Consider the following 228080-nt stretch of genomic DNA (forward strand, 5'->3'; position numbering starts at 1 on the left):
GAGGTCGCCGCGCTGGTGGACAGTGCGGTGAAGGCCTACGGTCGCCTCGACGTGATGGTCAACAACGCCGGCGTCGGCGGGCTCGAGACGGCGGTGGATGCCATCACCGAAGCCGAGTGGCGCAAGTTGATGGGCGTCAACCTCGACGGCGTGTTCTTTGGCGTGAAGCACGCCGTGCGCGTGATGAAGGCCGGGAAGATCGCCGGGTCCATCATCAACGTGAGCTCGATCCTCGGGCTCGTCGCGTTCGAGCACGCGGTGGCATATACCGCCGCCAAGCACGCCGTGGTCGGGATGACAAAGGCGGCATCGCTCGAGCTCGCCCCGCTCGGCATCCGCGTGAACGCGGTGAACCCGGCGTTCATCAAGACGCCGATGATCGTCGGTTTGGAGGAGGCGGTGGTGCCGCTGCATCCGGCAGGACGCATCGGCACGCCGGAAGAAGTCGCGGCGGTGATTTGCTTCCTCGGAGCGGACGAGGCGTCGTTTGTGACCGGCGCGAGCTACCTGGTAGACGGCGGGTACGTCGCCAAGTAGCGCCAGCGGGTGCCCGGGCCGGGGGACTCGGCCCCGCTGCTCGTCCCGCGTCGGCGTCGGCTAGTAGCCGGCGCCGACGCGCTTCTTGAGGTGCGCACTGTCGCGCAGCGCCCTGAGGAGGAAGTCGGCGACGTCCTCGACGCTGATCTTGCGCGCGCCCTCGGGCAGGAAGTCCTCGAGCGTGCGGTAGGTGCCCGTGCGTTCGCCCGGCACGATGTCGCCGGTGGCGACCATCGTCCAGTCGAGGCCGCTGTCGCGCATCGCGTGCCAGGCCTCCTTGTGCTTGTTGCTGACCTTCTTGAAGACGGCGGGGAACGTGGGCTGGTCGTGGCGCAGCCCGCCGTGCACGGAGTCGAGAATGCCGCCGCCGGCGACACCGAGCACGCGGTGCACGCCCAGTTGCTGCATCGCGGCGACGATGTTGCGCATTCCCTGCGATTGCGCGTCGCCGGGATCGTCCACGCCGGCGCCGCCGAGCGTGGAGATGACGGCGTCGGTGCCGGCGACGGTGCGTTCGACATCGGCGGGGACGAGGACGTCGCCCTGCACGACCTCGAGGCTGTCGCGCGGCGCGAGCTTGGCGGGGTCGCGGACGAGTGCGCGGAGCCTGTGGCTGTCGGCGATGGCGTATTCGAGTACGCGGGTGCCGACGCGGCCGGTGGCGCCGAAGAGTGCGAGGTGCATAGGGTCTTAAGACGGAAGATTGAAGACGGAAGAAGCGGCCTGTTCAATCTGCGGGACGTGCACTGAGCCTGCTACGGCGATGGGCCGTATGGGGGCGGTAGCGGCGTAGGGGAGGCGCCGGTGTATCGCCCAAGGATTCGGCCTCTGGGCTTGGATTGCGCCTAGGATGGCACCTCGGCCCAACGCTTGCGATGGGGCGCTGTCCAATCTATACATAGAACTGAATAGTATAGGCGATACTCCCAACGGCGGCCGCTGGTGCCGCCGTGCTTCGGCTTCCACGGAGGATGCTATGAGAGGCTTGTGGCCGCTGTTCCTGTACCTCCTAACAGTCTCCCAACCCGTCGCCGCACAGGCCGCACGGTCCGGCATCGAACGGTTGGGTGCTCGTCAGGTCAGCGTCGACCACGAGGCGCGACCGCACGTCGAGAGCCATATCGCCGTCAATCCTCAGGATGCTCAGCACATCCTTGCCACTTCGATGGTTGTCGTTCAAGGCGAGATACGCGCCTATCCATACGCGTCCTTCGACGGTGGACGGAACTGGATGCGCGGGCAGTTCATCGGCGATTCCGGTATGACGGTGGGAGCGGCAGATCCGGTCGTCTACATCGCCCGGGACGGCGTCTCGCTCTTCTCGACGCTTGCGGATGTGGACGGGGTTCGCCGGAGCATCATCGCGCGCTCGACCGATGGAGGACGCACGTGGCGGCGCACGACCGTGCTCCCGTACGCCGATCGCCAGTGGCTCGCCTCCGATCCTGGGCGCGGATTGTTCGGCGGACGCACGTACTTCACCGGCACCGGGGTCTATAGCACGCGCGAAGGATCGCGCGGCGTCACGCCATTCCTGGCTCGCTCCGACGACGGTGGACAGAGCTTTCCGCTCCGCAGCGTCGCCGGCGATGATCGCAACGGGGCCAACCCAGGCGCGCCGCTCAACGCGGTCCCCCTAGAGCCGCTCGTCACGCCGGCTGGGCTCCTCCTGCTGACGCTGCAAGGGTCGGTGGATGACCAGCAGGCCGAACGGTTTCGGCGCGATTCGCTGAACGCCTGGACCATCGGCGTCGCCGTATCGGACGATGGTGGCGAGTCGTTCGGGCCGGCGCGGTACGCGCCCAAGCCACGGCTAAGCGTCACCGGGAGCCCGCGCCGCCGATTCCGTGGTCACTCGGCGGTGGGCTACGTTCGCCCGGCGATGGACCTGACGCGCGGCCGCTACCGCAATCGCATCTATTTCGTTGCATCCGACTACGATCCCGCATTGGACCGATACGTCGCTCGCGTGTGGAGGACGGGGGATTTCGGCGAGACCTGGGCGACATCGGTGGCGAGCGATGCGCCGCGCGGCGACGTGGCGAACCCGGCCATCGCCGTGAGCAGGGACGGCGTGGTGGCCGTGATCTGGAACGACCGGCGCGACGACCCAGCGGGGCGCTGCTGGCGACTGTACGCGGCCGTATCGACCGACGGCGGCGAGCACTTCCATACGGCGCAGCGGCTCAGCGATGCCCCGACGTGCGCGAGCCATCCGGCGAATTGGGAGACGTTCGGGACGGCGTTCAACTCCGACCAGAGCGGAACCTATCTGGCTCACTTCCAGACGGGCGCGAGCATCCCCGCGCGGTTCCCAATGGGCGGGGACACCCAGGGACTCACTGCGGACGCGGAGGGCGTGTTCCACGCTGCCTGGATCAATGGGGAAACGGGGGTGATGCAGCTCTGGCACACCCGTTTCAAGGCAGATCCCGCGATGGTTGCGTCCTTGCACTCGCTGCCGCCGCCCCTTGATCCCGCTCCGGATGCCGTCGCCGTTCCGCCCGGTATGCAGGACATCACGCGCGACATTCGTTTGCTCGTCAGGAGTACGCGGCTCGATTTTGCGGCTCGCACGTATACGGTCACGCTTGAGATCCAGAACGAGGGCATTCGCCCCGTGTACGGACCGCTGCACGTGCGAATGCAGCACTTCCTGGATGCGTTTGACAATGGGCTTGGCCTGCGAAATCTCGTTGCAGCGAACGCCGAGAACGGCCGCCCCGGGGTCGGTGCGGTTTGGACGGCCGGCGTGCCAGGCGGTGTGCTTGCCCCGGGCGCCCGCAGCCAGCCCTTGGTCATTCGATTCGCGTTCGAAGGCGGCGTTCCGGATTTCCCCGAGGGCTATCTCTCGCCCGGCTTTCGAGTGTATGGCCGCACCGCAGCACCGGAATAGAAGCGTCGCATAACCGACCTCAAGGCACGGTCACGGATTCCGTCCTTCGCGCCTGGGTTCCCTAGCGAGCGTCGTTATATCGCGCCCCACGCGCAAGCCAGCACAAGGCCATGGTCGGCGTTGGGCAGGTCGAATACGGCGGGGTCGAATCCGCGCGGCACCCAGGCGTGGGCTTGGGCGTGGTCCGGATGCTCGGGATCCATCAGTGCGTCCCGGAGCCTGGCATAGCCCGGGGGACCACCGCAGTCCTCCGGTGGCGCGGCACGCTGCCCGTCGAGAATGCGAGGCAGGGGAATGGCGCGCGGGTCTATGGTCTCGTGCGCCATGGCGACGACCTCGATGTCGTGCTCCCAGCCGTCGCCATAGTCGTAGGCATAGACGAACTTTGACCCGCGCTTGAGGCCGAGCGACGCCAGGGTCGTCCGTGCGGTGCCGGTGCCTGCAATCTCGCTCTCTCTTGGCACGAACCGCTCACGCCTGATCTGGAACTCGTGGAGATGGTAGTCCATCCACGCAAAGGAGCACTGGAGGACTCGGTGCAGTTGCTGGAGGGTGAAGAAGTCCGGCACCGAGATCTCGCGCCAGACGGGAGGCTCCACGTGGCGCAGCGTCACCCGGAGCACGAGGATGCCGAGTACGTCCGGAGACTGCTTGCTGCGCGCGAATGTGCGCTTTCTGGGTGCTGGCATCGAAAGGCGGTGGCGTTGATATAGCGCGGGCTTCTGCTGCAAACGCTCCAATGGGCCGCTACAGTCCTTCCATAGTAGCGCGCGTACGGATCCGTAGTGACGACGCGATGATCTCCCCGTGCCGAGAGCGACCGCCGAACGAAATCCTCGAGGGCCATACGCTCTGGGCCCGCAAGTTCAAGGAGGCCATTGGCAGGCGGACCGGCAATGATCTCGGCGAGGGCCGCGGCGACGTCTCGGGACGCGATGGGTTGCACGGTGGCCACCGGCACGCGCACGGTGTTGCCGTCGGAGGCGGACTGCGCGATGCCTGCCGCGAACTCAAAGAACTGCGTCGCCCGCACTATGGTATACGGCACCCCACTCGCGCGGACTGCGTTCTCCTGCACCATCTTGGCCCGAAAGTACGCGCTGTCGCCGAGGCGATCCGTGCCGACCACGGACAACAGGACCAGGTGCCCAACGCCTGCCGCGAGCGACGCGGCGGCGACATTGCGCGCGGATGCCTCGAAGAACGTCAACACCGCGTGGTCGTCAAACGACGGCGGATTGGTCACGTCGGCCACGACGCGGGCGGCCGCCACGGCTCCGGCCAAGCCGACGCCAGAGACCGAGTTCACCCCCGTCGCACGTGACGCCGCAACGGCATCGTGCCCGTGACGACGGAGGGTCGCAATGAGCTGGGCGCCGACAAGTCCGGAACCGCCGATGACGGCGACTCTCATTCGCTCGGAGGGTCGCAAGTCGTCATATCGTGTGCTTTTGCTTCGGACGCTCCAATGAAATGCGGGTGGGCGGCCGCGCTACGGCTGCGTATCCTGCAGTTGGAGATACTCGAGATCATCGGTGTCACGGCGCACCGTGTACACGCCGTTCCGGCCAAAGCCGACGACGCGCATCTTGGGGGACAGTGCGACCCGTCTCGCCAGCTGACCGCGCGCATCGACGACATCGAAGAGTTGGCCAGCGCCGGCCGGCCCGAGCCGCTCAATCCAGAGCATTCCGTCCGGTGCGAACCGCAGCGCACGGCCGAAGAAGGGAGGGAGCACGTCCGGCCATTCCGGTGGTTCCTGGTACGGCCGACGCACCCATCCGGCCGTCATCGCTCCACCCGCGCCCATCTGAAGGGTCGCCACGGGCTGCTCTTGGCGCTGTCGCCACTCGGCTTTGAGCTCAACGCTCATCGGCACAGCGCGATACGAGATCGGTGGTCCCTCGACGACGCGCCCGGTCGGGTCGACGAAGCGTACGCGATAGGGGTCGGTGGTCACGATCGCGATGCGACCGTCGGGCGCGACCGCCCATTGGTCGACTGTCGCATACGGTGGTGGCGGACCACCCGCACGGCGCTGACCTCCATTGGCTGGGCTCGGCGCCACGGGACGGACGAGGGGCGACCGCACCCGCTGGCTGACGCGTCCGATTGTATCGAGGCGCCCGGAGGCGCGATTGAGTCGACGAACTCCGGAGTACCCCTCCTGGCGGTCAGCGGGAGAGGTCAACATCACCAGCTCATACAGGTTGCCGCGGGCATCCGATTGCACGTCCGGACGAAAGAAGAGCGGTGCGCCGGGCTCGAAGCCGTTCGCGCCGATGCGCCCGTCAGTCGCCCCACGGGTGACGATGAGCAGTGCACGACCCCCGCCAGTCATGTCGACTGCGAGCGTTGTATCACCGGGGAGAGCCAAGAGGTCGAGCGGCAAAGTGTACTCCCCGGGGCCCCTCCCTTGCCGGCCGAGCGGTGTGGCCGTCATCGCACGGAGGTCGACACGGACGATGCGATTCTCAATGTCGTCGAGGACGAGCACGCGTCCATCTGGCTCCTCGCGTACCGCGGCGACGCGCGAGAATGGCTCGCTGAAGGTGGCGCGTACGCGACCGAGGCTCGTCGCGGAGACCTCTTGAGCGCCAATCGATCCCGGGAGAGCTGCAAGCCCGAAGACGAGAGCATAGCGGCGTAGTCGCATTGGCCTGCACCCGAAGAAGTTGGTGTTGAACAGTCGGGGACATGGGTAACACAACTGTCCGGGAACATGGGTGACAGTCCTCCCTAAACTGCACGGTCTACCTCCTTTCCGCGAGTTAGCCTGATGCCTTGGCAGGAGACCCAGTCCGTGGACCAACGGGAGCAGTTCATCGACGACGTGCAGCGCGGCCGGATGCCGGTGTTGCAGCTGTGCGCGCACTACGGCGTGAGCCGGAAGACCAGCTACAAGTGGATCGCGCGGGCGCGTGAGGAAGGGCGCCAGGGATTGCAGGACCGGAGCCGCGCGCCGCATCATTGCCCACATCGGATGTCGGCCGAACTGGCCGACCTGCTCTGCGCGCTGCGCATCAAGCACGACGACTGGGGTGCGCGGAAGCTCCTGCGGGTCCTGCAACGGCGGCATCCGCACCGCACCGACTGGCCGGCGCATCCACACCACGGCCCCGAACGACGTGTGGACGACAGACTTCAAGGGCGAGTTCCGCACGGGCGACGGCACGTGGTGCTACCCGCTCACGCTCGCGGACCAGCACACGCGCTATCTGCTCGCGTGCCGCGCGCGGCCCTCGACGCAGACGGTGACCGCCTGGCCGGTCTTCGAGCGGGCATTCCGCGAGTACGGGCTGCCGCGCGCGATCTGCAGCGACAACGGGGCGCCGTTCGCGACCGTGGGGCTGCACGGGCTGTCGCGGCTCAGCGTGTGGTGGCTCAAGCTCGGCATCGCGCACCAGCGCATCACGCCGGGGACGCCGAGCGAGAACGGGGCGCACGAGCGGATGCACCGGACGCTGAAGCGGCGCGCGATCCGGCCCGCGCGGGCGACCGTGCATGCGCAGCAGCGGGCCTTCGACGTGTTTCGTGAGGAGTACAACGAGATCCGGCCGCACGAGACGCGCGGCATGGAGACGCCGGCGTCGCAGTACGACACGTCGCCGCGCGCCTATCCGTCACGCATCCTCGCGCCGGAGTATCCGGGGCACTTCACGGTGAAGGGCGTGACGACGGGTGGGACCTTCCGCTTCCACAACCGCCTGCTCTACCTCGCGAATGCGCTGAGCGGGGAGCGGGTCGGCCTGGACAAGGTCGACGATGGCGTGTGGTACATCTACTTCGGCGCCGTGCTGATTGCGACGCTGGACGAGCGGGATTGCATCATCCGGGAATGACCGACCGAGTGTCACCCATGTTGCCGGACAGAAGTGTTACCTATGTACCCGGACTGTACCATTCTGGTCCGGCTAACGTGTGCTTCTGCTGCAGGTGCTCCAATAGTTGGTATGAAGCGGCGGCTGGACCTCCGCCCATCCACGGGTGCAAGGTTCTGCCCCATACCATCTACCGTGCTCGCCGTCTCGCGACGGGGCACACTGCGGAGGCCAGCCGCCATGGATATGATAGGCATCGATCTCCACAAGCGCGAGAGCCAGCTCTGCATCCTCGACGGGCAGGGCGGCGTCACCGAACGACGCATCGTCACGAGCCGCGACCGCTTCACCGCGGTGCTGGGCGCGCGTCCGCCCGCACGCATCCTCGTCGAGGCGTCGACCGAGAGCGAGTGGGTCGCGTGCCACCTGGAGGCGCTGGGCCACGAGGTGGTCGTCGCCGACCCGAACTTCGCGCCGATGTACGCCACGCGCAGCCGGCGGGTGAAGACGGACAAGCGCGATGCGCGGACCCTGGCTGACGCGCTCCGGCTCGGCGCCTATCGTCCGGCGCACCGCGTCTCGGCGGCGCGGCGGCATGTGCGCGCCGAGTTGGCGGTGCGCGAGGCCTTGGTCCGCACACGCACGCGATGCATCGCGCTCGCCAAGGCCCTCGTGCGCCGCGACGGCCTGCGCGTGCCGAACAGCACGGCCGCGTGGTTTGTCGAACGACTCACCGCGCTCCCGCTCTCGCCGGTGCTGGCGGCCGAGCTCGCGCCGCTGGTCGCGATCCTCGCGCCGCTGAACGTGCAGATCGCGGCCGCCGACGCGCGCATCGCGGCGCTCGGGCGGACGGACCCGATCGTCGCGCTGCTGCAGACGGCCCCCGCCGTCGGGCCGGTGACGTCCAGCGGCATCGTCGCGATCGCGGATGACATCGGCCGGTTCCCGTCGGCGCACCAGTTCGAGGCCTTCCTCGGGTTGGTGCCCGGGGAGCGGAGCTCGGGCGAGAAGCGGCGACTCGGCCACATCACGAAGGCGGGCAACCGGCGCGCGCGCTATCTCCTGGTCGAGGCGGCGTGGCGCATCCTCCGCTCCAAGTCAAGCGACACCGCGGTGTTGCGGGCGTGGGCGCAGCGCATCCTGCATCGCCGCGGCACGAAGATCGCGGCGGTCGCGCTGGCGCGGCGGCTCGCGGGCATCCTCTATGCGATGTGGCGGGACCAGCGGGCGTACGACGCGGGCCACCTGCGGACGCCGCAGCCCGTGCCGGCGTCCGCCGCATGATCGATGGGTAAGGGCAGGACCTGCGTGGGATCGAGATGACTGAATCGGGAGTGGTGAGCGCGACGCATTTTATGGCCGCAGGTGAGAGCCGCCCCATAGTTGGCGCCACCATTCCTTCGCAGACCCCAATGCGCCAAGGCCTCGGGCCTCACGAGCGAGCGCGAACAGAAGGATGAGCAGCACCTCGAGCAGCGCAGGCACAACGGAGAACTGCAACAGCGTCAACGCACCTGGGGCTTGACGCGGGCCGCCGCTTCACAGAAGAATGCGCGGGCGAAGCCCGCGCTACCCAGTGCACCTGTCGGCAGCAAGCTGCGTTATGGCGCGCGCACCCTTGCGCAGTAGCACGCGGATGCTACCTTTGTAGCATACCCGTGCTACGGAGAACCCCATGGTCCGTGAACTCACCCTGCGCCAAGTCGGCGGCTCGATCGGCGCCACGATCCCGAAGGACATGGCCGACCGACTGCACCTCGAGGCCGGCGACCGCGTGCTGGCCGTCGAGACGGACCGGGGCATCCTGCTGACGCCCTACGACCCGGACGTCGCGGCGGGATTGGCCGTGGCCGCCCACGCCGCGAAGAAATTCCGGAACGCGCTGCGCGAGCTGGCGAAGTAGCGGATGGCGACGCCCCGTTGGGTGCCGCGACTCGTACTCGACGCCGCACACCTCGACCAGCTGCGCGAGCACGGCGGCCTCCCGGGCATTCGGGACGAGAATGCGCTGGAGGCCGCGTTGGCGCGTCCGCAGCAGAAGCACAACTACGAGCCCGACTCCGACCTCGCGACGCTGGCCGCCGCGTACGCCTTCGGGCTCGCGAAGGCGCATCCGTTCAACGACGGCAACAAGCGGGCCGCGTTTCTGGCGGCGATGATCTTCCTCGGCTTGAACGGCAAGGACCTCGACGCGACGGAAGCGGAGGTCGTTCAGGTGATGACCGCGCTGGCTGCCGGTTCGCTTACGGAAGCGGCGCTCGCCACGTGGATGCGTGAGCGAACTATTCGATTGAAGCTGTAATCAGCCCAGTCGCCATAACGTGTGCTTCTACTGCGAGCGCTCCCATGAAATGCGGTTGTGGGGCCTCGGCAAACCTTCCAGAAGATGAAGCCGAGGCCCCACAACCGCCACCGCACCTGCGCTCGTCGGCAGCAAGCGTCGTTATGGCGTGGCGCTACGAATCCGATTCGGCCAGTCGCTGGATCGCTGTTCCGGCGGCGAGCACGAACTCGGCCGACGCCTCCTGGAACTGCGCGCCCTCCGGGACGAGCGCGCAGTCGCCGACGCGGAGAGTGAGGCGCGAGCCGGCGGCAGTCGGCGTCACGACGTACTCGTAGCCGACCGGGCCGTCGGGGGGCCGCGGCCACTTGTGGACGTGCAGGCTGGCGTAGAGGCGCGTCGGCGCCACGACGTCGCGATAGGTGAGGGTGGCGTGTCCGGGCCAGGTCAGGGCCACGCCCTGGGCGATGCGCTCGGCGGTGTACTCGGCCGGGACGTCGTCCCATTGGCGGATGTAGCGGCAGAGCGTGAGGACATCCCACACGCGCTGCGGGGGCGCGGCGATGTCAATCGTGTGCTCGGCGAATTGCATAGACCGTGAGGGGGCAGGGAGTCCGTCGAGTCGCCATAACGTGTGCTTCTGCTGCGAGCGCTTCCATAAGAAGCAGTTGTGGGGCAGCCGCAGGCTGTCCCACATACGATAACGCGGCTGCCCCAGAACTGCATCACTAGCTGCGGCTGTCGGCAGCAAGCGTCGTTACGCGGCCGCCGCGGCCGGAACTAGAACGCGCGCGGAGTTTGCTGTCGGCCGTGCACGATCGCCAGAAGCTCGATGGCGTCGGCGTGGACACGGTAGAAGACGCGATGGTTCTCGACGACCAGCTCACGCACGTCCAGGTCGATGGCTTCCGGCGCGTGCTTGCCCATCTCCGGATGGGCGCGGAGCAGCTGGAGCCGATAATCGATGTGGGCGACGACACCTTCGGCGTAGATCGCGGAGGTGCGGCTGATGAACTCCGCAATGCCCGCGAGGTCCGAGACCGCGCGGTCGGTCCAGCGCAGCGGCAGCACTAGGCCGGGCGGCGGATGCGAGCGCGGATGCGGGCGAGGGCGGTGTCGTGATCGACGGTGCGCCCGGCCTCCGCGTCGGCGAGCCCCTGCTCGATGGCCTGGCGGACGTACACCTCGTAGGCGAGGTCGTCCCAGCCGGCCCCTTCTGGGAGCTGGTCGACGAGGCGCTTGGCGTCGTCGCGGATGTCAGGAGCGTCAGCCATGCTTGGAACCTGTCGCGGAGGGGCGGGGGGCGCAACTGCGGACGTCCCGGAGTCGGTGGCGAGGCCGCGTAACGTGTGCTTCTGCTGCAGGTGCTCCAATAGTTGGTATGAAGCGGCGGCTGGACCTCCGCCCATCCACGGGTGCAAGGTTCTGCCCCATACCATCTACCGTGCTCACCGTCTCGCGACGGGGCACACTGCGGAGGCCAGCCGCCATGGATATGATAGGCATCGATCTCCACAAGCGCGAGAGCCAGCTCTGCATCCTCGACGGGCAGGGCGGCGTCACCGAACGACGCATCGTCACGAGCCGTGACCGCTTCACCGCGGTGCTGGGCGCGCGTCCGCCCGCGCGGATCCTCGTCGAGGCGTCGACCGAGAGCGAGTGGGTCGCGTGTCACCTGGAGGCGCTGGGCCACGAGGTGGTCGTCGCCGACCCGAACTTCGCGCCGATGTACGCCACGCGCAGCCGGCGGGTGAAGACGGACAAGCGCGATGCGCGGACCCTGGCTGACGCGCTCCGGCTCGGCGCCTATCGTCCGGCGCACCGCGTCTCGGCGGCGCGGCGGCATGTGCGCGCCGAGTTGGCGGTGCGCGAGGCCTTGGTCCGCACACGCACGCGATGCATCGCGCTCGCCAAGGCCCTCGTGCGCCGCGACGGCCTGCGCGTGCCGAACAGCACGGCCGCGTGGTTTGTCGAACGACTCACCGCGCTCCCGCTCTCGCCGGTGCTGGCGGCCGAGCTGGCGCCCTTGATCGCGGTGCTCGCCCCGCTGAACGTGCAGATCGCGGCCGCCGACGCGCGCATCGCGGCGCTCGGGCGGACGGACCCGATCGTCGCGCTGCTGCAGACGGCCCCCGCCGTCGGGCCGGTGACGTCCAGCGGCATCGTCGCGATCGCGGATGACATCGGCCGGTTCCCGTCGGCGCACCAGTTCGAGGCCTTCCTCGGGTTGGTGCCCGGGGAGCGGAGCTCGGGCGAGAAGCGGCGACTCGGCCACATCACGAAGGCGGGCAACCGGCGCGCGCGCTATCTCCTGGTCGAGGCGGCGTGGCGCATCCTCCGCTCCAAGTCAAGCGACACCGCGGTGTTGCGGGCGTGGGCGCAGCGCATCCTGCATCGCCGCGGCACGAAGATCGCGGCGGTCGCGCTGGCGCGGCGGCTCGCGGGCATCCTCTATGCGATGTGGCGGGACCAGCGGGCGTACGACGCGGGCCACCTGCGGACGCCGCAGCCCGTGCCGGCGTCCGCCGCATGATCGCTGGGTAAGGGCAGGACCTGCGTGGGATCGAGATGACTGAATCGGGAGTGGTGAGCGCGACGCATTTTATGGCCGCAGGTGAGAGCCGCCCCATAGTTGGCGCCACCATTCCTTCGCAGACCCCAATGCGCCGAGGCCTCGGGCCTCACGAGCGAGCGCGAACAGAAGGATGAGCAGCACCTCGAGCAGCGCAGGCACAACGGAGAACTGCAACAGCGTCAACGCACCTGGGGCTTGACGCGGGCCGCCGCTTCACAGAAAAATGCGGTTGTGGGGCCGCCGCAGTCCTTCCATAAAGTGGAGCGGTGGCCCCACAACCGCTACACTAGCCGCGTTTGTCGGCAGCAAGCGTCGTTACGTTGCCGCGCGGCGACAAGGTGAGCTCAACCTCCAGCGCTGCCTCCGCCAGGTGCACCGGATCATCGTTCTCGATACTTGGCGCCACTTCCGACCGTGGCATCGCGCGTCGCGCTATGCGGAGCATGACGGCAGCAGAACCCGCGCCGAGCGATGCCCCGAGACCGGCGAAGAACAGGTCGCGCAGCATTGAGGGCGCGCCCGTCAGCACTGCGCCGATCCCTACGAGGAGCGGCAACGCCGCGCCACCGAGAGCGCCCCAAGCGACCATGCGCCTCGTATTCAGCGTGGCGAATGTGCGTCGACGCTCCGCCACGGCAACGACACCGGCGAAGAGAGCGCCGGCGACTGCGCCTACGAGCGCGAAGAAGCGTGCACCATCGAGGAAGAGCGTCCAGGCGAACGAGCCGCTCGTGAGTGTGTGGAATCCCGGGGCGCGCGAGAGCCAGTCGAACGCGACGACGGTAGCGCCACCAACCACCGCCCACGGCAGCGCCCACGTGAGCGCGGTCGAGAGAATGCCGCGAAGTCGTTGAACGATGAGCATGGACCGCTCCGATGCTTGCTTGGTCAACGTAACGTGTGCTTCTGCTGCAAACGCCCTAATGAAATGCGGTTGTGGGGCCGCTGCAGACGGTCACCTAAAGTGAAGCGGCGGCCCCACAACCGCTACCGCATCCGCGTTTGTCGGCAGCAAGCGTCGTTATGCGGCGCGCACCTCTGCGCCGAATGTCAGCCGATGTCCGTCGGGCGTGCGGACGGCGAATTCCCGCATACCCCAGGGCTTGGTGGACGGCCCCGCGATGATGCTCGCTCCCCTCGCGCGAAAGTCTTCGCAGAGGGTATCGACGTCGTCGACCGTGATGTAGGCGACATACGAGTGATCGCCGAGCGTTCCGGCTGCCGGCTGGTCGGCGCACTCGCCGAGGCCGACTGCCACCCCATCGCGCGACAGCCAGCTCCAGCCATCAGACTCGTCCCCGAAGTCTCGAGAGAATCCGAGCGTTGCCATCCAGAAGTCCGTCGAGACACGGAGGTTCTGCACGGCGAGGATGAGGCGCTGCCGGAGAAGTGTGGTCATCGTATCAAGTCAGCTGGTCCGCATAGAAGTTATGACTGGGCTGGCCCCCCGACCTCTCGTGGGTTAGCTCCCCGAGTGCGTCGGAGGTGCCAGAGCCACTGGCGACGGTGCGTCGCCCTTCCTGCAACGGAGGACCAGCCCATGTCATCGGTTCCTGCAGCAGCTGCCTCAACTATCTGGCTTGGCTGGGATGTGCACAAGGCCTCGGTCACGTCGGCGGTGCTGCGCGACGGCGCGGCCCAGGCCGAGTGCGTGGACCGGCTCCCGAATGCGCTGCCGAAGCTCGAACGCTATGTGCGGCGCTGGCAGCGCGAGGGGACGGTGCGCGTGGTCTACGAGGCGAGTAGCGCGGGCTTCGTGCTGCAGCGCGCGTGCGCGGCGTGGGGCGTGGCGTGCGACGTGATCGCGCCGTCGCTGATGCCGACGCGGCCCGGCGTGCAGCGCAAGCACGACCGCTATGATGCGGTGCAGCTCGCGCGGCTGCACCGCGCGGGGGAGCTCACGCCGGTGCGGGTGCCGGCGGCCGCCGAGGAGCGGGTGCGTGACCTCGTGCGGCTGCGGACGACGCTGCAGCGCGAGGTGATGCGCTCGCGGCACTACGTGCTGAAGTTCCTCACGCGGCGCGGCTGCGCGTACGGCGCGAAACCCTGGACGCCCGCGCACCACACGTGGCTGGCGACGCTGCTGCGGGCGCCCGCGTCGCCCTTGGAGGCGGAAGACCGCGAGATCCTGCAGGAGCACCTGGCGCTGCTGGCGTACAAGGAGGGGCGCCGCAGCGCACTCGACCAGCGCGTGGCGGCGCTGGCGGCGACGCCGGCCTATGCGCCGCTGGTCGGGCGCCTGGGCTGCTTCCGGGGGATCGACACCTTGGCGGCGATGGTGCTCGCCACGGAACTCGGCGACTGGCGGCGCTTCGCGTCGCCGCGCGCGCTGATGAGCTACGTGGGGCTCGTGCCGCGCGAGCACTCGAGCGGGGAGCGCGAGCGCCGCGGCGCGCTGACCAAGGCGGGGAACGCGCACGTGCGGCACGTGCTGGTGCAGGCGGCGTGGAGCTATCGGCACCTGCCGCGCGTGGGCAAGCGGCACCAGCAGCGGCAGGCGGGCCAGCCGGCGGCGGTGATCGCGCACGCGTGGAAGGCGCAGCATCGCCTGTACAAGCGCTACCACCGGTTGCAGGACGGCCACGCGCGCCAGGTCGCGGCGGTGGCGGTGGCGCGGGAGTTGATCGGGTTCCTGTGGGCGGTGATGCGCGAGGAGGCGCCGCCGCACGCACAGGCGTAGGAGACAGCTCGGCTCGGGTTCCAGCGGCACGATAGGGAGGACGCGCGGCACACGTTATCGGGTAGCGCTCGCGAGAGCGTGGATCCCCGCGCATAGAACGCGCCTGCTCCGGACGAATCCACTTCGTGCCGCTCCGGTCTCCTGGAGACTGACCGGCGTATAGCAGCAGGATTCATCGTCGAAGCCGCCGCTGGGATCCGAGCCCCTCGCTTCACCACCCTCGACGCGGGAGCGCCGATGTAGCTCGTGCCCTTGACGGATGCCCAGTCATAGCAACGTGTGCTTCTGCTGCGAGCGCTCCAACAGAATGCGGTTGTGGGGCCCCAGCAGACCTTCCAAAAGATGAGGCTGGGGCCCCACAACCGCTACACTAGCTGCCCTCGTCGGCAGCAAGCGTCGTTATGCGCCGTGCACGATCTCATCAGGATCCCAGTCCCGTCGCCCATGCCGGATGGTCAAGACGACCACCTGCTTCGCGTCGACCCGGTAGACGATGCGATAAGGGTGGTGCTGCAGCTGGCGGTACGCGGGCCTGCCGATCTCGGGCACCGGGCGGCCGCGCTTGGCGAAGCGATCGAGTGTGCCGACCTTGGTCAGGAGCTCGCGGAGCCAGCGCGCCGCGGCCTCAGGGCGATCGGCGGCGATGGTCTCGAAGGCCTCGACGGCGCGCTGCTCCGCGAGAGGCGACCAGATGACCTTCACTTGAGCAGGCGTGCTCGCAGGGACTTGGCGACGGCGGCGTGACTGCGGCCCTTGCCGGCGGCGACCTGGGCCTCGGCGGTCCGCACGTCTCGGAGCAGCTCGAGCTCGTCGACCATGGCCTCGTAGGCCTCGACGTCGAGCAGGACGGCGGCGCCGCGGCCGTGCTGCGTCAGGATAACGGGCGCGCCGGTCTCGCGGACCTGCTCGATGACCTGCGCGGCGTTGGCGCGGAACTCCGTGACGGGCTGGATGTCACGGGAGGGCTTGAGCTTCGGCATCAGGGCTCCAGAAAGTCAGTACAGAATAATGTACCGACTTCTCTTCGATCACGCCAGAGCCAGCGTTGTGCGCATAACGTGTGCTTCTGCTGCAAGCGCTCCAATAAGATGCGGTTGTGGGGCCGCTGCAGACCTTCCGTAAAGTGAAGCGGCGGCCCCACAACCGCTACCGCATCCGCGCTTGTCGGCAGCAAGCGTCGTTATCGCGCGCCTGTCGGAGCGCTCACGGGTCCGGATAGACTGTCAGGTGCGTGAAAATCCATCCTGTAAGGTCACTGCGGTCCATAGCGCCCGATGCGACGTCCAGGATAGTACGCTCCGCATCGCCGACGGATGCGTCAAGTTGATATCCGTTCAACGCGAGGAAAACTTCGAGCGCAGCGTGTCCGATACGCTTGTTCCCGTCGACAAATGGATGATTCCGGATAAGCGCAAACCCGAGCGCTCCGGCTTTCTCGACCAAGGAGGGGTAGAGCTCGACGCCGTCGAAGGTGGCTCGGGGCTGCGCGAGTGCAGCCTCGAGCGCACCGAGGTCACGAAGTGCAGAGGAGCCGCCGCCTGACACCAGGACGCGGCCGTAGAGATCGAGAACTTCAGCGAGCGAGAGAAACCGAGTCGCCACGGGCGACCCGATTAGGCGAGCCGGCGATACAACTCGGCATTCTTCTCGACGACGTGCGCGGCGGCGGCCTCGTAGGCAGCTTCGCGGCGATCGAGAAGGTCGCGCAGCGCCGCGGCCGCCAGCGCATCAGCAGGCACGTTCAGCCGCTGGGCGATGGCGTTGAGCTGGCCCTGCTGGGCCTCGGTAAGCTCGAAAGACAGGCGCATAACTGGAAGATACCCCGGAGCCGACGACTTCGCCACGCGCCACGTCGCGATAACGTGTGCTTCTGCTGTGAACGCTCAAAAAGAAGGGTTTGGCGGGGCGTCCGCAACCAGCCTAGGGCATCACGGACGCCCCGCCAAACCCAATCCGCACCGCGTTCATCGGCAGCAAGCGTCGTTATAGCGCCGGCGCGGATGGAGGCAGGCCCAGTGACGTGCCGTTCGCCCATTTCGTAAGCTCGAGTTCGCAGTCTGAGGCGAGCAAATCACGCAGGTAGCCGGGATGCGTCCGGGCCCACTCGTAGTAGGCGGCAGCGTCGTCGTTGAGCGCTGTGGTGTTGAAGGGAATTCCGTGGAAGATCTTGTCTCGAACACGCCCGCCTATCTCCACACGGTCGACTTTAACCACGCGCCCGTCGGGCAGGGTGTGCGGCGAAATCTCTGCGTTCTGAATACCGAGAAGGAGCCGAACGGCGGTCCGAGAGCCGATGGTTGCGGACTTCAGGCGGAACGCTAGGGACTCGAGGCACATGAAGAAGCGACTAATGCGGAACTCAGTGTCCACGTCGCGGAGCGCGTCGCGATACATGGTCAGCGCAAATGCATAGCGATCATCCGCGGCCGCCGCTGCGTATAGCTGCTTCGGCGTGCTCCGGTGCGATTCACTGTCACCTAGAAGAACAAAGCGCTGCTTACGCCGACTGAACGGCGGACGAAGAGAGAACTCCGGCCCACCAGGGCGATTCGGAACTACTGCGAAGAGTTCCGGCGTTTCGCTGCATTGCCAGCTGAGCACTTTGCGAGCGCGCTCGAAGCTTTCCCAAGTGGCGCTGATGAGATCTTCGCCTGGAGCATCAATCGAGCGGACGATGGTAACCACGAGGCACGGCTGCTCATTGTCACCGAGCGCGACAAGACGAGCGAAGTCTTCATCGTGAAGCTGCTTGCCCAGCGCTATCCGAGAGTACTCCGCAGCATAGGCGGCCTCACAACGAAAGCCGATCGGAGCGAGCGGCGTTGCGAAAACGTCGGTGGCCAGTTCAAGGGGGTGTTGAAGGAATGCCCCTCGGCAGAGATAGTGCACCGCCGGCGAATGTGTGAGGATGACACTTTCAGCCAAGCGGACTCCGGTAGGTCGCTATAACGTACGCTTCTGCTGTGAACGCTCCAATAAGAAGGGTTGGGCGGGGCCTCCGCAACCAACCTAGGGCATCACGGAGGCCCCGCCCAACCCAATCCGCACCGCGTTCATCGGCAGCAAGCGTCGTTAGGTCGCACTCAGGCCGAGACATGATAGTAGTGTCTAGAGCGCGCGCTCCCAGCTATCGCTTATTCCCGTGGCGAACGTCAAGTAAGCCGCCGCTCGCTCTCGACGAGCCTCGTCAGAGTCTCGGCTGCTGCGCTGGGTGCCGGACTGCCGAAGTTCCCGCGCAAGAAGGGCTGCGGACGCAACAGCGGCGGCAGTCGCCGCGGCGGGGCCGATGACAACGGCGGCTAGAGTAACCCCTCCCGAAATGAGGATCACGAGCTGCGCTTCGACTTTGTCGTCGTCGAGGAGGGCGACAATCGCCTTCGCCAAACCGTGATGCCACTCCAAGAGTATCGTCTCTCCCCGAGTCGCGGCTGACCTCACAGTCCGATAGAGGGTTCCCTCTTGAACGCTGGCCAAGTGCAGTTCCGCGGCCTCTACGAGTGCTCTAGCACCCGGCAAGAGAGCAGTCATTCCCTTGCTCTCCATCTCCGCGAGGTGATTCCGCGAATCGAGGAGGGAGGACTGAGCCTCGGCGACCGCGCGCTGCTGATTTTCGGCTGCGGACGAATCCTCACGCGCCAAGCGCGTGGCTAGCTTCGTGCGCAACCGTTTGCGACTTGCCTTAAGGTCGGTTAGCGCCGTTCGGATCCGGCGGCTCAAATCGCTTTCGGGATTTCGATATGGGTCCCTTTGGAGCATCTCTTCGATCGCCAAGCCAACGGGATCATCGGTTTCCATTATCAGCCTCGCATAAAGACGATTCGTGATTGTCGACCTAACGTCTGCTTCTGCTGTGGACGCTCCAATAAGAGGGTTGGGCGGGGCGTCCGCAACCAAGCCTAGGCCCATCACGGACGCCCCGCCCAACCCATTCCGCACCCGCGGCCATCGGCAGCAAGCGTCGTTATGTGGCCCCGTCGGCGCGCGCGCTGTACACTAGTGCCGATGCCAAATCCGAACTGGGCGATAACGAGGACGATGCGTGCCTGCGCGGTGCATGTCTTCGCCTTCCTATTCGTGGTCGCGGCCGAGAGCCAAGCCCAACGGCCGCGCGAGGTTGGCGTCGATCTATTCGGTGTTTCCTGGCATTACAGCTCTGACACGTATTTCGACGGAGTTGAGACGCGGCGCTATCAGGGGCGCAATCTGGGCGCCGGCCTGCACGTCACGCTGGGGGAACGCGGGCGGCACGTCTGGATGCTCAAGGCGGGCGGCTACGAGGACTCGATGTACAACCAATCCTGGTACGCCGGGCCCGTTTGGCAGTACCGGGTCATCGGAGGGCTACGCGCTGGCGCCGGTGTGCTGCTCTTCGATTCGGACTCCTACGTGACGCCGGTGATTCCGCTGCCGCTGGTGACGTATCGCGCGGGTGGGCTAGGACTCAACATGACGTGGGTTCCTGCGGGCAACTCCGAGGCGTCCGGCGCGCTCGCCTTCTTCGGCACACTCGTGCTGTGGAGAGAGCCGTAAGCCCGCGCGAGTCCACATAACGTGTGCTTCTGCTGCAAACGCTTCAATAGTTGGTATGAAGCGGCGGCTGGACCTCCGCCCATCCACGGGTGCAAGGTTCTGCCCCATACCATCTACCGTGCTCGCCGTCTCGCGACGGGGCACACTGCGGAGGCCAGCCGCCATGGATATGATAGGCATCGATCTCCACAAGCGCGAGAGCCAGCTCTGCATCCTCGACGGGCAGGGCGGCGTCACCGAACGACGCATCGTCACGAGCCGCGACCGCTTCACCGCGGTGCTGGGCGCGCGTCCGCCCGCACGCATCCTCGTCGAGGCGTCGACCGAGAGCGAGTGGGTCGCGTGCCACCTGGAGGCGCTGGGCCACGAGGTGGTCGTCGCCGACCCGAACTTCGCGCCGATGTACGCCACGCGCAGCCGGCGGGTGAAGACGGACAAGCGCGATGCGCGGACCCTGGCTGACGCGCTCCGGCTCGGCGCCTATCGTCCGGCGCACCGCGTCTCGGCGGCGCGGCGGCATGTGCGCGCCGAGTTGGCGGTGCGCGAGGCCTTGGTCCGCACACGCACGCGATGCATCGCGCTCGCCAAGGCCCTCGTGCGCCGCGACGGCCTGCGCGTGCCGAACAGCACGGCCGCGTGGTTTGTCGAACGACTCACCGCGCTCCCGCTCTCGCCGGTGCTGGCGGCCGAGCTGGCGCCGCTGGTCGCGATCCTCGCGCCGCTGAACGTGCAGATCGCGGCCGCCGACGCGCGCATCGCGGCGCTCGGGCGGACGGACCCGATCGTCGCGCTGCTGCAGACGGCCCCCGCCGTCGGGCCGGTGACGTCCAGCGGCATCGTCGCGATCGCGGATGACATCGGCCGGTTCCCGTCGGCGCACCAGTTCGAGGCCTTCCTCGGGTTGGTGCCCGGGGAGCGGAGCTCGGGCGAGAAGCGGCGACTCGGCCACATCACGAAGGCGGGCAACCGGCGCGCGCGCTATCTCCTGGTCGAGGCGGCGTGGCGCATCCTCCGCTCCAAGTCAAGCGACACCGCGGTGTTGCGGGCGTGGGCGCAGCGCATCCTGCATCGCCGCGGCACGAAGATCGCGGCGGTCGCGCTGGCGCGGCGGCTCGCGGGCATCCTCTATGCGATGTGGCGGGACCAGCGGGCGTACGACGCGGGCCACCTGCGGACGCCGCAGCCCGTGCCGGCGTCCGCCGCATGATCGCTGGGTAAGGGCAGGACCTGCGTGGGATCGAGATGACTGAATCGGGAGTGGTGAGCGCGACGCATTTTATGGCCGCAGGTGAGAGCCGCCCCATAGTTGGCGCCACCATTCCTTCGCAGACCCCAATGCGCCGAGGCCTCGGGCCTCACGAGCGAGCGCGAACAGAAGGATGAGCAGCACCTCGAGCAGCGCAGGCACAACGGAGAACTGCAACAGCGTCAACGCACCTGGGGCTTGACGCGGGCCGCCGCTTCACAGAAAAATGCGGTTGTGGGGCCAGTGCAGTCCTTCCGTAAGGTGAAGCAGTGGCCCCACAACCGCTACCGCACCCGCGCTTGTCGGCAGCAAGCTTCGTTATACGGCGCTAGGCGCGCCGAACCGAGGGCGACGTTCCGTGCCGAATCTGCTCTCCCGCAAGTGCAGCGCGCCGCGCGCGCCTACGCTCTTCGTGCAAGACTGCAGCGGAAAAGTACCACACGGCGGCCTTGGCTACGCGGCCAAGTGCGAACGCGGATTCCTCCAGAGTCGAGCGGTCGACAAGCGTTAACTCACTTTTCGCTCCGGGCACCGACGAATGCGAAAGCACGAGGCGATGCTCAATGCCGTGCCTGAGCTCTCTCAAATGGGAGTAGCGTCCCTTTCCCCTCTCAAGAGACCGTGTCAGCTCAAATAATGCAGTGAGCCCGTGGTTGTCGGTCCGATAGAGCCGGCGTCGCATATCTGACTCGGTGCTCGGCAAGCTCCGCGCACCGTCCTTTCTGTGCCAAATGGATTCGAGTGTCACGGCCTGAGGCGCGAGCCCCAAACGGAAGTAGACATTTACTGCGTACGCGACGTTGTTGAGGAGCGAGAAGAAAGCTGTGCAAGCAGACATCAGAAGTCCGCTCGAGAGGCCAAACTCAGCTCCAGATCCGGTTGGCACATACACCTGATGCTCGCTCTCGCGCACGGCATGCTTTGACACTGCCGCGTACAAGTGCCAGCGTGCAGTTGCATAGCCTTGGCAAAGGCGGTTGACCATATCGAGCACGAGGTCGACTGGCACGCTGCGCCTTGGAGCTGAGAAGTGGCCTTGAAGCGGAAAAAGGTCGAACACGGCGGGCGTGTCAACGCGACAGAGTGGACACGGATTCAATGCCAAGCGCGAACTCCAGATCCACTTCTGGTAGTCAGAGGGCGTGACAGTCTCCAACGGAAAGTGCCTGACATGTCTAGCTAGAGCATCTCGGTGCTTGCGATAGCTGTCCGCAAAGACAATGTCCGCACCCGCTAGCTCAACTGCGCGGTCGTAGTCCTGGTATGCAGCGAGAAGAAGTGCAGCGTGCTGCGGAAGCCAGTGGCTAAGCTGCACGAGGCAGCCAGCGCGCATCGCGACCGACTGGTGATGATTCGGGACCTGAAGGAGTACTGTTTCGTACTCGTCGAGGGCCTCGAACAGGCGCCACTGAAGTCGGAACGAAGTGGCAAGATTGGTGCGAGTATCCGGCGATTCCTTGGAGCGAAGGCTCTCGTCAAGTTCGCTGATAGCGCGTGAGTTGGCTATGCGCCGCCACGGACCTCTCCCGCGCTCGAACCGGGCAGTTTCCGCATAACCGTTTCCGAGGTTGTAGTGATACGCGGCACGATACTCGCTCGGTACATCGTCGCCTACTGACTCGATCAGCGCGCGCCCCTCCGCCACAAGCCGCCTATTGCCAAGCTGTGCACCTGCATCTATCAGAATGCCGCCTAGGCTCATCGCTGCTGAGAACGGGTCCTCAACGAGTCGTGAAGTCTGTCTGGCGAGGCGCACGGCCGAACGGCTCTCGCCAATCGAGAGCAAGCGTTGGCACTCTGCGAACAAGAGAGCGGGGTCCGATGTCAAGTGTTGCTCTGAACGCTGTGGCGATTGACGGCGAGAGCGGAGCCAGTCCGTATAACGTACGCTTCTGCTGCAGGTGCTCCAATAAACCGCGCGGGCGTAGCCCGCGCTACCAAGGGCACCTGTCGGCAGCAAGCCGCGTTATGCGGAGGTATTCGGCAGCGCCGCGATTCGGCGCCCTGCGCTCCGCGTTCGGGTCCGGTCGCACACGCCGCGCGCGGAATCTTCCGCACGGACCACCTAAAGTGCGTTGGGGGGCGCGCACGGCGAGCCGGCGTTTCGCCGCGACGCCTCGGAAGCTCCGCGGACTCGGACCCTGCCGCATAACGTACGCTTCTGCTGCAGGTGCTCCAATAAAACGCGCGGGCGTAGCCCGCGCTACCAAGTGCACCTGTCGGCAGCAAGCCGCGTTATGCGGAGGTTCTCGGCTGCACCGCGATTCGGCGCCCTGCGCTACGCATTGGGATCCGGTCGCCGACGCCGCGCGCGGATCCTTCCGTACGGACCACCTGAGGTGCCGTGGGGGGCGCGCACGGGAAGCCAGCGTTTCGTGGCGACGCCTCGGAAGCTTCGTGGACTCGGACCCTGCCGCATAACGTGTGCTTCTGCTGCAGGTGCTCCAATAAAACGCGCGGGCGTAGCCCGCGCTACCAAGGGCACCTGTCGGCAGCAAGCCGCGTTATGCGGAGGTGTTCGGAAGCGCCGCGATTCGGCGCCCTGCGCTGCGCGTTGGGGTCCGGTCGCCCACGCCGCGCGCGGAACCTTCCGCACGGACCACCTAAAGTGTGTTGGGGGGCGCGCACGGCGAGCCGGCGTTTCGTCGCGACGCTTCGGAAGCTTCGTGGACTCGGACCCTGCCGCATAACGTACGCTTCTGCTGCAGGTGCTCCAATAAAACGCGCGGGCGTAGCCCGCGCTACCAAGTGCACCTGTCGGCAGCAAGCCGCGTTATGCGGAGGTGTTCGGAAGCGCCGCGATTCGGCGCCCTGCGCTGCGCGTTGGGGTCCGGTCGCCCACGCCGCGCGCGGAACCTTCCGGACGGACCACCTCAAGTGTGTTCGGGGGTGCGCACGGCGAGCCGGCGTTTCGTCGCGACGCCTCGGAAGCTCCGCGGACTCGGACCCTGCCGCATAACGTGTGCTTCTGCTGCAAGCGCTCCCATAAAACGCGGTTGTGGGGCCTCAGCAGACCGTGGTTCAAGATGAAGCTGAGGCCCCACAACCGCTACCGCCCCTGCGCTTGTCGGCAGCAAGCGGCGTTAGGCGGCGTGTCGCCCGCTGCCGGAGGCGCTAGAAGTGCAGGTCGAGCGGATACAAGTGGATGCTCTCGCATCCTGGCTGTTCGGAGAAGAGCGTCAATGCATGACCTGAATCGAACTCGAGGCGAATGGACGTGGGCGACGCGACTGTGGCGCGCACGACCGTAGCGTCGAGCGCGTCGAAGCCCTGGCGCGCAGGATGGGGCGTTCCGTCAGCGGAATAGTTTGAGATGGCACCTGACGCGTCTCGCAGTTCCCAGCGTCCGTCGACGCCAATGCCGGTGAAGTGCGGTCCATCGAAGCGAAAGTGCACGACGAAACTGGCGATGCCCACCTCCTGCAGCATCGAGCCGACGTAGGCGCTGAGGTCAAGTGCCGCAGGTATAGCTTGCAATCGCTCCTCGCTGTATCCGTCCGCATAACGTTTGCTTCTGCTGTGAACGCTTCAATAAGAGGCCGTTGTGGGGCGGCCGCTAGGCCGTCCCATGCTTCAACAACCGGCCGCCCCACAACGGCCATCCGCACCGCGTTCATCGGCAGCAAGCGTCGTTATGTTGCCGCCAGACGAAGCGCACCTAGTAAACCGTCTCAGGCCGCAAACGGAAGTCGAGTTGCTCCGGCGACGGTGTGCAACGAGCGGGTGTGACCACGCGGCCGCGCTCATCGGATACCGCGACTGTGCAGGAGGGCCGAATCTCTCGGCGCTCGGGGATGTAGCCGATTGCCCGAACGCTGAGAGTCTGATCAGTGCGCGAGACATCGGGGAATCGGTATCGACCGTCGCGATCCGTCATGACGCTTCGGCGCTCGTTAGCGTCGAGAGTGACGCGTGCGCCCATCACCGGCGCTCCGGTGGCCTCCACGAGCACCCGCCCTTCGACCACGATGGCGGGGCCCGCAGCGACAGCCTGTCCGAGCGGCACCCGACACGCGAGTCCGCCTACGAGCAGTAAGCTGAGTACGAGACGAGAACTCGTTGCCATTCGCATGTGAATCGGCCCGGGTTTGCCGGAGGCTCCACATCGTGAGAGGTTGGAGCCATGCCCAGACGTTCCCCATTTTCGCCTGAGTTCCGCGAACGCGCCATCCGGATGGTGCTGGACCAGGCCCCGCAGCACGGCTCCCAGTGGGCCGCGATCCGCTCGATCGCCGAGAAGGTCGGCTGTCACCAGGAGACCCTCCGGAACTGGGTCCGCGAGCACGAGCGGAACACGGGCGTGCGACCCGGCCCGACCACGGACGACCTCGCGCGCCTCAAGGAGCTCGAGCGCGAGAACCGCGAGCTGAAGCGCGCCAATGAGATCCTGAAGAAGGCGTCGGCGTATTTCGCCTTGGCGGAGCTCGACCGCCGACCCAACTGATGGTGGCCTTCATCGACGCGCACCGCGCGGCGTACGGAGTCGAGCCGATCTGCGCAGTGCTGCCGATCGCTCCGTCGACCTACTACGAGGCGAAGGCGCGCGCGCGCGACCCGTCGCGCCTGCCGGCCCGCAGCCGCGCGGATGCGGCGCTCCGGCCGGCGCTCCAGCGCGTGTGGGCGGCGACGCGCGGGCGCTACGGGGCGCGCAAGGCCTGGAAGCAGCTCCGCCGGGAGGGCCGCGTGGTGGCGCGCTGCACGGTGGCGCGCGTCTTCAAGGCGATGGGCCTGCGCGGGGTGGTGCGCGGGCGCCGGGCGACGACGACCGTGCCCGAGCCGGCGGCGCACCGGCCGCAGGATCTCGTGCAGCGGAACTTCACGGCGACGCGCCCGAACGCGCTCTGGGTCTCCGACCTGACGTACGTGCCGACGTGGCGCGGCTTCGTGTACGTCGCGTTCGTGACCGATGCGTACTCGCGCCGCATCGTCGGCTGGCGCGCGACGACGACCCTGCGGACGGACCTCGCGCTCGACGCGCTGGAGCAGGCACTCTACGACCGCGCGCTCGACGGCCCGCTCGTGCATCACAGTGACCGCGGGTCGCAGTACCTGGCCATCCGCTACACGGACCGGCTGCTCGAGGCCGGCATCGAATCCTCCGTCGGCAGCCGCGGTGACGCCTACGACAATGCGCTCGCCGAGTCGATCAACGCGCTGTACAAGGCGGAGGTCATCCATCATCTCGGACCGTGGAAGGGCCTGGAGGACGTGGAGTACGCGACGCTCGAGTGGGTGGACTGGTACAACAGCCAGCGCCTGATGCAGCCGCTCGGGGACATCCCCCCGGCGGAGTACGAAGCGCAGTATTATCACGCCCACGCCGCATCCGCGGCCGTGGGACTCAACTAACCGAGTCTCCGGGAATCCCGGGCCGATTCACACTTGGGTGCGTCAGGTTCAACCGGTCGACTCGTGCGCCAGCGGCGTCGTTCGGATGCGCGCCCGTTGGGCTCGGTGCCAAGTGGGGCCGCATTCGAGCTGCTCGACGCTGAAGACGGCGCGGATGCGACAGCGCCTCGCTGTGGAGCGTGGTAGGACTCAGAACGTGCGGGAAGGAACCGCGAAACGAACATGCAAAGTCGGTAGTACAGCCAAGGCGTGAGTACCAGCCAGAGCATGTATCCGAGCTTCCAGCCGTGGTTGTACTTACCGTACCAGCCGTGTACACAAGCACCGGAGTAGCAGTGGTCAGCAACTTGCTGAGACCACCAGAGAAGGCCCCATACGTAGATGATGCCTGCGACGGCGTGTATGAATCGCAAGGGGCTACTCGGGTCCGGCTAACGTGTGCTTCTGCTGCGAGGGCTCCCATAGTTGGTATGAAGCGGCGGCTGGACCTCCGCTGATTCGCGGGTGCAAGGTTCTGCCCCAGATACCATCTACCGTGCTCACCGTCTCACGACGGGGCACACAGCGGAGGCCAGTCGCCATGGATATGATAGGCATCGATCTCCACAAGCGCGAGAGCCAGCTCTGCATCCTCGATGCGGACGGGCACGCGACCGAACGGCGCATCGTCACGAGCCGCGACCGCTTCACGGCGGTGCTGGGATCGCGTCCGCCCGCCCGGATCCTCGTCGAAGCCTCGACCGAGAGCGAGTGGGTCGCGTGCCACCTGGAGGCACTCGGGCACGCGGTGGTCGTCGCCGACCCGAACTTCGCGCCGATGTATGCCACGCGCAGCCGCCGGGTGAAGACGGACAAGCGCGATGCGCGCACCCTGGCCGACGCTCTCCGGCTCGGGGCCTATCGCCCGGCGCATCGGGTCTCGGCGGCCCGGCGCCACATCCGCGCCGAGCTCGCCGTGCGCGAGGCTCTCGTCCGCACGCGCACGCGGTGCATCGCCCTGGCGAAGGCGCTCGTGCGCCGCGACGGCCTGCGCGTACCGAACAGCACGGCCGCGTGGTTTGTCGAACGACTCACCGCGCTCCCGCTCGCGCCGACGCTCGAGGCCGAGCTCGCGCCGCTGGTCGCGGTGCTCGGGCCGCTGACCGTGCAGATCGCGGCCGCCGACGCCCGCATTGCGGCGCTCGGGCGGACGGACCCAATCGTGGCGCTCCTGCAGACGGCTCCCTCCATCGGGCCGGTGACATCGAGCGGCATCGTCGCGATCGCGGATGACATCGGCCGGTTCCCGTCGGCGCACCAGTTCGAGGCGTTCCTCGGGTTGGTGCCCGGGGAGCGGAGCTCGGGCGAGAAGCGGCGGCTCGGCCACATCACGAAGGCGGGCAACCGGCGCGCGCGCTATCTCCTGGTCGAGGCGGCGTGGCGCATCCTCCGCTCCAAGTCGGCCGACACGGCGGTGCTCCGCGCGTGGGCGCAGCGCATCCTGCATCGCCGCGGCAAGAAGATCGCGGCGGTCGCGCTGGCGCGGCGGCTCGCGGGCATCCTCTATGCGATGTGGCGGGACCAGCGGGCGTACGACGCGGGCCACCTGCGGATGCCGCAGCCCGTGCCGGCGTCCGCCGCGTGATCGAGCAGTGACGGTAGGACCTGCGTGGGATCGGGATGACTGAATCGGGAGTGGTGAGCGCGACGCATTTTATGGCCGCAGGTGAGAGCCGACCCATAGTTGGCGCCACCATTCCTTCGCAGACCCCAATGCGCCGAGGCCTCGGGCCTCACCAGCGAGCGCGAACAGAAGGATGAGCAGCACCTCGAGCCGCGCAGGCACAACTGAGTCGTGCAACAGCGTCAACGCACCTGGGGCTTGACGCGGGCCGCCGCTTCACAGAAAGATGCGGTTGTGGGGCCTCGGCGAACCTTTCAAGAAGATGGAGCCGAGGCCCCACAACCGCTACACTATCTGCCCTCGTCGGCAGCAAGCGTCGTTAGGCTGCATCGGGCGCAAACCACTCGTCTCGTAGCGCAAGGATTGCGTCTGAGAGGCGCCGTCTATCGTGGAGAATGCTCGGATCGGCGCGAACCAGCTGTTTGACCCGATACTCGCCCACGATAAGGCCGATGATGTATCCGATGAGCTTCGAGAGCGCGACAGCCGGGACCGACGCGTCAATCTCTTGAGGTGCAATCCTCGGACCAGACCGAAGGGCTAGAGTCAATTCAGAAACGTGCGCGGCGGACGGTCCCGCGTGAAGCTTGTGCGCGAGTTGGTTGCGGATCTTGTTGAGACACAGGAGTGGCCCGAGAAGCTCGGTTCGCAGCACTCCTGTAGCGACGCAGAGGCGGGAAGCTTGTGCGAACGAAATGCGTTCGAGATCAAGTGCTTCGGGTTGCGGCAGTTCGCGGCGCAATAGCTCGATGAGCATCGACTCGATCCGCACATGAGCTTGAATCACGGAGCCAGTGCCGAAGTGATCCGCGGCTGGCGCGCGCATCGCGAGCGTGCGAAGAACGTCGTCGGAAAGAACGTCGGATGGGCTCATGTGTCGTGGTCAGCCTAACGTACGCTTCTGCTGCAGGTGCTCCAATAAACCGCGCGGGCGTAGCCCGCGCTACCAAGGGCACCTGTCGGCAGCAAGCCGCGTTATGCGGAGGTATTCGGTAGCGCCGCGATTCGGCGCCCTGCGCTCCGCGTTGGGATCCGGTCGCCCCCGCCGCGCGTAGATCCTTCCGCACGGACCACCTAAAGTGTGTTGGGGGGCGCGCACGGCGAGCCGGCGTTTCGCCGCGACGCCTCGGAAGCTTCGTGGACTCGGACCCTGCCGCATAACGTCAGCTTCTGCTGTGAACGCTTCAATAAGAAGCAGTTGTGGGGCGGCCGCTAGGCCGTCCCATTCTCTACAGGGCGGCCGCCCCACAACTGCATCCGCACCGCGTTCATCAGCAGCAAGCGTCGTTATGGCGGCGCGTCCCGACCCCAAGGGGCTAGGTCGAAAGGTGGCGGACTGGAACTGAATCGTTCGACCACGCCGGTAGCTGATACTCGCGCGCCGAAGCCGCACCCCGCCCGCTCTTCGCGCTGGCTGATCTCCACCGAGGCACCGCGGAAGCGAAACTCAATGCGGCAGGTCCCACCGTTCTCGGCCGCCACATAGACGGCGAGCCCGTCGACTACGCGGAGGCGAGCGTCAACGAAGCCGAGGTTGTAGGCCGGCGGCCCCGTCACACAGCCCAGCTGCAATCGGACACTGTCGCGACTCACGGCCTGCGATTGCAACGCGCAGCCTGCGTCGTCGCCGTTCTTGAAGGACCCGGTTAGCGGCGAGTCTATCGCGATCCGCGTCTGAGCCCGGCAGGCGGTCGCGGACGCGAGAGCAAGAAGCAGTAGAACTTTGAGTCGCACGAGTCTCTCCCTGCTCGCCATAACGTGTGCTTCTGCTGCAAGCGCTCCCATAGTTGGTATGAAGCGGCGGCTGGACCTCCGCCCATCCACGGGTGCAAGGTTCTGCCCCATACCATCTACCGTGCTCACCGTCTCGCGACGGGGCACACTGCGGAGGCCAGCCGCCATGGATATGATAGGCATCGATCTCCACAAGCGCGAGAGCCAGCTCTGCATCCTCGACGGGCAGGGCGGCGTCACCGAACGACGCATCGTCACGAGCCGTGACCGCTTCACCGCGGTGCTGGGCGCGCGTCCGCCCGCGCGGATCCTCGTCGAGGCGTCGACCGAGAGCGAGTGGGTCGCGTGTCACCTGGAGGCGCTGGGCCACGAGGTGGTCGTCGCCGACCCGAACTTCGCGCCGATGTACGCCACGCGCAGCCGGCGGGTGAAGACGGACAAGCGCGATGCGCGGACCCTGGCTGACGCGCTCCGGCTCGGCGCCTATCGTCCGGCGCACCGCGTCTCGGCGGCGCGGCGGCATGTGCGCGCCGAGTTGGCGGTGCGCGAGGCCTTGGTCCGCACACGCACGCGATGCATCGCGCTCGCCAAGGCCCTCGTGCGCCGCGACGGCCTGCGCGTGCCGAACAGCACGGCCGCGTGGTTTGTCGAACGACTCACCGCGCTCCCGCTCTCGCCGGTGCTGGCGGCCGAGCTGGCGCCCTTGATCGCGGTGCTCGCCCCGCTGAACGTGCAGATCGCGGCCGCCGACGCGCGCATCGCGGCGCTCGGGCGGACGGACCCGATCGTCGCGCTGCTGCAGACGGCCCCCGCCGTCGGGCCGGTGACGTCCAGCGGCATCGTCGCGATCGCGGATGACATCGGCCGGTTCCCGTCGGCGCACCAGTTCGAGGCCTTCCTCGGGTTGGTGCCCGGGGAGCGGAGCTCGGGCGAGAAGCGGCGACTCGGCCACATCACGAAGGCGGGCAACCGGCGCGCGCGCTATCTCCTGGTCGAGGCGGCGTGGCGCATCCTCCGCTCCAAGTCAAGCGACACCGCGGTGTTGCGGGCGTGGGCGCAGCGCATCCTGCATCGCCGCGGCACGAAGATCGCGGCGGTCGCGCTGGCGCGGCGGCTCGCGGGCATCCTCTATGCGATGTGGCGGGACCAGCGGGCGTACGACGCGGGCCACCTGCGGACGCCGCAGCCCGTGCCGGCGTCCGCCGCATGATCGCTGGGTAAGGGCAGGACCTGCGTGGGATCGAGATGACTGAATCGGGAGTGGTGAGCGCGACGCATTTTATGGCCGCAGGTGAGAGCCGCCCCATAGTTGGCGCCACCATTCCTTCGCAGACCCCAATGCGCCGAGGCCTCGGGCCTCACGAGCGAGCGCGAACAGAAGGATGAGCAGCACCTCGAGCAGCGCAGGCACAACGGAGAACTGCAACAGCGTCAACGCACCTGGGGCTTGACGCGGGCCGCCGCTTCACAGAAAAATGCGGTTGTGGGGCCTCAGCAGACCTTGTCTTAAAATGAGGCTGAGGCCCCACAACCGCTACCGCACCCGCGCTTGTCGGCAGCAAGCGTCGTTATAGCGCGCGGGCGCGAAGCCACCCGGCAATGTCGGGACCTAGGGGAAGAGGTTCCTCGGACAAGATGTATGCAAGGAAACCATCCAACTGAATGATCGTTTGCGCCAGCGCCCAAGTCATCATTTGAAGCTCAAACAGGCTCGAGTATCCAAAGCGACGAACTAACTCTGCGCGTTTGAGGTGCTTCGGGTCCTGGTGAAACAGCTCGCCATGCATGTAGGCCTCGAACGCCTCGCGCGTAGACATGCTGATGCCGTTTGAGTAAAAGTGAACGCCGCGACCCTGAGCGAGCTCCCAGTTCGTTTTGACTATGTCGAGGTGCTCGTGAAGCGATGGGTCGAGCCGGGCGCGGACGACGTTGAAGACTCGCGGGAAGTACGCCTCTTGCTTGGCGAGGTACACGAGGCGGACATCAGTGATGAGGCGAACGAACGTGTCTTCGGGAAGCCCCTCAAACTCTTCTCGTCCCGGACCGGGCGGACCGATGCTGAAGCTGAATCGCTGACCGCGATGGCGGTCGAGAACGTCGTGAACGCGCGCGGCAGCGCGACGGAACGCGACAAGGCGTCTTGTATTGTCCTCGCTGAATGCATCCATGCGTGCTCGGTCGCTATAACGTCTGCTTCTGCTGCAGCCGCTTCCACAAAAAGCAGTTGTGGGGCAGCCGCAGGCTGTCCCACGTACAATAACGCGGCTGCCCCACAACTGCATCCTTCGCTGCGGCTGTCGGCAGCAAGCGTCGTTATCCGGGTCGCACGGATGTCGCGGCGTCGGCGGCCAGCTCGGCGGCGCGCACGCGGCGCCCGATGCGGATCGCCCCGCGGAGGACGAGCCAGCAGACCACGAGTCCGATGACGAGGTCGGGAATCGCCGAGCGTGTCAGGGCGACGAGTGCCCCGGCCAGGAGCACACCGAGATTCGCCTGCACATCGGTGGCGGAGAAGATCCACGCCGCCTGGAGATGGACCTCGCCGTGCCGATGGCGGCGCAGGAGGACGAGGCACCAGACGTTGACGGCGAGCGCGGCGAGGGACACCGCGACCATGGTTGGCGGTTCTGGCGCGCTCCCCATGACGGCACGACGCGCCAGTTCCAGCATCGCGACGACGGCGAGCGCGAGCTGCACCCGGCCGGCAAAGCGCGCGGCCCTGAGCTTGCGGGACTCGGCCGCGCCGATGGCGAGCAGGGCGAGGAGATAGACAGCGGCGTCGGCGCCCATATCGAGGCCGTCCGCGATGAGTCCCATGGACTCCGCGCGCCAGCCGCTGAGGAGCTCGACGACGAACATCGTGCCGTTCAGCGCGAACAACGTCGTCAGCGCGCGCCGTCCGAGATGTTCGTTACTCACTGATGGGTCTCACTCCGGATAACGTATGCTTCTGCTGTGGACGCTCCAATAAGAAGGGTTTGGCGGGGCGTCCGCAACCAGCCGTCCCAATCACGGACGCCCCGCCAAACCCAATCCGCACCTGCGGCCATCAGCAGCAAGCGTCGTTATGCCTCATCGCGCCACGGAGCGTCGGATTCGTCGTCCGGAGTCTGGATGACCTGCACGAACTCGTCCGACGCGCGCACGACAAGGCGAGAAGTGGCAATAAAAAGAGAGCTGTCGGTTCCGTAGAACCGCTCGATCTCGGCACTCGGAAATGAGATCTGACCGACTACTTCCAGTCTTCGCCGAAAGAACCTGCGAACTGGATGAAGGATGGTCAGCGAAATGACATCCGGCCGATTGCGCATCCACATGCTTGGGCCGAGCTGCGCGCTCCATGACTGCTGAGAGGGCGCTCCCCATTCGAGTCTGCCTGTCGTGCCGGCAAACGCATCGATCAGAGCGCGCAGCTCCGCGGAATGCTCGGGCCCGGTTCCGCTGCGCCGAACGTACTCTAGCTCAAACTGCTCCGGATCGCGCGCGGCATAGTCCTCGAGAAACTTGCCAAGCGTTGCCTGAAGTGGGCTCGGCTTTCCGCCCACCACAATGAGCGACGAGATGCGCTCCGACGCACTGAGTCCGGCTCGGTGCATCAGCTCGTGCTCCTCGGCATCCGTGAGGACGATCTGTCTTCCACCGACTGTCCAGTAGAACATAGTCCGAGGATGTAGGCATAACGTCAGCTTCTGCTGTGGACGCTCATATAAAAAGGGTTGGGCGGGGTGGCCGCAACCAGCCCAGGTCATCGCGGCCACCCCGCCCAACCCATCCTTAGCTGCGGCCATCGGCAGCAAGCGTCGTTATCGAGGCGCGCGCTGAAGTTCTACGAATCCAGCGGAGTAACGGATACTTCTACTCCGTTCTGTCGAAACGCATTGACGACCGGCCCGCGACATGACTCGCAGACAAGAATGCGCCGTGGGCCCGCCACGACTGTAAGCCGCGCAATCCAGCGCTTCATCGGCTCGCGTTCCTTTCGGACCATGCCGCAGAAGCCGTGCTCACACTTTGGCGCAGCGCTCATTCGAACTCGGCGAGGCCGACGGGAAGGGCAGGAGATGAGTCGTTAGCCTGGATACTGACGACCCCGTTGCTATCGCGTACGAATCGGAGTCGCATCATTCCGCCAGACTCGCGGCAGAATCCAGCAGTGATCAGCGCGCGCGGATAGAGACGATAGGAACCGACGCGCACCGTCTGACGAAGCGCGGCCGAGTGCCAATCCAGAATGATGGACATCGGAGCGTTCGCGCGGACCTCGCCATGGTGGTCGTCACGGCTGTCGTGATCGGCCTGCCAGTGGCGAGCGTCGGCTGGGGGATGGTCCAGTCGAACGACACGGAGCGCGTGACTCTTCTCTGGATATTCGCTCAAGGTGGCCCTGCTCTCGATAACGTGTGCTTCTGCTGCAAGCGCTCCCATTTAATGCGGTTGTGGGGCCTCAGCAGACCTTCTAGAAGATGAGGCTGAGGCCCCACAACCGCCACCGCACCTGCGCTTGTCGGCAGCAAGCGTCGTTAGGGCGCGGCGGGCAGAACGACCGGCGCCATTTCCGACCTCAGCAAGCCGGCACAGGCTGAAACACTCGCCCGGCAAATGCGTACGGAGAGAGTTCACGTACACGTCTGCTCGTCTCTGCGACAGGAGCCACGTTCTCGATGCGTTCACTACACACCGCTCTCGGATTGCTGTTCGGGCTCGCCGCTGCGCAAGCAGAGGCCCAACGCATCGACACCCTCGCGGTTGATTCGCGCGCATTCGGGACAATGCGTACGGTGTACGTGCACCTCCCCGCGACCTATCGGTACTCCTCGCCAGCCGTGAAAATGCCGCTGGTCGTGTTGCTGGACGGGCAACACGAGTGGTTTAGCGAACCGGTACTGAATCAACTGCGGTTTCTGCAGTACACGCACGAGATTCCGTCGTTGATCACGGTAGTCGTGCCGCACGCGGACCGCGTCCGCGAAAGTGCGATGCGCGACGTCCAGGGCCCAGATCTTCCGCTACTGACGTTTCTGGCGGACGAACTGCCTGCCGCGTTGGAGCGATATCGAGCGGGGGCGCATCGAATCGTCATCGGGCATTCCTTCACGGCATCGTTCGCGCTCTACGCTCTCGCTCGGCGGCCGGACGCGTTCCAAGCGGCGGTTGCGCACACGCCACTGCATATGTTGGAGCAACTGATGCCGCTCGTGGCACAGCGCTTGCACGAGGATTCGACTCGTCACGCGATGGTCAGCGTCGGAGGCCAAGAGCGCGTGAAGGACAAGTATCATCACGACGCGCTGCAGCGAATGCTCGGCCAGCCGGAGTACATTCCGCTGCCGCACGGCCTGGACGTTGTCGTCGCGACCTCTGCACGGCACAATGCGGTACCTATACGCACGACCGCCGAGCTCCTCTCGCGACACTTCCTCGAGTTCTCGATGAGAGATACGCTCGCGCCGGTCGACGAGAACTATCGCATGACCAGCACCCCTCCGAGCCCCGACGAGTTGCTGCGCGCTGTCGACGGAATGCTCAAGTTTCGCGGAGCGGTACTGCCATGGGAAATTGCGGAGATCAACGGACTGTCGTCGCGTCTCCAGTCAAGCGGATACTCGGAGCACGCTGCCGCGGTGCTGAGGCGAGGCACGGCGCTCTACCCGGAGTTCTGGCAGTTTCATCAAGCGCTCGCACGGCTCGTCGCATCATCCGATGCGACGGCGGCAGCGGAGCACCTTCGACGCGCCATCGTGCTGCTTGACGCGCACGAGCGCGACCAGCCCTTCTACGGCGCAGTGAGGTCTTCGCTCACGCAACTGCCGCACTAGCGGGCAGCTCACTAGTGTCCTCGTCGCCCTAACGTGTGCTTCTGCTGTGGACGCTCTAATAAGAGGCCGTTGTGGGGCGGCCGCTAGGCCGTCCCATGCCCGTGCAGTTGGGCGCCCCACAACGGCCATCCGCACCGCGGCCATCGGCAGCAAGCTGCGTTAGCCGGCGCGCGCCTACGGAGCGCGAAACAGTTGCGAGAGCTGGTCGGCGCGTTGCCTGGTGAGTCGCGCCATGCACGTCGCGACCTCAACTCCCTGCAGTGAACCGCCCGCGAACGGTGCGCCGGACAACGCGCAGTCATACCGCCGCGACTGCCGCCACGCAGACTGTGCGGAGTCGACTAGGCTTGGGTCGGCGCCGCGTGCTCGCAGGGAGTCCACGGCAAACTCGAGTTCCCGTTCGGCGGATGCGAGGTCTGACGCGCCGCACTCGCGCATAGCAAGCGTCGTTGTCGCAGAGTCGCAATGGGTAGTGGTTGCCGTGATCGTCCCGGGCGCGGATTGCGCGGAAGCGGGAACATCGCGTTCCGGCGCGCCATTGCATCCGACGCACAGAATAAGTGAAACAAGTCGCACGCTGCGAATCATCTTGGTCCGGCTAACGTGTGCTTCTGCTGTGAACGCTCCAATAGAATGCGGGGGTGGGGCGGTCGCCAGACCGCACCGTCCCCGCTCGCCATAAGGCGACCGCCCCAGCCCCGCTACCGCACCGCGTTCATCGGCAGCAAGCGGCGTTACGCTGCCGCGCGCAGATCTACTGTCCGAGCGGCTCGGCGCGTGTCGTGCGGTTCGGTGCCGTGAGCCGCTGGACGTGGCCGCGGAGCTCCGCCAGCTCGCGCTCCTGCTGCGCGACCCGCGCGGAAAGGAGGAGGATCTCCTCGGCGACGGTCGATCGCTTCTCGAGCGCCCGGACGGCACGGACGATGATCCGAACGAGCCAGACGGCGCCGAGAATCGTGCCGACGAACAGCACCCACCAGAGGACGACCGGGCCCAGGGGGACTTCGAGTGTGCTGGGCGGAACGGATTGCATGAGAGTACCTCGGAATCGGTTCAGGTCCGCGTAACGTGGATTATACGCAAAACGAACACATCCGCTCCGCGCTATTTCCCACGTTGCACCCCGTACCCAAATCCCGCAACTCCCCACGCACCCCAGCCTTAACCCTCGCGACCTCACCGCGGTTCTCCAGAATTAGCTTGCAAGGAACTCGCACTGGTCCGGCCGAAGTCCAACGGGCTCCGAACCCCCAATCCGCCCTTGTTCAGCACGTGCGTGTAGATCATCGTCGTGCTCACATCCCGATGGCCGAGTAGTTCCTGAACAGTGCGTATGTCGTAGCCAGCCTCCAACAGGTGCGTCGCAAAACTGTGCCGGAAGGTGTGGCAGGTCACGCGCTGGGCGAGCCCGGCGGCGCGAGCGGCCTGGGTCACGGCGCGCTGCACGACGCTGGCGTCAAGATGATGGCGGCGCACGATGCGGGACTCGGCTTCGGTGTAGGTGCGCTGCGCCGGAAAGAGCCACTGCCACCCTAGCGCGGTGGCGGCGCCACGGGACTTGCGCTCGAAAGCGTCGGGAAGGACGACTCCGCCGTAGCCGCGCGCACGGTCGCGGTCGCGGAGCTTCTTGACGGCACCGATCTGCTGGCGCAGCGGCGGGATGAGGCTGGCGGGCAGCATTGTCCGACGGTCACGGGCGCCCTTGCCAGCGCGTACGATGACTTCGCCGCGATCGAGGTCGATGTCCTTGACGCGCAGCGCGACAGCCTCACCGACGCGGAGGCCGCTTCCATAAAGCAGGCTGGCGGCGAGCCAGGTCGCCCCGCTGAGCTGCTCGAGCACGAGTTGTATGGCGCCTCGGCTCAGGACGGTGGGGATGTGATGGCTGCGCTTGGCGGGCAGGAGCCCGTCGGGCGCGCCCATCGGGATGGCAAGGACGACGTTGTACAGGAACAGGATGGCGGAGAGAGCCTGATTCTGAGTGCTGGCGCTGACGTCGCGCTCCTCGACGAGGAAGGTGAGGAAGCGCCGCACGTGGCTGGCGTCGAGCTCGGTTGGGTGGCGGAGCCCGTGGTACCTGATGTACCGGCGCACCCAGGCAGAGTAGACCTCGATGGTCCGCGCGCTGTAGCGGCGGCCGCGGAGGACGACGGCGAGCTCGTCGAGCAGGCCGGGAGCGGACTCGGCGGCAGGCTCGGGCAGGCTGGGTACGGTCACGGAGTTCGCCGAGGCAGGCTGGGTACGGTCACGGAGTTCGCCGAGGCAGGCTGGGTACGGTCACGGAGTTCGCCGAGGCAGGCTGGGTACGGTCACGGAGTTCGCCGGGGCAGGCTGGGTGCGGTCGCGGCGGTACGCTACGGAGCGCACGCGAGGTTGGGCGAATCGCTACCGGACGCGGCGCATCGCTTTGTTGCACGGCTAGATTCCCTGCACGATGTCCGCCTCCCGCCCTGTCCTCCCGCTCGATGCGGCCGGCCGCCGCCGGCTGAAGATCGCCTTCGTGGGCACGCACGGGGTGGGGAAAACGACGCTCTGCTTCGACCTGGCGGCGCACCTGAAGCGGCTGGACCTAGGCGTGGACCTGGTCAAAGAAGTAGCCCGACGCTGCCCGCTGCCGATCAACGAAGAGACGACGCTGGACGCGCAGGCCTGGATCCTGCACACGCAAGTGGCGGAAGAGATCGCGGCCCTGTCGCTCTACGAAGTGGTGGTCTGCGACCGCTCGGTGCTGGATAACTACGCGTACCTGGTGGCGCGGGTGGGGCGGCGGCCTGAACTGGATCCGCTGGTGCAGGAGTGGATCCGCGGCTACGACGCGTTGTTCAAGGTGCCGGTGATGGCGGCCCCGACGTTCGACGGGAAGCGCGCGGTGAGCCGGCAGTTCCAGCTGGAGATCGACGGGGTGATCGACTCGCTGGTGCAGGCGTTTGAGGTGCCGGTGGTCGCGCTGGATCCCGCGGACCGCGACGGCTGGCTGCCGGCGGTGCTGGCGGCGCTGAAGCTGCCGTTGGAGCCGCCGCAGATCGAGCTGTTCGAGGGAGCTTGAGCGGCTGACAGCGCGAGGTGGTTATCGCGCAGTTCGAGGCGGGCGCGGTTGTGCACTGTTGCTCGGCCGCGCGGACTACTCAACCTCTATCTGAGCAGCGTCACGCGGCTGGGCTGCTTGTACTGCGACAACCTAGCCTCGCACCACGCTTTGACGTCGGCAACGGTGACCTTACTTCCGGCATCTACGCTCAGCTCGACGCCGATGTCGTTCTCGCGGCTCGGCTCATAAATCGGATACGCCCACGCATCGCGCACGCCAGGCATCGCCTTGATCACGCGCGCGATCTCCTGCGGGTAGATGTTGAATCCGTTGCGCGTGAACATCTCCTTGCAGACCCCGCGGAACTCGACGCGGTCGTCCTCACGCAACACGCCGAGGTCGCCGCTGTGGAGCCAGCCGTCGCGGGTGCGCAGGCCGCGGGATTGGTCGCGGGGGGTGGGGCCTGAGTGCTGGTTGCGTCCGACGTTAGCGGTGGGGTCGGAGTGGTGACTGCGGCTGTCGGTGGCGGTGGGGACTGCGGGGCCACTGGCGCCGGTAGCCCCGAATCGTGTTGCCCCAGGCGCCGGCACCTCGCCGATGTATCCCCGGAACACGGTCTCGCCTGCAACGCAGATCTCGCCGACGCTGCCCTGCGGCACCTCAGCGCTGGTCTCGGGATCGCGCACACTCACGCGCACGCCCGGAAACGGCAGCCCGAGGCTGCCGAGCACGTTGTCGCTGCCAACTCTATTGAACAGCGCGACAGGCGACGCCTCGGTCAGACCATAGCCCTGCCGCAGCGCGACGCCGGTGGCGGCCTCCCACTGCTCCTGCAACTCGGGCGCGAGGGGCGCACCGCCGCAGATGCAGAGCCGCAGCGCGGGCGCGTTGAGCTTGCCGCCACGCCTCGCGACGGCGGCGAGCAGCGCCGCGAAGATGGCGGGCACGCCGACAACTTCGGTGATGGCCTCGCGCTCGATGAGATCGACGGCGGCGATGGGATTGAAGCGCGGCATCGTGGTCACGCGCGCGCCGGCCATCAGCGGTGCGACGAGCGAGACGGTGAGTCCGAACAGATGGGAGAACGGCAACAGCGCGAGGACGTGGTCGCTGGGCTCGTTGGCGGCGGCCTGCACGGTGGCGCGGGCGTTGGCGATGAGGTTGCGATGGGTGAGGATGGCGCCGAGGGGCGTGCCCTGCATCGCACTGGTATAGACGATGGCGCACTCCTCGTCGCGGCCGGGCGCGTCGGCGTCACCCTCGAGCTCGAGGCCGAAGTGGGAGCCGAGGTCGATGCGCTGCTCGTCGCCGCCGGAGATGGTGAAGAGGGCCTGCGCGGGGGCCTCGTCGAGGAGCACGACGGGGATGTGATCGGGCAGGCGCCTGGCCAGCGCGGCGACGGTGAACACGGCCCCGACGGCGGCGTCTTGGAGCTGGTACGCGATCTCGGCGGGCGCGGCGAGCGGATTGATGAGCACGGCCCCGCGGCCGTCAGACGCGGCGAGGGCGGTGAGGAACTGGGGGGACGAGGGGAGGAGGATTCCGGACCGCTTGCCGGCGAGCGCGCGCACGAGCGCAGGGCAGCGCTGCAGGAGGGTGAAGCCGGCGGCGACGAGGCTGGGCGCGGGGATGGAGTCGACGCGACCCTTGGCGGCGGCGGAGCGGAGGGGGAGGAGGTCCAATTTCGTGAGAGAGGGGAGGAGGGAGGGGGGTGACGGGAGGGAGGGGGTGAGACGGGAGATGGTTGGGAGGGGGGGGAGACGGTGGGAGACGGGAGAGGGGAGACGGGAGACGGGGACGGCCCGGCAGGATTCAAGCTAATCCTCACCCGCTGGGCTGCCTCGCGGCGCGGCGTCTAGATTATCGGGATGACTGATCCTCGTCTGATGGTCTCCGTCTCCGGGATTCGGGGGCGGGTGGGGCACGGGCTGACGCCCGAAGTCGTCGCGCGGTATGCCGCGGCGTTCGGCGCGTGGGCGATTGCGCGGGCGCGCGAACGGGGTGGGCGGCCGGCGGTGGTGCTGGGGCGCGACTCGCGCGTCACGGGGCCGCTCTTCCATACGGTCACGCGCGCGGCGCTGGAGAGCGTGGGCGCGGATGTCATCGACATCGGGCTCACGACGACGCCGACGCTGCAGCTGGCGGTGGAGCATCACCACGCGGCGGGCGGGCTGGGCATCACGGCGAGCCACAACCCGATCGAATGGAACGCGCTGAAGTTCATCGGGCCGGACGGCCTGTTCCTGAGCGCGGCGCAAGGCGCGGAGATGCGCGCATTGGTGAATGCGGGCATTCCGTATGCCGAGTGGGACGCGCTGGGCGAAGTGCACTTCGACGGCGAAGCGGTGGCGCGGCACCTGGACGCGGTGCTGGCGCTGCCGTTCATCGACGTGGATGGCATCCGCGCGCGCAAGTTCCGCGTGGCTTACGACGCCTGCCGTGGCGCTGGCGGTGTGGTGATCCCGAAGCTGCTTGAACTCCTCGGCTGCGAAGTCCACGCGATCGAGCTCGAGGCGGACGGACGCTTCCCGCGGCCGCCGGAGCCGATCGCCGAGAACCTGGTGGCGCTGCAGAACCTGGTGAAGAAGACGGGCGCGCAGATTGGCTTCGCGACGGACCCGGACGTGGACCGCCTGGCACTGGTGGACGACGACGCCCGCGCGATCGGCGAGGACTACACGCTGGCGTTGGCGACACGTGTCGTCCTGCGACACCGCAAGGGCGCGGTGGTGACGAACCTCTCGACCAGCCGCATCGTGGACGATATGGCGGCGGAGCACGGCGTGAGCGTGGTGCGCGCCCCGGTGGGCGAAGTGAACGTGGCCCTCAAGATGCGCGCGGTGGACGCGGTGATCGGCGGCGAAGGCAACGGGGGCGTCATCCTCCCGGAGCTGCACCTCGGCCGCGACGCGCCGCTGGGTGTGGCACTGCTCTTGCAGTTACTGCACGAGGACGCCGAGCCGCTGAGCCGGATCGTGGGGCGCTTCCCGCGCTACGCGATCATCAAGGACAAGCTCGACCGTCCGTCCAAGCCGCTGGATAAAGTGTACAAGGCGCTGCGCGAAGCCTTCGCAGACGCCGAGGCGGATACGCAGGACGGCCTCAGGCTCGGCTGGCGCGATCGCTGGGTGCATATTCGTCCGAGCGGCACGGAGCCGATCGTTCGGGTGATCGCGGAGGGGCCGACAGAGGCGGTGGCTCGGCAGATGGTACAGCGCGGTCGAGAGTTGTTGGCGCAGTTGACATAGGGGACGGACGACGAATGTCGGATGCAGGAGCATTCGTGTTCGCAGGCGTCCCAGAGAGCAAGTGAAACGTTCCGCAGTTCGCATCCGTCCTCCGTCCTCCGTCCCTTATGTGCGGCATCGTCGGCTACATCGGCCCCAAACAGGCCACTCCGTTCTTGATCGAAGGCCTCAAGCGCCTCGAGTACCGCGGCTATGACTCGGCCGGCATCGCCGTGTTCGATGGCGAGAGCATCGAGACGCGCCGCGCGGCGGGGAAGATCGCCAAGCTCGAAGGCACGCTCGCGGCCGACCCGGTGAGCGGCAAGATCGGCATCGCGCACACGCGCTGGGCCACGCACGGCCCGCCGACGGAGCGCAACGCGCATCCGCACCTGTCCACCGACGAGTCGGTGGCGGTGGTACACAACGGCATCATCGAGAACGCCAACGTGCTGCGCAAGCAGCTCACGGAGCTGGGGCACACGTTCCGCTCGGATACCGACACCGAGACCATCGCCCACCTGGTGCAGGAGCTGTGGGAAGGGTCGTTGGAGGAGGCGGTGATCGGCGCGCTGCGCAAGGTGGAGGGCACCTTCGGCATCGCGGTGGTGAGCAGCAAGGATCCACAGAAGATCGTCGCGGCGCGCAAGGGCTCGCCGCTGCTGATTGGCGTGGGCGACGGCGAGTACTTCCTGGCCTCGGACGCGTCGGCGATCCTCGCGCACACACGGCAGGTGGTGTACCTGAACGACGGCGACCTCGCGGTGCTGACGCCGGACGGGTACAAGGTGATGGACATCAACGCGGTGCCGATCCGGCGCAGCGTGGAGCGCATCGAGTGGGACCTGGCCGCCATCGAACGCGGCGGCTTCGACCACTTTATGCTCAAGGAGATCTTCGAGCAGCCGACGACGGTGGAGAACACGATGCGCGGCCGGCTCATCGTGGACGACGGCACGAGCAAGCTCGGCGGCCTGAATATGACGCACGAGCAACTGATGGCGATCGACAACATCGTCATCACCGCCTGCGGCACCTCCTGGCACTCGGCGCTGATCGGCGAGATGATGATCGAGGACCTCTGCCGCATCCCGGTGGAGGTGGAGTACGCGTCGGAGTTCCGCTACCGCAACCCGATCATCACGCCGACGACGCTGTGCATCGTGATCTCGCAGTCGGGCGAGACGGCGGACACGCTGGCGGCGATGCGCGAGGCCAAGCGCCGCGGCGCGCACACGCTGGGCCTGGTGAACGTGGTGGGCTCGACGATCGCCCGCGAGGACGACGGCGGCATCTACCTGCACGCGGGGCCCGAGATCGGCGTGGCCTCGACGAAGGCGTTCACGAGCCAAGTCGTGGCGTTGGCGCTGTTCGCGCTCAAGCTGGCGCGCAAGCGCACGCTCTCGATGATGCGCGGCAAGCAGTTGGCCGAGGCGATGCTGGCGCTGCCGCAGCAGATCCAGCAGATCCTCGACGGCGCGTCGGCAATCGAGCAGATCGCGGACGAGTTCCAGGACGCGCACAACTTCCTGTACCTGGGCCGCGGCTTCAACTTCCCGGCCGCGCTCGAAGGCGCGCTCAAGCTCAAGGAGATCAGCTACATCCACGCCGAGGGCTATCCGGCGGCGGAGATGAAGCACGGGCCGATCGCGCTGATCGACGAGAAGATGCCAGTGGTGTTCATCGCGCCGCACGACGGCGTGTTCGAGAAGCTGGTGTCGAACATCCAGGAAGTGAAGGCGCGCGGCGGCAAGACGATCATCATCACGTCGCGCGCCGAGCCGGCGCTCGAGGGCCTCGTCGACCACGAGATCCGCATCCCCGAGACGGTCGATATGCTCACGCCGGTGCTCGCGAGCGTGCCGCTGCAGCTGCTGGCGTACTACATCGCGGTCAAGCGGGGAGCGAACGTGGATCAGCCGCGGAATCTGGCGAAGTCGGTGACGGTCGAATAACGGCGTTCACCACAGAGGGCACAGAGGGCACAGAGAACGGCAAACTGCGAACTGAGTTCAACGCAGAGGCGCAGAGTACGCAGAGAACGGCAACTGCTTTTTTGGGGGGCTCGTGCCGAACTATCGGGGCGGGCCCCCAAAGCATTGTACTTGTAGTTCTCTGCGCCCCTCTGCGTCTCTGCGTTGAATAGCCGTTGCAGTTCAGTTTCGAAGGCAGTTGCAGTTCTCTGTGCCCTCTGTGCCCTCTGTGGTGAACAGCAGTTGGTCCGGGCCGGGAACGAGACTAGCTTCCCTGAGATTCGCCCAACCTCCGGGAGCCTGAACCGATGCGCCGTCTGTCGCCCGCCCTCGCCCTCGCCGCCGTCCTCGCCGTCCTCACCGCCCCGCTCGGCGCGCAGCAGCGGCCGGCCACGCGGTCTCCCAGCGCCGCACAGCGCTTCGACAACGCCTACTATCTGTGGGACGCGGGCAAGTACGACACCGCGCTCGTCGAGCTGAAGCGCGTCCTCGCGATGCCGGAGGGCGCGGCCTTGCACGACCGCATCGCCGAGCTGACGGGCGAGATCTACACGACGGCACTGGTCGCCGAGGATGCCAGCGCGCCGCTGTGGTCGCCGGACGGGCGGCACCTGGCGTATGGGATCGGGCTCGGCGCCGCACGGCGGCTGGTGGTGCAGTCGGCCAACGGTGCGACCCTCACGCCGCGGCTCGATACCCCCGGCTCGGCCCCGAGCTTCTCGGCGGACGGTCGGCACCTGAGCTACCTGACGCCGGGCACGCCGGGCGCGGGCTTCAGCTACGTCGCGCTCGCCGGCGGCACGCCGCAGCGCATCAACGTGGATGCACCGGCCATCACGCAGGTCACGTTGTTCGGGAGCAATCCCACGCGCGTGGCGCTGCTGGCCGGGACGGTGGGGGATTCGACGGCGCGTGTCCTCGTACGCGATTTGGTGAACGGGACGTGGAGCGAGGTCCCGGTTGCTGGTGGCCATCCGACCACACTGCTGCGTTCGCCTGACGGCCAGCGCCTGCTCGTGCTGCTCGGCGAGCGCGGGGCCTTCGCGCGGCAACTGCCGGGATTCGCGCAGCAGGCCTCGCGTGGAGGCAAGTTCGCGGAGCTCATCGGCAGCGCGCTGGGGCCGGTCACCGACGGCGTGATGCCGGTGTGGAGCGCCAACGGACGCGCGCTGGCGTGGGTGGACGCGAGCGCCGAGCAGCCGCGGCTCAAGGCGAAGGTGGGCGAGGCGCCGGTGCGCGAACTGTACACGCTCGACACGCGCTTCCAGGCGCCGGCGATCTCGCCCGACGGCAGCCGCATCGCCATCCCGCTGATGCACCGCGAGGACTGGGAACTCTGGACCATCGGCACGGCCGCGGCCGGAGACGTGAAGCGCATCACGCGCGAGATCCAGCACGACCACTCGCCGCGCTTCATCAGCAACGACCTCCTGCTCGGCGTGATGGGCGAAGGGCGCCACCAGCGCTCCTACCTGTACGACCTGCGCGCCGGTAAGCGCACGCGGCTGCACCACAACAACACCGTGCGCACCGTCGCGCCGGAGTACGATTGGGCGGTGAGCCCCGACGGCTCACGCGTGGCCATCGTGGCTGAGCGCGATGGCGATACCGTCACGCCGCATCGCCACCTGTGGTTGATGGACCTCACGCGCAAGGTGACCAACGCCGAGCTCGTGGCGCGTGTGGATGCCAGCTTGACCGCCGAGCGTGCGCTGCGCGAGAACGGACGCCGCATCTTTGCGCCGATCGCCACGCAGGTGCGCGCCGCCACCAGCGAGGTGAACATCGGCCGCATCTATGAGTACCAGAAGCAGCTCTTCGCCTTCGACTCCAAGCACATCACGCAGCCGGGCAACTGGAAGGCCACGGAATGGCTGCAGCGGACGTATGAGAGCTTCGGCCTCGAGACGCGGCTGCAGCGCTTTATGACCGTGGCCGGAGCTGAGATCGAGGTCGCGAATGTCATCGCGACGATCCCCGGCACGGTGAATCCGGAGTTGGTGTACGTGGTCGGCGCGCACTTCGACTCGCGCGCCGAGGGTCCGGGCGCCGACGACAACACCTCCGGCACCGCGATGATCCTCGAGGCCGCGCGCGTGCTGGCGACGCGGCCGCTGCCGGCCACCGTGATGTTCGTGGCCTTCACCGGCGAGGAAGCCGGCCTGCGCGGCGCGCGCGAGTTCGGGCGCCGGATGAAGGATTCCATCACCGTCGTCGGCGCGCTCAACAACGATATGATGGGCTGGTCCAACGACCATCGCCTCGACAACACCATCCGCTACAGCAACCCCGGCCTGCGCGACGTGCAGCACGCGGCGGCAATCCACTTCTCGGAACTGATCACCTACGACGCGTTCTACTACAAGAGCACCGACGCGCAGGCGCTCTACGACGCCTGGGGCGACATCATCGCCGGCATCGGCTCCTACCCGATCCTCGGCAACCCGCACTACCACCAGGTGCACGACGTGCTCGAGACGATCAACCATCGGCAGCTGACCGAGACGAGCAAGGCCACCGTCGCGACGATTATGTATATGGCGTCCGCGCCCTCGCGGCTCGGTGCCCTCGTCGCGCAGGGCAACACGGCGACCTGGGAGCCCGCCCGCGAGAAGGGTGTCGCGCGCTACCTCGTGCGCTACGGCCCGCCCGAGAACCCGATGCAGTACAGCGCCAATGTGACGAACCCGCGCATCACGCTCAATTCGCTGCGCGCGGGCTGGCACGTGGCGGTGAAGGCGGTGAACGCGCAGGGGTTGGAAGGCTGGGATTGGGCGAGGACGATTGTGAGATGAGAACTGAGACGTGAGACGTGAGAGACGCGGCGGAAGTGGAGTGCGCGGCCCCTGCGCACGATCAGCGCTGAGCACTTCTCCCTCTCACGTCCCACGTCTCAAGTCTCAAACCTTCCAATGCGTCTCCTCCTCCAACGCGTCTCCTCCGCCTCCGTGCGCGTCGCCGGCCGCCAGGTCGGCGCCATTGCGCGTGGCTACGTCCTGCTCGTGGGCTTCACGCACACTGACACAGCCGCACAGGCGGGATGGATGGCCGACAAGGTCAACGGCCTTCGCCTGTTTGCGGACGACGAGGGCAAGATGAACCTCGGCCTCGACGAGGTGGGCGGCAGCGTGTTGGTGGTGTCGCAGTTCACGCTGTACGGCGACGCGCAGAAAGGCCGCCGCCCGAGCTTCGTCGACGCGGCGCGGCCGGAGCAGGCGATTCCGCTCTACGAGCGCTTCATCGTGCTGCTGCGCGAGCGGGGCCTGACGGTGGAGACCGGCGAGTTCGGTGCGATGATGGACGTGGAGCTGGTGAACGACGGACCCGTGACCCTGTGGCTGGAACGATGAGCATCCGCGTGATCCTCGCCTCGCAGTCGCCGCGACGGCGCGAGCTGCTGGCCCTGGTCGGCATCGACCACGAGGTGATGCCGGCGGACATCAACGAGGACGTGCGCGCCGGCGAGGAGGCCGTGCCGTACACCGAGCGACTGGCGCGCGAGAAGGCGGCGGTCATCGCGGCGCGGCATCCGGAGGCCTATGTGATCGCCGCGGATACCACGGTGGTTGTCGACGGCGACATCGTCGGCAAGCCGGAGGACGAGGCGGACGCCAAGCGGATGCTGCGGCGCCTGAGCGGCCGCTCGCACGTGGTCTGCACCGGCATCGCCGTCGCGCACGGCGCGCGCACCGAAAGCGCGGTGGAGCAGGTGACGGTGACCTTCCGCGCGCTCAGCGACGAGGACATCGAGGCCTACGTCGCCACCGGCGAGCCGATGGACAAGGCCGGGGCCTACGGCATCCAAGGCTGGGGCGCGACGATCGTCGAGCGCGTGGAGGGGGACTACTTCTCCGTGATGGGGCTCGGCGCTCGACGGGTGGTGGAGCTGTTCGAGCGGATGGGGGTGATCTATCGGTTTGCGGTGGGGCTGACGCTGGGACAGAGGAGGGGGTAGGGGGGTGAGGGCAGGGAGACGGTAGAAGCGCGACGGCCGAGAGAGGGTCTACACGTCCTCTCCCGACCGTAGCGCCTCTCCCAACCCTCTCCCGTCTCCCACCTCCCCGCCGTCACCCCCCTCCCCGTCTCCCTTCTCCCGTTCTACTGCACAGGCAACCCAGCCTGTCGCACCCGCTGATGCACCGCGGCCATCGGACTTGCATCAATCGTCCGCCACAGGTTCACGACGAAGCAGCCAGCCGCGAGCGCGCTGAGAATCCCGCCTGTCGCGATGAGTGCGCTCGCGGCCGCGAAGCCGTGCACGCGCGTGATGAAGCCGAGCGCCAGCGCCGCGAGCCCGCTCTGCGCCGCCCAGAACTGCACCTCCGCCGCGCGTCGGTACACCAGCGGCTGGCCGAAGAAGCGCGGGATGACGTGCAGCGCCACGCCGTAGATCATCTGCGCGACGAAGCCGAGCAGCGCGAGGTGCAGGTGGGCGGTGCGGTACACGGTCAGCGTGGGCACGAGCGCCATCGCCAGCGCGAGCAGCACGGCGAGGGAGAGCCAGACGAGGCTGGACTTGATGAAGGCGCGGACGAACCAGTCCATGCTGTGAATTGGGACGGAGGACGGAGGACGGAAGGGGGCGGCAACTACAACTACAACTGCGCCTCTAGGACGCGAGAAGCCTCGTGAGGCTGCGCGGCTTCGCGATGAGGTCGGCCAGAGTGTAGCGGTCGAGCACCTGCAGGAATGCGGTCAAGGCTTCGTCGAGTGCGGGCGCCAGCGCGCAGGCAGGCGCGATGGGGCACTGGTTGGTTTCCGGATCGAAACATTCCACCAAGTTGAGATTGTCCTCAGTGGCGCGGACCACGGCGCCGACGACGATCTGCTCGGCGGCCTTGGCCAGCCGCACGCCGCCGTCGCGGCCGCGGAGGGTCTCCACGTACCCAAGCTGGGCGAGCCGGGCGACGACCTTGGCCAGGTGGTCCTCGCTCATCCCCATCCGCCGGGCGATGTCGGTGATGCGCGCCGGACCGTCGGCGGAGTGAATGCCGAGGTAGATCAGGGCGCGGAGCGCGTTGTCGGAATGCCGAGTGAGCCGCATCCTGCGTGGTCTCCTTAGGGAGAAGCCTGACAGAGAATCCGGAGAATCCGGACTGGATGAAAGGTGCAAGTAAAATGCACCTTTGACGCGTCCGGCACAAGTCCCTCCCGCCGGCGACACCCCCCTTCCACTCTCGAGGTCGTTATGTCCCTCACCCGTAACCGCCTGATCCTCGGCGTCGCGCTCCTCGGAGCCGTCGGGGTCGGGTATGCCTGTGCGGGCGACCGCACGTCGTCCCTCGCCGGTAATGCCAGCAATGCGCAGCGTGTCTATGTGGCGCCCGGCGAGTACGACGAGCTCTACGCCTTCCTCTCCGGCGGCTTCTCCGGCCAGCTGGGCGTCTATGGTCTCCCCTCCGGCCGCCTCCTGCGCGTGGTGCCGGTGTTCTCGCAGAACGCCGAGAACGGCTGGGGCTACTCCGAAGAGACGAAGCCGATGCTGGAGACGTCCTATGGCTTCATCCCCTGGGACGACCTGCACCACACGGCGCTCTCGCAGACCAACGGCGAGGATGACGGCCGCTGGATCTTCGTGAACGGCAACAACACGCCGCGCGTGGCCCGCGTGGACCTGCACACCTTCGAGACCAACGAGATCCTCGAGATCCCGAACGCGGCGGGCAACCACGCCTCGCCCTTCGTCACGGAGAACACGGAGTACATCGTCTCCTCGACGCGCTTCTCGATTCCGGTGCCCAACCGCGACGTGCCGATCGCCGAGTACAAGCGGCACTTCCGCGGACAGATCTCGTTCATCACGGCCGACCAGCCGGGCAAGATGGACATCGCCTTCCAGCTGATCGTGCCGGGCTTCAACTACGACCTCGCCCGGGCCGGCAAGGGCCCCTCGGCGGGCTGGATGTTCTTCTCCTCGTACAACTCGGAGCAGGCCAACACGCTGCTCGAGGTGAACGCCTCGCAGGCGGACAAGGACTACATCGCCGCGGTGAACTACCGCGCCGCCGAGGCCTGCGTGCGCCAGGGCAAGGGCCGCCGCGCCGCGGTGGACTATCGCCACAACTTTATGGACGAGTTCACGCGGACGGCCATCTCCGAGCGCCGTACCTCCGTCCTGCAGCTCACGCCGGCAGACTGCCCGGGGGTGATGTACTTCCTCCCGACGCCGAAGTCGCCGCACGGTGCGGACGTGGATCCGACGGGTGAGTACATCGTGGCCGGCGGCAAGCTGGCCGCCATCATCCCGGTGCACTCGGCCACCAAGATGCTCGCGGCCATCCAGGCCAAGGAGTTCGAAGGCGAGCTCGAGGGCATCCCGGTGCTCAAGTACAACGCGACGCTCGCGGGCGAAGTGCAGGAGCCGGGCCTCGGCCCCCTCCACACGGAGTTCGACGGCAAGGGCTACGCCTACACCTCGATGTTCCTCTCGTCCGAGATCGTGAAGTGGCGCCTCGGCACCTGGGAAGTCGTGGACCGGCAGCCGACCTACTACTCGGTGGGCCACCTGATGATTCCCGGCGGCGGCACGCGGAAGCCCTACGGCCGCTATGCACTGGCGATGAACAAGATCACGAAGGACCGCTACCTGCCGACGGGCCCCGAGCTCGCCCACTCGGCCCAGCTCTTTGACATCACCGGCGAACGGATGCAGCTGCTGCTCGACTTCCCGACGCACGGCGAGCCGCACTACGCCAACGCGATCGAAGCGCGGCTGGTGCGCGAGAACCAGAAGCGCTTCTACGCGCTGGCCGAGAACCGGCACCCGCGCGCAATCCGTGCGGAGCGTGAGAGCGGCGTTGAGCGACGCGGTGGTACGGTCCACGTCCGGATGGCGAGCATCCGCTCCCACTTCACCCCGGACAACATCGAGGGCGTGATGGTCGGTGACACGGTGCTCTTCCACGTCACCAACCTCGAGCAGGACTGGGACGTGCCGCACGGCTTCGCCATCCTGGGCGCGAACAATGCCGAGCTGCTGGTGATGCCGGGTGAGACGCGTACGCTCCGCTGGGTGCCACAACGCGTGGGTGTGTACCCCTTCTATTGCACCGACTTCTGCTCGGCGCTGCACCAGGAGATGCAGGGGTACGTGCGGGTGTCGCCGCGCGGCTCGACCGTCGCGCTGACGGGCACCACGGGCAATCGGGCGCCGACGCGCGCCGGAGGGCGCTGAGATGACCTCCCGGGCCCGCTGGATGGTGGCGATCGCGGCGCTGGTGATGTCGGCCGCTTACGTGCTCCCGCTGTGGCGCGTGGATCTCATCGCGCCGCAGTATCCGGAGGGCCTCGGGATGTTCATCACGATCAACGGGGTGGACGGCCTCAAGCCCAATGACCTCAATAGCATCAACAACCTCAACCATTACATCGGGATGAAGGCGATCGAGCCCGACGCGATCCCGGAGCTGAAGTGGATGCCCTGGATCCTGGCCGGACTCATCGCCGGCGGCCTCGCCGTCGCCGCGATGGGCAAGCGCGCCGCGCTGTACGTGTACGGCGGCGCGCTGGCCCTCATCCTCAGCGCCGGGTTGTACGACTACTGGCGCTGGGGCTACGACTACGGCCACGACCTCGACCAGGAAGTGGCAATCATCAAGATCCCGGGGATGACGTACCAGCCCCCGCTGATCGGCACCAAGAAGCTGCTGAACTTCAAGGCCAAGTCCTGGCCCAGCGGCGGCGGCGTCGCGCTCACGCTGGGGGCGCTGCTCGTCGGCCTCGCGATCGTGGACTCGCGCCGTGGCCGGCAGGCAACGGGTGAGCGTGCGGGCGTTGGCTCCGCCACTCCGATGAGTGCCGCGCTGCTCCTACTGTTCACGCTCGGCGCCTGCTCTGCGCGCGCGCCGCGCGACATCGTCCTTGGCGACGACCAGTGCGGTTACTGCCGGATGGAGATCACCGACGCACGCTTTGGTGCGCAGGTGATCACGACCACGGGTCGCCACTTGGTGTTCGACGCACCCGAATGCCTCGGAGGCTTCCTCGCAGGCACGGACGCCGGCACGCTGGCCTCGGTGTGGGTGCTCGACGCCGAGCGGCCAGGAACCTGGGTGGAGGTACACGACGCGGGCTTCCTGATCGACGCGTCCCTCCGCGGGCCGATGGGTCGCGTGGTGGCCTTCGCTTCGCCGCAGGCGGCGACGGCGGCGCGCGCAACGCTCGGCGGCACTCCCGTGAGTTGGGACGCCATCCGCAGCGACAGCGCGGGCATCCGCGCCCACGGTCACTGACGTGCGCGCGCTCCGGCTGCTCGCGCTCGGCGCCGCCGTCGCACCCGCGATGCCGGCGCAGGAGCTCGTGGTCGGGGCGGGCGCGCGCTATACGACCGTCACCGCGGCACTGGCCGCCGCAGCACCCGGTGCGACCATCCGCGTGCGGGCCGGGACCTACCGCGAAGCGACCTTGGTCATCCGCACCGACGGCGTGACGCTGCAGGGCGAGCCGGGCGCCATCTTCGATGGCCAAGGTCAGCGCGAGCTCGTCGAGATCCGCGCCGACGACGTGACCGTGCGCGGCTTCGCGTTTACGAACACGGGCGTCGCCCATATGGAGGACCGCTCGGCCCTGCGCGTCGTCGAGGCCGCGCGCTGCATTGTTGCGGAGAACCAATTCACCGAGTCGCTCTTCGCGATCTACCTCCAGCGGGCGCTCGACTGCGTCGTGCGCGACAACGACATCCGCGGCGGCGGGGCGGGGGAGTCTTCCAACGGCAACGGCATCCATCTCTGGCACTCCACCGGCATCCAAGTGCTGCGCAACCGCGTGCGCGGCCAGCGCGACGGCATCTACTTCGAGTTCTCGCGCGGCGCCGTCGCCGAGGACAACATCAGCGAGGAGAACGCCCGGTACGGGCTGCACTTTATGTTCTCCGATTCCTGCCGCTACGCGCGCAACGCCTTCGTGCGCAACGGCGCCGGCGTCGCGGTGATGTATAGCCGCGCCATCGAGATGGAGCGCAACGACTTCCGTGACGCCACCGGCAGCGCCGCCTACGCGCTGCTGCTCAAAGAGATCACGGACGGACGTCTGGTCGGCAACCGCTTCGTCGGCAGCTCCACCGGCCTCTACCTCGAGGGCGCCTCGCGCCTGGAGATCACCGGCAACGAGTTCCGCGGCAATGGCTGGGCCGTGCGCCTGATGGCCGACGCGCTCGACAACCACTTCACGGCCAACCGCTTCGTCGGCAACGCCTTCGACGTCGCCACCAACAGCCGAACCGTGCGCTCCACCTTCGAGGGCAACTGGTGGGATGGGTACCGCGGCTATGACCTCGACCGCGACGGGCGCGGCGACGTGCCCTTCCGCCCGGTGCGCTTCTTTGCCCTCGTGGTGGAGAAGCATCCGGCGGCGCTGCTGATGCTGCGCAGTCCCGTCACCGTGGTGCTCGACGCCGCCGAGCGCGTGTTCCCGGTGCTCACGCCCCCGTTGGCCGACACTGCGCCCTTGATGAGGCCCCCGCAATGATCTCGCTCGACGGACTCCGCAAATCGTACGGTACGCGCCCGGTGCTCGACGGCGTCTCGCTAGCGCTGGAGCCGGGACGCATCACGGCGCTGGTCGGGCCCAACGGGTCCGGCAAGACGACGCTGATCAAGTGCATCCTCGGGCTCGCGCGCCCTGACGCCGGCCGCCTGCTGCTCGACGGCAAGGTCGTGGACCGCGATGGTCGCTATCGCGCGCGGCTGGGCTATGCGCCGCAGGCGCCGCACTTCCCCGCCAACCTCGCCGTCGGCGAGGTCTTCGCGATGCTGCGCGCGCTGCGGCCCGGTACCGCCACCGACGAGTCCCTGCTCGACGCGTTCTCGCTGCGCGCCGAGTGGGAGACGCCGGTCGGTACGCTCAGCGGCGGATGGCGCCAGAAAGTCTCGCTGGCCGCGGCGTGGCTGTATTGCCCGGACGTCTACATCTTGGATGAACCGACCGCGGGCCTGGATCCGATCGCGGCCGGTCTCCTCAAGCACGCGCTCCGCAGCGTGCGCAGCGAGGGCCGCACCGTGCTGATCACCTCGCACATCCTGAGCGAGCTCGAAGAACTCGCCGACGACGTCGCCTTCCTCACCGAGGGCCACCTGCGCTTCGCCGGGCCGGTGCCGGCCCTGCTGGCGGCGACGGGCACGAGGCGCCTCGAGCCGGCCATTGCGGCGTTGCTGCGCGGCCTCAAGGTCTCGAGCGGAGGCCGCGCGTGAGCCCCTTCCTGCTCGTCCTGCGCGCCGGCGTGCGTGACCTCGCCCGCAATCGCTGGCTGCTGGCCTACGGCCTCGGTCTCGCCGCCATCGCCGAGCTGCTCTTCGTCTTCGGCGGCGCGGGTCAGCAAGTCGTGCTCTCGCTGCTCAACGCCACGCTGCTGCTCGTGCCGCTGGTGGCGCTGGTCTTCGGCACGATGCACGTCTACGCCTCGCGCGAGTTCATCGAGCTGCTCCTCGCGCAGCCGTTGCCGCGCACGGCGGTGTTCAGTGGCCTGTATCTCGGGCTCACGCTGCCGTTGGCGGCGGCGTTTCTCCTGGGCGTCGGCGTGCCGCTGCTCCTGCACGGGGCGGGCGCCCAAGCGCCCGTGGCCGCGCTCGTCTCACTCGCCGTGGCCGGCACCTTCCTCACGGCCGCCTTCGCCGCGCTCGCGATGGCCATCGCCCTCGGCAGCGACGATCGCCTCAAGGGGATGTCCCTGTCGCTCGGCGCGTGGTTCCTGCTCACCATCGGCTATGACGGCGGCGTGCTCGCCGTGGTCTCATTGCTCGGCGCGTGGCCGCTCGAGAAGCCGATGCTCGCGCTGATGCTCGGCAACCCCGTGGACGTGGCGCGCGTGCTCGTCCTCACGGGCCTCGATACCGCCGCGCTGCTCGGCTACACCGGTGCGCTGTTCCGCCGGGTCTTCGGCGGCGCGCTGGGCCCCAGCATCGCCATCGCCGCGCTGGCCCTGTGGACGGCGCTGCCCATCCTGCTCGCCCGGCGTCGCTTCCTGCGGCGCGACTTCTAGCGTACCCCCAACGGAGTATCCCGATGATTCGCCACACCATTGCCTTCACGTTCATCGCGGCGCTCGTCGCCTGCGGTGGCAAGGAAGGCTCCGACGCCGGTCGTAGCGCCGGCTCCGCCGCCCCGGCCGCTACGGTCGCGCAGGCCTCGTTCGATCCCGCGTCCATCACGCCAGCGATGATCGCCCTCGGTGACTCGATCTTCCACGGCAAGGTGGGCGCGAGCTCCTGCCAGGCCTGTCACGGCGCCGGGGGCAAGGCCGGCGCCGCCGCGCCTGACCTCACCGACGGCAACTGGCTGCACAGCGACGGCTCCTTCGAGGGCATCTACAACACCATCAAGGCCGGCGTGATGACCCCGAAGGAGTTCAACAGCGTGATGCCGCCGTACGGGGGCGTGACGCTGACCGAGGAGCGCACGCGGGCGGTGGCGGCGTATGTGTACTCGCTGGGGCATAAATAGGACGGAAGACGGATGACGGACGCTGCAGTCAGGGGCGACACACCGATGATTCGGCGTGCCGCCCTTTCTTGTGGCTTCCGTCATCCGTCATCCGTCCTGTAATCTCTCACCCACCGCTCCACCCGCTCCAGCACTTCTCGCACCGTTATCCGCTCCATCCGCCCCGCCCGATTCTCCATACTCGCCGCGTATTCCTCCCCCGGCTCCGCGTACGCATCAATCGCCAGGTCAGCGAACCTCCGGTACGGTCCGACGCGCTTGGGATTGGTGTAGCCGAGCAGTGAGATCACCGGCGTCCCCAGCGCCACGCTGAGGTGCAGCGGGCCAGTGTCAGGCGAAATCACCAGCGCGCTGCGCTCGATGATCGCCGCGAGGCCGCGCAGGCCGCCGTCGCCGAGGGCGCTGGCGGGCCGCACGCGCGCGCGCTCGAAGATCACGCGTTCGGCTTCGACCTCGCGCGCTGAGCGTCCGCCCACGAGCAGCGGCTGCAGGCCAAAGTCGTGCCACAGCGCATCGCTCACCTCCGCCCAGCGTTCGGCGGGCCAATCCTTTGCTGCCTTGCTCGTCGCGACGACGAGGGGCGCGACGGGGCGATCGAAGCGCGCAAAGAACTGGTCCTGCCACGCACGCTCGGCGTCGTTCCACGGGCCGATCTTCCATTCAAGCGGTTGTGCCGGAACGCCGAGCGCAGCGAGGAACTCGAGGTACTGGTCCTGCATATGCTGCAGCGGATGCGGCGGCAGGCGGTGCGTGCTGAACAGCCAGGAGAGATCGCGGGCGCGTGCACGGTCAAAGCCGAGGCGAACCGGCGCCGGCGCGAACGAGGCCACGATGCCGCTCTTGAGGTAGGGCTGCAGCACCAGCACGAGATCGAATCGTCGCTGCTGCAGCAGCGCGCGCACGGCGGCGAAGCCGCGCCAGCCGGCGGCGCGGTCAAAGGGAATCACGTCGTCGATGCTCGGATGCCCCGTGAGCAACTGCGTGAGCGCCCCGCGTTGCATCACCCAAGAAATGCGCGCAGCCGGGTGACTGCGTTTGATGGCGTTCACCACCGGCAGTGCGTGCACCGCGTCGCCGACGGCGGCGAGCATCACGATGAGCACGCGGTCCAGCGGCACCTGTGCAAACGGAGCGGTGGTCTCGCGGTTCATCGCGCGCCCGCCTTCCAGCGCTGCAGGCGCTCGAGCACGTCGTCCACGCTGATGCGCCCCATCCGGCCGCGGCGGCGTTCCCAGATCACCTCGTCCGGAGGATCACTCGCGTCCGCGAAGGCATTCACCACGAGGTCCAGCCCGCGGCCGTAGGGGCCGGTGCGCTTGGGATCGGCCTGCGACATTAGGCCGATCACCGGCTTGCCCAGCGCCACGGCGATGTGCATCGGCGCGGTGTCGAGCGAGAGCACCAGCGCCGCCGCATCGAGAATGCCGACGAGGCCGCGCAGGCCGCCGCGTCCGAGTGCGTTGAAGGGCTTCGACGTGCGTGCGGCCGCCGTGATCGCCGCGGCGGTGGCCTGCTCGCGCGGGCTCGGGCCGCCCACGAGCACGGGGCGCAGGCCGTAGTCGCGCGTGAGCGCATCGCAGACCGCGGCCCAGCGATCGGGCAGCCAGTCGCGGTCGGGATCGCTGGTGCCGCAGACGATGGCCGCGTACGGCGCGCCGATCTCCTCGACAAGGGCCTGCTGCGCCGCGCGCTCGTGTTCGTACGGACCGAGGTTCCAGGTCACGGGCGCGTGCGGTACGCCGAGGTGGGCGAGGAACTCGAAGTACTGGTCCTGCACGTGCCGTCGCGGTCCGGCGGGGATGCGGTGCGTCGTGAACAGCCAGTTGAGGTCGCGGGCGCGCGCGCGGTCGAAGCCCAGCTTCACCGGCGCGTGGACGAAGTGCAGTGCGAGGCCAGCCTTAAGCGATACCTGCAGGGCCAGCGCGAGGTCGAAGCGGCGGTTGGCCAACGCGCGGCGCAGTTCGGTGTACGCCGAGAGTCCCGTGCCGTAGTGGAACGGAACGATCTCGTCTACGTCCGGGTGCCCCTGCACCAGCGAGGCCGGCCCGGGCTGCAGCAACCAGGTGATCTTCGAGGCCGGCCGCGCGCGCTTGAGCGCCGTCAGCACCGGCAGCACGTGGACACTGTCGCCGACGGCCGACATCATCACGATCGCGATGCGGTCCATCGGCACCGCCAACGTCACGGCGCGTCTCCCTGCGAGGGCCGGCGCAGCGCGCGTGCCTCGAGTGCGGCGATTTCCTCGTCGCTGATGGCGAGGCCGAACTGCTGGCGCGCCTTGCGCAGCGAGCGCGTGAGCCGCGCGAGGTTGAGGGCGGTGGCGCGGCCGTCTCCGTCGCGCAGGAAACGCACGCGGTCCACGTCTAGCGCGTAGGCGCGCCAGCCGCTGCCTTCGCGCGCCAGGTACACGTTCTTGGCGTTGAGGTCCTCGTGGTGCGCGTTGACCAAGCCCAGCGCGCGTACCAACGACGCGGCGGCGGTGAGCATCGCGTCGCGCGTCGTGGCGTCCGCCGTGCGCCAGAGGTCGGGAAAGTCGCCGCCGTCGGGGAGCCGCGCCGTGGCGACGTCGCAGCGGCAGAAGCCCGGGCCCGCCGGGTACAGCGCGTAGGCCACCACCGCGGGCGTGGGCACGCCGGCGGCGCGCAGGCGCTCGCTGGCTTCCAGCTCCCAGGGTGCACGGCCGGGCCAGAGGAAGCGGTCGCCGGTGATGGCCGCAAACATCCCGCCGTGCCGCGCGTGCCGCACCACCACCGCCGGGCCGCCGCGCGGCAGCGTGGTTCCCCAAGCCGTCGCGCGCCCTTGAAACGGCCTCGCGCCAGGCACCGTGGCCGCCCAGCAGTGCAGCGTGCGCGTCTCCTGCAACGCATCCTCGACGCCGCGCACGGCGTCGTGGCGCGCGATCACCGTCGCGTCGCGCAGGTCCAGCCGCCGGTAGCCGGCGGGGGCAGCCGGCCCCGCGTCACTCACCGCTTGACGCGGAAGACCGGCAGGGCCTGGCTCTTGCCCTTGAGCTCCATCGGCGGCAGCTCCTCGAGCGGTGGCGGCGAGCCCAGCGACTGCCGGAAGTGGTCCGAGAGCAGGATCTCGCCCGGGCCGGCCTTGCTGCACAGCCGGCTGGCGACGTTCACCGGGTCGCCGATGACCGTGTACTCCAGGCGGCGGTCGCTGCCGATGTTGCCGGCGAACACGTCGCCCACGTTCAAGCCGATGCCGATCTGCAGCTGCGGACGGCCCTCGCTGGCCCAGCGGGCGTTGAGGCGCTCCAGCTCAGTGATCATATCCAGCGCCGCCAGCATCGCCCGGTCGCAATCGTCCGGCTCGCCGATCGGCGCGCCCCACTGCGCCATCACCGAGTCGCCGATGAACTTGTCCAGCGTGCCGCCGTGACGGAACACGCACTCCACCATCTCGGTGAAGTACTCCGTCAGCAAGCGCGCCATCGTGTCGGGGTTCATCGTCTCCGACAGCGCCGTGAAGCCGCGGATGTCGCTGAACAGCACGGCCACGCGCCGCTTGTCGCCGCCCAGCTTCACCGCGTCCGGGCTGCTCGCGATGCGCGCCGCCAGGTGCGGCGTGAAGAAGCGCTCGAAGTTGCTGCGCGCCAGCATCTCGGCCTTGATGCGCTCGGCGAACTGCCCGTTCTCCAGCGCCACCGCCGCGATGCCCGAGAAGGCGATCAGGAAGTCCAGGTCCGTCTCGCCGAAGCGCTTGAGCGAGAAGTTGTCCACGTAGATCACGCCCAGCGCCTTGTTCTCGCTGCCGATCAGCGGCACGCACATCGCCGAACGCACCTTCTGCAGCACGATCGACTGGCCGGTGAAGCGCTGGTCGTCGCCGGCGTCGTCCGTCAGGATGGCGACCTTGTCCACCACCGCCTGAGTGGCGATCGATTGCGGCACGTCGCCGCTGGCGGCGGCGCCGCGGCGGTCGCGCGAGATCTGCGGATGCAGGTGGCCGTCGCGGTCCATCAGCAGGATGGCGCATCGGTCGGCCTCCAGCGTCTGGAACGCATACTCGGCGATCTTCACCAGCAGGCCGTGCACGTCGGTGGCCTTGGTCAGGCCCTTGGCGACCTCGAGCAGGATGGCCAGCTTGCGGCGGTCCTTCTCGGCCGGGTCGGCGCTGGCGGCCATCGCCTTGTTCACCGAGCCTGAGTCGCCGCTCAGCGCGCCTTGCTCACCCGTCTTGGGAATCTGCCGGACGATCGTCGCGCCGGCCGGCTTGGGTGGCGCTGGCGGAGCGGCGGCGACAGGTGCCGGCGCCTCCACCTTCTCCAGCTTGAACACCACCTTGCCGAAGGTGATCTCGGCGCCCGGCGCGGCGTGCGTCGAGTCCACGCGCACCCCGTTCACGAAGGTGCCGTTGCTCGAGCCGGCGTCGGTGATCTCGATGCCGTTCTCGGTCAGCTTCAGGTCCGCGTGCTTGCGGCTGACCGTCGGGTCCACGACGGGGCACTCGTTGGACACCGCGCGCCCCACGCTGTGCGGGCCAGCGCCCTTGAGCTCGAACTTGAAGTCGTTCCCGACGCCGATCAGGCGAAAGTGCATTGTCCAAATATGACCTAGGCGCGGCCCCCTCGCACCCGTCCGATGGCCGTCAGCATCGCGCGGGCCTTGGCGGCGGTCTCCTCCCACTCCGCCGCGGGGTCCGAGTCGGCCACGATGCCGGCCCCCGCCTGCACGTTGGCGCGGTCGCCGGCCAGCACGCAGGTCCGGATGGTGATGCAGAGGTCCATCCGGGCGTCGCCCCAGCCGATGTGCCCCACCGCGCCCGCATACGGGCCGCGGCGCTCCGGCTCCAGCGTGTCGATCAGCTGCATCGCCCGCACCTTGGGCGCGCCGGTCATCGTCCCGGCCGGAAACACGGCCTGGAACGTCGCCAGCGCCGAGCTCGCGTCGCGCAGGATGCCCTCCACCGAACTCACCAGGTGCAGCACGTGCGAGTAGCGCTCGACGACCATCAGGTCCGGCACCGTCACGCTGCCATAGCGCGCCACGCGCCCCACGTCGTTGCGGCCCAAGTCCACCAGCATCACGTGCTCGGCGCGTTCCTTGGGGTCGGCGAGCAGCTCGGCGCCGCGCGCGGCGTCTTCCTCGGGCGTCGTCCCGCGGGGCCGCGTGCCCGCGATCGGCCGCACCACCACCTTCCCGTCCGCCACGCGCACCAGCAACTCCGGCGAGCTGCCCACCAGCTCGAGGTCCTCGAGCACGAGGTGGAACATATACGGCGACGGATTGAGCACCCGGATCGCGCGGTACAGCGCCGTACCGTCAAAGTCCCGCGGCAGGCTGATGCGCCGCGCCAGCAGGCACTGGAAGACATCCCCGGCGAGGATGTGCTCCTTGATGCGGCCGACGTGCTCCAGGAAGCGCTCCCGCGTGGTGTTCGACTCGCCTGCGGCGGGCGCGGCATCGCCGTCGAGCTCCAGCGGCGGCAGCGCGGGGCCACTGCGCAGGCGCGCGACGGTCGCGGCGATCTCCCCTTCGGCCTGCGCGTAGGCGTCGCGCAGCGCGGAATCGCTCGGCGTCGCCGGCACGGCGACGCTGGCCACCACGCGGGCCTGCGCCTTGAGATTGTCCACGATGACCACCGTGCCCGTGAGCAGGAACAGCGCATCGGGGCAGGGAATGCCGCGCGGCGGCGCGTCGGGCAGGCGCTCGATGTGGCGGACGACGTCATAGCCGAAGAAGCCCACGCCGCCGCCCCAGAACGGCCCCAGCTCCGGCACGTCCACGGGGGCGTGCTGCACGAGCTGCGCGCGCAGGTCGGCGAAGGGGTCATCGGGCCGGCGCGCCCCGTGCCAGCCCTGCGCCGGCGACCAGTCTTCGACTACGCCGTCGCTGAGGCGCCAGGCGCCGCGAGGTTCCGTGCCGAAGAACGAGTACCGCGCCCAGGTCTCGCTGCCGGCAGGGGCCGATTCCAGCAGGAAGGCGAAGGGCCCCTGCCGCAGCCGGTGGAACGCGCCCACGGCCGTGTCGCCATCCAGCAGGATGTCGCGCCACACGGGCACCAGCCCACCCGCGCGCGCACGGGCGGCGAAGGCCTCGAAACTCATTGCGCGACTTCCCCCGCGCGGTTGTGACTGCCCATACGCTCCGCAATCTTTGAATGATGCCACTCCAGCGCGCGGCGCTCGCCGCGGCCGCCCTGGCCCTCGCCGGCGCCACCGTCCCGCTCGCCGCCCAGGCGGACTGGAACGACGAACGCACCCAGCAACTCGTCGGTGCCGCCATCCAACGGCGCAGCGTCCAGCTCGCGGACACCGCGCTGCGCGACTACACCGCCCGCGCCTCCGGCACGCTCACCTTCCTCGCCCAGTTCGGCGACGGATTCCTCTCGCGCCCGGTCGTCGTCAAGGCCGACCAGATCGAGCTCGAAGTCTATTGGGGCGCGCCCGACCGCAGCAAGCAACGCATCGTCGGTCGCCGCGATACCCTGCTGCTCCCCACGGACCTCGCCTACCACCGCGACCACCTCGGCATCATCCAGAACAACTTCCCCGACATCATCCGCCTCGGGGACGGCGACGAAGTGCTCGACGTCATCCACCCGCTGAGCCCGGCGGGTCCGCTGGTGTACGACTACGCCATCGCCGACTCGCTGGTCATCCGCGGCACCGGCCTCGACCTCAACGTCCTGATGGTGGACGTGCGGCCCAAGGATCCCCGCCGCCCCGCCGCCGTCGGCGCGCTGTACATCGACCGCGCCACCTCCAGCGTGGTGCGGATGACCTTCTCGTTCACGCGCGCCGCCCTGCGCGACCGGCAGCTCGACGACGTGTCCGTGATCCTCGAAAACGGCCTCGTGGACGGACGCTTCTGGTTGCCGCGCCGCCAGGAGATCGAGATCCGCCGCTCCGCCAGTTGGATGGACTTCCCCGCCAAGGGCATCATCCGCGGCCGCTGGGAAATCTGCTGCGTCGAGACCAATCGCTCGCTGCCCGCACCGCTGTTCCTCGGCGGCGAGATCGTCGAAGCCGGCCCGCCAGCGCAGTTGCGGCAGCACCCCGCCTTCAGCGGCAGCGTGCTCGATGCCATCCCCGACGACGCGCGCGCCCTCGACGACGTCGAGGTGCGCGCGGTGCAGGAGGAAGCGCGTCGCCTGGTGCAGGAGGCGGCACTGCTGCGCACGCGTGGCGCGAATCTCGCGGCAGGGCGGATCTCGGATTTCGTGCGCGGCGACCGTGTGGAGGGCCTCGCCTTCGGCGCTGGGCTCTCGCAGCGGCTCGGCGGCGGATTCACGGCCCGCGTGCTCGGGCGCTACGGCAGCGCCGATGAGCGAGCCAAGGGGCGGGGCAGCCTCGCCTGGCAGCGGGCCTCGGGCTGGTCGCTCACCGTCGAGGGCTTCGACGACTGGCAGCAACTCGGCGAAGTGCCCGAGGTCAGCGGTGTCAGGAATACCCTTGCGGCGCAGGAGTTCGGCAGCGACTGGACCCAGCCCATCGGCGCCGTGGGCGGCGCGCTGCGTGCGCAGTGGGCACCGCCGGGGCGCGGTCGCTGGTCGCTGGAGTGGCGGAGGCAGAACGAGCGCGCGCTGGAGCAGCGCGCCACGCCGGCCTTCGGTCGCTTTGAGCCCACGCTGCCCGCCGCCGCGCTCACGCGCGACCTGTTCACGCTCGGCTACGAGCGCAGCGGATCGCTCGGGCGCACGGCGGCCGTGGGTGCGCTGCTCGATTCCGATTGGCGATTCACCAGCCGCCTCGGCGGCAGCCAGTGGGCGCTGCGCGACGGCTCGGCAGAAGGCAGCCTGCTCCGTGCGGGCATCGACCTAGAACTCTCGTACCCACTCGGCGGCACGCGCCTGCGGCTGCGGAGCATTGCCGCCGCCACCAGCGCCGGCGGTGTGCCGCTGCAGGATCGCGTCCTGCTCGGCGGCCCGGTGAGTGGCCCAGGCTACGAGTTCCACGCCTTCGCCGGCCGCGCCGGCTTCAGCCAGCGTGTGGAACTGCAGCGCCGCATTCCGTTCGTCCCGATCGACCTGGGCCGCTTCGGACGCGTGCCGGGGAGCCTGGTTCTCGCGCCCTTCGCCCACGCCGTCTGGGTGCACGACGACCTTGGCGGGCGCTCCGGCTGGTCGCCGGCACTGGGCGTGGGTGCCATCGGGCTCTTCGACCTGCTCCGCGTGGACGTGGCCCGTGGGCTGCGCAACGGTCGCTGGACGTTCTCGCTGGATCTGAGTCGCAGCCTCTGGCCCGTGCTGTGACCCGGCCCAGAATGCGGAGTCCGGGAGGTAGCCGCCCGACGCCGCTGACGTATCTTTGTGACGGCAACTCCTGACACGACCCCGAGGACCTCGAATTGGGAAGTAGCGCAAAGCCGGTGCGTGACGAATGGATGTGGGCGACGCTGGAAGGGCTCCTTGAGCTCGACCAGATTGCCGCATTGCGCACCGACCGGCCCGAGAGCCTGTGGGATGACGTCGTCCGGCGCGGCTGGCTGACCGACGACGCCATCGTGAAGGCGATCGCCGAGCGCTTCCGCCTCCGCGTGGGCGAAGTGACCACTGTCTCGCAGCAGGCTCGCGAGCTCGTGCCGGAGGCCTTGGCGCGCAAGTTCCGCATCCTGCCGCTGTCGATCTCCGACTCCGTGCTGGACATCGCGACCGCGGATCCGCTGGACCTCGACTGCGAGCGCACGCTGGCCTTTGCGCTGGGGCGCACGGTGCGGATGAGCATCGCGCCGCCGCGCAAGATCCTCGACCGCATCGAGGAGATCTACCGGCCCGAGAACGTCATCGAGAAGATCCTCGAGAAGGTCGAGGGCACGTATGACGTGGAGACGGTGGACGAGACCACCGACGAAGCCGACATCGACATCGCGTCATCGCGCGCCGGTGAGCGACCCGTCATCCAGCTGGTGGACCGCATCATCGCCGAAGGCATCCAGAGCCGCTGCTCGGACATCCACCTGGAGCCCGAGGAAGGCGGCATCACGGTGCGCTACCGCATCGACGGCGTGCTGCGCGAGGCGATGAAGCTGCCCAAGGCGGCCGGCATCCCGCTGGTGAGCCGCGTCAAGATTATGGCGCAGCTCGACATCGCCGACCGCCTGCGTCCGCAGGACGGCCGCGCCCGCGTCGCCATCAGCGGCAACCGCGTGGACCTCCGCGTGTCCACGCTGCCGGCCTCGCAGGGTGAGAAGGTCGTCATCCGCGTGCTCGACCAGCGCAGCACCATCCTCTCGCTGGACTCGCTGGGCCTGCTTCCCGACGAGCACACGCGGATTATGGAGCTGCTGCAGGCGCGCGAGGGCGTCGTGCTCGTCACCGGCCCCACGGGCTCGGGCAAGACGACCACGCTGTACTCGATGCTGCGCACCGTGCAGGGCCGCGGCGTCAACATCGTGACGGTTGAGGACCCGGTCGAGTACCGCCTGCAAGGCATCGTGCAGGTGCAGGTGAACGAGAAGGCGGGGCTGACGTTCCCCGCGGCGCTGCGCTCCATCCTCCGTCAGGACCCCGACGTCATCCTCGTCGGCGAGATCCGCGACAAGGAGACGGCCAACATCGCCGTGCAGGCCTCGCTCACCGGCCACTTGGTGCTCTCCACGCTGCACACCAACGATGCCGCGAGTTCCGTGACGCGCCTGGTGGACATCGGCATCGAGAGCTACAAGATCGCCGCCGCGCTCAAGGGCGTGGTGGCGCAGCGCCTGATGCGGCGTCTCTGCAACTCCTGCCGCGAGCTGGCGGTCGGCCAGGTGCCGGAGCGGATGCAGAAGTACTTCCCGGAGCAGGGCACGCTGTACCGAGCCGTCGGCTGCCCCGAATGCGCGATGACCGGCTACCGCGGGCGTCTGGCCATCGAGGAAGTCCTCCAGGTCACCGAGGAAGTCGAGCGGCGCATCGCCGGCAATGAGAGCGTGGACCGCATCAACGACGCCGCCCGTGAGGGTGGGATGCGCTCGCTCTGGGAATCGGGCGTCGCGCACGTGCGCAAGGGCGAGACGACGATCGAGGAGCTGCTGCGCGTGCTCGAGGCGCCGCAGGAAGGCGGCACCAAGAGCGGCAGCGCGCCGCGCGTCACCACCGAGGAAGTCACTCCCGTCGCGCCGCCCTCGCGGGCCTCCGCGCCGGCGGCGCCGGTGTTGGATGATGAGGAGCCCAGCTCCGCGCCCAGCGCCCGCGCGCGGCGCACCGGCACGCGCCACCAGCCGCCCGTCACCTTCAGCGCCGACTCGTTCGAACTCGTCGGGGACGCCGTCGCCAAGCGACCCGCCGCCAAGCGCGTGCTCCTCGTCGAGGACGAAGAGGCCCTGCGCCGCGTGATGAAGGACCTGCTCGAGCGCGAGGGATTCGTGGTCTACGAGGCCGGCGACGGCGTCATCGCGCTGGATGAGATCGACCGCCTCGCGCCTGACCTCGTGGTGCTCGACCTCAACTTGCCGCGCCTCGATGGCTACGGCGTGCTCAGCCACCTGCGCGCGCGGCCCGCCACCGCCAAGCTCCCCGTCATCGTCCTCACCGCCAAGGGCGACGAGGACAGCGAGGTCCGCGTCTTCGAGTACGGCGCCAGCGACTACCTCACCAAGCCCTTCCGCGCCCGCGCCCTCTCGGCGCGCATCCACTCGCTCATCGACCGCAAGCCGAAGGCGGGATGAGCGCCTCGCGCCCTGCCGCACGCCGCACGCGATGAGCACCGTCCCGATCGAAGTCCGCGTCGTCGACGTCCTCGCCTTCCGCCCCGTCGAGCGCGGCTGGCAGGTCCTCGCGCTGCGCCGCGGCGCCGGCACCCGCTGCCCCGGTTCCTGGGAGATGGTGCACGGCAAGGTGTTCGATGGTGAGGCTCTCCCCGATGCCGCGGCGCGCGAGCTCTTCGAGGAGACCGGGCTCAAGCCCGAGCGGCTCTTCAGCGTGACGATGCACCCGTTCTACCTCGTGCCCAGCGCCACCGTGCAGCTCGCCGCCGTCTTCGCGGCCGTCGTCGCCCCCGACGCCCCCGTCGTCCGCGGCGAGGAGCACGACAAGCACGCGTGGCTCACCGTCTCCCAGGCCCGCCGCCGCTACAGCTGGCCCCACGAACGCCGCCACCTCGATGATGCGTACACGCTTCTGCGGACGCCCGAGGTGCAGGATGTGCTGACGATCCCGCTGCGCTGAGTCGCTAGCAGAGAACTGCAACAAGCGGTTCACCACAGAGAACACAGAGTTCACAGAGAACTGCAAATGCTCTTTGGGGTCCGCACCGATATGACGGTGCGGACCCCCAAAAAATGCAGTTGCCCTTCTCTGTGTACTCTGTGCCCTCTGTGGTGAAAAGCAGTTACTCGTTCGCCCGATCCACCGCCAGCGACACGCGCTCCGTCGGCGCATTCGGCTTCACTCTCACCGACTTCGCCGGGATCCCCACGTTCACGTGGTACGGCCGCACGTCCTTCGTCGCCACCGCCACCGCGCCCACCATCCCGTTCTCCTTCACGTGCACGCCGGCCAGCACCGTCGCGTGATACGTGATCCGCACGTCGTCATCGAGGATCGTCAGCGCGTTCGTGACGTCCACCTGGTCCACGATGCTGTGCGTGTGCGAGTAGATGTTCGCGTAGTCGGAGATCGACACGCGGTTCCCCATCCGGATGCCGCCGCGGTCGTCCAGCAGCACGTGGCGATGCACCACGCAGTCGTCCCCGACTTCCATATTGTACCCGAACGAGAATTCCACGTGCTGGAAGCACTTGAAGTTCTTGCCCACCCGCTTGAAGATGTGCGGCGCCAGCGCGCGGCGGAGCTTCACGCCCAGCTGTACCGCCTGCCCGCCGATCGGCAGCCGGTCAAACGAGTACCACAGCCACAGCAGCGGCTTCGCCGGCTGGAAGCGCGCCTGGTCGCAGTCGCCGTAGTACTCGGGCTCCAGCGTCACGTGGCGCGGGTCCAGCGCCGAGAGCGCCAACTGCGTGCCCAGCGGCGTCTTGGCGTCCGCGAGCACCTCGTCGTAGCGGCCCACATACTGCGGGTAGGCCAGCTCCAGCAGCGTGTCGCGGCAGAGCAGCGCACGGTCCGTACCGGCATCCGCGAGCCGCTCGCTCAGCCGCGCGATCCACGCGTCCTCGAGCGACTCCGTCGCCCGCGCGGGCAGCTTCTGCAGGGGGATTCTCGGCATTTGGCGTTCACCTCAGGTGTGGAGCTGCCAGCGGAATCTAGTTAGCCCTCGGCGGCCTCGGGCGCTGCTTCCGCCGCGCTCACCAGCGAGGCCACCGCCGCCGCGAGCTCGTCGCGGCCCAGTCCCGTCACCGCGGAGAAGGGAATCACCTGCTCCGGGTCCAACGCCAACTGCCGCGCCAGCTCGGTCACCCGCGCCGCCACCTGTGCCTTCGAGAGCTTGTCCACCTTCGTTACGCAGACCAGCGTCGGCAGTTCCAGCTCCGCCAGCAGGTCCAGCATCTGCCGGTCGTCGTCGGTCGGGTCGCGGCGGATGTCCAGCAACTGCACGATGCCGCGCAGCTGCGGCGAGTGCCGCAGGAAGCCTTCGATCAGCGGCCGCCACTCGGCCTGACGCGTCTTGGAAATCTTGGCGTAACCGTAGCCGGGCAGGTCCACCAGCGTGAACAGGTCGTTGACGCCGAAGAAATGGATCTCGCGCGTGCGTCCCGGCGTCTTCGACACGCGGGCCAGCGCCTTGCGCCGCACCAGCGCGTTGATGAGCGACGACTTGCCCACGTTCGAGCGGCCGGAGAAGGCCACCTCGGGCAGCTTGGAGTCCGGCCGCCAGCCACCGGCGGCGGCCATCGGTCCCAGATAGTCGATCTTCTTGATCGGCAGCGGGTCGGGCGCGGCCGTCGCCGGCGCCCCGGGCGCGTCGCTCACGCCTCTTTCTTCTTCGGCTGCGCGCTGATCTCCAGCAACGGCCGCTGCTTCTGCGTCACCGTCGCCTCGGTCACCCGCACCTCGAGCACGTCGTCGCGCCCGGGCAGGTCGAACATCGTCTCCAGCAGCAGCTCCTCGAGGATCGCCCGCAGGCCGCGCGCGCCCGTACCGCGCTGGATTGCCTTCTTGGCCACGGCGCGCAGCGCCGCATCGTCGAAGTTCAGCTCCACGTCCTCGAGCTCGAAGAGTTTCTTATACTGCTTGGTCAGCGCGTTCTTCGGCTCCTTGAGGATCTGCACCAGCGCGTCCTCGTCCAGCCCCTCGAGCGGGACCGTGACCGGCAGGCGGCCCACCAGCTCGGGAATCAACCCGAAGCGCAGCAGGTCTTCCGGCTCGATCGCCCCGAAGATGTTCGTCTTGCTGCCGTCTTCCTTGGCCGCCGAGTCGTTGTTGAAGCCGATCGCCCGCTTGCCCAGGCGCGCCTCGATGATTTTCTCGAGGCCGTCAAAGGCGCCGCCGCAGATGAACAGGATGTCCTTGGTGTTGATCTGGATGTATTCCTGCTGCGGGTGCTTGCGGCCGCCCTGCGGCGGCACGCTGGCCACGGTGCCCTCGAGGATCTTCAGCAGCGCCTGCTGCACGCCCTCGCCGCTCACGTCGCGCGTGATGCTCGGGTTCTCGCTCTTGCGCGCGATCTTGTCGATCTCGTCGATGTACACGATGCCGCGCTCGCACTCGGCGACGTTGAAGTCGCCCGCCTGCAGCAGCCGCACGAGGATGTTCTCCACGTCCTCGCCCACGTAGCCGGCTTCGGTCAGCGTCGTCGCGTCGGCGATCGTGAACGGCACGTCGAGGATGCGCGCCAGCGTCTGCGCCAGCAACGTCTTGCCTACGCCGGTGGGGCCGAGGAGCAGGATGTTCGACTTATCGAGCTCGACATCGCCCTCGCGCTTGGCGCCGGAGTTGATGCGCTTGTAGTGGTTGTACACCGCCACCGCCAAGGCCTTCTTCGCGCCTTCCTGCCCGATCACGTACTGATCCAGCGTCGCCTTGATCTCCTGCGGCAGCGGGACGCTGGTGTGCGTCTCCGCAACCTCCCGCTCTTCATCCTCGGCCAGAATCTCGTTGCACAGTGCGATGCACTCGTTGCAGATGTACACGGACGGGCCGGAAATGAATTTCCGCACGGCGTCCTTGGACTTTCCGCAGAAGGAGCAACGCAGGTGACGATCTTGGCTCATTGACGGATGACGGATGACGGATGACGGATGACGGGAGGAGCGAATGTGGAGGCGGGAACCTCTCTCGACTTCCTTCGACAACCTATCGTAACGCTAGGGCAGGGACCGCCCCAAGAAAACAGCCGGAGGGCTCGTGAAAAAATTCACAAACCCGCCGGCTGTGGATAACTAATTACTTCGTCGCGGCCAGCGCGGACGCTGCCACCTCGGCCTCGGCGCGGCTCGTGATGACCTGGTCAATCAACCCGTAGCCAACCGCTTCCTCGGAGCTCATAAACCGGTCGCGATCCACGTCGCGCTCGATCTGCTCCAGCGGACGGCCCGTGTGCTTGGCCATCAACTCGTTCATCCGGCTGCGAAGGTACAGGATCTCCTTCGCCTGGATCTCGATGTCCGCCGCCGTGCCCGACGCGCCGCCCGACGGCTGGTGGATCATGATGCGCGAGTTCGGCAGCGCCGAGCGCTTGCCCTTCGCGCCCGCCGTCAGCAGGAAGGCACCCATCGACGCCGCCAGGCCCATACAGATCGTGTTCACCGGCGACTTCAGGAATTGCATTGTATCGTAGATCGCCAAGCCCGCGCTCACGCTGCCGCCCGGCGAGTTGATGTACAGGTGGATGTCGCGCCCCGGGTTGTCCGCCTCGAGGAACAGCAGTTGGGCGATGATCATATTCGCCACGTCATCGTTCACCGGCGTGCCGAGGAAGATGATGCGGTCCATCAGCAGGCGGCTGTACACGTCGTAGCTGCGCTCGCCGCGGCTGCTGCGCTCGATCACATACGGATTCGGGATGATCGCCATAGAAAAGCTCCTTACGCCTGCTCGATGGTGTTCCGCTCGAGGAGCCACGCGAACACGCGCTCCTCGGTGATGCCCCGCTCAAGCTCGCGGAGGCGCCCCGCCTTCTGCAAGGAGGCGTACATCTTTCCCGCGTCCTCGCCCCGCTTGGCCGCCAGCTCCGCCACCTTGGCGTCCACGTCCGCTTCGGTCGCCGCCAGCGCGTGCTTCTCCGCCAGCGTGTCGATGATCAGGTCGCGGCGCACCTGGCGCTCCGCCATCCCCTTGATCTCGTCGCCGAACTTGAGGATCTCGCCCTCCGGGATCCGGTACGCCTCGGCGTAGGCCTTCACCATCTGCTTCACCCAGCTCGGCGGCAGGTCGAACGGATTTGCCGTGACGAGCTCGTCGAGCAGTTGTGTGCGGCTCGCGGCATCGGCCTCGCGCTTGAGGTTCTCGCCCACGTCCGTGCGGATCGTCTCCTTCAGCGCGTCGAGCGAGGCGAAGTCGCCCATCTCGGCGGCGAAGGCGTCGTCCAGCGGCGGCAGCGACTTGCGCTTCACCTCGGCCAGCGTGGCGCGCACCGGCTTGGTCTTGCCGCGCTGCGCCTCGTCCGGGAAGTCCTCCGGCCACTTGACCGGCTGCTCCACCGACTCGCCCGGCGTCAGGCCCAGCACCAGCTCCTCGATGCCTGCGATTGCCTGGCCGGCGCCGAGCACGATGCGGTACTCGCGGCCCTCGGGAATCGTGCCGTCCTCCTCGGCCGTGGCCAGCGTCACCGTCACGAGGTCGCCCTCGTTCGGCTTGCCTTCCACCGGCGTCCAGGTCGCACGCTGCTCCAGCAGGCGATCCAGTTGCTTCTGCACCATCGCGTCGGTCACCTGGTCGGTGGGGCGCATCACGCGGAAGCCCTCGACCTTCGTGAGCTCCACGGTCGGGCGGACTTCGCAATGCAGCTCGAAGGTCAACGACTCGTCCGATCCGAACTTGACGTCGTGCGCGTGCGGCTGCGTGGCGAGGTCCAGCTTCTCCTGCTCCAGCACCTGCTGGAAGGCCTCGCGCAGGAGCGCGTCCACCGCCTCTTGGTCGATGGCCTCGGCGTACTGCTTGCGCACCATCGCCGCCGGCGCCTTGCCGGGGCGGAAGCCGGGAATGCGGACCTGCTTGGCGACGCGGTTGGCGGCGGTCTTGCGGGCCTCGGCCACGCGGGTCGCGGGGACGGCCACCTGGAGGCGGCGCTCGGCGCCCTCGGCCTTGGTGGCGGTAATCTGAATTTCCATTGGGTCAGGCTCGGGAGGTGCTGTGGAGGGTCTGTGCAGAGCAATCCGCCCCGCCCGGGCGAGGTTCGCCGGAGCGGGGCGGGTGCTTCCTGCGCCCTGAAAACTAAGCGGTGGCGGGGGTGGCTCCAAGGGCGAGCCGGGAGCGCCTCCGGGCTCTCAAGACGAGCCACAGTGGGGCCCCCATCGCCAGCACCCCGAGGATCACCGCCCACCAGTAGCCGTGCCGCGCCACCGTCGCGAGCGGCATAATGCCGTTGGTGGCGTACAGGACCAGCGGGAAGGCGAAGGCCGCGGTCGTCTCGCACCACTTGCTCGGCGGCACCACCCACAGCATCGCGCGGCTCAGCAGCACGCCCGTGACCCACCAACCGATCCAGTTGCTCAGCGGCATCCCGTAGAACAGGGGCCCACCCAGCCAGACCGGCACCCACTCGGGGAACCTGTGCAGGTCCCAGGCCCAGTGCACCGGCGCGACGTTGGTCATCTGGACCTCCATCGGCACGTCCCAAGCCGTGAGGAACAACCCGGCCACCAGCGCCCACTTCCACTTGGTCGCGCTGCTGTCGTCCGCCGCCATCAGCCGCCCGCAGAAGGCCAGGCAGCAGTAGAGCATATAGTACCAGGAGATCGGAATCGGGTACGGCACGTCGCCGAGCACCTTATACCCGAGCATCGATGTGTAGTGATAGTGCCCGAACGGCAGGCCGACGTTGGTGCCGCCGAGCTCCGAGAGCAGGGCCACGCCGCTGGCCAGCACGAACAGCGTGATCGCCTTGCCCCAACCGAAGCGCGGCGCCGAGTGCACCACGGCCGCCAGCCCGCCGAGCAGGATGTACGCCTGGCCGGAGTACTTCCAGCCCAGTTCGTAGACCTTGCCCGTGTAGGGGCCCTGCAGCCACACCGGGAACTCGCCCGCGAGTATCGTCACCATCGCCGCCGTGGCGAAGGTGATCAACGCGAGGTGGCCCCAGAGCAGCGCCTGCGCCGCTTTGTCGAGGGGGTAGGGTGCCGTCCGCATCGTCACCTGGTTCCTCCGCTCAGCACCATCTCCTCTGGTCGCGAGAGTTGCCTTGCGCCCCACTCGATCACTGGTCCGTTGGCATCGCGGGGCGGCACTTCCACCCCCGAACGCCACACGCTCCAAAGGAGTCCGGCGCGCTGCCAGTTCCCGACGCGGGCGCGGACGCTGAACGAGTCATAGTTGTTGCGCTCGATCGCCCCGAGGATGGCGGCGTACCCGTCGGCGCAGGCCCGGGCGCAGCGCTGGGCATCCGGCTCCAGCAGCGCGATGCCCGGCGAGGCCGCGCGGTACAGCGCCCGCGCGCGGGCCACTTCGTGGCGCATCAGCTGGGCCCAGCGCGGGTCGTCCTTGAGCGTCGGGTCCTGCAGCACGCGCTCGGCGGTCAGCCCGAATGCCGCGAGCACTTCATCCGGCAGGTAGCAGCGCCCGATGCCCGCGTCTTCGCCCACGTCGCGCAGGATGTTCGTCACCTGCATCGCCACGCCCAGCGTGCGCGCGTACTTCAGCGCCCGGGTGCGGACCGCCTCGTCGCCCGATACGCCAAAGATGTACGTGCACATCGCGCCCACCGACGCGGCCACGCCCTCGCAGTACTGCGAGAGCTCCGCCCAGGTCGCGTAACGCTGCGGCTGCACGTCGCGGGCCACGCCGTTCAGCAGTTCCTCCAGCACGTCCGCCGGCACGCCGTACTCGCTCACGCAGCGCCACAGCTCGCGGAACACCGGACCCTCGGGCCGCCCGTCGATCGCCTCGGCCACGCCGGCGCGATACGCATCGAGCTCGGCCTGGAGCAGGGCCGGGGCCTTGCCGCGGTTGCGGTCGACGATGTCATCCGCGAGCCGGCAGAACGCGTACACCGCGAAGGCCCCGCGGCGCTTGCGCGGCGGCAGGAAGCCGCTGGCCAGCGCGAAGGTCCGCGCGTGCGTGCGCGTGATCGCCTCGCAGTGCTGGGCGTCCGAGCGCGCCAGCGTCGAGTCGTCTTCCTTGAGGAAGCCCGGGAGCACCATCAGCGCGCGCCCTCGCTGGCCGCGGCCGCGACACGGGCCTCGCGCTGCGGCGCCGGCGCGTCACTCACGCGCCGTGCGCGTACACGGGACGCGTCCTGCGCCTCGCCGATCAAGTCCGCCACGATCTTGCCGCTGGAGATCACGCCCGGCAGTCCCGCGCCCGGATGCGTCCCCGCACCTGCGAAGTACAGGTTCGGGATGTCCTCGCTCTTGTTGTGCGGCCGGAAGTACGCCGACTGGAACAACGTCGGCTGCACCGAGAAGGCGCTGCCGAGGTGGCTGGAGAGCGTATCGCGGAAGTGGATCGGATCGATCCGCGTCTCGGTGACGATGTGCTTGGAGAGCCCCGGGAGGTAGCGATCCTCGAGGTACTGCATAATCGAGTCGCGGTAGGCTTGCCCCTGCCGGGCCCAGTCGGTCGGCCCGCCAAGATGCGGCACCGGCGAGAGCACGTACCAGGCATCGCAGCCGGTCGGCGCCAGCGAGGGATCGGTGGCCGTCGGGCGGTGCAGGTACAGCGAGAAGTCCGGCGAGAGCTGCTTGGTCTTGAAAATGTCGTCCAGCAGGCCGCGGTAGCGCGGGCCCATCAGGATCTCGTGGTGCGCGATGTCGTCGTACTGCTTGTCGGTGCCGAAGTACACCACGAACAGCGACATCGAATAGTCGAGGCCGTCCACGCGCGCGTCGGTCCACTTCTTCCGGTACTTCGGCGCGATCAGCCGCTTGTAGGTGAAGGCCACGTCGCCGTTGCTCACCACCGCGTCGGCGGCGATGGTCTCGCCGTTGGCCAAACGCACGCCGTTCGTCTTGCCCCTGCGTTCGTCGATGCTGATTTCGCCCACCGCGGTCGAGAGCCGCAGCGTGCCGCCGATGTCTTGGAAGAGCTTCACGAAGGCTTGCACCAGCGCGCCCGTGCCGCCCATCGCGAACCACACGCCCCACTTCTGCTCGAGGTGGTGGATCAGCGCATAGATGCTCGTCGTCTGGAACGGGTTCCCGCCCACGAGCAGCGGGTGGAAGGAAAACACCTGGCGCAGGCGATCGTCCTTGAGGTGCTTGTTGGCGAGGTCCGCCACCGAGCGGTCCGCGCGCAGCTTGATCAGGTCCGGCAGCACCTTGGCCATCGAGCCCAGCGTGCCGAAGGGCTTGTCGATCAGCGCCATCCCCGAATCGAACACCGCCTCGCTGGCCTTCACGAAGTCGAGGTAGCCGCGCTCGTCACCCGCATTGAACTCGCGGATTTGCCGCAGCAGCGCCTCGCGGTCCGAGTTGTAGGTGAAGACCGAGCCATCCTCGAAGCGAATCCGATAGAACGGATCGATCGGGACGATCTGGACATAGTCCGAGGTCCTGCGGCCGGCGAGCGCGAAGAGGTCGTCGATCAGCCACGGCGCCGTGATGATCGTCGGGCCGCCGTCGAAGGTGAACCCGTCCTGGCGATACACGTAGGCCCGGCCGCCCGCCTGGTCGCGTTGCTCCACGACCGTGACCTCGTGCCCCTGGGCCTGCAGGCGGATGGCCGCAGCCAATCCGCCGAATCCGCTCCCGATGACGACAATGCGCATACGTCCCCTAACGCCGGAGTGCCTCCAACGGTTCGCGCCCGGGGGGAGTGCGAAAGGTGGGACTCGAACCCACACGCCTTGCGGCACGGGATCCTAAGTCCCGCGCGTCTACCAATTCCGCCACTCTCGCGTACGGGAGGAAGCTAGTTCGCTGCTGGGTTACGCGACAGAGCGGGGACGGATGACGGAGGACGGAGGACGGAGGACGGAGCACCTATGGAGAATGCGACGGGGGCGAGCCGATCCCTCAGCCCGCCCCCGTGCAGCATCCGTCATCCGTCATCCGTCCTCTAGTTCACCCGCACATTCACCACCACCGTCCCCCCTCCTTGCCCCTCCACCCCGCGGAACACCAGCAGCGACAGGACCTCGCCCGGCTTCACCCGGTCCAGCGCGCGCTGCAGGTCGTCCAGCGACTGCACGCGCTGCTTCGGTTGCGGGAACAGCACTTCGGTGATCACGTCGTTGGGGCCGAGGCGGTTCTGCGAGGGGCTGCCGGGCTCGACCGTGACCACGCGCAGGCCGCGGTACTGCTCGGGAAGACGGCGGGCCGTCACGAACTCGGCCGGCACCGGCTCCACGCTGATGCCCAGCCGTGAGGTCGTCGGGGGCGCGGCCGGCTCATCGGCCCGCGCGATGGTGCGCGTCTCTGACGGCGCCGCGGCCAGCCGCACGCGGAAGCTGCGGCGCGTGCCGTAACGCATCGCCTCCAGCTCCACCGTGTCGCCCGGCTTCTTGGCGCGCACGGCGCGCTGCAGGGCGCTCACGCGGTCCACGCTGCGACCGTCGATCTTGGTGATGATGTCGCCTGGCTCAATGCCGGCACGGCGCGCCGGCGAATCTTCGCCGGAGTAGCCGCTCACGCGCACGCCGGCGATGGCCCGGAGGCCCGCCACCTGCGCGTCTTCCGGTGTCACCTCGTTGATGCCAACGCCCAGCACTGCGCGTCGCACCTCGCCGTGTGCGATCAGGTCGTCCATCACCTGCTTGGCCAACGTGATCGGGATCGCGAAGCCGTAGCCCGCGTAGAAGCCCGTGCGCGAGGCGATCGCCGTGTTCACGCCGATGACTTCGCCCTTCGAGTTCACCAGCGGACCACCCGAGTTACCGGGATTGATGGCCGCGTCCGTCTGGATGAAGTCGCTGATGGCGTAGGTGTCTTGGTTGAGCCCGGTCAGGCCGCGCCCCTTGGCGCTCACGATGCCGGCCGTCACGGTGAAATCCAGCCCCAGCGGGTTGCCGATGGCCAGCACCCACTCGCCCACGCGCAGCGACTCGTCGTCGCCGAAGGTGAGCGGCGTGAAGTTGCGACCCTCGATCTTCAGCACCGCCACGTCCGTCGATGGGTCGCGGCCTACGATGCGCGCCTCGAACACCCGGCGGTCCTGCATCGAGACCTTCACGCGGTCGGCACCCTCGATCACGTGGTTGTTCGTGAGGATGTAGCCGTCGCGGCTGACGATGAAGCCCGAGCCGCTCGACTCCTGCGGCTGCTGCTGCTGCGGAGGCTGCCCGAACAGTTCCTCGAAGCCCGGCGGCAGTTGCTGGCTCGGGCGCCGGCGCTGGTTGGCGCGCACATCCCGCTCGGCCTGGATCGACACCACCGCCGGCGTGATGTACTCGGCGATGCTCACGAAAGCGTTCGACGCATCCGCGATGGTCCGCACCTCGTCGGTGCGCGGACGCGGCGCCGACGCCGTGCCCCCTCCGCCCTGCGCGAACACGCGCGGGGTCCAGTCCATCGAAGAAGCGAAGATGACGCCGCCAACGAAGGCGATCGTCGCGGCAACGATCAGCTTGGAACGCGACATACGAATGGTCATCCGTTGAAGGTAAGCAAAAGGGCCGCTGGTGGCGGCCCTTTCCCTCGGGCTTTCGCCCCACACCGTGTTTGTACCACGGAGCGGGGCGAGGGTTTCCGGGCCGCCCGTTCGGTCAGTCCTTCTTCTCGTCCACGATCTCGAAGTCCGCCTCGACCACGTCGTCCTTGGCGGCATCGGCCGGCGCAGCGTCCGCCGGGGCGGTACCGTCCGTCGGCTGCGCGGCGCCAGCGGCGTACACCGCCTGACCCGCCGCCTGGAACGCGGCCGTCAGCTCCTCCAGCGCCGCCTTCACTTCGGCCATATCCTCGCCGCGGTGCGCCTTGCGCGCACGCTCCACCGCTGCGTCCAGCCGCGACTTGGCCTCGGCCGGCACCTTGTCGGCCCACTCCGCCGATTCCTTCTCCACCTGATAGGCCAGCGTGTCCAGGCGGTTGCGCGTGTCGATCTCCTCGCGCTTCCGCTTGTCCTCGGCCGAGTTCTTCTCGGCGTCCTTCACCATCCGGTCGATCTCGGCGTCCGACAGGCCGCTCGAGGCCTCGATGCGGATCTTCTGCTCCTTGCCCGTGGCCTTGTCGCGCGCCGTCACGTGCAGGATGCCGTTGGCATCGATGTCGAAGGTGACTTCCACCTGCGGCATCCCGCGCGGGGCCGGCGGGATGCCCGTGAGCTGAAACTTGCCGATCGTCTTGTTGTGCAGCGCCAGCTCGCGCTCGCCCTGCAGCACGTGGATCTCCACCGTCGTCTGGTTGTCGTCGGCGGTCGAGAAGGTCTCCGACTTCTTCGTCGGGATGGTCGTGTTCCGCGGGATGAGTACCGTGGTCACGCCGCCCAGCGTCTCGATGCCCAGCGACAGCGGCGTCACGTCGAGCAGCAACACGTCCTTCTGCTCGCCGGTGAGCACCGCGCCCTGGATGGCCGCGCCCACGGCGACGACCTCGTCCGGGTTCACGCCCTTGTTGGGCTCCTTCTTGAAGAAGTCCTTCACCACTTCCTGGATCTTCGGGATGCGCGTCGAGCCGCCGACGAGGATGACCTCGTCGATCGCCCCGACGTCGTAGCCCGCGTCCTTGAGCGCCTTCTCCATCGGCGGGATCGTGCGGCGCACGAGGTCGTCCACCAACTGCTCGAACTTGGCGCGCGTGAGCTGGTAGTTGAGGTGCTTGGGGCCCGAGGCATCGGCGGTGATGAACGGCAGGTTGATGTCCGTGCTCATCGTGCCTGAGAGCTCGATCTTCGCCTTCTCCGCGGCTTCCTTCAGGCGCTGCAGCGCCATCGGGTCCTTGGACAGGTCGATGGCCTGGTCCTTCTTGAACTCGGCCACCAGCCAATCGATGACCTTCTGGTCGAAGTCGTCGCCGCCGAGGTGCGTATCGCCGTTGGTGGACTTCACCTCGAACTGCCGTGTGCCGTCCACCTCGTAGAGCTCGAGGATGGAGATGTCGTAGGTGCCGCCGCCCAAGTCGAACACGGCGACCTTCTCGTCGGTCTTCTTGTTCTTGTCGAGGCCGTAGGCCAGCGCGGCGGCCGTCGGCTCGTTCACGATGCGCAGCACCTCGAGGCCGGCGATCTTGCCGGCGTCCTTGGTGGCCTGGCGCTGGGCGTCGTTGAAGTACGCCGGCACCGTCACGACGGCCTTGGTCACGCCGTGGCCGAGGTAGTCCTCGGCGGTCTGCTTCATCTTCTGCAGGATCATCGCCGAGATCTCGGGCGGCGTGTACGTCTTGCCCTGGACTTCGACGGTGGCGAGGTCGTTCTGGCCGCGCACGACCTTGTACGGCACGCGGGCCGTCTCGGACTGCGTCTCGCTCATCTTGGCGCCCATAAAGCGCTTGATCGAGAAGACCGTGTTCTGCGGGTTGGTCACCGCCTGGCGCTTGGCGATCTGCCCCACGAGGCGCTCGCCGTCCTTGCTGAAACCGACCACCGACGGGGTCGTACGCCCACCCTCGGCGTTCGGGATGACGACGGGGTCGCCGCCCTCCATCACCGCCACCACCGAGTTGGTCGTGCCCAGGTCGATGCCAATCACCTTGTCTGCCATTTGGTCCTCGAGCAGGTATCTTGCGGAAAGTTGGTCCCCGGGACCCTTCGGTCGCGGGCAGAGTTACGTCGATAGTGACGGCAAGGCGCGGGCCACGGATTCACGCCATTTTGGCACCCCGGCAACCTCGTGTTGCTGGCCAGCGACAGGACCTCGGGAATGATTCCCCTCAGCGACGACAATCCGACGGTCCGGGTGCCGGTGATGACCATCCTGTTGCTGACCGCCATCGGCAGCGCCTGGGTGATTATCCAAGGTGCGGGGTTCCGCCTCGAGACCCTGGCGATGAGCGTCTGCAACCTGGGGATGGTGCCCGCCGAGCTGACCGGGGCCGCACCGCTGGGCACCAGCGTGCCGTTGACGCGCACGCTGCTCTGCGTGGTGGATGCGGAGCCGGTGAACTGGCTCAGTCCGTTGACCTCGATGTTCCTTCACGGGAGTTGGGCACACCTGCTCGGCAACGGCCTGTTCCTCTGGGTGTTCGGCAACAACGTCGAAGATGTTATGGGGCGGGGGCGCTTCCTGCTGTTCTATCTGCTTTGCGGTCTGGCGGCAGCGGCCGTGCACGTGTTCGTGCAGCCGGCGTCGGCGGTGCCGACCGTGGGCGCATCGGGCGCCATCTCGGGCGCGATGGGGGCGTATCTGGTGCTCTTTCCGCGGGTGCGCGTGCGGATGCTGTTCATCTTCGTGATCTTCTTCCGCATCATCCCGCTGCCGGCCTGGGGTGTGCTGCTGTGGTGGTTCGTGTTGCAGCTGCTCCTGGGCCTGCCCGACCTCGCCGCGCTGCCTGATTCGGGAGGCGGAGTGGCGGTCTGGGCGCACGTCGGAGGCTTCGCGGCCGGTGTGCTGCTGGTCCGCGTATTCCAGCGCGACGACCTGGTAGCCCAGAGGCGGGCTATGTTGTTGCGGCGCGGGCTCTTGGACGCGGTGTGAGGGGGTTGCTGTAACAGTCGTGTTACAGTGTCGATATAATGGTTTGCCGCTGTCCCTCGGCAGGGGGTAACTTTCGTGCGCGATGCCGCGCGATTTTCGCGCGGATTCGACCCTCCCACCACCGCCTCGGGCGGACCCCCTGTGAGATTCCTGCCGAAGGACGAAGGCTTCTTTGGTCTCTTCGATCAACTCGCCGCGCACCTGATGACGGCTGCTGCGCACCTCCGAGACCTCTTCCAACATCCCGAACGCCACGACGAGATCGTCGTGAAGGTCAAGGCCGAGGAACACGCCGCCGACCTGCTGACCTACGACATTATGCAGCGCATCGACCGGTCGTTCGTGACGCCGCTCGACCGCGAGGACATCCACCTCCTCGCCAACCGCCTCGACAACGTCGTCGACCTGATGGACGGCACGGCCCGTCGGGCCACGATGTTCCACATCACGACGCGCCGTCAGCCCGCGATCGATCTCGTGGACGTCCTCGTGGAATGCTCCGGCGTGCTGGCGAAGGGCGTGAAGGAGATCCGCAACCCGCAGGCGGTGCACAAGGTGGCGCGGCAGGTGAAGGAACTGGAGGAGAAGGCCGACGCGCTGTACGCCAAGGCCATCAGCGACCTCTTCGCCGGGCAGCCGGACGCGCTCGAGGTCATCAAGTGGAAGGAGATCTACGACAACCTCGAGCACGCCGTGGATGAGTGCGAGGACGTCGCGAACGTGCTCGAGAGCATCTCCCTCAAGAACTCCTGAGCGCGCCGTGGTCTGGTATATCCTCGCCATCGTCGGGGTGGCGTTCATCTTCGACTACATCAACGGCTTCCACGATTCCGCGAACTCCATCGCGACCATCGTGGGGACGCGGGTGCTCAGTCCCTTCACGGCGGTCGTCTGGGCGGCGACGTTCAACTTCCTCGCCCTCTTCCTCTTCGACACGGGGGTCGCCAAGACCATCGGCAAGGGGATGATCGACCTGGCCATCGTGAACCCCGACGTCATCCTCGCCGGATTGCTCGGGGCCATCACCTGGAACCTCATCACGTGGTGGTACGGCATCCCCTCGAGCTCCTCGCACGCACTGATCGGCGGCTACGCCGGCGCGGCGGTGACCAAGGCCGGCTTCGGGGCCATCATCGCCTCGGGCTGGACCAAGACGATCATCTTCATCGTCCTTTCGCCCCTCATCGGTATGCTGGCCGGCTTCAGCCTGATGGTCGGCACCACCTGGCTCTTCCGCAAGCAACGGCCGGCCCGTGTGGAGCCGCTGTTCCGCGGCCTGCAGATCACCAGCTCGGCGCTGTTCTCGCTCTCGCACGGCGCCAACGACGCGCAGAAGACGATGGGCATCATCGTCTCGCTGCTGGTGGCGGGCCAGATGTACTTCGTGGACGAGACCGGCTTCCTGCGACACTTCTACCTGCCGGGCGGCGACGAGATTCCGTTCTGGATCAAGCTCGGGGCGCACCTGGCCATCGCGCTCGGCACCTTGATGGGCGGCTGGCGCATCGTGCACACGCTGGGCTCGCGCGTCACCAAGCTGCGCCCGATGGGCGGCTTCTGCGCCGAGACCGGCGGCGCGACGGCCATCTTCATCGCGACCTTCCTTGGCATTCCAGTGTCGACGACGCACACCATCTCCGGCTCCATCGTCGGCGTCGGCGCGACGCACCGTCTCTCGGCGGTGCGCTGGGGCGTGGCGAGCCGGATGATCTGGGCCTGGATCATCACCATTCCGGCCTCGGCAGCAGTGGCCGCCATCGCGTACCTGATCGTCTCGGGCGTGCGGGGCTAGGGCGATGAATCCGCTGGCCTCCAAGAACCCCGCGTTCCTGAACCGCGAGCTGTCGTGGCTCGAGTTCAATGCGCGGGTGCTCCACGAGGCCGAGGACGAACGCACGCCGCTGCTCGAGCGCGTGAAGTTTCTCGCCATCTACGGCTCCAATCTCGACGAGTTCTATATGGTCCGCGTGGCGGGCCTGCGCCGGCAGCTTTCGGCCGGCGTGTTGCAGACCGCGGTGGACGGACTGAGCCCGGCCGAGCAGTTGGCGCTCATCGACGCGCGGGTGCTGGAGCTCAACGCGCGCGCGCGCACGCTGCTCAAGGACACGCTGCTGCCGGCCCTGCGCGGTATCGGCGTGCGCCTGCTCGCTGCCTCCGAGCTGGAGGCCGACGAACGCGAGACGGTGGCGGCGTTCTTCGACAACCAAGTCTTCCCGGTGCTCACACCGCTGGCGGTGGATCCGGGCCATCCGTTCCCGTACATCTCCAACCTCTCGCTCTCGCTCGCGGTGGAACTGCGCGACCCCGAGCAGGGCGACGTGCGCTTCGCGCGCGTGAAGGTGCCCAAGAGCCTGCCGCGCTGGGTGCCCACGGGACGTCCCAACAGCTACATCCCGCTCGAGGCGCTGATCGGCGACCGGCTCGACGCGCTGTTTCCCGGGATGGAGGTCCTCGGCCACTGGACCTTCCGGCTCACGCGGTACTCGGACCTCGAGATCTCGCACACCGAGGAGCCCGAGGACCTGCTGGCAAGCATCGAGGAGCAGCTGTTCCAGCGTCGCTTCGGCGAGGTCGTGCGCCTCGAGGTGGAGGAAGGCACGCCGGCGCACCTGCGCGCGCTGCTGCTCGACGAGCTGCGCGGCAGCGAGGCGCCGGAGATGGCGCCGCTGACCGAGCGCGAGCTGCACGCGCCCGGGCCGTTGCTCGACCTCTCGGACTTCCTGCCGCTGTCCGGCCTCGACTTTCCGGAGCACCGCGATCCGCCGCTGATCCCGGCCGTGCCGCCCGAGCTGCGCGACACCACCCGCTCGATCTTCGACGTGGTGCGCGAGCAGGAGATCCTCATCCACCATCCCTTCGACTCCTTCGGGGCCTCGGTGGAGACCTTCATCGAGAGCGCCGCGCGCGACGAACAGGTGCTGGCCATCAAGATGACGCTCTACCGCACCAGCGGCGACGGGGCCATCGTGCAGGCCCTCACCGAGGCGGCCCAGCGCGGCAAGCAGGTCGCCGTGCTGGTGGAGCTGCAGGCGCGCTTCGACGAGATCAACAACATCGCCTGGGCGCGCACGCTCGAGTCCTTCGGCGTGCACGTGGTCTACGGCCTGCCCGGCCTCAAGACACACACCAAGACGGCGCTGGTGGTGCGCAAGGAAGCCGACGGCATCCGGCGCTACGTGCACATCGGCACCGGCAACTACAACACGCGCACCGCCCGCATCTACACCGACCTCGGGCTCATCACCTGCGACGAAGCCATCGGCGCCGACATCACCGACCTGTTCAACTCGCTCACCGGTTATTCGCGCCAGCGCGAGTACCGCCGCTTGGTCGTGGCGCCGGTGAATATGCGCGAGCGGGTGCTCGGGCTCATCGCCCGCGAGGCGGCGCACGCCCGTGCGGGGCGGCCGGGTCGCATCATCGCCAAGATGAACGCCCTCGTGGACGCGCAGATCGTCGAGGCGCTCTACGACGCATCCGACGCCGGCGTCGAGATCGACCTCATCATCCGTGGCATCTGCTGCCTGCGGCCGGGCGTCGAGGGCCTGTCGGAGCGCATCCGCGTGATCAGCATCATCGGGCGCTTCCTGGAGCACTCGCGCATCTGGATGTTCGGCAACGACGGCGCGCCGGAGTACTACTTCGGCTCGGCCGACTGGATGCCGCGCAACCTCGACCGCCGCGTCGAGGTCGTCACGCCGGTGGAGAACCCGCTCTTCCAGCGACGCATCCAGTCCGTGCTCGATGTCTGCCTCAGCGACAATCGCCAGGCCTGGGATCTCAAGTCGGATGGCTCGTACGTGCAGCGCCAGCCCGAGCCCGGGCGCGGTGAGCGCGCGACGCACCGAATGCTGCTGCGCGACAGTTGGGGCGGTAGCCGCGAGAGCGGCGCGTTCACCTTCGACGTGAGCCCGCTGCAGCGCAGCAAGGAACCGGGGCGACCGCCGAGTTCGACGGCGGAGTTCCGGGCGTTCAGCGGCGGCTGAGCCGCCTCAGGCCTTGCCGGTCCGCAGCGTCTCGGCGAACTCCTCGGGCAGGCCCGCCGCGCGCAGTGCCTTCGCGGCCGCTTCTACATCGTAGCCGACGCGACGCTGCTCGGCCCGCGGCTCACCGTCGCCGAGCGTGAGCAGCACCCAGCCGGCGCGTGCATCGCCGTCCTTCGGGCGACCGACGCTGCCGGTGTTCACGAACAGTGTGCCGTCCACGAGCCGACTCCACGGCTTATGCGTGTGGCCGAACGCGATCACGTCGCCGCTGCGCGCGCCCACCTGGTCGGCCATCTTCCGCAGGAAGTCGTCGCTGCGGTCCTCCGTCACGTAGACGAGGTTGTTCGTCGGCGTGGCGTGCATCAGGAAGACCGTCGGGCCGCCGGTGTGGCCGCCCAGCGGCTTGAGGTCGAGCCGGAAGGGCAGGGCCGCGAGCGCACGCTTGGACGCCTCGCTGGTGTTGGCAAGCGTCCAGGCGAAGCTCTCGTGCGCCAGCTCTTCTTGCCGCGGGTTCTCCGACCGGCAGCCGCAGTGCTTGTAGTGGTGGGCGACGGTCGAGTCGTAGTTGCCGCTCACGCCGGGGATGCCTTCGGCCTCGAGCCGCGCGACGACTTCGTTGGGGTTGGCCTGATAGCCCACGAGGTCGCCGAGGTGATAGCGCGCAGCGATGTCCGGCTGCGCGGCGATGTCCGCCAGCACGGCTTCCAGCGCCTGCAGGTTGGCGTGGACGTCGGAGAGCAGCGCGAGGCGGATGGTCATCGGCAGGGGATGGCGCCGCGCTTGGCGGCGGCGGTGGCGGCAGCGTCCCGCTCGCGGCGCAGGCGCGCGTCCGCGGCGTGCAGGCCGTCGAGCACGGCGTCGAGCTGCCGTTGCGCGTGATCCGGCAGCGCCGCCAGGCGGTAGTACGCGAACTTGCTGCGCCGCTCCACCTCGACGAGACCGGCGGCGCGCAGCCGCGCGAGGTGCCGAGACACGAACGGCTGCGATTCGCCGGTGAGGTCCTGCAGGTCGCAGACGCAGAGCTCGCCGCCGGCCAGGAGATTGAGCAGGCGCAGGCGCGCCGGATCGCCGCAGGCCTCGTGGAGGGCGGCGATCCCGGCGAGCGCGTTACGCGTCGCGGACGGGATGGTCGGGGCGGTCACGGCGGCATTGTATATGGTATAGCATATACGATATGTTTGGCGCAGTCCGTTGGCAACCGTTGCATCCCCCCACTCGACTTCCCGTGAGCGCTCCCGCCGTCGTCGCCCGCCTGAGCACGATCGATCGCTTCCTGCCGCTGTGGATCTTTGCCGCGATGGCGACTGGCCTTGGCCTCGGCCGCGTCTGGCCGGGGCTCGGCGCCGCGCTCGACGCCGCGCAGGTGGCCGGCGTGTCCGTGCCGATCGGCATCGGCCTGCTGTGGATGATGTATCCCGTCCTCGCCAAGGTGAAATACGAGAGCATCGGGCGGCACGCGGCCGACACCAAGCTGCTGGGCACCTCGCTGCTGCTGAACTGGGTGATCGGGCCGCTGGTGATGTTCGCGCTGGCGTGGACCTTCCTGTCGGACCTGCCGGAGTACCGCAACGGCCTCATCCTCATCGGCCTCGCCCGCTGCATCGCGATGGTGCTCATCTGGAACACGCTGGCCTGCGGGTCGAATGAAATCGCCGCCGTGCTCGTGGCGCTGAACTCGGTGTTCCAGATTCTCACCTATTCGTTCCTCGGGTATCTCTTCCTCGTCACGGTGCCGGGCTGGATGGGCGTCGAGGGGGCGGCGCTGGACATCTCGATGGGCGAGATCGCCAAGAGCGTCGGGATCTTCCTCGGCATCCCGCTCTTTGCCGGCTGGTTCACGCGGCGCACGTTAGTCGCGCGCCGCGGCGACGGCTGGTACGAGCGCGTGTTCCTGCCGCGCATCGGACCGACGGCGCTGCTCGGGCTGCTCTACACGATCGTGCTGATGTTCGCGATGCAGGGGCATCGGATCATCGAGGCGCCGCTGGACGTCGCGCGCGTGGCCGTCCCGCTGACGCTGTACTTCCTCGTGATGTTCGGCCTGGCGTTCTGGCTGTCCAAGCGCCTCGGCTTCGATTACCCGACGACGGCGTCGCTGTCGTTCACGGCGGCGGGCAACAACTTCGAGCTGGCCATCGCGGTGGCCATCGGAACCTTCGGCATCGCCTCCGGTGAGGCGCTGGCGGCGGTGATCGGTCCGCTGATCGAGGTGCCGGTGCTCGTGGCGCTGGTCTACGTGTCGCTCTGGGCGCAGCGCCGCTACTTCCCGGGCGCGCTGGCGTCGTAGCGCGGTGCCGGTGCGGGCGCGGCGAGATCAGGCGGCGTCTGCGTCGTCAGGTCCGTACACCGCGCCGTCGGGCCCCACGACCTCCACCGGCGCGCCGGCCACTTCCGCGAGCAGGCCGGCCTTGCGGCTCGCGCCCCAGAGTTCGAGGCGCAACGGCGCGTTGGTGCGCCGCGGCACCGGCGTGATGCGCATCGCGCGCTCCAGCCACCGCACCTTGAGCTTCTCCACCGCGCGGACGTGTCCGCGATCGAAGCCATCGGCCACGCGGAGGATCGCGCTGAGCCGTCGTACGCGCTCGCGCGTCTCGCGGTCCAGCGCCCAGTAGGCCGTGTGCTTGCGCTTGGGTTCGCTGCCGCGGTGGTAGCGCGCCACGTGGGCGATCACCATCTGCTCGTCCGGCGGGATGCCGAGCAGGTCGGCGTGCTGGATGAGATGGAACGAATGCTTGTGGTGGCCCTGGTAGTTGATGTGGTACCCGACGTCGTGCAGCAACGCGGCGTCGGCCAGCGTCTGGCGCTCGGAGGCATCGCAGCCGAGTCGCGCGCCGATGGCATCGAAGAGCTGCAGGGCCAGCGTACGCACCTGCTGCGAGTGCGGCGCCTCGTAGTGGCAGCGCTCGGCGAAGGCCAGCACCGAGCGAGCCCGCGCCTCGCCGGGGTCGGCGATCACCGCCTTCACCCGGGCCGTCTCGAGCAGCAGTCCCTCGCGGATGCCGTAGCCGCTGGCCGTGAGCTCGCGCGGTTCCACGCGGGCCAGCACTTCCGCCGCCACCGCGAGACCCGCGACAATGATGTCCCTGCGGCCGGGATTCAGGCCTTCGACCTCGATGCGCTCCTCCGGCGTCATCGCGCTGAGCTGCTCGAGGATGTGCTCCAGCTCGTGCCGCGGGATGCGCGTGCCGTGGACGCTGCGCACGCGAATGCCTTGCCGCGCGAGGAACATCCCCGCGAGGTTCGTGAACGTGCCGCCGGAGCCGATCACCTCGGCGCCGCGCCAATCGCGCACCGGCAGCGCCTTGCGGATGGCCTCGCGCACGTGCTTGCGCAGCTTCTTCACGCCCTTGGGGCCGTCGCGGTCGGAGAGGAATCGCTCCGTCATCCGGATGGCGCCGAAAGGGAAGGTGAGCAGTCGCTCGACAAGGCCTTCGGCCGCCAGCGCGAGTTCCAGCGATCCGCCGCCGATGTCCATCACTACCGAGCGTCCGACGCCCAGTTCGAAGTGCGCCAGCGCCGAGCGGAAGGCGAGCCGCGCTTCTTCCTCGCCGTCGAGGATGCGCACGCGCAGGCCGGTCTCGCGGCGCACGCGGCTGAGGAAGGCCTGTCCGTTGGCGGCGTCGCGCACGGCGCTGGTGGCGACGGCTTCGATGCGCTTGGTCCCGATCTGCCGCGCCAGCGTAGCCATCCGACCCAGCGCCTCGACGGCTTCGTTCACGTGCGACTCATCGAGGCGTCCGTGCTTGGCGAGGCCGGCACCCAGGCGCGGTGCTGCCTTGAGCTCGTCCACGACGCGGATCGTGCCGTCCGGCGAGACGTCGGCGACGATCTGGCGGATGGAGTTGGAGCCGATGTCGATGGCGGCGATGCGCTGCTCGCGCTCGTCGCGGACGGGGCGGTACGGGCCCTCGGTCGACTTCGGCAGGGTCACGGCGAGCGGGGTGTGGGGCAGGTTCCGGGGCGCAGCGCGGCGAGGCGTTGCCGCTGGCGGTTGGCGACCGCAGTTGGCAGTGCTGCGTAGCCTAGTTCCCCGGCCATCCGGGCGCCATCGTCGAGCGCCCAGCGCGCAAAGGCGATGAAGTGCGCCGCCTTGGTCGCGTCACCGAGCGCCGCGTCTGCGATGATGCGCGTGACGCCGACGGCCGGGTAGGCCGCGGCACCGCTAGCGCCGATGGCGCCCAATGCCGTGTCACTGGCGGTGGGCGAAAGCAGCTCGGCGACGGCGGCCGCGGCGGACGTCGCGCTTGGGAGCACGAAGGCTCCGCTGGCATTGCGCAACGCCGCCACGGCGAGGCCGGCCTGCGCCGCGTACGTCTGCTCCACCACGCCGATCGCGCCGGCCTGCGTGGCGATGGCCGCCGTGATGCCTTCGTTGCCCTCGACCTGTGCCGCCGCCGACGTCAGGGCGCGCGCGCTGCCGGCGGCGCGCCAATGCGCGCTCTGTTCCAGGTACTGCGCGAACAGTGCGCTGGTGCCCGTGACCCGTGCGCGCTGAACCACGCGGATGGGTAGGGACGGCAGCGTCACGCCGGGATTGAGCGCCACCAGCGCGGCGTCGTCCCAGCGTGAGATGCGGCCGGTGAAGATTCGGGCGAGTACGTCGGCGTCCAAGCGCAGCGGGGCGGAGAGTCCGGGGACGCGATAGGCCACGGCCACGGCACCGGCCACCATCGGGATCGCGAGCGGCCCGCAGAAGCTGCGGGCCTGCTCCTCCGCCGTCAGCGGTCGGTCGGCCGCGCCAAAGTCCGCCTCGCCGGCGAGCAGCATCCGGATGCCTTCGGTGCTGCCGACGGAGAAGTAGTTGATCCGCACGCCCGAGCGCCGGCCGTAGTCGGCGAACCAGCGGCGGTACAACGGATACGGAAACGTCGCGCCCGCCCCGACGAGGTCGATGCCGCCCGACGGCTGCGGCGGGGTCGGGCGGGAGCGGATCCACTCCACGCCGATGGCGAAGCCAGCCAGGACGCCGAGCCAAGCGAAGGCGACGGTGCGCAGGACGCCGGTGGAGCGGGGGGGCTGCACCGTCAATTGGCGCCCAGTTCGTTCTGCAGGCCGAGCAGCTTGTGGATGCCATCGCGCTCGATGAGCGTCTTGGCCAGCCAGATGGTCTCCTCAAAACCGTTGCGCCGAATGACGACGGCACAGGGGCCGTACACGCTGCTGCGGCCGACGCGGCGCGGCTCGTCCGAACACTGCGTGCGCAGGACCGTCGCCGGGCCCTTGCCGGCGGCGACCAGTGCGCGGGTCAATCCGCGGCCGGTCTGCGCCATAATCAACTCCCAACCGATGTGCGGCGGCATACCGCTCGCGCCTTCGGTGCTCTCGGGGAAGTACAGATAGGCGTATTCAGCCCGCGAGACGATGAGCGGCGTCATCGCGAGCGTGTCGCCGGCCACGAGCAGTTCCCAGTAGCGGCGGATCAGTGCGTCCGTGGTTGGCGCGCCGCCCGTGAGGCGCGCCGGCGCCGGCCCGCTGACGGTGGCCTGGAAGCGCCGGAGATTCTCTTCCGGCGAGAAGACGCTGTCGACGACGTAGCCGGGCGTCTTGCGCAAGGAATCCTGCGACGCGATGAGCACGCCGTCGGAGCGCCACTCGACCATCTTCGGGTCGATGCCGCGCGGGATGGGTTGACGCACGATGCCGTCGGCGTCCGGGCGCTCGCCGCACGCGGCAGCCAGCAGGACGGGGACGGCGAGCAGGAGCAGGAGGGACAAACGAAGCGCAGGCATCGGGCACTGGGGGAGGAAAGTGAACCCGGGGGGCCGCCATCGCATCGATGGCGACCCCCCGGGGAACCTACGAGAAGGAGCTAGTTTCGGAAGTACGTCGTCCAGCCGCTGTACCAGGGCGTGGCCACATCGGGCTGGACCGCGCCGCGGAAGGTCGTGCCGGCCAGCGTGCCGCCGAAGAAGTTGCTGACGCGATTCGGGATCAACCCGGGGAGCGTGGCTCCGGTGCCGCCGGTGCGCAGCGCCGAAACGGCGGCCGGGCGCCAGTCGAAGTTGAAGCCGTTGCTGATCGTGGTCGCCGCGGTCGGCAGGCTGACGAACAGCGTGTGCGCCGCATCAGCCGACGTCTCCAGATTGCTGGTCGTGAAGCGGTCCGCCGTGCCGAAGCGGTTCGTCATCCCAGTGGTGTCGAAGGTGCGCGGGTTATCGATGAACAGGGTGTTGACGATGTTCAGCGAGTCTTCCGTGATGCGGGTGCTGGTCTCCGGATCGAAGACCGAGAGTCCGGCCTCGGGCCAGCGGCCGACCACGCCGTTCATAAAGACGCCGCCGGTACCGCGGCGGACCAGCATCCCGACGCCACCGTCGCCGTTCGGACGCACCGGCAGCACGCCCGGGCCCGGGCCGATGATGGTGTAGTTGGCGAACACCGGCATCGAGTACGGCGTGGAGTTGAAGCCGGCCGCGCAGGTGCCTGCCGCCGAGCCGCAGCCGTCGATCTCGAAGCCGTTCTGCTCGCCGGAGAGCGCGCCCGGGTTGCCGGGGCGCGGCGAGACGCGGGGGCCGGTCTGCAGGGCGATGATGTACTGCACGCGGCCGCGGTAGCCCTCCGCGGCGTCGAAGTGGTCGTCACCCGACTCGTAGGACACCAGGTAGCGGCCGTCCACCGTGCCGCCGAACCACTCGAACATATCGTCGAGGCCACGGATGGCCTGGTTGTACTCGAAGCGCGTGGCGCTTCCGACGGCGTACATCGAGTAGGAGTTGAGTTCCACGTTCAGGATGGCCGCCGCACCCGCGAACTCGACGCGGGTGTAGACCATCGAGCCCGAGTTGTCGTTGTCGAGGTTCCCGCCGTTCCAGCTGACCGTGTCGGCCGGCGCCGGACCCTCGACCACGGTACGGCCGGTGCGGTTGGAGCGCGCGTTGCCGACGAGGATGACGCCGCCCCAGTCACCCGGGAAGCGGTTGCCGGCGGCCGCCGACGACGTGAAGATGATCGGATCGTCGGCCGTGCCCACGGCCTCGATGCGCGAGCCGCGCAGCACCATCAGCGCCGTCACCGGCGGCGCGGTGCCGGCGGTGATGTTGCCGCCGATGACGCGCGTGCCGGCCTCGATGGTCAGCGTCGCGCCATTGGCCACCGAGACGATCTTGGTCAGCTGGTAGACGTTGTCGTTGACCCAGGTGGTGTTCGTCGTGATGTCAGCCGTCACCTGCACGATCGGGCGGTCCGGGGTCCGCACGCCGGACTCGGCCGCGTACGGGCCGTTCTCGCCCGTGCGCACCGCGCGCACGCGGTAGCGATAGTCCGTCTCGGCGTCGAGCGTCGCGTCGGTGTACGTCAGCGCGGTCGTGACGCTGACCTGCACGAAGGTGCCGCCGCTGGTGCCGGGGGCGCGCTCCACCTCGTACGCGCCCGCGCCGTTCACGGCGGACCAGGTGATCTGCACGCTGGTCGGGCTCAGGGCCGTGACCGACACGCCGGTCGGGGCGACCAGGGCGACCGGTCCGGACGGACCGTCGTCGCTGCAAGCAGCGAGCATCGCGATGCCGGCGACGGCGGAGAGCCGCAGCGCCCAGCGCGAGAGGGAGATGGACATAGGGAGGGTCTCGGTTGGGATGAATGCCACGAGGGGACGGCCCGCTCGGACCGTCCCCTCAATGAACCGGAGTTGCGTAATCGCTTGGCGACCCTTCCGTCACGGTCGCGTCAAGACGCCTCGCTCAGCGCCAGGACACACCCATCGCGAACTGCCGCCCGGAGCGGAACGACTCGCGCGTCACCGGACCCTGCGTCAGGCGATACGGCGCGTCGAGCAGGTTGCGGGCGTCGAGCTTCCACGCCCAGCGCTCGCCCATCGGCAGGCGCAGCGAGAAGTCCACCATATGCCGCGGCTGCTCGATCACGTCCGGGAACGGCACCGTGCCGGCGGCGAAGATGCGCGGGCCGACGGCCGAGTAGAGCAGCGTGGCCGAGCTCCCGGCGGCCTTGCCCGTGCGCGAGAGGCCAAGGTTCGCCACCCACGGCGCCTGCCCCATCATCGCACGATTGGCATTCGTGTTCGACGAGGCCCCGTCGCCGACCTCGATCGTCGACTGCATCAGGGTCACGTTGGAGAACACGGCGTACGGCTCCAGCGCCCGCACGAACGCCCCGAGGCCCTTCCGGTACTCCAACTCCACGCCGAGGTTCGTAGCCGAGGCGGCATTGAAGAACGACACGAAGGGCTGGCCCCCCGTGGCCAGGTCGATCCGCTCGATCGGCCGGTCGAAGCGCTTGGCGAAGACGCCGATGCTGAACAGCTCGCCGCTGGCGAGGAAGGACTCGAACTTGAGGTCGTAGTTCTGGATCAGCGTCCGGACGAGGTCGGCGTTGCCGCGGGTGATCTGGCCACCGACCATCTCGAGGTACTGCACCGGGGAGAGCTCGCGGTACTCGGGACGGGCCAGCGTCTGCGAGGCCGAGGCGCGCAACTGCGAGCGCGAGCCGACCTGCAGGTTGAGTACCAACGCCGGCAGCACGTCCACGTTCTGCAGGCGAGACACGAAGCGCGAGGAGTTCGAGAGTGCCGTGCTGACGCTGATGTCCGCATCCTCGACCCGGGCGCCGGCGATCACGCGCAGGCGGTAGCCGATCGGGATCTCCGTCATCAGGTACGCCGCGCCGAGGCGCTCGCTGGCGTCGTAGATGCCGTCCTCGGCCACGTTGATGATGTTGAAGACGTCGTCGCTGCCTGACGTGAAGCGCCCGTCGAAGAGCTCCTCCGCCGGCCGGTTACGATCCGACACCGGCACCGCCGTCGAGACGATCGAGAACTGGCGGTTGAACGCCGAGCGGTTCGTCGTGCGGTACGCCGCGCCGACCTTCACCAGCGGTGCATCCGAGCCGTCACCGAACTGGTAGCGGTAGTTCACCGCCCCGAAGAGGTTGTTCTCCGTGAGGTCGCCGAAGGTGCGGCGCGCCACGTCGGGGTTGCCGTCACTCCAGGCAAAGTCGCCCGTGCCGCCGAACTGCACGTACACGAGGTCCGAGCGGTCCGGCTCCTTGCGCGACACGCCGGCCGTCGAGGCCGTCCAGTCCAACTGCTGGCGGCCGGTGAGCGAGTGCTCGCCCTTGAGCTGCGAGGAGTAAATCGAGCGCTCCACGAAGCGCAGCGTCATCCGCTCCACCTCGGCGAGGCCGAAGCTGTAGGCCGGGCCGTTGCTGCGCCGCGCATCGTTGTCGGAGCTGCGCGTGTAGGTGTTGTTCCACGACAGCAGCGTGCGCGGCGTGACCAGCGAGCTAAAGTTCATCAGGCCGCCCCAGGTCGTGCTCTGGGACGTGCCCTCGCCACGCCAGGACTCCAGGACTTCCGGGCGGCCGTCGCGCTGGATCGGGTTCGCCTGGTAGTCGTCGCGACGGATGTCCTGCGATGCCGAGTACGTGAAGGAGCCGAGGTAGCCGACCTGCACGCCGCCGACCGGGTCCTGCCCGCCCACCGACGCGGCGAAGGATCCCGCCGGCAAGCCCGTCATCTGCGTCGGCGTCCACGCGTTGCGGAGCTGGTTGATGGCGCCGTTGATCTGCTCGCGGCTCGTCAGCTGGCCGACGGCGCCGGCCGAGGCCAGCCCGGTCGGCAGGTTGCGAGCCGAGCCGCCGTAGCCGAGCCACTCCGACCCGACCCGCGGTGCCCCGACGACGTCCTGTCCGGTGACGGCGTCGTTGAAGCCCACCGACGACGAGAACGTGAACTGCCGACGCGCCGGATACTCGCGCGTGCGGATGTCCACGGACGCGCCGGAAAAGTCACCCGACAGGTCGGGCGTAAAGGTCTTGGAGACGTTCACCGACTGCAGCAGGTTCGACGGAAACAGGTCGAGCGGCACGAAGCGCTTCTCCGGTTCCGGGCTCGGCAGGCGCGCACCGTTCAGGTTGGTCACGGTGTAGCGCTCGCCGAGGCCGCGCACGAACACGCTCTTGCCGTCCTGCACGGTCACGCCCGAGACGCGCTGGATGGCCTTGGCGGCGTCGCCGTCCGGGCTGCGCGCGATCTGCTCCTGCGTCGTGGAACTCACGATGCCGGTCGCGTTGCGCTGTTGGTCCAGCGCCTCGTTCACCGAGCCGCGCTCGGCGGCGGCGGTCACGACCTGCGCTGCCAGCTCCAGCGAGGCCTGCGCGAGCGTCACGTCCTGCTCGAGCGCCCTGCCGGCCTCGAGGAACAGCCCCGTGATGGTCTTTGGCGCGTAGCCGATGCGGCGCACCGTGATCGTCACGGTACCGGCGGGAACGCCGACGATCGTGAAGCGGCCGTCGACGCCCGACTGGGTGCCGATGGTGGTGCCCACCACCTGGATGCCGGCGGCGGCGAGGCCTGCCCCCGTCTGTGCGTCGAGGATTCGCCCGACGATGCGTCCGGTGGCTGCCTGTTGGGCACGCGCGGCGCCCAGCGGCAGGGAGAGAATCAAGAGTGCTGCAGTCAGTACACGGCGCATTGGCGTCTCGTGAGGAAGTCCGAAGGATTGGTGGCTCGGTCCGCTCTACTGGGCCGAACGCTTCAAAACTCCCAATCCCCCGTACCGGGGCCCCCACGGAACTGCAACGAACGTGTAACGGGCCGTTACAATCGACCTCGGCAGTCAGCCTGGCGCGTGCGGGAACAGCGCCGTAATCGACGAGCCCCGGGCCACTTCTGAGCTGGCCTTCACCCGTCCGCCGTGCGCCTCGACCAAGTGCTTCACGATGGCCAGTCCCAGGCCCGTCCCACCCTCTTCGCGCGCGCGACCGGGGTCCACGCGGTAGAAGCGCTCGAAGATGCGCGGCAGGTGCTCGAGCGGGATCCCCACGCCGGTGTCGCGCACCCCCAGCACCACGCCGCGCTCGTGCGGCTCCGTGAACAGCACGACGCTGCCGCTCGCCGTGTGCCGCACCGCGTTGTCCACGAGGTTGCCGAGGATCTGCCGCAACGCCGTGGGGTCGGCGTAGACGCTGGAGGCCTCGGCTGCCACCTCGGCCCTCAGCTCCAGGCCCTTGGCCGTGGCGGCATCACGGGCCGCGCTGAACACGTCCTGCGCCATCGCAGTCACGTCCACGCGCTGGGGGTTCGGCACCCAGCCCCCGGACTCGATGCGCGAGAGGTCCAGCAGGTCGTCCACGATGCGCTGCATTCGCCGCGTATTCCCCAGGATGCGCTCTGCGAAACCCTTGCGCATCTCGGCAGGCAAGTCGTCCTCACCCACCAGGGTCTCGGCGAAGCCGCCGACGATCGTCAGCGGCGTGCGCAGTTCGTGCGACACATTGGCCACGAAGTCGCGGCGCACCGCTTCCAGGCGCCGCACGCGGGTGAGGTCGAAGAGCGCCAGCACCGCGCCGCCGCCGGTGAGTGGGCGCGCGGTGATGTTCAGCGTGCGCCCGGCGATGACGATTTCCACGCCCTCGGTGGTCTCGCCGGCGAAGGCATCCTGCAACGCGTCGCGCAGCGCGACGTCGCGCGGCAGCTCGTCGGTGGGGAAGGGAATCGGCGCCCGTGTCCCGAGCAGCCGGCGCGCCGTCTCGTTGATGCGCACGATCATCCGGCCGTGGTCCACCGCGATGACGCCCTCGTTGAGCGACTCGGTGAGCTGGACCAGCAAGGTCTCGTCGGCCTCGAGGGCGCGCAGGCGCGCCGAGAGCTGCTCGGCGAGTTCCTTGAGCGTGGCGGCGAGCTCGCCGACCTCGCCCGGGGCCTTGAGCGTCGGGCGTCGCGCGAGGTCGCCGTCGGCCAGCGCCTGCGCCACGTCGCGCAACTCCTCCACCGGGCGCGACACCGAGCGCGAGAACAGGAAGGCGATGCCCAACGCGGCCGCCAGCGCGAGCAGCGAGGCCCCGATCACGTCGCGCCGCGCGTCGCTGGTGACGGCGTCGATGCTGGCGGTGGGCAGCGACACCCGCGCCACGCCGAGCGGCGGTACGTGCACCGCGACGTAGAGTTCCTGCTCACCGGTCGACGGCGACGCACGCCGCGCGCTTCCGCGCCCGTCCCGGACCGCGGCCGCGACTTCGGGGCGCGACGCGTGGTTCTGCAGTCCCCGCAGGGCGTCGTCGTTGAACTCGGAGTCGCCGACGACCACGCCAGCCGTGTCCACGAGCGTGACGCGCCGCCCCAAGGCGCTGCCCGTGGCGTCGGCGATCGAGTCCGGCGCGCCGGCATCCCGCAGCCACAGCACGCCGGCAAGCCGCGCCTCGCGTTCGAGGAACGTCGTCGCGTCCTCTTCGAGGCGCGCGGTGAGCTGCCGGTCGACGATGGTGATGATCAGCGCCGCCAGGAACCCGACGACGATGAGCGCGCCGAGCAGGAGGCGCTGGGTGAGCCTCACCCGTCCTTGCCGGACTTGAGGGTGTAGCCGAAGCCGCGCTTCGTCTCGATCAGGTCCCCCGCCGGGTGCAGCTTGGTGCGCAGGCGCTGGATGTGCATATCCACCGTGCGCGTCTGGATGTCCGGCGCGGCATCCCACACGGTCTCCAGCAGGTGCGAGCGCGACTGCACGCGGCCGCGCCGCTCCGCCAGCGTGAGCAGCAGCTTGTACTCGGTGGGTGTGAGCTCCACCTCGTGGTCGTTCACGCTCACGCGATGTGCCGAGCGGTCGATGCGGATGGGGCCAATCTGCAGCAGGTCCGCCGACTCGCCGCCGCCGGCCACGCGGCGCAGGATCGCCCCCACGCGCAGCACCAGCTCCTGCGGCGAGAACGGCTTGGTCAGGTAGTCGTCGGCGCCGAGCTCCAAGCCGCGGATGCGGTCCGGCTCGTCCTTGCGCGCGGTGAGCATCAGGACGGCGGTCTTCGCCGTGGCCGGATCCTCGCGCAGCTTGGCCAGCACGTCGAAGCCCGACATCCCCGGCAGCATCAGGTCGAGGACGATGAGGGCGGGCCGCTCCCGCTTGGCGACCTCGACCGCCTCCGGCCCGGTGGCCGCCTGCGAGACCTTGTACTTGGCCTTCATCAGGTGGTAGCCGACGAGCGCGACGATATCTGGCTCGTCATCCACGACGAGGATGCGCTCGCCACCGGCCGGTGCGGGCTTCATCACGCGCGCACCTCGCCGAGGCGTCGCGAGATGGCCGCGAGCAGCAGGTCGATGGCGACGATGTTCTCGCCGCCGCGCGGGATGATGAGGTCGGCGTAGCGCTTGCTCGGCTCGACGAACTGCAGGTGCATCGGTTGCACGGAGGTCAGGTATTGGTCCAGGATCTCTTCGAGCGGTCGCCCGCGGCGCGCCATATCGCGCCGGATGCGGCGGATCAGCCGGATGTCGGCGTCGGTGTCCACGAAGACCTTGATGTCCAGCCGCGAGCGGATGCGCTCGTCCACCAGGAGCAGGATGCCGTCGATGACGATGACGTCCGCCGGCTCGATGCGCTCGGGTGTCGGGCCTCGCCGGTGCCGCACGAAGTCGTACACCGGCTTCTCGATGGCCTCGCCGGCGGCCAAGCGCCCCAGCTGCTCGGCGAGCAGGTCCAGGTCGAAGGCGTCGGGGTGGTCCCAGTTGAGCAGGCGGAGCTCGTCGTGCGTGAGGGCGTGATGGTCGCGGTAGTACGCGTCCATATCGAGGAACGCCACCTTGGACCCGTCGAGGGCCTCGGCGACGCGCTGAGCGACGGTCGTCTTTCCCGACCCGGAGCCGCCGGCGACGCCAATGATCAACGGGCGCATAGCCTGCTGTGACCGGGTTGTTTCACGCGGGAAATCTGCCGAAAGCCGGAATCGGCGAGAAGCGTGGCGGCTGTCACGGTCCTGTATCGGGGCTCGGGGATGCCTGAAAGCTCCCTGCGGGGCGGTGACGCGTCAACTACACGCCTGCTGTCAGTGGGGGTCGGGGGCTATCTTCATAGGATGCGCTTGCCCGTGAGACTCGCCCGCCATTCCGCCGTGGTTGCGGCCGCCCTGTTCGCTGGGTGCCTGGCCGCGCCGGCCGCCTTCGCCCAGGAACGTGTCACCCTCAAGGTCGCCGCGACGACCGACGTCCACGGCCGCCTCCGCGGCTGGGACTACGCCGCCGGTCGCGCCGACTCGTCCCGCGGTCTCGCGCGGGCCGCCACCATCGTGGACTCGCTGCGCCGAGTGGCGCGCGACCGCGTCATCCTCGTGGACGCCGGCGACCTGCTGCAGGGCAACGCGATGACCTATGTGGCGGGCCGTGTGGACTCGCTGGCGCCGCATCCCGTCATCGCCGCGATGAACCTGATGCGCTACGACGCCGCGGCGGTGGGCAACCACGAGTTCAACTACGGGCTCGATCTCTTCGACCGCGCAGTCTCACAGGCGCGGTTTCCATTCCTTGCTGCCAACACGCGCCGTCTCGACGGCGGGCACCAGTACCCCGGCCGCACGATGGTGACCCGCGCCGGGGTGAAGGTCGCGATCATCGGCGCGACCACGCCCGGCTCGATGGTCTGGGACCGCGACAACCTCAAGGATCGCCTCGTCGTCGACGACATCGTCGCGGCGCTGCCGGCCCAGGTGCAGGCCGCCCGCGCCGAGGGCGCGGACGTGGTAATCGTCGTCGCCCACGCCGGCCTCGAGGGCGTGACCTCGTACGATACCGTGGCGACCGGCCTGCCCAGCGAGAACCCGATGGCCCGCGTCGCCCGCGAGGTCGCCGGCATCGACGCCATCGTCATCGGCCACTCGCACCGCGAGGTCACCGACACGACGATCAACGGCGTGCTCGTCGTGCAGCCGCGCAACTGGGCCACCAGCGTGGCCATCGCGACCCTCGAGCTCGAGCGGCGCGACGGGCGCTGGGCGCTGGTCTCCAAGCGCGGCGAGACGGTGCAGGCGGCCGGCTGGCCCGAACAGCGCGCCCTGGTCCGGCTCGTGGAGCGCGCGCATCGCTCGGCCGTGCGCTACGCCACCGCGGTGATCGGACGGACCTCGACGGCCTGGATCACCGATTCCGCGCGGATGGTCGACCGCCCGATGATCGATCTCATCCAGGCCGTGCAGCGCCGCGAGTCGGGTGCCGAACTGAGTTTCGCGTCGGTGTTCACGACCGAGGCGCGCTTCGAGGCCGGGCCGATTACCGTCGAGCGCCTGGTGGCGCTCTATCCGTACGAGAACACTTTGCGTGCGCTGCGGCTCAGCGGCGCGCAGATCCGCGCCCACCTCGAGCACACGCAGCGCTACTGGGTGGTGGAGCGCGCCGCCGATGGCTCGTTGCGCGTGACCAACGACCGCAGCATCCCCGGCTACAACTACGACGTGCTGGCGGGGCTCGACTACACCGTCGACCTCTCACAGCCAATGGGCCGGCGCATCGTGCGCCTCGAGCGCGACGGCCGTCCGGTCGCGGACACCGACACCTTCACCGTCGCGCTGAACAGCTACCGCGCCTCGGGCGGCGGTGGCTACGATATGCTCCGCGGCGCAGCGGTGGTCTATGAGGGTGGCCGCGAGATCCGGGAGCTCATCATCGAGGAGATCCGCCGGCGCGGGACGCTGGAGCCGGACGACGTCTTCGTGCGCAACTGGGAAATGCTGCTCCCGCGCCCGACGCTACGCTTGATCGCGATGAACGATATGCACGGCGCCTTCCGCCCTCGGCCCGACGGCAGCTGGGGCAACCGCGGCGGCTTCGCCGAGATCACGACGATGGTGCGCGCGGCGCAGGCGCAGTGCGCGCCGGTCTGCGTCACGCTCGTCCTCAGCGGCGGCGACCTGTTCACGGGGACGCCGCCGTCCGACCTCACCAAGGGCGCCGCCGTCGTGCCCGTCCTCAACGCCATCGGGTTCACGGCGCACGCGCTTGGCAACCACGAGTTCGACTACGGCCAGGACACGCTGCGCGCGCGGATGCGGCAGCTGACGGCGCCGATCCTCGGCGCCAACGTCACCTATGCTGACGGGTCCGACGTCGAGTGGATTCCCAACGACACCATTGTTCACACCGCGGCCGGTCGCGTGGGCATCGTCGGCATTGCCGATCCGGCCACGCCGCGCACCACGATGCCCAAGCACGTGGCCGACCTACGCTTCGCCCCGCCGGCGCCGGTGGTGGCGCGGCACGCGGCGTCGCTGCGGGCCCGCGGGGCGCAGCTGGTCGTCGTCGTGGCGCACCTCGGCGGGTTCTGCAACATCGACGACCCGGACGATTGTCGCGGCGAGATCTTCGAACTCGCGCGCACGCTGCCGCCGGGCGCCGTGGATGCCATCGTCTCCGGGCACACGCATTCGGCGGTGAACACCGTCGTCAATGGCATCCCGATCGTGCAGGCGCGCTCCAGCACGAGGGCGCTCGGCGTGATTGACCTTGACCCGTCCCGCCGCAGCGCGCCGCGGCGCCCGGAGGTGCGCGAGGTGGTCTCCGACAGCCTCACTCGCGATCCGCAGGTGGAGCCCCTCGTGGCGCGCGCGGTGGAGGCGGTGGCGCACATCGTGCGGGAGGTCATCGTCACCAGCGAGTCCCGTTTTCCCCGAGACGGTGCGCAGTACGCGCTGGGCAACCTCATCGCCGACGCGCAGCGCGCCGCCGGCAACGGCGACGTCGGCGTGATGAACAACGGCGGTATCCGCGCGGAACTGCGTGCGGGACCGGTCACGTATGGGGACCTGCACGAGATCGCGCCCTTCGCCAACCGCCTCGTCGCCATCACCGTGCGCGGCGCCGCGCTGCGCCGGTATTTCGAGTCGCTGGTGGGCGGCGCGCGCATCAACGTCCACCTCAGCGGCGTCACGCTGGAGTACGACCCGCAGCGCCCCAGTGGCTCGCGTCTCGTGCGCGTGACGATGGCCGACGGCCGGGCGCTCAACGATTCTCGCAGCTATCGCATCGTGATGTCCGACTTCATCGCCGCTGGCGGTGATGGCGTCGCGCTGAGCGGGGGAGGCCCCGCGGAGGAACTCGGAGTGGTGGATCTCGACGCGCTGATCGCGCACCTGCGGCGTGCCCCGGGTGGCCGCCTTGCCCTCACCGACGCGCTGGCCGCGCCCCGCATCCGGAGCGTCCGATGAGCGGCACGCTGACCGTCTTCGTGAACGGCAACACCGTCGTCGTGCCGGCGACGGCCACCGTGCTCGATGCCGTCGCCGCCGCCGATGCGGCGGCCGCCGAGGCGATCCGGGGCGGCTCGCGCGGCGTCGTGGACAGCCGCGGGCTTGGCGTCGCGCCCGACGCTGCGCTGTCCGGCGGATTCGTGATGCGCGTCGTCAGTGCCCGCGCCGCGCGTGACGGACAAGACGCGTGACGCCGCTGACCCGCGCGCTGCTCGCGCAGCTCCCGAAGGCCGAACTGCACTGCCACCTCGACGGCTCGCTGCGCCCCGCGACGATGCTCGAACTCGCGCGCGACCAGCGTGTGACCCTGCCCGAGGATGACCCTGACGCCCTGCGCGACTTTATGCGCGTGGATGACGCCCGGAACCTCGAGGACTACCTCGCGCGCTTCGGCTACACGCTGAGCGTGATGCAGACCGCCGAGGCGATGGAGCGCATCGCCTACGAACTCGGCGAGGACTGCGCCACGGAAGGCGTGCGCTACCTCGAGGCCCGCTACGCGCCGGTGCTCAACGTCGAGGGCGGGCTCTCGCTCGCCGAGGCGGTCGAGGCGCCGCTGCGCGGCTTGGCGCGCGCCGAGCGCGAGTACGGCATCGTCGCACGCGTCATCATCTGTGGCATTCGCAATATGCCGCCCGAAGTCTCGCTCGGGCTCGCCCGCCTCGCGGTGGACTTCAAGGACCGCGGCGTCGTCGGCTTCGACCTCGCCGGCGGCGAGGCCGGCCATCCCGCCGAGCGGCACAAGGCGGCGTTCGACTACGCGCAGGCGCACGGCTTGCCCTGCACCTGCCACGCCGGCGAGGGTGCCGGCGCGGAGTCCGTGGCCTCGGCGATGCATCACTGCCACGCGCACCGCATCGGGCACGGCACGCGGCTCATCGAGGATCCTGCGTTGATGGCCGAGGCCAAGGCCAGCGGCGTCGCCATTGAGTGCTGCCTCACCAGCAACCTGCAGACGCACGCCGTGCAGGAACTCGCGCTGCATCCGCTGCGGCAGTACTTCGATGCCGGGCTCCACGTCTCGCTGAACACGGACAATCGCCTGATGAGCGGCACCGACCTCGTGACCGAGTACGGACTGGCGGCGTCGCAACTGCACTTCAGCTTCGACGAGCTTTGCCGCCTGGCGCGGTCCGGCTTCGAGAGCGCCTTCCTTCCGGAGGCCGAGCGCGCGGCACTGCTGCAGCGCGTGGACCGCGAGATCGACGCGCTGCGCCGGAGCGCCGCGTGAGTGCCGCCGCGCAGGACCACGGCGCGACTGCCGCCCGCGCCGCTGCCGACGCGGTGCGCGCACGGCTCGGCGTGACGTCGCCGGCGGCCGCCATCGTGCTGGGCTCCGGGCTCGGTGGCCTTGCCGAGCGCGTGGCCAATGCGCGTCGCGTGCCGTATGCCGAGATCCCGGGATTCCACGCCCCCGGCGTGGAAGGGCACCGCGGCGAGTTGATCGCCGGCACGCTCGGCGGGCGCGAAGTGCTGCTGCTGGCCGGACGCTTCCATATGTATGAGGGCCACAGCGCGCAGGTGGCGGCGTTCCCCGTGCGCGTCGTGCACGGGCTCGGCGCGCAGGTGCTGTTCGTCTCCAACGCGGCCGGCGGCATCAACCGGGCGTTCCCGCCGGGCACGCTGATGATGATCGTGGACCATCTCAACCTGCAGTTCCGCAATCCGCTGGAAGGCCGCGTGGAGCCGGGTGACATTCGCTTTCCGGATATGAGCGCGCCGTATGCGCCGCGGCTCCAGGCGCTGCTGGATGCCGCCGCCGCCGAGGTCGGGCTGACGTTGGCGCGCGGAGTGTATGCCGGGCTGCTCGGGCCCACCTACGAGACGCCGGCCGAGGTGCGGATGCTCGCGACGCTCGGAGCCGACGCCGTCGGGATGAGCACCGTACCCGAAACCATCGTTGCGCGCGCGATCGGGATGGAGGTCGCCGGGGTTTCCTGCATCACCAATCCGGCGGCCGGCATCAGCGAGACGCCGCTGAATCACGCCGAGGTGATGGACGAAGGCCGCAAGGCCGGCGCGGCGTTCTGCGGCCTGGTCGAGCGCTGGGTGGCGAAGCTCTAGCGACGGGGCGGCGGGCGCGGCACTCGCGCGGCACTCGCGCGGCACTCGGGGGTAGGAGGCGGACGCCCCGCTGGATCCCCCGCCTCCGAAGGAAATGACCGAGCTCGCACTGGACCTGCTCGTCGTGGACGACGAGCCTGCCCTCCGTGAAGTGTTGGCCCTGCGCCTCAGCGGCTGGGGCTGCCGCGTGCGCACGGCGGCCGATGCCAAGGAAGCCGATGCCGCGCTCCGGCAGGCGGGAGCCGATCTCGTGCTCAGTGACGTCGTGATGCCCGGCATCTCCGGCATCGACCTGCTGCGCGTGCTGCGGGCGCGGGACGCACAACAGCGCGTAGTCCTGATGACCGCGCACGCCAACGTGGACGCGGCCGTGGAGGCAATGAAGGCGGGCGCCGTGGACTTCCTCACAAAGCCGATCGACTACGACGCGCTCCGGGCGCTGCTGGAGCGGGTGAGCGCCGAGCGTCGCCAGCGCGACAACGACCGGGCGCTGGACGCCCAGCTCGGCGAGACGCCGTCCGCGCTGGTGGGCGAGAGCCGTGCCATCCGCGATGTGCGTGCCCAGGTGCTGCGCGTGGCCAGCAGCGACGCCTCGGCGCTGCTGCTCGGCGAGAGTGGCACCGGCAAGGAAGTCACGGCACGGATGATCCACGAGGCCAGCGCCCGACGCGCACGGCCGTTCGTGGCGCTGAACGCCGCAGCGTTGCCCGACGGGCTGGTGGAAGCCGAGCTGTTTGGGCACGAGGCGGGCGCCTTCACCGGGGCGGTGAAGGCACGCGCCGGATGCTTCGAACTGGCCAACGGCGGGACGCTGCTGCTCGACGAACTCGCCGAGATGCCGGTGGCGCTGCAGCCTAAGCTGCTCCGCGTACTCGAGGATGGGCGCGTGCGGCGGCTCGGCGCCGCGAAAGAGGTCGACTTCGACGTGCGCGTGATTGCGGCCACCAATCGCGGCGTCGCCGAGGCCGTCTCGTCCGGGCGGCTGCGCTCAGACCTGCTGTACCGGCTGAACGTCTTTGAAATCGTGCTGCCGACGCTCCGCGAGCGCGAGGACGACATCCCCCTGCTCGTGCGCTACTTCCTGAAGCAGGTGAACGCGCGGCACGGCGCGTCGGTGGAAGGCATCCGCGAGGAGGCGCTGGCCTTGCTGCGTGCCTGGCACTGGCCGGGCAACGTGCGTGAGTTACGCAACGTCGTGGAGCGCGCCGTCGTGATGGCGGGCGAGGGCTGGATTGAGGTCACGCATCTGCCGCCGCACATCCAGCGGCCAACGGGCGACCGCGACCGCCCGATCGAGTTGCCCGCTGGCGCCACGCTGGCGGACGCCGAGCGCGTGCTCGTGCTCGAGACGCTGGAGCGCGCCGGGCACAACAAAGCCGAGGCCGCCCGGCGGCTCGGGCTCGACGTGAAGACGATCCGCAACAAACTGCGCGCCTGGGGGCTGGGGTGACCATTCGCGGCCGGTTGGCGCTGGTGCTCGCCGTCAACGCGCTGCTCGTTGCGGCGTTGGTGGCCGTGCACGCGCGTACGGCCAACCGCAGCGATTGGCTCGCGCGCGCGCTCGCAGACGTCTCGGCGCAGCTCGTGCTCTCCAGCGCCCAGCTCGCCACGCGCGCGCAGCAGCTCGACGAGTCGCTCGCCAAGTACGCGATTACGCGGGATGCGGGCTATCGCGAGCGTGCGGCCGAACTGCGTGCCGCAATCGGCGTCGAGTTGGAGCAGCTGGCCGCCCTAGAGCTGGAAGAGGACGAGGCTGCGGCGCTCGCGACGGTGGGACGCCAGTGGCTCGATGCGCGTGCGGCCACGTCGGCCGTGGCCGTGCCGGGCCGCGCCTCGGCCGCTGGGCAGGAGGCCGCGCATCGGGCACTCGAAGCGTTCACGCTGGCCGTCGCCGACCTCGGCAACCGTGCCCGCGTCGTGATGCGCGCGCGCGTCGCGGCGGCGTCAGACGCGGCCGACCGCGCCCAACGTCTCTCGCTGCTGCTGGCGGCCCTCGCCACGCTGCTGGCCCTGTTCTCGGCGCTGATGCTCTCGCGGGCCATCGTCGATCCACTGCGCCGCCTCGTGCGGGGCACCGAAGAGGTCGCGCAGGGCCGCTTTGACCATCGTCTCGCACCAGAGCGCGGCGCAGAGTTTGCATTGGTGGCCGGGGCGTTCAATGGGATGACGGAGCGCCTGGGCGCGCTCGACAAGATGAAGCGCGAGTTCGTCTCGAACGTCTCGCACGACCTCAAGTCGCCGCTGGCCTCGCTCCGCGAATCCGGCGACGTGCTCCTGGACGGCGTCGCGGGCCCGCTGACGCCGCAGCAGCGCCGTGTGCTCACGCTGCAACGCGAGAGTGCCGATCGGTTGGGCCGGATGATTGCCAAGTTGCTCGAGCTGTCGCGGCTTGAGGCTGAGCCGGCGCTGGTCCAGGCGCCGCTCGACCTCGCGCGGATCGCGCACGCCGCGGCGCGACAGGCAGAGCCCGTCGCCACTGCGCGCGGGCAGCGCCTGCGCGTGCAGGTCTCGGGCGCGGTGCCGGTGGTCGGGGACGAAGACGCGCTGCGCTCCCTGCTCGACAACCTCATCGAGAACGCGCTGAAGTTCTCACCGGACGCGGCGGAGATTGAGATTATTGCGGCCGCGGACGGCACCCAGGCCATGCTGCAGGTCTGCGACCGCGGCCCAGGCGTGCCGGAGGCCGAGCGCGGGCGGATCTTCGAGCGCTTCCAGCAGACGGCGGCGGGCCGCAACGTGACGGCTCGGGGCGTCGGACTCGGCCTCACCATCTGCCGCGAGATTGCTCGGGCGCACGGCGGACGCATCGGCGTGCGGGCGCGCGCGGGTGGCGGGAGCGTGTTCGAGGTGTCGTTGCCGCTCACCGCCGCCGCGGTGGCCGCGTGATGCGCCGGCGCCTGCACGTCGCGCTGCCGCTCGGCGCCGTCCTCGCGCTGGGGCTGGCCTGCGTCAACGCGCCGATCGCCAGGCCGCTCGCGGCCGGCAACTGTCGCGCCGCCGTCGAGGCCTTCGCCGGCGACCTGCGCGCGCAGAACGATCCCGCCGCACTGCGTCTCGTCGCCCGCGCCTACGCAACGCCAGACTGCGAGGCCTGGGCGCCGGACTCTGCCGTGCTGATGCTGGAGCGCGCCACGCTGATCGATGGCAAGCCCAGCGTCGACGATCGCCGCCTCGACGGCCTGCTGCGCAGCCTGCTTGGCGAACGCGAGCGACTCCGGAGCACCATCGCGCTGCACGAACGGATCGTCGCGGCCAGCGAGGAGGAGTTGGCCGCGCTGCGCGCCGAGCGCGATGACCTCGCCGCGAGCGCGCTGCGAAGCGCCGAGTACACGCGCTCGCTCCAGGACCGCGTGGCGCAGCTCGAGGTGACGCTCGATGGATTGCGCGCGCAACTGCAGTCGCTCACCGAGGAACTCGAGGCGCTCAAGCAGGTGGATCTGCGCGGTCGGCCCGACCTGCGCGGCCGCTGAACGCCGAGGGGCGACCGTCCACTCGGACGGTCGCCCCGTGATTCGACGTGATCGGCGCGCGGCCTTACTCGCCGGCGGTCACTGCGACGTCTCCCTTGCACTCCGCGGTCCCGGCCTTCAGCGTCAGCGCGTGGCGACCTGGGGCCGCAGACTCGGCGTTCAGCTTGACCGTGATCGCGCCGTCGGCATCGCGCGCCACCGAGACGACGCGCACCCGGGCTTCCGGCGCGAACTCCGCCGTGAGCTGTCCTTCCATCGGCTCGGACGCGCGGACCTTCAGATCCTGATCGCCAGCGCGGATCACGACGGTGCCATCCGTGGTCACGGTGCAGGCGGCAGGTGTCGCCGACGCCTCGAGGTTCGAGCCGTACAGTGCGAGCGCGGCAACGGCGGCGACGCCAGCAATCTTGATGAGCTTCGGCATTGGGGTCTCTCCCTTGGTCTGCGGATGACTGGGCGAAGCCGGTTGCCTCGCCCCCGTGACCTCCAGGGAATGCACGGCTGATGCCGCAGCGAGAATCTTGCGTAACCCGTTGCGGGTCAGCGTCTTCTGCCGATCAACGGTCAGTCCGGAGCCGCCTCAATGCCGGGGAATCAGGGAATTTCTCCCAGACCGCGCGCCTCGGCTGCGCTGCTGCGCGCTACTGCCGCGGCGACGGCGGCAGCGCCTTCAGGCGCCGCTGGAACGCCTGGAACCCGGGCGTGTCGCGCGTGAGTCCGACCAGCGATTCGGGCGGATACTTCGCGATGCGCGCCCGCCCGTTCGCGATGCGCGACTCCTCCAGCGGGTGCGAGCGGAACCAGGTGTCGAGGCCGTCGGGCTTGGACTTCCGCTCGGCGAGCAGGATCTCGAACATCTCCGGGACGCCCTGCGGGTCGATGCCGGCGCGCACGAGGTAGTCGATCGCGACCTTGTCCGCTTCGTCCTCGTCGGCCCGCGAGAAGCTGGCCATCGCGGCGTTGGCGCCCAGCGAGATGGCCGCCTGCCCGGTCTGGCTGCCGCAGACGCTTGGCAGGAAGATGCACACGCCGACGACGCCGACGTTGGTGCGCTGCGCCTTCTGCATCTGTTCCACCGAGTGCCGCTGCGTCACGTGGCCGATCTCGTGCCCGAGGACGCCGGCCACCTGCGCTAGGTTCGTGGCCCGCTCCATCAGGCCACGGTTCATATAGATGAAGCCGCCCGGCACCGCGAAGGCGTTCACGTCCGGGCTGTCGACGATGTAGAAGTGCCAGTCGAGATTGCGCGTGTCGGCGATGCGGGCCAACGAGTCGCCGAGTACGTTCATATACCGATTCAGTTCCGCGTCCTGCACCAGCGGCAGTTGGCGGTTGATTTCGGCGGCATAGCTGGCGCCCATCTCGACCTCCTGCTGGGTCGAGATCGCGCAAGCGCTGACGAGGGCCACACAGGCGAGGACAGTGACTGAGCGCATAAGATTGTTGACCCTAGCGAGGGACCTGAAGCGCCGCAAGGCGCGCGAGCGCCAGGGGCTCTTCGTGGCGGAAGGAATCCGCACCGTCGAGGGACTGCTCGCCTCGCCACTTCGCGTGCGGGGCATCTTGGTCAGCGACGCGCTCGGCGACGCGCCGCGCGGCGCCGCGCTGCTCGAGGCCTGTGCCGCGCGCGGGCTGGACGTCCAGCGGGTCAGCGCCGAGGACTTCGCCTCCGCCGCCGATACCGAGCAGCCGCAGGGCGTGCTCGCGGTCGCCGAGTGTCCGGCCCATTCGCTCGACGGCGTGGCCGTCGCCGCGACGATGCGCCTGCTCGTGCTCGATGGCATCCAGGATCCTGGTAACGTGGGTACGCTCCTGCGGACGGCGTCGGCACTCGGCTGCGCGGCCACCCTGGTGCTTCCCGGGACGGTGGATCCGTGGAACGCCAAGGTGGTGCGCAGCGCGGTCGGGCTGCAGTTCTCGCATCCGACTATCTCCTGTACGCCGGAGGAGATGCTGGCGTTCCTTAGCGCGCAGGGCGTCGCACTGTGGGGGGCGGACGCGACGGGCAGTTTGGTCGGGACCACCGCGGCTCCGGCGCGCCTGGCGCTCGCCGTCGGCAACGAGGGCGGCGGACTGACGCCGCCCGTGCGCGCGGCCTGTGCCGGATTGGTCGCCATCCCGATGGCCGCCGGGGCCGAGTCCTTGAACGTGGCCGTCGCCGCGGGCATCCTGTTGCACGTGCTCCGTCCCCCGACCTGACCGATGACGCCCCTCATCCTCGCCCTCTGGGCGACGATCTTCTTCTTGGGGGCCTCGCTCGGCTCCTTCTTGAACGTCTGCATTTCGCGCTGGCCGGCGGAGCTATCGGTCGTCGCGCCGCGCTCGCGCTGCCCGCGCTGCGAGCGGCCGATCGCCTGGTACGACAACATCCCCATCGTCTCCTGGCTGCTGCTGCGGGCCAAGTGCCGCGGCTGCGGGTTACCGATCAGTGCGCAGTATCCGCTCATCGAGCTGGCGGTCGGTGTCATCTGGGTGTTGGCCGTGTGGCACTTCGGACTTTCGCTCACCGCCGCCCGCATCGCCATCGCCGCCACCATCCTGCTCGGCGTCGTGATGACGGACCTGCAGCACTACGTGATTCCCGACGGCTTCACGCTCACCGGCTTCGCGCTGGGGCTGCTGCTGCCGCTGGTTGCGCTCGCGGTGGGCGAGCAGGGCCCCTTCGCCGGCCCCTGGGATGCCGTGATCGGTGCCTGCGCCGGCGCGGGGCTCATCGCCATCGTCGGCTGGCTCGGTGAGATCGCGCTTGGCAAGGAAGCGATGGGGCAGGGCGACGTCACGCTGATGGCGATGCTCGGCGCGATGGTCGGCCCCGAACGCAGCATTCTCACGATCTTCCTCGCGGCCGGCATCGGCGCCGTCGCCTTCCTCGGCCTCGTGCTGCCCATCGGCTGGTGGCGCGCGCGCCGCGCCGGCACCGCCTTCGAGACCCCGCTCGTGCCCTTCGGGGTATTCCTTGCACCAGCGGGAATGGTCGCGCTGCTCTGGGGCGACGCGCTCCTGCGCAGCTATCTCAACTTCGTCGGCCTCTAGCTCCGGACTGATGCACCGTCTCCTTTCGCTCGCCCTGCTCGTTGCCCTCGCCGCCTGCGGTGGCACGCCCTCCGTGGAGTACGACGGTCCCTACCGCGCCGAGGTGCGCCGGGCCATCCCGCAGCTCGAGAAGGCCACCGGTCTCAAGTTCACGTCGTCACCGCGCCTTGAAGAGCGCGACCGAGACGAAGTGCGCGAGTTCCTCGAGCGGCAGTTCGCCGAGCAGCTCTCGCCGCTGGAACTGGCGGGCATCGAGACCGCGTACAAGCGCTTCGGGATGATTCCCGACACGATGGACCTGCGCGCCTTTCTGCTCGACCTGCTCACGGAGCAGGTCGCGGGCTACTACGATCCCGAGACTCGCGTGCTCTACGTGGTGAAGGGCGGGTCGCCGGACATCATCGGCGTCACCATCAGCCACGAGCTGGTTCACGCGCTGCAGCATATGCACTTTCCGCTCGACACCACCCGCGCGCTCAAGGGCGACAACGACCGGCAGGTGGCGCTGCAGGCGATGGTCGAAGGCCAGGCCGTGTACGAGCAGATGACGATGATGCTCGGCGGGTCGGACTTCGGCCTGCGCCTGCCCGGCGGCTGGGATCAGGTGCGCGAGGTGATTCGCTCCGAGCAGGCGTCGATGCCCAAGTTCGCCAGCGCGCCGACGGTGCTGCAGGAGACCCTGCTGTTCCCGTATATCGCCGGCGCCGAGTTCATCCGTCAGTTCAAGCGTGCGCGCCCCGGCCAGGTGCCGTACGCGCCGCCGCCGTCATCCACCGAGCAGATCCTGCACCCCGAGAAGTACCTCGACTCCCTGCCCGACCTGCCGACGCGCGTGACGTTGGGGCCTCCGCGCGGCGCCAGCCTGCTGCACGAGGACAACTTCGGCGAGTTCGAGACGCGGCTCTTCCTTTATGAGCACCTGCGCGACGTCGGTGGGTCCGCGGCCGGTGCTGCCGGCTGGGACGGCGACCGCTACCAGGTCGTGCAGGTAGCCGGCGGCACGGGCGTGGTGTGGATCACGGTCTGGGATGACGCCGTCGAGGCCGCCGACTTCCGCGACCGGATGGAACGAATGGTGGAGCGCCGTTACGGGGCCGCGCGCGGCAGCGGCGGCGCAGGACCGCAACGCAACTGGACGCTCCGCGGGCGGCGCCTGCTGCTCGAGCAAGCCGAGTTGCAGGGGCGTGCCGTCGTGTTCTGGGAAGACCTGCCGGCCGCAGCACGGACGCCGGTGCTCGACCGCACTCGCGTGCGGCTCGAAGAGCCGTAAGCGGCTTAGGCGCCGAGCAGCCGGCGGCCGACGAAGGTCAGCACGCCGATCACCGCGCCGAGGAGGTAGCCGAGGTTCACGATCATCGTGAGCTCGCGCTGCGTGACGCCGCGGATGATCTCCTCGATCCGCGCGGTGCTGAAGCCCAGCACCTTGCGCTCGACGATGGCGGGGATGTCGAGCTGCTCCAGGACCTTGGGCAGCTCGCGCTCCATCCAGTCCCAGAGTGCCGGACCCGCCATCGCACCGAGGCGCGCCGCGGCGTCATCTGCCAGGAAGCGCGCCGGCCGTCCGATCGGGCGGTCGAGCAGGGCGGTGGCCCCGGTGGTCGCGCCCTCGGCCGCCAACTGCTGCACGCGCGGGGATCGTGCGGCCTCGAGCATCCAGCGCACGACCACATCTTCACCGATGGTGTCGAGCACCTCGCTCCAGGTCCGCGTCCCGGCGCGGCCCAGCGCGTCGTGCACGGCACGCTCGACGAAGGCCTTGGTACGTTCCTCGCCGGCCAGGCGCAGCACGGCATCGCCGAGGCGCGCCGCCGCCGAGCGGCTCTCGGCGTTGCGGCTCTCTTCGAGCAACTGCGCCGCCAGCTCCGCCGCCTGCACTGCCAGCTCGCGCCGGCGCGCTTCCGTGAGCACCTCGCTCACCGGCCGGTCGCCGACCTCGGTGCGCAAGCGGCCCAGCGCCTCGCGGACGCGGACTTCGAAGGCCGGCGTCGCCGTCCACGCCGCTACGCGCTCGCCGACGGCAGGGCCGAGCCCGGCGAGCGCGCGCTCGACTTCACCGAGCACCGCGGGTGGTAGTAGTTCTCGCAGCGAGCCGCGTTCGACCTCCAGCAACTGCCCGATCACTCCGGCCAACTTGCTGTCGAGCGTGTCGCGGAATCCGGCCCGGTGCAGTTCGTCGAGCAGGTCCTTCGGCGTGAGCAGCTTCTCGCCCACCGTCCTCCCGATGCTCTTGGCCAGCCGCGCCTTGTTCTTGGGGATCGCGCCGTGCAGGCCCCAGCGCCGCTCGTAGGGGTGGAACAGCATCCACACCGCGATGGCGTTCGTGACGCCGCCAGCGATCGTGCCGATGGCGATGCTCAGCAGCAGTTCCTGGAGCGTCGGGCTCATTGCGGGCCGTAGCGCCGGATGGCGGCGCGCACGAGCGGGTGCAGGGGCATCCGCTTGGGCTTCAGGATGGACCCGCGGCAGCGCCGAGCCTCGCAGCGGCAGGGGAAGCGCTTCTTGCGCGCCGGCGTGTGCGGTTCATCGAGCTCGATCGCGTAGTCGTACGCGAGCTCTTCGCCTGGCTGGATGTCCCGGATGGCCACGATCCACATATGGTCGCCGTACGCGATCGGCTCGCAATTCGGTTCACAGGAGTGGTTGATGAACCGCGCTTCGTTGCCGCCGGCGTTGGCATCGATCACACGGCGCTCGTCGAGCGTGAGCAGATAGGTGTGCTCGGGCTCCTCGTGCCCGTCGCTGGCGGTGGGATAGCGCCGCTCGCCCTCGGCCTCGCTGATCAGCTCGCCGGTGTACTCAATGATGCGCGTGCCGGCCGGGATGACGGCGGTGGCGTACACGCCCCGGCCGTGGCGGGGCGAACGGCGGACGACCCACGGACGCGGCATCGCTCAGGCGCGGGGGCGGGGGCGGGAGGGCAGGACGGGCACGGGGTCAAAGCTAACGGCACACCGGGACGTCGCGGGGCTGGCGCGGGTGGCGGCTTGCGTCCTTCGGGCGGATCGGGCGTCATTGCAGGTGAGGCCTATGACGAACGTCCCCGTACCTGAGCAGCCGACTGCCGACGATGACGCGCGCTGGCTCGCCTTCGCCGAGCCTCTGCGCGCCTTCCTGCGGCGCCGGGTGCCGACCGGCGTCGACGTCGATGACGTCGCGCAGGAGGTGTTCCTGCGCCTGGCCCGCCACCGCGCGACGATGGACGACGTGGACGACCTCGAGGCCTGGATCTTCCGCGTCGCGCGCTCGGCGTTGACGGACGCCTACCGCGCCGAACGCCGCCGCGCGGCGCGGGCGTCGGAGCTGGATCCGGATGCGCTGGCCGAGGAGCCCGAGCGCGGCGAAGACGCGCGGCTGGAGCTCTCGCGCTGCGTCCGCCCCTTCATCGCGACCCTGCCGCCGCATTATCGCCGCGCCATCGAGCTGACGGCCGTCGACGGCCTGACGCAGGAGGCCGCGGCGCAACGTGAGGGCATCTCGCTCTCGGGGATGAAGTCGCGCGTCCAGCGCGCCCGCGCGATGGTGCGGCACGAGATCCAGCAGTGCTGCGGCATCCAGCGCGACGCGCGCGGCACGGTGCAGGGCATCGGGGACGACGCCTGCGCCCCGCCTGCGTCCTTTCACCAGATCCAGCGTCCACGGAAGTAGCGGCGGACTGCCCCGCCGCCTCACTCACCACGGAGGCTGTATGAACGACGCGATGCTGTTGGGCGGTGCCGAGAACTGCTGCGAGGGCGGCGGTGGCGGATGTTGCGGCGGCGAGGAGACCGGCTGCTGCTAAGCGCCTGAACGGTCAATGCGTCGGTCCCGCCTCGGGAGCTTCCGGGGCGTCGGCCGGCGCACGACCCACCTCGTCGAACAGCGGCAGGCCTTCGGCGAAGCCGTTCGGTCGCGGCGGCAGCAGCATCGCGTGCAGCACTTCGTCCATCGTGCTCACGCAGGTGAAGGTCAGCGCGCCGCGCACCTCGGGCGGGATGTCCCGCAGGTCCTTTTCGTTGGCCTTGGGCAGCACCACCGTGCGCAGGCCGGCGCGATACGCCGCCAGCACCTTCTCCTTTACGCCACCGATCTCCAGCACGCGGCCGCGCAGCGTGACCTCGCCGGTCACCGCGACGTCGCGGCGCACCGGACGCCGGCTCATCACGCTGGCGATGGCCAGCGTCACCGCGACACCCGCGCTGGGACCATCCTTGGGCACCGAGCCCGCGGGGAAGTGCACGTGCAGGTCGCTGCCGCGCAGTTCGGGGTCGGCGACGCGCAGCGCGTGGCCGCGCGAACGCACGTAGCTGCACGCGGCATCCACCGACTCGCGCATCACGTCGCCCAGTTGGCCGGTGACGGTGAGCTTGCCGGTGCCCGGCATCATCAGGGCTTCGATCGTCATCAGCTCGCCGCCATTGGCCGTCCACGCCAAACCGGTGACCGTGCCGACCTCGGGTTCCTGCTCCGCTTCCTCCGGTGCGTAGCGCGGCGGGCCGAGCACATCCTCGATGCGCTCTTGGTCCACGATCCACGCGCCCTGCTCGCCCTCGGCCTTCCGCTTGGCGCGCTTGCGCATCAGCGCGGCGAGGTGCCGCTCGAAGGCGCGCAGGCCCGCCTCGCGCGCGTAGCGATTGGCGATCATCGAGAGCGCCTCGTCCGTGAACTGCAGGTCGTACTCGGTGATGCCGTGCTCTTCGAGCAGCCGCGGCAGCAGGTAGCGCCAGGCAATCTCGACCTTCTCCTCCACCGTGTAGCCGGCGATGCGGATCACCTCGAGGCGGTCGCGCAGCGCGTGCGGGATGTCGAACAGGTTGTTCGCCGTGCAGATGAACAGCACCGACGAGAGGTCGAAGGGCAGGTTCAGGTAGTGGTCGGTGAACGTCGAGTTCTGTGACGGATCAAGCACCTCGAGCATCGCCGCCGTCGGATCGCCGCTCGGGCCACCGGCGGTCATCTTGTCGATCTCATCGATCATCAGCACCGGGTCCTTCACCTGCACGCGGCGCAGCGCCTGCAACAGCAGACCCGGCAGCGAGCCCACGTAGGTGCGACGGTGACCGCGGATCTCGGCTTCGTCGCGCACGCCGCCCACCGAAATGCGATAGAACGCGCGCCCGATGCTCGCCGCGATGGCCTCGCCCAGCGAGGTCTTGCCCGTGCCCGGCGGCCCGACGAAGCAGAGGATTGGTCCGTGCGGGTCGCGCCCACGATCGCCCCGCAACTGCCGCACGGCGAGATACTCGAGGATGCGCTCCTTGGCTTCGTGCAGCCCGTAGTGCCGGCCGTCGAGCGCGCCCTCCACCTGCTCCAGCGCGACGCGGTCGTCGCCCGAGCGCTGCGTCCACGGCAGGGTCAGCACCCACTCCACGTAGTTGCGCAGCACCTGATGCTCGCTCGATGCCGTCGAGAGCGCGCGGAGCCGCTCGATCTCGCGCTTGGCCTCGGCTTCCACCTGCGGCGGGAGCTGCGCCTCGGCGACGCGCCGCAGCAGGTCCGCGATCTCGCCCTCGCCGCTGTCACCCTCGCCGAGTTCGGCGCGGATGGCCTGCAGTTGCTGGCGCAGGAAGAACTCGCGGTGATGGCGGTCCACGCGGCGTTCGGTCTCCTGCCGCACTTCCTCGTGCACCTTGGCGCGCGCGACCTCGCGCTCCCAGCGCTCGGCCAGGAACTCGAGGCGCGCGATGGGATCCACCAACTGCAGTGCCGCGTCCTTCTCGGCGGCACGCAAGCCGCCACGCGCCGCGGCGAGGTCGGCAAAGCGCGACGGCGCATCGGTCTCGCGGCGCAGCAGGGCCGGCAGCTCGGCCGGGAACGACGGGTCCAGCTCGGCGCGCGCGTCCGACGCCAACGCGATGCGATGCATCAGCGCGCGCGCGGCATCGCGGGGCACTTCCGTTGCCTCGCAGGCGCTCGCGCGCGCCGTTGGATACCCCGTGACCTCGTCCCGCACGCAGCCCGAGACCTGGACGCGTGAGAGCCCCTCGAGCGTTACCTGCGCCACCCCAGCCGAGATCGGCCGGCGGTCCACCAGCCGCACGAGCACGCCGATGCGCCCTTCGTGCGCGGCCAGCCCGCGCTCGCCCTCGTCGCCTTCGAGCAGGCAGATGGCCGCGGCGCCTTCGTCCGGGTGGGCCAGAAGCAGCGCCAGGTTGTCGGCGGAGGACACCTGCACGGCGATGCGGCCGTGCGGGAACACGATCGTCGAGCGCAGGGCCAGCAGCGGGAGGTCTGCCGGGAGGCTCGGCGGGGCGAGGGGGCGCGCAGGCACGCCCAAATGTAGGGCGGTTGCTCGCTTTCGCGCATCCTCGGCCGTCGCTGGGGTGCCGCCGGTGGTCAGTGACGCGGTTGTTACAATCTCTCAGAGGCCGTTACATTCCGAACTTCGCGCTCCAGTCCCGGTCCCGACGAGGTACCGCGGCGGTCCCTCTTCCTCCAGCCCGAAACCGCCGTCGTGCCTGCCCGGCTGCTCGCCACCGCCTGCTTTGTATTCGCGTTTATCGTTCCCGCCCGGGCGGCGGCGCAGGCAGGAACTCCCGATTCGGTTCGCCGGGCGCAGGAGCGGCAACGCCTGCCGGACGCGCCGGCCCCGTGGTACGAGCGACTCGCCTGGCGCGGCTACGCGCAGATTCGCTACAACCGCCTCTTCGAGACCAATCCCGACCTGAACTGCGCCCAGTGCGACCGTTCCATCGGCAACAACGGTGGCTTCTTCGTGCGGCGCGGTCGCCTGATCCTGTTCGGCAACGTGCATCCGCGCGTGTACATCTACGTCCAGCCCGACTACGGCAGCGACGCGGCCGGGAACCTGCACTACTTCCAGCTCCGCGATGCGTACTTCGACCTGTACCTGGACGAATCGCGCGCGCACCGCCTGCGCTTCGGGCAGAGCAAGGTGCCGTTCGGATTCGAGAACCTGCAGTCGTCGCAGAACCGCATCCCGCTGGACCGGCACGATGGGATGAATAGCGCCGTGGCCAACGAGCGTGACCTCGGGGTGATCTACTATTGGTCGCCGCCACAGGCCGCCGAACGGTTCCGTTCGCTGCTGTCGCGCGGGCTCAAGGGCAGCGGCGACTACGGTGTGTTCGGCTTCGGCCTGTATAACGGCCAGACGGCCAACCGCCCCGAAGCCAACAACTCGTCGCACGCGGTCGCGCGGCTGACGTATCCCTGGCGCCTCAAGTCCGGCCAGTTCGTGGAGACGTCGGTGCAGGGCTACACGGGGCGCGTCGTTCCGCCGGCCCGTACGGCTGGCGTCACTGGGCCACGCGAGTTTGTGGACGAGCGTGCAGCCGCGACGCTGGTGGTGTACCCGCAGCCGCTGGGCATCGTCGCGGAGTACGGCTTTGGCCGCGGCCCCGAGTTTGATCCCGGCGCGAACGCGATCACCTCGCAGCGCCTTGAGGGCGGGTTCGTGCAGTTGATGTACCGGGCGCAGCGTGGTGAGCAGGTGTTTATCCCGTTCCTGCGCCTGCACCGCTACGACGGCGGCAAGAAGGTCGAGCAGGACGCGCGCTCCTATGACGTCCACGAGTTCGAAGCGGGCGTCGAGTGGTCGCCGATTCCCAACTTCGAGTTGGCGGTGCAATACACCACGTCCAACCGACGGTTCGAGGACGCCGCCACCGTCGGGAACAGACAGAAGGGCCAGTTCCTGCGGATCCAGGCGCAGTTCAACTACTGAACGAGCTGAACAGCAGATCCAGGCGTAGGTCATCGCCTGAACAGGTGATCCGGGTGGGCCGCGCGTGACACCTCGCCGGCCTTGGCGGGTAGTAGCGGATATGACTCCACGTTCAGTCCGCTTGGTTCTCGTTGGTTTCGCCGTCATCGCTGCCTCCTGCGCCGAGTCGTCCGATCTCATCCCGCCGCCCGTGCTCGATGTTGTCGAGGGCGGCCCCGTGCGCGCCGAAGTGCTCGAGGAGCTCGCGCTGCCGGGTGAGGCCGTGGACGTTCGCTTCGTGAACAGTTCCGGCACGGAGTACTGGTTCAATCCCTGCGAACGGACAGTTGAGCGCCTGGTGGACGGGGTGTGGGTGAGCCTGGGCCAGGAGATGCGGCTCTGCACGGCCGTCGCCTACCTGCTGATGCCGAACGGACGGCGCACCGATCCCGTGGATGTACCGGGCGACCTCGGTCCGGGCACCTACCGCTTCCGCTTCGAGCTCAGGCCCCCGAGCACGACGGACGTCCGCGCGCGGCCCGCCAGTTCGACCTTCGAGGTCCAGTAGCGCGGAGGCCCCGGCAGGGCCCGTGAAGGCCTTGGAAGACGCCACCTAAGTGGTTATCCTTCAAGGCTCTATGTTCAACGAACTTTCCGAGAAACTGGAAGCCACCTTCGCCCGCCTGCGCGGGCGCGGGGTGCTCAGTGACGCCGACATCAAGGAGGGCCTGCGCGAGGTGCGCCGGGTCCTGCTCGAAGCCGACGTCTCCTTCCAGCTGACCGGAGAGTTCCTCGCGCGCGTCGAGAAGCGCGCGGTGGGCGTCAGCCAGCTCAAGACCGTCGCGCCGGCGCAGCAGCTCGTGAAGATCGTCTACGACGAGCTCACGTTGATGCTTGGCGAGCGCAAAGAAGGCCTCAAGCTCTCGTCGGTGCCGCCGACGGTCGTGCTGATGGTCGGCCTGCAGGGCTCCGGCAAGACGACGACCGCGGCCAAGCTCGCTCGCAAGCTGAAGGCCGAAGGCAAGGCGACTCGCCTCGTGGCCGCCGACGTGTACCGCCCCGCCGCCATCGACCAGCTCGAGACCCTCGGCCGCGACCTGCAGGTGCCCCTCTATGCGGACCGCGGCACGCAGGACGTGGTGAAGATTGCGAAGGCCGGCATCGAGCAGGCCAAGAAGGAGCGCGACCGCGTCGTCATCGTCGACACGGCCGGCCGCCTGCAGATCGACGACGAGATGATGCAGGAGCTGCGCCGCCTGAAGGACGCGGTGCAGCCCGATGAGATCCTGCTCGTCGCCGACGGAATGACCGGCCAGGACGCCGTGCGCATCGCGCAGGGCTTCAACGAGGCCCTGGGCGTGACCGGCGTCGTGCTCACCAAGATGGACGGTGACGCCCGCGGCGGTGCGGCGCTGTCGATCTACGGCGTCACCAAGAAGCCCATCAAGTACATCGGCGTCGGTGAGAAGTCCGACGCGCTCGAGGAGTTCCATCCCGACCGTATGGCGGGCCGCATCCTGCAGCAGGGTGACGTGCTCACGCTGGTCGAGAAGGCGCAGGCCACGTTCGATGCGGACGAGGCCAAGCGGATGGAGAAGAAGATCCGCAAGGAGGGAATGGACCTCCAGGACTTCCTCTCGGCGATGAAGCAGATGGAAAAGCTGGGCTCGATGCAGAACATCCTGAAGATGCTGCCCGGCGTGAACTCGAAGATGATGGCGCAGGCCAGCAAGGTGGACCCCAAGCGGATGAAGCACCTCGAGGCGATCGTGCTCTCGATGACGCCCGAGGAGCGCCGTACGCCGCAGCTGATCAACGGCTCGCGTCGCGCCCGCATCGGCAAGGGGGCCGGCCGCCCGGTGAGCGAGGTGAATCGCCTGCTCGAGCAGTTCCGGGATATGCAGAAGATGATGAAGCGGATGGCAGTGAAGAGATAGGACGGAGGACGGATGACGGATGCCACTTGCGGTTAGTTTCCGTCATTCGTCCAGTTTGGACCCTGGTGCGCACCGGAAACGCCGGACCGCGCGATGAGCCAGAGGGCAGTACGAAACCAGTAGCACCGAGGTATCTCCAATGGCAGTTCGCATTCGTCTCCGCCGTCAGGGGCGCAAGAAGTCCCCGACCTATCGCATCGTCGTCGCCGACGGCCGTTCGCCGCGCGATGGCAAGTTCATCGAGATCCTCGGGCAGTACGCGCCGCGGTCCGGTGAGCAGGCGATCCAGCTCAACGCCGAGCGCGCCAACTACTGGCTCGACAACGGCGCCCAGCCGTCCGACACCGTGCGCTCACTGCTGCGCAAGGCCGGCGTGCTCAAGGCCCGTCACGAGACGCGCCTGGCGTCCAAGCTGGCCGCCAAGGCCGTGCCGGTGAAGGAGTAATCCACGGCGTGTCGCTCCCCGACTGCGCGTCTGTGGGGCGGATCCGTCGCCCGCACGGCGTGCGCGGCGAGTTGGTGGTGGACGTGATGACAGACGAGCCAGGGGCGATCTTCGCTCCTGGCCGTCGTGTCTTTCAGGGGACCCACGACGGTGAGCTCTCGGTGGATCCACGCACCCGCGCGCCTCGCGAGCTCGTCGTCAGCTCCCTGCGGCCGATCAAGGACGGTTGGCTGATGCGCTTCGACGGCATCAACGACCGCACCGAGGCCGAAAAGTGGAACGGGCGCTATCTCCTCGTGCCGGTGGAAGAACTCTCCGAGCCCGAGGAGGGTGAGGTCTTCGCGCACGAGTTGGTGGGAATGCAACTCGTGGATGCCGGCTCGTCGGCAACGATCGGTGAGGTCATCGAGTTCTACGACCTGCCGCAGGGGCTGTTGCTGGAGTTCCGCACCAGCGCGGGCGCGGTGGCCAGCCTGCCATTCGTGGATGAGTTCGTGGACGCACTGGACCGCGAGGCTCGAACGATCCGGGTGCGCTTGCCCAACGGGTTGCTGGACGCCTAGCACGGCCGTCAGCGCCGCTCGCTGACGGCCTTCGCGTGGCCGAACGGATCGAAGCGCGGAATCCGGCGTCCGTCCACATCGGTGAAGCCGTACTCTGCGGCGAGGTCGGCGACGAAATGGATGCGTCCCGACTTCTTGATGGCGTGTTTGTCTGCCGCGAGGGCGACGACCGCGCGCCCGACGTACTCCACCGATTCGCTCAGGTCGTAGCGGAACTGGCGCTCGACGGCCTTGGAGGTCATCGCACGCTTGACACGCTCCGTCTGCATAAAGCCAGGCATCAGCGTCACCACGGCGAGCTTGCTCTTCTTGGCGTCGGCGGCCATCCCCAGCAGCAGGCGGTTGATTGTCGTGTGACTCAGGTCGTAGAGCAGCATTCCGTTGTACTCGCCCGCCGATGCGCCCGTGAGCACCTCCGCCGGGGTGCCGTCCAGGAAGCCGTCCGTCACGCCGACGATCAGCCCTCGCTTCCGCCGGGCCATCAGCCGCGCCGCGTGAAATGCCGTCAGGTAGTAGGCGCGAGGTCCTGCATCCATCATCCGCCGCCACTCGGAGGTGGATCGCTCCCAGAACGGGGTCCCCCACCCAGCCATCGCCTCGTCAGGGGCCGAGGTGCCGTCGGCCGCGCCCCAGACTGCGCTGGCAAGGACATCGAGCGCCCCCTGTTCACGCTCCACACGCGCGAAGAGTTCGGCGACTTCCGTCTCGCTGGTGCAGTCGGTGCGGACCGGAATCCCGATGCCGCCGCGTGCCGTCACGGCCTCCGCCGTCTCCTCGATGGTGCCGGGCGCGCCGTCGCTTGGCGGTGGACCGCCGCGGGTTGATCGGCCGACCACGTACACCGTCGCGCCCGCGTCGCCAAGCGCAAGCGCGATGCCTCGCCCTGCGCCGCGGCTCGCCCCGGCGACCACCGCGACCCTTCCGGTGAGTGTTGCCATACGCCTTGCCTCCACGTTTCGGTAGATTCTTACTGGCCGTACAGTTATCATCTAAATGGCCATTTAGTTACTGTCAAGCACCCCCTCCCCCCCCCAGGCGATGAGCCCACGCCCGCGAAAGATTTCCGACGACCAGGTCTTCGAGGCCCTGACCCGGGTGATGCAGCGCGTCCCCGCTGCGTCGCTGACGCTCGCCGAGGTCGGTGCGGAGGCGGGCGTCACGGCGAGCGCGCTCTCCCAGCGGTTTGGTTCGAAGCAGGCGCTGTTGCGTGCGCTGAACGCCCGCTTCGCCGAGGGCACCCCGGAACTGCTGGAATCCATCCGCGAGCGGCACGCGTCGCCGGTCGCGGCCATCCGTGCGTGGGCCGAAGGATTTGCCTGGCTCATCGCCACGCCCTCCTCGCTGGCGCATCACCTCGGATATCTCCAGATGGACCTGTCCGATGAGGTGATGTTCACGCACCTGCAGAAGGCCACCCGCGCGACGCGCCGTACGTTGGCGCAGTGGGTGGCGGAGGCGGTGCAGGCCGGTGAGCTGCAGCCGGGCACGGACCCCGCAGCACTGGCGCGCCTGCTGCTGGCGACGGCGAACGGCTCGATGATGACGTACGCGCTTCTACGCCAGGGCAAGCCGGTCGAGTGGATCCGGGCGGACGTCGAGCTCGCCCTCGGGCCGTTTCGGGTGCCCGCGCGCTAAGTTCTACCGGTGCTCTCCATCAACCTCATCTCGATCTTCCCGGACTTCTTTGCCGGTCCGCTGGGGCTCAGCATCCCCAAGCGCGCCGCCGAGGCGGGGCTGGTGCGCTACAACTGCGTGGACCTGCGCGCCTTCGCCACCGACAAGCACAAGACCGTGGACGATGCGCCCTTTGGCGGCGGGCCGGGAATGGTGATGAAGCCGGCGCCCTTCTTCGACGCGGTCGAGAGCGTCGGCGCGACGAAGCCAATCGTGTTGCTGTCCCCGCGCGGCAAGGTGTTCAGCCACGCCGATGCCCTGCGCTTTGCCGAGGGCACGGAGCTCACGCTGCTCTGCGGCCACTACAAGGACGTCGACCAGCGCGTGGCGGACCACTTGGCGACCGAGGAGATCTCGCTGGGCGACTTCGTGCTCAGCGGGGGCGAGCCGGCGGCGCTGGCCGTGGTGGATGCCGTCGTCCGGCTGCTGCCCGGGGCGATGAGCGACATCGAATCCGCCCGGACGGACTCCTTCTACGACCGGGGGCTCTCGGCCCCCTCCTACACCCGGCCAGCGGAGTATCGCGGGCATAAGGTGCCGGAGGTGCTCTTGAGCGGGAATCACGCCGAGATCGAGCGCTGGCGGCGGGAAGAAGGGGAGCGCCTGACCCGGGAGCGCCGGGGCTAGGCCCCGTTGCGCAAGCTCAAATCCGGCAGTAGCTTACAAGGCTCAACTCTGTCACCTCAGCGGGCCGCAACGCGCCCGGAGTCACATATGCACGCTTTCACCGAAACTCAGAAGGAATACCTGAAGTCCGTGCCCGCTTTCCGCGCCGGCGACACGCTGCGCGTGAACGTGCGCGTGAAGGAAGGCGAGAAGGAGCGCCTTCAGGCGTTCGAGGGCGTGTGCATCGGCCGCAAGGGCGCCGGCGTCTCGGCGACCTTCACGGTCCGCAAGATCTCCAACGGCGTGGGCGTGGAGCGCATCTTCCCGCTGCACTCGCCGATGCTGGCCGAGATCAAGGTCGTGCGCCGTGGCCGCGTGCGCCGCGCCAAGCTCTTCTATCTCCGCAACGTGACCGGCAAGGCCGCGCGTATCGCCGAGAAGAAGGTGCGCGTGCAGGTGCCGACCACGGGCGAGGCCGCGCAGGCCTGAGCCGCGCCACGTGGCTGGCGGCTGGAGCGCCCTCGAGCGTTCGCTGCGCGCCGCCGGTGCGCTGCACATCGCCGGAGTGGATGAAGTCGGACGGGGCCCCCTAGCGGGCCCCGTCGTCGTTTGTGCCGTCGTGATGCCCGCTGGCCGCCGCGCCATCGCTGGCGTCACGGACTCCAAGCAGCTCAAGGCCGCCGAGCGTGAGCGCTTGGCGCTGCGCATCCGGCAGGATGCCGTGGCGCTGCGCGTGGCCGCCGCCAGCGTGAACGAAATCGCCCGCTGGAACATCTACCAGGCCACCGTGCGGGCGATGGCGCGCGCGCTGGCGCGCCTGCCCGTGCCGCCGGACGAGGTGCTGGTGGACGGCAAGCCGATAAAGACCCTCGGCGTGGCGCACCACGCCGTCGTCGGCGGGGATGCGCGCTGCTACTCGATCGCCTGCGCCAGCATCGTGGCCAAGGTCCTGCGTGACCGGTTGATGACACGGTTGGCCGCCCGCTATCGAGACTACGCCTGGGAGGCGAATGCGGGGTATGGGACTCCGGCGCATCTCGCGGCGCTGCGCGCGCACGGATTGACGCCGCATCATCGTGTGGCCTTCTGCCGGACCGCCCTTGGCGGCCAACTGGAGCTCTGACCGGCCCGGCCGATGTGACGCGGGGGGCCGTCCCTGCAGTCAACGGGAGTATGGACGACCTGACCGACGCGGAATTGGTGGCGGAAACCAGGCGGGGCAACCAGCGGGCGTTCGCGGCGCTGCTGCGCCGGTACCAGGACCGGCACGCGCGCTTCGCGGCGCGAATGCTGGGTGATGCCGACGATGCCGATGACGTGCTGCAGTCGGTGTTCGTGCGGGCCTTCCGCCACATCGGGGACTGCGAGGATCCGTCGCGGTTCGGGGCTTGGCTGCACCGGATCGTGGTGAATGAATGCCGTACCTTTGCGGCGCGACGGGGGCAGCGTGAGCTGCGGTTCGTACGCGAGCCGCTGACGCTTGATGGGCTCGAGGCGCCGGGGGCTGAGGGCGACCCAGCGTTGCGGGCGCGCATCGGGGCCGCGGTGGCGGAGTTGCCGGTGGAGATGCGCGAGGCGTTCCTGCTCAAGCACGTCGAGGAACTGGAGTATGAGGAGATGGCGGAGCTGACCGGGGCGGGAGTCTCCGCGCTGAAGATGCGAGTGAAGCGGGCAATCGAACGGCTGCGCGAGCAGCTTGCGGAGGTGGCATATGTCTGACGGAACGGAGCGGATGGACACGGAAGAGTTTGCGGCGCGCGTCGCGGCACCGCTGAAGGCGCCGGTGGCGCTGCGCGCGGACTTCGAGGCGCGGGTGATGGCCCAGGTGGCGGAGGCGGCGCGTCCCTGGTGGCGGCGTCGGCGGCAGATCGCGTTGTCGCCGCTGGGCGGCCTCGCGCTGGCGGCCGGCTTCGGCGCGCTGATGGTGCTCGGCGGCTACGGCCTTGGGGCGCGGCAGGCCGCGTCGGCACCAAGCGCGGCACCGGGCGTGCAGATCGTGCGCTTCGTCCTCGATGCGCCAGACGCGCAGTCGGTAATGCTCGCCGGCGACTTCAACGGATGGTCGCGCGTGGCGACGCCGATGGAAGCCGTCGACGGCACGGGCCGCTGGGCGGTCACGCTGACGTTGCCGTTCGGGCGCCACGAGTACGCGTTCGTGGTCGACGGCGAGCGTTGGGTGGCTGATCCCTATGCGCAGACGGCGCGCGACGAGTTCGGGCAGGAGAGCTCGGTGATGCGGCTCGAAGCTGAACCGCGTCGCGGGGCTTAGCCTGCCGCGAACTCCGGCGGTGGCGTTGGTGCTGGCGTGCGGCTTCGTGGCCGCACGCGGGGCGTTGCCTGCGCAGGAGCTGAACGCGTCGCTGGGCCTCGGTGCCTCGCGGGTGGAGTTCGCCGATGAGCCGGCGTTCGGCTCGACGACCATCAGCCCGACCATCACAATGTCCGGCGCGCGCGGCAGTCTCGGAGTGGGTGGGACCTTTGCGCGGGTCGGGCTCGCGAGTTGGTCCCGCCAAGGCGTGCTGCAGGGTTCGCTGTTCTCGCCGGTGTCGTCTGGCGGGTGGATGTTTGAAGGCAGCGGCACCGCTGGCGGGGCGCGCTTTCCGAGCGGATTCGCCACGGGGCAGGGCCTCGGCGCGCTGCGTCTGCACCGCGTGGGTGCGAAAGGGTCTGGCTGGGCGGGCGGAGCCGGTGGTGCGATGTACGACGGCGCCGACTGGCGACACGTGCAGCAACTGGAACTCGGCGGGATGCTCAGCGGCGCGCGCGCGCGCCTCACGGTGATGTTGACGCCCGCCGCCGTGGACGACACGCTGCGGTACGCTGACCTCTTGGGAATGTACGGCACGGCCGTCGGGCCGTTGGATGTGTCGCTGTCGCTGGGTGGCCGGGCGGGCGCGACCCTCCCGATCGTGGGTGGCGACGCCCGGGTGTGGGGTGGCGCGAACTTCAATTGGTGGGTGCAGCCGCGCATCGCGCTCACCACCGGCGTGGGCACCTACCCGGTGGATCTCGCGCAGGGGTTTCCGGCCGGACGGTATGTCAGCGTCGGTCTGCGCTTCGGCGCGCGGCGCAGCCTCACGGCGATTGCCCAAGCGTCGGCGCGGGCGACGGCCGCTGCGGCGCGGGATGCGGGCGTCGATGCGTTCAGCCTGCGTCCCGACGGTGAGGCGGGCGTCGCGATTCGTGTGCGGGCGGCCGGTGCAGCTCGCGTCGAGGTGGCGGGGGACCTGACTCGCTGGGCGCCGGTGCGCCTCGAGCCGGCCGGTGACGGGTGGTGGTGGGCGCGGCTGCCTGCGAGCGGCAGCGAGGTCATCGAGTTGGCCCTGCGCGTGGACGGCGGCCCCTGGCTCACGCCTCCGGGTGCGGATCCCGTACGGGATGAGTTCGGCGGAATGAGCGGTCGTGTGACGCTGCGCGGTCGGTTGTGACGCGGCGCGAGGGACCTGCGGTCTCTGGAGCGAACCTCCAGCAGGAGCACGAACGATGCAACGGACAATGGAGCGGACGATGAAGCGGTTCACGACGGTGTTGGCGGCGATGGTGGCGTTCTCGGCAGGCGCGGGTGCGCAGGTGCCGACGGATGTCGATGCGCGGCTGCGCGAAGTCTTGCCAGCGGACGTGGCGGACCGAGTGCTGGCGCGAATCGCCGAGGCGCGCAGCCGGCAGTTGCCGCCGCAGGCGGTGACGGCGCTGGAGAACCGGGCGCTGAAGTTTGCGTCCCGCGGCGTCGCGCCGGCCGAGGTGGAGCGTGCCGTGGGCGAGCACGCGCACCGGATGCAGCAGGCGCGTACGGCGATCGAAGCGGGCCGTGGCCGCGCGGCGTTGGGCGACGAGATTGACGCCGGCGCCGAGGCGATGCGCCAGGGCGTGGATGGCTCGGCGGTGAGCGCGTTGGCGCAGTCCGCACCGTCGGGCCGCTCGCTGGCGGTGCCGCTGTACGTGATTGGGTCGCTGGTGGAACGCGGCTTGCCGTCGGATCAGGCGCTGCAGCGGGTGCAGGAGCGGCTGACCGCCCGTGCGAGCGACCGCGACCTGGAGCGGATGGCGCGCGAGCAGGCCCGTGGCCGTCCGGAAGGCGTGGGTCCCGGGATGCGCCCGACCGATCGCCCGGGCGCCACGGGGCGTCCGGAGAACCTGCCCGCGACGGGTGGCCGGCCGGCGACGACGCCGCGCCCGACGCCGCCGGCGGGTCCGGGCCGGCCGTAAGCGAGCCGGAGCGGAGCGGGGACGCGGCACGGAGCACTGGCTTCGTGCCGCGTTTCGCGTTGCCGGACGCTAGCGCCGGACCCATATTGGCTAGCGGCGGGTATGCTGGGGAACCCCCGTCTCGCCGAGGGCACGTCAGCCCTCCGCGCGCGCGGGAGAACCGTCAAGAGCGGAGGCACCAATGGGTCGGCTCGGTTGGCTGGCTGCGGTAGTCGGGGTGCTGGCGCTGTCCGCGTCGGGCGGCGCCCAAGATTCTCCCCTGCGCGACATTGTGGGCCGCGTGGTCGGTCCGGACGGTGCGGGAATCCCGTCCGTGCTGGTCCGCGCGCAGCGCGGCGACGACGTGCGCGAGGCGCTCACCGACGAGTCGGGGAGCTACCGCATCGTGGGGGCGTGGGCCGGCACCTGGTCGGTGACGATGCGGCGCATCGGCTACGTCGCGGACTCGATGACCGTCGAGGTCACGGATGTGGCGCGACTGGACCGCCAGCTGGCGCGCGCCGCGCTGCGTGTGGACGGCCGCGTGATCACGGCATCGTGGTCCGGCGTCCACGGCGTGGTGGGCGATCGCGGGTACCAGCCACTGGCCGGTGCGACCGTCGAGGTCGTGGGGCGTGAGCTTTCGTCGGTCGTGACGCCCGAGGGGCAGTTCGCACTACCCGAACGCGTCGGCGCCCCGGTGCTGCTGCGCGTGCAGGCCCCCGGCTACGCGACGCGGCTCGTGTCGGCGCGCGTCCCGGAGGATGGCGCAATCGAGCTCTCCGTGCTGCTCGATCGCGCCGAGGGGCGCGGCATCAATTCCGTCATCGCGGACGAACTCGACCGACGGATGACGTGGTCGAGCCCCCTCGCCGCCCGCGTGACGCGCAGTGAGGTGCTGGCGACCGAGGCGCGCGACCTCAGGCTGGCGTTGGAACTGACTCCGTCGGTGAACGCGAAGGGGCTGCGCATCTCGCGCGCGGCCTGCGTCTTCGTGGATGGCGTGGCACGCCCGGGATTCCCGCTGGATGCCATCCGACCCGAGACCGTGGAGTTCATCGAGTTCTATGCGGGCGGTGCCGATCGCCAGGGCCTGTTGGCGCGTCGCTGGCCACCGCGGGGCGAGTGCGGCTTTGGCGGGCGCGGGCCGGTCGACGCACAGAACAGCGCCGGTGTGCAGTACGTCGTCGTGTGGACGCACAAGGCCTGAATGGGCGACACGGGGTCGGGCTGCCGTTAGTTTTCCAGACGGCAGTTCGACCCGGTAGCTCAGTCGGTAGAGCAACGGACTTTTAATCCGCAGGTCGTGGGTTCGATCCCCACCCGGGTCACTCGTCCTCCCAACGCAAGTCCACGTCCAGCGAGCTTCTCGTCGATGGCCACCCACGTCCGCCGCTCCGCGACTCGCACGCTGCTCGCCCTCGTGGCGGCGGCGAGCGTGCTCGTGACGCCGCTGCGGCTCTGGGGGGAGTGTCCGATGATTGATGCGCAGGCCAGCGTGGCGGACTTAGCGGCCGGAGCGGCGGACGCGCACGATGCGCACAGCGGTCACGACGGACACAATGACCAGCACGTACACGGACCCGCTGCCGCTGCAACCGAGCAGCCCGAGGGTAGCCGCGCACCGTCGCACGAGGTGTGCCTGGACTTGACGCATTGCGCGGTCGCCGTGCCGGCGATTGAGGTCGTGCATCTGGTCGCTGCTGGACCGCCTGCGGGCGAAGACGGATCGACAGTCCCGCTGGCGTACAGCACCGCCGCGCGTACGCTCGAGCCTCCGCCGCCGAAGCAGCGCTGAGCCCGCGCCCCGATCGGGCGCGATTGCGACCTCGATGGCCCGGCAGGCCCGCACCGACGCGGGCGGCGCGGGCGTCACACCCTTCGGCTCAACACAATGCGATACGCAACGATTGCGCTCGCCCTCGCGCTCATCAGCGGCGGGGCGGGTGCGCAGACCGACTTCTACAACACCGACCGTGGCCGCCCCCTGACCGTGGAGGACGCGATGGTCGTCGAACGACGCGCCATCGAACTCCAGCTGATTCCCTTGCGGGTCCAGCGCGTGGGGCCGGGAATGACCGCGTGGGGCACGGCCCCGGAAGTCGCCTTCGGCATCCTGCCGCGGACGCAGCTCGAGTTCGCGGCGCCGATCCGCTTCGTGGATCCCGGAGCACTGGGGCGCCCGCTCACCGGAGGCGCGGGCCTTGAGGTGGAAGTGCTGCACCAGCTGAATGCGGAGACGCAGCTCTGGCCCGCACTCGCGCTGGGCGCCGGCGTGCACGTGCCGGGCGGGGCGTTCGCGCCGGCACGCGCGCTGAGCACGGTGCGCGCGGCGGCGACCCGGACCCTGCCCTGGGGGCGTGTGCACCTGAACTACGCGTACACGCCCGGCGCCGCGCTCACGGCGAGCGACATCGGCGCGGACGAGCCGCGCTGGCTGGGCGGCATCGCCGTGGACCGCACCTTGCCGCTGCGCCAGCTGCTGTTCGGCTTCGACGTGACGGCGGAAGAGTCGCTCCTCGATGACGGCACCATCACCTGGCGTTCGGGGTTCGGGGTGCGGCGGCAGGTGGCCTCGCGGCTGGCGATGGATGCCGGGGTGTTCCGCCGGCTCAGCGGCGGCGCGCCGGAGTGGGGCTTCACGCTCGGCGGTGCCCTGGCATTCGCGCGTCCGCTGCGGACGGTGCCGCGCCCACGCGGCGTGCCGGTGCGCCCCGCGGCCTCGCAGTGGAGCACCGTGTACGAGCAGTTCTTCCTGCAGGCGCCGCACAACTTCTACTTCCGCCGCAACTATCCGGCAGCCGATCGGCTGTTCAACGCCTTCGACTACGGCCACGCAATCTTGTATGAGCTGCTCTGGACGCGGCCGGAGCAGGCGGTCGCGCTGCTCGAAGGACGAGAGTACGCGAAGCTCACGGGGCGCATCCTGAACCAGCCGCCGCGCCTGCCCGCCGTTGAGGACGCCATCGAGCCGATGTACACGCGCCTCGCGCCGGAGGCGAAGGCGATGTTCGAGTGGGCCCACCTCCTCCACCGCCAGGTGTACGACGTGTTGGCGGACGAGCGGCTGGACCAGGCGGCCAAGGACCGCGAGATGGCGCGGCTGGAGGCGTACTACTTCACGCGCCGCGACTTGGCCTTCAGCCGGCATCCTAAGTCGATGGCGCTGATGCAGGAGCAGCCGTACTCGCTCGCGTTCCGCGAAAACTTCCCGAAGTTCAACGGACTGATCTGGGCGTACCACTGGCTGCAGGTGGGCCTGTACGAGCCGCTGCTCGTGGGCGACGACGTCGTCGAACGGCAGGCGGGCGTCGCCGCGACGATCGCGCGGTTCCGGCAGATGACGCTCGACGGGCCGAACAACTACCCCGTCGTGATGCCGATGACCGCAGCCATCGCGCCGGAGTTCGCGCGGCGGTACCCCACGCTCGCCATCGTCTTCGACAACCTGCATTCGCTGCACGACGTCATCTCCGACATCCTCGCGAATCCGAATGTGGCGCGCGAGGCGAAGCGGGCCGAGATCATCAAGGCGGCCTCTGCCTATCGTGACGACACGACCGAGGTGATGACGGTGGAAGCCTGGCTCCGGATGACGGGGCATATGGGGGTGCAGAATCAAGGCGGCCCGGCCGTGGGATTCCTGCCCGCGCTTCCGACGCCGACGGTCCCCCGCGGCTTCGTGATGCGGCACGACAAGGACGGCAACCCGATCGGCGAGCATCATCATCACTAGGACGGGACGCGGGGTGGCCATCGACGATGGCCACCCCGCGTCGCATCGCCCCCTGCGCGGCCTCAGTACTCGCGGAACATCCGCTGAATCTCGACCGGGTCGCGGCTGCGGGTGAGCGCCAGCATCAACAGGATGCGCGCCTTCTGCGGCGTGAGGTGCTGCACGCTGATCATCGGCAGGGCAGCACGTTCGGCGACCATCGCGGAATCTTGAGCGGTCACTGGCGCGGCGGCGGAGTCGGGCCGTGCGGGCGGGGTGAAAAGCTGGGCGGCCGCCACGTTGTCACCCGACGGAAACGCGGCGACGACGAATACGCCGCGGCTGCGCAGGGCGCGGTAGGCCAGCGACTCGTCACGCGTGAAGCCCGTCGTGGTGACGACGATGCCGGCCGGGAGCGAGTCGAACTGCGGCCCCGTGCCACCAGGGAACGACACCGTCATCTCAACCCGAGGCAATGCCTCGACCCCGACGAGGTCGAACTCGCTGCGTGGCCCTCGACGGCGCACCGGTGCAAAAAAGAACTCGGGGCCGCCGGTTCCGACGACGCCGAGCATCCCCATCTCGCCGCCTTCGAACCCGCCGACGCGCTGATAGTGTTTGCGCACCTCGCGCGCCGAGATGATGCGGTCATCCATCACGACCAGCACGCCCTTGCCGGGTGCCTGCGGCGAGACCGCCGTGCGCACCGCCGCGAGCAGGTTCATCGGACCGTCGGGGCTGATGCCGGTGGCCGGGCGCTGTGCCCCGACCATCACGACGGGCTTCTCTGACCGCACGGTGAGGTACAGGAAGAACGCCGTCTCCTCGAGCCGGTCGGTGCCGTGCGTGACCACCACACCGGCGAGGTCGTTGCGCGTGCGGAGCACCTCATTGATGCGCCGCGAGAGTGCCACCCATTGCACCGGCGTGATGGCGGTGCTCGCCACGTTCGAGAACTGCTCAGTCTCCACGCGTGCGTGGCGGGCGAGCTCGGGCACTGACGCGATGATCTGCTCGGCCGTGAGGGTCCCGGCGCGGTAGCCGCCGAGCGTCCCGGGCGCCTGCTGGACGCCGGCGATCGTCCCGCCGGTCGCGATGACCAGCACCTTGGGCAGGCTGGCCGTGTCGGCCCGCGCCTGCGCGTTGGCGGGCGCGACGGGGGCGACGAGCATCAGCACGAGCGTGGCAAGGCGCAGCGTCGGCATTGGCATCAGGGCAAATGGGGGGACGGGGACGGCGGCTCGGGAGGACAATCTAGCGCGGTAGGGGATTCCCCTAGTAAAAATCCGCCTAAGCTTTATGGTGGCCACCCCTCCTTCCGGTGAGCTTCACGCTATGTCTGACGACCTGATTCGCGTAATCCTCGCCGACGACCACAGCGTCGTCCGAGCTGGCCTCAAGGCCGTGCTCGGAGCCGCCAAGGATATGCACGTCGTCGGGGAAGCAGCCAGCGGCCCCGAGGCGGTCGCGATGGCTGAGCGCCTGAAGCCTCACGTGGTGGTGATGGACCTCTCGATCGGCGAAGTGGACGGTGGGCAGGCCACGAAGATGCTGATCGAAAAGGGCATCCCCTCCAAAGTGCTGATCCTGACGATGCACCCCGAGGAGGAGTACCTGGTGCCGATGCTGGAGGCCGGCGCGAGTGGCTTCCTGCCCAAGACCGCCCCGGACCGCGAGCTGCTCGACGCGGTGCGCACGGTGGCGCGCGGCGAGGTGTACGTCCGCGCCGAGGCCGCACGCATCTTGGCCAAGGGCTACCAGCGCAAGGATCCGATGCACGAGGACCGCACGCGTTACGAGCGGCTGACGGAGCGCGAGCGCGACGTGCTGCGCCTGACGGCGCAGGGCTACAGCGCGCCGGAGATCGGCGAGCGGCTGTTCATCTCGCCCAAGACGGTGGACACGTACAAGCAGCGGATCCAGGACAAGCTCGGCCTCAGCCATCGGCACGAGTACGTGCAGTTCGCGCTGCGCCTCGGCCTGCTGCACGCCTAGCAGCCGGACGGCACAGCACTCGACGGCGCGCGCCCCGATTCCCCGGGGCGCGCGCCGTCGGCATATTCCGCGATGATGGTCTCCACGCAATCCAAGCTCCGGTTCATCGTCGGCGCAGGCGTCCTCTCGCTGCTGCTCATCGGCAGCGTGACGCTCGAGGCCACGCGCCGCGCGATGCACGGCGGGTCCGAGGATCCGGCGCTGCGCCTGGCGCAGGCGCTGGTGATCATCCTGATGATCCTCGCGGTGGTGCTGGCCTGGCTGGCTTACGCCAGCCTGCACGACGACCTCGTGAAGCGCGCCGAGGTGGAGTTGGCGTTGCGCGCGTCGGAGGCCAAGTTCTCGGGCATCCTCGAGATCGCCGCCGACGCCATCATCTCGGTGGACGACCGGCAGCGCATCATCCACTACAACTCGGGCGCCGAGCGCATCTTCGGGTGGACCTCGGCGGAGGCGTTGGGCCGCGAGCTGTCGTTCCTGCTGCCGCAGCGGCACCGCAGCACGCACGCGCAGCACGTGCAGGGCTTCGGCGGGTCGTCCGACCGGGCCCGCCAGATGGGCGAGCGCCGCGCCATCGCAGGCTTGCGGCGGGACGGCTCGGAGTTTCCGGCCGAGGCTTCCATCTCCAAACTCGTTCTCGCGAGCGGCGAGCGCATCTACACCGTGCTGCTGCGGGACGTTACCGACCGGCGGCAGAAGGAAGAGGCGCAGCGACAACTGACGCACGCGGTCTCCGTGCTGGGCGAAACGCTCGACGTGAGCGCGACCGAGCGCTCGATTGTACAGTTGCCGTTGGGCTGGCTGGGTGATGGAGCGATGCTGGTGGTGTTCTCGGGCGGGCAGAAGATGCGTCGCGTGCCGGCGCGGCCGGAGGGGAACCCCGCGTTGGAGGCGGCGCTGGCCCGCTTGGCGGAACGCGACATCGATATGGACTCGCCGTCGCGGGTGGTCGACGTGTTGCGCCGTGGCGAGGTAGAGGACGTCCCCGAGGTCACCGAAGAATGGCTGGAGGCGCACAGCAGCGACCGCGACGAACTCGACCGGCAGCGCGCCGTGGGGATGCGCTCGTTGCTGCTGCTGCCGCTTGTGGCGCGCGAGCACGTGCTGGGCGTGCTCAAGATCTTCCGTGCAGAGGCGTCGCGTCCGTTCACGGAGGCGGAGAAGGAGATTGCGGCTGAGTTGGCGTTGCGTGCGGCGTTCGCGTTGGACAACGCCCGTCTCTACGAGACGGCGCAGCAGGCGACCATCGCGCGCGACCACGCCTTGGGCGTGGTGTCGCACGACCTGCGCAATCCGATCTCCGCGATCGGGATGTGCGCGCGCGCCTTGCTGAGCGCGACGGCGGCGGACGATACCGAGCGCCGCGGGCTCGTCACGACTATCGTGGATTCCACCGAGCTGACGCAGCGGATGATTCGGGACCTGCTCGACGTCGCGAGCATTGAGCTCGGCCGCCTGGCGGTGGAGCGGCGCTTCGTGGCCGTACCGGCCGCGCTGGAGCGGGCGCTGGAGCTGTTCCGCCGCGACGCCGCCGAGCGGGGCGTGGCACTGCTTCTCGAGCCGCTTCCCGACCTGCCCGGCGTGCTTGGCGACGAGGAGCGCATCGTCCAGGTGCTGGCGAACCTGCTCGGCAACGCCCTGCGCTTCACCGACCGCGGAGGCAGCGTACACGTCGGCGCACGTCGGAGCAGGCACGCGGTCGAGATCTCCGTGCGCGACACCGGCGCGGGGATTCCGCCCGGCGAGTTGCCACGGATCTTCGAGCGCTACTGGACGGTGCGGCGCAACGCGCCCAAGGGCGGCACCGGACTTGGGCTGGCAATCGCGCGCGGCATCGTCGAGGCGCACGGCGGACGCCTCTGGGCGGAGAGCGTGGTGGGCAAGGGCAGCACGTTCCGCTTCACCGTGCCGGTCGGCTGAGCACCTCGCGGTACGACTGGTCGAGCCGGTCCATCTCGTGCTCCCAGGTGCGCTGCTCCGCGGTGGCGCGGGCGCCTTCACGCAATCGCAGCTGCAGGTCGCGGTCGGCGACGAGCCGGCGCATCGCGGCGACGCAGGCATCTACGTCCATCGCGGCGTAGGCGAGCCCGTTCCCCTCGTGCCGTAGGTGATCGGCCACCCCACCGGCGGGCGCCGCGATCACCGGCGTGCCTGCCGCCATCGCCTCGAGCACGACGAGGCCGAGCGTTTCGGTGGTGCTTGCGAAGAGGAAGGCGTCGGCACTGGCGTAGAGCGCCGGCAACTCGCGCTGACGGTCGAGGTTGCCGAGGAAGGTCACCGAACGCGGCGCGCGTGCCTTGAGTCGTTCGAGGCTCGGGCCTGCGCCGGCGACCACGAATCGGACGGCGGTCTCTCCAAGCTCCCGTTCGAGCTTGCCGAAGGCGTCGAGCAGGACCTCCACGCCCTTCTCCGGGGCGAGCCGTCCCACGTGCAGGAACGTGAAGGCATTGCCGAGGGAGAGACGCTGCCGCAACGTCATCGATCGCTTGGCCGGGTGAAACAGGACGTCGTCCACGCCGCGCCCCCAGACCTCCACATCCGCAAGGCCGAGCGCGAGGAGATCCGCGCGCGACGGCGCTGAGGGCGTGAAGATGCGTGCGGCATTGGAGTGGAAGCGCCGGATCCAGCGCTGCACCGGCTTCTTGAGGAAAGGCACGCCGTACGAAGCCGTGTACTTCGCGAAGTCCGTGTGGTACGAGGTGGTGACGACGATGCCGCGGTCGAGCGCGGCGCGCTGGCCCATCCGCCCGATGACGAACTCCGTTGCGCTGTGGACGACGTCGGGCCGGAAGCGGTGGACGACGTCGCGCACGGTGCGTCGTGCCGGCGCCGCGAGCCGGATGTCGCGGTACCCGGGGAGCGGAACCGACGGGATGGACGTGACGTGCTCGGCCGCGAGTCCGGGCGCAAACACGGCAGGCTGGTCGTCGGGATAGCGCGGCGCGATGACCTCGACGTCCCAACCGCGGGCGCGCAGTCCTTGCACGGAAAGCGCGGTGACGACGCTGACGCCGTTGACCTGCGGGGGATAGGTGTCGGTGCAGAAGAGGATGCGCATTGCGCTGGAGTCTCGCGGAATCGCGTCACCGAAAGGTGACGGCACGGTCACGGCTAGGCGAGCCCGTTTCGCGCGCGTGACCGAAAGGAGACCGCGCCGTCGGGTGGCTGTCGCCGAGCGCCTCGATCGTTGGGGTGTTCGCCGACCCTCCCACCCCGAGGTCTGCCGTATGCGAGAGACTCCCGTTCGCCGTGTGGTGCTGGTCGTGCTCGATGGCTTGCGCCCCGATGCCATCCCGCGCTTTCGTCTGCCGCACCTCAGCGCGCTCGCGGCGCGCAGCGCGTTCACGATGCGGGCACGCACCGTGCTGCCCAGCGTGACGGCCTGCGCTATGGCCTCGCTGCTCACCGGGGCGGCCCCGGAGCGCCACGGCCTGCAGAGCGATCGTTTCCACCTTCCGCGTCGCAGCGGCCCTCTGCATCCGCTGCCGCAGCTACTCGCCGAGCACCAGATGCCGACCTCGGCGCACCTGGCGGCGATGCCCCTGCTGTTCAGCGGTATCGCACACCGCATCGCAGCGCGCCTGGGCATCGCGCACTCACGGTTCCGCGGACACGGCTGCACGGAGATCCACGCCGGCGCACGCAGCGCCCTCCGGGAGCAGCGTCGCGGGCTGATCTTCCAGCACTGGCCGGACGCCGACCGGGCTGGGCACGCGCACGGGTGGATGTCCGACGCCTACGCGCGCGCCGCCTGGGAGATGGACGCGACGCTCGGGACGCTCTTGGGCGATGTGGATCTCAACGATCCGGCCACGCTCCTCATCGCGCTGGCGGATCACGGCGGTGGTGGCGCCGTACCGGACCACCACGACAGCGTGCACCCGCTGGATACCACCATCCCGCTGTTTCTTGCCGGCGGTGCCGTGCGCCGCGGCGAGCTGCCGGCGGGACGCTCCCTGCTGGACGTGCCGGCGACGGTATGCTGGGCGCTGGGCATCCCGCAGCCAGAGAGCTTTGCCGGACAACCGCTGACGATGGCGTTCGAGACGGCCGCCCTCGTCGCCGCCGCGTAGCCCGGCCGTTACGAGTCCGTTTCCTCGCCGACAGTCCCCTGCGACACGCCTCCACGAGACTGGAGTCACGATGATGCGAGCCCCTCTGATCACCCGCCTCGACGCCCGAGACCGCGCGCTGTTCCTGCGCTGGGTCATCGGCGACCACACGCCCCGTCGCGTGACGCGGGCGTGGACGCTGCTCACGCACGTGGGCGGTGCACGGGTGAGCATCTTGGCGGTGCTGCTCCCGATGCTCCTCGCGCCGGCGGCGTTCCAGATGGTCGCGATCAAGGCCGCGTGGGCGCTGACGCTGTCGCACCTCGTGGTACAGGTCATCAAGCGCGGCGTGCTGCGCGAGCGTCCTTCGGTGCGCGTGGTCGAGCAGACGCACGTGGCGGTGCCGGACAAGTTCTCGTTCCCGAGCGGGCACTCCTGCGCGGTGATGAGCGTGGCCTTCGTCTACGCGGCGGCCTACCCCGCCTTCGCCTGGCCGCTGCTGCTGCTCTCCGGGCTCGTCGGCTGGTCGCGGGTGCGGCTCGGCGTGCACTACCCCGGCGACGTGCTCGCCGGACAGGCGATCGCCATCGGCACGGGGCTCGCCGTCCTCGCGTTCTGGTGAGCGCAACCGCTCACGCGAACGCGCGCGCAAGCAGCCTGCGGCTCGCCATCTTCACCGACACCTTTACGCCGCAGGTCAACGGCGTCGCCCGCACGCTCGCCCGGTTGGCGCAGGCGGTGGAGGCGCGTGGAGGCGCGGTGCGCGTCGAGACGGTCGCGGATCCCGCCGCCGAGCCGGATGCCCGCGTGCACGGATGGCCCAGCACGCCGTTCTGGGCCTACCCGCAACTCCGGATGGCCGCGCCGCCCAAGGCCGAGGCTATTGCCCAGCTCCGGGCCTGGCGTCCGACTCTGGTGCACGCGGCGACGCCTTTCGGTGTAGGTCTCGCGGGCCGTGCGGCAGCGCGCGCGCTCGGCGTGCCGCTCGTGACCTCGTACCACACGTCGTTCACGGAGTACCTGCGGCACTACGGACTCAGCGCGCTCGACGCCGTCGCCTGGCCGTTCCTGCGCTGGTTCCACAACAGCGGACGCCGCACCTTCGCGCCCTCGCAGCTCGTGGCGCAGCAGCTGAGGCAGCAGGGATTCCGCGGCGTGCGCGTGTGGTCGCGCGGGGTGGATCCGCTGCGCTTCCATCCGCGCTTCCGTTCCACCGCGATGCGCGAGGCGATGGGCGCCGGTCCGGACGACCTCGTGGTGGCGTACGTCGGGCGCTTGGCGCCGGAGAAGGGGATCCACGTCGCGCTCGAGGGGATGCACCGCGTGGTCGCCGAGTCGGGCGGGCGCGTGCGCTTGGCGCTTGCCGGCGATGGCCCGGATGAGGCGCGTTGCCGCGCGATGGCGCCGCCGGGAACCTGGTTCGCCGGCTCGCTCTCAGGCGAGGCGCTCTCGGCCTTCTATGCCTCGGCGGACCTCTTCGTGTTTCCGTCCACGACGGAGACCTTTGGGAACGTCGTGCTGGAGGCGATGGCCTCGGGGCTGCCGGTGGTCGCTCCAGATACAGGCGCGACGCTGGAACTCGCCAGCACGGCCACCGCGCAGCTCTTCGAGGCCGGGTCCGCGGCGTCCCTCGCCGCCACTGTGCTCGCGCTGCTCGCCGATGCCGACCGGCGTGCCGCACTGCAAACGGCCGGACTCGCCGTGGCCGCGGCGCGCACGTGGAACTCGGTCTGGGACGGATTGCTCGCGGAGTATGCCGTCGTCTCCGGAGCTCGGGCGACCCGCGCGGCCTAAGCCACCCTCCGGTGACGGCTGTCACATCGTGCCGCCGGTGCCATCGAAATCGTCCATCGGGGTAGCACCCCGGGCCACCTCCCCAGATATTGCGTGGGTTCGGTCGGCCGGAAACCCATCGTGGCCCGAGGGGGTCCAATCACTCGATGGAATCGCGAATGACGACACCACGACACGCCCTGCTGATGGGGCTGTTGCTGCTCGGGGCCTGCGGACGCGCGGGCCTGCTGCCGCGCACCGCGCCCACGCCGCTCGCTGAGTCCGAGGCGCCGGCGGCCGCCGCTGTGCCCGAAGCGGAGGCGTCAACGGGCCCGGCCATCGGGCCGACGATGACGGAGGCCGACTCGGCGGAGCCGGAGAACGAGGTCGCCGCCGAGGCAGTACCGAACGATCCGCCGCCCGCCTGGGACATCGAGGTCGCGCCGTACGAGTCGCACCAGCGCGTGGAGCACTTCGTCCAGCGCTTCTCGGGTCCGCTGAAGGAGTCGTTCGAGATCGCGATGGAACGGCAGTCGCGCTACGCCCCGATGATCCGCGAGCGCCTGCGTGCCGGCGGCCTGCCCGAGGATATGATCTACCTCTCGCTGATCGAGAGCTGGTACGACCCGCACGCGTATTCGATCGCCGCCGCCGTGGGGATGTGGCAGTTTATGACGGCCACGGCCCGCGGTGTGGGGCTGCGGGTGGACTGGTGGGTGGACGAGCGCCGCGACCCGGTGCGCTCCACCGAAGCCGCCGTACGCTACCTCAACGAATTGCGCGAGACCTTCGGGTCGATCTACCTGGCATCCGCGGCGTACAACGGCGGGCCCGGGCGCATCTCGCGCGGCCTTGCGGCGCACGCCGACCAACTGAGCGGCGCGGCGGGTGATGACCTCTTCTTCGCCCTGTCGGATCAACCGCGCGCCCTGCACTCCGAGACGCGTGACTACGTGCCGAAGCTGATTGCGGCCGCGCTGGTGGGCAAGGATCCGGCGCGCTACGGCATCACGGTGCGCGCGGTGGAGCCCTGGAGCTTCGATTCCGTGCAGGTGGACGCGAATGTGCCCTTCGCCGCAGTGGCGAAGGCTGCTGGCGTGGATGTCAGCGAGATTCGCGAGTACAACTCGCAGTACCTGCGAGGAATGACGCCACCGACTGGCCACGCCGTGTGGCTGCGCGTGCCGGTCGGACGCGCTGAGGGCTTTGCCGAAGCCTTCGGGGCGCTGCCGGAGGAGGAGCGTACCGCCACCAAGCGGCACGTGACGCGTGACGGCGACTTCATCACGCGGATCGCGCGGGCCAACGGGCTCACGGCGCAGCAACTGAACTGGTACAACCCCACGGCGACGCGACTGGCCAACGGGAACCTGCATCCCGGCCAGCGCATCCTCGTGCCGCGACGCGATGTGGTCGCGGCCGCGCGCGACGTGCCGAACCCGAGCATCGAGCGCTACGGCGCCTCGTCCAACTATACGGTGCGCGCCGGCGATACGCTGGGTGCCATCGCGCGGCGCAACGGCACCACGGTGGCGCAGCTCAAGCGCTGGAATCGGCTGTCGAGCGACATCATCCGGCCGGGGCAGAGGCTGAGAGTCCGCTAGCGGGACGGATGACGGAGGACGGATGAGAGGAGGGGGCGCACCGAGCTATCGGCGCGCCCCCTTCCGTCTTCACTCTTTCACCTTCTCTAACAGCCTGACCTCGCCGATCCGCATCGCGGAGTCCACCGCCTTGGCCATATCGTAGACGGTCAGCAGCGCGACGCTTACCGCGGTCAGCGCCTCCATCTCCACGCCCGTCGGGCCGACGGTGCGGACCTCGGCTTCGCAGCGGACGCCCGGCAGCGATTCGTCCAGCGTGAACTGCAGTTGCACGTCCGTCAGGGCCAGCGGGTGGCAGAGCGGAATGAGATCTGAGGTGCGCTTGGCGGCCATCACACCGGCGATGCGGGCGGTGCCGAGCACGTCGCCCTTGGGGAGCTGGGCGTCGCGGACTTTGGCGAAGGCCTCGGCGCTCATCGTGATCTGGCCCGCGGCGCGGGCGCGGCGGCGCAGGCTCGGCTTGGCGCTGACATCCACCATCGCGGCCTCGCCGGCGGCGTTCACGTGCGAGAGGGGTTTGCTGGCCATCAACGGACTCCGGCGAGGGACTCGAGCAACTGTGCGGCGACGAGCTGCGGATTGGCGTTGCCTTCGGCTGAGCGCTTGGCGTCCTCGATGGCCGGCACCATCCGCACCGCCCGTTGTGCGGCGGCGTCATCGCCGCGGGCGGCGGCATCGCGGGCGCGCTCGTGCACCACGGCGGTGAGCGCGTCGAGTACGTCGGTGAATGCGCCGCGCGCCTTGGACGAGCCCGAGCCGAAGGCGGCACGGTAGCGCTGTTCGGGGCCCGCGTCGGCCGCGGCCAGCAGTTGGCGCGCCCGTGTGAGCGCGCCGTGCTGGTCGTCGCCATCGAGCAGGCGTCCGGGTGCACCGGCCGCGAGGCGGAGCAGTTCGGCCGGTTGCAGGTTGGGCAGCTTCGCGGCGACTGCGGCATCGGCGAGAAACGCGCGTACGGCATCGGCGGGTAGCGGCGGGACGCGGTACTGCACCACGCGCGAGCGGATGGTCTGGAGCAGCGCGTGCGGTTCGCTCGACGTGAGGATGATCGTCGTGTCGGCCGGCGGTTCCTCGAGCAGCTTCAGGAACATATTCGCCGCCTCGGGATTGGCCTGCTGCGGCACCATCCGTTCGGCGTCGCCGATGATCAGCACCTTGCGTGTCGCCAGCGCCGGTGAACGTGAGGCGACGAAGCGTAGGTACTTGGCGTCGCCCTTATAGATGCCGTAGGAGGCGTCGGGGCGCGCGTAGAGCCCCTGCGCCTCCGCGCGCTCGGCGATGCGTCCGTCCTGCAGCTCCTTGAGGTCGTCATACTCCCACTGCTCGGAGCCGGGGACCCGCTCGTGCGGGAAGACCCAGTGTACATCAGGGTGCTGGAGGCCGAGCGTGTAGCGGCAGTGCTGGCATTCGCCGCAGGGCTTGGAATTGCCGGAGCAAATCAGGCGCTGCGCCAGCCAAAGTGCGAGGCGTTGCTTACCCACGCCCGCTGGACCGTGCAGCAACAGCGAAGCGGGCAGGGCGCCCCGCTCCGCCTGCGCGGAGAGGCGTTCACGAAGCAACTCGTGGCCGTAGAGCGGAATCAGGGGCACATCTATAAAATAGTCCGTATGACTGCCTCTCGCGCTCTGCCCGTCGCGCTGGCCATCGCCGGCACGCTCTTCGTCCCGACACGACCGCTCGACGCGCAGGACGACGCGCAGGACGGCGCGCGGGTGCGCGCCCGCGACCTCGGCGTCGCACCGGGCGTGTTTAGCCCCGGCGCGCTCAATGCCATCACTGACGTCAGCGGCGTGCGCGTGGGGCAGGTGACGCTTATCGAAGGCGATGCCGTGCGCACCGGCGTGACGGCCATCCTGCCGCACGGCGGCAATCTCTACCGCGAACGCGTGCCCGCAGCGGTGCACGTGGGCAATGGCTACGGCAAGCTGCTGGGCGTGACGCAACTGCGCGAGCTGGGCGAGCTGGAGACGCCGATCTTGCTCACCTGCACGCTCTGTGTGTGGAAGGCCGCCGACGCGATGGTCGAGTGGCTGCTTGAGGCTCCCGATATGCAGCAGGTGCGATCGATCAACGCCGTGGTCGGCGAGACCAACGACGGCGGACTCAACGACATCCGCGCACGACCGGTGACGGCGCAGGCGGTGCGCAGGGCGCTCGAGGGCGCGAGCGGCGCGGCGGTGCAGGAGGGCAGCGTCGGGGCCGGCACCGGCACCGTCGCGTTCGGATGGAAGGGTGGCATCGGCAGCAGCTCGCGCGTGCTGCCGCAGCGTTTCGGGGGCTACACGGTGGGCGTGCTGGTCCAGAGCAATTTCGGCGGAGTGCTGCAGGTGCTCGGTGCGCCGGTAGGCCGTGAGCTGGGTCGCTATGCGTTCCAGCAGGCTGGCAGCGGCCAAGACGACGGCGACGGCTCGATTATGATCGTCGTCGCGACCGATGCACCGCTGAGCGATCGCAACCTCGAACGCCTCGCCTCGCGTGCGATGCTGGGACTCTCGCGCACGGGCAGCTCGGCGTCCAACGGAAGCGGCGACTACGTGCTCGCGTTCTCCACCGCTACCGAAGTGCGTCGCGCCTTCGACGCGCCAAGGCACAGCACGACGGAACTGGCCAACGAGGCGACGACGGCGTTGTTTCAGGCGGTAGTCGAGGCCACCGAGGAGGCGATCCTCAACTCGCTGTTTATGGCCACCAGCGTCACTGGCAGCGGGCGTTCGGTCGAGGCGATCCCGCTGGACCGCGTGCGCGAGGTACTGCGGAAGTACGGCGTCGCTGGACGCTAGCGCCCGGGTCTCGCGGAACGACCGCTGAGTTCGTCCACGTGGATGCGGAAGAGCAGTGCGCGCTCGGGCAGCGGGTCATCGGGCGTGAGCGCCTCGGGAATGATGCGTCGCACGATCTGCACGCCCTTCTCGTAGATGGCCTGCTCGTGCTCGCTGCCGTCCTTGCGCAGCAGGTAGAGGCCGCCCTTCACTACCACCGAGTCCCAGTCGAAGGTGTCGCGCACTTCGTCCACCTCGAAGGCCACCCAGCGATTGTGTGAGGCCATCTCGATCTTGGCGCCGGCGGCCGTGCGCCCGTACAGCCAGCCGTCCTCGTACACGTAGTGGATGGGCACGAGCTCGATGCGGTCGCGGTGCGCCACTGCCAGCCGACCGACCACGTGCCGGCCGAGGAGGGCGGTGCACTCCTCGGGGGTGAGCTCCCGGAACTCTGGGCGTGGCGTGGGCATCGACGGTCTCCTAGCGGCGCAAGGCGTCGTACGCGGCACAAACCCGTTGCAGCGCCTGCTCGGGCGTGTCGCCATCGGCAGAGAGGTGGCCCATCTTGCGACCTGGGCGCGCCTCCTTCTTCCCATACAGATGCACCCGCACGCCGGGAATCGCCAGCGCCTTGGTGACATCCGGCGCGCCGCCGTCCCAGAGATCGCCGAGCAGGTTGTGGATCGCGGCGGGGCGCACGACCTCCGTGCTGCCGAGCGGCAGGTGGCAGATGGCCCGCACGAGCTGCTCAAACTGACTCGTCGGGTGCGCGCGCTCGGAGTGGTGGAAGGTGTTGTGCGGCCGCGGCGCGAGCTCGTTCACGAGGAGCTGCCCGTCGCCGAGGATGAACATCTCCACCGCCAAGAGGCCGACGATGCCCAACGCCTCGGCGATGCGCAGCGCCAGCGATTCAGCGCGGTCCTGCATCTCGGCGTTCACGCCCGACGGCGTCACCGCCCAGGTGAGCACGCCGTCCGTGTGCAGGTTGCGCGAGGGTGGATACGCGACGCCAGTGCCATCGGCGCGGCGCGCGACCAAGACGGAGATCTCGGTGTGAATGTCGAGGAAAGCCTCGACGACGCAGACCGGCGCCTTGAGCTTCTCGAAAGCCGCCTTGCCCTCGGCGGCGGTCTTCACGCGCACCTGTCCGCGGCCGTCATAACCGCCCATCGCCGCCTTCACGATGCTCGGGCCCAGCGCGGCGACCGCCGCCTCGGCCTGCGCGGCATCGGTGACCACGCGGAATGCGCCGAGCGGAAAGTGATGGCGCTCCAGCCACTGCTTCTGCCGCGCGCGTTCCTGGATCGTGAACACCGGCTCGACGCCAGGGTGCAGGGGCGCCGTGCGGGCTACGGCTTCCAGCGAGGGGCGCGGGATCTGTTCGATTTCCAGCGTGACGGCGGCGCAGCCCTGCGCGAGCTCGGCCGCCGCGGCCGCATCGCTCCAGGCGGCGGTAATCGTGTGCGAGGAAACGCCCCGGGCAGGGCAGTCCTTCTCCGGATCCAGTACCCGCACGTCGTAGCCCAGCGTGCGGGCGGCCATCGCCGTCATCCGTCCGAGCTGGCCACCACCGAGGAAGCCGAGAGTCGCGCCGGCGGGGACGGCGTCGCGTGCCCCGCCGCTCACGGCAGGGTCTGGGCGCGGACGTCGGCCGCGCGGCTCTCGCGCCACGCGCGGAGCTTGGCGCGGATCTCCGGGCGATGCGTGCCCACGATCTCTGCGGCAAGGATGGCCGCGTTGGTCGCGCCTGGCTTGCCAATGGCCAGCGTGCCCACCGGTACGCCGGCCGGCATCTGTACGATGCTGAGCAGGGCGTCGAGCCCGTTGAGCGTCGTGGCGTTCACCGGCACGCCGAGCACCGGCACCAGCGTCTTGGAGGCGACCATTCCCGGGAGGTGTGCCGCGCCACCAGCCGCCGCGATGATCACCATCAGCCCGCGCGACTCGGCGGACTCGGCGTACGCGAACATCTCGTTCGGCGTGCGATGGGCCGAGACGACCTTGGCCTCATAGGGGACGCCGAGGTGGGCCAGCAGTTCGCAGGCCGGGGCGAGGTGCTCGTAGTCGGACTTCGAGCCCATAATGACGCCGACAAGTGGTGCGGTCATAGGCGAAATATGCCCGCAGGGCGGGGGTCGGCGCCACGCGGAGTGAAGCGGCGCTGGGCTGCGCCCGCTTCAGCGCCCCCGGTCGATCACGAACCGCCCCACCTGCGGGACGTCGTCCTCGCCGACGATGACGAGTAGCACCACGTCGCCGCGGACGACGAAGGGGGCCCAGGTCGAGGTGCGCACGCCGTCGAGCGAGACCGTCGCCTCGTGCCGTCCGTCGGACGTGATGATATCGAAGAGGATGCCGCCCTCGGCCTTGTCGCGACGCACCCAGAGGCGGTTGCGGTCGTCCACGCTCAGCCGGAGGATGGCCGGCTTTGCTTTGGGGATGCGCGAGAAGTCGAGGCCCGTAGGCCCACGCGACTCGATCTCGCGGATGACCGAATCGCGTTCCGCGGCAGAGACCGGCAGCGGCGGCGCTTCGAGCGCAACGCGGACAGTGTCGCCGGCCGCGCCGAGGCGGAGTAACTCGTAGTTCGCCGTGCTGGGTGCGCACCAAGTCGCGCCGGTGCCGTCGATGGTGTGCGCCGGGCGCGGAGCCCACGGGATCTGGCGGTAGGAGATTGAGCGGTCGGTGCGCGTGATCCACATCGCGGCTTCGCTCTGCTCGCGGGTCCCGCACTCGGCCCGCATCGCGAGGGAGTCCACGCCGCTGCGGTCCGCGCGGTAGCCCACGACGCGGTAGGCGCCGCCGACGCCGGGTTCGCAGTCGTAGTCCACGATCCGCTCTGGTGTAACGTGCGGTGCCCAGGTGCCCTGCGACCAGCAGTACTGCATCGCCCACGAATCCTTGTAGTTGCCATCGGCGTCGAAGATCGTAAACCTCGAGTTCGCCGCGTCGCGTACCCAGAGCAGTCCGTCCGAGGAGAACACGATGCCCTCGGCGTTCTCCAGCTCGCCGGGGCCTCGGCCCTTGCGCCCGATGGTCTTGACGTGCGCGCCGCTGCGATCGAACACGCGGATGTCCTGCGTGCTGTGCTCGTAGATGTAGATGCGTCCGTCGGCGCCCTCTTCGATCCCCTTCACCCACGAGAAGGACGTCGGCCCCACGTCGCCTTCGCCGATGCGCAGGGTCTCACGAAGGGTCCAGGTCGGCGCATCGGTGCCGTCGCGATCCTTCGCGCAGGCGGTGAGGAGAAGGCAGGCAGTGACCAGCGTCAGTGTGCGCACGGGGGCTCCAAGAGTCAGGTTCGGGCGAGGTCGAGCAGGGCGGTCACGGTGTTCAGGTTGCGTCCGGTGCCGACATCGGCGAACGGGATTCTGAGCTTGCTTGTACCCATCCCGTGGGGAAAATGGATGAAGATCTCGCGTCCGCGGGCGACGAGCCGTTCGCTGCCGGGCGGCTTGGTCGTGCGGACGGCGGCCTCATCGGCCTTCGTCGGCAGGAACAGCACGAGGAGTTGCCTGGGGTCGGCCTCGGGGAAGGGATTCTCGCGCAGAACGGCGGTGAGATCCGCCTCGCTGCGCATCAGCACGCCCACGGGCTTGCCAATCCGCGCCGCGAGGGCGTCGGCGAGGACACGCTGGGCTGCGGGGGCCGCCTTCCGAGAGTCGAAGACGACGTTCCCCGACTGGATGTACGTCCGGACGTTCTGGAACCCGAGGTCTTCGCAGAGGGCCCGCAGGTCGGCCATCGGGAGCTTGCCGGTGCCGCCCACATTAATGGCGCGCAGAAGGGCGATATGGGTGGGCATCTAGCCCAAAATGCGAGACGCCCCGACCTTTGGAAAGGTCGGGGCGTCTCAAGCTCCGGCGACAGGACTCGAACCTGTGACCCGGTGATTAACAGTCACCTGCTCTACCAACTGAGCTACGCCGGAATAGACGCTAAAACTAATCCCCTGCGCCCCCCGCGTTCAAGGCGTCCCGCGCTCCAATCTGGCGCGGAACCCGTCCCCGAGAGGCCCCGTACGGCCCGCTATGCTCAGCTCACTCTTCGTCGGCTTCGAGGCGCTCCGCGCCAATCCCCTGCGCTCCCTGCTCTCGACCCTCGGCGTCGTGATGGGCGTGGGCGCGATGGTCTCCGTGCTGTCGATGGGGGACGGCGTCGAGCGCTACGCGCGTGAGCAACTGGAGCGCACGACCGACCTCCTCGAGGTGATGGTCTCGCCGCAGACTGGCGTGAGCGTGGATGGCCAGTCCCTGCGGCGCGACGACTTCACCCAGTTCGGCCCGAGCGACGTCGCGGCGATCCGCACGCGGATCCCGCAGGCCGCGCGGGTGTCACTGGCGGCGAGCTCTGGCGTGCTGGTCCGCCTGGGGGCCGACGCCGCACCTCGGGCCTTCGCGGTGCGAGGGGTGGAGGTCGCGGCCGCCGCGGCGACGCGGCCGGCGCCAGCCGCGGGTCAGTGGTTTGCCGACCGCGACACAGCGGTCGCGGTGGTGAACGATCGCGTGGCCGCCGTGCTCTCCGGAGACAGCAGCGAGGTCACCAAGGCGCTGGGACTCACGCTGGCGCTGCGCGGGGCGCCGCATCGCATCGTCGGCGTGATCGTGGAAGCCGACCGCGCACCAACGCTCGACGTGTGGGTGCCAATCGCCGACGCCGCGCGTGCGCTGCCACCCAACACACCTCATCGCATCGCCGTGACGGCCCGCCGCATCGAGGACGTCGAGGGCATCCTCGCCGCGCTCGAGGGCTGGGCTGGCGAGCGCTTCGGCGCGCGATGGAAGGACGAAGTCGTGATCGCGTCACGCCGCGCACGCGCCGAGCAGGCGGCGTCGGCAATGTTGGTCTTCAAGCTGTTGATGGGCGCCATCACCGGTGTGGCACTGCTGGTGGGCGGCGTCGGGATTATGAACGTGCTGCTCGCGACCGTGGCCGAGCGCACGCGGGAGATCGGCATCCGCAAGGCCGCTGGTGCGAAGCAGCGCGACATCCTGGTCCAGTTTCTCGCCGAGTCGGTAGCGATCGCCTCGACGGGCGCAGCGCTCGGCGTACTCTTGGGCATCAGTGTGGCCTACGGCGCCGCGTGGGTGATGCGCGCGCAGACTGACGCGCCGGTCTACGCTGCCGTGACCGTCGGCACGGTGGCGTTCGCGGTCGGCATCTCGGTCGCGATTGGGCTCGTGTTTGGCCTCTACCCCGCGCGGCGCGCGGCGCGGCTCAGCCCGATCGAGGCGATCCGGCACGAGAGCTAGCCACCGGCTAGCGCTTGCGGCGTACCGCGACAGTCGCCGTGGCCGCGATGACGGCGGCGACCAGCGCCGCTGCCGCACGTTGCACGCGCTTGTCCTTCGCTGCCCTGGTGACGGCGGCCTTCGCACTCTTCAGCGCGCTCCGCGTCGTCTTCGCTGCCGACTTCTGGGTGGTCTTTGCGGTCTTCACCGCCGCCCGTACCTTCTTGCGCACCTGCCGCTTGGTGATCGCCATCGCGTCTCTCCGTGAGTGGGGATGCGAGGCTTATACCCCGAGGAAGGGCGCCAAGTGCCGCGCGGTGAGTGAATTCTTCGCTCGAGCCACCTGCTCGGGCGTGCCCATCGCCACCACACGCCCGCCGTCATCGCCGCCGTTGGGTCCGAGATCGATCACCCAGTCGGCGCGCTTCACGACGTCCATATCGTGCTCGATGACGATGACCGTGTGCCCGTTGTCGACGAGGCGGTCGAGCACGGCGCAGAGCACCTCGACGTCCCGCGGGTGCAGGCCGGTGGTCGGCTCATCCAGGATGTAGCACTTGCGACCGCCCTTCTTGGCGGCGAAGGCGAGTTCGCGCGCCACCTTCAGCCGCTGCGACTCTCCGCCAGAGAGCGTCGTCGCGGGTTGTCCGAGCCGCAGGTATCCGAGGCCCACCTGCTGGATCTGCCAGAGCGCCTGCCCGAGCTTTTCTTCGCGCGGGAAGAACCGGATGGCTTGGTCCACGGTCATCTCGAGCACGTCGGTGATGCGCTTGCCGAAGTACGTGACGTCGAGGACCTCCGGCTTGTACCGCGTGCCGCCGCAGGTCTCGCAGGGCACGAACACATCCGCCATAAACACCATCTCGACCTCGAGCGCCCCGGCGCCCTCACAGGTCTCGCAGCGGCCGCCCGCCACGTTGAACGAGAAGGTCCCGGCCGTATAGCGCCGCTGCCGCGCCAGGGGCACCTCGGCGAAGATGCGTCGGATCTCGTCGAAGGCCTTCACATAGGTGACGGGATTCGACCGCGGCGACTTTCCGATGGGCTCTTGGTCCACGAGCACCACGTCGTCGAGCGCCTGCCATCCCTCGAGCGATTCATAGGCGCCGACGCGTTCGCCGAGGTGCTGGCGCGCGCTGTGCTCGCCGGTCAGCAGGCGCTCGAGCGCGCGGAAGAGGACGTCGTGCACGAGCGTGCTCTTGCCGCTGCCGCTGACGCCGGTGACGCAGGTGAGCGCGCCGAGCGGGATCTTCACGCTCACGTTGCGCAGGTTGTGCTCGCGTGCGCCGTCGAGCGTGAGCCACTGCGGTCCGGCGCGGCGGCGCTTCGCGGGGACGGCGATGGTCCGTGCGCCGGTGAGGAACTGGCCGGTGAGCGGGCTGCTCGCCGCGTCGACTGTCGGGCCGCTGAACACGACCTGGCCGCCTTGCTCGCCGCTGGCGGGGCCGAGTTCGAGCATCCAGTCGCTGAGGCGGATGGCATCGAGGTCGTGCTCCACCATCAAGACGGTATTGCCGGTGTCGCGCAGGCGCTTGAGCAAGTCGAGCAGGCGCCCGAGGTCGCTCGGGTGCAGTCCGATGCTGGGTTCGTCGAGCACGTAGAGCGTGTCGACGAGGCGCGCCCCGAGCGAGTTTGCGAGGCCGATGCGCTGGGCCTCGCCACCGGAGAGCGTCCGTGTGGCGCGGTCGAGTGAGAGGTAGGTCAGCCCGACGTCGCAGAGGAACGCGATGCGGTCGCGCGCCTCGCGGAGGATGTGTGCAGCGATGGCCGATTCCTGCGCCGAGAGCTCGATCGTGTCGAGCCACGCACGCAGGAGCCCGACCGGCATCGCTTGGACTTCGGCGATACTCTTGCCGGCGATGCGCACCTGCAGGGCTTCCGCCCGCAGGCGCGCGCCGCCGCAGGCGGTACAGGTCTGCGCGGTCTGGTATTGCCGCAGGAATATGCGGATGTACTGCTTGTATTTCTTGGGCTCGAGCGCGTCGAGGAAGGGGAACATCCCGACGTAACCCTTCGCCTTGCCGCGCAGGAGTTTCTCGCGTTGGCCGGCGGCAAGGTCGCGCCACGCGACATCCAATGGAATGCCGTTGGCTTTGGCGAACTCGGCGAGCGCGCGCCGCTTGTTCTCGTACCGAGGCTTGGTCCAGGGGTCGAGCGCACCCTGCGCGAGCGAGCGCTCGGGGTATGGCACGATCAGCGCTTCGTCGTACTCCAGCGTCGCCCCGAATCCGTTGCAGGTCTCACAGGCGCCGCGCGGATTATTGAACGAGAAGAGCTGCGGTGTGGGCTCGGGCGCGACGTGGCCGTCGTTTGGGCAACGGAAGCTGGTGGTGAAGCGCAGCGGCGCAACGGCGTTCCGCGGGCTGGACGCATCCGTCGGCTGGTCTACGGGCACCACCACGGCGTCGCCATCGCCTTCGCTGAACGCGGTCTCCAGCGCGTCGGCGAGTCGCGTGCGTGCCGCCGGCGACACCGCGAGGCGATCGGTGACGACGAGCAGCTCCGCGACCTTGGTCAGGTTCGGCTTGCTGCCCGTGAGTTCGTCGAGGTGCAAGACGGCGCCATCGGCGATGACGCGCACGAAGCCCTTGGCGCGCAGATGCTCGAGGATGCGCGCGTGCGTGAGCTTGGACGAGCGCGCGAAGGGGAAGCTCACCAGCAGCCGCGTGCCCTCCGGCAGCGCGAGCGCGGCATCGCAAGCGGACTCGGCCGAATCCGGCTTGAGTACGCGGCCGCAGTGCGGGCAGATGGTGCGGCCGACGCGGGCCCAGAGCAGGCGCAGGTAGTCGGTGATCTCGGTGGCCGTGCCGACGGTGGAGCGCGAGGTGCGCGTGGGATTCTTCTGTTCGATCGCCACGGAGGGCGAGAGCCCGTCGATGGCGTCGACGTCGGGTTTGGGCATCCGCTCGAGGAACTGCCGCGCGTAGGCGGAGAGCGACTCGACGTAGCGGCGCTGGCCTTCGGCGTAGATGGTGTCGAAGGCGAGCGAGGACTTCCCCGAGCCCGAGGGCCCGGTGACGACGGTGATGGCGCGGCGGGGAAAGTCCACGGACACGTCGCGCAGGTTGTGCTGGCGCGCGCCGCGGACGACGATGCGGTCTTTCATCGGATGCGAATACTAAACTAGCTTCCGGTGTGTCCGTTCCCGTCACGATCAGCCACGAGGAGGAGGCGCTGGGCAAGGGCCTCGACCTGCGCATCGCGGGGCGCCTGCTGTCCTACGTGCGGCCGTATCGCGGACGGGTGTTGGCCGCGCTGGCGCTGCTGCTCGGCTTGGGCGCGCTGCAGCTCGTGGGGCCGCTGATGACGCGGCGGGTGATCGACGTCGCCATCCCGGCGCGCGATGCGGCGCTCATCGTGCAGTCCACGCTCATCCTCCTGGCCGCGCTGCTGGCGCAGGCCGCGGGCTCCTACGCGGAGACCTTGATCACGGGTACGCTGGGCCAGCGCGCGATGCACGACCTGCGCCGCGAGCTGTTCGCCAAGCTGCAGCGGTTGCCGGTGACGTTCTTCGACCGCAATCCGGTCGGACGGCTCGTCACGCGCGTGACCAACGACGTGGAGTCGCTGAACGAGCTGTTCACGTCCGGCGTCGTGGCCGGGCTCGGCGACCTGTTCACGCTGGGCGCAATCACCGTGCTGATGGTCGTCGTGGATTGGCGTCTGGCGCTGGCGGCGTATCTCGTCGTGCCGTTCATCCTCTGGGTGTCGGCGGTGTTCCGCGCGCGGGTGCGCACGGAGTACCGGGAGATCCGGACGCGCTTGGCCCGCATCAACGCCTTCCTGCAGGAACGGATCGCGGGGATGCGGGTGGTGCAGCTCTTCGGGCGCGAGGCGGACGAGGCGGCACGCTTCAAGGCGATCGACCGCGCGCACCTCGACGCCCACTTGCGCAGCGTCACGGTGTACGCGCTGTACTTCCCGGCGATCGAGATCCTGACGACGGTGGCGCTGGCGGCGCTGATCGTGGCGGCGGCGCCGCGGGTGGAGGCCAACGGGCTGACGGTGGGGACGCTGGCGGCGTTCCTGCAATTGGCGCGGCGGTTCTATCAGCCGTTGCAGGATCTGTCGGATAAGTACAACACGTTGCAGCAGGCGATGACGGCGGGGGAGCGGATGTTTGGGTTGTTGGATCAGGCTGTGGAGGTGGACGCGGGGTGGGAGATGGGAGACGGGGAGGTGGGTGACGGCGGGGAGAGGGGAGATGGGAGACGGATGGGAGAGGGGAGAGGGATGGGAGAGGGGAGAGGGATGGGGGAGGGGAGAGGGGTGACGGTTTCCTTTGAGGACGTTTGGTTTGCGTACGACCTCGCGCACCTTGCCTCCGGTGGTCAGGCTCCGGCTGAACCCGAGTGGGTGTTGCGTGGCGTCACCTTCACCGTGCGGCCGGGGGAGACGCTGGCGCTGGTGGGGCACACCGGGGCGGGGAAGACCACCATCATCAACCTCCTGCTCCGCTTCTACGATCCGCAGCGGGGGCGGATCCTCGTCGATGGCGTGGATATCCGCACGATGCCGCGTGCGGAGCTGCGGCGGGCGGTGGGGTATGTCCAGCAGGACATCTTCCTCTTCGCCGACGACATCGCTACCAACATCCGACTCTCGGCGCCGCTCTCCGATGCCGAGGTCGAGGCGGCGGCGGCGCGGGTGGGGGCGGACCGCGTGGTCGCGCGGCTGCCGGAGGGGTACCGGCAACGGCTGGGCGAGCGCGGGAGCAGCCTCAGCGTGGGCGAGCGGCAACTGCTGAGCTTCGCCCGCGCCATCGCGGCCGATCCGGCGTTGCTGCTGCTCGACGAAGCGACGAGCGCGGTCGACAGCGAAGTCGAGGCGACCATCCAGCGTGGTCTGGACGCGCTGATGCGCGGGCGGACGACGATCGCAGTGGCGCACCGACTCTCGACGATCACGCGGGCCACGGAGATCCTGGTGCTGCATCACGGAGAGGTCAGGGAACGCGGGACGCACCGCAGCCTGTTGGGCCTCGACGGGCTGTATGCAAGACTGTACCGATTGCAAGTGGGAGAGCTCGCCACGGCGTCGTGACAAGGGCCGCCGTACGCTTGCCGAGCCTCCGGACAGGGCGGTAGTTTTCCTCCTCTAATGCCCTACCTGCAGCTACAGGACCAGCAATTCCCGCTTCCGGCGGGTGACGCCACCGTCGGGGCCTTCGAAGGCGCCACGGTCCGGCTGCCAAGCGGCGACCCGGGCACACGCGCCGTGATCTCGGTGGGTCCCAAGGGCGTGGTAATCCGCCGCGGCGCTCCAGACGCGACCATCCTCGTGAACGGCGTCCAGCTTGGCCTGGAGCCAAGCCCGCTGCTGCACGGCGACCGCGTGGAGATCGCCGGTCACGAGCTTCGGCTGGGCGACGACAAGCAGGAAGGCAGCACGCAGTTCGTCAGCGCGGCCGACGTCGCGGCGATGGTGGCCGCCAAGTCGGGTGCCGCCCCCAAGAAGCCCACGACCGCCACCGGCGGCCGGCTGGTCTCGCTGGTGGACGGCCGCGAATACGCCGTGCCCGACAGCGGCATCACGTTCGGTCGCGAGGTGGGCAATGACGTGGTGCTCGCCTCGAGCGAGGTCTCGCGCAGGCACGCGAGCATCGCGCCGGCTGCGAACGGCTACGTGCTCACCGACCATAGCACGAACGGTGTCTGGGTGAACGGCACGCGCATCTCCGGAAGTCAGCTGCTTGGGCGTGGGGACGTCCTCAAGATGGGGACGGAGGAGTTCCGCTTTTACGCCGACGTCGCGAAGGCGGCACCGGCACCGACGGCCGCTCCGACTCCAGCCGCCCCGACTCCAGCTGCGCCGACTCCAGCTGCTCCGGCGGCCGCGGCTCCGGTCGCCGCCGCTGCTGCCGCAACCGCCTCCGCTGCAGCCCCCGCGCCTGCCGCAGCTCCCGTCCGCTCCACCCGCGCCCCGCTGGCCACGCTCGAAATCAAGGCCGAGGGGCCGCTCAAGGGCACCAAGTTCGAGCTGCACGCTGCGCTCACGAACATCGGCCGCGGCGACCACAACGACATCGCGATCCGGGATGAATCCATCTCGGACTCGCACGCCAAGATCCAGAAGCGCGCGGACGGCTGGTGGGTCGTGGATCAGGGCTCGACCAACGGCACCTACGTGGGCGGCCGACGGGTGCAGGGCGAGCAGAAGCTCGAGGGCTCACCCGACCTGCGCTTCGGCGGGATCAAGATGACGTTCCGGGCGGCGGTGCAAGCGGAGGGCGCGGGCGGTTCGACGCGCGCGATCGCGGCGGTGGACGCCGAGGCGCTGCGCAAGAACGTGGCGGCCAAGCCCCCGGCCAAGACGCCGGCGATGGCGAAGCAACCCAAGGTGGCGGCACCCGAGCCCAAGAAGTCCGGCTGCGGGGCCGCCATCGCCCTCCTCGTCGCCCTCGCCGGCACCGGCGTCGGACTCGTCGCGTTTCTCCTCACGACGGTGCGCTGAATAATGCAGATCCACGTCGGCGCCGGGACCGATACCGGGCGCGTACGCCAAGGCAACGAAGACAACTTCTTCGCCGAGGCGGATGAGCAGCGTGGGGTCTTCGTCGTCGCGGACGGGATGGGCGGACACGCAGCCGGTGAAGTGGCCAGCGAGATGGCGGTGCAGATCGTCGCGCGGCACCTCTTGCCGCTGAAGTCGGTGCGAGATGACGGGGCGGCGACGCTGGTCAACACGGCCCTGCAAGACGCCAACCGCGCGATCTTCGAGCGAATGCTCGCCGAGACGGACAAGCAGGGGATGGGCACGACCGCCTCGGTGATGGTGCTCTCGGACCACGGCTACTTGATCGGGCAGATCGGCGACTCGCGCGTGTACCTGTACCGCGACGGCACGCTGACGCAGATCACCAAGGACCACTCCTACGTGCAGGAGCAGGTGGACGCCGGCCTGCTCACGCCGGAGCAGGCCCGCTACCATCCCTACAGCAACGTCATCACGCGCTGCGTGGGTGCCAGCGATGAAGTCGAGTCGGACATCTACTCCGGCGAAGTGCGCGTCGGCGACGTGTTCCTGCTCTGCTCCGACGGCCTCACCGGAATGGTCGATGACCGCCGCCTGGCGCAGTTGCTGATGGCGCGTTCCGGTCCTGGCCGCGTCGTCGACAGCCTGATCGCCGAAGCCAACGGGCGCGGCGGCCTCGACAACATCACCGCCATCGTGATCCAGGTGATGGGTCTCGAGACCAGCGGTGGCTGAACAGCCGCAGACCGTCGCAGGGCTCTCCGAGCTCTACCTCGGCAACATCCTCTACGCGCTGGAGCGCTGCGCGCTCGCGATGGCGGAGGAGGGACGCTCGTCGGACGCGGCGTTCTATCGCGGCATCGGCAAGCTGCTCGCCGAAGCGCACGGGAAGGCCAAACAGGCCTCAGGCGAGGGCGGCGAGCACGGACGCTAGCGGCACCGCGCGACGTTCCACCGTGAACACGCGCAGCCAGCGGGCCGACTGATACAGCTGCTCGCCGAGGATCGGCAGGTTGAGCGTGCCCGCGATGCCCGCGTCGGTGAGCCGATGCACGCTGCCGTCCTTGGCGAGCAGCGGGAGGTCGAGGCCCAGCATCCGCTCCTTGCGCGGGAAGTCGAGCAGCAGCTCCCCGGGGCCGAGGCCGATGTGGGCGGCGAGCGCGTCCTCGGCGCGGCGGATGCGCTCGCGGTCGTCGGCGAGCCAGTCGAGGTCGTGCTCGGCCAGCGCGTAGGCCGGCACCTCGAGTGCGCGCTTATATAGCCGGCGCTCGCGGATGGCCGCGAGCAGCGGACGCGGCTGGCGGTCCAGCGCGTGCAGCAGGCCCTCATCCGAGTACGTCGGCAGCTGATTTACGTCGATGGCGCCGTCAGCGAGGGCATCCTCGACCAAGCGCTTGTACATCGCCGTCGCGCTGCGCACCGCGTGGTGCCAGTACACGTTGCGGTACATCTGGTACTTGGCGAAGAGCAGCGACTCCAACGCGCTGAGGCCGCGTTCTTTGAGTCCCACGGCGCGCCGCCCCGTGGCCGGGTCGGTAATCAGCGTGAGCGCGTGGCGCAGGCGGTCGACGTCCACCTCGCCATAGGACACGCCGCAGTTCATCGCGTCGCGCTTGAGGTAGTCGATCTTGTCGAGGTCGATGCTGCCGGAGATCAGGCCCTGCAGCGGCTCCTGGCTCTCGCCGCGCACCAGCGCGAGAATGCGCTCCGGCGCGTCGGCGGAGAACTCGGCGCGCAGGATCTCTCCGACCGCGCCGTCGGCGATGAGTGGTCCCGCGACCGCCTCGTGGTGCGGGATGCCGAGCTCCTCGAGCGCGTGCGAGAAGGGGTAGTGGCCGATGTCGTGCAGCAGCGCGGCGGCGATGACGATTCGGCCATCGAGCTCGGGGACGCCGGAGTCGCTCGCGGTCTCTCGGAGCAAGCGGACCGTTTCCTGCGCGAGATGATACGCGCCGAGCGCGTGCTCGAAGCGCGAGTGCGTGGCACCAGGGTAGACGAGGTGCGCGAGGCCCAGCTGGCGGACGTAGCGCAACCGCTGGAACGCGGGAGTATCCAGCAGCCGAAGGTAGGGGCCTTCGATGCGGATGTTGTTCCAGAGGGGGTCGCGGAGGGTGGGCACGCGTGAAGACTGATGACGGAGGACGGATGACGGAAGGGGCGGGATCCGCGTTCCAGCGCAGAATCCCGCCCCGCTCAGCTTCCGTTCTCCGTCATCCGTCGGATGTTCAGCCCTTCGGCCCCGCCGCCAGGATCTCCTTCGACACCGCCGCGCCAAACTTCTTGATGTTCTCCTGGAACATTCCGGCCAGCTTCTTGGCCTGCTCGTCGTAGGCCTTGGAGTCCTTCCAGGTGTTGCGCGGGTTGAGGATCTCGTTCGGCACGCCGTCGATGCCGACGGGGATGTGCAGGCCGAAGATCGGGTCGGTCACGCACTCGACTTCGTCGAGGTTGCCGGCGAGGGCCTCGCGCACCATCGCGCGGGTGTAGGGCAGCTTCATCCGCTTGCCGACGCCATACGCGCCGCCGCTCCAGCCGGTGTTCACCAGCCACACCTGCGCCTTGTGCTTGGTGAGCAGCTCGCCGAGCATCTCGGCGTACTTGGTGGGGTGCCACACGAGGAACACGGCGCCGAAGCAGGCCGAGAACGTCGCCTGCGGTTCGGTCACGCCGCGCTCGGTGCCGGCCAGCTTGGCCGTGTACCCCGAGAGGAAGTAGTACATCGCCTGCTCGGGCGTGAGGCGGGCAATCGGCGGCAGCACGCCGAAGGCGTCAGCCGTCAGGAACACGACGTGCTGCGGGTGGTTGCCGCGGCCGCTGGGCACGTGGTTCCGGATGTAGTGCAGGGGGTAGGAGGCGCGGGTGTTCTCGGTGATGGCCTGCGACGAGAAGTCCACGCGCTTGCTGCCCGGCTCAAGCACCACGTTCTCGAGGATGGTGCCGAACATCTCCGTCGTGGCGAAGATGTCGGGTTCCTGCTCCTTGGAGAGGTTGATGACCTTGGCGTAGCAGCCGCCCTCGAAGTTGAACACGCCGTGCTCGCTCCAGCCGTGCTCGTCGTCGCCGATGAGGCCGCGCTCGGGGTCGGCCGAGAGGGTCGTCTTGCCGGTGCCCGAGAGGCCGAAGAACAACGCCGTGTCGCCGTCCTCACCGATGTTGGCGGAGCAGTGCATCGAGAGCACGCCCTGCTTGGGCAGCAGGTAGTTCATCACCGTGAACATCGACTTCTTGAGCTCGCCGGCGTAGCGCGTGCCGCCGATGAGGATGGTGCGCTTGGCGAGGTTGAGCACGATGAAGGTGCCCGTGCGCGTGCCGTGCTTGGCCGGGTCGGCCTGGAACTCCGGCGCGTGCAGGATGCTGAAGTTGGGCGCGAAGGTCGCGAGCTCCGTCACATCCGGGCGGATGAACATATTGCGCACGAAATTCGCGTGCCAGGCGTTCGGCGTCACATAGCGGCAGGAGAGGCGATACGCCGTGTCGGCACCGCAATAGAGATCCTGCACGAAGAGTTCGGACTGCCCGTTGAGATAGGCCTTCACGTCGGCCAGCAGCGCCTCGAAGTGCGCCTCGGTCATCGGCTGGTTCACCTTGCCCCAGTCCACGTCCGCCTCGGTGCTCGGCTCCTTCACGACGAACTTGTCGTTGGGCGAGCGGCCGGTGTGCGGCTTGGTGACGGCGACGAAGGGCCCCATATGGGCCAGCTCGCCTTCGGAGCGCTTGATGGCGGCCTGGACCAGGTCCGGCGCCTCGAGATTCCAGCGGAGCGTGCCGGCGGGCTTGAGGCCCTGGGCGTCGAGGCCGACGGCGCTTTCGCGCACGGGAGTCGTAGCAGAGGTCATTGGAGTCAGGTGGTGGGACGGGTGCGCGTCTGCGCGTCGATGACGGCCACGGCCGTCATATTCACGATTTCCTGCACGTCGGCGCCTTGCTCGAGCACGTGCACGGGGTGTTGCATCCCGACGAGGATGGGGCCGATCGCCGTGGCCCCGCCAAGCTGGGTGAGCAATTTATACGAGATGTTGCCGGCGCTCAGGTTGGGGAAGATCAAGACGTTGGCCGCGTCCTTGAGCGACGAGAACGGATAGCGTTGCGCCAGGGCCTCGGCGCTGAAGGCGGTGTCGGCCTGCATCTCGCCGTCCACCACCAACGAGGGGTCGCGCAGGCGCAGCATCCGCACGGCCTCGGCGACCTTCTCGGCCTCGGGGTGCTTCACCGAGCCGAAATTACTGAACGAGAGCATCGCCACGCGTGGCGCCACGCCAAAGGCCCGGGCCACCACCGCCGCGCTCCAGCCGATCTGCGCCAGCTGCTCGGCAGTGGGGTCGATGTTCACGGTGGTGTCGCCGAAGAACACGATGTGCTTCTCGAACACCAGCATATAGAGCCCGCTCACCAAGCCGTGGCGGCGGTCGGCGCCGACGACTTCCAGCGCCGGGCGAATGGTCTCGGGGTAGTGCTTGCCCAATCCGCCCACGAGTGCATCGGCCTCGCCGAGCGCGACCATCACCGACCCGAAGGTCGTGGCGCGCGTCACGCGCTGCGATGCTTCAGGGAGCGAGAGGCCCTTCCGCTGCCGCCGCTGCCAGAGGTACTGCGCGTAGCGCTCGCGGTTGTTGCTGGTGCCCGGCTCCTCGACCTGGATCAAGTCCAGCGAGATGCCGAGCTCCTCGGCGAGGGCGCGGACCTTCTCCTTGCGGCCGAGCAGGATGGGATGCGCGATGCCGTCGTCGGCGAGGATCTGCGCGGCGCGCAGGATCTTGGGGTCTTCGCCCTCGGGGAAGACGACGCGCTTGGGGTCGCTCTGCGCACGGGTGGCGAGTCCGCGCATCACGCCGCGGGCACGGCCGAGCCGAGCCTCGAGCTGATCGCGGTAGGTGTCGAGCTCGATGAATTCCTTGGCCACGCCGCTGGCCACGGCCGCCCAGGCCACCGCCGGCGCCACGGTCAGCAGCACCCGCGGGTCGAAGGGGAAGGGAATCAGGTACTCCGGCCCGAACTTCACGTGCTTGAGGCCGTAGAGCCCGGCGACGCTGTCCGGCACGTCTTCCTTGGCCAGCTGGGCCAGGGCGCGCGTCGCCGCCATCTTCATCTCCTCGTTGATCGAGGTCGCGCGCGCGTCGAGTGCGCCGCGGAAGATGAACGGGAAGCCGAGGACGTTGTTGACCTGGTTCGGATAGTCCGAGCGCCCGGTGGCGATGATGGCGTCGTCGCGGACGGCGCGCACCTCGTCGGGCAGGATTTCCGGCACCGGATTGGCGAGCGCGAAGATAATCGGCCGCTTCGCCATCTTGGCGACCATCTCGCTGCTGACGGCGCCGGCCACGGAGAGCCCCACGAACACGTCGGCGCCCTCGAGCGCCTCGGCGATCGTGCGCTTCTTGGTCTTCACCGCGAAGCGCGCCTTGTACGGGTCCATATCGTCCTTGCGGCCCGCGTAGATCACGCCGGCCCGGTCGCACATCGTGATGTGCTCCTGCTTGACGCCCAGCCGCACATAGTGCATCGCCGTCGAGATCGCCGCTGCGCCCGCGCCAGAGAACACCACCTTGACCTCGGCGATGTCGCGGCCGGTGATCTCCAGCGCGTTCAGCAGCGCGGCGCCGGAAATGATGGCCGTGCCGTGCTGGTCGTCGTGGAAGACCGGGATCTTGAGGGTCTGCCGGAGCGTCTCCTCGATGTAGAAGCAATCCGGCGCCTTGATGTCCTCGAGGTTGATGCCGCCCACCGTGGGCTCGAGGAGCTGGCAGAACTTGATGACGTCGTCCGGATTCTCGGAGCCGACTTCGAGGTCGAAGACGTCGAGGTCGGCGAATTGCTTGAAGAGGTTGCCCTTGCCTTCCATCACCGGCTTGCCGGCCAACGCGCCAATGTTGCCGAGCCCGAGCACTGCGGTGCCGTTGGTGACGACAGCGACGAGATTGCCCTTGGCGGTGTACTTGTAGGCGTCCTCGGGGTTGCCCTTGATCTCAAGGCAGGGTTCGGCCACGCCCGGGGAATAGGCGAGTGCGAGGTCGCGCTGGTTGGCCAGGGGCTTGGTCGGGACGACGGCGATCTTGCCGGGCCGGCCACGTGCGTGATACTCGAGGGCGTCCTCTCGTTTCATCGGGAGGAATCTAGCGGGTCGGGGGGAAGGTCGGAGGCTCCGGGCCCTCTAACGTATTGAAGTGGAACCCGTTGGGCCCCTGCGGGGTTGTGAGCGGGGACCATCCCGACTACCCATTCAGCGATGCCATTCTCCCGCTCCTCCAGCGTCCGCACCGTTGCCCCTCAGGGCAGGGGGATGCTGGCGCGCGCGGTGGCGGGCGTGTGGATGCTCTTGCACCTGCTGGTGGTGGCCGGGGTCCCGGTGGTCGATGGCCTGGCGGACCACGAGTCGCCCTCGGCCGCACACATCGAGGACCTCGGCAACACCGAGTGCCCCACGCAGCACGCCGGGCACGGCGCCTGCGACCTGTGCCAGATCGTGAAGTCGGGCCGCGTCTCAGTGGCGGCCGTGACGGCGTTGCCGGTGCCGTCCCTCACGACGACCGCGACTCCCACGCGCGACCGGGCCAACGCCCCGGTCGCGCTCGTATTCCTCGACGGTCGGTCCTCCCGAGCCCCGCCGCTCGCGTGAGTTGACCGGCGCGCTGCTCGTCCAGCGCGCCTGAGCCCGGTTCGGGCTCCCGACATTCGGCCGCCCCGCTCGTGTGCGGCCAGCGTGCAATGGTCCGTGGCCAGTTCGGTCGCGCGTCCTCTCCCTCTCCGTGAATCCCTGTGTCCCTTCGCTCCCGTTGCATCTCGTGTTCACTCGCCGTGGGCTTCGCCCTGGCGGCCTCGTGGCCGCTGGCGGCGCAGGACCATCGGCGTGACGCCGAGCGCCACCTGCACGCGGTGGTGGAGGACGCGGCCACGGGACAGCCGCTAGGCGGGGTGGAGTTCTCCGTGGAATGGGTGGACGGCGTGTCGACGCTCAGGCGCACGGCGCGCAGCGACCGGCACGGGCACGTGGACATCCGTGGGCTGCCGCCGCAGGTCGTGACGATGCGGGCCCGGCTGCTCGGCTACGCGGCCGTGGCGCGGCAGGTGGACCTCGGCGGCGACGACGTCGTGCTCAAGCTGCGGATGGAGCCGGCGGCCGTGCGGCTCTCCGAGGTGGCGGTGGTGGCCGATAGCCTGGCCGACCCACTGGCCTCGGTGGCTGCCGTCTCGATGATGGACAAGGCGGACCTCGACGCCCACCGCGGCCAGACCCTGGGCGAGACCATCAAGCAGCTCCCCGGCGTGGCCGTGATCCAGCTGGGCCCGAGCATCGCGAAGCCGGTGATCCGCGGCCTGAACTCGCAGCGGGTCGTGGTCCTGAACGGCGGGCTGCGTCAGGAGGACCAGCAGTGGGGCACGGAGCACGCGCCCAACGTGGACAGCTTCGATGCCGACGGCGTGACGGTCGTGCGCGGAGCGGGCACCGTGCTGTACGGCGCCGATGCCCTCGGCGGCGTGGTGCGCGTCGAGCGGGCGCCCGTCGCGGACACCGGTGCGCGCCGGATGGAGCTGAGCACCAACCTCTTCAGCAACAGCCGGCAGGGTGCGATGTCGATGGCGGTGCAGCAGGGCGGCCTGCGACTGCCGTTGGTGGGGCGCGCCGGCTACCGGGCCCGCCTCACGGGGCGTGTGGCGGGCAACGGCGCGGCGCCGGACTACTACTTGGCGAACACGGGCTTCCGCGAGCTCAACGGCAGCGTCAGCGTCGGCGTGCAGCGCCCCTGGGGTCGCAGCGAGGTGACCGTCAGCCACTTCGGGACGGAGCTGGGCGTGCTCAAGCAGGCGCACGCTGGCAACTTCGACGACCTCGAACGGGCGATGAACGAGGCCCCACGCGACAGCGGCTTCACCTACGGGATCGATCGTCCCAACCAGCGCGTCTCGCACACGACGCTGCGCTGGCGCACGGTGCGCACCCGCGCCGACGCCGGCCAGGTGGAGCTCACCTACGGCCTGCAGTACAACAACCGTCGCGAGTACGACAACCACGGGCCCCTGCGCTTCCGCAACATCCCGGCCTTTCATCTGCGCCTGTTCACCAACTCGCTGGACCTGCGCTACAGCCACGCGCCCTGGCGCGGCTTGTCCGGAACAGTTGGCGTGACCGGCGTCGTGCAAGGCAACCAGACGCTGGGCAAGGGATTCCTGATCCCGGGCTACGACCTCTTCCAGGGCGCGGCCTACGCGCAGGAGGAGTACCACCTCGGGCGCGTGACGTTCTCGGCGGGTGCGCGGCTCGACGGCATCTCGCAGACCACTCTCGCCTACGGTGACGCGGGCATCAACAGCCCGGCGGGCACCCGTCGCTGGGCCGGCGTGGCGGGCTCGTTCGGCGCGGCCTATCACCTCACCGACGCGCTGGACCTCACGCTGCGCCTGGCGCGCGCTTGGCGGCCGCCGACGGTCAACGAACGCTACGCGCAAGGCGTGCACCACGGCTCGGCGCAGTACGAGTTGGGCGACGCGTCGCTGGACGCCGAGCGCTCGGTGGGCCTCGAAGGCGGCATTCGATACGGCGGGCGCCGCGTCACGCTCGACCTCGCGGCCTACGAGAACCGGATCGAGGACTTCATCTTCCTCGAGCCGCGCGCGCCGATGGTCACCATCCGCGGCACCTTCCCGGCCTTCGGGTACGCGTCGACGCGTGCACGGATGCGCGGCCTGGAACTCGCGGGCAGCGTCGCGATGACGTCCTGGCTCTCGCTCGAGGGCACGGCCACGGCGGTGCGCGGTGACGACCTCCTCCGCGACCAGCCGCTCTACGATATGCCGGCCGACCGCGCCCTGCTCACGATGAAGGTGGAAGGCGCCGGCGCGCGACTCGGCCCCTGGGACGTCGGCGTCGGCACGCTGCTCGTGCGTCGCCAGGACGGCGTGCCGGCCGGCACCATCTACACGCTGCCGACCGACGGCTACGCCCTCGTGCAAGCCAGTCTCGGTCTGCACGCACTCCGCGTGGCGGGCCGTCCGTTGGACCTCACGCTGAGCGTCTCCAACGCGCTCAACGCCCGCTACCGCGACTACCTCAGTCGCTACCGTCTGTTCGTTGACGATGCCGCACGCGATGTCGTGCTGCGCGTCCGGATGCCACTTACCTGAGTCGGCGTCCGCTCACTTCACCCGTACCACCAACAACCTCCACAGGAGCTCACAATGTTTCGTTCGACCCTGCGCGTTGTTCCGGTCCTCGGCCTGCTCGCCCTCGGCGTGTCGGCTTGCGGCGACTCCACCACCGGCCCCGGCGGAGAGCAGGAACTCATCACCCGTGTGACCCTCACGCTGACGCCCACGGGCGGCGGCGCAGCGCTCACCGCCTACATCGACGACCCCGACGGTCTCGGGCCGATTCCGCCGTCGGCCCAAGTGGGCGACCTGAACCTCGTCGCCAACGGGACGTACACCGGGACCATCCTCTTTGAGAACCGCCTCGTCGCGCCGCCGGAGAACATCACGGAGGAAGTCGAGGAAGAGGCGGAGGAGCACGGCATCATCTACACCGTCTCCGGTGCCACGGGCACGACGGTCGTGATCAACGACACGGACGCCGACGGCAAGTTCCTCGGCTTGCAGTACACGGTGACGGCGGGTGCCACGCCGGGCCCTGGCACGCTGCGCGTGGTGCTCTGCCACTACGACGACGCGCCCAAGCCGATGACGGCGACGTCCTGCGCCGGCGACACGGACATCGACCTGACCTTCAACTTCACCGTGGTCGCCGCGACCTTGCAGGCGGCGCGCCAGTAAGACGGCGTCAGCGCGGGCGGCGGAGCCAGTCCAGCGGATCCACCGCCCGCCCGCCGTTCGGGCGGATCTCGAAGTGCAGGCGTGGCGGCAGGTCGGGATCCGCCTGCCCGACGGTCCCGATGGTCTGGCCCTTGCGCACCTGCGTACCGCGGCGCGCGTGGATCTCCTGCAGCGAGGCGTACATCGAGTATGTGCCGCCGCCGTGCTGCACGATCATCGTCAGGCCGTAGGTGCCGGCCTGCTCCGCGAAGACCACCTCGCCGTCGGCGATGGCCTTCACCGGCGTGCCCGCGGGGGCGCCGATGCCCATCCCATTCCAAGTGATGGACGTGTTGTTGGGACTCACCACGCGCCCATAGCGGTAGACGATGTTGCCGTCCACCGGCCAGTCGAGGCGGCCGAGGTCGGCCGTCGTGATCGAGCCCGCGACCGGTGCCGCACCGGTGCGCGCCGCCGCCGCTTCGGCGCGCCGCCGCGACTCCTCGATGGCCGCAATCACGTTCGTGAGCCGCTGCTCGTCGCGCGAAATCTGCTGCAGTCGTTGCTGCGCCTGCCGCTGCTGGGCCTCGATCTGCGCCAGCGTACGCCCGCGCGCCAGCTCGAGGCGGCGGAGCCGCGCCTCTTCGTCGGCGCGCTCGCGGCGGTTGCTCTCGACGTCTCCCTGCAGGCGGACGAGCAAGAAGCGCTGCGCCGTGATCTGCGTGTTGAGTTGCTCGACGCGCTGCAGCAGCGCCCGGTCACGCTGCGCCACGAGATGCAGGTACTTGTAGCGCGCCACCAGTGCACCGAAGCTCTCGGCCGAGAGCAGGGCCTCGAGCGCGTGCAGCGGGCCGCGTTTGTAGATCTCCTGCACGCGGCGCGTCAGGATGGCGCGCTTGATGGCCAACTCGTCCTGCGTGCGCACCAGCGACGCGTTGACGTTCTCGACTTCCGCGTAGAGCGATCCGAGCTGGTTGTCGAGGCTGCGCACGACGCGCGAGGTGGCCTGTGCTTGGCGGGCCAGGTTCTCCCGCTCGGTGGTGACGTTCTGGGCGCTGCGCTGGTACTCGCGCATCCGCTGCTCCAGCGTGCGCCGCTCCTCGCGCAGGCGCTCGAGCTCCAGCTGCTCCTGGCGCAGGCGCTCGGCGGATTGCTGGGCGGAGGGGGGGAGGGCCGGGCGTTGTTGGGGACGGATGACGGAGGACGGAAGCGACAGGGCCATAGCTACCGCGGCCAGCCGGAGGAGGCGCACGCGGCTGGCTTCCGTCATCCGTCTTCCGTCCTGCCTCACACCTTCCTCAGGTGTCGCCCGACGGAGAGGGCGCTTCCCAGCAGCCCGATGCCCGCGCCCGCGACCACGCCGAAGACCGCCATCTGGGCGTCGAAGAACTGCACCTGGAACACCCAGCGCCCGGACACCTGTACGGCCGTCCACGTCAGGGCGAGGGCGAGCAGGCCGCCCAACGTGCCCTTGAGCGCGCCTTCGATCAGGAACGGGGCGCGGATGAAGCCGTCGGTGGCGCCCACCAGCCGCATAATCGCAATCTCGCGGCTGCGCGCGAGCACGGCCATCCGGATCGTGGACCCGATGATGATGATGGCGACGAGGGCGAAGGTCACGCCCAGTGCTATGCCGGCGCCGGTGGCGATGTTCCGCAGCCGGTGCAGGTTCTCCACCCACTCCTCGCCGAAGCGCACATCGTCGATGAAGTCGTAGGTGTCGAGGCGCTTGGCCACGGCGCGCACGGTGGCGGGGTCGCGCATTCCCGGGCGTAGGCGCACCTCGATGCTGGCCGGCAGCAGGCCCGACTCGAACACGTCCTCGAACTCGCGGAGTTCGCGGCGGGCGCGCTCCAGCGCCTGCGTCTCGGTCACGAGCCGCACGCTCTGCACTTCGGGGAACAGCGCCACGTCATCGACGGCGGCGGCGGTGGCTTCCGGCGGCGTGCCGGCGGCGACGAAGCCGCGCACCTCCACCCGGTCCTCCACCTGCTGCAGCGCGGTGCGCAGGTTGAGCGCGACCAGCCCGAAGAGCCCGAAGGCGAAGAGCGAGAAGGCAATCGTCGTTACCGACAGCGCGCTCAGCATCGGCGCGCGGTCAAAGGCCCGGAAGGCTTCGCGGAAGGCGAGCTTCATCCTCGGGCCTCCGGATCCTCGGCGGCCGTGTCGTACACCAGGCGGCCGCGGTTGAGCTCCAGCGTGCGCAACTCGGTGCCACGCACCAAGGCCAAGTCGTGCGTCGCCATCACCACGGCCGTGCCGGCGGCGTTGATGTCGCGCAGGAGCTGGAAGATGCTGCGCGACGAGCGCTCGTCGAGGTTGCCGGTGGGCTCGTCGGCCAGCAGCACCAACGGGTCGTTCACGAGGGCGCGGGCGATGGCCACGCGCTGCTGCTCGCCGCCGGAGAGTTCGTGCGGCAACGCGGTGGACTTGCTGGCGAGCCCCACCTGCGTGAGCACGCGGGCCACCTTCGGCGCGATCTGCGACTCGGGCGTCCCGGTGACCTCGAGCGCGAAGGCCACGTTCTGCTCCGCCGTGCGGTCGTCCAGCAGCCGGAAGTCCTGGAACACGATGCCGAGCCGACGGCGCAGGCGCGGGATCTCACGGCGCGACATCGTCACCGAGCTCTTGCCGTCCACGCGCACCTCGCCGCTGGTCGGGCGTTCGGCCACGTGGATGAGCTTGAGGATCGTGCTCTTGCCGGCGCCGCTCGGACCCGTGAGGAAGGCGAACTCGCCGCGCCGGATGTGGAACGAGATCTCCTCGAGGGCGGGGCCGCCGCGCGGATAGTGCTTGGTGACCTTCGTGAAGCGGATCATCGCCTACTTGAGGGCCTGCTCGAGGTCGGCGATCAGGTCGTTCGCCGACTCGAGTCCGATGCTGAGGCGCAGGAAGCCGTCGGGGATGCCGATGGCCGCCCGCTCGGCCGCGCTCATCTTGGCGTGCGAGGTGAAGCGCGGTTCGCTCACCAAGGTGTCCACGCCGCCCAGTGAGGGCGCGTGCGTCACCAGCTTCAGCCGCTTGAGGAAGCGGTCGGCGGCACGGCCGCCGCCCTTGAGCTCGATCGCCAACATCCCGCCGTAGCCGTCCAGCGTCTCGCGTGCGACCTCGTGGTCCGGGTGCGACTTGAGGCCAGGGTAGTGCACCTGCACGATCTCCTTGCGGCGCTCGGCCCACTCGGCGATTTCCATCGCCGACTCATTGGACCGCTTCACCCGCACGTCCAGCGTCTTCAGGCCGCGTTCGAGCAGCCAGCAGGCGAAGGGATCCGGCGTCTGCCCCCAGAGCATCTCCTTCTGCAGCACCTCGTCGATGTAGGGCTCGGATCCCAGCACCACGCCCATCAGCACATCGTGGTGGCCGTTGAGGTACTTGGTGGCCGAGTGGATGACCACGTCGGCGCCGTACTCGAGCGGGCGGAAGTTGACGGGGCTGGCGAAGGTCGAGTCCACGACCAGCGCGATGCCCGAATTGCGCGTGAGGAAGGAGATCGGCCGCAGGTCGAGGACGCGGCAGGTCGGGTTGACCGGCGTCTCGAGGAAGATGGCGCGCGTCTCCTTGCGGATGTGGTTGCGCCACACACGCGGCTCCCACGGGTCGACGAGCTGCACCTTGATGCCCATCCGGACGAACTCTTCGAGCAGGAGCCGATGCGTCCCGCCGTAGATGTACTGCGACGCGAGCAGGTGATCGCCCGGGCGCAGCAAGGCGAGCAAGGCGCAGGCGGTGGCGGCCATCCCGCTGGAGAGCAGCAACGAAGCCTCGGCACCCTCGAGCATCGCCAGCCGCTTCTGCACGCGCGCGGCGTTGGGCGTGTTGCCGTAGCGCGTGTAGCGCAGGCCGTCGCCAGTGCCGATCTGCTGCAGGTGGTTGACGCTCTGGACCAGCGGCTCGACGACGGCCTCGCCGGGCGCGTGGGCTTCGCGGGCACCGTGGATGGCGAGCGTCGCGAGCGAGGGCGTCGTCGGCTTCTTCTTCGCGGGCATCGCGCTCAGGCGAGGGACTTGGTGAGGACGGGGCGGTGGTCCACGTCCATCTTGACCAGCTTCACGATCTCCGTGACCGCGAGGCCGGCGAGGTCGCGCACGACGACTCCGCCTTTCGGCAGCGACTCGTCGTACACCACAGGCGCCAATTCGTGGCGGCGCGGGCCGTACACCCACACCAGTTCGCCGTCCTCGATCAGGCGGATCTTGGCGTCCTTGGGCGTGATGCGCACCAGCGGACCGCGCTCGGCGTCGCCACGGCGCGTGGCGATGAAGCCCACCACCTGGAGCGGCTGGAAGTTGCGCATCAGGCCACCCGACCCAGCGGGAGGAAGCGGTCGGCGACGCGCCGCAGCAGGCGGCGGCGGGCCAGCGCCTCGAGCATCTCGCGGCAGGAGTCGCAGGGCAGGCCGGTGCCTTCGGCGACGGCATCGGCCAAGGCCTCACCGGCGCGCATCACGTGTTCCCAGCAGGCGCGCTCCTGCGCCGTGACGGCGCCGACCAGCCGCGCCTCGAGGTTGGGCAACTGCACCACCAAGGCCAGTTGATGCGTCTCGAGCACCTGCTCGATGATCTCGAGGTGATCCTCCTGCAGGCCGTGCAGCACCACGTAGCCGCCGCGCGGCGGCACGTCGGCCGTCATCGGCAGCATCAGCTTGGAGATGAACTCGTCGGCGCAGGAGCGGTCCAGCACGCCGATGTGCGTGAAGTCGAGAAAGGCGACCGAACCATCGGCCAGCCCCGCCAGGCGCTGTTCCACGACGCTGCGCACCAGCATTCCGGTGCGGCGGGTCACGAGGTCCGAATAGTCCCCGGGGACGGAATCGCGCAGCGCAGAGCGCACGTCGATATGTGTCACGCGCCCTCCGCCCGTTCGGGGATGATGATCTGCAATTGGGCTCCGGCGAAGGCCGGCAGCCCTTCTTCGAGCGCGAGCGAGTCGTCCCAGGACGGCGGGAACACCATTCGCGCCGTGCCGCTGCGGATGGAGAAGCGCCCGTCGTGGCGATGGGCATAGCCCTTGATGCCGCGCAGGCCCTGCCCGCGCCCGGGCTCGGAGTGCCGGCTGAAGCCCTGCGTGGCGGCGGCGTCCAGCGCGGCGGCGTCATTCCAGCGCTCGCCAGCCAGGCCGCGTACGCGCGTGCTTTCGAGCGAACGCCGGAAGCCCTGTCCGGCGTCAGCGACGGCGATCACCACCACCTGCCGTCCGACACGGCGCTTGGCCCAGTTGTAGACCTGGACGCCCACCCAGCCGCCGCGTCCCGCGTGCTCGACGATGTTCTGGCAGGCTTCCGAGAGCGACATCGCGAAGCCCATCGTCGCGCGGGCCTCGAGGTGCAGCCGGTTGGTCAGGATATGCGTGGCGCGGTCCTTCACGCGCTCGACCACCTCGTGCACGTCCTCGCTCTTGGCGATCGGCGTGACCTCGAGCAGCACGTCGGAATCCTGCTGCGCGCGCGGCCGCGGGACCGGCCCGCGCATCGTGTACAGCTCCTCGGCGTAGCGGAAGAACGCCGATCGCGCCCAATAGGACTTCACTTCGTCGTCGGCCGGCGGCGCGAAGTCGGCCTTCTCCGCCCGCGACTGCGCGAGGCAGAGCAGGCCGGTGAGGCCATAGGGGGTGGCGAAGCGCGTGTGCCGGGCATCCACCAGGACTTTCGCGTCGGGCGCGAGCGGCGCGAGTTGCTCGAGCACCTGCTCGAAGCTCTGCTCGTCGAGGTACGCGGGGACGGTGATGACGGCGGTCACAGCGGGTGCAGTTCTCCGCGGAGGTGGTGTGCGAGGCCGGTGGCCCCGCGATGTTCGACGTTCCGTGCGGCGGCGTCGCAGGCCCGCCGCATCGCCTCGGGTAAGCTATCACCTGCGACGGCGTGTGAGAAATAGGTTGCGCCCCACACGTCGCCGCAGCCGGTCGGATCGCCCGCGCCGTCCACCCGCGCCGCCGTGGCCGGCACCAAGGCCGTTCGCAGCGGCCGCCCCACGCCGGCATCCTCGAAATAGACGACCCCACGCTTGCCGAGGGTAACGAAGAGGCGCCGCACGCCCGCCGCCATCGCCGTCGCCGCGAGGGCCAGCGGGTCCGCCGCCAGCATCGCGACCTCGTCCTCGTTCACCTGGAGCTCGTCGAAGCAGGCGCACCAGGCCGCCACCTCGGGAATCTGCCGCCACGTGCGCAGCCCGTCGGGCTCGATGCCCATCGTCAGGGAGTGCAGGTCGCAGTAGATGGGGCCCTTGAAGTGCTGCCGCAACAACTGCGCCGTCTCGAGGTCGAGCTCGAAGCCGCTGATGAGATTGATGTACAGCGCGTCGAGGTCGCGCAGCAGCGGCTGGAGTCCTGCCCAGGTCCAGCCCGGCACGCCACCGCTGAGCACCTCGCTGCGGCGTTCGTCGGTGTGGTAGCGCAGCTCCACCCGGTTGTTGCGGTACGGCACTTCGATCGGCTGGGCGTCGGCCGCCACGCGGCGCAGCGTGCGCAGGAACTCACGCGCCTGCGGGGCGAGGTCGCTGCCGACCTTCACCAGCGGCACCAGTTCCCAGTCGTCGGGCAGGGCGGCGTCGCAGGCCGAGAGCGCGTAGGTGATGCCGCCCCACTCCTCGACCGGGCCGCGGCGCGGGTCGCGGCCGTGGATCACGTCCCAGACGAAGCTGCCGATGACCCCGAGCCGTCGCCGACGCGGGGCGGACGCCCCGTCGGTCACATCAGCCCCGTCTGCTGGGCAAAGGTCGCCACTGCACCGACGACGCCGGCGTTGCCCTGCAAGGCACCCGGCACGATGCGGCAGGCCTCGACGGCCGGCTTGAACGCCCGTCGCCGCACCTCGGCGCGCATCGGCTCGAACAGCGCATCGCCGGCCTGGGTCACGCCGCCCGCGAGCACGACGACGTCCGGGTTGAAGATGTTCAACAAGTTGGCCACCCCGGCTCCGAGTAGCCGCGCGGTCTCGCGCACGACTTCCAACGCGAGGCGGTCGCCCTGCTTGGCCGCATCGTACACCAGCGCGGCGGTCAGCCGACTGAGGTCGCCGCCCACCATCGCCGGCATCGTGCTGGGCTCGCCGCCGGCCAGCGCTTCACGCGCCCGCTCGGCGATGGCCGGGCCTGAGGCGTAGGCCTCGAGACAACCATAATTCCCGCAGCCGCAGCGTCGTCCGGTGGAGTCGATGGTCGTATGGCCGACCTCACCGGCCACGTCGCTCACGCCGTGGTAGAGCCGGCCGTCGAGGATGAGTCCGCCGCCGATGCCCGTCCCGATCGTCAGGCCCACCACGTGCCGCGCGCCCTTGGCGGCGCCCAGCCACCACTCGCCGAGCGTCGCGCAGTTGGCGTCGTTGTCGAGCGTTGCCGGCAGGTGCACGGCGTCCACGATGCGCTGGCGCAGCGGGAAGTCCCGCCAGCCGAGGTTGGGCGTGAAGATCACGACGCCACGCTCGCGGTCCAGCGGCCCCGGCGAGCCGATGCCCACACCAAGGATGTGCTCGCGCGCCGCGCCCGTCGCCGCCATCGTCTCGGCGATGACGCGTTCGGTGAGCTCCGCGATGCGCTGCACGACGGCGTCCGCGCCGAGGTCGGCGCGGGTCGGGGTGGCGTTCATCGCGAACTGGCGGCCGCCGTCGGCGCTCAGCGCCCCGACGACGACGTTGGTGCCGCCGAGGTCGACGCCGATGATGTAGCGGTCGGAGGGCAGGGGACCGAGTGTCATTGTCGGAAATCTATGCCTTGCGGGGGTTGCCGCGTTGCCGCGAGCTTTCGCGGCCTGATGACCACTCCGACGCCGCGGGATCCGGGACTGGCGCAGTCACTGCTGCCGGTCGTCACGCTGATCGGGCTCCTCGCCCTTTCGGTCTTCTTCTACGGGGACGGCTCCTCCAGCGGAGCCAACCAGATTGCGTTGCTGCTGGCGGCGATGGTCGGCGCGGTGGTGGGCATCCGCAACGGACACGCCTGGGCCGACCTCCAGAAGGGCATCGTGCACGGCATCTCGTTGGCGATGGGTGCCATCTTGATCCTGCTGGTGGTCGGGTCGTTGATCGGGACCTGGATCCTCGCCGGTACCGTGCCGACGATGATCCATATGGGCCTCTCGATCCTCAGCCCGAGCTGGTTCTACGCGGCCGCCTGCGTCATCTGCGCAATCGTCGCGCTGGCGACCGGGAGCTCCTGGACGACGGCGGGGACGATCGGCGTGGCCCTGGTGGGCGTGGCGACGGTGCAGGGCCTGCCGCTGGGCCTCGCCGCCGGGGCGATCATCTCGGGCGCGTACTTCGGCGACAAGATGTCGCCGCTCTCGGACACGACCAACCTCGCGCCGGCGATGGCCGGTACCGACCTCTTCACGCATATCCGGCATATGGTCTACACGACCGTGCCGAGCATCGTCATCGCCCTGATCATCTTCGCGGTGATCGGTTTCGTGAAGGGCGGCGCGGCGGACGCCCCGGAGATCGCGGTCATCCAGGCGCAGCTGGGGGAGCAGTTCCGGTTGGGTTGGGTGACCCTACTGCCCGCGGTGCTGGTGTTCGGGCTGGTGCTCAAGCGCGTGCCGGCATTTCCGGCGCTGATGATCGGCGCGTTGGTTGGTTGCGTGTGGGCGCTGCTCTTCCAACAGGCCGCGGTGCTGCGCTTCGTCGGCGAGACGGATCTGCCGCGCGGCCTGGCCCTCGTCAAGGGCGCGTGGACGGCGATGTTCGACGGATTCGCGCTGGAGAGCGGCAACGCCGCGCTCGACGAGCTGCTCTCGCGTGGCGGGATGTCCAGTATGCTCAACACGGTGTGGCTGATCATCTCGGCGATGACCTTCGGTGCCGTGATGGAGACCACCGGGATGCTGCAGCGGATCGCGGCCGGGATCCTCGGGGCGGTGCGCGGCACCGGCACGCTGGTGGCGGCGACGCTGGGCACCAGCATCGGGATGAACGTCATCGCGTCGGACCAGTACATCGCCATCGTGCTGCCGGGGCGGATGTTCCGCGCCGAGTATCGGCGGCGCGGTCTGCGTCCGGAGAATCTCTCGCGCTCGTTGGAGGATGCGGGGACGCTGACTTCGCCGCTGATCCCCTGGAACACCTGCGGCGCCTTTATGGCGACGACCCTCGGCGTGGCGACGGCGGCGTATGCGCCGTTCGCGTTCTTCAACCTGCTGAATCCGCTCATCGCCGCGGCGTATGGCTTCGCCGGCGTGACGATCACGAAGCTCCGCCCCGAGGAGCTCGACGCGCCGGACGGCGCGGTGCAGCAGTAGCGCGATGCGCATCTCGGTGATCTTCAGCACCTACGAACAGCCCAAGTGGCTGGAGAAGGTGCTGTGGGGATTCGAAGCGCAGACGTATCGCGACTTCGAGGTGCTCATCGCCGACGACGGGTCCTCGGCCCCGACGCAGGAGGTCATCGCGCGCGTCGGCGCGGCCGTGCGGTACCCGATCACGCACGTGTACCAGGAGCACGACGGCTTCGGGAAGTGCCGCATCCTGAACAAGGCCATCGCCAGGGCCAGTGGCGAGTATTGCTTCTTCACCGATGGCGACTGCATTCCGCGGGCCGACCTGCTCGCGGTGCACGCGGCGAATGCGCGGCGCGGGCACTTCATCTCCGGCGGCTACCTCAAGCTGCCGATGGCCACCAGCGAGGCCATCACCAAGGACGACATCCTGGCCGGGCGGGCGACGGACTACGCGTGGCTGCGTGCCCACGGCACGCCGTGGAGCCGGCGCCTGGCGCGTCTCAAGTGGGGGCCGCGAGTGGCCGCCGCGCTCGACGCCATCACCCCCACCGGCGCGACCTTCAACGGCCACAATGCCTCGGTGTTCACCGACGACCTCGTCGCAGTCAACGGATTTGACGAGCGCTTGCAGTGGGGGGGGCTCGACCGCGAGATTGGCGAGCGCTTGGAAAACCTCGGAGTGACCGGGCGGCAGTTCCGGCACCGGGCCTTGGTGGTGCACCTGGATCATCCGCGCGGCTACAAGAACGCGGCTGGGATCGCGGCCAACCGCGCCATCCGGGATGAAGTGGCAGCGCAGAAGCTCACGCGCGCGAGTCTGGGCTTGGACCAGTACCTCTCGCGCTAACCGCCGACCGCACGGTTGGCTCATCACGGGGGTCGGATGTCGCGTCTCAATGGCCGGTGGATGTTCGCAGCGGTTGTCGGTCTGACGTTCGCCGCCGTCCCGGCGCTGGCACAGCGGGGCCAGCCGGCGCGGCCGGCGACGCCGCAGGCATCGTCGCAGGCCACCGCGCGCCCGATCCGCTTCGGCGAGGCGGTCAACGGCACCCTCGCGTCCAGCGATCCCAAGTTCGGGGGTCGCGGTGCGTTCCACACGTATCGCTTCGATGCCAAGGCCGACAAGCACTACATCATCACGCTCGATGCGCCGGACTTCGACGCCTGGCTCTGGGTGGCGCGTATCGTCGGCGGGCTGAGCGAGGAACTGGCGCAGGACGACGACGGCGGCGAGGGGACGAACTCGCGCCTGCGCTTCCGGCCGCCGGCCGCCGGCAGCTACATCATCGTGGCGCAGTCGCTGTCAGAAGAGGGGCTCGGGCCGTACACGGTCAGGGTGGAAGAGACGGATCCGCCGCCGCCGCCGACGGCAACGACCATCGAAATCGGCGCGACCGTCCGCGGTGAGCTGACGGACGCGAGCCCGATCCGCGAGGAGGACGGGGGCGCGCCCTACGACCTCTACAACGTGAGCGGGCGCGGCCAGCGTGTACGCATCCTGATGCGTTCCGAGAGCTTTGACGCGTACCTGCACGTGCTCAAGGTGATGGGGCCAAGCCAGGAGCAGGTGGCCACGGACGACGATAGCGGCGGTGGCACGGACTCGCGCATCACCCTCACGCTCGACGGCGACTACGTGATCATCGCGCGCTCCCTCGGCGCCAGCGGCCGCGGGGAGTACTCGCTCTCGGTCACGGAGGCCGAAGAGGTGCGGGTGGTGCAGCGCCCGATCGCCGTGGGCCAGACGATGAGCGGCGTGCTGTCCGAGGGCGACCCCGAGCTCGACGACGGCGGCTACTTCCACGAGTACGTCGTCGACGCCCGTGCCGGCGACCGCTTCCGCATCACCCTGCGCTCCGGGGACTTCGATTCGTACCTGCGCTGGGGCACCAAGTCGGACGGCATCTTCACGGAGATCGCGACGGACGACGACAGCGGCGGCGACCTCGACTCGCAGCTTGAGGTGCGCGTCGAGCGCGCCGGCACCTACGTGATCCGCGCCAGCGCGCTCGGCAGCGGCTCCACCGGCGCCTACGCCCTCACGCTGGAGCGCGCACCGTAGCGACTACTCGACCTGCAGCACGGCGAGGAAGGCTTCCTGCGGGATCTCGACTGACCCCACCTGCTTCATCCGCTTCTTGCCTTCCTTCTGCTTCTCGAGGAGCTTGCGCTTGCGGCTGATGTCGCCGCCGTAGCACTTGGCGAGCACGTCCTTGCGCAGCGCCTTCACTGTCGAGCGCGCGATGACCTTCTGGCCGATCGCCGCCTGGATGGCCACCTCGAAGAGCTGCCGCGGGATCAGGTCCTTCAGCTTGTCGGCGACCTTGCGGCCCCACTCGTAGGCCTTGTCCACGTGCACGATCACGCTGAAGGCGTCGATCGGGTCGCCGTTGATGAGCATATCGAGGCGCTGCAGGTCGCTCTTGCGGTAGCCGAGCATCTCGTAGTCCAGCGACGCGTAGCCGCGCGAGATGGACTTCAGCTTGTCGAAGAAGTCGAGGATGATCTCGCCGAGCGGGAACTCCCAGTCGATCTCCACGCGCGTGGTGTCGATGTAGTTCATCCCCTTGTACTCGCCGCGGCGGTCGGTGCCCAGCGTCATAATGGGCCCGATGTAGTCCGTCGGGACCATAATGCGGGCCTTCACGTACGGCTCCTCGATGTAGTCGATCACCGAGGCGGGCGGCATCAGCGCCGGATTCTCGACCAGGATCTCCTCGCCGTCGGTCTTCTTCACGTGGTACTCCACGCTGGGCACGGTCGTGACGAGGTCGAGGTCGAACTCGCGCTCGAGTCGCTCCTTCACGATCTCCATATGCAGGAGGCCGAGGAAGCCGCAGCGGAAGCCGAAGCCCAGTGCGGTGGAAGTCTCGGGCGTGTAGTTCAGCGAGGCGTCGTTGAGCTGCAGCTTCTCAAGCGCGTCGCGGAGGTCCTCGTATTGCTGCGTGTCGGTGGGGAAGATGCCGGCGAAGACGAACGAGCGCACCGCTTGGTAGCCGGGCAGCGGCTGCGTCGCCTTGTTCTCGGCGTCGAAGATCGTGTCGCCGGCGCGAGTTTCCTTCACCGACTTCACGCTGGCCACCACGTAGCCGACCTCGCCGGCCGTGAGCTGCTTGGCCGGCACCTGGCGCATCTGGTTGTAGCCGACGTCGAGCACTTCGTACACCGACTCCGAGGTGCCGAAGGTGATCTGCATTCCCTTCTTGAGCGTGCCGTCCACCACGCGCACGCTGGGAATGGCGCCGCGGTACTTGTCGTAGTAGGAGTCGTAAATCAGCGCGCGCAGCGGCCCGTCGGGATTCCCGCGCGGCGGCGGCACCTTCTTGACGACTTCCTCGAGCAGCTCGGGGATGCCCAGGCCTTCCTTGGCGCTCACGAGGAGGATGTCCTCGGGCGCACAGCCGATCAGGTCCACGACTTCCTGGCGTCGCTTCTCCGGCTCGGCGCCGGGCAGGTCGATCTTGTTGAGGATCGGAATGATCTCGAGGCCCGCGTCCATCGCCAGGAACAGGTTCGACAGCGTCTGCGCCTGGATGCCCTGCGAGGCATCCACCACGAGGATGGCCCCTTCGCAGGCGGCCAACGAGCGCGAGACTTCGTAGGTGAAGTCCACGTGCCCCGGCGTGTCGATCAGGTTCAGCTCGTAGGTCGTGCCGTCCTTGGCGTCGTAGGACATCCGGACGGCGTTGAGCTTGATCGTGATCCCGCGCTCGCGCTCGAGGTCGAGCGTATCGAGCACCTGGGCCTTCATTTCACGCTTCTGCAGCATCCCCGTGGCCTCGATGAGGCGATCGGCCAGGGTGGACTTCCCGTGGTCGATGTGGGCGACGATGCAGAAGTTGCGGATCAGGGACGGCGGGGTCACGGGCGGCGGCGTTGTGGGGCGCAAAACGATGTAGCCCAGAAACTTAGTGGCCCCGCCGGGTAGTTCCAATGACCTGCTAGGGGCGTCGTCGAATGGCGAACACCCGGATCAGCGGCCGCCCATCCTCACTCTCGGCGGCAATCGCGACTTCGTTGGCCCCGAAGTCCGACGGCCCCCACGGACTGTCGAGCCACTGGGACGCCGCAACGCTCACGGAGTCGAGCCATCGGCCGTCGCCATCGAAGACGTCGAAGCGCACCCTGCTCTTGTCCGGATCGCTAAGGCGCACTCAGCGACGTCCCGCTTCATCAGAGTGCAGGAATTCGTACGCGGGACGGGCACTCGGGATCGCCGCCTTGTCGAACGAGTTCCGTATCGTGGCCGCGTCCCATCGTTCTCCCGAGCTCGCGACCCGAGCGACGGCCTCCTCATACAGCCGGTCCCTCTCGGCGCTGGTGACGCTACCAGGCGTCCACTGACGGCCATACACCGCCACCGTGTCTCGGCCGTTCCGCGACACGCGCAGCGAGTACTCGGCGCTCCAACCCGAGAGCACGTAGCCGCGAGGTTCGATGAGGTAGTGCGCCTGCGGGGAGAGCGGCACCGGCATCGACATCCGCGTCTGGTTTCCGACGCGCAGCACCCAGTAGTTCGCCTTCGGCAGGCCGGCGCGCTCATACACGAACGCGGTGTCCGCGGCGCCGCCGCTCAGCGGCTGGCGGATGTAGCCTTGGCCGTAGGGTCGCGTGCTATCCGGTAGCGGTGCCATCATCCGCAGCCAGGCGCGACCGTCTTGGTCGGTACCCACTGCCGCCCAGTAGCAGCAGGTCGAGTGCTGCGTCGCGAGCGTGCTGCCCTTGCGCCAGTCGATGAGGGTGAGCCGAGCGTTGCTCGGGTCCTGCACGACCAGCGTGTCTCCGCGCACGGCGATGAACGCGGCCTGGAACTCACCGGGCCCCGCGCCTTCGCGGCCGATCGTGCGGACGAAGCTCCCATCGGGCGCGTAGAAGTTGATCTGCGATGGGCGCGACTCCGCGACGATCACTGAGCCATCGTCGGCGAGCGCGAGCGACTGCGGGCGCATCAGCTCGCCAGGTGCATCTGCGTCCGGCTGAATCTCACGCACGAGTTCGAGCGACCAGCGGCCGGGTTCGAGCGGCGCCGACGACATCGTGCGCGGGATGCCGCCCGGGAGTGTGTCGACGACGATGCTGCTTGTCGATGCGGTTTCGCCGCCGCAGGCGATGGACAGCAGCGGGAGGGCGAGCGCGAGTCGGTTCATCAAAGTTTGGAGACTCCGATGAGGACGTCCTGCTTCAAGCACATCTTCGGGTTGGACAGCGGCGGCGCGATTCGGGTTGCGTCGCGCTAGCGCGGCAGCACGAACGCCATCACCGCATCGCCGCGCCCGAAACTCCCCCCATCTCCACCGGCGCTGATCAGCACGTACTGTCGCCCGTCCGCGCCGACGTACGTCATTGGCGTGGCCTTGCCGCCCGCAGGCAGGTCTGCGCTCCACAGTTCGCGACCCGTGGCGACGTCGAAGGCGCGGAGCTTGCTGTCCAGCGTCGCAGCAATGAATGCCACGCCGCCGGCGGTGACGATCGCGCCGCCGAGGTTCGGTGACCCGAGTCCGTCCTTGAGGTCTGGGTTAAAGCCTGTGGCATCGCCGAGGGGCACGCGCCACGCAATGCGTCGCGCGGCGATATCCACGGCAACCAGCTCGCCGAACGGCGGCGGCGAGCAGGGGACGCGATCACCGCCGAGCAGCAGTCCGCGAACCTGCAAGAACGGCGTTTCGCGAAGTCGGTTCACTTGTTCGCCGCGCGCGCTCGCGGCCCGACGAAGCGAGTCGAAGTCGGTACCGTCTGCTGGAATGAGTTGGATGAACGCCGCAATGGTGTTTACGGGCACGATCGCCCACCCGCGCGTGGCATCCCAGGCCACGCCGCCCCAGTGTGCGCCGCCGATGTTCGAGGGAAATGCGAGTGTCCCGCGCAGGCTTGGTGGCGTGAATATGCCCTCGTTCCGCAGCGCGGCGATGCGCTCCGCGCAGGCTCGGCGCGCGCTGTCATTCAGTCCGAACGCCATCGTCGCGTCGAGGCGATGCGGGCTCAGCGGCGGCAGCGTGCTGAACGGCTGCGTGGGCCAGGCCTCTTCGCCGGCGACGTCGCTCGCCGGCACCGGTCGCTCCTCGACGGGCACGAGCGGTTCACCCGTCTCGCGATGCAACACGAAGAGCATTCCGGTCTTCGTCGCCTGCAACACCGCAGGAACGCTGCGGCCCTCGATCGTGAGATCGACCAGCGCCGGCGGCGATGCGTTGTCGTAGTCCCAGAGGTCGTGGTGCACCGTCTGGAAGTGCCAAAGCACTTCGCCGGTGCTCGCGCGCAATGCGACCACCGAGTTGGCGTAATCGTTCCGGCCGAGGCGACGGCCGCCGAAGTAGTCTGGGCTGGGGGAGCTCGTCGGCACGACGACCATATCGCGCGCCGGATCTGCCGCGATGACGCTCCACGCGTTGGCCGCGCCCGTGCGATGCGCCCGATCCCCTCGCCAACTGGCGTACGCGGGGTCGTTGCGATGCTGCGGCACCGGATCCCACGTCCACTTGAGCGCGCCAGTGCGGGCGTCGTAGCCACGCACCTCACCGCTCGCGGCTTCCACGCGATTGTTGTCCGCGATCGCGGAGCCCACGATGATCGTCCCGTTGACGATTGCCGGCGGCGAGGTGACTTCGTACTCGGCGACCTCGAACGGACGGTTCCGTAGGCCGGCGCGCAGCGACACCGTGCCGCTCCGTCCGAAACCCGTGCAGGGCCGTCCGGACGCGGCGTCCAGCGCGAGCAGTCTCGCGTCCACCGTGGCGACGATGATGCGACGGCGGCAGACGGTCCCCACGCTCGCGCTCGAGTCGAGCCAGGTCGAGACGCCGCGCGAGGTGAAGTCGCCGAACCCCGCGCGCGGCGACACCTTCGCTTCGAACCGCCAGCGCTCGCTGCCGGTCACAGGATCTAGCGCGAAGACTCGGCCGAGTGGCGTCACGAGGAACAACGTGCCGTCCACGAGAATGGGAGTCGCCTCGAAGGATCGACCCCCGGGCTCGAGTTCGCCGGTGTTGAACCGCCACGCCACGGTGAGACGCGAGACGTTCTCGGTGTTGATCTGCCGATGCGGCGCAAAGCGACTCCCGCCGGGGTCGCGACCGTATGTCGGCCATTCGTCGGTCTGGGCCCCGGCCGCGGCCGACGCTATGAGCCAGCAGGCTGCGAGGACGCGAAGAGAGGAGGACATTGTGCGACGAAAGCTAGTCGTGTGAAGTCAACCGTGAAGTGCAACACTGAGGCTCAAGCAGCATAGACCTCCTCCGGGGTTTTGAAGCCGAGTCGCTTGCGCGGTCGGCGGTTGAGCTTGTCGGCGATGCGCTGGCAGTCGCGCTGGGTGAGGTGCTCCATCGACGTGCGTTTCGGCACGTATTGCCGGAACAGCCCGTTCACGTTCTCGTGCTCCCGCGCTCCCACGAGTGGTGCGGCGTCGCGAAGTAGCATTTCGTAGCGACGCGGGCCTCGAGCTTCCGGTAGGAGTGGAACTCGGTCCCGTAGTACATCTGGAAGGAGGATGGCCAGCCGATCAAAGCGGCGGCATCCTGGATGGTATCCCGACCACCAGGAGCACCGATGACGACTGGCCATCCCTTCCCTGAAGATGTCGTTCCCGGCACGTGGGTTGCAATCGACGTAGCCAAGGACGCCCACGAGGTGCTGATCGCCCATGGCGCGCGACACGAGCGGTGCCGCGTGGAGAACTCGCTGGCGGCGGTGTCACGGCTCGTGGCGCACCTGCAGTCGTTGCCGCAGCCCGTGCGAGTGGGACTGGAGCCGACTGGCGTCTACCATCGGCCGCTGGCGTACCGACTGCTCCAGGCCGGCTTCGACGTGCGCTTCGTCGCGTCGCTCACCTGCGCTCGGTACCGAGAGGCGCGCTATTCCTCGTGGGACAAGAACGACGCGAAGGATGCACGCGTGATCCTGGAAGTGCTGCAGCAGGGGATGACGATGCGCTACATCGAGCCGCTCGTTGCCGGGTGGCACGACGCACAGGAAATCTCGAAGGCGTACTGGCAGGTGACCCTGGCGCGGACGCGCGTGCAGCATAGCCTGCTGACGCACTTCCTGCCGCTCTACTGGCCGGAGTTCGCACGCTATTGGCGCACCTCGCGCAGTGAGGCGTTTGTCAGCCTCCTGCTGGCCTTCCCGACGCCGCAGCACATCACGGCGCTCACCGAGAAGGCGTTCCTCGAGGCGGCGTGGAAACCCGCCGGTCGCAAGGTCGGGAAGGCGGCATGGCTGCGTGGCGTGTATGAGCTGGCGCAGCGCTCGCTGGCCCTGCCCGTGCCGCCGGACAGTCCCGCGGTGCAGGCTGCCCGCCTGCGTCTCCAAACCTTTCTCGACCTGTCGCGGCAGCGTGCGGCGCTCGAGGCGTGGGCGGACCACCTGCTCGGCGTCCACCCCGACTATCAGCTGTTGCAGACCATTCCAGGCATTGGACCTGTCTTCGCCCTCACCATTCTCGCCGAGGGGGGCGACCTCCGCCGCTTCGGCCACCACCGCCAGTTCCTGAAGTTCTGCGGCCTGGACCTGGCCAAGGCGCAGTCCGGCCAGTCGAAGGGGCAGGAGCAGCTGTCCAAGCGCGGCAACAGCCGCCTGCGCTGCGCCTTCTGGTTCGCCGGCCGCGTCGCCGTCCGCAGTCGCGAGGACTCCGTGCGCGACAAGTTCGAGCGCTACATGGCGACGGCGCCCAAGAGCGCCGATCGTCGGCGCAAGGCCTACACCGCCATCGCCGCGAAGATGGCACGGATCGCCTATGCCGTAGTCAAGACCGGTCAGCCGTACCGCGCGTACTTCGAACACGACGTCCCCAGTGAATCGACTCCGATCAACCGTGCCGTCGAGGCGCTTGCGACCTCGTAGACAATGCTCGAGCCTTCCACTGGGCCCTCATGCTGTGTTGAGACTGCTGAGCGCGTCGCGTCGCTACGCGACGATGCTGCGTACCGCACTATGGTGAGCAGGGGACTCGTGTTCCGTGGAAGTCCACCGGGGGTCGTGTGCCCGTCGCGCTTCACCTCTCCTGGCGTCCTTCTGGGCGCCCAAGGCATCACTGTGCCTACGCAACTCTTGACAGCGGATGTAGACCGTTGTCGAGCGTGAGCGTCCGCACGGGACGCGGCTGCGCCGCGATGAGCTGCTGCAGCCGGGCGTTGGTGTTCGCGGCGGTCCGCTGCGCGAGCAGGCCGATCGCCACGAAGCCGGACTTCCGCTCCACCATTGTGACCACGCAGGCACCGTGCTGCGTGTTGCCGAGGACCGTGTCGCCCTCCCAGTGCCCGAAGCGCGAGCGGTTCGTCGCACCCGCCGGTCGCGTGGAGATGTGCCGCTTGCCTGCGAGGCGGCCGCGACTGTCGTAGGTGCCATAGCGCTTCCGCAGGTTCTTCGTCACGATGCGCAGGTGCGTCCATAGCGTGCCCCCGGCCTTCTTGTCCTTCCAGATGTGGCGATAGATCGTCTGTGACTCGGGGTGTGGATCCCGAAGCGGGCGTGAAAGCCCACGATCTGCTCGGGGCTCCAGTCCTCCCGGAGCCAGTACTCGACGAAGGCCCATTCCGCATCGGAGAACTGCGTGCCCCGGCGTGACGCCCGGCGGCGCTCGTTCGTGTAGCTCTGCGCGACGAGCGGGTAGTAGCTCACCTGGTTCTGGCGCCAGACGTTGCGGCGGATCTCGCGCGAGATGGTGCTGCGGTGCCGCCCGAGACGCCGGGCGATGGCCGCCGGCGTCCAGCCCAGCTTGCGGAGCGCGTGAATGTCGTACCTTTCTTCAAGGGTGATCTGGGTGTAGGTCATGGCGTCCTTTCTCTTGGAGGAGAACTGAAGCCTAGCCTGCCCCAGGTCACCTCACCCGCTTCCGGGGGTGGGGCGGTTGTTGCACTTAGTATGTGAATGCGCGGACCCTAACGCCTCCGGACGGTGAAGATGCGCACGATCGGGCGGCCGTCGTCTCCCTCCGCGCTCACCGCCACCTCCCGGCGCCCCCAAGCGATTCCGGTGTAGATGTTGCGCGTCCACAGTGCTGGGTCCACCTCGACGATGTCGAGCCAGCGACCCTCGGCATCAAACAGGTCGAAGCGCGTGCGCGACGTGTCGGCATCGCTGCGCAGCAGCCAGCGCCGCCCGGCATCGTCGACCTGCACGTGGTCGTAGGCGGGGCGCAGCGCGGGAATCAACGCCGAGTCGAAGGCGCGCCGCAGCGCGGCCTCGTCGCCGCCGGCCGCCCCGCGGCTCACCCACCCACGAATGGCTTCGTCATAGATGCGCTGCCGCTCGCCTGCGGAGACGGGTTCCGCCTGCCAACGCCTCCCGAACAGCGCGACCGTGTCGCGCCCCGTGCGCGTCGTGCGGAGCTGGTACTCGCCGCTCCAGCCGGTCACCAGCACGCCCGCGGGATCGACCGCGAAATGGGCGCGCGGTTGGAACGGAATCACGGTCGACATCCGCACCACGCCACCCTCGCGCAGCTGCCAGTACGGCGTCTCCGGGAGATCGCGCCGCTCGTACGCCCACAGCGTGTCCATCGGACCATCCAGCAGACCCACGCGGAGGTAGCCTTGCACGTACCGGTAGCCGGAATCCGGTGCCGAGAAGATGGTCCGCAGCCACGCCTGCCCGTGGACGTCGATGCCGATGGGCGCCCAGTGGCAGCAGGCCGAGCGCCGCGTCGTCACGAGCTCGCCGGTCCGCCAGTTCACCGTGCTCACCCGCGAGTTGCGCGGATCCTGCACCAGCATCGTGTCGCCGCGCAGCGCAATGAAGGCCGCACGGTACTCGCCGGGCCCCTCGCCGTTGCGTCCGATGGTGCGCAGGTGCTCGCCGGTCGGCGAGTACACCTTGACCTGCGCTGGATTCTGCTCCACCACGAGCAGGTGGCCGTCATCGGCGATGGCGAGCCCGGCCGGATTGAACAGTTCCCCCTCCGTTCCCTCGGGGGGCTGGATCTCGCGGCCCAGCACCAGCGACCAGCGGCCGGAGTCGATGGGCGCGGCGGACATCGTGCGCGGGATGCCGCCGGGCAGCGTGTCGACCGTCACGCCGCGGGCGAGGGCGTCGCCGCCGCCGCAGGCGGTCACGAGTGCCAGCAGTGCAGGGAGGATGGTGCGGTGGAGGAGTCGCATCGTCTCGGCGGTGTGGGGGCGAATCGTTTCCGTCCGGCGAATTGCGTGGCCGGGACACAGATGTGAGACACCAGTGGGGGCCTCGCGGTTGCGCGTCGCGGAATTTCGTTGCTCAGCGCACGGCCGTTGACGACTCCCGCAACTCATTACCTTTCTGCGGCTGATGACCCACGCTGCAACGGGCCCCCTCCGGCCCGACCTGATGGACCCACGGACCCTCGCGGCGCTCGGACGCCTCGAGGTCATCTCGCGTTGGCTCGTGGACGGCGTGATGACGGGCCTGCATCGCTCGCCCAAGAAGGGCTTCTCGGTGGAGTTCGCCGAGCATCGGCCCTATCAGCCCGGTGACGACCTCCGCTTTATGGACTGGAAGGTCGCCGCCCGCGCCGACAAGTGGCTCATCAAGCAATACGAGGAAGAGACGAACCTCCGTGCGACGCTCGTCCTCGACGTCTCCAAGTCGATGGACTGGGCCTCGGCCCCGACGCTGCTCACCAAACGTCGCTACGCCGAGCAGGTGGTGGCGGCCCTCGCCCTGCTGCTCCTGCGTCAGCGCGACGCCGTCGGCCTGATTCGCTTTGACGACGCGGTGCGAACCTCGATGCCGCCCGCGTCGCGACAGCTGCAGTTCACGCGCATTGTCGCGGCGCTGGGTGCGTCCGCGGCTGGCCCGGGGTCCGACGCCGGTGGCGCGCTGCGCCAGGCGGCGCAACTGGTGAAGCGCCGCGGGATGGTCGTGCTGGTCTCAGACCTGCTCGTGGAGCCGGACGAGGCAGAGGACGCCGTGCGCGTGCTCCGTGCCCAAGGCCACGACGTTGTCGTGCTGCACCTCCTCGATCCGGCCGAGCGGAGCTTCGCGATGCCCACCGGCGAGGCGCTGTTCGTGGATCCCGAGCAGGGCGATTCGCTCGCCGCGACGCCCTCGGAAGTGCGCGAGGCCTACGCGGAGACGGTCGCCGTCGCGCTGGACGAGTGGCGGGCCCGGTTCGCGGCCTCAGGCGCGAGCTATCAACCGGTGCTCACCTCCGAACCCTTCGGGGTCCCGTTGCGACACGCCTTCGCGCGGCGGCAACGGCAACCGTGAGTTTCCTCGCACCCTGGGCATTGTTGCTGGCGGCCGCGGCCGCCGTGCCGTTGCTGTTGCACCTGCTGCGCCGGCGCACCGGCACCCGCGTGGACTTTCCCGCCGTGCGCTACCTGTTGCGCGCCGAGAAGGAGCACGCGCGTGAGGTGCGCCTGCGCAACCTGCTGCTGATGCTCGTGCGCGTGGGCATCGTGCTCGCGGTCGCGCTGGCGCTGGCGCAGCCGGTGGGGCCGCTGCCAGGCTTCGGTCATCCGCCGACCGCCGTGGCCATCGTGCTCGACAACTCGGCGTCCACCGGCGCCGTGGGCGCGGATGGGCCGGCGTTGCGTGCGCTCGTGCGGGCAAGCCGGCGCGTGGTCGCCGCGGCCGGACGCAATGACGAAGTCACGTTGCTCACGGCCGACGGCATCGTGCGATTCGCCGCACCGAGCGTGCTCGACGCCGCGCTCGACTCACTCCTGCCGATGGACGGCGCAGGCGATATCAGCACGGCACTGCGGCGCGCCGAGGCCATCCTCGCCGCGAGCGCGTTGCCCGAACGCACAACGGTGCTGATCACGGACGCACAGGCATCAACCTGGAGAGGCGTGGAACTCCCCGCCGACGCCGCGCCGCGCCGCGTCTTCGTGCCGCGCGAGCCTCCGCCAGCCAACCGTGGCATCGCGACGCTGCTGGTGGAGCCGCCCTACTGGAGCCCGCGCGGCGGCGTACGCGCCACGCTCAGCGGTGACTCGGCATCGTGGCGTCTCGAAGTCGACGGGCGCACGGTTGCGCGCGGTCGCAGCGGCGACGGCGCCGCCATCGTCGCCCGCGCGCAGTCGGCCGCTCGTGGATGGATCCCCGGCGTGCTGGAGCTCGATGCCGATGAGTTCCGGGCCGATGACCGTCGCTTCTTCGCCGTGCACGTCGGCGATGCGCCGGCCGTCTCGGCGGACGCGAGCAGCCAGTTCCTGCGCGGCGCCGTGGCCGCCCTCGCCGACGCCGGACGCGTGCGCAGCGGCAATGCCGTCTTGGTCGGTGTAGCCGAGCGCGCGCGCCGGCCGGGTGTGTTCTTTGCGCCGAGCAATCCGCTGCAGCTCGCCGACGCCAATCGCGCGCTGGCGCGAGCCGGTATTCCGTGGCGCTACGGGGCACGGCAGTCTGGGCCTGCGCCGCTGCGTGGATCCGATGTAGATGGCGCGCGTGCACTCACTTGGTACGCCTTGGAGCGAGTGCCGGGGGCGAGCGTCAGCGACACACTCGCGCGCGTGGGTGCCGCGCCGTGGGCAGTGGCGGGCGATGGATACGTGCTCGTGGCGTCCCCGGCGGACCCTGAGGCCACCGACTTGGTACTGCGCGCGGCCTTCGTGCCGTGGCTGGACCGCTTGATCGCCGAGCGTCTGGGCTCGGCCGCTGGCGTGGCCCGCGATGTGGGCCCCGGTGCGATGGTCACGGTGCCCGCAGGCGTGGACGCGCTGGAAGCGCCGGATAGCTCGCGTCGCGCACTCACGGCCGGGTCAACTGTGCGTGCGCCCCTTGAAGCGGGTGTGTATTTCTGGCGTCGCGGCGGTGCGCGAGCGGGCGCCTTGGTCGTGAATCTCGAGCCCGCGGAGTCCGACCTCCGCCGTCTGCCCTCCGATTCGCTGGCCGTGCTGCTTGGCGCCGAGTCCGTGGCGGAGACGCCTGAACAGCTCGCCCGCGCCGCCTTCACCGCCGGGGCGCGCCGCGCCCTCGCGACTCCGTTGCTCTTCACGGCGCTGGTGCTGCTCCTGCTCGAGTCCTGGCTCGCGCGACGCGGACACACCGGCCGCGACCCCGACTGATGGCCCTGCCGATTCTCATCGAACGCCTCGCGGCACTGCCGGCGTTCACGCGACTGACCTCGACGCTTCCCACCAAGAACGGCCGCCAGGCCGTCGGGGGACTCGCGGGCTCGGCCGACGCCGTGCTCGTGGCCGCGCTCGCCGAGCGCGAGCCCAATCGTTTGTTCGTCGTCATCGCCGACCAGTTGCCGGACGCCGAGCGCTGGCACGCGGACCTGCAGTCGGTGTTCGGCGCGGAGGGCGTGGCGCTGTATCCGCCGCGTGAAGGCTTCGGGGAGATCGAGCCGCACGCCGAAGTCGCTGGCGAGCGCGTCGAGACGCTCGAAGCGCTTGCCAAGGGCGCGGTGCGCGTGCTGCTCACGACGGCGCGCGCGGTGCAGGAGCGCACGCGCCTGCCGCGCGCGCTGGCCGATGCGCGACTGGAGCTGCGCAAGGGCGACTCGTGGCGTCTCGAGGAACTGATGGCGCACCTCGAGTCGGTGGGCTTCGAGCGCGTGCCGCTGGTGGAGGACGTGGCGCAGTACTCGGTGCGCGGCGGCATCCTCGACGTGTACGGCTTCGGGATGTCCGATCCGGTGCGGCTCGAGTTCTGGGGCGACGACCTCGAGGAGCTGCGCGCCTTCGACGTGGCCACGCAACGCGCGACGGGGCCGGTGGAACGCTGCGTGATTCTCCCGGTCGAAGTACAGGGCGATGACGCTGAGGCGAAGTACGCCCGGGCCGCGCTCAGCGAGCTCTTCCCGCCGGGAAGCCTGCTGGTGCTGCCGCAGGGCGCGCATCCGCGCGAGGAGTTCGACCGCACCTGGAGCGAAGCCCAGCATCACCTGGAACTCGCGCGTCGCCGTGGCGAGGATGCCGCCCCGCGCGAGGAGTTGTTCCAGTCGCCGTCCGCGGCCGAGCAGGCGCTGCGCAGCTTCCCGGCGCTTGAGGTCATCGCCGCCAGCGAGGACGACCCGCGCGCCGTGGTCTTCCCGCTCTCGGCACCGGAGCCGGTCGAGCGCGATATGGCCAAGCTCGGCGCGATGGTCCGCGACGGCACGCCGACGCTCATCCTCTGCGACAACAGCGGTCAGGCCGAGCGCCTAGAGGAACTGCTCGACGGCGCCCGCGGCGGCGGAGAGACCCGAGAGCGCCTCACCTTGGCCATCGGTGTGTTGGCCGGCGGCTTCATCATCAAGCCGCGCGGGCCGCAGGGCCTGCGCGTGCTCACCGACCACGAGATCTTCCGCCGCGAGCGCCGCATCCGGCGGGCCCGCCGCTATGCCTCGGGCGCGGCGCTGGAGCACGTCACCGCGCTCAAGCCCGGCGACTTCGTCGTGCACCTCGAACACGGCGTGGGCATCTACCGCGGGATGACGACGGTCTTCCACGGCGAGGCGACGATCGAGGTCGCGGTGATCGAGTACGAAGGCGGCGACCGCCTCAACGTGCCGCTGTATCGGCTGGACCAAGTGGAGAAGTACCGCGCCGCCGGCGAACAGGACGACGACGCCCCGCCGCCCAAGCTGCACAAGCTGGGCGGCAAGCGCTGGGCCGCCCAGCGCGACAAGACGCGCTCGGCCCTCCGCGAGATGACGGCCGAGCTGCTCGACCTCTACGCCCGCCGCACCATCACCAGCCGGCCGCCGCACCATCCCGACGGCGCCTGGCAGAAGCAGCTCGAGAGCTCGTTCCTCTTCGAGGACACGCCGGACCAGCGCACGGCCACGGAGCAGGTGAAGCTGGATATGGAAGCCGCCCGTCCGATGGACCGGGTGCTCGTCGGTGACGTGGGCTACGGCAAGACGGAGATCGCCGTGCGGGCCGCCTTCAAGGCGGTGCAGAGCGGACGGCAGGTGGCGGTGCTCGTGCCAACCACGGTGCTCGCGGAGCAGCACGCCCGCACCTTCGGCGAGCGTTTCGCCGACTTCCCCGTGCGCCTCGCCGTGATGAGCCGCTTCCAGACGTCCAAGGAGCAGTCGGCAGCGCTCAAGGAGCTGGCCGAGGGCAAGGTGGACGTCGTCATCGGCACGCACCGCCTGCTCAGCGCGGACGTGATGTTCAGTGCGCTCGGGCTGATCATCGTGGACGAGGAGCACCGCTTCGGCGTGAAGCACAAGGAGCGCCTCAAGCAGCTGCGGCTCGAGACGGACGTGCTCACGCTCACCGCCACGCCGATCCCGCGGACGCTGCACCAGTCGCTGGCCGGGCTGCGCGACCTGACGCTGATGCAGACCCCGCCGCGCGACCGGTCCCCCGTGCTCACGTTCATCGAGCCCTGGGACGACGCGCTCATCGATGAAGGCATCTCGCGCGAGCTGGATCGCGGCGGGCAGGTGTTCTTCGTGCACAACCGCATCGAGACCATCCTCGCCGTCGCCGACCACATCCAGCGCATCGTGCCGCGGGCCCGCGTGGGCGTCGGGCACGGCCAGATGCAGGAGCGCGAACTCGAAGCGGTGATGCGCCGCTTCGTCGCCGGCGAGATTGACGTGCTCGTCTCGACGCTCATCGTCGAGAGCGGCATCGACGTGCCAAACGCCAACACGATGTTTGTGGACCGTGCCGACCGGCTCGGGTTGGCGCAGCTCTACCAACTCCGCGGTCGCGTGGGGCGCTCGCATCGCCGCGCCTACTGCTACTTGATGGTGCCTGACCTCGTGGACGAGGACGCGGAGCGCCGCCTACGCGTGCTCGAGCACCACACCGAACTCGGGGCGGGCTACCGCGTCGCGCTCAAGGATATGGAGCTGCGCGGCGCGGGGAACCTGCTCGGCCCGGAGCAGTCGGGCTTCGTCCACGCGGTCGGCTTCGACCTCTACCTGCGGATGCTCGACGAGACGGTGGAACGGATGAAGCGCGGCGATGCCGCGCCGCCGCCGCCCCCGGCCGACGTCACGCTGGACCAGCCGCACTTCCTCCCGGACGAGTACATCGAATCGGCGGCCGTGAAGCTGGATCTCTATCGCCGCCTCGGGGCCGCCAAGGCGGCCGCCGAGGTGGACGCCCTGCGCGCCGAGATCCGCGACCGCTTCGGGCCGCTGCCGCCGCCGGCCGAGGCCTACCTCGTCGTCGCCAAGCTTCGCCTGCTGGGCGCCGGGCTGGGCGTGGAGGCGATGCTGGTGCGTGGGGACGAGGCCCGCATTAACTTCCGAGCCGACGCCGTCCCGCGGCTCAAGCCGCTCGCGGCCGCCTTCCGGGACGTCCAGTTCCAGGTGGACGTGCGCCGGGTCCAGCCGCTGTCGCTGAAGCTCACGCGACTCGGCGGCTCCGCCCTCTTGGATGGCATTGTCCGGGCCCTGCGGACCATTGAGCCCGATCTGCGGTAACAGCCTGAGTCTTCATTCTTCCCCCTTCGCATTCATATGAATCGCCTTCGCCTCGCCCTGATCGCCGTCCTCTTGTCTGCCGCGACCGCCTGCGGCGCCATCAAGGACGCGATGACCGCCCACGTGGATGTCGTCGCGCGCGCCGGCACCGCCGAGCTGACCGTCTCGGAGTTCGCCGAGATGCTGGCCAACACCGGCGTCTCGCTCGAACCCAGCGTCGTGCGGTCCATCAGCCAGGTCTGGGTCAATTACCAACTGCTCGGTCACGCTGCGGCCCGCGGCGACACGCTGCGCGATTCGGCCCTCGCCGACCGCGGGATGTGGTCCACGATCCAGCAGATGCGCCTCCAGCGGATGTTCCAGGAGCATCTCGCCACGATGGCGCCGGTGGACACCGCGCGCTTCCGCAAGGCCTACGAGGACGGCGAGATGCTCGGCGCCGCCCACATCCTGCTGACCAAGCAGCCAGCCGGCCTCGGCACCGCCGTCAACGATTCCATCAAGCGCGAGGCCGAGCAAATCGCCCGCACCGTGACCTCGGCCACCTTCGCGCGCGTCGCGCGCGCGCGGTCGCAGGACCCGGGCTCCAAGGACCGCGGTGGTGACTATGGCGTCTTCTCGCCGGGCACGATGGTACCCGAGTTCGAGTCGGCCATCCGCGCCGTGGCCCCGGGCGGGATCACCGGCGTGGTCGAGACGCAGTTCGGCTACCACATCATCCGCCGCTCCACCTGGGACGAGGTCCGCGCGCAGTTTACCGAGGAGTACACGCAGTTCCTGCAGTCGCGCGCGGAGAGCACCTTTTTTGCCGATGCCGAGAAGGGCGTGAATCTCCAAGTGCGGCGCAACGCCCCGCGCGTGGTGAAGGCGATCGCCGAGGATGTGGACGCCTTCCGCCGCGACCGGACCGTGATCGCGACGTCGCGGGTCTTCGACTTGACGGCCGGACGGATGGCCGACTGGATTGGCGCCTTCCCGCCGCAGGCGCAGATCCGCCCGCAGATTATGCAGGCGGCCGACTCGCTGATCCCGGACTTCGTCGCGAACATTATGCGCAACGAGCTCCTGCTGCGCCGCGCCGACTCGCTTGGCCTGCAGCCGGATTCGGCGACGCTGATCGAGGTCCGCGACGCGTTCTACACCACCGTCACCGACGCGATGGAGGCGCTGGGGCTCTCGCCGGCGCAGTTGGCGGAGGCCAGCACCGTGTCCGACCGCGAGAAGCTCGCCACCGAGCGCGCGACGGCCTACATCCGCGGCCTGTTCACCTCGTCGGTCCAGTACGTGGACGTGCCGGAGCCGGTCTCGCTGGTGCTGCGTGAGCGCTACGAGGCGCGCATCGTCCCCGCGGGATTGGATCGTGTGGTAGCCGAGGCGACGCGCCTGCGTGCGGCCGCGGAAGCGGCGGCCGAGGCCGGCGCAGCGCCGACAGCGGTCCCGCTGCCCGCGCCGAACCCGTAAGGGGCCGTGATGCGTCGCGCGTACGCCCTGGCCGCAATCGCGTTGCTGGCCGCCCCCGTCGCGGCCCAGCAAGGCGGGGCGGTCGTGCAGATGATTCCCGTCGACCGCGTCGTTGCGGTCGTCGCGACCAAGCCGATTCTCTTCAGCGAAGTGCTGGAGCGCCTCAATTTCGCGCGCGCCCAAGGGCTGCAGATTCCCGCCGATTCTGCCGGTCAGATGCGGGTCGCACGCGAGTTGCTGGAGCAGTTGGTGGACGAAGAAGTGCTGCTCGCCGTCGCCCAGGACTTCAAGCTCGAGGTGCCGGAGCTCGAAGTGTCGGCGCGCGTGGACCAACAGATTGACCAGATCCGAGGACAGTTCGGCAGCGAGGCCGAGTTTCGCGAGGCGCTGCGCCGCGAGGGCTTCGGCACGCCCGAGGAGTACCGCAAGCGCACCATCGAGCAGGCGCAGCGCGACGAGCGGCAGCGCAAGGCCTTGGACACGCTGCGCACGCTCGGCCGCCTCGCGCCGGTGAACGTGACCGAGCGCGAGGTCGCCGAGGCCTTTGAGCGCCTGCGCGCGCGCCTCGGGCCGCGTCCCGCGCTGGTGGCGTTCCGCCAGGTCGTGGTGACGCCGCGTCCGCGGCAGGAGGCCAAGGACCGCGCCTATGCCCGCACCGATTCGCTGCGGCGCCTGCTGGAGCGAGGCGCCGACTTCGATTCGCTCGCGCGCTTGGTGTCGCAGGACCCGGTGAGCGCGGCGCAGGGCGGCGACCTCGGCTGGAACCGCCGCGGCCGGATGGTCGCGGCCTTCGACCAGATGATGTTCGCCCTCCTTCCGGGACGCATCAGCCCGATCGTCGAGACGGAATATGGCTACCACGTGATGCGCGTCGATCGCGTGCGGCCGGGCGAGGTGCGGGCGCGGCACATCCTGGTCCGGCCCGAGGTGGACGAGCAGGACGCCGCGGTCGCTGCGGCGCGGGCCGACTCGGCGCGCCAGATGTGGCAGCGCGGCGCGCCGTTCGACTCCGTCATCGCGCGCTTCCACGACGCCAACGAGGAGAAGAGCATCCCCGAGGGCTACCCGGTGGACTCGCTGCCGCCGGAGTACCGCGTGGTCCTGCGCAACCAGCCGGCCGGGGCGTTCACGGAAGTGTTCACGTTGCCGGACCAGAGCACGGGCCTGCGCAAGTACCTCGTGGCGCAGGTGATTTCCGCCAAGCCGGCGGGGCAGTGGACGCTGGACGAGTACCAGGAGCGCGTACGCCGCCAGCTGCAGGAAGAGCGCTCCACGCGCCGCACGCTCGACAACCTGCGCCGCGAATACTACGTCTCCGTGCGATTGTGACGCTCCCGGCGCTCGTGGTCACTGTCGGCGACCCGCGCGGCATCGGGCCCGAGATTCTGCGCGCGGCGCTCGCGACCGAAGAGGTCGCCGGCGCCGCGCGCTGCATCGTGGTGGGTCCCAGCGGTGCGGGTATCGCCGTCGAGGAGTCTGTCGGCGAGTGGCACGGCCGCCCGGGACCATCTACGCCCGAGCAGGCGGCGATTGCCGGCGGACTTGCCGCCAAGGCGATCGAGCGCGCGGTGGAGTTGGTGCGCGCGGGTGCGGCGCAGGGCATCGTCACCGGGCCGATCGACAAGTCCGCGCTGGCGGCGGCCGGTTACACGGACCCCGGCCACACCGAGATGCTCGAACGCCTCACCGGCCACCCGACGGCGATGATGCTCGCCGGTCCGAGCCTGCGCGTGGTGCTGGCCACCACGCATATCGCCCTTCGGGAGGTGCCGGCTGCCGTGACGCAGGCGGCGTTGGTGCGTGCCGCGCAGCTCACGCGGCGCGGGTTGCAGGAGTGGTTCGGCATCGCCGAGCCGCGGCTGGCCCTCTGCGCGCTCAATCCGCACGGCGGCGATGGCGGACGCTTCGGCGACGAGGACCAGCGCGTGCTCGCGCCGGCAGCGCGCGAGGCGGGGATGGCCGGCCCCTTCGCGGCGGATACCGTCTTCGTGCGGGCGATGCGCGGCGAATTCGATGCGGTCATCGCACCGTATCACGATGTCGGGATGACGGCCATCAAGGTCGCCAGCTTCGGCGAGGCTGTGAACGTGACGTTGGGCCTGCCATTCCCGCGCACCTCGCCGGATCACGGGACGGCCCTGGACATCGCGGGGCAGGGCGTAGCCGATGCCGGCTCGATGGTCCTGGCGCTGCGCACCGCCGCCGAGATCGCCGCGCGCCTCTCGTGACTGGCCGCAGGGCGGTCCGGGCGTGAGATTTCCGGCGTCCCTATGACCACGCCCAAGCCCCCCTCGCCGCCGGCGTTCGACGACTGCCAAGTCCAGCGCCCGAGTGCCGCGCGCGCCGCCGCCGACGCGCTGCCGCACGAGCACGCGCCGGGGGAGGCGCACCATCACCACGGGCTGGGGGCGCACGCGCACGCGACCAGCACCAAGCGCTTGGCCTGGGCCCTGGCGGTCACGACGACCTTCTTGGTCGCCGAGGTGGTGGGTGGCCTGCTGTCCAACTCGATGGCCCTGCTCGCCGATGCGGGGCATATGCTCACGGATGCCGGGGCGCTGGGTCTGTCGCTGTTTGTGGCCTGGTTCAGCCGCCGCCCGGCGACGCCGCAGCGCACCTACGGCCACCTGCGCTGGGAGATTCTCGCCGCTTTCATTAACGGTGCCGTGCTGCTCCTGCTCTCGGCCTGGATCCTGGTCGAAGCCGTGGGCCGGCTTCGCTCCCCCCAGCCGGTGGGCGGTGCGTTGATGCTCGGCGTTGCCATCGCCGGACTCGCCGCCAACAGCGTCAGCGCCTGGTTGCTCCACGCGCACCAGGGGCAGAGCCTCAACCTGCGCGGCGCCTACCTGCACGTGCTGTCTGATCTCTTGGGCTCGGTGGCGGTGATCGTGGCAGCGCTGTGCGTGCAGGCCTTCGGCTGGCTGCGGGCCGACGCCATCGCGTCGATCGCCGTCACGCTGTTGATCATCCGCGGCGCCTGGGCCTTGGTGCGCGATGCCGTCGACGTGCTGCTCGAGAACACGCCGGCGCACATCGACGCCGAGGCCCTGCGCGCGGCGATGGCGCAGGTGCGCGGCGTGCGCGCCGTGCACGACCTGCACGTCTGGACCCTGACCTCAGGTGTAGTGGCGATGAGTGCCCACGCCATCGCGCCAGCGGTCGAGGAACACCCGCGCGTGCTGGCCGACCTGCACGCGGCGGTGGAGGGCTTCGGCATCCAGCACACGACGATCCAGCTCGAAGGTGAGCCCCTTGCCGCCTGCTGCGGCGACCTCGCCCACCCCTCCCTCACCCCGGCGACCCGCTGATGGCACAACTCGACAAGCTCCTCTCCGTGATGATTTCCAACCGCGCCGACGAGCTCGTGATGGGCGAGGACGCCGCCGTGGTTCTGGTCGGGGGCGGACAGGAGAAGCCGGTCACCAAGGCCCTCACGGCCGCGCAGATCGTGGCCCTGCTCAAGGAGATCGCGCCGGCCAGCTCGCACCCCGCGCTCGACGCCAAGCAGCCGACCAAGTTCCAGTATATGAGCGAGGACTCCGTCTTCGCCGTGCGGGCGATGGTCACCGGCGACGGCAAGCTCTCGGTGCGCATCCAGGTGGATGCCGACGGGGAGTTCAAGCGTAGCACCGGGATGTTCACGCGCGTAGTACTGCCGGAGGAGGCCGCCGCGCCGGTGGTCGCCGCTGTGCGCAATGTGCAGGAGGCGGCCCACGACCCGGCGCAGTCGCTGCAGGCGATGGAGGCATTGCTGCGCCTCCTCGTGGAGAAGGGCGCCTCCGACCTGCATATGCGGGTCGGCGAGCCACCGATCCTGCGGGCCAGCGGCGAGATGCATCGCGTCGAGGGGCAGCCGAAAATTGACCCCGCGACGATGGAGGCCCTGCTCACCTCCATTATGCCGGAGCGCAACCGCGCCGAGTTCAAGGAGACGAACGACAGCGACTTCGCCTATGAGATCACGGGCGTGGCGCGCTTTCGCGCCAACGTGCTCCGCGACCGAAAGGGCGTGGCGGCGGTGTTCCGCGTCATTCCGAATACCATCATCACCGCCGACCAGTTGGGGCTCTCGCAGGAGGTCCAGAACCTCTGCTACCTCACCAAGGGCCTGGTGCTGGTGACCGGCCCCACGGGCTCCGGCAAGTCCACCACGCTGTCGGGGATGATCGACCTCGTGAACCGGTCACGGTCGGACCACGTCATCACGATCGAGGACCCGATCGAGTTCGTGCACGAGAACAAGAACTGCATTATGACGCAGCGGCAGGTGGGTGTGCACACCGGCAGCTTCAAGAGCGCCCTGCGCGCCGCCCTGCGCGAGGACCCGGACATCATCCTCGTCGGCGAGCTGCGCGACCTCGAGACGGTGGCCATCGCCATCGAGACCGCCGAGACCGGCCACCTGGTGTTCGGCACGCTGCATACCACGACCGCGGCCAGCACCATCGACCGCCTCATCGACCAGTTCCCCTCCGACCGGCAGGAGCAGGTGCGCACGATGCTCTCCGAGTCGCTCAAGGGTGTCGTCTCGCAGGTGCTCTGCAAGAAGATCGGCGGCGGCCGTGTCGCTGCCCGGGAAATCCTCTTGGTCAACAACGCCGTCTCCAACCTCATCCGCGAGGGCAAGACGTTCCAGATCCCCTCGATTATGCAGACGTCCAAGCGGATCGGGATGATCACGATGAACGACACCCTGATGGACTTGGTGGAGAAGAAGCTGGTGGAGCCCAAAGAGGCGTATATGAAGTCGGTGGACAAGAGCTCCTTCGTGGCCTCGCTGAAGGCCAAGGGGCACGACACCAGCTTCGTCGAGGGGGACGACCCGAAGCCGCCGGCCGGGGCGGCGGCGGGGCCGGCGGGCAAGGCCGGGGCGAAGCGCTGACCCAAGACGGATGACGGATGACGGGTGACGGAGGTACCGACCTTCCACCTTCCGTCTTCCGTCCTGTTATCTTTCCAGGCTATGCAGATTCGCAACATCGCCATCATCGCGCACGTGGACCACGGGAAGACGACCCTCGTGGACCAGATGCTCCGGCAAGCCGGGGCCTTTCGCGCCAATCAGGTCGTCTCCGAACGCGTGATGGATTCCAACCCGCTCGAAAAAGAGCGCGGTATCACCATCCTTGCGAAGAACACCTCGGTGCACTGGGGTGACACCAAGCTCAACATCGTCGACACGCCCGGGCACGCCGACTTCGGCGGCGAGGTCGAGCGCATCCTCCGGATGGTCGACGGCGTGCTGCTCGTCGTGGACGCCTTCGACGGCCCGATGCCGCAGACGCGCTTCGTGCTCCGCAAGGCGCTGGCCCTCGGCCGCACGGTCATCATCTGCATCAACAAGATCGACCGTCCCGGTGCCGACCCGATGCGCGTGCACGAGGAAGTGCTCGACCTGCTGATCGAGCTCGAGGCCAACGAGGCGCAGCTCGACGCGCCGGTGGTCTATGCCTCAGGTCGCGATGGGACCTCGACGATGTCGATGGACGTGCCGGCGGAGAACCTGACGCCGCTGTTCGAGACCATCGTCAAGCACGTGCCGGCGCCGCCGGCCGAGGTGAACGCGCCGTTCCAGATGCTCGTCTCCACCATCGACTACTCCAACTACCTCGGCCGCCTCGCCATCGGGCGCATCGACCGCGGCACGGTGCGCGTGGGCGACAACGTGGCCCTGCTGCCGGTGGACCACGCCGCCAAGGGGGCCATCGGGCGTGTCACGAAATTGTATGGATTTGAGGGCCTGGAGCGCGTCGAGGTGCAGTCCGCCAGCGCCGGCGAGATCGTCGCCCTGGCCGGCTTCGAGCACGTCGAGATCGGCCTGACGCTGACTGACCCCGAGCACCAGGAGCGCCTCGAGGGTATCGCGGTGGAAGAGCCCACGATCTCCGTGGACTTCCTCGTCAACAACTCTCCGTTCGCAGGCCAGGACGGCAAGTTCGTCACGTCGCGGCAGATCAAGGAGCGTCTCGAGAAGGAACTCGAGCGCAACGTGGCGCTGCGCGTCGAAGAGACCGATTCCACCGACACCTGGACCGTCTCCGGCCGCGGCGAGCTGCACCTGTCCATCCTGATGGAGACGATGCGCCGCGAGGGGTATGAGTTCCAGGTCTCGCGGCCGCGCGTCATCACGCACATTGGCCCCAACGGCGAGAAGCAGGAGCCATACGAAGAACTGGCGATCGACGTGCCCGAGGAGTTTATGGGCACCGTCATCGAGAAGCTCGGGCCCCGCAAGGCGCAGATGATCGAGATGAAGAACCCCGGGCAGGGCCTCGTGCGCCTGGTGTACAAGATCCCGGCGCGCGGCCTCTTCGGCTACCGCTCGGAGTTCCTCACCGACACCCGCGGCACCGGCATTATGCACCACCGCTTCCTCGAATACGGGCCCTGGTCCGGCGGGCTGCAGGGCCGCCTGCGCGGCGTGCTCGTCTCGATGGAGCAGGGGACCATCATCGCCTTCGCGCTCGGGAACCTGCAGGAGCGCTCCACGCTGTTCGTGAAGCCGGGCGACGAGGTCTACGAGGGGATGATCATCGGCGAGAATTCCCGGCCGGGCGATATGGACGTCAACCCGACCAAGGAAAAGAAGCTGACGAATATGCGGTCCAAGAGTGCCGACGATGCCATCCAGCTGGAGCCACCGCGCCTGTTGACGCTGGAAGGGGCGCTGGAGTATATCGAAGACGACGAACTGATCGAGGTCACGCCGTCCAACATCCGCCTGCGCAAGCGCCTGCTCAAGGAAAGCGACCGCAAGCGCATCAACCGGACGGCCAAGAAGGAACGGGAGGCTGGGCTGTAGATGCGTGCAGGATCACCCTTTGGGAGACAGCGGACGATGGTGGGGAGCGCGGCGGCGCCGTGGCGGTTGGCGACAGAAGACGAGGAGAACCTGGACGGCTTCGACGAGGACCTCGACGAAGACGACGAGTTCGATGACGACCTCGACGACGATGACGACCTTGACGAGGATGACCTCGACGACGACGACTTCGATGACGAGGATGACGACGACGATCTCCTCGACCTCGACGACGAGTACGACGACGCCGATGACGACGACAAGCCCCATCCGGGGCGCTTCGACGAGTGAGGCCAGACGGGGGGCGCCGGGCGGCGCCCCCCGTTCGCGTTGCAGGCCCTAGCTCCGGGCGTCCAGCGCCCGCTGCAGCGTGTCCACCACCGTGCGCAGGATCTGCACCCGCGCGAAGCGCTTGTCATTGCCCGCCACCACGGTCCACGGCGCCGTCGGTGGGGCGCAGCGCGCCAGCATCTCCTCGACCGCCGCCTTGTACGCCGGGAGCTGCTCGCGGTTTCGCCAGTCCTCGTCGGTGATCTTGTGCTGCTTCCACTCCACCCGCTGGCGCTCCTTGAAGCGTTTGAGCTGCTCGGCCGGGCTGATGTGGATCCAGAACTTGGCCAGCGCCGTGCCGTGCGCGGTGAGCTGCTCCTCGAAGCTGTTGATCTCGCCGTAGGCCCGCTCCCACTCGGCCTCCTTGGCGAAGCCCTCGACCCGCTCGACCAGCACGCGGCCGTACCAGGAGCGGTCGAAGATCGTGATGCGCCCGTCGCGCGGCAGGTGCCGCCAGAAGCGCCAGAGGTAGTGCTGCGCGCGCTCCTCGTCGGTGGGGGCGGCGAAGCCGACCACGCGGTACAGGCGCGGGTCGATCGCCTGCGTCACGCGGCGGATACTGCTACCCTTGCCGGCGGCATCCCAGCCCTCGAACACCAGCACCGTCGGCTGACCGGCGGCGCGCGCGGCCCAGGTGAGCCGCGCCAGGCGTTCGCGGAGCGTGACCATCTCGCGCTCGTAGGCCGCCACGCTGAGCCGTTGCGTGAGGTCCACGCGGTCGAGCGCCGAGGGTCCCGGCGTCCAGCGGCGCGGTGGTGCCGGCTCAGATGGCGGCGCTGCCTGCAAGGCCTTCAGGAGTAGCCGCCCCACGGCGACCTCCCGGTGGCGACGGTCGGTGGCATCGACCACGTGCCACGGGGCCGCCGCGTGATGCGTGTGCTCGACGGCCTGTTGGGAGACCGCGCGGAAGCGGTCGTACTGCTTGAAGTGCGACCAGTCGTCGGGCGCGAGGCGACCCATCTTTTCCAGTTCCTTGAGTCGCGCCCGCTGCCGCGGTTTGGTCAGGTGCATCCAGAGCTTCAGCACCGTGATGCCGCCGTCGGCCAGCATTCGTTCGAAGGCCACGATGCGGTCGAGTTCGGGCACGAACTCGCGCTTGCGCCGTGCCTTCGTCACGCGGTCGATGATCGGCCAGGTGTACCAGGAGCCGAAGAAGATGCCGATCTTGCCCGCGCCGGGCATCGCCCGCCAGAAGCGCCAGAAGTGCGGCCGTTCGGACTCTTCGTCCGAATGGTCCCAGAAGGCCTGGGTCGTGACGCCGCGTGGGTCCAGCCACTCGTTGAGGCGGTGGACCAGTTCGCCCTTGCCGGAGGCGTTACCGCCTGAGACGATGACGAGGACTTGTCGGCCCGAGGCCTGCAGGGCGATGTGCGCCTTGAGCAGCTTCGGTCGTAGCGTCCGCAGGGCGGAGTCGTAGGCGCGCTCCGAGAGCGTGAGCCCGAGTTCGGCGGTGTCGAACATCAGTGGGGGAGGGAAGGGGTGCGCCGAGAGTGCGCCCGGCACGCCTCGGACCGCAAGTCGGGGAGCTGCCGCGTCCTGCGCGGTTGACCATCGGGGCGGTTCCCGCTTTATTTCAAGGCTCGCCGGGCCTGTAGCTCAGGTGGTTAGAGCGCACGCCTGATAAGCGTGAGGTCGGAGGTTCAACTCCTCCCAGGCCCACTCCGGCACCACGACGGCCCCGCCAGCAGCGCTGGCGGGGCCGTCGCCGTTTCGGCACTGGTCCACTGTCGGTCCGCCTCGGATTGCGCCGGCAATGCGACGATGGCAGCGCGGGGGGCCCTCGGTGCCAGTGTTTCGGATGCACTATTGCCTAAACCGCAGAGCCGAGCGTACGCTATGGGTATGGCCGCACTCATCGATTCCGACTGGACCGCAGAGCGTTGGCGCGCCTTGCCGGACGACGGCAAGCGCTGTGAGGTACTCGATGGCGAGCTGTGGCAGACGCCGTCGCCGTCGTCCCGCCACAATGCCGTCGCGGAGGAACTCTACGATGCGCTGCGCCCCTGGGCGCGGGAGTCGCGGCTCGCGCGGGTGCGCTATGCGCCCGCCGACATCGAGTTCTCTCCGCGGCGCGTGCTCCAGCCGGACCTCTACGCCATTCCTTGGGCCGATCAGCCGCCGCGCGACTGGTCGGAGAGTCGCGACCTCCTGCTTGCGGTCGAGGTGCTCTCGCCGGCCACGGCGCGGGTTGACCGCCACACCAAGCGGCTGATCTATCAGCAGCAGGGGGTGCCGGAGTACTGGATCGTCGACGTCGAGGCACGCCTCGTGGAACGCTGGCGTCCCACGGACGATCGGCCGGAAGTCATTGCGGAAACGCTTGCGTGGACTCCCGTCGCTGGAAGCCCCTCGCTGCGCATCGACCTGCCCGCCCTCTTCCGCGCCGCGCTCGGCGACGACTGAGCGTCCCGAGCGCGGTGCGGCACTGGCTTACGGCTGCCAGTACCGCGTGCGGTTGTACTCGTTGAAGCTGATGACCTCGAGCAGCGGCATCGGCTGCGGCGTCACCAGCCGCATCATCGGTACGCGTTGCTTGGCGGCCATCATCGCCCGCGCCCGGGCCTCGAGCTGCTCACGCTGCTGGGGCGTGAGGCTGTTGAGGTCGTTGTCGCCGAGCAGGCCCTGCATCGCTTCGTCGACGCTGCTCGGCGTCACGCGGAGCACGTTGTCCGTGTAGTTCCACGTGATGAGGTTGTCGTCGGTCTCGGGCTCGAGGAAGTACGAGATCAGGTTGCCCTTGGATTGCGCCGTGCTCACGTAGTACCAGCCGGCCGGCACGTCCACGCGCTCGACCTTCTTCTCCACGCCGGTCACGGACTGCAGGTAGTGACCCTGGAAGTACTCGTTGCGGCGCACGCCGAGGGCGTCGTACACCTCGAGCTCGAGCGTGGTGGGCGTGGTGAAGCGATGCACCTGGATGCCGTGCTCGAGCAGCAACGGCACCACCTTGGCGATGGAGGCCGGGAGCACGTAGCCGCGCGCGCGGGGAATCGTGCGCTTCACGTCGTACTTGAGCCACACCGGCACATTCTGCAGCGTGTACGTGATGTTCTGGCCCTGCCCGCCGGGTCCGCCCTGGCCGCCGCCCGGCCCACCGGCAGGCGCGTTGGGCATCCACACGGGCTCCGTGCCGCGCGAGACGAGCTCGTACTCTACCACGACGGCATCGGCGGCAGTCGGGTTGGCTCCGGCGCGGATGGCGCGAAGCCGCGAGGCGTTGGTGAGCGCACGCACCTCGCTGCGGCGGCGATGCGCGTGCAGCAGCACCGTGCGGATACCGATCACCTGGCCACGCACCTGGTGGTAGTAGCGCTCCGGCTGCGGGATGGCCTCCACGGCGCCGTTGCGCACGCGGTGCGTGGACGACGGCGTTTCAAAGAGCATCCCGATGGAGTTCACGAGCCCGGTGTAGACGTGGTGCTTGCGGGCCTCGACCGACGTCGAGCCCCAGCCCCGCACGCCGTCGCGGGTCTGGGCGCCGGAGTAGTCGAAGCCGTCGTAGCCCTCGGCGCGCAGCGCCGTCCGGATGGCGGGGAACACCGTGCGGTACGGGTACTCGCGCAGCTCGCGGTCGGCGGCGGGGTTCAGCGTGCCCTGCCAGGTGAGCGTGTACGGGGCCGAGCCGCCGTGGTGCGTGTCGATATGGATGTCGGGCGTCCACTCGTTCAGCACCTGGGTGACGATGGCGTGGATCTCCTGCGACTCGAGCTTGAGCCAGTCGCGGTTCATATCGAAGCCTTCTTCGTTGGTGCGCCGCCGCACCTCGCCGCCGTCGGGGTTGATCAGCGGCACGAACAGCACGATCGCGCTGTCGAGCACGTGGCGCAGGTCGCCGAAGACGAGGTCGCGCGCGACCAGCTGCGACGCTTCCTTGCCGGCCGGTTCGTTGCCGTGCACGGCGTTGCCGATGAAGACGATGGTCTTGCCGCTGCGCAGGGCGTCCTGCGCATTGGCCATCGGCTCCTTGGAGATGGTCACGAGCGTGAACTCGCGGCCGAGCAGCGTGCGCGTGAGCGGCCGGATGCTCACGAGGTCGCTCTGGCGGTCGAGCTCGTACCAGAACTTCATCAGGGGCTCGAAGGGCGTGGGCCCGGCCTTGAACTCGTTCTCCTCCTGCCAGGTGCGGAGAGCGGGCTGTTGGGCCTCGAGTGCGGGCGCCGCGGTGCTGACGAGCAGGACGCCCGCGGTGCAGGCGAGCGCAAGGCGAAGGGCGATCCGGCGAAGACTCGGCATCGGAAGGTCGGCTGGAGTGGGGGTCGCAACGCGAACGGCCACCGGCGCGGAGCCGGTGGCCGTCTATGCTACGCCGCGGCGCCGCGGGATGTTGAGCGCCATCAGCCCAGCGCCACGTCCAGCACCATCATCACGATGAAGCCGCCGATGAAGCCCAGTGTGGCGATGTCGGTATTGTCGGCCTGCTGCGTCTCCGGGATCACTTCCTCGACGACCACGTAGATCATCGCGCCGGCGGCGAAGGCCAGCGCGTAGGGCAGGATGGGCTGCATAAAGAGCACGGCCGCCGCGCCGATGACGCCGGCGATCGGCTCCACCACGGCGCTGGCCTGCCCGAAGAAGAAGCTCTTGCCGCGGCTGAGGCCCGCGCGGCGCAGCGGCATCGAGACGGCGATGCCCTCGGGGAAGTTCTGCAATCCGATGCCGATGGCCAGGGCCACCGCGCCGCCGATTGTCGCCTCGGGAATGCCCGCGGCCACGCCGCCGAAGAGCACACCCACGGCGAGGCCTTCGGGGATGTTGTGCAGCGTGATGGCGAGCACCAGCAGCGTCGTGCGATGCCAGGGCGTCTGTACGCCCTCGGAACGTGACGGGTCGAAGTTGATGTGCAGGTGCGGCAGGACTTTGTCGAGCGCGTAGATGAACAGCGCGCCGCCGCCGAAGCCGACGGCCGCCGGCAGCCATCCCGGCACGCCCATTCGCTCGCTCATCGCGATGGCGGGGGCGAGCAGCGACCAGAAGCTGGCGGCGACCATCACGCCACCGGTGAAGCCGAGCATTGCGTCGAGCGACTGCCGGCCCAAGTTGGGCACGAGGAACACGATCGAGGCACCGGCGGCCGTGACGAGCCACGTGAACGTCGTGGCAATGAGCGCGCCGAGGACCGGATCGGTGCGGGAGAAGAATTCGAGCAGGGCTTCCACAGGGACAGTGCGGGTGTGGTCGGCAGGCAGCCGACAATCGCCAAAAGTTAGGATGTCCTAACAAATTGTCAATGGGGGCCCATACATTCCCTCCCTATGGAAGCCATCGCCGCCTACTTCGGGACGATCCCGTCCTCCCACCGCGCCCTGATCCTCGCGGGGGGCATCGCGACCTTCTGGATCTGGGAGAGCGCGCTGCCGCTGTTCCGCTTTCAGTACCGCAAGTGGTCGCACGCGCTGGTGAACTTCTTCTTCACCTTCACCACGATCGTGGTGAACTTCGCGCTCGCCTTCCTCCTCCTGCGCACCTCGGAGTGGGCGATTGCCCGTGAGATCGGCCTGCTCTTCTGGCTGCCGCCGATGCCGCTGCTGCTCGCCACGCTCGTCGGCCTGCTGGTACTCGACCTGATCTCGGCCTGGCTGGCGCACTTCGTGTCGCACCAGTTGCCGCCGCTGTGGAAGCTGCACCTCATCCACCACAGCGACACGCACGTGGACACCACCACGGCCAACCGGCATCACCCGGGCGAGAGCGTCGTGCGCTTCGCCTTCACCGCGCTCGCCGTGGTCGTGGTGGGCGCGCCGCTGTGGATGGTCTTCCTGTACCAGGCGATGAGCGTGGTGCTCAGCCAGTTCAACCACGCCAACATCAAGCTGCCTGCTGCGCTCGACCGCGCGCTGGCCTGGGTGATCGTGTCGCCGGATATGCACAAGGTGCACCACCACTACGTGCTCCCGCACACGGATTCCAACTACGGCAACATCTTCTCCGTCTGGGACCGGTTGTTCGGCACCTTCCGCACGATCGACCAGTCCAAGCTGGTCTACGGCATCGACACGCATATGGACGCCAAGGAACACGCGTCCGTCGGCGCGCTGCTCACGATGCCGTTCCGGCCCAAGCCGCAGCCGACGCGGCCGCCCAGCGAGTGAAGGCGCAGCTGCGGCTCGCATCCAAGACGCGCGAACCGAGAAGCCCTCTCCGCCTCGGGTCTTTCGCTACGCGATGAAGCGCCCGATGCCGTTGTAGAAGGCCCACACGCGTTGGTGGAAGGCGACGTCGAGCACGCTGCTGAGGTCGCGCCCCAGACTCCCAAGCCACACCCCACCCGACTCCCGCGGTCGCCCGCATCGCCGATCGCGCAACAACACCTGATACGCGAACGCCGCCGTTGCGCCGAGGTAGGCGTCGCGGTTCGCATCGTGCAGCACGACCACGCCCTCGGGCGCGAGCAACTGCGCCGCGCGCGCGACTCCGGCCGCCCTGGCCCGCCCATCGATGAAGATGAAGTCGTACGGCGCCTCGGACTCGGCGGCGGCCAGATACGACGCGAATGCAGTCGCGTCCCCATCATCGCGGAAGGCCGGGTCGTCGGGCGGCACGTGCCGCACGGTGGTGCCTTGGCGAGTGACCATCGTTGCGAGTTGCCGTGCCCACGCTGCGTCGTGCTCGATCGTCAGCCAACGCGCGGCCTCCGGCAGCAGGGCGGGGAACTGCACCGTGCTGAGGCCACCGCCCCACTCGAGGCAGCGCCGCGGCTGCAGGCGGCGCAGCAGTTCGGTGATGACGTCTTCCTCGTACGGCCGCATCCAGGGGGAGCGGCGAAACTGGCCGCGCCATTTGAGGAGGCGGGTGGCCATCCGGCGGCGGAACTGTGAGGTGAGGGTCTGGGGGAGAGAGCGGTTCAACTTGACTGAGTGGGAGAGGGGAGGAGGGAGGGGGGTGACGGCGGGGAGACGGGAGAGGGGAGAGGGTTGGGAGAGGGTTGGGAGAGGGGAGAGGGCTACGTACGGCGCGAAAAACTAGCACGCGTTTGGTCGATCCGTTGGCTGACTCGTTCGTCGGTTCGTTTGCCGACTTGTCCCGGGGAGGCTACACTTGGCCGCCGTGACGCGCCGCCTTCCGCATCCCCTCCTCTTGCTCCTTGGTGGCGTCGCGGTGGCGGCGCTGTTCACGTGGCTGCTTCCCGCCGGGGAGTACACGCGGGTGTTCGATGGCGCTGCCGGCCGGCAGCTGGTGGTGCCGGGGACCTATGCGGCGGTGACGCCGGCACCAGCGAGTCCGTGGGCGACTCTGATGGCCGTGCCGCGCGGGATCGCCACCGGCATCGAGGTCATCCTCACGGTCCTGGTCATCGGCGGCGCCTTCGCGTTGCTGGATGCGACCGGTGCGCTCGCGCGCCTGCTCGGCGCGCTGCTGGGGCGCGGACTGCGCCCGCCGCTTGTGCTCGTGTCGGTGTCGCTGGTCTGCGCGATTGGCGGGGCGGCGGAGCAGATGCACGAGGAGTTCATCGCCCTGATGCCGGTGCTCGTGGTGCTGTCCCTGCGCCTCGGCTACGGCGCCATCACGGCGGTGATGATGAGTATGGGCGCCGCCGCCGTCGGCGCGGCGTTCGGGCCGACGAACCCCTTCGGCACCGGGATCGCCCTGCGGATGGCAGAGCTCCCGCCGGGCAGCGCGATGGGACTGCGGCTCGCGCTGCTCGGCGCCGCGGTCGCGCTGTGGATCGCGTGGACGCTCTTCCGTGCGCGGCGGGACGACATTCGCCCCGCGCTGGACGTGGTCGAGGTGACGCCGCCCAGCTGGCGAGATGCCGCCTCGCTCGCCGCACTGGTGCTGCCCATCGTCATCTACGTGTGGGGTGTGCTGCGCTTCGACTGGGGCTTCAACCAGCTCACGGGGATGTTCCTCGTGGCGGGCTTCGTCGTCGGGCTGCTGCAACGGATGTCGCTCGACGTCACCACCGCCGGATTCATCCGCGGGATGGAGACGATGCTCGGCGCCGGCCTCCTGGTGGGCATCGCGCGCGCCATCAGCATCGTGCTCACCGACGGCCGCGTCATCGATACGATGATCGCGTGGTCGGTCGCCCCGCTCGAGGCCGTCCCGCCGATGCTTGCCGCCCTGTTGATGATTCCGGTGCACGCCATCGTTCACATTCCGGTGCCCTCCACGAGCGGGCAAGCCGTCCTGATGATGCCGATTATGGCGCCGATGGCCGACCTGCTGGGCTTCAGCCGCGACACCGCGGTACTGGCGTTCCAAGCCGGCGCCGTGATGTCGGATCTGGTCAATCCGACCAACGGCGCGATGCTCGCGATGCTGCTCAAAGCGGGCGTCCCCTACGGCCGGTGGCTCCGGCACGCCCTGCCGGGGATGTTCCTGATGTGGCTGGTGGCGGCAGTCGGCATCCTCATCCTGCGTTGACCTCGAGCGGAGCCGTGGCACTGCGGCGTCGCCCCGTCTAGGTTTTCCCGCTATGCACGTCCCCGGTGTCCCACCCACCGGCGGTCCCCCCCTGGGGAGCGCCGCAGGCACGTTACCCGCGGAGCAGCCGGTGGCGTTCGCCGAGCCGGAAACGGATGTGGCACTCTGGGCCGTGGTGTTCGCGGGCGGCATCGGCTCGCGCTTCTGGCCGCTTTCCACGCCGGCCCGGCCCAAACCGCTGCTCGCGCTGGTCTCGGAGCAGACGCTGATCGAAGAGACGGTCGGGCGACTCCAGCCGACGATCCCCCCGGAGCGCGTGCTCATCCTCACCAGCCGCGACATCGCCCCGGCGATTCGTTCGGTGACGAGGGACGTGCCGGACGAGAACGTCCTGGTGGAGCCGCGCCCGCTGGGCACCGCGGCCGCGCTGGCGTGGGGCGCGCAAGAACTCCACCGCCGCGCGGGTCCCAGCGCGATGTGCGTGGCCATCCACGCCGACCTCGCCGTGGACTTCGCCGAGGAGTTCCGCCGCACGCTGCGCCGCGCGGCGGCGTACTCCGCGCGCGAGTCCGCGTTGGTGTCGGTGGGCATCCAGCCTTCGCGCCCCGAGACGGGCTTCGGCTACGTGATGCCGGGGCCGGCGCTCGACGCGGCCCACCCCCTGGCCAAGGGTGGCGCCACGACGACCCTGCGCTACGTCGAGAAACCCAGCGAGCACGAAGCCGGCGAACTCATCGCCCAGGGTGCGCGCTGGCACGGCGGCATCGTCGTCGGTGCGGCCGAGACCTTCCTTGCCGAGATGGCCGCGCATACGCCCGAGGTGCGCGACGGGCTCGAGCCGCTGCGCAGCGGCAACCTGCCGGGCTTCGTCGGGATGGTGCGCGCTACGTCGTTGGAGCGCGGCCTGCTCGAGCGTAGCCAGCGCCTGCTGCTGGTCCAAGGCGAGTTCGGCTGGGACGACGTCGGCACCTGGGCGTCGCTGCGCCGCGCCCGCGACCTCGACGACGACGGCAATGGTGCCGTGGGCAGCGTGCATTTCGTCGAGGCCGAATGCAACGTCGTGCACGCCGAGAAAGGGACGGTGGTCGTGTACGGCCTCTCGCGGATGCTGGTGGTCTCGCTCGACGGCCTGACCTTCGTGACGTCGCTGGACCGCGCCACCGACCTGCGCCCGCTGCTCGACGCCCTCCCCGGCTCGATGCGCATCCATCCGAAGGGCTCGCAATGAGCCTGCGCCCCCGCCACACGGCCGATCAATGAAGAAGGGAACGCTTGTCACGATCATCCTCGCCCTCGGCTTCGCCGGGCTGCTGCTCTACAGCACGCTCGCCGCGCAGCAGGTGGAGTGCTCCGCCTGCGTGACCTTCAACGGCAAGACCAATTGCGCCACCGCCTCCGGCAAGGATGAGGCGGAGGCGCTGACGACAGTGGTCAATACGGCCTGTGGCACGATCTCGGCAGGAATGGCGGAGAGCATCCAGTGCAGCGGGATGCCACCGCAGCGGCCAGTGTGCCGCACGCGCTGATGGCCGCGCGTGCCACCTTGGGCTAAGCGCCGGGCGCGGTCTCGCTGGCGGGCGCCGGCTCCGTGGCCATCCACCACACCAGCCGCGCGGTGAACACGCTGGCGGCTAGCACCGTGAGCCAGCCCAGGAACCGGACGCCGCGGGCGATGGCGAGGTCGCGGTCGAGCAGGCCGGCGTTCTTGAGCAAGTAGGCCCAGTCGTGCCCGCCGCCGTCCGGAGAGAAGCTGACTAGGTCGAGGTCCCGCGCCCGCGCGTCGCCGACGTACCAGGAGAGGTCGCCGAGGCTCGAGGCCAGGAACAGCGCACAAACGGCGGCGCCGAACCAATCCTTGGACCGAAGCACCACGGCCGCTGCGCCAATCGGCACGAGCAGTTGCATCAGGCTGCCGCCGGCGACGGTCATCCACTCGCCGAAAAAGGCGAAGAAGAGATGCCCGAACTCGTGCGCGCCGAAGGTGATGCCGGAGAAGAGATGCGGGCCCATCTCGCGCAGCGGTCGGACGGCCTGCCACGCGATGAGGACGAAGAGCGGAAGCCGCCAGTACCACGAGCGGCCGGCGGCCCAGGCGCGAGGGGAGGGGAGCACGTCAAGAATCTAACGCTGCCTTCGGCGGTGGCGGGCATCGCCCTAGGCACATATGGTACGAGTATCCCGATGCGCTCCCTTCACCGCATTCGCGCACGCTGGACGCTCTCCAGTCGCCTTCTCGGCGTCGCCGCCTTGGCGGTGATGCCGGGTTGCCGTGGCGAGCGGCCGCTCGGCCCGCGCGCGGTGAAGCAGGTCGCGGTCGTCGCGCTGGCGGATACGATCCGCCCCGGCCAGACGGCCGCGCTCGCGGCCGTCGCGCTCAACGTGTCGGGCGACCTCCTCGACGTGCCGATCGCGTGGCGGTCATTGACGCCTGCGCTGGCGAGCGTGGATGCGGACGGCAATGTGTTGGCGTTGGCCCCGGGCGTCGCGACCATCCGTGCGACGGCGAGCGCCGTATTCGCCGACCAGCGCCTCTTCCTCGTGAATCCGCCGGCAGCCGATCTTGTGGACCTGCCGGACTCGCTGATCCTCACCCTGCCGGGGCCTCCGGTGCGCGTGACGGCGCAGCCGGTGGATGCGGGTGGAGCGCAAATCATCGGCGCCCCCACGCAGTGGACCAGCGATGCCGCTCGCATCGCCATCGTTTCCGGGGACGGCATCATCTCGCCGATCGCGATCGGTCGCGCCGTGCTCACGGTACAGGTGGACGGCGTGTCGCGCACGATGCCGGTGCGCGTGACGCCCACGCCGAGTGCCGCGGCGCCGATCATCACAGAGGTCGCGCCGCTGCTGATCCATCCCGGCGAGCTGATCACGGTGCGCGGCGAAGGCTTCACCCGCGCCCCTAGCGGCGCCAGCGTATTCGTGGACGGCCGCGCGCTGCAGCTGACCTCGCTCTCGGATACGCTGCTCACCGGCGTGCTCGCGTCGGCGGGCCTGCCCTGCCTGCCGACCAGCGACGTCTTCCTGCAGGTCACGACCGAAAGCGGCATCGCGGCGCAGCAGGTCCGCCTGCAGGTCGCACCGCAGCGCAGCCCGGCCGTCGGCACCGCCGAGCTGTTCCTGAGCGCCGCCGAGGCGCGCTGCGTCGAGCTGCCTGGCGACGGTCGCTACCTCGTGACGGTCGTCAACGCCGCGCGTGCGCTCGGCAGCGGCGGCGTCACCACCGTGGTCGAGGGCCTCGTGGGCGCCGGGACGCCCAGCTTGCTGGCGAGCGTCGAAGCCGTCGGCGGATTCGCCCTCACCGCGCACAGCGGCGTGCTCGAGGGCTCGCGGCGCCAACTGCAGCAGATGCGCCTCGCGCCGACATCGGCGCTGCAGCCCGCGCTGCAACTGCCCGCCGTCGGTGGGATCACGGCCGTGCGCATCCCGGACCTCGATGCCGCAAACTTCTGCGTCAGCTACCGACCGATCGACGCGCGCGTCGTGTATCTCGGGAGCACCATCGCCATCGTCGAGGACACCATCTCGATGCGCGACGGCGTCCCCACGCTCGCGGGGACGATGGACGCCGCCATCGCCGCGCTGGGCACCGAGGTCGAGACCGTCATCTGGCCGCTGCTCTCGCGCTTTGGGAATCCCTTGGTGATGGATAGCCGGCTGGACGACAACGGCCGCGTGGTGATCGTGCTCTCACCGGTGATGAACGAGCTGCGCAACGGCGAGGTGCTCGGCGCGGTGGTGAGCTGTGACTTCTTCCCGCGCGCCCAACTCCCGTCCAGCAACGTCGGCGAGATGCTCTACCTGCAGGTGCCGACCTCGGCCGCCGCGGGGATGGTGCCGGGCACGATCGAGCGCTGGCGGCACGAGGTCCGCGGAACCATCGCGCACGAGCTCAAGCACGTGGTGAGCTTCGCCGAACGCATCGTGCGCGGGCAGTTGCCCGAGGAGAGCTGGCTCGAGGAAGCCGGCGCCCTGCACGCGGAGGAAGTCTACGCGCGCGCCGTGCTCGGGCTCTCCGCCACCGGTAACACTGGGTACGATGCCATCCGCTGTGAGGTGTTGGTCCTCGTGGGCGCGGCCGACTGCCACGACACGCCGCGGCTGCTGCGCCCGCACGCCGAGGCGCTGTGGCGCTTCCTCTCAGCGTCACAGGTCCGTTCGCCGCTCGGGCCCACCACCGTCGGGGACCGCAGCTACTACGGCAGCGCGTGGTCCTTGCTGCGCTGGGCGCTGGACCACGCCGCCGCGTCCGAAGCGACGTTCACCACCGCGCTGACCACCGGCGGACTCAGCGGTGTCGCCAACCTCGAGGCCCGCGCGGGCCGCAGTTGGGACCAGATGTTGCTGCGCTGGTCGCTGGCCCTCGCGAGCGACGGCCGTGCCGGACTCACGGTGACGGATTCGACCTTGCAGTTCCCGTCCTGGGATCTCGCGTCGCTGTTCGCGGGCTTCTGCGCCGACATCGGGTCCTGCGGCGGCGTGTCCAGCGACGGACTGTTCACGAGCGAGCAGCCGCTGCAGGCACGCGTCGCCGCGGGGAACTTCGCCTACAGCACGGCGAACGTCCCGCCGGGGGGCTTCACCATCGTGGACATCGCGCCCGGGGCGGCCGGCACGCGAATGCTGTTGCGGCTGTCCAGTGGGAACGGCACGCCGCCACACCAGAACGTCCGCCTCGCCGTCCTGCGCGTCCAATGACGCCTCGCGTCAGCTCTCGCGCAGGGCGGCCATCGGCGTCTCGCGAAACACGTCGCGGCCGGTAAGCAGGCCAATCGACACCGCCAGCGCCGTCATCATCGTCGCGACGCCCAGTGCCGGGAGTGGCGCCAGCGCGAAGCTGCCCTCGAACACGAAGGTCACCAGCGCCCAGGCACCTCCGATGGCCAGCAGCATCCCCGTCAGGCTGCCGAGCAGGCCCAGCACCGCGTACTCCGCCAGCAGGATGCGCCCGATCTGCGCCCGCGTGGCGCCGAGCGTCTTGAGCAGCACGCCCTCGCGAAGGCGGTCGCGGCGGGTGGCCGCCACCGCGCTGAACAGCACCGGCACGCCCATCGCCAACGAGAACAGCGCCAAGAAACGCACCGTCAACGTGACCTTGCTGACGATCTGATTGATGGTCCCGCGCACCAGCGAGAGGTCGATGCTGGACACGTTCGGGTAGCGCCGCACCGACTCGCGCTGCAGCCGCGCGACCGCCGTGTCGCTGCCGACGGCGGCGATGGTGACGAACTGCTGCGGTGCATCGCGGATGGCGGCCGGGCTGAACACGGCGAAGAAGTTCGGCTCGAAGCGGCCCCAGTCCACCTCACGGATGCTGGTGAGCACGGCCTCGACCACCACGCCCTGCACGTCCCATCGCAGGGTGTCGCCGAGGCTGACGCCGAGCTCGGCGGTGATGTCGCGCTCGAGCGAGACCTCGCGCGCGCCCTGCGCCAGCGCCCGCTCGCTGAACCACTCGCCCGAGAGGATCGTCTCGGTGGCGACCGTCGAGTCGCGGTAGGTGGAGCGATACTCGCGCCGGAACGCCCAGTTGCGGACTGGCACCCCGGCACGCTCGGACCAGCCGGCGAGGTCCAGTCCGTTGGCCCCGACGAAGCGCATCGTCACGATCGGTGTCTCGCTCACGACGATGTGCCCGTTGTCCCGCACCAGCGCGGCGAGGCCCGTGCGCTGGTCCTCCTGCACGTCGAAGAACACGAGGTTGCCGCGCGAGGCGGCCGCCGTCACGTCGAAGGCCCGTAGCAGGTTGGCTTGCACGAGGATGATCGTCGTGACGAGGAACGCGCCGAAGCCCAGGGCCAGCACCACCGCCTGCGTCTGCGCCGCCGGCCGGTGGAGGTTGGCCATCCCTTGCCGCAGCACGTAGGGCCAGCTCGGACGCACGAGGCGCCGCGTGAGGCGCGACACGCCCACCGCGCTGCCCCAGAGCATCCCGATGCTCACGAACACGCCGATCGCGAACAGCAGGCCCTGCATCGTGTTCTCGGCGCGCGTCACGGCCAACACGACGACGCTGGCGACCAGGCCGACATTGGTGAGCTGCGTCAGGACATCCGAGCGCCGCGAAGCAGCCAGCGCCGCGTCATCACGCCGGATGGCCTGCAACGGCGACACGCGGCGCAGCACCAGCAGCGGCCGCAGCGCAAACACGATCGCCACCCACAGCCCGATGCCGAGCCCGAGCAGCAGGGCAGACGGCACGAGCGTCACCTGCACGTCCACGGGCAGGAAGTCCCCAAGCGCCTGCGGCAGCAGGAACTGGATGCCGACGCCCAGCAGCGCGCCGGCCCCGGCGCCCACCAGTCCCATCACCGCGGCCTGCACGAGATAGATGGTCAGCACCTGTCCGCTCGAGGCTCCGAGGCAGCGGAGCACGGCGACGGTGTCGATCTTGCGCTGCACGAACGCGTTGACGCCGCTGGCCACGCCGATGCCGCCGAGCAGCAGCGCGATGAGCCCGACGACGGAGAGAAAGCGCGCCAGTTGTTGGATGGCGTCGGTGAGGTCGCCTTCGCGCTCCTCGACGGTCCGCAGGCGGATGTTGAGCGAGTCGAAGCGCGGACGCAGCGGCGCCGCCCAGATCGGCGTGCGCGTGCCCTCCGGCAGCTTGACCACCGCCTCGTACTCGGCGCGCGCGCCCAGCCCGAGCAGACCCGTCGCCGCGAGGTGGCGCTCCGAGATGAAGACGCGGGGGCCCACCGTCGCCGCGATGCCCGGGTCGCCGGGAATGTTCGTGAGTGCCGCGCGGATCTCGAAGCGCGTGAAGCCGATCTGCAGGGAGTCGCCGACCTGCGCATCGAGCCCCACCAGCAACGAGGGATCCACCATCACGTAGCGGCCGTCGTGCAGCTCGGCCCAGCGGCCGGCCGGTTCGGTCAGCACTTCACCGTAGAACGGGAAGCCGACGCCGACGGCGCGGACCTGCGTCAGGCGCGTGTTGCCACTCGGCTGCGCCGACGCCATTGACGCGAAGCTCGTCACCTTGGCGGTGGGGAAGCCCGCCGTCGCCAGCGAGTCGAGGATCGAGTCGGCCTTCGTGGTGAATCCCTGCCGCGCGCGCAGGTTGAGGTCCCCGCCCATCAACGTGCGCGACTGCTCCTTGATGGAGCGCTGCACGTTGGCGGCAAAGGAGTCGATCGCCACCAACGCCGCCACGCCGAGCGAGATGCTGCTCATATAGAGCAGCAGGCGGCGGCGCGCCGTGCGACTCTCCCGCCAGGCGAGGCGGAAGAGCGTCGTGAGGGGTGCCCTCACGCGCCGGCTCCGGCGGCGGGCAGCGGCGAGCCTTGGCCCGGGCGATCCTCGACCACCACGCCGTCGCGCAGGCGAATCACGCGCTGGGCGTGCTCGGCCAGGCTGAGGTCGTGCGTGACGATCACCACCGTCGCCCCGGACTCGCGGTTCAGCTGGTCGAGCAGGGCGACGATCTTCGCCCCGGTGGCACCGTCGAGGTTGCCCGTGGGTTCGTCGGCAAAGAGGATGCGGGGCTCGTTGGCGAAGGCGCGCGCGATGGCCACGCGCTGCTGCTCGCCGCCCGAGAGCTGGGTGGGGAAGTGGTCGAGGCGGTCGCCGAGGCCGACACGTTCCAGCAGGTCGCGGGCGCGCTCGGAGGCATCCGGTCGGCCGCGCAGTTCCAGCGGGACCTGGACATTCTCCTGGGCGGTCAACGTCGGGATAAGTTGAAACGACTGGAAAATGAACCCAACTTTCTCGCCGCGAAGCTTCGCGCGGTCGTCTTCGTCCAGGCGCGTCAGGTCAGCGTCGTCGAGCACCACCGCACCGCGGGACGGCTGGTCGAGTCCCGCCAACAAGCCAAGGAGCGTCGTCTTGCCGCTCCCAGAGGGACCCACGATGGCGACGAACGCCCCTTCGGGGACATCGAACGACACGTCACGGAGGACGGCCAATGGGGCCGTGCCACTGCGATATTCCTTGGTCAGGTTGCGGGCAACGAGCATCGGTCCGGTGCAAAGGGGAAGGTGCTACGCGACGGCCTGCGCGGCCGCGATGCTGATGGCGGCCTGCGGCGGCTCCGAGACGAAGCCCGCCGCGACGGTGCAGGTTCCGGAGGAATCAACCACCACGGCCCCCCGCGTCGCAACGATGGACGACGGGCGGGTCCGCGTGTTGATCATCGGCACCTCCCTGACGGCGGGGCTGGGCATCGATCCAGACGCGGCGTATCCAGCCATCCTGCAGCAGATCGCGGACTCCAACCGGCTCCGCGTGCACATCGTCAATGCCGGCCTCTCCGGCGAGACCTCGGCGGGCGCGCTGCGCCGCACCGACTGGCTGCTGCGCGACCGTCCTGACGTGGTGGTCATCGAGACAGGGGCCAACGACGGCCTGCGCGGCCTCGAGCCGGATACCACCGCCGCCAACATCGTCGGGATCATCGCCAAACTGCGCAGCGCCAATCCGGAGGTGCGCATCCTGCTCGCGCAGATGGAGGCGCCGCCCAACCTCGGGCCGCAGTACACGCGCCGCTTCCGTGACCTCTTCCTCACCGTAGCCGCCCAGGAGGCGGTGACGCTCATCCCCTTCTTCCTCGACGGAGTGGCCGGCGTGCCCAGCCTCAATCAAGCGGACGGAATCCACCCCACCGAGGCGGGCGCACGGCTCGCCGCGCGGAATATGTGGCGGACCCTCGCGCCGGTCCTGCGTCAGGTACCGGGAGCCGAATCTCGATGACACACGCATTCATTGTCTGTGCACTCTCCCTCGGCATCGCGGTCTCGGCGGGCGCCCAGTCCGCCGCGCCGCGCACGGCCCTCTTCGCCGAGCCAGACCCGTCGCCAGACGGCAGCCAGATCGCGTTCGTCTCCGGCGGCGACATCTGGGTCGCGCCCGCCGCTGGCGGTGAGGCCCGCCTGCTCGTCGCACACGCCGCCAACGATTACCGCCCGCGCTGGTCGCCGGATGGCCGCCACCTCGCCTTCGTCTCCACGCGCAGCGGCAACGGCGATATCTATGTGCTCGACGTCGCGACGAACGCGGTGCGTCGGCTGACCTTCGACGACGGCGCCGAGCAGCTGGATGCGTGGTCGCCGGACGGGCAGTGGGTCTACTTCTCGTCCACGTCCCAGGACATCGCCGGGATGAACGACGTGTACCGCGTGAAGGCCAGCGGTGGCACGCCGATGCGCGTCGCCGGGGACCGCTACGCCAGCGAGTACTGGGCTGCGCCCTCCCCTGACGGACGCCGGCTCGCGATCACCGCGCGCGGCGTGACGGCGGCGCAGTGGTGGCGCAACGGCTCCTCGCACCTCGATGAATCGGAGATCTGGACGCTCACGCTCGAGGCCACGCCGCGCTACACGCGTGTTTCGACGGGTCAGCGCCCGGGCAAGGGTCGCGATGCCTGGCCGATGTGGGCGCCGGACGGCCAGGCGCTGTACTTCGTGAGCGACCGTGGTGGCACGGAGAACCTGTATCGGCAGCCGGTGGGCGGCGGCGAGGCCGTGGCGCTGACCTCGTTCACCGAGGGTCGCGTGCTTTGGCCGCGTCTCACGCGCGACGGGGGCACGATCTACTTCGAACGCGACTTCCGCATCTGGGCGCTGCGCGTGGCCGGAGGCGCCGCGGCGCCGCTGGCGATTGCCCTGCGCGGCGCGCCGACGGTACCGGGGCCGGAGCGCACGGTGCTCAACGCCGGCGTGCAGGAGTTTGCGCTCTCGCCGGACGCCCGAAAACTGGCCTTAGTGATTCGCGGCGAGATCTTCGCCGCCGACGCCAAGGACGGCGGCGAGGCGACGCGCGTGACGCGGAGCGTCGGGCTCGAGGCGATGCCCGCGTGGGCGCCGGACAGCCGCCGGCTCGTCTACTCCGCGTGGCGCGAGGAGCGCGCACGACTCTACCTGTACGACTTCGCGACGCGCAGTGAACGCGCGCTCACGGCCGGCGGTGACGACATCAGCGCCCGCTGGTCGCCCGACGGCAAGCTCGTGGCCTTCGTGCGCGGCGGTCGCGAGCTGCGGGTCGTCGACGTGGCCAGCGGCGCGGAGCGCCTCGTGGCTCGCGGCGCCCAGCTCGGGCGCGTGCCCTTCGTCCCGGAGCGCAACTTCGCGTTCTCGCCCGACGGCTCGCAGCTCGCGTACCTCGACATCACCGAGCGGGGCTTCACCAACGCTTTCGTCGTGCCCGTGGCCGGCGGTGCGCCCCAGCAGGTGAGCTTCCTCTCCAATGCCTTTGGCAGCACCATCGCGTGGAGCACGGATGGGCGCTCACTGTACTTCGGCAACAGCCAGCGCACCGAACAGGGCCAGGCGATCCGCGTGGATCTCGTGCCGCGCACGCCCACGTTCCGCGAAGCGCGCTTTGATGCGCTGTTTCCCGCGGATTCCGCGCCGCGCGGCAGCGCGGCAGCCGCACGGGGCTCGGCGTCGGCCGCCAGCACTCCCGCTCCTGCCGTGAACGTGCGCATCGATACGGCCGGCCTCCGGCGCCGCGCCAACGCACTCCCGATCAACGTGAGTAGCGGTGGGTTGCTCGTGAGCCCTGACGGCAAGACGGTCGCCGTCGTGGGCAGCGCCGCCGGCCAGACGCAGCTCTGGACCTGGCCGCTCGAAGAAGGCACCACCGAGGCGCCGCAGTTGCGACAGGTCACATCAAGCGCCGGCGGCAAGGGCGACGTGCAGTGGTCGCCGGATAGCAAGGAACTGTGGTTCCTCAGCGGCGGCCGCGTGCAGGCCATCGGCGTGGAGAACCGCCAGGCCCGCAGCGTCAACCTCACGGCCACGCTCGAGACCAACTTCGAGGCCGAGCGCGCCGAGGTGTTCCGGCAGGTCTGGGGCCTGACGGCCGACAACTTCTACGACGAGGAGATGCACGGGGTGGACTGGCCGGCAGTGCGCGAGGCCTTCGCGCCGGTCGTCGCGGCGTCGCGCACGCCCGACGAGCTGCGCCGGGCGCTCGGGCTGATGATCGGTGAGCTCAACGCGTCGCACACCGGTGTCGGTGGGCCTGCGGCGCAGGGGCCCAGCACCGGTCGCCTCGGACTCGACTTCGTGCGCGAGGACGCCGAGCGTGATGGACGGCTGCGCATCGCCGGCATCCTCACGGACGGGCCGGTGGCGGTCGCGGGCGGTGTCGCGCCGGGCGAGTTCCTGATCGCCGTCAACGGCACGCCGGTGCAGGGTGCCAACCTCGACTCGCTGCTGGCGTACACCACGGGTCGGCGCGTGACGCTGCGCGTGGCGGCCTCGGCGGACGGCCGCAACGCGCGCGACGTGGCGGTGCTGCCGATCGGCACGGGCGCGGAGAAGAACCTCCGGTACCGGGCGTGGGTCGACGAGCGCCGCGCGTACGTCGCGCGCGTCAGCGGCGGGCGCCTGGGCTACGTGCATATGCTCGATATGGGCGAAGGGTCGCTGCGTCAGCTGTACGTGGACCTCGACGCCGAGAACCTGGGCCGCGAGGGCGTGGTCATCGACCTGCGCAACAACAACGGCGGCTTCGTGAACGCCTACGCGTTGGACGTCTTCAGCCGGCGCCCGTACCTGTCGATGGAGCGTCGCGGCACGGGGGTGGAGGCCTCGGCGCGCCTGCAGCTCGGGCAGCGGGCCTTCGAGGGGCCCACGGTGCTCGTCACCAACCAGCATTCGTTGAGCGACGCGGAGGACTTCACCGAGGGCTATCGCGCGCTGGGCCTCGGGCCGGTGGTCGGGGAGCCGACATCGGGTTGGATCATCTACACGAGCAACGTGACCCTGTTTGAGGGCACGACGCTGCGCATCCCGTTCATCCGGGTGCGCGACGCCGAGGGCAAGGAGATGGAGCTCTTCCCGCGGCCGGTGGACGTGCGGGTGGACCGCCCGATGGGCGAGGGCTACTCGGGGCGGGACAGCCAATTGGACGCGGCCGTGGCTGCGCTGTTGGCTCGACTCCGTTGACCGGGGAGGGTGAATCGGGTAAACTTCGAGGCTGTCTACGTTTAGGCCCGATATTCACCTGATTCGTCCGGTTCGCATATGGCTCTCCCGGCTACCCAAATCCGTCGTGGGATGGTGATCGTCTTCGAAGGCGATCCCTGCCGCATCATCGAGTTCCGTCACCACACGCCGGGCAACCTGCGCGCGATGGTGCAGGCCAAGCTCAAGAACCTGCGCTCGGGGAACAACTTCGAGCACCGCTTCCGCGCCGACGACCAACTGCACAAGGCGGATATGGAGACGCAGGAGCTGCAGTTCCTGTATAAGGGCGGCGATTCCTACCACTTCATGAACACGGACAATTACGAGCAGCTCGAGATGGACGAGGAGACGCTCGGGGACAACGCGCCGTGGATGCAGGACAATATGATGGTGATGGTGGAGTTCTATAACGGGAAGCCGATGTCCATCCAGCTGCCGCAGTTTATGAACTTCACGATCGTGGACACGGCGCCGGTGATGAAGACGGCGACGAAGACGGCGAGCTCGAAGCCGGCGGTCCTGGAGAATGGCGTGACGATCAACGTGCCGGAGTTCATTGCGTCGGGTGAGCGGGTGCGCGTGAATCCGAATACGGGCGAGTATATGGATCGAGCCAAGGACTGAGTGTTCGACGGAGGGCGGATGACGGACGCTTGTGGCATCCGTCGTTCGTCATCCGTCCCTAGTTGAAAAGCCCTGAGCGCCCCGCTATTTTTCGCCTTCTGCGGCTCAATCGGGTTGCGATATGGTGGCTGTAGCTCAGTCGGTTAGAGCATCGGATTGTGGTTCCGAGGGTCGCGGGTTCGAATCCCGTCAGCCACCCCTCGAAGTCTTAGGTCCGTAGCTCAATTGGTAGAGCACCGGTCTCCAAAACCGGCGGTTGGGGGTTCGATTCCCTCCGGGCCTGTGTGAGGGACGGAGGACGGATGCGAGTTGGGATGCGGAGCGATGGCGTCCGTCATCAGTCATCCGTCGCGCAGCAAGAACGGCGGTATCGTCTAGAGGCCTAGGACACAGCCCTCTCAAGGCTGGAACACGGGTTCGAATCCCGTTACCGCTACTCCGTAGGTCAGCAGGTCCGAGGGACATCGGCCCCATCGTCTATCGGCTAGGACGGCACCCTTTCAAGGTGCAGAGACGGGTTCGATTCCCGTTGGGGCTATACTCGCCCCCTGCGGGGGCGGGACGTCAGACACAAGACGGAAGACGGAAGGTGCAAGGACGGGTGATGGCAGGCGCTCCCGATCGCTGCACGTGCAGGATGGTGTTGGGGGCGTAGCTCAGTTTGGTTAGAGCACTCGACTGTCACTCGAGAGGTCGCGGGTTCGAGCCCCGTCGCTCCCGTTGTACGGACGGATGGCGGCTGACGGATGCTTCAAGGCTTCCGTCATCCGTCATCCGTCCGAGAGTCGCCCTGGTGGTGAAATTGGTAGACACGCCATCTTGAGGGGGTGGTGCCGCAAGGCGTCGCGGTTCGAGTCCGCGCCAGGGCATTGGCTGGTCCCGGTGGGATCCTCTCCCCGCCACAGTAGCTCAGGGGTAGAGCACTCGATTCGTAATCGAGCGGTCGTGGGTTCAATTCCCACCTGTGGCTCTCAGGTGCAGCTCCGACGGCCCTTCGCCCACGCGAAGGGCCGTTATGCGTCCGGTCCGGCCGTTGCGGTTGACAACACGGGACCCCTGCCGTCACACTGGGGTAACGCAGTTCAACCACCACCAGGATAGGGACCCCTGATGCGCCTCCTGCTCCCATCTGTCTTCGTCACGCTCACGGCCGCCTGCGCCAGCGGCGGTGGTTCGTCGGATCCGGCGCCGATTGCCGCGCCCGTCGTCCAGACCGAACGCATCGTGACCTCCTCCGGCGGCGGCGGCCTCGCCATCCAGGGGATGAACCTCGACAACAACGTGCGGCTCCTCTCCACCGGCACGGTCGCGCAGGTCTGGTCGGTGCTGCCGGCCGTCTACGGCGACCTCGCCATCCCGCTCACGGTCAAGGACGACAACCGCAAGATGATCGGCAACGAGGGCTGGCGCACGCGTCGGCAGATCGGCCGCGTGCCGATGCAGCGCTATCTCGAGTGCGGCCGCTCCGGCGGTATCGAGAACGCCGAGACCTACACCATCTCGATGACCATCGTGACGACCGTGACGGCCAATCCCGACGGTGGCTCGGTCGTGGCCACGCTGGTCACGGCCACCGGGCGCAACCCGATCACCTCAAGCACGCAGGAAGTGCGCTGCGCCTCGACCGGCGACCTCGAGATTCGCATCCGCGATATGGTCCAGCAGCGCGTGGTCGCCTTGGGCAACGCGCCCTAAGGCACGCCGACCCGTCGGACCCGCGCGCCCGGTCGTTCGCTACGACCGGGCGCGCTTCGTTCCGCGGATGGCCCAGGTGGCCAGCGCGCCTCCGACGGCGAGCCCGAGCAGCAGGGGCAGGCCGCCGTGCAGGGGCCCCGGTCGGCGCGGAGGCACCTCGGTACGCAGCGCCGCCCGGGCAAACACCGCCATCGGCTCGCCGGTCAGGCGCGGGTACGCCTCGGCGAGGGCCTCGTCGCTCGCCCAGAGCCGGGCAAAGCTCGCCTCGCCGAGGTGCTCGCGCAGCAAGGCCAGGGTGACGGTCGGGAGCGTCGGGCGGCTGACGGTGCCCGCCCGGAGCACGCGGCGCGTGGCGCCGCGGGGCGGGGCGGGCACCTCGACCTGATCCATCGGCCGCGCGCCGAACAGGGTGCGTTCGCAGGCGGCATCGTTGCCGGCCACGCAGGCGACGCTCACCGGCGAGAAAGCCGCCAAGAGCGCCGGCGCGCGTCCGGCGCGCGGCCGGTGGTCAAAGAACTCCGCGCTCGCGGAGTCGGTCCCGGTGCTGCGACCCTGGTCCGTCTCGAGCCACTGCTGCATTCCCGCGCCGGGCATCCCGTACGCGGCGTAGAAGCCGCAGGCGCCGATCACGCGGTCGCCGTCCAGCGGGCGCAACTGGGCTTGGTTGCGCCGAATGGCCACGACCACGATGCAGGGTTCGCCTTCGCGTGGCATCACGACATAGCGCGTGTACGCGCCGAAGAGTCGGTCCACGCGCACCACGTGCACGCGCACCGGGACGCGCGGCGTGCCGAGGGCCGCGCCCACCGCCGCCAGGCGCTCGGCGAAGGCCTGACGCGTCGCGACGGGGACGTCCGGCTCGGCGCTGAGTTCGAAGGCCGCCGCGCTGCGACGCAGGCCGGCGGCGTGCGCGAGGATCTCGGTGCGTTCGATCACGCTGGAGATGCGACGTAGCGAGTCCGACGCCGCGGCGACTTCGCGCTGGGCGGCCGCGATTTGTGGATCACGCTGCATCAGGTCGTAGACGTCGAGTGCCGCGTCGCCGGGAATGAGCGCGGCGAACAGCGCCGCCGCCATCACGGTGCCGGCAAGCGGCAGGAGGAATCGGCGCATCAGCGGGGCCTCCGGCGGGTGGCGGCGAACCCGAAGAGTGCGGACCAGGCCAGCACGCCGAGCACGGTGCCTGGGCGCGCGCGCGCGCGGTGCGCACCGGCGCCGGCGATGTGCGCCTGCCAGCCGGCGACGAACGCCTCGGGACTCTGCCCCAGTGCACGCGCGAGCATCGGGACCGGATTGGCGGCCGAGTCGGTCGAGCTGCTCAGCGCCCGGAAGACCGCGGCTCCATCCCGCTCCACGGCGTAGCGGATCACGCTCTGTCGCAGTGGTCCGGCGATGGCGCCGCGTTCGCTGCCGGTGGAGTCGCCCGGATCGTACCACTGCGACCACGCGGTGGGGTCGAGGATGGCGACGCAGTCGTCCACCACGCCACGCGCGCAGCGCCGCGCGGGGCTCGAGGGATGCGTGACGAGCATCCGGTGTGAGAGATAGTGGGCGTCGAAGTCCGTGCTCGATGAGATGGAGCTGCCGAGCCAACGCTCGGTGGCCGGGTGGCGCGCCACCAGGCGTACGGTGGCGTGGTCGCGCGCGGCCTTCGCGATCGCGGCGCTCGAGAGCGGGAAGGTCAGTGGGGCAGTGAAGCGCCGTTCGTTGCGTTCGCCGAGGGATTCGAGCAACGCGCGTGGCCGGACGAAGCGGACGTCGGGCTGACGCACGGAGAGGCGCCAGCGCCCTCCCGCGAGCAGGTCGGCCGCCTCCACGCCGAAAGCCGCGACGAGTTCAGCCTGCGCGAGTTCGAATCCGCGCCGCAGCAACCGCCGCTCGCCATCCGGCAGCGCGGCGGCATTGAATTGGATCTCGGCGCCGTGCACCACGAGCGACGTGTCGGAGACGGCGCGACCGACGTTGCGCAGCGAATCCAGGCGCTCGCGTGCCTCGCGCCACCGCGCGTTCAACCGATCGCGCTCGGCGTGGAGGGCGGGCAGGTCTCGCTGCGCGGTCGCCTCCTGCGCGGGCAGGGGGAACGCACCCACGCCCAGCGCAACGACGAGCGCGAGCATCAGTCGTTCAGACATCGATCAGCGTCCACGGCTCGACGAAGATCGCCAGCGGCCCCGGCCACTCGAAGAAGAACTTGCCCACCGACTCGGCGACGTTGGGGTAGCCGAGCAGCGCGAGTGAGCCGAGCGTCAGCGAGACGCCGACGAGGAGCGCGAGGAACACCGCCGCCGCCCGCTTGCCGGCCAGATACTGCAGCGCGAATGTCGCGCCGTAGGCAATCAAGCAGGCAAAGAGGAATCGCAGGGCCATCGCGCCCGGATACCCGCGCAGCAGCGGAGGCAGCTCGAGGTTCGCGAGCAGGAGCCACGCGCCGAGGTACAGCGCGATGGCGGGGAGCACCAGGGTGAGCGCGCCGGCGGCGAAGCGCATCGCGACCCAGCGGCTCCACGGGATCGGGAGTGACAGCGGGTACACGTGCCGCGTCTCGTGGTCGATCGTCCACGGCTGGGCGGCGAGGACGAAGGGACCGAACAGCGCGAGGAAGCCGAGCATCGGCCCGAGCGCCTGGAAGCCTTCCATCACGGCGATCTCGCCGCGCTGGAAGATGCCGCTGCCGAGTCGCCAGGCGAGGGCGGGGAAGAGGAAGGCGAGCAGGGCGAAGCCGCCGACGGTCAGTCGCGTCCACCGCCATTGCGTGCGGAAGACCATCGCGAACATCAGCGCATCTCCGTGGTGATGGTGGTACGTGCGCCGCTCAGCAGCTCGACGAAGCTCTCTTCCAGGTCCAGGTCCTCGACTTCGCGTAGCTCCGCGCCGCTGCGCGCGAACCACTCACGCATCTCCGGCTGCCAGCCGCGCACCACCCAGGCCTCGGCGCTGGGGCCGCTGGCGACGCGACCGAGCAAGGCGAAGGGCAGGCTGTCCGTGGCCGCCGGCGCGCGCCCGACGCGCAGGCGCTTGATGCCGCTGCGGAACTCCTGCATCGGCAGCTCGGCGACGAGGCGGCCGCCGTCCATCACGCCGACCCAATCGCAGATGCGCTCCTGCTCGTGCACGAGGTGCGAGGAGATCAGCACCGTGGCCCGCTGCGCCTCGACGAACTCCACCAGCGCGGCCAGCACGTCGCGGCGCACCACGGGGTCGAGGCCGTCGGTAGGTTCATCGAGCACGAGCAGGTCCGGCCGCTGGGCCAGCGCCAGCAGCATCATCAGCTTGCCAGCCTCGCCCTTGGACAGCGCGCTCACCTTCTGCGACTCGCGCAGGTGAAAGCGCTTGCGCAGCCGCTCGGCCTCGGCGTCGTCGAAGCCCGCGAAGAACGCCGCGTGATAGCGGATGCTCTCCTCGATCGTCAGGCGTCCATAGAGGTGCAGGCGCTCCGGCACGTAGCCGATGCGCGCCAGCGCCCGCGGCGCCTGCTCCGGCACCTGATGCCCGAGCACTTCGATCTGCCCGCCGTCCGCCGGCAACATCCCGAGCAACAGGCGGATGGTGCTGGTCTTGCCCGAGCCGTTGGGGCCGAGGAAGCCATAGATGGCGCCGGTGGGCACGCGCATCGAGAGATCACGGATGGCAAAGTCTCGTCCCGCCTTCCAAGCCAGATCGCGAATGCGAATGGCGTCCGTCACTTCTCCTCCGGGAGTTCGCGGTTCACGGCGTTCTGTATGTCGTTGTGGCTGAGGCCGAGGCGAGCGGCCTCGGCGAGCATCTGCTGCACCAGCCGGCGGGCGGCGGCGCCGCGCTCGCGGCTCTTCGTCTCGGTGCCGACTGCGGCGATGAACGTGCCGGCGCCTTGGCGCATCTCGACGATTTGTTCGCGTTCGAGCTCGCGGTACGCCTGTACCACGGTCGCCGGGTTTACGCGGAGCGAGCCGGCCAGCGCACGCACGGAGGGCAGGGCATCACCTTCGGTGAGTTCACCAGAGGCGATCGCCACGCGCACGCGGTCCGCGATCTGGGCATAGATCGGGACGGGGCTGCGGGGGTCGATGCGAGAGAACACTGTCGGTGCGATTTAGTGTATTGGTGTGGCAGTACACTGGTACGCAGTCGACGGGCTGTCAAGGGGGGGCGGTTGCGACAGGGGAGGAGGGAGGGGGGTGACGGCGGGGAGAGGGGACAGGGGAGATGGTTGAGAGAGGGCAGACGGTCGGGAGATGGCCTTCTCTCAAGCTTCTCCCTTCTCCCAGCCATCTCCCTTCTCCCAACCATCTCCCTTCTCCCATCTCCCTGCCGTCACCCGCCTCCCCGTCTCCCGCCTCCCAGCGTCCCCACCCACCGCGACTTACAACCGAACCCGCGCTTCCTTCCGCAACCAATCTCGAAAATCAGGATGCGCTATTCCGATCAGCAGCTCCGCCCGCTCCCGCAGCGACCGACCGTGCAGGTTGACGGCGCCGTACTCGGTAACGACCCAGTGCACGTGGCCGCGGGTGGTGACGACGCCGGCGCCTTCGTCGAGCACCGGCGCGATGCGGGAGACGGTGCCCTTGGCGGCGGTGCTTGGCAGCGCGATGATCGGCTTGCCGCCGGCGGAGCGCGCGGCGCCGCGGATGAAGTCCATCTGGCCGCCGATGCCCGAATAGATGCGCGTGCCGATGGAGTCGGCGCAGACCTGGCCGCTCAAGTCCACCTGCAGCGCCGAGTTGATGGCGACGACCTTCGGGTTCCGTCCGATGCGGCCGGTGTCGTTGGTGTAGTCGCAACCCTCGAACAGGATGCCCGGGTTGTCGTCGACGAAGTCGAAGACCTTGCGCGTGCCCATCACGAATGAGGTGACGATGCGCCCGAGCGCGAAGGCCTTGCGGCTGTTGGTGATCGCACCGGTGGCGAAGAGATCCACCAAGCGGTCGGAGAACATCTCGGTGTGCACACCGAGGTCGCGCAGGTGGCCGAGGCGTGCGAGCACCGCGTCGGGGATCGCGCCGATGCCCATCTGCAGGGTGCTGCCATCCTCCACCAACCCGGCGACGATCTCGCCGATCTTGGCGATCGCCGGCGTCTCGGCCGCGGGTGCGTGCGCCGGCAGGGGGCGGTCGCTCTGCGTGAACGCGTCGAGCCGGCTGACGGGGAGCGCGGTGTCGCCGTGCGTGCGCGGCATCTGCGCGTTGATCTCGGCCAGCACCAGCGGGGCGAAGTCCACCGCGGCGCGGGCGGCGTCCACCGCCGTACCCAGGGAACAGAGGCCGTGCCGGTCCGGCGGCGACAGTTGCACCAGCGCGGCATCCAGTTGGACGATGCCCTTGCGGAACAGTCCGGGGACGTCGGAGAGGAAGATTGGCACGTAGTCCGCGCGGCCGGCGTTCACGGGCTCGCGCTGCGATGGACCCGTGAACAGCGAGACGCCGCGGAAGCGGCCCTGCATCCCCGGGGCCATCCAAGGTGCGGCGCCGTCGGTGTGCAGGTGGTAAAGCGTGACGTTCTCGAGGTCCGTGCGACGGCACAGGGCTTCGAGCAGTGGGTGCGGCGTGGCGGCGGAGCCGTGCACGAAGACGCGCATCCCAGAACGGATGCGAGCGACGACGTCGTCGGCGGTGCCGGCGCGAGCTGCCCAATCGGACGTTGGAGGCATACCCGAAGTGTAACTCCGGTAACGAGTTGCGTCACGCACACTTGATGCCGTGTGCCGGCGGCGGTATGATTCCACCCACGCGGGCGTAGCTCAGTTGGTAGAGCGCCAGCTTCCCAAGCTGGATGTCGTGGGTTCGAACCCCATCGCCCGCTCTGCAGGTCCTGATTGGGTCCCTTTGGCCGGCGGCCGCAGGGACCTTCTCATTTCTCACAGGTGAATGAGCCCGATCGTCGCGGCGGTCCTCGTCGCATTGATCCTCGTCAACGCGCTGTACGTTGCCGCCGAGTTCTCGGCGGTGAGCGTGCGTCGCAGCCGTCTGCAGCAGATGGCCGAAGAAGGGGACCGCCTCGCCGCACGCGTGCTGGCCGTCCTCAACGACGGCAAGGCGCTGGATCGGTATATCGCGGCCTGCCAGGTCGGCATCACGATCTCGAGCCTGGTGCTCGGCGCCTACGCGCAGGCCACGCTGGCCGTGGACCTCGCGCCGCTGTTCGCGCGACTGGGATCGCTGCAGATGGCCGCCGCGCAGAGCGCTGCCGCCGTCACCGTGCTCGTGCTGCTCACCGTGTTGCAGATGGTCTTCGGCGAGTTGGTGCCCAAGAGCCTCGCGCTGCAGTTCCCGACGCGCATCGCGCGGTGGACGGTCCTGCCACTGCTCCTGTCCCTGCGGCTGCTGCGGTATCCCATCTCGTTCCTCAACGGGAGCGGCATCGCCATCCTGCGGCTGCTGCGGATGCCGGCGCACGGGCACGCGCACATCCACTCGCCGACGGAGATCGAGTATCTCATCGCGGAGAGCCGTGCCGGCGGGCAGCTCGACCCGCAGGAATCGCAGCGGCTGCGCGAGGCCCTGCGCCTCGGCCTGCGCACCGTGGGCGAGCTGATGGTCCCGCGCACGCGCGTGGTCGGTGTGGACGCGGCGACGCCCTGGCCCGAGGTCGTCGAGACGCTGCGGCGCTCGCCGTACTCGCGCCTGCCCGTGTATGAAGAGACGCTGGACCACGTCGTCGGCGTGCTGCACGTGCGCGACGTCGTGCGGCCGCTGATGGCCGGCGGCACGCCGCCGACCTCGCTGCAGGCCGTCCTCAACCCGGTGCTCGTGGTCCCAGAGACGATGACCGTGGACCGCCTGCTCGAGCGCTTGCGCAGCGAGCGCAAGGCGATGGCGATCGTCGCCGATGAGTTCGGCGGCACCGCGGGCATCATCACCGTGGGCGACCTGCTCGACGAACTGCTCGGCGAAACCGCCGACGAATTCAAGCCGCGCGAACACGTGCCGCAGCGCCTGCCAGACGGGCGCGTGCGGATCCCGGGGACGCTGCGGCTCGACGAAGCCAGCGCCTGGGTGGGAGCGCACTGGGAGGCGGACGCGTACACCGTGTCCGGCCTGGTGATGGAGCGACTTGGTCGCATTCCGCTCGTCGGCGATGTGCTCGACGTGGACGGCGTGCGGGTGGAAGTGGAGCGATTGCGCGGGCGCGCGGTGGAGTCCCTGCTGATTACGCCGCGGCCGGGGGAGCGTAGCCGTGGCTGACGCCGCCTTCAACTTCACGCCGGCGCTGATCGTGGCGGTGCTGGTGCTGGCCAACGGCTTGTT

General features: G+C 69.1%; 206 protein-coding genes, 12 tRNA genes, 1 pseudogene and 1 other annotated feature (2 of these 220 cut by a window edge). Of the genes and pseudogenes, 113 read left to right on the forward strand and 106 right to left on the reverse strand.

Going from position 1 to position 228080, the window contains the following annotated elements; translation table 11 throughout:
• A protein-coding gene (locus KF689_03335) for an SDR family oxidoreductase (GenBank protein ID MBX3132411.1) crosses the window boundary here: on the forward strand, window positions 1-537 show its 3' portion. Its footprint begins 201 nt before the window's first position; 537 of the gene's 738 nt are visible here — the last part of the coding sequence; its start codon lies beyond the left edge, outside the window; the stop codon is at window positions 535-537.
• 60 nt (window positions 538-597) lie between these two features.
• Here the strand turns inward: KF689_03335 and KF689_03340 are convergent, their stop codons facing one another.
• Window positions 598-1221, reverse strand: a complete 624-nt coding sequence (locus tag KF689_03340) for an SDR family oxidoreductase (protein ID MBX3132412.1) — start codon at window positions 1219-1221, stop codon at window positions 598-600.
• Between the two features lie 301 nt (window positions 1222-1522).
• On the opposite strand from KF689_03340, the gene KF689_03345 reads away from it, so the two are divergent.
• Window positions 1523-3433 (forward strand): exo-alpha-sialidase, encoded by a 1911-nt coding sequence (locus tag KF689_03345; GenBank protein ID MBX3132413.1) that lies wholly within the window; start codon window positions 1523-1525, stop codon window positions 3431-3433.
• 74 nt (window positions 3434-3507) lie between these two features.
• Here KF689_03345 and KF689_03350 read toward each other — a convergent pair whose 3' ends face one another.
• The 3 genes from KF689_03350 to KF689_03360 all read right to left on the reverse strand — a co-directional run bounded on the left by KF689_03350 (window position 3508) and on the right by KF689_03360 (window position 5774).
• On the reverse strand, window positions 3508-4047 hold the full coding sequence (locus KF689_03350; protein ID MBX3132414.1) for a plasmid pRiA4b ORF-3 family protein: 540 nt from the start codon (window positions 4045-4047) through the stop codon (window positions 3508-3510).
• The gene (locus KF689_03355) at window positions 4044-4847 is read right to left on the reverse strand and encodes an SDR family oxidoreductase (GenBank protein MBX3132415.1); all 804 of its coding nucleotides are present in this window, start codon (window positions 4845-4847) and stop codon (window positions 4044-4046) included. Before KF689_03355 ends, KF689_03350 begins: the two co-directional genes overlap by 4 nt.
• A 78-nt stretch (window positions 4848-4925) precedes the next feature.
• Entirely contained in the window at window positions 4926-5774 is an 849-nt protein-coding gene (locus KF689_03360; GenBank protein ID MBX3132416.1) for a hypothetical protein, read from the reverse strand.
• 438 nt (window positions 5775-6212) lie between these two features.
• Here KF689_03360 and KF689_03365 point away from each other — a divergent pair.
• From KF689_03365 to KF689_03385, 5 genes and pseudogenes are all read left to right on the forward strand, one after another.
• Window positions 6213-6515 (forward strand): annotated as a pseudogene (locus tag KF689_03365) (helix-turn-helix domain containing protein).
• Window positions 6475-7275, forward strand: a complete 801-nt coding sequence (locus KF689_03370) for a transposase (protein MBX3132417.1) — start codon at window positions 6475-6477, stop codon at window positions 7273-7275. Before KF689_03365 ends, KF689_03370 begins: the two are co-directional and overlap by 41 nt.
• Before the next feature lie 225 nt (window positions 7276-7500).
• Window positions 7501-8538, forward strand: a complete 1038-nt coding sequence (locus tag KF689_03375; GenBank protein ID MBX3132418.1) for an IS110 family transposase — start codon at window positions 7501-7503, stop codon at window positions 8536-8538.
• 391 nt (window positions 8539-8929) lie between these two features.
• Window positions 8930-9157 (forward strand): AbrB/MazE/SpoVT family DNA-binding domain-containing protein, encoded by a 228-nt coding sequence (locus KF689_03380; GenBank protein ID MBX3132419.1) that lies wholly within the window; start codon window positions 8930-8932, stop codon window positions 9155-9157.
• A gap of 3 nt (window positions 9158-9160) precedes the next feature.
• Window positions 9161-9556, forward strand: a complete 396-nt coding sequence (locus KF689_03385) for a type II toxin-antitoxin system death-on-curing family toxin (protein ID MBX3132420.1) — start codon at window positions 9161-9163, stop codon at window positions 9554-9556.
• Window positions 9557-9710: 154 nt separating this feature from the next.
• Here the strand turns inward: KF689_03385 and KF689_03390 are convergent, their stop codons facing one another.
• From KF689_03390 to KF689_03400, 3 genes are all read right to left on the reverse strand, one after another.
• Window positions 9711-10127: an SRPBCC domain-containing protein gene (locus tag KF689_03390; GenBank protein ID MBX3132421.1), complete on the reverse strand. Its 417-nt coding sequence runs from the start codon at window positions 10125-10127 to the stop codon at window positions 9711-9713.
• Window positions 10128-10315: 188 nt separating this feature from the next.
• Window positions 10316-10606 carry a type II toxin-antitoxin system RelE/ParE family toxin gene (locus KF689_03395; GenBank protein MBX3132422.1) on the reverse strand — a complete coding sequence of 97 codons (291 nt, stop codon included), beginning with the start codon at window positions 10604-10606 and terminating at the stop codon, window positions 10316-10318.
• Window positions 10606-10809 (reverse strand): hypothetical protein, encoded by a 204-nt coding sequence (locus KF689_03400; protein ID MBX3132423.1) that lies wholly within the window; start codon window positions 10807-10809, stop codon window positions 10606-10608. The genes KF689_03395 and KF689_03400 overlap by 1 nt, the downstream gene beginning before the upstream one ends.
• Before the next feature lie 221 nt (window positions 10810-11030).
• Between KF689_03400 and KF689_03405 the strand changes: the two genes are divergently transcribed.
• A complete protein-coding gene (locus KF689_03405; protein MBX3132424.1) occupies window positions 11031-12068 on the forward strand; it encodes an IS110 family transposase in 1038 nt (345 codons plus the stop codon).
• Between the two features lie 328 nt (window positions 12069-12396).
• Here KF689_03405 and KF689_03410 read toward each other — a convergent pair whose 3' ends face one another.
• Window positions 12397-12975 carry a hypothetical protein gene (locus KF689_03410; protein MBX3132425.1) on the reverse strand — a complete coding sequence of 193 codons (579 nt, stop codon included), beginning with the start codon at window positions 12973-12975 and terminating at the stop codon, window positions 12397-12399.
• A 156-nt stretch (window positions 12976-13131) separates the two neighbouring features.
• Window positions 13132-13509: a VOC family protein gene (locus KF689_03415; protein ID MBX3132426.1), complete on the reverse strand. Its 378-nt coding sequence runs from the start codon at window positions 13507-13509 to the stop codon at window positions 13132-13134.
• A 192-nt stretch (window positions 13510-13701) separates the two neighbouring features.
• Between KF689_03415 and KF689_03420 the strand changes: the two genes are divergently transcribed.
• Complete coding sequence (locus KF689_03420; GenBank protein ID MBX3132427.1) at window positions 13702-14790, forward strand: IS110 family transposase; 1089 nt, start codon at window positions 13702-13704, stop codon at window positions 14788-14790.
• Between the two features lie 399 nt (window positions 14791-15189).
• On the opposite strand, the gene KF689_03425 is transcribed toward KF689_03420, so the two are convergent.
• The 6 genes from KF689_03425 to KF689_03450 form a co-directional block, all read right to left on the reverse strand.
• A complete protein-coding gene (locus KF689_03425; GenBank protein ID MBX3132428.1) occupies window positions 15190-15492 on the reverse strand; it encodes a type II toxin-antitoxin system RelE/ParE family toxin in 303 nt (100 codons plus the stop codon).
• Window positions 15489-15770 (reverse strand): type II toxin-antitoxin system Phd/YefM family antitoxin, encoded by a 282-nt coding sequence (locus tag KF689_03430; GenBank protein ID MBX3132429.1) that lies wholly within the window; start codon window positions 15768-15770, stop codon window positions 15489-15491. The genes KF689_03425 and KF689_03430 overlap by 4 nt, the downstream gene beginning before the upstream one ends.
• A 223-nt stretch (window positions 15771-15993) precedes the next feature.
• Window positions 15994-16392: a type II toxin-antitoxin system death-on-curing family toxin gene (locus KF689_03435; GenBank protein ID MBX3132430.1), complete on the reverse strand. Its 399-nt coding sequence runs from the start codon at window positions 16390-16392 to the stop codon at window positions 15994-15996.
• 11 nt (window positions 16393-16403) lie between these two features.
• Window positions 16404-16598: a hypothetical protein gene (locus tag KF689_03440; protein ID MBX3132431.1), complete on the reverse strand. Its 195-nt coding sequence runs from the start codon at window positions 16596-16598 to the stop codon at window positions 16404-16406.
• A 175-nt stretch (window positions 16599-16773) separates the two neighbouring features.
• On the reverse strand, window positions 16774-17715 hold the full coding sequence (locus KF689_03445) for a hypothetical protein (protein MBX3132432.1): 942 nt from the start codon (window positions 17713-17715) through the stop codon (window positions 16774-16776).
• A 183-nt stretch (window positions 17716-17898) separates the two neighbouring features.
• Window positions 17899-18585 (reverse strand): hypothetical protein, encoded by a 687-nt coding sequence (locus KF689_03450; GenBank protein ID MBX3132433.1) that lies wholly within the window; start codon window positions 18583-18585, stop codon window positions 17899-17901.
• A gap of 207 nt (window positions 18586-18792) precedes the next feature.
• Here KF689_03450 and KF689_03455 point away from each other — a divergent pair, with 207 nt between their 5' ends.
• Complete coding sequence (locus KF689_03455) at window positions 18793-19320, forward strand: hypothetical protein (protein MBX3132434.1); 528 nt, start codon at window positions 18793-18795, stop codon at window positions 19318-19320.
• A gap of 169 nt (window positions 19321-19489) precedes the next feature.
• Window positions 19490-20527, forward strand: coding sequence for an IS110 family transposase (locus KF689_03460; protein MBX3132435.1), 1038 nt, complete (start codon window positions 19490-19492; stop codon window positions 20525-20527).
• Window positions 20528-20894: 367 nt separating this feature from the next.
• Here KF689_03460 and KF689_03465 read toward each other — a convergent pair whose 3' ends face one another.
• From KF689_03465 to KF689_03475, 3 genes are all read right to left on the reverse strand, one after another.
• Window positions 20895-22352 (reverse strand): hypothetical protein, encoded by a 1458-nt coding sequence (locus KF689_03465; GenBank protein MBX3132436.1) that lies wholly within the window; start codon window positions 22350-22352, stop codon window positions 20895-20897.
• A 1328-nt stretch (window positions 22353-23680) separates the two neighbouring features.
• The gene (locus KF689_03470) at window positions 23681-24043 is read right to left on the reverse strand and encodes a hypothetical protein (GenBank protein MBX3132437.1); all 363 of its coding nucleotides are present in this window, start codon (window positions 24041-24043) and stop codon (window positions 23681-23683) included.
• Between the two features lie 181 nt (window positions 24044-24224).
• Window positions 24225-24572: a carboxypeptidase regulatory-like domain-containing protein gene (locus KF689_03475; GenBank protein MBX3132438.1), complete on the reverse strand. Its 348-nt coding sequence runs from the start codon at window positions 24570-24572 to the stop codon at window positions 24225-24227.
• A 117-nt stretch (window positions 24573-24689) separates the two neighbouring features.
• Between KF689_03475 and KF689_03480 the strand changes: the two genes are divergently transcribed.
• Together KF689_03480 and KF689_03485 are read left to right on the forward strand one after the other, a co-directional pair.
• A protein-coding gene (locus KF689_03480) for an IS3 family transposase (GenBank protein MBX3132439.1) occupies window positions 24690-25915 on the forward strand; the annotation gives its coding sequence in 2 pieces (ribosomal slippage) (window positions 24690-24981 and window positions 24981-25915; 1227 coding nt in all).
• Window positions 24968-25084 (forward strand) — a sequence feature (AL1L pseudoknot). It overlaps the preceding gene by 117 nt.
• Before the next feature lie 586 nt (window positions 25916-26501).
• The gene (locus KF689_03485; GenBank protein MBX3132440.1) at window positions 26502-27539 is read left to right on the forward strand and encodes an IS110 family transposase; all 1038 of its coding nucleotides are present in this window, start codon (window positions 26502-26504) and stop codon (window positions 27537-27539) included.
• A gap of 358 nt (window positions 27540-27897) precedes the next feature.
• Here the strand turns inward: KF689_03485 and KF689_03490 are convergent, their stop codons facing one another.
• Window positions 27898-28452, reverse strand: coding sequence for a hypothetical protein (locus KF689_03490; GenBank protein MBX3132441.1), 555 nt, complete (start codon window positions 28450-28452; stop codon window positions 27898-27900).
• Between the two features lie 1032 nt (window positions 28453-29484).
• On the opposite strand from KF689_03490, the gene KF689_03495 reads away from it, so the two are divergent.
• Window positions 29485-30522: an IS110 family transposase gene (locus KF689_03495; protein ID MBX3132442.1), complete on the forward strand. Its 1038-nt coding sequence runs from the start codon at window positions 29485-29487 to the stop codon at window positions 30520-30522.
• A 358-nt stretch (window positions 30523-30880) separates the two neighbouring features.
• On the opposite strand, the gene KF689_03500 is transcribed toward KF689_03495, so the two are convergent.
• The 4 genes from KF689_03500 to KF689_03515 all read right to left on the reverse strand — a co-directional run bounded on the left by KF689_03500 (window position 30881) and on the right by KF689_03515 (window position 33554).
• Window positions 30881-31480 (reverse strand): hypothetical protein, encoded by a 600-nt coding sequence (locus KF689_03500; GenBank protein ID MBX3132443.1) that lies wholly within the window; start codon window positions 31478-31480, stop codon window positions 30881-30883.
• Between the two features lie 145 nt (window positions 31481-31625).
• Window positions 31626-32231: a cation transporter gene (locus tag KF689_03505; protein MBX3132444.1), complete on the reverse strand. Its 606-nt coding sequence runs from the start codon at window positions 32229-32231 to the stop codon at window positions 31626-31628.
• 146 nt (window positions 32232-32377) lie between these two features.
• Entirely contained in the window at window positions 32378-32971 is a 594-nt protein-coding gene (locus KF689_03510) for a hypothetical protein (protein MBX3132445.1), read from the reverse strand.
• Window positions 32972-33335: 364 nt separating this feature from the next.
• Entirely contained in the window at window positions 33336-33554 is a 219-nt protein-coding gene (locus tag KF689_03515) for a hypothetical protein (protein MBX3132446.1), read from the reverse strand.
• Window positions 33555-33973: 419 nt separating this feature from the next.
• On the opposite strand from KF689_03515, the gene KF689_03520 reads away from it, so the two are divergent.
• On the forward strand, window positions 33974-35128 hold the full coding sequence (locus KF689_03520; protein ID MBX3132447.1) for a hypothetical protein: 1155 nt from the start codon (window positions 33974-33976) through the stop codon (window positions 35126-35128).
• 174 nt (window positions 35129-35302) lie between these two features.
• Here the strand turns inward: KF689_03520 and KF689_03525 are convergent, their stop codons facing one another.
• The 3 genes from KF689_03525 to KF689_03535 all read right to left on the reverse strand — a co-directional run bounded on the left by KF689_03525 (window position 35303) and on the right by KF689_03535 (window position 37297).
• Window positions 35303-35716 carry a DUF1311 domain-containing protein gene (locus KF689_03525; protein MBX3132448.1) on the reverse strand — a complete coding sequence of 138 codons (414 nt, stop codon included), beginning with the start codon at window positions 35714-35716 and terminating at the stop codon, window positions 35303-35305.
• 166 nt (window positions 35717-35882) lie between these two features.
• Window positions 35883-36161: a hypothetical protein gene (locus tag KF689_03530; GenBank protein MBX3132449.1), complete on the reverse strand. Its 279-nt coding sequence runs from the start codon at window positions 36159-36161 to the stop codon at window positions 35883-35885.
• Window positions 36162-36304: 143 nt separating this feature from the next.
• Window positions 36305-37297, reverse strand: a complete 993-nt coding sequence (locus KF689_03535) for an integron integrase (GenBank protein MBX3132450.1) — start codon at window positions 37295-37297, stop codon at window positions 36305-36307.
• Between the two features lie 265 nt (window positions 37298-37562).
• Here KF689_03535 and KF689_03540 point away from each other — a divergent pair, with 265 nt between their 5' ends.
• Window positions 37563-38174, forward strand: a complete 612-nt coding sequence (locus KF689_03540; GenBank protein ID MBX3132451.1) for an ATP-binding protein — start codon at window positions 37563-37565, stop codon at window positions 38172-38174.
• Window positions 38175-38260: 86 nt separating this feature from the next.
• On the opposite strand, the gene KF689_03545 is transcribed toward KF689_03540, so the two are convergent.
• Window positions 38261-39838: an AMP-binding protein gene (locus KF689_03545; protein MBX3132452.1), complete on the reverse strand. Its 1578-nt coding sequence runs from the start codon at window positions 39836-39838 to the stop codon at window positions 38261-38263.
• 186 nt (window positions 39839-40024) lie between these two features.
• Between KF689_03545 and glmM the strand changes: the two genes are divergently transcribed.
• The 5 genes from glmM to maf all read left to right on the forward strand — a co-directional run bounded on the left by glmM (window position 40025) and on the right by maf (window position 47311).
• Window positions 40025-41404, forward strand: a complete 1380-nt coding sequence (glmM, locus tag KF689_03550; GenBank protein MBX3132453.1) for a phosphoglucosamine mutase — start codon at window positions 40025-40027, stop codon at window positions 41402-41404.
• A 107-nt stretch (window positions 41405-41511) separates the two neighbouring features.
• Window positions 41512-43338, forward strand: a complete 1827-nt coding sequence (gene glmS / locus KF689_03555; protein ID MBX3132454.1) for a glutamine--fructose-6-phosphate transaminase (isomerizing) — start codon at window positions 41512-41514, stop codon at window positions 43336-43338.
• A gap of 326 nt (window positions 43339-43664) precedes the next feature.
• Entirely contained in the window at window positions 43665-46151 is a 2487-nt protein-coding gene (locus tag KF689_03560; GenBank protein ID MBX3132455.1) for a M20/M25/M40 family metallo-hydrolase, read from the forward strand.
• A 117-nt stretch (window positions 46152-46268) separates the two neighbouring features.
• A complete protein-coding gene (gene dtd, locus KF689_03565) occupies window positions 46269-46706 on the forward strand; it encodes a D-tyrosyl-tRNA(Tyr) deacylase (protein ID MBX3132456.1) in 438 nt (145 codons plus the stop codon).
• The gene (maf, locus tag KF689_03570) at window positions 46703-47311 is read left to right on the forward strand and encodes a septum formation inhibitor Maf (protein ID MBX3132457.1); all 609 of its coding nucleotides are present in this window, start codon (window positions 46703-46705) and stop codon (window positions 47309-47311) included. The genes dtd and maf overlap by 4 nt, the downstream gene beginning before the upstream one ends.
• A 143-nt stretch (window positions 47312-47454) precedes the next feature.
• Here maf and KF689_03575 read toward each other — a convergent pair whose 3' ends face one another.
• Together KF689_03575 and KF689_03580 are read right to left on the reverse strand one after the other, a co-directional pair.
• Window positions 47455-47901, reverse strand: a complete 447-nt coding sequence (locus KF689_03575) for a hypothetical protein (protein ID MBX3132458.1) — start codon at window positions 47899-47901, stop codon at window positions 47455-47457.
• A 64-nt stretch (window positions 47902-47965) separates the two neighbouring features.
• Window positions 47966-48400 (reverse strand): Rrf2 family transcriptional regulator, encoded by a 435-nt coding sequence (locus tag KF689_03580; protein MBX3132459.1) that lies wholly within the window; start codon window positions 48398-48400, stop codon window positions 47966-47968.
• A gap of 144 nt (window positions 48401-48544) precedes the next feature.
• Here KF689_03580 and nosZ point away from each other — a divergent pair, with 144 nt between their 5' ends.
• The 6 genes from nosZ to KF689_03610 are packed head-to-tail and all read left to right on the forward strand — an operon-like array spanning window position 48545 to window position 54792.
• Window positions 48545-50530, forward strand: coding sequence for a Sec-dependent nitrous-oxide reductase (nosZ, locus tag KF689_03585; GenBank protein MBX3132460.1), 1986 nt, complete (start codon window positions 48545-48547; stop codon window positions 50528-50530).
• A gap of 1 nt (window position 50531) precedes the next feature.
• Window positions 50532-51587 carry a nitrous oxide reductase accessory protein NosL gene (locus KF689_03590; GenBank protein ID MBX3132461.1) on the forward strand — a complete coding sequence of 352 codons (1056 nt, stop codon included), beginning with the start codon at window positions 50532-50534 and terminating at the stop codon, window positions 51585-51587.
• A 1-nt stretch (window position 51588) separates the two neighbouring features.
• Window positions 51589-52821 (forward strand): nitrous oxide reductase family maturation protein NosD, encoded by a 1233-nt coding sequence (gene nosD, locus KF689_03595; protein ID MBX3132462.1) that lies wholly within the window; start codon window positions 51589-51591, stop codon window positions 52819-52821.
• Window positions 52818-53543 carry an ABC transporter ATP-binding protein gene (locus KF689_03600; protein ID MBX3132463.1) on the forward strand — a complete coding sequence of 242 codons (726 nt, stop codon included), beginning with the start codon at window positions 52818-52820 and terminating at the stop codon, window positions 53541-53543. Before nosD ends, KF689_03600 begins: the two co-directional genes overlap by 4 nt.
• Entirely contained in the window at window positions 53540-54331 is a 792-nt protein-coding gene (locus KF689_03605) for an ABC transporter permease subunit (protein MBX3132464.1), read from the forward strand. The genes KF689_03600 and KF689_03605 overlap by 4 nt, the downstream gene beginning before the upstream one ends.
• 23 nt (window positions 54332-54354) lie before the next feature.
• Complete coding sequence (locus tag KF689_03610) at window positions 54355-54792, forward strand: c-type cytochrome (GenBank protein ID MBX3132465.1); 438 nt, start codon at window positions 54355-54357, stop codon at window positions 54790-54792.
• Window positions 54793-54872: 80 nt separating this feature from the next.
• Here KF689_03610 and KF689_03615 read toward each other — a convergent pair whose 3' ends face one another.
• Genes KF689_03615 through KF689_03635 form a run of 5 tightly spaced genes read right to left on the reverse strand, consistent with a single transcriptional unit; the run spans window position 54873 to window position 60847 of the window.
• Window positions 54873-55943, reverse strand: a complete 1071-nt coding sequence (locus KF689_03615; protein MBX3132466.1) for a glycosyltransferase family 9 protein — start codon at window positions 55941-55943, stop codon at window positions 54873-54875.
• Complete coding sequence (locus tag KF689_03620; protein ID MBX3132467.1) at window positions 55940-56977, reverse strand: glycosyltransferase family 9 protein; 1038 nt, start codon at window positions 56975-56977, stop codon at window positions 55940-55942. Before KF689_03620 ends, KF689_03615 begins: the two co-directional genes overlap by 4 nt.
• The gene (locus KF689_03625) at window positions 56974-57759 is read right to left on the reverse strand and encodes a hypothetical protein (protein ID MBX3132468.1); all 786 of its coding nucleotides are present in this window, start codon (window positions 57757-57759) and stop codon (window positions 56974-56976) included. Before KF689_03625 ends, KF689_03620 begins: the two co-directional genes overlap by 4 nt.
• Entirely contained in the window at window positions 57756-59339 is a 1584-nt protein-coding gene (locus tag KF689_03630) for an FHA domain-containing protein (protein MBX3132469.1), read from the reverse strand. The genes KF689_03625 and KF689_03630 overlap by 4 nt, the downstream gene beginning before the upstream one ends.
• Window positions 59340-59353: 14 nt before the next feature.
• The gene (locus KF689_03635) at window positions 59354-60847 is read right to left on the reverse strand and encodes an anthranilate synthase component I family protein (protein ID MBX3132470.1); all 1494 of its coding nucleotides are present in this window, start codon (window positions 60845-60847) and stop codon (window positions 59354-59356) included.
• A 56-nt stretch (window positions 60848-60903) separates the two neighbouring features.
• On the opposite strand from KF689_03635, the gene KF689_03640 reads away from it, so the two are divergent.
• The 3 genes from KF689_03640 (at window position 60904) to KF689_03650 (ending at window position 65889) form a co-directional block, all read left to right on the forward strand.
• Window positions 60904-62994, forward strand: coding sequence for a hypothetical protein (locus KF689_03640; GenBank protein ID MBX3132471.1), 2091 nt, complete (start codon window positions 60904-60906; stop codon window positions 62992-62994).
• 116 nt (window positions 62995-63110) lie between these two features.
• Window positions 63111-65390, forward strand: coding sequence for a type II/IV secretion system protein (locus KF689_03645; GenBank protein ID MBX3132472.1), 2280 nt, complete (start codon window positions 63111-63113; stop codon window positions 65388-65390).
• A 31-nt stretch (window positions 65391-65421) separates the two neighbouring features.
• The gene (locus KF689_03650) at window positions 65422-65889 is read left to right on the forward strand and encodes an NUDIX domain-containing protein (protein MBX3132473.1); all 468 of its coding nucleotides are present in this window, start codon (window positions 65422-65424) and stop codon (window positions 65887-65889) included.
• Window positions 65890-66052: 163 nt separating this feature from the next.
• On the opposite strand, the gene KF689_03655 is transcribed toward KF689_03650, so the two are convergent.
• The 11 genes from KF689_03655 to dnaK all read right to left on the reverse strand — a co-directional run bounded on the left by KF689_03655 (window position 66053) and on the right by dnaK (window position 78346).
• Window positions 66053-66886, reverse strand: coding sequence for an acyltransferase (locus KF689_03655; protein ID MBX3132474.1), 834 nt, complete (start codon window positions 66884-66886; stop codon window positions 66053-66055).
• Window positions 66887-66927: 41 nt separating this feature from the next.
• Window positions 66928-67590, reverse strand: coding sequence for a ribosome biogenesis GTP-binding protein YihA/YsxC (gene yihA / locus KF689_03660; GenBank protein MBX3132475.1), 663 nt, complete (start codon window positions 67588-67590; stop codon window positions 66928-66930).
• Window positions 67587-68831, reverse strand: coding sequence for an ATP-dependent Clp protease ATP-binding subunit ClpX (gene clpX, locus KF689_03665; protein MBX3132476.1), 1245 nt, complete (start codon window positions 68829-68831; stop codon window positions 67587-67589). Before clpX ends, yihA begins: the two co-directional genes overlap by 4 nt.
• Before the next feature lie 172 nt (window positions 68832-69003).
• Window positions 69004-69633 (reverse strand): ATP-dependent Clp endopeptidase proteolytic subunit ClpP, encoded by a 630-nt coding sequence (clpP, locus tag KF689_03670; protein ID MBX3132477.1) that lies wholly within the window; start codon window positions 69631-69633, stop codon window positions 69004-69006.
• Window positions 69634-69644: 11 nt separating this feature from the next.
• Entirely contained in the window at window positions 69645-70889 is a 1245-nt protein-coding gene (gene tig / locus KF689_03675) for a trigger factor (GenBank protein ID MBX3132478.1), read from the reverse strand.
• A 103-nt stretch (window positions 70890-70992) separates the two neighbouring features.
• Window positions 70993-71913 (reverse strand): carotenoid biosynthesis protein, encoded by a 921-nt coding sequence (locus KF689_03680; GenBank protein ID MBX3132479.1) that lies wholly within the window; start codon window positions 71911-71913, stop codon window positions 70993-70995.
• The gene (locus KF689_03685; protein ID MBX3132480.1) at window positions 71910-72917 is read right to left on the reverse strand and encodes a phytoene/squalene synthase family protein; all 1008 of its coding nucleotides are present in this window, start codon (window positions 72915-72917) and stop codon (window positions 71910-71912) included. The genes KF689_03680 and KF689_03685 overlap by 4 nt, the downstream gene beginning before the upstream one ends.
• Window positions 72917-74482, reverse strand: a complete 1566-nt coding sequence (locus KF689_03690; GenBank protein MBX3132481.1) for a phytoene desaturase — start codon at window positions 74480-74482, stop codon at window positions 72917-72919. The genes KF689_03685 and KF689_03690 overlap by 1 nt, the downstream gene beginning before the upstream one ends.
• Before the next feature lie 48 nt (window positions 74483-74530).
• Window positions 74531-74612 (reverse strand) — tRNA-Leu (locus KF689_03695).
• A gap of 160 nt (window positions 74613-74772) precedes the next feature.
• Window positions 74773-76305: a Do family serine endopeptidase gene (locus KF689_03700; GenBank protein MBX3132482.1), complete on the reverse strand. Its 1533-nt coding sequence runs from the start codon at window positions 76303-76305 to the stop codon at window positions 74773-74775.
• A 112-nt stretch (window positions 76306-76417) separates the two neighbouring features.
• Entirely contained in the window at window positions 76418-78346 is a 1929-nt protein-coding gene (gene dnaK, locus KF689_03705) for a molecular chaperone DnaK (GenBank protein MBX3132483.1), read from the reverse strand.
• A gap of 159 nt (window positions 78347-78505) precedes the next feature.
• On the opposite strand from dnaK, the gene KF689_03710 reads away from it, so the two are divergent.
• The 4 genes from KF689_03710 (at window position 78506) to ppk1 (ending at window position 83265) form a co-directional block, all read left to right on the forward strand.
• Window positions 78506-79279 carry a rhomboid family intramembrane serine protease gene (locus tag KF689_03710; protein MBX3132484.1) on the forward strand — a complete coding sequence of 258 codons (774 nt, stop codon included), beginning with the start codon at window positions 78506-78508 and terminating at the stop codon, window positions 79277-79279.
• A 141-nt stretch (window positions 79280-79420) separates the two neighbouring features.
• On the forward strand, window positions 79421-80032 hold the full coding sequence (locus KF689_03715) for a DUF47 domain-containing protein (protein MBX3132485.1): 612 nt from the start codon (window positions 79421-79423) through the stop codon (window positions 80030-80032).
• Window positions 80033-80039: 7 nt separating this feature from the next.
• Window positions 80040-81071, forward strand: a complete 1032-nt coding sequence (locus tag KF689_03720) for an inorganic phosphate transporter (GenBank protein ID MBX3132486.1) — start codon at window positions 80040-80042, stop codon at window positions 81069-81071.
• A 4-nt stretch (window positions 81072-81075) separates the two neighbouring features.
• Window positions 81076-83265 carry a polyphosphate kinase 1 gene (gene ppk1, locus KF689_03725; GenBank protein ID MBX3132487.1) on the forward strand — a complete coding sequence of 730 codons (2190 nt, stop codon included), beginning with the start codon at window positions 81076-81078 and terminating at the stop codon, window positions 83263-83265.
• A 6-nt stretch (window positions 83266-83271) separates the two neighbouring features.
• Here ppk1 and KF689_03730 read toward each other — a convergent pair whose 3' ends face one another.
• Together KF689_03730 and KF689_03735 are read right to left on the reverse strand one after the other, a co-directional pair.
• Window positions 83272-84018: a metallophosphoesterase family protein gene (locus KF689_03730; protein ID MBX3132488.1), complete on the reverse strand. Its 747-nt coding sequence runs from the start codon at window positions 84016-84018 to the stop codon at window positions 83272-83274.
• 2 nt (window positions 84019-84020) lie between these two features.
• Window positions 84021-84407, reverse strand: coding sequence for a helix-turn-helix transcriptional regulator (locus tag KF689_03735; protein ID MBX3132489.1), 387 nt, complete (start codon window positions 84405-84407; stop codon window positions 84021-84023).
• Between the two features lie 32 nt (window positions 84408-84439).
• Between KF689_03735 and arsB the strand changes: the two genes are divergently transcribed.
• On the forward strand, window positions 84440-85552 hold the full coding sequence (gene arsB / locus KF689_03740; GenBank protein ID MBX3132490.1) for an ACR3 family arsenite efflux transporter: 1113 nt from the start codon (window positions 84440-84442) through the stop codon (window positions 85550-85552).
• A 27-nt stretch (window positions 85553-85579) separates the two neighbouring features.
• Here arsB and KF689_03745 read toward each other — a convergent pair whose 3' ends face one another.
• The 8 genes from KF689_03745 to udk form a co-directional block, all read right to left on the reverse strand.
• Entirely contained in the window at window positions 85580-87196 is a 1617-nt protein-coding gene (locus KF689_03745; protein MBX3132491.1) for a Ppx/GppA family phosphatase, read from the reverse strand.
• Window positions 87193-88287: a phosphate ABC transporter substrate-binding protein PstS gene (pstS, locus tag KF689_03750; GenBank protein MBX3132492.1), complete on the reverse strand. Its 1095-nt coding sequence runs from the start codon at window positions 88285-88287 to the stop codon at window positions 87193-87195. Before pstS ends, KF689_03745 begins: the two co-directional genes overlap by 4 nt.
• 2 nt (window positions 88288-88289) lie before the next feature.
• A complete protein-coding gene (locus KF689_03755) occupies window positions 88290-88979 on the reverse strand; it encodes a hypothetical protein (protein ID MBX3132493.1) in 690 nt (229 codons plus the stop codon).
• A gap of 95 nt (window positions 88980-89074) precedes the next feature.
• Complete coding sequence (locus KF689_03760) at window positions 89075-90817, reverse strand: fibronectin type III domain-containing protein (GenBank protein ID MBX3132494.1); 1743 nt, start codon at window positions 90815-90817, stop codon at window positions 89075-89077.
• Window positions 90818-90941: 124 nt separating this feature from the next.
• Window positions 90942-93689 (reverse strand): carboxypeptidase regulatory-like domain-containing protein, encoded by a 2748-nt coding sequence (locus tag KF689_03765; protein ID MBX3132495.1) that lies wholly within the window; start codon window positions 93687-93689, stop codon window positions 90942-90944.
• 144 nt (window positions 93690-93833) lie between these two features.
• Window positions 93834-95549: a HAMP domain-containing protein gene (locus KF689_03770; GenBank protein ID MBX3132496.1), complete on the reverse strand. Its 1716-nt coding sequence runs from the start codon at window positions 95547-95549 to the stop codon at window positions 93834-93836.
• The gene (locus KF689_03775; GenBank protein ID MBX3132497.1) at window positions 95546-96256 is read right to left on the reverse strand and encodes a response regulator transcription factor; all 711 of its coding nucleotides are present in this window, start codon (window positions 96254-96256) and stop codon (window positions 95546-95548) included. The genes KF689_03770 and KF689_03775 overlap by 4 nt, the downstream gene beginning before the upstream one ends.
• Window positions 96256-96882 (reverse strand): uridine kinase, encoded by a 627-nt coding sequence (udk, locus tag KF689_03780; protein MBX3132498.1) that lies wholly within the window; start codon window positions 96880-96882, stop codon window positions 96256-96258. Before udk ends, KF689_03775 begins: the two co-directional genes overlap by 1 nt.
• 180 nt (window positions 96883-97062) lie before the next feature.
• Here udk and KF689_03785 point away from each other — a divergent pair, with 180 nt between their 5' ends.
• The 7 genes from KF689_03785 to KF689_03815 all read left to right on the forward strand — a co-directional run bounded on the left by KF689_03785 (window position 97063) and on the right by KF689_03815 (window position 105755).
• Window positions 97063-100179, forward strand: coding sequence for a 5'-nucleotidase C-terminal domain-containing protein (locus KF689_03785; GenBank protein MBX3132499.1), 3117 nt, complete (start codon window positions 97063-97065; stop codon window positions 100177-100179).
• Window positions 100176-100412: a hypothetical protein gene (locus KF689_03790; protein MBX3132500.1), complete on the forward strand. Its 237-nt coding sequence runs from the start codon at window positions 100176-100178 to the stop codon at window positions 100410-100412. Before KF689_03785 ends, KF689_03790 begins: the two co-directional genes overlap by 4 nt.
• On the forward strand, window positions 100409-101452 hold the full coding sequence (add, locus tag KF689_03795; protein MBX3132501.1) for an adenosine deaminase: 1044 nt from the start codon (window positions 100409-100411) through the stop codon (window positions 101450-101452). The genes KF689_03790 and add overlap by 4 nt, the downstream gene beginning before the upstream one ends.
• Entirely contained in the window at window positions 101449-102285 is an 837-nt protein-coding gene (locus tag KF689_03800; GenBank protein MBX3132502.1) for a purine-nucleoside phosphorylase, read from the forward strand. The genes add and KF689_03800 overlap by 4 nt, the downstream gene beginning before the upstream one ends.
• Before the next feature lie 379 nt (window positions 102286-102664).
• The gene (locus KF689_03805) at window positions 102665-103735 is read left to right on the forward strand and encodes a sigma-54-dependent Fis family transcriptional regulator (GenBank protein ID MBX3132503.1); all 1071 of its coding nucleotides are present in this window, start codon (window positions 102665-102667) and stop codon (window positions 103733-103735) included.
• Window positions 103732-105171 (forward strand): HAMP domain-containing histidine kinase, encoded by a 1440-nt coding sequence (locus KF689_03810; GenBank protein MBX3132504.1) that lies wholly within the window; start codon window positions 103732-103734, stop codon window positions 105169-105171. Before KF689_03805 ends, KF689_03810 begins: the two co-directional genes overlap by 4 nt.
• Window positions 105171-105755, forward strand: a complete 585-nt coding sequence (locus KF689_03815; protein ID MBX3132505.1) for a hypothetical protein — start codon at window positions 105171-105173, stop codon at window positions 105753-105755. The genes KF689_03810 and KF689_03815 overlap by 1 nt, the downstream gene beginning before the upstream one ends.
• A gap of 64 nt (window positions 105756-105819) precedes the next feature.
• Here the strand turns inward: KF689_03815 and KF689_03820 are convergent, their stop codons facing one another.
• A complete protein-coding gene (locus KF689_03820) occupies window positions 105820-106179 on the reverse strand; it encodes a hypothetical protein (GenBank protein ID MBX3132506.1) in 360 nt (119 codons plus the stop codon).
• A 217-nt stretch (window positions 106180-106396) separates the two neighbouring features.
• Window positions 106397-107191: a M48 family metalloprotease gene (locus tag KF689_03825; protein MBX3132507.1), complete on the reverse strand. Its 795-nt coding sequence runs from the start codon at window positions 107189-107191 to the stop codon at window positions 106397-106399.
• Window positions 107192-107198: 7 nt separating this feature from the next.
• Between KF689_03825 and KF689_03830 the strand changes: the two genes are divergently transcribed.
• From KF689_03830 to KF689_03840, 3 genes are read left to right on the forward strand one after another with little or no spacing between them, the layout of a single operon-like run.
• Window positions 107199-107954 (forward strand): RNA methyltransferase, encoded by a 756-nt coding sequence (locus KF689_03830; protein ID MBX3132508.1) that lies wholly within the window; start codon window positions 107199-107201, stop codon window positions 107952-107954.
• A 3-nt stretch (window positions 107955-107957) separates the two neighbouring features.
• The gene (locus tag KF689_03835) at window positions 107958-108788 is read left to right on the forward strand and encodes a prepilin peptidase (protein MBX3132509.1); all 831 of its coding nucleotides are present in this window, start codon (window positions 107958-107960) and stop codon (window positions 108786-108788) included.
• 10 nt (window positions 108789-108798) lie between these two features.
• Window positions 108799-110058 carry a hypothetical protein gene (locus KF689_03840; protein MBX3132510.1) on the forward strand — a complete coding sequence of 420 codons (1260 nt, stop codon included), beginning with the start codon at window positions 108799-108801 and terminating at the stop codon, window positions 110056-110058.
• Window positions 110059-110063: 5 nt separating this feature from the next.
• On the opposite strand, the gene KF689_03845 is transcribed toward KF689_03840, so the two are convergent.
• Both KF689_03845 and KF689_03850 read right to left on the reverse strand, forming a co-directional pair.
• Window positions 110064-111173, reverse strand: a complete 1110-nt coding sequence (locus tag KF689_03845; protein MBX3132511.1) for a DUF445 family protein — start codon at window positions 111171-111173, stop codon at window positions 110064-110066.
• The gene (locus KF689_03850) at window positions 111170-111676 is read right to left on the reverse strand and encodes an SET domain-containing protein-lysine N-methyltransferase (protein ID MBX3132512.1); all 507 of its coding nucleotides are present in this window, start codon (window positions 111674-111676) and stop codon (window positions 111170-111172) included. The genes KF689_03845 and KF689_03850 overlap by 4 nt, the downstream gene beginning before the upstream one ends.
• A gap of 139 nt (window positions 111677-111815) precedes the next feature.
• Here KF689_03850 and KF689_03855 point away from each other — a divergent pair, with 139 nt between their 5' ends.
• Complete coding sequence (locus KF689_03855) at window positions 111816-112433, forward strand: sigma-70 family RNA polymerase sigma factor (protein ID MBX3132513.1); 618 nt, start codon at window positions 111816-111818, stop codon at window positions 112431-112433.
• Window positions 112434-112578: 145 nt separating this feature from the next.
• Here the strand turns inward: KF689_03855 and lon are convergent, their stop codons facing one another.
• Entirely contained in the window at window positions 112579-115035 is a 2457-nt protein-coding gene (gene lon / locus KF689_03860) for an endopeptidase La (GenBank protein MBX3132514.1), read from the reverse strand.
• 183 nt (window positions 115036-115218) lie between these two features.
• Between lon and KF689_03865 the strand changes: the two genes are divergently transcribed.
• The 5 genes from KF689_03865 (at window position 115219) to rimM (ending at window position 119375) form a co-directional block, all read left to right on the forward strand.
• Window positions 115219-116451 carry a porin gene (locus tag KF689_03865; GenBank protein MBX3132515.1) on the forward strand — a complete coding sequence of 411 codons (1233 nt, stop codon included), beginning with the start codon at window positions 115219-115221 and terminating at the stop codon, window positions 116449-116451.
• A 100-nt stretch (window positions 116452-116551) separates the two neighbouring features.
• Complete coding sequence (locus KF689_03870; protein ID MBX3132516.1) at window positions 116552-116998, forward strand: hypothetical protein; 447 nt, start codon at window positions 116552-116554, stop codon at window positions 116996-116998.
• A gap of 70 nt (window positions 116999-117068) precedes the next feature.
• On the forward strand, window positions 117069-118367 hold the full coding sequence (gene ffh / locus KF689_03875) for a signal recognition particle protein (GenBank protein MBX3132517.1): 1299 nt from the start codon (window positions 117069-117071) through the stop codon (window positions 118365-118367).
• Window positions 118368-118506: 139 nt separating this feature from the next.
• Complete coding sequence (gene rpsP, locus KF689_03880) at window positions 118507-118812, forward strand: 30S ribosomal protein S16 (GenBank protein MBX3132518.1); 306 nt, start codon at window positions 118507-118509, stop codon at window positions 118810-118812.
• A 32-nt stretch (window positions 118813-118844) separates the two neighbouring features.
• Window positions 118845-119375 carry a 16S rRNA processing protein RimM gene (rimM, locus tag KF689_03885; protein MBX3132519.1) on the forward strand — a complete coding sequence of 177 codons (531 nt, stop codon included), beginning with the start codon at window positions 118845-118847 and terminating at the stop codon, window positions 119373-119375.
• An 8-nt stretch (window positions 119376-119383) separates the two neighbouring features.
• Here rimM and KF689_03890 read toward each other — a convergent pair whose 3' ends face one another.
• Window positions 119384-120313 (reverse strand): SDR family NAD(P)-dependent oxidoreductase, encoded by a 930-nt coding sequence (locus KF689_03890; protein MBX3132520.1) that lies wholly within the window; start codon window positions 120311-120313, stop codon window positions 119384-119386.
• Window positions 120314-120413: 100 nt separating this feature from the next.
• On the opposite strand from KF689_03890, the gene KF689_03895 reads away from it, so the two are divergent.
• The 12 genes from KF689_03895 to KF689_03950 all read left to right on the forward strand — a co-directional run bounded on the left by KF689_03895 (window position 120414) and on the right by KF689_03950 (window position 129576).
• Window positions 120414-121010: a TetR/AcrR family transcriptional regulator gene (locus KF689_03895; protein ID MBX3132521.1), complete on the forward strand. Its 597-nt coding sequence runs from the start codon at window positions 120414-120416 to the stop codon at window positions 121008-121010.
• 9 nt (window positions 121011-121019) lie between these two features.
• Complete coding sequence (gene trmD / locus KF689_03900; GenBank protein ID MBX3132522.1) at window positions 121020-121676, forward strand: tRNA (guanosine(37)-N1)-methyltransferase TrmD; 657 nt, start codon at window positions 121020-121022, stop codon at window positions 121674-121676.
• 87 nt (window positions 121677-121763) lie between these two features.
• Entirely contained in the window at window positions 121764-122144 is a 381-nt protein-coding gene (gene rplS, locus KF689_03905) for a 50S ribosomal protein L19 (GenBank protein ID MBX3132523.1), read from the forward strand.
• A gap of 10 nt (window positions 122145-122154) precedes the next feature.
• The gene (locus KF689_03910; protein ID MBX3132524.1) at window positions 122155-122778 is read left to right on the forward strand and encodes a ribonuclease HII; all 624 of its coding nucleotides are present in this window, start codon (window positions 122155-122157) and stop codon (window positions 122776-122778) included.
• Window positions 122779-122828: 50 nt separating this feature from the next.
• The gene (locus KF689_03915) at window positions 122829-123374 is read left to right on the forward strand and encodes a sigma-70 family RNA polymerase sigma factor (protein MBX3132525.1); all 546 of its coding nucleotides are present in this window, start codon (window positions 122829-122831) and stop codon (window positions 123372-123374) included.
• Window positions 123367-123924 carry an isoamylase early set domain-containing protein gene (locus KF689_03920; protein MBX3132526.1) on the forward strand — a complete coding sequence of 186 codons (558 nt, stop codon included), beginning with the start codon at window positions 123367-123369 and terminating at the stop codon, window positions 123922-123924. Before KF689_03915 ends, KF689_03920 begins: the two co-directional genes overlap by 8 nt.
• A 19-nt stretch (window positions 123925-123943) precedes the next feature.
• Entirely contained in the window at window positions 123944-125083 is a 1140-nt protein-coding gene (locus tag KF689_03925) for a hypothetical protein (protein MBX3132527.1), read from the forward strand.
• Window positions 125084-125162: 79 nt separating this feature from the next.
• The gene (locus KF689_03930; GenBank protein ID MBX3132528.1) at window positions 125163-125861 is read left to right on the forward strand and encodes a hypothetical protein; all 699 of its coding nucleotides are present in this window, start codon (window positions 125163-125165) and stop codon (window positions 125859-125861) included.
• Window positions 125862-126042: 181 nt separating this feature from the next.
• The gene (locus KF689_03935; GenBank protein MBX3132529.1) at window positions 126043-127050 is read left to right on the forward strand and encodes a carboxypeptidase regulatory-like domain-containing protein; all 1008 of its coding nucleotides are present in this window, start codon (window positions 126043-126045) and stop codon (window positions 127048-127050) included.
• Window positions 127051-127098: 48 nt separating this feature from the next.
• Window positions 127099-127171 (forward strand) — tRNA-Lys (locus KF689_03940).
• A 44-nt stretch (window positions 127172-127215) separates the two neighbouring features.
• Complete coding sequence (locus KF689_03945) at window positions 127216-127638, forward strand: hypothetical protein (protein MBX3132530.1); 423 nt, start codon at window positions 127216-127218, stop codon at window positions 127636-127638.
• 96 nt (window positions 127639-127734) lie between these two features.
• Window positions 127735-129576, forward strand: coding sequence for a hypothetical protein (locus tag KF689_03950; protein MBX3132531.1), 1842 nt, complete (start codon window positions 127735-127737; stop codon window positions 129574-129576).
• Window positions 129577-129638: 62 nt separating this feature from the next.
• On the opposite strand, the gene KF689_03955 is transcribed toward KF689_03950, so the two are convergent.
• Window positions 129639-130766 carry an asparaginase gene (locus KF689_03955; GenBank protein ID MBX3132532.1) on the reverse strand — a complete coding sequence of 376 codons (1128 nt, stop codon included), beginning with the start codon at window positions 130764-130766 and terminating at the stop codon, window positions 129639-129641.
• A gap of 124 nt (window positions 130767-130890) precedes the next feature.
• Here KF689_03955 and KF689_03960 point away from each other — a divergent pair, with 124 nt between their 5' ends.
• Both KF689_03960 and KF689_03965 read left to right on the forward strand, forming a co-directional pair.
• A complete protein-coding gene (locus KF689_03960) occupies window positions 130891-131550 on the forward strand; it encodes a response regulator transcription factor (protein ID MBX3132533.1) in 660 nt (219 codons plus the stop codon).
• Between the two features lie 72 nt (window positions 131551-131622).
• On the forward strand, window positions 131623-133470 hold the full coding sequence (locus KF689_03965) for a PAS domain S-box protein (protein ID MBX3132534.1): 1848 nt from the start codon (window positions 131623-131625) through the stop codon (window positions 133468-133470).
• Here KF689_03965 and KF689_03970 read toward each other — a convergent pair.
• Window positions 133451-134608 carry a glycosyltransferase family 1 protein gene (locus KF689_03970; GenBank protein ID MBX3132535.1) on the reverse strand — a complete coding sequence of 386 codons (1158 nt, stop codon included), beginning with the start codon at window positions 134606-134608 and terminating at the stop codon, window positions 133451-133453. The two genes, KF689_03965 and KF689_03970, sit on opposite strands and share 20 nt — an antisense overlap.
• Window positions 134609-134777: 169 nt before the next feature.
• On the opposite strand from KF689_03970, the gene KF689_03975 reads away from it, so the two are divergent.
• The 4 genes from KF689_03975 to KF689_03990 all read left to right on the forward strand — a co-directional run bounded on the left by KF689_03975 (window position 134778) and on the right by KF689_03990 (window position 138979).
• Entirely contained in the window at window positions 134778-135623 is an 846-nt protein-coding gene (locus tag KF689_03975; protein ID MBX3132536.1) for an alkaline phosphatase family protein, read from the forward strand.
• Window positions 135624-135693: 70 nt separating this feature from the next.
• The gene (locus KF689_03980) at window positions 135694-136224 is read left to right on the forward strand and encodes a phosphatase PAP2 family protein (GenBank protein MBX3132537.1); all 531 of its coding nucleotides are present in this window, start codon (window positions 135694-135696) and stop codon (window positions 136222-136224) included.
• Window positions 136221-137396 (forward strand): glycosyltransferase family 1 protein, encoded by a 1176-nt coding sequence (locus KF689_03985; GenBank protein ID MBX3132538.1) that lies wholly within the window; start codon window positions 136221-136223, stop codon window positions 137394-137396. Before KF689_03980 ends, KF689_03985 begins: the two co-directional genes overlap by 4 nt.
• A gap of 158 nt (window positions 137397-137554) precedes the next feature.
• Complete coding sequence (locus KF689_03990; protein MBX3132539.1) at window positions 137555-138979, forward strand: LysM peptidoglycan-binding domain-containing protein; 1425 nt, start codon at window positions 137555-137557, stop codon at window positions 138977-138979.
• 69 nt (window positions 138980-139048) lie between these two features.
• Here the strand turns inward: KF689_03990 and moaC are convergent, their stop codons facing one another.
• On the reverse strand, window positions 139049-139507 hold the full coding sequence (gene moaC / locus KF689_03995; GenBank protein ID MBX3132540.1) for a cyclic pyranopterin monophosphate synthase MoaC: 459 nt from the start codon (window positions 139505-139507) through the stop codon (window positions 139049-139051).
• Complete coding sequence (locus KF689_04000; GenBank protein ID MBX3132541.1) at window positions 139507-140565, reverse strand: hypothetical protein; 1059 nt, start codon at window positions 140563-140565, stop codon at window positions 139507-139509. Before KF689_04000 ends, moaC begins: the two co-directional genes overlap by 1 nt.
• 18 nt (window positions 140566-140583) lie before the next feature.
• Here KF689_04000 and KF689_04005 point away from each other — a divergent pair, with 18 nt between their 5' ends.
• Window positions 140584-141756 carry a P1 family peptidase gene (locus KF689_04005; protein MBX3132542.1) on the forward strand — a complete coding sequence of 391 codons (1173 nt, stop codon included), beginning with the start codon at window positions 140584-140586 and terminating at the stop codon, window positions 141754-141756.
• On the opposite strand, the gene KF689_04010 is transcribed toward KF689_04005, so the two are convergent.
• The 6 genes from KF689_04010 to KF689_04035 all read right to left on the reverse strand — a co-directional run bounded on the left by KF689_04010 (window position 141753) and on the right by KF689_04035 (window position 145666).
• On the reverse strand, window positions 141753-142205 hold the full coding sequence (locus KF689_04010) for a pyridoxamine 5'-phosphate oxidase family protein (protein ID MBX3132543.1): 453 nt from the start codon (window positions 142203-142205) through the stop codon (window positions 141753-141755). The two genes, KF689_04005 and KF689_04010, sit on opposite strands and share 4 nt — an antisense overlap.
• A 10-nt stretch (window positions 142206-142215) precedes the next feature.
• Window positions 142216-143361: a 5-(carboxyamino)imidazole ribonucleotide synthase gene (gene purK / locus KF689_04015; GenBank protein MBX3132544.1), complete on the reverse strand. Its 1146-nt coding sequence runs from the start codon at window positions 143359-143361 to the stop codon at window positions 142216-142218.
• A complete protein-coding gene (gene purE, locus KF689_04020) occupies window positions 143358-143843 on the reverse strand; it encodes a 5-(carboxyamino)imidazole ribonucleotide mutase (GenBank protein MBX3132545.1) in 486 nt (161 codons plus the stop codon). The genes purK and purE overlap by 4 nt, the downstream gene beginning before the upstream one ends.
• Before the next feature lie 69 nt (window positions 143844-143912).
• On the reverse strand, window positions 143913-145016 hold the full coding sequence (locus KF689_04025; protein MBX3132546.1) for a 6-bladed beta-propeller: 1104 nt from the start codon (window positions 145014-145016) through the stop codon (window positions 143913-143915).
• A 14-nt stretch (window positions 145017-145030) separates the two neighbouring features.
• Window positions 145031-145540: a DUF1697 domain-containing protein gene (locus KF689_04030; GenBank protein ID MBX3132547.1), complete on the reverse strand. Its 510-nt coding sequence runs from the start codon at window positions 145538-145540 to the stop codon at window positions 145031-145033.
• Window positions 145541-145593: 53 nt separating this feature from the next.
• Window positions 145594-145666 (reverse strand) — tRNA-Asn (locus tag KF689_04035).
• Between the two features lie 100 nt (window positions 145667-145766).
• Here KF689_04035 and KF689_04040 point away from each other — a divergent pair.
• On the forward strand, window positions 145767-146987 hold the full coding sequence (locus tag KF689_04040) for an ABC transporter permease (GenBank protein ID MBX3132548.1): 1221 nt from the start codon (window positions 145767-145769) through the stop codon (window positions 146985-146987).
• Between the two features lie 7 nt (window positions 146988-146994).
• Here the strand turns inward: KF689_04040 and KF689_04045 are convergent, their stop codons facing one another.
• On the reverse strand, window positions 146995-147219 hold the full coding sequence (locus KF689_04045; GenBank protein ID MBX3132549.1) for a hypothetical protein: 225 nt from the start codon (window positions 147217-147219) through the stop codon (window positions 146995-146997).
• A gap of 30 nt (window positions 147220-147249) precedes the next feature.
• On the reverse strand, window positions 147250-150072 hold the full coding sequence (gene uvrA / locus KF689_04050) for an excinuclease ABC subunit UvrA (GenBank protein MBX3132550.1): 2823 nt from the start codon (window positions 150070-150072) through the stop codon (window positions 147250-147252).
• A 29-nt stretch (window positions 150073-150101) separates the two neighbouring features.
• Between uvrA and KF689_04055 the strand changes: the two genes are divergently transcribed.
• The 4 genes from KF689_04055 to KF689_04070 are packed head-to-tail and all read left to right on the forward strand — an operon-like array spanning window position 150102 to window position 154374.
• Entirely contained in the window at window positions 150102-152009 is a 1908-nt protein-coding gene (locus KF689_04055) for an ABC transporter ATP-binding protein (protein ID MBX3132551.1), read from the forward strand.
• 57 nt (window positions 152010-152066) lie between these two features.
• Entirely contained in the window at window positions 152067-153419 is a 1353-nt protein-coding gene (locus tag KF689_04060; protein ID MBX3132552.1) for an FHA domain-containing protein, read from the forward strand.
• 3 nt (window positions 153420-153422) lie between these two features.
• Complete coding sequence (locus KF689_04065; GenBank protein ID MBX3132553.1) at window positions 153423-154175, forward strand: Stp1/IreP family PP2C-type Ser/Thr phosphatase; 753 nt, start codon at window positions 153423-153425, stop codon at window positions 154173-154175.
• Window positions 154168-154374 carry a hypothetical protein gene (locus tag KF689_04070; GenBank protein ID MBX3132554.1) on the forward strand — a complete coding sequence of 69 codons (207 nt, stop codon included), beginning with the start codon at window positions 154168-154170 and terminating at the stop codon, window positions 154372-154374. Before KF689_04065 ends, KF689_04070 begins: the two co-directional genes overlap by 8 nt.
• Here KF689_04070 and KF689_04075 read toward each other — a convergent pair.
• The 3 genes from KF689_04075 to KF689_04085 form a co-directional block, all read right to left on the reverse strand.
• Entirely contained in the window at window positions 154345-155559 is a 1215-nt protein-coding gene (locus tag KF689_04075; GenBank protein MBX3132555.1) for an HD domain-containing protein, read from the reverse strand. The genes KF689_04070 and KF689_04075 overlap by 30 nt on opposite strands.
• Window positions 155560-155665: 106 nt before the next feature.
• A complete protein-coding gene (pckA, locus tag KF689_04080; GenBank protein ID MBX3132556.1) occupies window positions 155666-157276 on the reverse strand; it encodes a phosphoenolpyruvate carboxykinase (ATP) in 1611 nt (536 codons plus the stop codon).
• 5 nt (window positions 157277-157281) lie between these two features.
• Window positions 157282-159540, reverse strand: coding sequence for an NADP-dependent malic enzyme (locus KF689_04085; GenBank protein ID MBX3132557.1), 2259 nt, complete (start codon window positions 159538-159540; stop codon window positions 157282-157284).
• A gap of 123 nt (window positions 159541-159663) precedes the next feature.
• On the opposite strand from KF689_04085, the gene KF689_04090 reads away from it, so the two are divergent.
• The 3 genes from KF689_04090 (at window position 159664) to KF689_04100 (ending at window position 163202) form a co-directional block, all read left to right on the forward strand.
• The gene (locus KF689_04090) at window positions 159664-160053 is read left to right on the forward strand and encodes a hypothetical protein (protein MBX3132558.1); all 390 of its coding nucleotides are present in this window, start codon (window positions 159664-159666) and stop codon (window positions 160051-160053) included.
• Window positions 160054-160193: 140 nt separating this feature from the next.
• A complete protein-coding gene (locus KF689_04095) occupies window positions 160194-162557 on the forward strand; it encodes a TonB-dependent receptor (GenBank protein ID MBX3132559.1) in 2364 nt (787 codons plus the stop codon).
• Window positions 162558-162611: 54 nt separating this feature from the next.
• Complete coding sequence (locus tag KF689_04100; GenBank protein ID MBX3132560.1) at window positions 162612-163202, forward strand: hypothetical protein; 591 nt, start codon at window positions 162612-162614, stop codon at window positions 163200-163202.
• Window positions 163203-163209: 7 nt separating this feature from the next.
• Here the strand turns inward: KF689_04100 and KF689_04105 are convergent, their stop codons facing one another.
• Genes KF689_04105 through KF689_04145 form a run of 9 tightly spaced genes read right to left on the reverse strand, consistent with a single transcriptional unit; the run spans window position 163210 to window position 170867 of the window.
• Window positions 163210-164451, reverse strand: a complete 1242-nt coding sequence (locus KF689_04105; GenBank protein ID MBX3132561.1) for a peptidoglycan DD-metalloendopeptidase family protein — start codon at window positions 164449-164451, stop codon at window positions 163210-163212.
• A 17-nt stretch (window positions 164452-164468) separates the two neighbouring features.
• Window positions 164469-165317 (reverse strand): permease-like cell division protein FtsX, encoded by an 849-nt coding sequence (locus KF689_04110; GenBank protein MBX3132562.1) that lies wholly within the window; start codon window positions 165315-165317, stop codon window positions 164469-164471.
• A complete protein-coding gene (ftsE, locus tag KF689_04115) occupies window positions 165314-166000 on the reverse strand; it encodes a cell division ATP-binding protein FtsE (protein ID MBX3132563.1) in 687 nt (228 codons plus the stop codon). The genes KF689_04110 and ftsE overlap by 4 nt, the downstream gene beginning before the upstream one ends.
• A 3-nt stretch (window positions 166001-166003) precedes the next feature.
• Window positions 166004-167167: a PLP-dependent transferase gene (locus KF689_04120; protein MBX3132564.1), complete on the reverse strand. Its 1164-nt coding sequence runs from the start codon at window positions 167165-167167 to the stop codon at window positions 166004-166006.
• A 5-nt stretch (window positions 167168-167172) separates the two neighbouring features.
• On the reverse strand, window positions 167173-167475 hold the full coding sequence (locus KF689_04125) for a hypothetical protein (GenBank protein MBX3132565.1): 303 nt from the start codon (window positions 167473-167475) through the stop codon (window positions 167173-167175).
• Complete coding sequence (locus tag KF689_04130) at window positions 167475-168026, reverse strand: hypothetical protein (GenBank protein ID MBX3132566.1); 552 nt, start codon at window positions 168024-168026, stop codon at window positions 167475-167477. The genes KF689_04125 and KF689_04130 overlap by 1 nt, the downstream gene beginning before the upstream one ends.
• Window positions 168023-168916 carry a sensor histidine kinase gene (locus KF689_04135; GenBank protein MBX3132567.1) on the reverse strand — a complete coding sequence of 298 codons (894 nt, stop codon included), beginning with the start codon at window positions 168914-168916 and terminating at the stop codon, window positions 168023-168025. Before KF689_04135 ends, KF689_04130 begins: the two co-directional genes overlap by 4 nt.
• Window positions 168913-169866, reverse strand: coding sequence for a carbohydrate kinase family protein (locus KF689_04140; protein ID MBX3132568.1), 954 nt, complete (start codon window positions 169864-169866; stop codon window positions 168913-168915). The genes KF689_04135 and KF689_04140 overlap by 4 nt, the downstream gene beginning before the upstream one ends.
• Entirely contained in the window at window positions 169863-170867 is a 1005-nt protein-coding gene (locus KF689_04145; GenBank protein ID MBX3132569.1) for an ROK family protein, read from the reverse strand. The genes KF689_04140 and KF689_04145 overlap by 4 nt, the downstream gene beginning before the upstream one ends.
• 57 nt (window positions 170868-170924) lie before the next feature.
• Here KF689_04145 and nhaC point away from each other — a divergent pair, with 57 nt between their 5' ends.
• Genes nhaC through KF689_04160 form a run of 3 tightly spaced genes read left to right on the forward strand, consistent with a single transcriptional unit; the run spans window position 170925 to window position 174447 of the window.
• Window positions 170925-172406, forward strand: a complete 1482-nt coding sequence (gene nhaC, locus KF689_04150; GenBank protein ID MBX3132570.1) for a Na+/H+ antiporter NhaC — start codon at window positions 170925-170927, stop codon at window positions 172404-172406.
• A 4-nt stretch (window positions 172407-172410) separates the two neighbouring features.
• On the forward strand, window positions 172411-173232 hold the full coding sequence (locus KF689_04155; GenBank protein MBX3132571.1) for a glycosyltransferase: 822 nt from the start codon (window positions 172411-172413) through the stop codon (window positions 173230-173232).
• 36 nt (window positions 173233-173268) lie between these two features.
• A complete protein-coding gene (locus tag KF689_04160; GenBank protein ID MBX3132572.1) occupies window positions 173269-174447 on the forward strand; it encodes a PPC domain-containing protein in 1179 nt (392 codons plus the stop codon).
• A gap of 3 nt (window positions 174448-174450) precedes the next feature.
• Here the strand turns inward: KF689_04160 and lepA are convergent, their stop codons facing one another.
• The 5 genes from lepA to KF689_04185 all read right to left on the reverse strand — a co-directional run bounded on the left by lepA (window position 174451) and on the right by KF689_04185 (window position 179798).
• On the reverse strand, window positions 174451-176250 hold the full coding sequence (gene lepA, locus KF689_04165; protein MBX3132573.1) for a translation elongation factor 4: 1800 nt from the start codon (window positions 176248-176250) through the stop codon (window positions 174451-174453).
• 76 nt (window positions 176251-176326) lie between these two features.
• Window positions 176327-176539, reverse strand: coding sequence for a hypothetical protein (locus KF689_04170; GenBank protein ID MBX3132574.1), 213 nt, complete (start codon window positions 176537-176539; stop codon window positions 176327-176329).
• On the reverse strand, window positions 176540-177532 hold the full coding sequence (locus KF689_04175; GenBank protein MBX3132575.1) for a hypothetical protein: 993 nt from the start codon (window positions 177530-177532) through the stop codon (window positions 176540-176542).
• Window positions 177533-177618: 86 nt separating this feature from the next.
• On the reverse strand, window positions 177619-179544 hold the full coding sequence (locus KF689_04180; protein ID MBX3132576.1) for a pyrroloquinoline quinone-dependent dehydrogenase: 1926 nt from the start codon (window positions 179542-179544) through the stop codon (window positions 177619-177621).
• A 53-nt stretch (window positions 179545-179597) separates the two neighbouring features.
• On the reverse strand, window positions 179598-179798 hold the full coding sequence (locus KF689_04185) for a hypothetical protein (protein MBX3132577.1): 201 nt from the start codon (window positions 179796-179798) through the stop codon (window positions 179598-179600).
• Window positions 179799-179927: 129 nt separating this feature from the next.
• Here KF689_04185 and KF689_04190 point away from each other — a divergent pair, with 129 nt between their 5' ends.
• On the forward strand, window positions 179928-181220 hold the full coding sequence (locus KF689_04190; GenBank protein MBX3132578.1) for an IS110 family transposase: 1293 nt from the start codon (window positions 179928-179930) through the stop codon (window positions 181218-181220).
• A 196-nt stretch (window positions 181221-181416) separates the two neighbouring features.
• Here the strand turns inward: KF689_04190 and KF689_04195 are convergent, their stop codons facing one another.
• The 3 genes from KF689_04195 to KF689_04205 form a co-directional block, all read right to left on the reverse strand.
• Complete coding sequence (locus KF689_04195) at window positions 181417-181749, reverse strand: IS30 family transposase (protein MBX3132579.1); 333 nt, start codon at window positions 181747-181749, stop codon at window positions 181417-181419.
• The gene (locus KF689_04200; GenBank protein ID MBX3132580.1) at window positions 181746-182150 is read right to left on the reverse strand and encodes an IS30 family transposase; all 405 of its coding nucleotides are present in this window, start codon (window positions 182148-182150) and stop codon (window positions 181746-181748) included. The genes KF689_04195 and KF689_04200 overlap by 4 nt, the downstream gene beginning before the upstream one ends.
• 107 nt (window positions 182151-182257) lie before the next feature.
• Window positions 182258-183475, reverse strand: a complete 1218-nt coding sequence (locus tag KF689_04205) for a hypothetical protein (protein MBX3132581.1) — start codon at window positions 183473-183475, stop codon at window positions 182258-182260.
• Between the two features lie 163 nt (window positions 183476-183638).
• On the opposite strand from KF689_04205, the gene KF689_04210 reads away from it, so the two are divergent.
• The 10 genes from KF689_04210 (at window position 183639) to KF689_04255 (ending at window position 198223) form a co-directional block, all read left to right on the forward strand.
• Window positions 183639-184559: a DUF58 domain-containing protein gene (locus KF689_04210; protein ID MBX3132582.1), complete on the forward strand. Its 921-nt coding sequence runs from the start codon at window positions 183639-183641 to the stop codon at window positions 184557-184559.
• On the forward strand, window positions 184556-186361 hold the full coding sequence (locus tag KF689_04215; GenBank protein ID MBX3132583.1) for a VWA domain-containing protein: 1806 nt from the start codon (window positions 184556-184558) through the stop codon (window positions 186359-186361). The genes KF689_04210 and KF689_04215 overlap by 4 nt, the downstream gene beginning before the upstream one ends.
• The gene (mfd, locus tag KF689_04220; GenBank protein ID MBX3132584.1) at window positions 186361-189669 is read left to right on the forward strand and encodes a transcription-repair coupling factor; all 3309 of its coding nucleotides are present in this window, start codon (window positions 186361-186363) and stop codon (window positions 189667-189669) included. The genes KF689_04215 and mfd overlap by 1 nt, the downstream gene beginning before the upstream one ends.
• Before the next feature lie 36 nt (window positions 189670-189705).
• Window positions 189706-191130, forward strand: coding sequence for a peptidylprolyl isomerase (locus KF689_04225; GenBank protein MBX3132585.1), 1425 nt, complete (start codon window positions 189706-189708; stop codon window positions 191128-191130).
• 9 nt (window positions 191131-191139) lie between these two features.
• Window positions 191140-192459, forward strand: coding sequence for a peptidylprolyl isomerase (locus KF689_04230; protein MBX3132586.1), 1320 nt, complete (start codon window positions 191140-191142; stop codon window positions 192457-192459).
• Window positions 192456-193358, forward strand: a complete 903-nt coding sequence (gene pdxA / locus KF689_04235; GenBank protein MBX3132587.1) for a 4-hydroxythreonine-4-phosphate dehydrogenase PdxA — start codon at window positions 192456-192458, stop codon at window positions 193356-193358. The genes KF689_04230 and pdxA overlap by 4 nt, the downstream gene beginning before the upstream one ends.
• A 42-nt stretch (window positions 193359-193400) precedes the next feature.
• Entirely contained in the window at window positions 193401-194438 is a 1038-nt protein-coding gene (locus KF689_04240) for a cation transporter (GenBank protein ID MBX3132588.1), read from the forward strand.
• 431 nt (window positions 194439-194869) lie between these two features.
• Entirely contained in the window at window positions 194870-196012 is a 1143-nt protein-coding gene (locus tag KF689_04245; protein MBX3132589.1) for a type IV pilus twitching motility protein PilT, read from the forward strand.
• An 81-nt stretch (window positions 196013-196093) separates the two neighbouring features.
• On the forward strand, window positions 196094-197932 hold the full coding sequence (gene typA / locus KF689_04250; GenBank protein ID MBX3132590.1) for a translational GTPase TypA: 1839 nt from the start codon (window positions 196094-196096) through the stop codon (window positions 197930-197932).
• Entirely contained in the window at window positions 197933-198223 is a 291-nt protein-coding gene (locus tag KF689_04255; GenBank protein ID MBX3132591.1) for a hypothetical protein, read from the forward strand.
• Window positions 198224-198271: 48 nt separating this feature from the next.
• Here the strand turns inward: KF689_04255 and pap are convergent, their stop codons facing one another.
• Window positions 198272-199723, reverse strand: a complete 1452-nt coding sequence (gene pap / locus KF689_04260; protein MBX3132592.1) for a polyphosphate:AMP phosphotransferase — start codon at window positions 199721-199723, stop codon at window positions 198272-198274.
• A 124-nt stretch (window positions 199724-199847) separates the two neighbouring features.
• Here pap and KF689_04265 point away from each other — a divergent pair.
• A tRNA-Ile gene (locus KF689_04265) sits at window positions 199848-199921 on the forward strand.
• 183 nt (window positions 199922-200104) lie between these two features.
• Complete coding sequence (locus KF689_04270) at window positions 200105-200665, forward strand: Uma2 family endonuclease (protein MBX3132593.1); 561 nt, start codon at window positions 200105-200107, stop codon at window positions 200663-200665.
• Between the two features lie 27 nt (window positions 200666-200692).
• On the opposite strand, the gene KF689_04275 is transcribed toward KF689_04270, so the two are convergent.
• Both KF689_04275 and KF689_04280 read right to left on the reverse strand, forming a co-directional pair.
• A complete protein-coding gene (locus tag KF689_04275) occupies window positions 200693-202495 on the reverse strand; it encodes a succinylglutamate desuccinylase/aspartoacylase family protein (GenBank protein MBX3132594.1) in 1803 nt (600 codons plus the stop codon).
• A 101-nt stretch (window positions 202496-202596) separates the two neighbouring features.
• Window positions 202597-203418 carry a ZIP family metal transporter gene (locus KF689_04280; GenBank protein MBX3132595.1) on the reverse strand — a complete coding sequence of 274 codons (822 nt, stop codon included), beginning with the start codon at window positions 203416-203418 and terminating at the stop codon, window positions 202597-202599.
• 96 nt (window positions 203419-203514) lie between these two features.
• Between KF689_04280 and KF689_04285 the strand changes: the two genes are divergently transcribed.
• Window positions 203515-204351: a sterol desaturase family protein gene (locus KF689_04285; GenBank protein MBX3132596.1), complete on the forward strand. Its 837-nt coding sequence runs from the start codon at window positions 203515-203517 to the stop codon at window positions 204349-204351.
• Window positions 204352-204417: 66 nt separating this feature from the next.
• Here KF689_04285 and KF689_04290 read toward each other — a convergent pair whose 3' ends face one another.
• Window positions 204418-205059, reverse strand: a complete 642-nt coding sequence (locus KF689_04290) for a class I SAM-dependent methyltransferase (GenBank protein ID MBX3132597.1) — start codon at window positions 205057-205059, stop codon at window positions 204418-204420.
• A gap of 247 nt (window positions 205060-205306) precedes the next feature.
• Here KF689_04290 and KF689_04295 point away from each other — a divergent pair, with 247 nt between their 5' ends.
• The 3 genes from KF689_04295 to KF689_04305 all read left to right on the forward strand — a co-directional run bounded on the left by KF689_04295 (window position 205307) and on the right by KF689_04305 (window position 208152).
• Entirely contained in the window at window positions 205307-206626 is a 1320-nt protein-coding gene (locus tag KF689_04295) for a YfcC family protein (GenBank protein ID MBX3132598.1), read from the forward strand.
• Window positions 206627-206756: 130 nt separating this feature from the next.
• Window positions 206757-207854, forward strand: coding sequence for an NTP transferase domain-containing protein (locus KF689_04300; protein MBX3132599.1), 1098 nt, complete (start codon window positions 206757-206759; stop codon window positions 207852-207854).
• A gap of 28 nt (window positions 207855-207882) precedes the next feature.
• Window positions 207883-208152 (forward strand): hypothetical protein, encoded by a 270-nt coding sequence (locus KF689_04305; protein ID MBX3132600.1) that lies wholly within the window; start codon window positions 207883-207885, stop codon window positions 208150-208152.
• 22 nt (window positions 208153-208174) lie between these two features.
• Here KF689_04305 and KF689_04310 read toward each other — a convergent pair whose 3' ends face one another.
• The gene (locus KF689_04310; protein MBX3132601.1) at window positions 208175-208738 is read right to left on the reverse strand and encodes a hypothetical protein; all 564 of its coding nucleotides are present in this window, start codon (window positions 208736-208738) and stop codon (window positions 208175-208177) included.
• Between the two features lie 69 nt (window positions 208739-208807).
• Here KF689_04310 and KF689_04315 point away from each other — a divergent pair, with 69 nt between their 5' ends.
• The gene (locus tag KF689_04315; protein ID MBX3132602.1) at window positions 208808-211324 is read left to right on the forward strand and encodes an Ig-like domain-containing protein; all 2517 of its coding nucleotides are present in this window, start codon (window positions 208808-208810) and stop codon (window positions 211322-211324) included.
• Between the two features lie 9 nt (window positions 211325-211333).
• Here KF689_04315 and KF689_04320 read toward each other — a convergent pair whose 3' ends face one another.
• Complete coding sequence (locus KF689_04320) at window positions 211334-213880, reverse strand: ABC transporter permease (GenBank protein ID MBX3132603.1); 2547 nt, start codon at window positions 213878-213880, stop codon at window positions 211334-211336.
• Complete coding sequence (locus KF689_04325; GenBank protein ID MBX3132604.1) at window positions 213877-214584, reverse strand: ABC transporter ATP-binding protein; 708 nt, start codon at window positions 214582-214584, stop codon at window positions 213877-213879. The genes KF689_04320 and KF689_04325 overlap by 4 nt, the downstream gene beginning before the upstream one ends.
• A gap of 145 nt (window positions 214585-214729) precedes the next feature.
• Between KF689_04325 and KF689_04330 the strand changes: the two genes are divergently transcribed.
• The 11 genes from KF689_04330 (at window position 214730) to KF689_04380 (ending at window position 220857) form a co-directional block, all read left to right on the forward strand.
• Entirely contained in the window at window positions 214730-215317 is a 588-nt protein-coding gene (locus KF689_04330) for an arylesterase (protein MBX3132605.1), read from the forward strand.
• On the forward strand, window positions 215314-218517 hold the full coding sequence (locus tag KF689_04335; protein MBX3132606.1) for a PD40 domain-containing protein: 3204 nt from the start codon (window positions 215314-215316) through the stop codon (window positions 218515-218517). Before KF689_04330 ends, KF689_04335 begins: the two co-directional genes overlap by 4 nt.
• A 78-nt stretch (window positions 218518-218595) precedes the next feature.
• Window positions 218596-219162 (forward strand): elongation factor P, encoded by a 567-nt coding sequence (gene efp, locus KF689_04340; protein MBX3132607.1) that lies wholly within the window; start codon window positions 218596-218598, stop codon window positions 219160-219162.
• Window positions 219163-219286: 124 nt separating this feature from the next.
• Window positions 219287-219360, forward strand: a tRNA-His gene (locus KF689_04345).
• A gap of 12 nt (window positions 219361-219372) precedes the next feature.
• A tRNA-Trp gene (locus tag KF689_04350) sits at window positions 219373-219445 on the forward strand.
• Window positions 219446-219525: 80 nt separating this feature from the next.
• Window positions 219526-219598: transfer RNA gene (locus tag KF689_04355), tRNA-Glu, on the forward strand.
• Between the two features lie 30 nt (window positions 219599-219628).
• A tRNA-Glu gene (locus KF689_04360) sits at window positions 219629-219700 on the forward strand.
• Window positions 219701-219807: 107 nt separating this feature from the next.
• Window positions 219808-219882 (forward strand) — tRNA-Asp (locus KF689_04365).
• 67 nt (window positions 219883-219949) lie between these two features.
• Window positions 219950-220031 (forward strand) — tRNA-Leu (locus KF689_04370).
• 29 nt (window positions 220032-220060) lie between these two features.
• Window positions 220061-220132 (forward strand) — tRNA-Thr (locus KF689_04375).
• A gap of 140 nt (window positions 220133-220272) precedes the next feature.
• Window positions 220273-220857, forward strand: coding sequence for a hypothetical protein (locus KF689_04380; protein MBX3132608.1), 585 nt, complete (start codon window positions 220273-220275; stop codon window positions 220855-220857).
• Between the two features lie 39 nt (window positions 220858-220896).
• Here KF689_04380 and KF689_04385 read toward each other — a convergent pair whose 3' ends face one another.
• The 6 genes from KF689_04385 to KF689_04410 all read right to left on the reverse strand — a co-directional run bounded on the left by KF689_04385 (window position 220897) and on the right by KF689_04410 (window position 226483).
• Window positions 220897-221970, reverse strand: coding sequence for a hypothetical protein (locus KF689_04385; GenBank protein MBX3132609.1), 1074 nt, complete (start codon window positions 221968-221970; stop codon window positions 220897-220899).
• Entirely contained in the window at window positions 221970-222989 is a 1020-nt protein-coding gene (locus tag KF689_04390) for a hypothetical protein (protein ID MBX3132610.1), read from the reverse strand. Before KF689_04390 ends, KF689_04385 begins: the two co-directional genes overlap by 1 nt.
• Window positions 222982-223632: a hypothetical protein gene (locus KF689_04395; protein MBX3132611.1), complete on the reverse strand. Its 651-nt coding sequence runs from the start codon at window positions 223630-223632 to the stop codon at window positions 222982-222984. The genes KF689_04390 and KF689_04395 overlap by 8 nt, the downstream gene beginning before the upstream one ends.
• Complete coding sequence (locus KF689_04400) at window positions 223632-224540, reverse strand: ABC transporter ATP-binding protein (GenBank protein ID MBX3132612.1); 909 nt, start codon at window positions 224538-224540, stop codon at window positions 223632-223634. Before KF689_04400 ends, KF689_04395 begins: the two co-directional genes overlap by 1 nt.
• Complete coding sequence (locus KF689_04405; GenBank protein MBX3132613.1) at window positions 224537-224914, reverse strand: GntR family transcriptional regulator; 378 nt, start codon at window positions 224912-224914, stop codon at window positions 224537-224539. The genes KF689_04400 and KF689_04405 overlap by 4 nt, the downstream gene beginning before the upstream one ends.
• A gap of 282 nt (window positions 224915-225196) precedes the next feature.
• Window positions 225197-226483: an acetyl-CoA hydrolase/transferase family protein gene (locus KF689_04410; protein MBX3132614.1), complete on the reverse strand. Its 1287-nt coding sequence runs from the start codon at window positions 226481-226483 to the stop codon at window positions 225197-225199.
• Between the two features lie 79 nt (window positions 226484-226562).
• On the opposite strand from KF689_04410, the gene KF689_04415 reads away from it, so the two are divergent.
• The 3 genes from KF689_04415 to KF689_04425 all read left to right on the forward strand — a co-directional run.
• Window positions 226563-226635, forward strand: a tRNA-Gly gene (locus KF689_04415).
• Window positions 226636-226700: 65 nt separating this feature from the next.
• On the forward strand, window positions 226701-228017 hold the full coding sequence (locus KF689_04420; GenBank protein MBX3132615.1) for an HlyC/CorC family transporter: 1317 nt from the start codon (window positions 226701-226703) through the stop codon (window positions 228015-228017).
• Window positions 228010-228080: the beginning of an HlyC/CorC family transporter gene (locus KF689_04425; GenBank protein MBX3132616.1), read on the forward strand. It continues 1246 nt past the right edge of the window; the window shows 71 of its 1317 coding nt (coding positions 1-71); its start codon is at window positions 228010-228012; the stop codon falls past the right edge of the window. Before KF689_04420 ends, KF689_04425 begins: the two co-directional genes overlap by 8 nt.

This window comes from Gemmatimonadaceae bacterium (genome assembly GCA_019637355.1).
Classification (GTDB): Bacteria; Gemmatimonadota; Gemmatimonadetes; order Gemmatimonadales; family Gemmatimonadaceae; genus Pseudogemmatithrix.

Excerpts from the sequence above, each read along its gene's own strand:
- KF689_03340 (MBX3132412.1), bottom strand. The coding sequence starts at position 1,221 with ATGCACCTCGCACTCTTCGGCGCCACCGGCCGCGTCGGCACCCGCGTA.
- KF689_03355 (MBX3132415.1), bottom strand. The coding sequence starts at position 4,847 with ATGAGAGTCGCCGTCATCGGCGGTTCCGGACTTGTCGGCGCCCAGCTC.
- KF689_03360 (MBX3132416.1), bottom strand. The coding sequence starts at position 5,774 with ATGACTGGCGGGGGTCGTGCACTGCTCATCGTCACCCGTGGGGCGACT.
- KF689_03375 (MBX3132418.1), top strand. The coding sequence starts at position 7,501 with ATGATAGGCATCGATCTCCACAAGCGCGAGAGCCAGCTCTGCATCCTC.
- KF689_03380 (MBX3132419.1), top strand. The coding sequence starts at position 8,930 with ATGGTCCGTGAACTCACCCTGCGCCAAGTCGGCGGCTCGATCGGCGCC.
- KF689_03385 (MBX3132420.1), top strand. The coding sequence starts at position 9,161 with ATGGCGACGCCCCGTTGGGTGCCGCGACTCGTACTCGACGCCGCACAC.
- KF689_03390 (MBX3132421.1), bottom strand. The coding sequence starts at position 10,127 with ATGCAATTCGCCGAGCACACGATTGACATCGCCGCGCCCCCGCAGCGC.
- KF689_03400 (MBX3132423.1), bottom strand. The coding sequence starts at position 10,809 with ATGGCTGACGCTCCTGACATCCGCGACGACGCCAAGCGCCTCGTCGAC.
- KF689_03405 (MBX3132424.1), top strand. The coding sequence starts at position 11,031 with ATGATAGGCATCGATCTCCACAAGCGCGAGAGCCAGCTCTGCATCCTC.
- KF689_03410 (MBX3132425.1), bottom strand. The coding sequence starts at position 12,975 with ATGCTCATCGTTCAACGACTTCGCGGCATTCTCTCGACCGCGCTCACG.
- KF689_03415 (MBX3132426.1), bottom strand. The coding sequence starts at position 13,509 with ATGACCACACTTCTCCGGCAGCGCCTCATCCTCGCCGTGCAGAACCTC.
- KF689_03430 (MBX3132429.1), bottom strand. The coding sequence starts at position 15,770 with ATGCCGAAGCTCAAGCCCTCCCGTGACATCCAGCCCGTCACGGAGTTC.
- KF689_03440 (MBX3132431.1), bottom strand. The coding sequence starts at position 16,598 with ATGCGCCTGTCTTTCGAGCTTACCGAGGCCCAGCAGGGCCAGCTCAAC.
- KF689_03450 (MBX3132433.1), bottom strand. The coding sequence starts at position 18,585 with ATGGAAACCGATGATCCCGTTGGCTTGGCGATCGAAGAGATGCTCCAA.
- KF689_03455 (MBX3132434.1), top strand. The coding sequence starts at position 18,793 with ATGCCAAATCCGAACTGGGCGATAACGAGGACGATGCGTGCCTGCGCG.
- KF689_03460 (MBX3132435.1), top strand. The coding sequence starts at position 19,490 with ATGATAGGCATCGATCTCCACAAGCGCGAGAGCCAGCTCTGCATCCTC.
- KF689_03485 (MBX3132440.1), top strand. The coding sequence starts at position 26,502 with ATGATAGGCATCGATCTCCACAAGCGCGAGAGCCAGCTCTGCATCCTC.
- KF689_03490 (MBX3132441.1), bottom strand. The coding sequence starts at position 28,452 with ATGAGCCCATCCGACGTTCTTTCCGACGACGTTCTTCGCACGCTCGCG.
- KF689_03495 (MBX3132442.1), top strand. The coding sequence starts at position 29,485 with ATGATAGGCATCGATCTCCACAAGCGCGAGAGCCAGCTCTGCATCCTC.
- KF689_03500 (MBX3132443.1), bottom strand. The coding sequence starts at position 31,480 with ATGGATGCATTCAGCGAGGACAATACAAGACGCCTTGTCGCGTTCCGT.
- KF689_03510 (MBX3132445.1), bottom strand. The coding sequence starts at position 32,971 with ATGTTCTACTGGACAGTCGGTGGAAGACAGATCGTCCTCACGGATGCC.
- KF689_03515 (MBX3132446.1), bottom strand. The coding sequence starts at position 33,554 with ATGTCCATCATTCTGGATTGGCACTCGGCCGCGCTTCGTCAGACGGTG.
- KF689_03520 (MBX3132447.1), top strand. The coding sequence starts at position 33,974 with ATGCGTTCACTACACACCGCTCTCGGATTGCTGTTCGGGCTCGCCGCT.
- KF689_03525 (MBX3132448.1), bottom strand. The coding sequence starts at position 35,716 with ATGATTCGCAGCGTGCGACTTGTTTCACTTATTCTGTGCGTCGGATGC.
- KF689_03530 (MBX3132449.1), bottom strand. The coding sequence starts at position 36,161 with ATGCAATCCGTTCCGCCCAGCACACTCGAAGTCCCCCTGGGCCCGGTC.
- KF689_03540 (MBX3132451.1), top strand. The coding sequence starts at position 37,563 with ATGTCCGCCTCCCGCCCTGTCCTCCCGCTCGATGCGGCCGGCCGCCGC.
- glmM (MBX3132453.1), top strand. The coding sequence starts at position 40,025 with ATGACTGATCCTCGTCTGATGGTCTCCGTCTCCGGGATTCGGGGGCGG.
- glmS (MBX3132454.1), top strand. The coding sequence starts at position 41,512 with ATGTGCGGCATCGTCGGCTACATCGGCCCCAAACAGGCCACTCCGTTC.
- KF689_03560 (MBX3132455.1), top strand. The coding sequence starts at position 43,665 with ATGCGCCGTCTGTCGCCCGCCCTCGCCCTCGCCGCCGTCCTCGCCGTC.
- dtd (MBX3132456.1), top strand. The coding sequence starts at position 46,269 with ATGCGTCTCCTCCTCCAACGCGTCTCCTCCGCCTCCGTGCGCGTCGCC.
- maf (MBX3132457.1), top strand. The coding sequence starts at position 46,703 with ATGAGCATCCGCGTGATCCTCGCCTCGCAGTCGCCGCGACGGCGCGAG.
- KF689_03575 (MBX3132458.1), bottom strand. The coding sequence starts at position 47,901 with ATGGACTGGTTCGTCCGCGCCTTCATCAAGTCCAGCCTCGTCTGGCTC.
- KF689_03580 (MBX3132459.1), bottom strand. The coding sequence starts at position 48,400 with ATGCGGCTCACTCGGCATTCCGACAACGCGCTCCGCGCCCTGATCTAC.
- nosZ (MBX3132460.1), top strand. The coding sequence starts at position 48,545 with ATGTCCCTCACCCGTAACCGCCTGATCCTCGGCGTCGCGCTCCTCGGA.
- KF689_03590 (MBX3132461.1), top strand. The coding sequence starts at position 50,532 with ATGACCTCCCGGGCCCGCTGGATGGTGGCGATCGCGGCGCTGGTGATG.
- KF689_03600 (MBX3132463.1), top strand. The coding sequence starts at position 52,818 with ATGATCTCGCTCGACGGACTCCGCAAATCGTACGGTACGCGCCCGGTG.
- KF689_03610 (MBX3132465.1), top strand. The coding sequence starts at position 54,355 with ATGATTCGCCACACCATTGCCTTCACGTTCATCGCGGCGCTCGTCGCC.
- KF689_03615 (MBX3132466.1), bottom strand. The coding sequence starts at position 55,943 with ATGAACCGCGAGACCACCGCTCCGTTTGCACAGGTGCCGCTGGACCGC.
- KF689_03630 (MBX3132469.1), bottom strand. The coding sequence starts at position 59,339 with ATGCACTTTCGCCTGATCGGCGTCGGGAACGACTTCAAGTTCGAGCTC.
- KF689_03635 (MBX3132470.1), bottom strand. The coding sequence starts at position 60,847 with ATGAGTTTCGAGGCCTTCGCCGCCCGTGCGCGCGCGGGTGGGCTGGTG.
- KF689_03640 (MBX3132471.1), top strand. The coding sequence starts at position 60,904 with ATGCCACTCCAGCGCGCGGCGCTCGCCGCGGCCGCCCTGGCCCTCGCC.
- KF689_03650 (MBX3132473.1), top strand. The coding sequence starts at position 65,422 with ATGAGCACCGTCCCGATCGAAGTCCGCGTCGTCGACGTCCTCGCCTTC.
- KF689_03655 (MBX3132474.1), bottom strand. The coding sequence starts at position 66,886 with ATGCCGAGAATCCCCCTGCAGAAGCTGCCCGCGCGGGCGACGGAGTCG.
- clpX (MBX3132476.1), bottom strand. The coding sequence starts at position 68,831 with ATGAGCCAAGATCGTCACCTGCGTTGCTCCTTCTGCGGAAAGTCCAAG.
- clpP (MBX3132477.1), bottom strand. The coding sequence starts at position 69,633 with ATGGCGATCATCCCGAATCCGTATGTGATCGAGCGCAGCAGCCGCGGC.
- tig (MBX3132478.1), bottom strand. The coding sequence starts at position 70,889 with ATGGAAATTCAGATTACCGCCACCAAGGCCGAGGGCGCCGAGCGCCGC.
- KF689_03685 (MBX3132480.1), bottom strand. The coding sequence starts at position 72,917 with ATGGTGCTCCCGGGCTTCCTCAAGGAAGACGACTCGACGCTGGCGCGC.
- KF689_03690 (MBX3132481.1), bottom strand. The coding sequence starts at position 74,482 with ATGCGCATTGTCGTCATCGGGAGCGGATTCGGCGGATTGGCTGCGGCC.
- KF689_03700 (MBX3132482.1), bottom strand. The coding sequence starts at position 76,305 with ATGACCATTCGTATGTCGCGTTCCAAGCTGATCGTTGCCGCGACGATC.
- dnaK (MBX3132483.1), bottom strand. The coding sequence starts at position 78,346 with ATGGCAGACAAGGTGATTGGCATCGACCTGGGCACGACCAACTCGGTG.
- KF689_03710 (MBX3132484.1), top strand. The coding sequence starts at position 78,506 with ATGATTCCCCTCAGCGACGACAATCCGACGGTCCGGGTGCCGGTGATG.
- ppk1 (MBX3132487.1), top strand. The coding sequence starts at position 81,076 with ATGAATCCGCTGGCCTCCAAGAACCCCGCGTTCCTGAACCGCGAGCTG.
- arsB (MBX3132490.1), top strand. The coding sequence starts at position 84,440 with ATGTTTGGCGCAGTCCGTTGGCAACCGTTGCATCCCCCCACTCGACTT.
- KF689_03760 (MBX3132494.1), bottom strand. The coding sequence starts at position 90,817 with ATGTCCATCTCCCTCTCGCGCTGGGCGCTGCGGCTCTCCGCCGTCGCC.
- KF689_03765 (MBX3132495.1), bottom strand. The coding sequence starts at position 93,689 with ATGCGCCGTGTACTGACTGCAGCACTCTTGATTCTCTCCCTGCCGCTG.
- KF689_03775 (MBX3132497.1), bottom strand. The coding sequence starts at position 96,256 with ATGAAGCCCGCACCGGCCGGTGGCGAGCGCATCCTCGTCGTGGATGAC.
- udk (MBX3132498.1), bottom strand. The coding sequence starts at position 96,882 with ATGCGCCCGTTGATCATTGGCGTCGCCGGCGGCTCCGGGTCGGGAAAG.
- KF689_03785 (MBX3132499.1), top strand. The coding sequence starts at position 97,063 with ATGCGCTTGCCCGTGAGACTCGCCCGCCATTCCGCCGTGGTTGCGGCC.
- KF689_03790 (MBX3132500.1), top strand. The coding sequence starts at position 100,176 with ATGAGCGGCACGCTGACCGTCTTCGTGAACGGCAACACCGTCGTCGTG.
- KF689_03805 (MBX3132503.1), top strand. The coding sequence starts at position 102,665 with ATGAAGGCGGGCGCCGTGGACTTCCTCACAAAGCCGATCGACTACGAC.
- KF689_03815 (MBX3132505.1), top strand. The coding sequence starts at position 105,171 with ATGCGCCGGCGCCTGCACGTCGCGCTGCCGCTCGGCGCCGTCCTCGCG.
- KF689_03820 (MBX3132506.1), bottom strand. The coding sequence starts at position 106,179 with ATGCCGAAGCTCATCAAGATTGCTGGCGTCGCCGCCGTTGCCGCGCTC.
- KF689_03825 (MBX3132507.1), bottom strand. The coding sequence starts at position 107,191 with ATGCGCTCAGTCACTGTCCTCGCCTGTGTGGCCCTCGTCAGCGCTTGC.
- KF689_03835 (MBX3132509.1), top strand. The coding sequence starts at position 107,958 with ATGACGCCCCTCATCCTCGCCCTCTGGGCGACGATCTTCTTCTTGGGG.
- KF689_03840 (MBX3132510.1), top strand. The coding sequence starts at position 108,799 with ATGCACCGTCTCCTTTCGCTCGCCCTGCTCGTTGCCCTCGCCGCCTGC.
- KF689_03845 (MBX3132511.1), bottom strand. The coding sequence starts at position 111,173 with ATGAGCCCGACGCTCCAGGAACTGCTGCTGAGCATCGCCATCGGCACG.
- KF689_03850 (MBX3132512.1), bottom strand. The coding sequence starts at position 111,676 with ATGCCGCGTCCGTGGGTCGTCCGCCGTTCGCCCCGCCACGGCCGGGGC.
- KF689_03855 (MBX3132513.1), top strand. The coding sequence starts at position 111,816 with ATGACGAACGTCCCCGTACCTGAGCAGCCGACTGCCGACGATGACGCG.
- KF689_03870 (MBX3132516.1), top strand. The coding sequence starts at position 116,552 with ATGACTCCACGTTCAGTCCGCTTGGTTCTCGTTGGTTTCGCCGTCATC.
- ffh (MBX3132517.1), top strand. The coding sequence starts at position 117,069 with ATGTTCAACGAACTTTCCGAGAAACTGGAAGCCACCTTCGCCCGCCTG.
- rpsP (MBX3132518.1), top strand. The coding sequence starts at position 118,507 with ATGGCAGTTCGCATTCGTCTCCGCCGTCAGGGGCGCAAGAAGTCCCCG.
- KF689_03890 (MBX3132520.1), bottom strand. The coding sequence starts at position 120,313 with ATGGCAACACTCACCGGAAGGGTCGCGGTGGTCGCCGGGGCGAGCCGC.
- KF689_03895 (MBX3132521.1), top strand. The coding sequence starts at position 120,414 with ATGAGCCCACGCCCGCGAAAGATTTCCGACGACCAGGTCTTCGAGGCC.
- rplS (MBX3132523.1), top strand. The coding sequence starts at position 121,764 with ATGCACGCTTTCACCGAAACTCAGAAGGAATACCTGAAGTCCGTGCCC.
- KF689_03915 (MBX3132525.1), top strand. The coding sequence starts at position 122,829 with ATGGACGACCTGACCGACGCGGAATTGGTGGCGGAAACCAGGCGGGGC.
- KF689_03920 (MBX3132526.1), top strand. The coding sequence starts at position 123,367 with ATGTCTGACGGAACGGAGCGGATGGACACGGAAGAGTTTGCGGCGCGC.
- KF689_03930 (MBX3132528.1), top strand. The coding sequence starts at position 125,163 with ATGAAGCGGTTCACGACGGTGTTGGCGGCGATGGTGGCGTTCTCGGCA.
- KF689_03935 (MBX3132529.1), top strand. The coding sequence starts at position 126,043 with ATGGGTCGGCTCGGTTGGCTGGCTGCGGTAGTCGGGGTGCTGGCGCTG.
- KF689_03945 (MBX3132530.1), top strand. The coding sequence starts at position 127,216 with ATGGCCACCCACGTCCGCCGCTCCGCGACTCGCACGCTGCTCGCCCTC.
- KF689_03950 (MBX3132531.1), top strand. The coding sequence starts at position 127,735 with ATGCGATACGCAACGATTGCGCTCGCCCTCGCGCTCATCAGCGGCGGG.
- KF689_03955 (MBX3132532.1), bottom strand. The coding sequence starts at position 130,766 with ATGCCAATGCCGACGCTGCGCCTTGCCACGCTCGTGCTGATGCTCGTC.
- KF689_03960 (MBX3132533.1), top strand. The coding sequence starts at position 130,891 with ATGTCTGACGACCTGATTCGCGTAATCCTCGCCGACGACCACAGCGTC.
- KF689_03965 (MBX3132534.1), top strand. The coding sequence starts at position 131,623 with ATGATGGTCTCCACGCAATCCAAGCTCCGGTTCATCGTCGGCGCAGGC.
- KF689_03970 (MBX3132535.1), bottom strand. The coding sequence starts at position 134,608 with ATGCGCATCCTCTTCTGCACCGACACCTATCCCCCGCAGGTCAACGGC.
- KF689_03975 (MBX3132536.1), top strand. The coding sequence starts at position 134,778 with ATGCGAGAGACTCCCGTTCGCCGTGTGGTGCTGGTCGTGCTCGATGGC.
- KF689_03980 (MBX3132537.1), top strand. The coding sequence starts at position 135,694 with ATGATGCGAGCCCCTCTGATCACCCGCCTCGACGCCCGAGACCGCGCG.
- KF689_03990 (MBX3132539.1), top strand. The coding sequence starts at position 137,555 with ATGACGACACCACGACACGCCCTGCTGATGGGGCTGTTGCTGCTCGGG.
- moaC (MBX3132540.1), bottom strand. The coding sequence starts at position 139,507 with ATGGCCAGCAAACCCCTCTCGCACGTGAACGCCGCCGGCGAGGCCGCG.
- KF689_04005 (MBX3132542.1), top strand. The coding sequence starts at position 140,584 with ATGACTGCCTCTCGCGCTCTGCCCGTCGCGCTGGCCATCGCCGGCACG.
- KF689_04010 (MBX3132543.1), bottom strand. The coding sequence starts at position 142,205 with ATGCCCACGCCACGCCCAGAGTTCCGGGAGCTCACCCCCGAGGAGTGC.
- purE (MBX3132545.1), bottom strand. The coding sequence starts at position 143,843 with ATGACCGCACCACTTGTCGGCGTCATTATGGGCTCGAAGTCCGACTAC.
- KF689_04030 (MBX3132547.1), bottom strand. The coding sequence starts at position 145,540 with ATGCCCACCCATATCGCCCTTCTGCGCGCCATTAATGTGGGCGGCACC.
- KF689_04040 (MBX3132548.1), top strand. The coding sequence starts at position 145,767 with ATGCTCAGCTCACTCTTCGTCGGCTTCGAGGCGCTCCGCGCCAATCCC.
- KF689_04045 (MBX3132549.1), bottom strand. The coding sequence starts at position 147,219 with ATGGCGATCACCAAGCGGCAGGTGCGCAAGAAGGTACGGGCGGCGGTG.
- uvrA (MBX3132550.1), bottom strand. The coding sequence starts at position 150,072 with ATGAAAGACCGCATCGTCGTCCGCGGCGCGCGCCAGCACAACCTGCGC.
- KF689_04060 (MBX3132552.1), top strand. The coding sequence starts at position 152,067 with ATGCCCTACCTGCAGCTACAGGACCAGCAATTCCCGCTTCCGGCGGGT.
- KF689_04065 (MBX3132553.1), top strand. The coding sequence starts at position 153,423 with ATGCAGATCCACGTCGGCGCCGGGACCGATACCGGGCGCGTACGCCAA.
- pckA (MBX3132556.1), bottom strand. The coding sequence starts at position 157,276 with ATGACCTCTGCTACGACTCCCGTGCGCGAAAGCGCCGTCGGCCTCGAC.
- KF689_04085 (MBX3132557.1), bottom strand. The coding sequence starts at position 159,540 with ATGAAACGAGAGGACGCCCTCGAGTATCACGCACGTGGCCGGCCCGGC.
- KF689_04090 (MBX3132558.1), top strand. The coding sequence starts at position 159,664 with ATGCCATTCTCCCGCTCCTCCAGCGTCCGCACCGTTGCCCCTCAGGGC.
- KF689_04100 (MBX3132560.1), top strand. The coding sequence starts at position 162,612 with ATGTTTCGTTCGACCCTGCGCGTTGTTCCGGTCCTCGGCCTGCTCGCC.
- KF689_04105 (MBX3132561.1), bottom strand. The coding sequence starts at position 164,451 with ATGACGGAAGCCAGCCGCGTGCGCCTCCTCCGGCTGGCCGCGGTAGCT.
- KF689_04110 (MBX3132562.1), bottom strand. The coding sequence starts at position 165,317 with ATGAAGCTCGCCTTCCGCGAAGCCTTCCGGGCCTTTGACCGCGCGCCG.
- ftsE (MBX3132563.1), bottom strand. The coding sequence starts at position 166,000 with ATGATCCGCTTCACGAAGGTCACCAAGCACTATCCGCGCGGCGGCCCC.
- KF689_04120 (MBX3132564.1), bottom strand. The coding sequence starts at position 167,167 with ATGCCCGCGAAGAAGAAGCCGACGACGCCCTCGCTCGCGACGCTCGCC.
- KF689_04125 (MBX3132565.1), bottom strand. The coding sequence starts at position 167,475 with ATGCGCAACTTCCAGCCGCTCCAGGTGGTGGGCTTCATCGCCACGCGC.
- KF689_04145 (MBX3132569.1), bottom strand. The coding sequence starts at position 170,867 with ATGACACTCGGTCCCCTGCCCTCCGACCGCTACATCATCGGCGTCGAC.
- nhaC (MBX3132570.1), top strand. The coding sequence starts at position 170,925 with ATGACCACTCCGACGCCGCGGGATCCGGGACTGGCGCAGTCACTGCTG.
- KF689_04155 (MBX3132571.1), top strand. The coding sequence starts at position 172,411 with ATGCGCATCTCGGTGATCTTCAGCACCTACGAACAGCCCAAGTGGCTG.
- KF689_04160 (MBX3132572.1), top strand. The coding sequence starts at position 173,269 with ATGTCGCGTCTCAATGGCCGGTGGATGTTCGCAGCGGTTGTCGGTCTG.
- KF689_04175 (MBX3132575.1), bottom strand. The coding sequence starts at position 177,532 with ATGAACCGACTCGCGCTCGCCCTCCCGCTGCTGTCCATCGCCTGCGGC.
- KF689_04180 (MBX3132576.1), bottom strand. The coding sequence starts at position 179,544 with ATGTCCTCCTCTCTTCGCGTCCTCGCAGCCTGCTGGCTCATAGCGTCG.
- KF689_04185 (MBX3132577.1), bottom strand. The coding sequence starts at position 179,798 with ATGCTACTTCGCGACGCCGCACCACTCGTGGGAGCGCGGGAGCACGAG.
- KF689_04190 (MBX3132578.1), top strand. The coding sequence starts at position 179,928 with ATGACGACTGGCCATCCCTTCCCTGAAGATGTCGTTCCCGGCACGTGG.
- KF689_04200 (MBX3132580.1), bottom strand. The coding sequence starts at position 182,150 with ATGACCTACACCCAGATCACCCTTGAAGAAAGGTACGACATTCACGCG.
- KF689_04205 (MBX3132581.1), bottom strand. The coding sequence starts at position 183,475 with ATGCGACTCCTCCACCGCACCATCCTCCCTGCACTGCTGGCACTCGTG.
- KF689_04210 (MBX3132582.1), top strand. The coding sequence starts at position 183,639 with ATGACCCACGCTGCAACGGGCCCCCTCCGGCCCGACCTGATGGACCCA.
- mfd (MBX3132584.1), top strand. The coding sequence starts at position 186,361 with ATGGCCCTGCCGATTCTCATCGAACGCCTCGCGGCACTGCCGGCGTTC.
- KF689_04225 (MBX3132585.1), top strand. The coding sequence starts at position 189,706 with ATGAATCGCCTTCGCCTCGCCCTGATCGCCGTCCTCTTGTCTGCCGCG.
- KF689_04230 (MBX3132586.1), top strand. The coding sequence starts at position 191,140 with ATGCGTCGCGCGTACGCCCTGGCCGCAATCGCGTTGCTGGCCGCCCCC.
- KF689_04240 (MBX3132588.1), top strand. The coding sequence starts at position 193,401 with ATGACCACGCCCAAGCCCCCCTCGCCGCCGGCGTTCGACGACTGCCAA.
- KF689_04245 (MBX3132589.1), top strand. The coding sequence starts at position 194,870 with ATGGAGGCATTGCTGCGCCTCCTCGTGGAGAAGGGCGCCTCCGACCTG.
- typA (MBX3132590.1), top strand. The coding sequence starts at position 196,094 with ATGCAGATTCGCAACATCGCCATCATCGCGCACGTGGACCACGGGAAG.
- KF689_04255 (MBX3132591.1), top strand. The coding sequence starts at position 197,933 with ATGCGTGCAGGATCACCCTTTGGGAGACAGCGGACGATGGTGGGGAGC.
- pap (MBX3132592.1), bottom strand. The coding sequence starts at position 199,723 with ATGTTCGACACCGCCGAACTCGGGCTCACGCTCTCGGAGCGCGCCTAC.
- KF689_04270 (MBX3132593.1), top strand. The coding sequence starts at position 200,105 with ATGGCCGCACTCATCGATTCCGACTGGACCGCAGAGCGTTGGCGCGCC.
- KF689_04275 (MBX3132594.1), bottom strand. The coding sequence starts at position 202,495 with ATGCCGAGTCTTCGCCGGATCGCCCTTCGCCTTGCGCTCGCCTGCACC.
- KF689_04285 (MBX3132596.1), top strand. The coding sequence starts at position 203,515 with ATGGAAGCCATCGCCGCCTACTTCGGGACGATCCCGTCCTCCCACCGC.
- KF689_04290 (MBX3132597.1), bottom strand. The coding sequence starts at position 205,059 with ATGGCCACCCGCCTCCTCAAATGGCGCGGCCAGTTTCGCCGCTCCCCC.
- KF689_04305 (MBX3132600.1), top strand. The coding sequence starts at position 207,883 with ATGAAGAAGGGAACGCTTGTCACGATCATCCTCGCCCTCGGCTTCGCC.
- KF689_04315 (MBX3132602.1), top strand. The coding sequence starts at position 208,808 with ATGCGCTCCCTTCACCGCATTCGCGCACGCTGGACGCTCTCCAGTCGC.
- KF689_04325 (MBX3132604.1), bottom strand. The coding sequence starts at position 214,584 with ATGCTCGTTGCCCGCAACCTGACCAAGGAATATCGCAGTGGCACGGCC.
- KF689_04330 (MBX3132605.1), top strand. The coding sequence starts at position 214,730 with ATGGACGACGGGCGGGTCCGCGTGTTGATCATCGGCACCTCCCTGACG.
- KF689_04335 (MBX3132606.1), top strand. The coding sequence starts at position 215,314 with ATGACACACGCATTCATTGTCTGTGCACTCTCCCTCGGCATCGCGGTC.
- efp (MBX3132607.1), top strand. The coding sequence starts at position 218,596 with ATGGCTCTCCCGGCTACCCAAATCCGTCGTGGGATGGTGATCGTCTTC.
- KF689_04380 (MBX3132608.1), top strand. The coding sequence starts at position 220,273 with ATGCGCCTCCTGCTCCCATCTGTCTTCGTCACGCTCACGGCCGCCTGC.
- KF689_04385 (MBX3132609.1), bottom strand. The coding sequence starts at position 221,970 with ATGCGCCGATTCCTCCTGCCGCTTGCCGGCACCGTGATGGCGGCGGCG.
- KF689_04390 (MBX3132610.1), bottom strand. The coding sequence starts at position 222,989 with ATGTCTGAACGACTGATGCTCGCGCTCGTCGTTGCGCTGGGCGTGGGT.
- KF689_04395 (MBX3132611.1), bottom strand. The coding sequence starts at position 223,632 with ATGTTCGCGATGGTCTTCCGCACGCAATGGCGGTGGACGCGACTGACC.
- KF689_04410 (MBX3132614.1), bottom strand. The coding sequence starts at position 226,483 with ATGCCTCCAACGTCCGATTGGGCAGCTCGCGCCGGCACCGCCGACGAC.
- KF689_04420 (MBX3132615.1), top strand. The coding sequence starts at position 226,701 with ATGAGCCCGATCGTCGCGGCGGTCCTCGTCGCATTGATCCTCGTCAAC.